We start from the raw sequence: 226,059 nt of genomic DNA, 5'->3' as shown, positions 1-226,059 counted from the left end.
AAGACCTTTGCCATCCCGCATGGCGGCGGGGGGCCGGGCATGGGGCCGATCGGCGTGAAGGCACATCTTGCGCCGCATCTGCCGGGGCACCCCGAAACGGGTGGAGATGGGGCGGTTAGCGCGGCGCCCTACGGTTCGGCAAGCATCCTGCTGATCAGCTGGGCCTATTGCCTGATGATGGGCGGACCGGGCCTGACCCAGGCGACGCGGGTCGCGATCCTGAACGCCAACTACATCGCGGCACGACTGGCGGGGCACTATCCGATCCTGTTCATGGGCAACAAGGGCAGGGTGGCGCATGAGTGCATCCTTGACACCCGCCCATTCGCCGAGGTGGGCGTAACCGTGGATGACATCGCCAAACGGCTGATCGACAACGGCTTTCATGCGCCCACCATGTCCTGGCCGGTGGCCGGCACGCTGATGGTGGAACCGACCGAATCCGAGACCAAGGCCGAGATCGACCGCTTCGTCACCGCGCTTCTGTCGATCCGCGAGGAGATCCGGGCGGTGGAACGCGGCGAGATCGCGGCCGAGGACTCGCCACTGCGCCATGCCCCGCACACAGTTGCGGCCCTGGTGGGCGAGTGGGACCGGAAATACAGCCGCGAGACCGGCTGCTTCCCCCCGGGGTCCTTCCGGGTGGACAAGTACTGGCCTCCGGTGGGCCGGGTGGACAACGTGTATGGCGATCGCCATCTCGTCTGCATCTGCCCGCCGGTCGAAGCCTACGCCGAGGCTGCCGAATAGGCACACGGCTGCCGCCGCGGGGTGCGGGCCTGCCTTAAGGGCAGGTCCGGCCGCGCGCCTCGCCTTCAAGGTGCAGGCTTCGGTGCCGGGGTCCCCAGCAGACGCAGCCACTGGCCCTGGGTCAGGAAGTCGATCGATGCGTCGATCCCCTGCGGGGTCATTCCGGCAAAGCTGCCATCCCAGGCTTCCGACAGCCCGCGCGTCGGCAGGCCCGTTTCAGGCATCAGCCAACTGTCGAAGGTTTGACCGGGCGCGAAGCGCACATCGGGATGGCTCAGCAGGACGGCAAGCGTGTCATCGGCGTAAAGCCCCATCCAGAGGGTCTCTCCTCTGGTAAATTCGACTGCAACCCAGCAGTAGGAAAATGCACCCCGATCATCGGTATGGCCCGAGCCATTCCAGCTCCCGGCCGAAAACTGGCTGCCCGGAATTTCGTCGGCATTTGCAGGCGGCACCGTCGAAAGCGCCAGGATGACGGCAAGGGCAAGCATGCGCATGGCAGATATCCTTGCTGATGCAGTTCCCCGTGGCATGGCCCGATGGCACGTCGGCACGCAAGTCGTGCTTTCCCGGGTGTTGCACGGCATTGACCCCGGATCAGCCGCAGGCTAGCGATTGCCGCCGATGACCGGGACGCGCCCCCCCCTTGCTGATGGACTGATCGCCAGCCTGCCTATCGTTCTGGGCTATTTCCCCATAGCGTTTTCCTTCGGGGTGGCGGCGACACGGGCAGGATTCACCGGGCTCGAGGCCTTTGCTCTGTCGGCGATCATCTATGCCGGCGCCTCGCAGTTCCTGGCCTTGGCCCTGCTGACCTCGGGCGCGCCGGTGCTGGTTTCTGCCTTCACGCTGATCGCAATGAACCTGCGGCATGTCCTGTATGGCCCGGCGCTGATGAAGGCAGCGGGACGGGGGGCCACGACCCGCCGCGCCTGGGCCTGGGCCTTCGGGCTGACCGACGAGGTTTTCGGTCAGGCCCTGGGTGCGTTGGCGCGGGGGCAGTCCTTTTCGGAAGGCTACATGTTCGGGCTGGGGATCGGCGCTTATGCCAGCTGGCTGGCGGGAACCGCGGTTGGCGCACTGGCCGGGGGCGGGGCGCTGGATGGCTGGCCAGCCGTCAGCGCGGGGTTGGGGTTCATGCTGCCTGCCCTGTTCCTGGCGCTTCTTCTGTCGATCCTCAGCCGCAGGCAGGTGCCGGTGATCGTGATTGCGGGCGCCGCGACGGTGGCCGGAACCCTGGCGCTCAGCTCTACCTCCGGCATCCTGCTCGGGATGCTCGCCGGGGCCGCGGCGGGGGTGGTGCGGCGATGAACACCGACCTTCTGGCCGTAGCCCTGCTGGCCGGAGCCGCCAACTGGGCTTTCCGTGTGTTGCCTACACTTGCCCGGACGGACCGCCTGACACCCGGTGGGCTGCTGGAGCGGTTTCTGTCGGCGACCGGCCCGGCCGCCATAGCGACCCTGTTCGTGGCTGCGGTCCTGCCGGAACTTTCCGCAGGGAAGGGATGGCCGCTGCCTTTCGTCGTCGGAACGCTGGTCGTGCTGGCCGCCTGGGGCGCGACACGTTCGGTTGTGATCGCAACCCTTGCCGGGGCGGTGCTGCACGGTGCGACTGTCTGGGCGCTGGGCTGATCTCTGCTTGCACAGGATGCAGGCATCGGCGACCATCAAAGGGGATACGCCAGGGGGAGGCCGGACATGCTTGAGATCAGCCCGCAGAAGGTGGTGCATGTGATCTACCTTGCCCGCGAGGGCTCGGTCGGCGATGCGGAACTGCACGCCTTCATCGATGCGCTGAATGACGACGAAAAGGCCCAGTTGACCGCCGTGGCCTGGATCGGACGTGGCGCCTTCGAGCCGGAAGATTTCGAAGAGGCCGTGGCCACCGCCGCCGCAGAGGCCACGACACCCACAGCCGATTACCTGATGGGCATGCCCCACCTGGCCGAAAACCTGGAGGCGGGACTTGATGCCCTCGGGGTCGATGTGACGGGCGAGGAAGAGGATTTCCTTTGACCGAAGCAAGGTCTTGCATCGCGCAAGTCGAATACACATCTTCAAAGCAATAGATGTATGAGGTGCGCAATGGCTGTAGTTGATGCGGTGAAACTGACCTGTCCTTCCTGTGGGCAGGCGAACCGGGTGCCCGTGTCCCGGTTGGCTGAAGGGCCGAAATGCGGCGTATGCGGGGCGGGGCTTGTCGATGGAAAGGTTGCAGAACTGGACGCTGCGACCCATGACAAGGTGACGCGCGGCGATGGTCTGCCGGTTCTGGTGGATTACTGGGCACCCTGGTGCGGGCCCTGCCGGATGATGGCGCCGGAATTCGCCAAGGCGGCGCAGGCGCTGGCGCCCAAGGTGCGGCTGATGAAGCTGAACACCGAGGACCACCCCGAAATCTCGGCCAGGGCGGGAATCCGCGGGATTCCAGCACTGATCCTGTATCGCGACGGGCGCGAGGTGGCGCGGCTTGCGGGTGCGCGTCCGGCGGCCGATATCGTTGCCTTCGTGCGCCAGCACATCGGCAGCTAGGCACCCGCGCGGGCCGCTTGACAACGACCGCACGATGCGCGATTGAGCCGCGCGAGGTCATTGGGGCAGTAGCTCAGTTGGGAGAGCGTATCGTTCGCAATGATAAGGTCAGGGGTTCGATCCCCCTCTGCTCCACCAATGACCCTCGGCCTCCCGCTGCATCGTTCGTCTGACCCTCGGTCCTGACCTGGGGGACCGATTCGTCGCCTCGGTTTGCGTTGGCGCGTCATCACTGGCGCGACGGGGCCGATCGGGGCAGCCTCTGCCTCGGATGAATGCATGACCTGGATCGACCGTTTTGATGGCCTGAGGGCCCTTCCCGCCGAGATCGCCGATGCGCTGGTCTCGGGCAGCAATGTGGTGTCGCTGCCGGCCGGGGCCAGGGTATTCGAGGCGGGCCAGCATGCCGACAACCTGCTGTTGCTGTTGGGCGGAACGGTCCGGGTGCAGCAGCGGTCCGAATCCGGCCGCGAGGTGTTCCTGTATCGCGTTCATGCCGGGGAAAGCTGCGTGCTGACGACCGCCTGCATGCTGGCGAACGAGGACTATTCGGCCGAAGGCATCACCGAGACGGAGGTCGAGGCGGTCGTGATCCCTCGCAGGGTCTTTGAAGATCTGGCAGGACGTTCGGACAGGTTCCGAAGCTTCATCTTCCGTGCCTATTCGCGCCGGATCGCCGATCTGTTCGCGCTGATCCACGACATCGTGTTCCAGCGCGTCGATGTGCGGCTGGCGGCGCGGCTGCTGAGCCTGGCCCGGGGGGACGAGGTTCGGGCGACGCACCAGGCGCTGTCGGTTGAACTGGGAACGGCGCGCGAGGTCGTCTCGCGCACGCTGGGCGACTTCCAGCGCCGGGGCTGGGTGGAACAATCCCGCGGGCTGATCCGGGTTCTGAACCGCGAAGCTCTGGACCGGCATGCGCGGTCTGTGACGTAATCACCATGCGCGGCCATCCGGCTGTGGCATGGTGTCGGGATGGGTGATTCTCGAAAGGAGAGCGACATGACGAAGAACATGGGAACGATCGACCGCGGCCTGCGCGCCATCGTGGGCATTCTCGCGCTTCTTGGGGCCTTCGTTTTCGGCTGGTTCTCGGGCTGGGTGGTCTGGGTGGCCACGGTGGTCGGGGTGGTGATGCTGGCGACGTCGGCGCTGGGGAACTGCCCGCTTTATGGCGTGATCGGAATCAAGACCTGCAAGACCTGAGGAGTTCATGGAAACAGAGTTCACACCTTTGGCGTCGCTTGCCGGCGGCGTACTGATCGGTCTGGCCACAGTGCTGCTGATGGCGCTGCATGGCCGCATCATGGGGGCCACCGGCATACTGGGCGGTATCATGCGGTGGGGCGACCTGGCGGACTGGTCCCTGCGGGCCGCCCTGCTGGCGGGCATGGCAGCCGGGCCGCTGGTGATGCTGGGGCTGACGGGGCAGGTGCCGGCCGTGGATCTTCCGGTTTCGACCCTTGCCGTCGTGCTGAGCGGGCTGATTGTCGGTGTGGGTGTCAGCTACGGGGGCGGCTGCACGTCGGGCCATGGGGTCTGCGGCAACGCCCGCTTCTCGCGTCGGTCGATCGTGGCGACACTGACCTTCATGGCGACGGCCTTTGCCACGGTCTTCGTCATACGCCATGTGATCGGAGGTTGAGATGCGCCTGCTGTCCGCCCTGCTAATCGGTGTGATCTTCGGAACGGGGATTGCGCTTTCGGGCATGATGAACCCGGCCAAGGTGCTGAACTTCTTCGACCTTGCCGGAACCTGGGATCCCAGCCTTGCCTTCGTCATGGGGGGTGCGCTGGCTGTGGCGATCCCCGGATACCGGCTGGTTCTTGGCCGCCCGGCTCCTGTCATGGCCGACCGCTTCGACCTGCCGCAGACCCGGGTGATCGACCGTCGCCTCGTTCTCGGCTCGGCTGCATTCGGCGTGGGCTGGGGCATGTCGGGCTTCTGCCCGGGTGGTGCCTTGCCCGCGCTCGGCACCGGCCGGATCGAGGTGTTCCTTTTCGTAGCTGCCCTGATCGGCGGCCTTCTGTTGGCGCGGGCGATCGAAGCCCGCCGCATTCTGGCCCGCAAGCCGGCCTGACCGAATGGAGGACGACATGACCGTCAAGGTCGATCTGACCGTAAAGCCCGAGGTGAAGGGCTTCTTCGACCCTGCTACGAACACCATCAGCTATGTGGTGAAGGATCCGGGGTCCAACGCCTGCGCCATCGTCGATTCCGTGATGGACATCGACTATGCCGCCGGGCGCATCACCTATGACCATGCCGACGAGATCATCGCCTATGTGAAGGAGAAGGGTCTGAAGGTCGAATGGCTGATCGAGACCCATGTCCATGCCGACCACCTCTCGGCCGCGCCCTACATCCAGAAGCATCTGGGCGGAAAGATCGGCATCGGCCGCAACATCACCGTGGTACAGGACACCTTCGGCAAGATCTTCAACGAAGGGACCGAGTTCCAGCGTGACGGGTCGCAGTTCGACCGTCTGTTCGATGATGGCGACACCTATCAGGTCGGCACGATGATTTGCTACGCCATGCACACGCCAGGCCACACGCCGGCCTGCATGACCCACATCATGGGCGACGCGGCCTTCGTGGGGGACACGCTGTTCATGCCTGACGGCGGCTCGGCCCGCGCCGACTTCCCCGGCGGCGATGCCGGAACGCTTTACGACAGCATCCAGAAGGTGCTGGCGCTGCCCGACGAGACGCGGCTTTTCATGTGCCATGACTACGGCCCGAACGGCCGCGACATCCGGTGGGAAACCACTGTGGCCGAGGAAAAGGCCCACAACATCCATGTCGGCGGTGGCAAGACGCGGGAAGAGTTCATCAGGTTCCGCACCGAACGCGACAAGACGCTGGCCATGCCGAAACTGATCATCCCGTCCTTGCAGGTGAACATGCGTGGCGGCGACCTGCCGCCGCCTGACGAAAGCGGAAAGCGCTTCCTCAAGGTGCCGATCAACGCGCTGTAAGCCCACTGCTCATCGCGTCCTTGCGGTTGCTCTTCGCCACAGAAGACCGGCCGCAAGGCAGGGAAATGCGCCCCCCGACCCAACCGAAAGCCTGATCCATGTCCCCGTTTGCCAGACGGCTTCCCATCCTCGACTGGGGCCGCAGCTATTCCCGCGCGACGCTTGGCGCCGACCTTATGGCGGCGCTGATCGTCACCATCATGCTGGTGCCACAGTCGCTGGCCTATGCGCTGCTGGCCGGCCTGCCGCCCGAGGCGGGGATCTATGCCTCGATCCTGCCGATCATCCTTTACGCCCTGTTCGGCTCCAGCCGGGTGCTGGCGGTGGGGCCGGTGGCCGTGGTCTCGCTGATGACCGCCGCCGCCGTGGGCCAGGTGGCAGAGGCCGGCACGGCGGGCTATGCCGCGGCTGCGCTGACGCTGGCACTGCTGTCCGGTCTGATGCTGTTCGCGATGGGTATGCTGAAGCTGGGGTTCCTGGCCAATTTCCTGAGCCATCCGGTAATCGCGGGCTTCATCACCGCCGCCGGTGTGCTGATCGCGGCTGGGCAGGTGCGGCACATTCTGGGTGTGTCCGGGTCAGGCGACACCCTGCCCGAAATCCTGCACGCGCTGTGGCTGCACGCCGGTGAGACGAACCCGGTCACGCTGGCGATCGGGGCAGGTGCCACGGCCTTCCTGTTCTGGGTGCGCAAGGGTATGAAGCCGGCACTGCTGGCGCTGGGCACGCCGACCAGGGTTGCGGACATCCTGACCAAGGCCGGCCCGGTCTTCGCCGTAGCAGCGACCACCGCACTGGTCTGGGGGCTGGGCCTTGCCGACCGGGGCGTCAAGGTCGTGGGAGAGGTGCCGCAAGGACTGCCACCCTTCACGGTTCCCGACCTCTCGCCATCGCTGGTCTCGGTCCTGCTGATCCCGGCGGCGCTGATCTCGATCATCGGCTTTGTCGAAAGCGTCTCGGTCGCGCAGACGCTGGCCTCGCGCCGCCGCCAGCGGATCGACCCGGATCAGGAACTTCTGGGACTGGGGGCCGCCAACATCGGGGCCTCATTCACCGGGGGCCTGCCGGTGACCGGGGGCTTCGCCCGGTCGGTCGTCAATGCCGATGCCGGGGCCGAGACGCCTGCCGCAGGGGCTTTCACCGCGGTCGGCCTCGCACTGGCTGCGCTGGCGCTGACGCCGCTGCTCTACTTCCTGCCGCAGGCCACGCTGGCTGCCACGATCATCGTCGCGGTCCTGAGCCTGGTGGACCTGAAGATCCTGCGCCACACCTGGGCCTATTCGCGACGCGACTTCGCCGCCGTGGCGGCGACCATTCTTGTCACCCTGGCGCTGGGGGTGGAAACCGGCGTCTCGGTCGGGGTGGCGCTGTCGATCCTTCTGCACCTGCTGAACACGGCTAAACCGCACGTGGCTGAAGTGGGCCTCGTCCCCGGTACCGAACATTTCCGCAATATCCATCGCCATAGGGTCGAAACCTGCCCGACGCTGCTGACCCTGCGCATCGACGAAAGCCTGTATTTCGCCAACGCCCGTTTTCTTGAAGGCATGATCCTCGACCGCATTTCCGGGGACCCGCAGCTGACCGATGTGGTCCTGATGTGTTCGGCCGTGAACTCGATCGACTATTCGGCGCTGGAAACGCTGGAGGAACTGCAACGCGAATTGCAGGCCCGCGGCATCCGCCTGCACCTGTCCGAGGTCAAGGGCCCGGTGATGGACCGGTTGCAGACCACCGATTTCCTTCAGCACCTGACGGGAAAGGTCTTCAAGTCGCAATACGATGCCTTTGTTGCCCTGACCGGCGCCCGGGCGAAGCCGTCTGAGCGACCTGTCCAATCCTGAGCGTCACGGTGGAAATTCGGTGCGTGGCCCGTCCTGTCGCGCGGAAAGGCGGCAAGGCCATCGAACTGATCCCCCTGTCGCGCCAAAGCGTTTGACTTCGCCGCCTGTCGCGCCAACCTTCCCGTGACCGGGGGAGAGGACCGATGCAACACCGTCTATGGGCCGACTTCACGGCCCGCGATTTTGCCGCCCTGCCGCGCGACAGGCTGATCGCCGTCCTGCCGGTGGGGGCCATCGAACAGCACGGGCCACATCTGCCCTTTGGAGTGGATCAGGCGATCCTTGACGGCATCATTGCCGCGACGATCCCGCTGCTGCCTGACGATCTGCCCGCGCTGATCCTGCCGACACTTCCGGTAGGAAAGTCAGACGAACATTCCGCCTTTCCCGGCACGCTGACCTTTTCCGCCGCTACGCTGATCGCCATGTGGTCCGAGATCGGCGACTCGGTGGCGCGCGCGGGTGTGCGCAAGCTGGTGATCCTGAATTCCCATGGCGGCCAGATCGCCCCCATGGACATCGTCGCCCGCGACCTGCGGCTGCGCCACGGGATGCTGGTCGTCGCCGCCAACTGGTTTGCCATGGGCATGCCGCCGGGTCTGTTCACGCCGGAAGAGGAACGCTTCGGCATCCATGCCGGCGATATCGAGACCTCGGTCATGCGTGCGCTGCACCCCGATCTCGTGCGCATGGACCACGCCCGCGACTTCCGCCCGCTGGTTGCCGACCTCGGCACGCGGCACCTGGGCCTGACGCCCGCGGGCAAGCTTGCCTGGGCCGCGCAGGACATGCACCCGGCCGGAGCCTGCGGCAACGCAAGCCTTGCGACGGCAGAGAAGGGCCGACAGGTCATCGACCACGCCGCCCGGCAGATCGTGACGCTGCTGCAAGAGGTGGACCGGATGCAGCTGGATCATCTTTCCCGAAGCCCGGACCTTGACGCGCCATGATCCTTGATGCGGTCAACCTGAACGGCGCGACCGTGCGCCTCGTGCTTGAGGATGGCCGCATCGCCGCGATCGAGCCCATGCCCGGCCCGGCAACGCAGACCGCGATCCCGCTGCCGGTGGAACCGCATGTCCACCTCGACAAGGCCTTTACCATCCACCGCGCCCGGGCTGACCGGCCCGGCCTTTTCGGCGCGATCGAGGCAATGGCGGCGGACAAGGCGCGCTGGACGCCGCTTGATCTGCTGACGCGGATCGAGGACGGGATGGCCGAGGCGTGGGCCGCCGGCTGCCGCGCGGTTCGCACCCATATTGACTGGACCGAACCCGCCGTTCCGCTGGCGTGGGAGGTCGCCGCCGAGGTCGCCGAGGAATGGGCCGACCGGATGATGCTGGTGCGGGCCTCGCTTTCGCCGATCGACCTGCTGGGCGACCCCGGCCACGGGCCGAAGATCGCCGAAAGGGTTGCGCGCGACGGGCAGGTGCTGGGGGCCTTCATCTACCGTCATCCGGGGCTGGAGGACGGCATTCCCTTCGTCTTCGACCTGGCCGAAAGGCACGATCTGTGGCTTGATTTCCACGTCGATGAAGGGTTGGAGGTCGAAGCCGCCGCGCTGGATCTGATCACGGCCGAGGCGACGCGGCGCGGCATGGGGGACCGGGTGCTTTGCGGCCATGCCTGCTCGCTCTCGATCCGGTCCGACGCCGACCGCGCCATCGACGCGCTGGCGGCCTCGGGCGTGGCGCTAACAGTGATGCCGACCACGAACCTTTACCTCCAGGACATGACCCCCGGCCGCAGCCCCCGCCTGCGCGGCCTTGCCCCGGCGCAGGAGTTGCGCGCCGCCGGGGTGCCGGTCCTCCTGGGTACCGACAACGTGCGCGACCCGTTCTATCCGATGGGCGTTCATGACCCGTTGGAGTCCTTGCGTCTGGCGGCGTTGGCCGCGCATCTCGACCCTGCCGAATGGCTGGGCGCGATCACCGAGGCCCCCGCCCGCGCCCTGGGCCTTGCACCTCAGCCGCTGGCCGTGGGCGAGCCTGCCGATTTCCTCTTGTTCCCCGCCCCAGACCTTCTGTCCGCACTCGCCCGCCCGGGCGTGCCGCGTCAGGTCTGGCGCGCGGGTTGTCCCCAAGCCGAACGGGTAGCGCCATGACCGTGCCGATGGAAAAACTGACCGCCTTCCGAGCCATGATCGGCGAGGTGCCGGCGATGGACGATCCGAAATACGTCCAGGCCAAGTCGCGCGACTATTACTGGTATTCGCCGATCCTGAAGGAACAGCTTGACCCGCTGAGCGGCCAGCTGGTCGTCCAGCCCCGGACCGAGGCCGAGGTGATCACGGTTGCAGCCGCCTGCGCGCGCCTGCGCATCCCGCTGACCCTGCGCGGTGGCGGCACCGGCAACTATGGCCAGTGCGTGCCCCTGGAAGGCGGGGTGGTGATGGAGATGACGAAGCTCGACCGGATCATCGAGATCACCCCCGGCCGCGTCGTCTGCGAGGCCGGTGCGCGGATCGAGCGGGTCGAGCATGCCGTCGCCGAGACCGGGCAGATGCTGTCGATGTTCCCCTCGACCAAGCGGCTGGCGACGATGGCGGGCTTCGTCTCGGGCGGGTCGGGAGGCATCGGGTCGCTGCGCAACGGGATGCTGCGGGATGGCACGAATATCACCTGGATCCGCCTTGTGACGCTCGAGGAAACCCCCAGGGTGATCGAGTTGCAGGGGCCGGATATCCTGAAGGTCCAGCACGCCTACGGCACCAACGGCATCATCACGGCCATGGACTATGGCCTGACGCCGAAGATCGACTACCGCCAGGTGGTGGCGCTGTTCGACGGCTACGACACCGCGCTGAAGGCGACGGTGACGGCGGCTGAAGCGGGAATCGAAAGCTTCCTGCTGACGGTCTGCGAACGCCGCTTCTCGCGCTTTTACAAGAAGCTCGCGAACATCTTCCCCCCCACCCATGACGCTGTCTTCGCCATGATCGGCCCCGAAAGCCTTGCCGATTTCGAGGCACTGGTCGCGGCTCACGGCGGCAAGATCGTGCTGGTGAAGACCGACGCCGAGATGGACGCGGCTGGCCTGCCCCCGGTCTGGGAATGCGGCTGGAACCATACCACGCTGCAGGCCTTGAAGGTCGAGCCCGGCATCTGGACCTATCTTCAGGTCGCCTACGCGCCCCCCTTGGAGTATGCGCTCTGCGCCCGGCAACGGGACCGCTATGGCGAGGAAATCTACTGGCACCACGAAACCGCCCGCATGGCCGGCGAGGTGCATTTCTTCGCGCTGCCCATCGTGCGCTGGACGACGAAAGAACGGATGTATCAGATCATCGCAGAGCTGGAGGCCGAGGGCTGCGCGATCTACGATCCCCATGCGATCACGATCGAGGACGGCGGCATGAAGGCGATCGACACCGTCCAGATCGACTTCAAGCGCGAGGCCGATCCCTACGGGCTGATGAACCCAGGCAAGACGCGGGGCTGGACCTCGGGAATGGCGAAATAGGCCGCGTCGTCCTGTCAGCGCGACAGGACATCCGCAAGCAGCGGGTTGGGAAATCGCCGTTCCCTGGTCACCGCCAGGAAGGTTTCGCTGATTCCGTCCAGCCGGGCTGCCTCGACCAGTGTGCCGGCTTGCAGTTCGTCCTGCACGACGATCGGCGGAATGATGGCAAGCCCGGCATCCGCCCGCACCAGAAGCCGGATCATTGCCATGTCATCGACTTCGGCCGCGATGACCGGGCTCACGTTCATCCGATCGACAAGGGCGTCGAAGGCCGACCGCAGCGCAGTCTCGCGGGTGGGCAGGACGAGCGGGCTTTCGCCAAGCAGGGCACGAAGTGGCCGGCTATCCGGTCCAAGTCGCGCGGGCGTGCCGATCAGGCTGATCGGCTGTTCGTCGATGCGATGCACCAGCCAGTGACTGGCCGCATCGCGCGCGGGGGCAAGGTTGGTCAGCACCACGTCCAGCGCCAGCGCCTCTAGCCCGCGCAGCAGCTCGTCCTGCGAGCCGGAGCGAAGGACAACCTCGACATCAGGGCGCCCGATCAGGGGGTGCAGGAACTGGATCTGGAAGTTGCGCGACAGCGNAGGAACTGGATCTGGAAGTTGCGCGACAGCGTGGCAAGGGCCCCGACGCGCAGGGCCCGCCGCGCCCGTCCTGTCTCGCGCAGGGTCGCGGTCAGGTCATCTGCCGTCCGGAAGATCGTTTCTGCATGGTCAAGGGCGATGCGCCCGGCCTCGGTAAGGGCCAGACCCCGGCCGCGCCTTTCGAACAGATCCTGGCCCAGCGACGCTTCCAGCGCCTTCAGCTGGCTGGACAGGGCCGATTGCGAAAGTCTGAGGCGCCGTGCGGCACCTGTAAGGGTGCCATCGATCGCAACGGCCCGGAACAGGCGCAAGTGGTGAAGGTTCAGCAGGGCCATTGTTCTAACAAATAGAACGTTTACGCATAATATATGTAATTTTTTAGAATTAACGCAAGCGCTAGATGACTGGGCGTGATCCAAACCCCGGAGTTGGCCATGCCAGATTTCCCGCTGATTGTCCTTGCCCCGCTCGTGCTGCTTGCCGCAGCAGTCACCTTCGCCGCACGCCCCGGTCGCCGTCCCGGCGCCCTGCTTGTCATGGCCGAGGCCGCCATGCTTGCCGCCCTGGCCCTCGGACTGGCAGGATTTGTCCAGCTTCTGACGGCCGGTCCGCTGACATTGAACCCAGGTGGTCTTGCCGTATTCCGGCTTGATGCCGTCAGCGTCACGCTTGCGCTGCTTGTGTCTTTCGTGGGCTGGGTGGTCGTGCGCTTCTCGTGCCGGTATCTGGACGGAGAGTCCAGGGAAGGCAGGTTCCATGGCCTGACCCTGGCTGCGACGGCCAGCGTGCTGGCCCTTGTCCACGCTGCAAGCCTGCCCGTTCTTGTCGCAGCCTTCATGGCAACCGGGCTGGTCCTGCGGCAGCTTCTTCTGTTCTACCCTGACAGGCCCGAGGCACGGCGCGCGGCGGCAAAGTTTACCCGCGTCTGGATGGCGGGCGATCTGGCACTGATAGCGGCAACCGTGCTTCTATGGCATAGCTTCGGGACCGTCGAGATCGCCGCGCTGACCCGGGCCGAGGCCCTGCCGATGCCGGCGCAGGCCGCTGTCGGACTGCTGGTTCTTGCTGCGGCAATGAAGACGGCCGCCTTTCCGCTGCACGGCTGGCTTACCGAAGTCATGGAAGCGCCGACGCCGGTTTCGGCCCTGCTGCATGCGGGCATCATCAACTCGGGCGGCGTTCTGCTGATCACGCTGTCGGGTCTGGTCCAGGCAAGCCCCGGAGCGATGGCCGCGTTGGTCATGATCGGCGGCTTGACCGCGCTGTTCGGGGCCTTGGTCATGCTGACCCAGGCCGCGGTCAAGACCTCGCTTGCCTGGTCGACGGTGGCGCAGATGGGCTTCATGCTGCTGCAATGCGGGCTGGGCCTCTGGGCGCTTGCGCTGCTGCACATCGTCGCCCATTCGCTTTACAAGGCGCACGCATTCCTGTCGTCGGGAGGCGCGGTCGGGGCTGTCAACGCCATCCGCAAGCCGGGGCCAGTAGCCGTGCCCGACCTTTCGGCCGTGACAAGGTCATTCGCACTGGCCATTGCGCTTTATGCCGCGGTGGCGGTCGCGTTCACGGCGCTGGTGGGCGAAAAGGCGCCGCAGGCACTTGCGCTGGGGGCCATGCTGATCTTCGGAGTCTCCTACCTTGTCGCACAGGGGCTGGCAGATGCCGCGCCCGGAGCCCTGACCCGGCGGACCGTCGCTGCCTCGCTGGCCGCGGCCCTGGCCTACTTCGGCTTCCAGGTTCTGGCGCAGGCCGTCTGGGGCCCGTCGCTTCCCGCAGCACCGCTGGCTGGCCCGCTGGAATGGGCGCTGATCGTTCTTGCGGTCCTGAGCTTCGGCCTGGTTGCCTTTGCCCAGGCGCTTTTCCCGCTTTGGGCGCATCATCCCGCAACGGCAGGACTGCGCGTGCATCTGGCGAACGGCCTTTACCTGAATGCGCTGCTTGACCGCCTGATCGGCGGCTACCGGGCACCAACGAAATCCTGATCCTGGAGACCCTTCATGTTCCACAAGCACACGCACATCGCCCCGACCCTGGCCTCGCAGCTGCTGGTCGCCGCCGATGCCGCGGCCAGGGCCATCCCGCCCGCCTTTCCGCTGGATGCGACCGTCGCCGTTAACCCCTTCCTCGGGCAGACCGGTGAAGATCTTGCAACCGCGTCGGGCCGGTTGGCCAGGGTGGCCGGGGTTTGCCTCACCCGGCCGCGCGCCGAATTGACGGCAAAGGTGTCAGCGGGAGAGATCACCGAAGATGACCTTGCCGCCGCCCTGGTCGCATCGCCCTCGCCGGTCAAGCCGCGGGATCTTGCCACACTGAAGGCGCGGATGCACTGTCCGGCGCCGGCACCGCAGGCGCTGCCGACGGTTGCGGAACTGGCCGCTGCAGCCACCGGGACGGACTGGCCGGCGATCATTGCCCGCACTGTCGGCCTGTGGGCAGCGGGTCATTTCGACCGGGGGCAGGCCCTGTGGACACCACGCCCGGGGCCTGGTGCCTACGCCGCCTGGCGTGAATGGGCGACGCATGACCTGACACCGGAAATCGCCGGACTGACCGGGTTCTCTGCCCATGTGGCCGCGGCACCCGATTCCGCCGACCGCGCCATCCTGCGCGCGGCTGACAGGTTGGGGCTTGGACCCGATGCCGCAGAAACCGCATTCCACCGGCTGCTCATCGACCTTGGCGGCTGGCCGATGCACGCGCGCTGGATGCTGTGGCAGGCCGAACTTGCGGGTGGAACCGACGCAACGATCACCGACCTGCTTGCAATCCGCCTGGTCTGGGAAGAGGCGCTGCTGATCCATTGTCCCGCGGTTGCCGCCGACTGGCAGGCCGTTGTCGCCACCCATGCCGAACCCGTGCAGCCGACGGCCGAGCAGGTGCTTGACGCGATCCTTCAGGATGCTGCCGAACGGGCGCATCAGCGCCGGCTTGCCGCGCAACTGACTGGAACCGTCGCGCGCGGGGGACGGGCCAGGCTTCAGGCTGCCTTCTGCATCGACGTGCGGTCCGAAGTCCTGCGTCGGGCTCTTGAAGCGCAGGACGAGGCGATCGAGACGTTGGGCTTCGCCGGCTTCTTCGGCCTTCCGGTTGCGCATCGGCCTGCGGGAACGGATGAGCTGCAGGCCCATCTGCCTGCCCTGCTGACCCCGGCGCTTACCTCTACGAGCCACGGGGCCGAGGACGAGGAAGCCACAAGGCGGATCGCCGCAAGGGCAAGGCGGGCCTGGGGGCGTTTCCGGCAGGCGGCAGTTTCTTCTTTCGCATTCGTGGAAGCGGCCGGTCCGGTCTATGGCGGCAAGCTCATGCGGGATGTGCTGGGGCTGGGGGCAGAGGGGCTGAAACCTGCGCCGATGCCGAGGATCGAGGGCGGCTTGACAGCAGAACAGAAGGCGCAGACGGCGGCGGCGGTGCTGCGGGCGATGAGCCTGACCGAGGGCCACGCCAGGCTGGTCCTGCTGGTTGGTCATGGGGCGCAGGTCACGAACAATCCGCACGAAAGCGCCTATCACTGCGGCGCCTGTTCGGGCCAGACGGGCGAGGTTTCCTCCCGGCTGCTGGCCGCGCTGCTGAACCACCCGGAAACTCGCGCCGGATTGCCGGGCCTCGGCCTGAGCCTGCCGGACGACACCCTTTTCGTTGCCGGCCTGCATGACACGGTGACCGACAAGGTCACGCTCTATCTCGACACGCCGGCGCCGGGCCATGCCGCGGATCTGGCCCAGGCCCGGGCTTGGCTAGCCGCCGCCGGACACGAGGCGCGGGCCGAGCGGTCGCCAAGGCTGCCCGGGGCTACGCCCGACACCCTCATGCGGCGCGCAAGGGACTGGGCAGAGGTGCGTCCAGAATGGGGCCTTGCCGGCTGCGCCGCCTTCATCGCTGCGCCACGCGGCGTGACGGCCGGACGCGATCTGAAGGGCCGGGCCTTCCTGCACAGCTACGACTGGGCCCAGGACAAGGGCTTTGCCACGCTGGAACTGATCCTCACCGCGCCCGTGGTGGTCGCCAGCTGGATCAGTCTGCAATACTACGGCTCGACCCTAGCGCCGCAGGTCTTTGGCGGAGGGAACAAGCTGATCCACAATGTCGTCGGCGGCATCGGCGTTGTTGAAGGTAACGGGGGCCTGCTGCGCCCCGGTCTGCCGGTCCAGACCGTGCATGACGGCGAACGCCCCGCCCACGACGCGCTGCGGCTTTCGGTGATGATCGAGGCCCCGACCGAGGCGATGACCGAAGTCCTGCGCAAGCATGATGCAGTGCGGCAGCTGTTCGACAACGGCTGGCTGCACCTGTTCGCGTTGCAGAATGGCCGGGTTGCCGCCCGGTACCGCCCAGGACTTAAGTGGCAGGAGGCCGTGTCCGAAACCGGTCTGGCAGCCTAGCACGCGGCAAGACCCGTTGCCGGGTCACGGCAGGCTTTGCCTGAGACTTGCCCCGGCAAGCGTTCTGCAGACTCCCTGCGCGTTGTCCCAAGGCACCAGGCAGCGGTCAGCCTTGCAGGGTGCGAACGCCGTATCCCTCGTCGCGGGCCTTCATTGCCGCGACCGCAGCAATCGACGCGGCTGCCGTGGTGAAGTAGGGAATCTTGTCCATCAGAGCGACACGACGGATGTCGCGGCTGTCGCTGACGGCTTGGGTGCCCTCGGTCGTGTTCATCACCAGGGCGATCTCGCCGTTCTTCAGACGGTCCACGATGTTGGGGCGGCCCTCATAGACCTTGGCGACGGGTTCGGCCTGTACTCCCTGCGAGGAAAGCCATTGGGCGGTGCCCCGGGTTGCAACGATGGTGAAGCCCATCGCCACCAGATCTTTCGCGGCGGCGGCCAGGGCCGGGGTCTTGTCCGCATCCTTGACCGACAGGAAGACGCGACCCTCGGTCGGCAGGATGGTGCCTGCGCCCATCTGGGCCTTCAGGAAGGCCAGCGGGAAGGTGCGGTCCCAGCCCATTACCTCGCCGGTGGATCGCATTTCGGGCCCCAGCACCGGATCGACGCCGGGGAAGCGCGCGAAGGGCAGGACGGCCTCTTTCACGCTGAACCAGGGCGTCTGCGGATCGGCCAGCGTCAGCGGGTCGGCGAGCGGCAGCGGGCTGTCGGGGCCGACGCCCTCGGGGTAGGGCGGGCGGACCGGGAAGGCCGAAAGCGGTTCGCCGGCCATCAGCCGGGCGGCGATCGAGGCGATGGCCGAATCGGTGGCCTTGGCGACGAAGGGCACGGTGCGGCTGGCGCGGGGGTTGACCTCGAGAACGTAGATCACCCCATCCTTGATTGCGAACTGTACGTTCATCAGGCCGACGACATTCAGCGCGCGGGCCATCACTTCGGTCTGCCGCTTCAGCTCGGCCACGGTCTCGGCCGAAAGCTGGTGCGGCGGCAGGCAGCAGGCCGAGTCGCCGGAGTGGACGCCGGCTTCCTCGATATGTTCCATGATTCCGGCGACATGCACGGATTTGCCGTCGCTTAACGCATCGACGTCAACCTCGACGGCACCGGAGAGGTAGCTGTCGAGCAGAACCGGGCTGTCGCCCGAAACCTGGACGGCGGTGGAGATATAGCGGTCGAGCTGTTCGTCGGAACGCACGATTTCCATCGCGCGGCCGCCAAGGACGAAGGAGGGGCGGATGACCAGCGGATAGCCGACCTCGTGCGCCACCCGGAACGCCTCTTCGCGTGAGCGGGCGGTGCCGTTCTTGGGCTGCTTCAGGCCAAGGTCGTGCAGGAGTTTCTGGAACCGTTCGCGGTCTTCGGCCAGGTCGATGGCATCGGGCGAGGTGCCGAGGATAGGAATGCCTTCGGCATGCAGCGCATTGGCCAGTTTCAGCGGCGTCTGGCCGCCAAACTGGACGATGACGCCATGCAGCGTGCCATTCTCCTGCTCGACCCGCAGGATTTCCAGGACATGTTCCAGCGTCAGCGGCTCGAAATACAGGCGGTCGGAGGTGTCGTAGTCGGTGCTTACCGTCTCCGGGTTGCAGTTGACCATGATGGTCTCATAACCGGCCGCGGTCAGGGCAAAGCAGGCGTGACAGCAGCAGTAGTCGAATTCGATGCCCTGACCGATCCGGTTCGGGCCGCCGCCGAGGATGACGACCTTCTTCGCCGACGTGGGACGGGATTCGCATTCCACGTCCCCCATCGCAGGCGCTTCATAGGTGGAATACATGTAAGGCGTCTGCGCTTCGAACTCGGCGGCGCAGGTGTCGATGCGCTTAAAGACGGCGGTGACCCCCAGCCGCTGCCGGGCGCGGCGGACTTGGGCTTCGTCGCGGCCCGTCAGTTTCGCCAGACGCGCATCGGTGAAGCCCATCATCTTCAGCGCGCGCAATCCTTCGGCGGTGACGGGAAGGCCCTCCTTGCGGACGCGCGCTTCGGTGTCGATGATTTCGCGGATCCGGGCGAGGAACCAGGGGTCGAAGGCGGTGACGGCCTGGATCTCGTCGTTCGTAAGCCCGTGGCGCATGGCCTGGGCGATGGTTCGCAGCCGGTCGGGCGTGGCCTGGCCAAGCGCCTTGATGATCGCCGCCTTGTCGGGTGCGCCGGGAATGGCGATTTCGTCAAAGCCGGTCAGGCCGGTTTCAAGGCTGGCCAGCGCCTTCTGCAGCGATTCGTGGATGGTGCGGCCGATGGCCATGGCCTCGCCGACCGACTTCATCGCGGTGGTCAGGTTCGGCTCGCTTCCCGGGAACTTCTCGAAGGCAAAGCGCGGGATCTTGGTCACGACATAATCTATCGAGGGCTCGAAGGATGCAGGCGTGACCTTGGTGATGTCGTTGTCCAGCTCGTCCAGCGTGTAGCCCACTGCCAGCTTGGCCGCGATCTTGGCGATGGGGAAACCCGTGGCCTTCGAGGCCAGCGCCGAGGAACGCGAGACGCGGGGGTTCATCTCGATGACGACCATGCGGCCGTCCTTCGGGTTGATCGCCCATTGCACGTTGGACCCGCCGGTCTCGACCCCGATCTCGCGCAGGACGGCGATGCTGCCGTTGCGCATGATCTGGTATTCCTTGTCGGTCAGGGTCAGCGCCGGGGCGACGGTGATGGAATCGCCCGTATGGACGCCCATCGGATCGACGTTCTCGATGGAACAGACGATGATCGCATTGTCCGCCTTGTCGCGGACGACCTCCATCTCGTATTCCTTCCAGCCCAGCAGGCTTTCGTCCACCAGCACCTGGGCGACGGGGCTGGCCTCTAGCCCCTGCTTGACGATCTGTTCATAGTCGTCGCGGTTGTAGGCCACGCCGCCGCCGGTGCCGCCGAGGGTAAAGGCCGGGCGGATGATCGCGGGCAGGCCGACGTATTCCAGCGCCTCCATCGCCTGCTTAACGCCGGCGGCAATGTCATACTTTCCCGAGGCGAGCTTGGGCGCGGCAACGATGGTCGCTTTCGGGTTTTCCAGCCCGATCCGCTCCATCGCCTCACGGAACAACTTGCGATCTTCTGCCATTTCTATGGCTTCGCGCTTGGCCCCGATCAGCTCTACCTTATACTTTTCCAACACGCCCATGTCGGCAAGCGCCAGTGCGGTGTTAAGGCCCGTCTGCCCGCCCATCGTGGGCAGAAGCGCGTCGGGTCGTTCCTTCTCGATGATCTTGGCGACGACTTCGGGGGTGATCGGCTCGATGTAGGTGGCGTCGGCCAGCCCCGGATCGGTCATGATCGTCGCGGGGTTCGAGTTCACCAGGATTACCCGGTAGCCTTCTTCCCGCAGGGCCTTGCAGGCCTGGGCGCCGGAGTAGTCGAACTCGCAGGCCTGGCCGATGACGATGGGGCCCGCGCCGATGATCATGATCGATTTGATATCGGTCCGCTTCGGCATGTCCTGCCCCCATCCATGTCGCAAATTGCCGGGGGTTATAGACAGAAGCGGTCAGTGCGCAAGGGGCAAACCGACCGCGGGCTGGCCTCAGTCGCCCAGCTTTGCATGCACCTCGTCCAGATCGACCGGGCCTTTCGGCATCTTGTTTGCCGGGTTCTCGAAATCATAGCGGAACAGCTGGAAGTCCCGCTTGTAGATCTCCCACATCAGGTGCATCGAGAGATCGTCGAAATAGGCCTCTACCGGGTGGGCGCGTTTCGGACCGTGGCCTTCGCTTTCGTTGAACCGGGGGATCTGCGTCAGGTCCACCGGATGGCGCGTCTCGATGTTGTCCAGCACCACCTGCATTCCGGGATTGAAATCCTCGGTGAAGAAGATGTGGTTGTAGCGCCCGCCGTTGACGATGAAGGTCGAGATGTGCCCCGACATGGCCGACCAGTGGATGTCGGGCTCCATCGGTTTCTTCCAGCGGATCGTGTCGCGCGCAAACAGAAGGAACCGGCGGAAGCTGGCGATCTGGTCGAAGTCCTGCTTGCCGTCCTCGCCCCCGACCTCGATCCCGTATTTCTGGATCAGCAGCGGCACGAGATTGCCGCGATAGCGCCGGCCGTTGCGCTGGATGCCGCAGATCTTGTCGAAGAAAGAGGACAGGATGCGCGTATAGGGGTTCCTCACGCAGGTAAAGGCGTAGACCTGGCGCCCGCGCACCGCGCGTTCGATCGGGGCTTGGCTATGCTCTTGCGCCCATTTGTGCAGGCCGGTGGTGGAATCGTGGATGTCGCCGTCGAAGAACCGGCCATGGTCCGAGAAATACATGATCTGTCCGATTGTCGAACAGGCGCATTTCGGAACAACCCGGTAGACGACGCTTTCCGATTCCGTCATCCACGTGCCGGGAAACCCCATGCGGCAATCCTCCGAAGGCCAATCGATATCAGACATGGCCAAGGCCAAGGTCGTAGCAGTCAAGCAGACAAATTCGGGCTTTTCAAGGAACTGCGCTGCGGTTTAGGGAAGCGGGGATGACCCGCACAGCACAGATGCGAACCGGATGACGCAGATCGCCTATATCCTGCTGTGCCACAAGGATCCCGAGGGGATCATTGCGCAGGCGCAACGGCTGACCGCCGCCGGGGACTTTGTCTCTATCCACTTCGACGCGCGCGCGGAACCGGCAGATTACGCCCGCATTCGCGAGGCGCTGGCTGCGAACCCGCAGATCACCTTTGCCAGGCGACGGGTGAAATGCGGTTGGGGTGAATGGAGCCTTGTCGCCGCCACGCTGGAAGCCGTCCGTGCCGCCGTGGCGGCCTTTCCGCGTGCGACGCATTTCTACATGCTTTCAGGCGACTGCATGCCTATCAAGACGGCAGAGTTTGCGCGGGAATGGCTGTCTCGCGACGAAGCCGACTATATCGAAAGCTTCGATTTTCACAGCTCGGACTGGATCAAGACCGGCATCAAGGAAGAGCGGCTGATCTATCGCCACTGGTTCAACGAAAGGCGGCGCAAGAAGCTGTTCTATGCATCGCTGAACCTGCAGAAACGGCTGGGGCTGACCCGCAAGGTGCCCGAGGATCTGAAGATCCGCATCGGCAGCCAATGGTGGTGTCTCCGCCGCCGAACCGTGGAAGCGGTGCTGGACTTCATCGACCGTCGCCGCGACGTGGTGCGCTTCTTCCGCACCACATGGATCCCGGACGAGAGCTTCTTTCAGACCATCGTTTACCATCTGGTGCCGGAACGGGAAATCCGGTCGCGGACGCTGACCTTCCTGATGTTCACCGACTACGGCATGCCCGTGACGTTCCATGACGACCACCACGATCTGCTTCTTGCGCAGGATTACCTCTTTGCGCGCAAGATCAGCCCGGAGGCGCTGATGCTGAAGGAAAGGCTTGGGGTGTTATATTCCGAAACCGGCCGCCACTTTGACATCAGCGGCGACGGACGCAGGCAGTTCGCGTTCCTGACCGGGCGCGGGCGGATTGGTCGCCGCTTCGCTCCACGGTTCTGGGAAACCGAGGCCAGCATCGGCCGCGACCGCACGCTGATGCTGGTGACCTGCAAGAAATGGCATGTCGCAAAGCGGCTTGCGGACCGGATCAGCCAGGTTACGGGCGTGCCTGCGGTGCACTACCTGTTCAACGAGGCGGCTACACCGCTGCCCGATCTGGGCGGCATCCAGACCACGCTGGAAAAGCGCATGCGCCACCGCCGCGCACTGGTCAGGATGCTGTTCGACTACTGGAACAGCGACCGGCTGGTGATTTGCGTCGATCCGGCCTCGACCGAACTGATCCAGGACTTCTACAGCGACCGGGGCGAGGTGCGGCTGCTGGAGGTTGGCTGCGAATTCACCGACGATTATCTGGTTGGCCACGCCCGTCGTGTGGGTCTGGCAGGCCCGCACACCCCTGATGCAGCGATGCGGCGGCTTCTGCCGACGATCCGCTATGACGTGCGGTTCGAAAGCGACCGCCTGCGCGACATGAACCTGGCCGGCCATTACCGTATCCGGCAAACCGCTTCGCCAGAGGAAAATGCCGGCCCGCTGGCCGCTTTTCTGGGGCTGTCGCCAAGTCAGGCGCGCGAGATCGCGGCCACCGATTACCTGTTCGTGGATTGAAAGGAGTCTCCCGATGGGCTGGACCTACGACCCGACCAACATCTTCGCCCGCATCCTGCGCGGCGAGATTCCCAACAAGACGGTGATGGAGACCCCGCACACGCTGGTATTTCACGACATACGCCCGCAGGCGCCGGTGCATGTGCTGGTGATTCCGAAGGGCGCCTACGTCAGCCTGGATCACTTCTCGGCCGAGGCGTCGGAAGAGGAAATCGTCGATTTCCACCGCACGGTCGCCAAGGTCTGCGCGATCCTGGGCCTGTCTGGTGAAGAGGGCTTCCGGGCAATCACCAACGCCGGGGTGAACGGCCATCAGGAAGTACCGCACTACCACCTGCATATCCTGGGTGGGCGGCCGCTGGGCCGGATGCTGGAGCGCATCTGATCTGGCAGGATCCGGGTCGCCGGACGGGGCGTCGCGGGGCATCCTCCGGTAAGATACGGAGAATGCGATGCGATTTCTTGCAATCCCGACCGACCAGGTGCGGGAGTTTCAGGCTGGCGCTGCGGATGCCAATGGCCAGGTGCCGGAACGGAAGCGGTCGGAGGGGGACGGCAATCCCTGCCGGCATTGCCTGCGGATGATCCCGGAGGGGGCGGGGATGCTGGTCCTTGCCTACCGGCCCTTCCCGGCGCCGCAGCCCTATGCCGAGGTGGGGCCGATCTTCCTGTGCGCCGATCCCTGCGAGGCCGGGGACGAGGCGGGGCTGCCGGAGATGCTGGCCGCGCCCGACTACATCCTGCGGGGCTACGGGGACGACGACCGGATCGTCTATGGCACCGGGGGCGTGGTTGCGACCACGGCGATCCCGGCGCGGGCGGCGGAGCTTCTGGCGGACGCGCGGGTGGCCTATCTGCATGTGCGGTCGGCCCGGAACAATTGCTACCAGTGCCGGATCGAGCGCGCGTGACCGCAGGGTCCGGGCAGAGCGGCTGGCGCCGCAAGCCCGTGTTCTCGGCCGCGCGCCTTGCGCGCGCGGCCGAAGCTGACGAGGGGCGCTGCCCCTCGAGCGCCCAGGAGTATTTGGGCAAAGGGCAATCATGCAGGGGAAGGGGCGCGGGGCGCGGTCTGCCCTCTGCCTGCTTTGCGGCCTGGGCGCGGTTCAGTGCGCCTCGGCCCAGTTGCGGCCCCGCCCGGCCTCGACGGCGAGGTGGACCTTCAGGCTCACGGCGGGGTGAGCGGCGCCTTCCATCACCTCTTTCGCGGTGGCGGTCAGGCGGTCGGCGTCGGCCTCGGCGACCTCGAACAGCAGTTCGTCGTGGACCTGAAGCAGCATCTTCGCGTCCAGGTCCCGGATCGCGGCGGGCATGCGGATCATCGCGCGGCGGATCACGTCGGCGGCGGTGCCCTGAATGGGCGCGTTGATCGCCGCACGCTTGGCGAAGCCGGCGCCGGGGCCCTTGGCGTTGATCTCGGGGGTATGAATTTTCCGACCGAAAAGCGTCTGAACGAAACCGTTTTCCTGGGCAAACTTTACAGTATCGGACATGTAGCCCTTGATGCCCGGAAATCGCTCGAAATAGCGGTCGATGAAGCCCTGCGCCTCGGCGCGTGGGATGCGCAGGTTGCGGGCAAGGCCGAAGCCGGAGATGCCGTAGATTACCCCGAAGTTGATCGCCTTGGCCTTGCGGCGGATGTCGGGAGTCATCTGGTCCAAGGGCACGTTGAACATCTCGGAGGCGGTCAGGGCGTGGATGTCGATGCCTTCGTCGAAGGCGCGGCGCAGTTCCGGGATGTCGGCGATATGCGCGAGGATGCGCAGTTCGATCTGGCTGTAGTCGAGGCTGACCAGAACCCGGCCTTCGGGGGCGACGAAGGCTTCGCGGATGCGGCGGCCTTCCTCGGTGCGGACGGGGATGTTCTGCAGGTTCGGGTCGGTCGAGGCAAGGCGCCCGGTGTTCGCCCCGGCGATGGAATAGGAGGTGTGGACGCGGCCCGTATCGGGGTTGATCGCCGTCTGCAACGCATCGGTGTAGGTGGATTTCAGCTTGGCGATCTGGCGCCAGTCGAGGATGCGGGCGGCCAGTTTCGCCCCCTGCGGGTGGCTGTCCTCCAGCGTGGTGATGTCTTCCAGGATGTCGGCGCCGGTGCCGTAGGCGCCGGTCTTGCCCTTCTCGCCGCCGGGCAGGCCGAGGCGGTCGAACAGGATTTCGCCCAGCTGCTTGGGGCTGCCCACGTTGAACTTCTCGCCCGCGATGTCCTGGATCTCCTCTTCCAGCTGGACGAGCTTTTGCGCGAAGACGTTGGACATGCCGCGTAAGGTTTCGCGGTCCACCTTGATGCCCGTCATCTCCATGTCGGCCAGCACGGGGACCAGCGGGCGTTCCAGCGTCTCGTAGACCGTCGTGACCTTCGCCCGGTGCAGGCGCGGCTTGAAGGCCTGCCAGAGGCGCAGCGTGATGTCGGCATCTTCGGCGGCATATTTCACCGCGTCGTCGATGGCGACACGGTCGAAGGTGAGCTGGGATTTGCCGCTGCCGAGCAGGGACTTGATCGGGATCGGACTGTGGGAGAGGTAGCGTTCGGACAGCTCGTCCATGCCGTGGCCGTGCAGGCCGGCGTGCATGGCATAGCTCATCAGCATCGTGTCGTCGAAGGGCGCTACGCGGATCCCGAGCCGGGAAAAGATCTTCCAGTCATACTTCATGTTCTGGCCGATCTTCAGAATCGCCGGATCCTCGAGCACCGGTTTCAATGCGGCCAGGGTTTCGTCCAGCGGCAACTGGCCCTCGGCAAGGGCGGTCGCGCCGAAGAGGTCGCCGCCGCCGGTGGTGTGGCCAAGGGGGATGTAGGCGGCCTTGCCCGGATCGACGCAGAGCGAGATGCCGACAAGATCGGCGCGCATCTCGTCAAGGCTGGTGGTCTCGGTATCCACCGCGACATGGCCGATGTCGCGGATACGGGCGATCCAGCGGTCGAGCGTGGCGCGGTCGCGGATGCAGGTGTAGGCGGCGTGGTCGAAGGCGGGCTGCTCCTCGGTCGCCTGCGGCGCCTCCTCGCGCGGGGCGGTCTGGAGCTGCGATGTCTCGGGCAGGGCAGGGGGCGTGATGCCCAGCTTTTCGGCCACCCGCTTCGTCAGCGTTCGGAACTCCATCTTCGTGAGGAATTCCATGACCTTGTCCGGATCGGGAAGCCGGATTTCCAGATCGTCCAGCGTCACGTCGAGGGGCGTGTCGTCCTTCAACGTTACCAGATCGCGGCTGATGCGGATTCTCTCGGCATTTTCCAAAAGCGCCTCGCGACGCTTCGGCTGCTTGATTTCAGACGCCCGCGCAAGGAGCGTGTCGAGGTCGCCGTATTCGTTGATCAGAAGCGCCGCCGTCTTCAGCCCGATCCCCGGCGCGCCGGGGATGTTGTCGATGCTGTCGCCGGCCAGGGACTGAACGTCGATCACCTTTTCCGGGGGAACACCGAACTTTTCCATCACCTCGTCGGGGCCGATCACCCGGTTCTTCATCGGGTCGAACATGTCAACGCCGGGCCGGATCAGCTGCATCAGATCCTTGTCGGAGGAGATGATGGTGCAGGTGCCGCCGGCCTCGACCGCCTGGCGGGCAAGGGTTGCTATGATGTCGTCGGCCTCGTAGCCTGGCGTTTCCAGGCAGGCGACGTTGAAGGCGCGGGTGGCCTCGCGCGTCAGCGGGAACTGCGGGCGCAGGTCTTCGGGCGGTTCCGGGCGATTTGCCTTGTATTCCGGGTAGATCGCGTTGCGGAAGGTTTCAGCCGAATGGTCGAAGACGACGGCCAGGTGGGTGGCGGCCTTGCCGTTCGAGGTGGCACGGGACAGTTCGTTCCACAGGATGTTGCAGAAGCCGGCAACGGCACCGACCGGCAAACCGTCGGACTTGCGCGTCAGCGGCGGCAGCGCATGGTAGGCACGGAAGATATAGGCCGAGCCGTCGATGAGGTGCAGATGGTGGCCTTTTCCGAAACGCATGGGTCGCTCCCTTTGGTCGGGGGATTATTGGCAGAAAGCCGCGCTGGGGGCTACCCGGTCCGTCCGGCGAAAGGGGGCTTGACGGGCGGGCCGACGCGTTACACGGTGCCGGGCATGCTGCACCTGATGCCCTCTCAGCCGTTTTATTGGACCTGCGCCACATAGGCGGCAGGGCAGCGTTTCACGACCGGAACAAACCCATCAAGCCGCCCGCAAGGGAAAGGCTGATGGTGCGGGCTTCCCTTCGCGGGCCGAAAGCGAAGGACAGACGCGATGACCACCCCGACCATGGATCTACCCGTCACGATCCGGCCCGCAAGGGCGACGGACCTGCCCGAAGTGCACCGCATGATCTGCGGGCTGGCCGCGCAGCGCGGGCAATCGGTGACCATCACGCCCCGGCTGCTGGCGCAAATCGCGCAGGGCCCGGCTGCGCGGATTCTCGTGGCCGTCCGGCAGGATAGCCCGCAGACACACCCGGTCGGACATGTGTTGCTGCTGATCGGGAGGAACATGATCGCAGGGGCGGACTGGGGGATGGTCGAGCAGCTTCACGTTCAGGAGCCCGACCGCCGCCGGGGTATCGGGCGGGCGCTGGTCGCAGCGGCACGGGCCGAGGCGGCGCGCTGCGGAGCTGCCGGCGTCACGATCATGACGCACCCCTGCTGCGACGGGGCCGTGCTGGCCTTCCGGGCGGCCCGACCGCTGGATGTGCCGCCAGCCTGGGGTGTCGCGGCCGAATGATCAGTGATCGTCGTGGGCGTGCTCGCGGTCGATGACGTAGCGCTTGTCGCAGTAGCCGCACTCGACCCAGCCGGTATCGCGCGGAATGGTCAGCCAGACCCGCGGATGGCCGAGCGCGCCTTCGCCGCCGTCGCAGGCCACTTTCCAGGTGGTTACGATCTGGGTTTCCGGGGCTTCGATGGGCATGGCGCGGGATCCTGTCTTGTCCGCTTGCGTTTGTAGCGGCGGAGGGGGGCGGGGCACAAGACGGGCTGTGCGCGCAATTCCGATGGCCCCGGTTGATCCCTGCCCGAAGTCGGGGGTGCGGGCAGAATCGGGCGCGCTTTGCCGCCCTTCAGGTGCCGACCTTCCGTCCTTTCGTCGGGTGGGCAAGGGCCGCATCAGCCATGCGGCGCGAATCGGGGCCACGGCGCGTTCACGGGGCTGACATGCGGCCGAAGGACTTTCGTCTCGTCGTCGCACCCGCTGCCTCCTCCTCGGCGCGGGGGGCCTTCTGCCCCGGACCCCGAGAGTATTTGGCAAGGGGCAAGGCTGAGTGTTCAGGCGCCGATCAGCGCGGTGCGGGATTTCAGCGCGGCCAGCCAGCCGAGGCCCTGGGCGGTGCCTTTCGCCGGCAGGTATTCGGCCGAGATCCAGGTTTCGGGGCTGTGGGCATCGATGTCGTCGCAGAGGTCAGGCAGCGAAAAGCCGCCGCCGCCGGGTTCGTTGCGCGAGGGGAAGCCTGCGATCTGCACATGGTTGATCCGGTGACGGTGGTCCGCCCAGACCCGGGAAGCATCGCCGTGCAGGCGTGCGGCATGCCAGAGGTCGAACTGGAGCCCGATGCGCGGGTTGGCGAGGTCGTCGAGGATCCGGGCGGCCTGATCGAAGTCGTTCAGGAAGTAGCCCGGCATGTCATCGGGATTCAGGGGTTCGATGGTCAGGGTCAGTCCCGGCGCCGCGGCAAGCGCCCAGGCGAGGTTCTCGGCGTAGCAGAGTTCGGCCTGCGGACCCTTGGCGACGCCTGCCATGACATGCAGGCGCCGCGCGCCAAGCCGTGTGGCATAGTCGGCGGCGCGCAGGAAGCTGTCGCGGAAGGCGGTCTCCATCCCCGGAACAGCGGCAAAGCCGCGCTCGCCGCTGGCCCAGTCGCCAGGTGGCGTGTTGATCAGGGCGAGCGGCACGCCGTTCAGCGCGTGTTCCCAGTCGGCCATCGTGTAGTCATAAGGGAACAGGATCTCGACCCCGTCAAAACCCGAACGGGCCGCCCAGTCGGGCCGGTCGAGCATCGCGACTTCGGTGAAGAGGAAGGTCAGGTTCGCGGCGAAGCGGGGCATTTGCGTTCAGGGCAATTCCGACGAGGGGATGACCGGGAAGAACTGCCCCGAGGACCAGATACCGAACCAGTCTTGCCCGTCATGACGTTCGTGGCAACCCAGATCGATCATCCGGTAGAAGGATTTCCTGTCGATCAGCGCCCAGAGGTCGGCCCGAATCAGGATGTAGGGCGACGGCTCACCGGTTGCGGGATTGCGTTCCACCCGCAGCGGGTGGTCGGGGCCAAGCGTGGCCCGGTCCTCGGTCTTCGTGGTGAAGGTCAGGCGCTGGTCGCGGCCTTCGCCCTCTGCCTCGAAGTCGATGGCGACCAGGGGGGCGTCGTCCACCTGGATGCCGACCTTTTCGACCGGTGTCACAAGAAAGTAGCGGTCGCCTTCACGTTTCAGGATGGAGGAGAACAGCTTCACCAGTGGCGCACGGCCGATGGGGGTGCCTAGGTAGAACCAGGTGCCGTCGCGGGCAATCCGCATGTCGATGTCGCCGCAGAAGGGCGGATTCCACAGATGGACCGGGGGCGGGCCCTTCTTTGTGGCTGCCGATGCGGCAGCAGCGAGGGTGTCGGCAGTGGGTTTCGACATGGCGTGCAGTCTAGCGGCCTTTGCCGGGCGCGCAACGGGCGGGCAGGGCGTAAACATGTGCGACAAGGGCTTGCGGAAGCGTTCCGATGCGTCCGGCGCGGGCGGCGACGGCGGTCTCACGATCATTTGTGTCAAGTCGCCTTTTGCCATTTGTGCCGGGCGGGATAGTTCGCTTTACTGGACTTGATCACCCAGAAGGGAGCATTTGGCATGGCCGACACCAAGGCGCTTGTGGCGGAAATCGAGGCGCTGGGCACCACCCTGGGGCAGGCGAAGGCCTCGATCAACCGGCGCTTCATCGGGCAGGAGAAGGTGGTGGACCTGGTCCTGGCAAGCATGCTGTGCGGTGGACACGCGCTTCTGGTCGGCCTGCCGGGGTTGGGCAAGACGCGGCTGGTGGACACCTTGGGCACGGTGATGGGGCTGAAGGCGAACCGCATCCAGTTCACGCCCGACCTGATGCCGGCCGATATCCTTGGGTCCGAGGTGCTTGAGACAGCGCCCGACGGCAGCAGGGCGTTCCGCTTCGTCGAGGGGCCGATCTTCTGCCAGCTTCTCATGGCGGACGAGATCAACCGTGCCTCGCCGCGCACCCAGTCGGCACTGCTGCAGGCCATGCAGGAGAAGGAAGTGACGATCGCGGGCCAGCACCGGCCGCTGGGACGCCCCTTCCACGTGCTGGCCACGCAGAACCCTATCGAGCAGGAGGGCACCTATCCGCTGCCCGAGGCGCAGCTCGACCGGTTCCTCGTGCAGGTCGATGTCGAATACCCCAGCCGCGCGACCGAACGCGACATCCTGATCGCCACCACCGGGGCCGAAGAGGCCGAGGCGCATCAGGTCTTCACCGCCGAGGAGTTGATCAAGGCGCAGGGCGTGATCCGGCGGATGCCGGTGGGCGAGCAGGTGGTCGAGGCGATCCTTGATCTGGTGCGCGCCTGCCGCCCGGGCGAGCCCGAGGGGCGCGATCTGGCCGACAGCCTGTCCTGGGGGCCGGGGCCGCGCGCAGCGCAGGCCCTTATGCTGACGGTTCGGGCGCGGGCGCTGCTGGACGGTCGGCTGGCGCCCTCGGTCGGGGATGTGGCGGACCTGGCGCAAGCGGTACTGGTGCACCGGATGGCCCTGTCCTTTGCTGCACGGGCGCGGGGTGAGACCCTGTCAGGCATCATCGCGCGGACGGTGCAGCGGACGCTGGGACTTGAGGCCGCCGCGTGAGTATGGCCCCCGATCTTCGCGCGCGGGCCGAGGCGCTTGGCCAGACGCTGCCGCCACTTCTGGCCGAGGCCGAGATGCTGGCAGCCACCGTCATGCTGGGTGAGCATGGCAGGCGGCGTGCGGGGCTGGGGGATGAGTTCTGGCAGTATCGGTCGGCCCATGCGGGCGACAGCGCCCGGATGATCGACTGGCGACGCAGCGCCAGGTCGGACGCGCATTTCGTGCGGGAACGCGAATGGCAAGCGGCGCAGTCGGTCACGCTATGGGTCGATCCGTCGAAGTCGATGGCCTTCAGCGGCGACAAGTCCCGTGCGCCGAAGGCGGATCGTGCGAAACTGCTGGCGCTGGCGCTGGCGGTGCTGCTGCTGCGCGGGGGTGAGCGGGTGGGGCTGGCGGGGCTGGCGCAGCCGCGGGCGGGTCGGGCGCAGCTTCTGCGCCTGGCGGCGCGGCTGGCGGGGAAGGATGCGTCAGGCGAATACGGCGCGCCGGAGACAGAGGGTATGGTCAGCCATGGCCGGGCTGTCTTCCTGTCGGATTTCCTGGGCGATCTCTCGACGGTCGAGACGGCCTTGGCGCGGGCGGCAGATCGGGGGGGCAAGGGGGCGCTGATCCAGATCCTGGACCCGGCGGAGGAAGAGTTTCCCTTCGACGGGCGCACGATCTTTGAATCGATGGGCGGCACGATGCGGCACGAGACGCAGCAGGCTGGCGAGCTGCGCGCGCGCTATCTGGCGCGCCTAGCCGAACGGAAGGACCGTCTGGCGGGGCTGGCCCGCGCAGTGGGTTGGCATTTCACCACGCATCACACGGGACAGCCGGCGCAGTCGGCGCTGCTTTGGGCCTATGCCGCCCTGAAGGGGGGGCGCTAGATGTTCATGGTCGGCCCCATCGGCTTTGTGGTGCCATGGCTGCTGACAGCACTGGTCGCGCTGCCGATCCTCTGGATTCTCTTGCGTGCCGTGCCGCCTGCGCCGATCCGGCGGCGATTTCCGGGTGTGGCGTTGCTTCTGGGCCTGAAGGACGCGGAGGCCGAGACCGACAAGACCCCCTGGTGGCTACTGCTGCTAAGGATGCTGGCGGTGGCGGCGGCGATCATCGGGTTCGCCGGGCCGATCCTTGACCCCGAGGTGCGGACCGAAGGCTCTGGGCCTCTGCTCGTGGTGGTCGATGGTTCCTGGGCCGACGCACGCGACTGGCCGCGCCGGGTGGAGCGGGCCGAAGCACTGGTGGCCGAAGCGGGGGCCGAGGGCCGACCAGTCGCGCTTGTCCGGCTGACCGATGCGCCGCAGGTCGTGGTCTTCCAGACCGCCGAGGTCTGGGCGGGCCGGGCGGCAGGCTTGCAGCCGCAAGCCTGGGCCCCGGCGATGGCCGACTGGCTGGTGGCGTTGCCCGAGGGGCGGTTCGAAACAGTCTGGCTGTCGGATGGCCTGGACCATCCCGGGCGCGCCGATCTGTTGTCGGCCCTGCAGGGACGCGGCACGGTGCGGGTGATCGAAAGCCCGCGGCCGCTGTTCGGGCTGCATCCGGCGGGATTTCAGGATGGCAAGGTCACGCTGGCCGCCAGCCGGCTGCCCGCCGGCGATCCGGCCAGCGTCGAGGTCATCGCGCGGGGGCCCGATCCGCATGGGATTGATCGGGAACTGGCACGCGCCACGCTGGACTTTGCCGCCGGTGCCGCGCGCGCGGAGACGACGCTTGACCTGCCGCCGGAACTGCGCAACCGCCTGACCCGGTTCGAGATAGAGGCCGCGCGTACGGCCGGCGCGGTCAGCCTGACCGATGACAGCCTGAAGCGGCGCAAGATCGCGCTGATCGCGGCGACCCCCGATCAGGAGGGGCTGCAACTGCTTTCGCCCCTGCACTATCTGCGCCAGGCCCTTGAGCCGACGGCCGAGATCATCGAGGGCAGCCTGACCGATGTGCTTCTGGCCAGCCCCGATGTGGTGGTCCTGGCCGATGTGGCGCGCCTCACCGATGCCGAGGCCGAAGCAACGCTGGACTGGGTAGAGAGGGGCGGGCTGCTGCTGCGCTTTGCCGGGCCGCGGCTGGCGGCAAGTGATGTCAGCCGGTTTCAGGAAGATCCCCTGATGCCCGTGCGCCTGCGCGAAGGCGGGCGTTCTGTCGGCGGCGCGATGAGCTGGGGCGACCCCAAGGCGCTGGCGCCCTTTCCCGAGGGCTCTCCCTTCTTCGGGCTGCCGCTGCCGGGCGACGTGGCAGTGCGGGCACAGGTGCTGGCGCAGCCCGACCCGAACCTGTCGGACCGCACGATCGCGGCGCTGGAGGATGGCACACCGCTTGTGACCCGCAAGGCAGTGGGCGACGGTCAGGTGGTGCTGGTGCATGTGACCGCGAATGCCGAATGGTCCTCGCTGCCACTGTCGGGCCTGTTCGTGCAGATGCTGGAGCGGCTGGCGGTTTCCACCCGCGCGGCGGTGCCGGGGACGGCGGAGCTGGCCGGGCAGACCTGGGTGCCGCAGGTCGTGCTGGATGCCTATGGCCAGGCCACGGATGCGGGCGAATTGCCGGGGGTCGAGGGCCAGGTGCTTGCCGCGGCGATGGAGGCCGGCCCGACGCTTGACCTGCCGCCAGGGCTTTATGCCGGGGCGGATCGCCGGGTGGCACTGAACGTTGTCGGCGCCGAGACCGAGCTGCGCCCTGCCCTCTGGCCGCCAAGCGTGCCGATCGAGGGGCTGGAAGGACGTGCCGCGCAGGCGCTGAAGGGAGCCTTCCTGACTGCGGCGGCGGCTTTCCTGCTGCTCGATGTGCTGGCGGCGCTGTGGGTTGCGGGTCGCCTTTCGGGCCTGCGCCGCGGCGTGGCGGTGGTTGCGCTGGGGCTGGTGGCCTTGCAGCCGCAGGGCGCGAGGGCGCAGGACGCACCCATGCCCGACGACGCGCTGGCGCTGGAGGCGACGACGGCGGTGGTGCTGGCCCATGTGCTGACCGGCGACCGACGGGTGGACGACGTGGCCCGCGCCGGGCTGACCGGGCTTGGCGACAAGCTGTGGCAGCGCACCTCGATCGAGCCGGCGCTGCCGATCGGGGTGGACATCGAACGCGACGAGCTGGCCTTCTTTCCTTTCCTCTACTGGCCCGTCACCGCCGATCAGCCGACCCCCAGCCCCGAGGCCTATGCCAAGCTGAACCAGTTCCTGCGTACGGGCGGGATGATCCTGTTCGACACGCGCGATGCGGATGTGGCGGGCTTCGGCAGCGCGACCCCCGAGGGGCAGGCGCTGCAACGGATTGCGGCGGGGCTGGACATCCCGCCCCTCGAGCCGATGCCCCCGGATCATGTGCTGACCCGCACCTTCTATCTTTTGCAGGAATTTCCGGGCCGCCATCCGCGCGGGGGGCTCTGGGTCGAGGCAGCGCCTCTTGCCGAGGAAGAGGCGCCCGTGGGGATGCCCTTCCGCAACCTCAATGACGGGGTGACCCCGGTCGTGATCGGCGGCAATGACTGGGCGGCGGCCTGGGCAGTGGACGACATCGGCGCGCCGCTCTTGCCGATCGGGCGCGGCATGGCCGGCGAACGCCAGCGCGAGATTGCCTATCGCTTCGGCATAAACCTGATCATGCATGTGCTGACCGGCAATTACAAATCGGATCAGGTGCATGTGCCAGCGCTTCTGGAAAGGTTGGGGCAATGACGCAGACGGTGGTCTTCGCGCCGCTGGTCGGCTGGCCGGTAATCTGGGTTCTGGCCGGGGTCGCGGTGGCCCTGGTCATCTTGGCGGTCTGGCGCGGGCTGGCGGGCTGGTGGCTGCGTGGTCTTGGCCTTGCGGCGCTTGTGCTGGCGCTGTCCAATCCCGCGCTGCAAGAAGAACAGCGCGCGAACCTGTCCGACATCGTGATCCTGGTGGTGGACGAAAGCGCAAGCCAGGGTCTGGGCGACCGGGCGGCACAGACCGCTGCGGCTGTTGCTGCGGTCGAGGCCGAGGTGGCGGCGCTACCCAACACAGAACTGCGCATCCGCCGGGTGGGCGACGGGGCCGATGATGCCGGAACGCTGGCCCTGACCGCCTTGGCCGAGGTCCTGGCCGAGGAACCCCGGGCGCGTGTGGCCGGGGCTATCCTGATCACCGATGGCCGGGTGCATGATCTGGGCCTGGTGCCCAATCTGCCGGCGCCCCTGCAGGTGCTGCTGACCGGACGCGCCGCAGACTGGGACCGCCGCCTGGTGGTGCGCGATGCCCCGGCCTTTGCCATCATCGGCGAGGAATTCAATCTGACCCTGCGCATCGAGGATATCGGCGCCGTCCCGGCCGGGGTCGGTGGCGAGGTTGACCTGACGATCTCGGTCGATGCCGAGGCGCCGGCGACCTACCGTGTGCCCATGAACACCGACCTGGACCTGCCAGTGACGCTGCCGCACGGAGGGGCGAACGTGCTGCAGTTCAGCGTGGCCCCGGTGGCGGGTGAGTTGACTGACCGCAACAACGCCGCCGCAATCCAGATCAATGGCGTGCGCGACCGGCTGCGGGTGTTGCTGGTTTCGGGCGAACCGCACGCGGGCGAGCGGGTCTGGCGCAACCTTCTGAAATCCGATGCTGCCGTGGATCTGGTTCATTTCACCATCCTGCGCCCGCCGGAAAAGCAGGACGGCGTGCCGGTGGACGAACTGTCGTTGATCGCCTTTCCCACGCGCGAGCTGTTCGTCGAGAAGATCGAGGAATTCGATCTGATCATCTTCGACCGCTACAGGATGCGAGGCATCCTGCCGATGTCCTACATCGAGAATGTGGTCAATTATGTCCGCGGCGGCGGGACAGTGCTGGTCGCGGCCGGGCCGGAGTATGGCGCGGTCGACAGCCTTTATCGCTCGCCTCTGGCCGAGATCCTGCCGGTTGCACCGACGGCTCAGGTGGTCGAGGGAGGCTTCCGCCCGGCGCTGACCGATCTGGGTCGGCGTCACCCTGTCACCGAGGGGCTGGAGGACGAGGCGCCCGAGGGCGGCTGGGGCCGCTGGTTCCGGGCCATCGAGGTGCAGCTTCTTGACGGGCAGGTGCTGATGACCGGTCCGCGCGACCTGCCGCTTCTGGTGCTGAACCGGGTGGGGCAGGGCCGCGTGGCCGTGCTCGCCTCTGACCATGCCTGGCTCTGGGGGCGGGGCTACGAGGGGGGCGGACCGCAACTGGAGCTGCTGCGGCGGCTGGCGCACTGGATGCTGAAGGAGCCGGACCTGGAAGAGGAAACGCTGACCGCAACCGTGCGAGGTGAGGCGATGACGATCACCCGCCGGTCGCTGAAGGAGGTACCGCCCGGCCCGGTGAAGGTCATCGGACCGGACGGGGCGCAGGCGTTGGTGGACCTGCCCGAGGTAAGCCCCGGCAAGTATGAGGCCGTCTGGCAGGCACCGGAACTGGGCCTTTACCGGCTGGAGCAGGACGATCTGACCCGGGTGATCGCCGTCGGCCCCGCCGCCCCGCGCGAGTTCGTCGAGACCATCGCCTCTGGCGCCGAGCTGGCACCGCTGGCCGAGGCAAGCCGGGGTGGCGTGACGCGGCTGGAGGACGGCACGCCAGATATTCGTCAGGTGGCCGAGGGGCGCCCGGCGGTGGGGCGCGGCTGGATCGGGGTCACCCCGCGCGAGGCCTATCTGACCACCGATGTGAACGTGGCCCCGTTCCTGCCGGCTTGGGCGTGGCTGCTGATTGCCGCCGGTCTGGCCGTGGCGGCCTGGCTGGTCGAGGGGCGCAGGGGCGCAAAGGCGGCCTGAGGGGACGTACCTTACTTGCGATCGGTATTCTCCGGGCGCAGCGAAGAGCGTCCGAAGGGAGCGATAAGCGGCAGGCCGCACCCGCAGGGGGCACACCCCCGGACCCACGGCAGTATTTCCAAGGAGCAAGATCCGGGTGGGGCTCGCATGCTCGGGTTGGCGCGAGACCCCGGGGCCGGCATCCTGACCGCATTTCAGGACAGGGGATTTTGCGATGATGGATGTCGATGTGGTGATCGTCGGTGCAGGCTGCGCCGGTCTGGCAGCGGCCAGGCGGCTTCGGGCCGAGCGGCGACGCTTTGCGGTGGTCGAGGCGATGCACCGCATCGGTGGCCGGGCCTGGACCATGACAACCGATTCCGGGGTGCCTTTCGACATCGGCTGTGCCTGGGTGCATGCCGCGGGCCGCAACCCGTTCTGTCCCGAGGCGCAGGCGGCAGGCTGGACGTTGCACCACCATGACTGGGGGCTGGATCACCTGTGGTTCGCGAAGAGGCGTGCCACACCCGAGGAGATGGAGCGGGTCGCGGCCGCGGATGCGGCCTTGCAGGCCTGCCTTGAGGCACACGAGGTGCCATACGACCGGCTGTCGGACCTGATCGCCGACTGCCATTGCCTGCAGGCGAATTCCACCTTTGCCGGCCCGATGGATTTCGGCGCCGATCATGACGAGATTTCGATCGCGGATCACAGGGCAGCGGCGGACCTGGACCGGAACTCTTTCACGAAGGAAGGCTATGGCGCGCTGATCCACCGCTGGAGGGCGGATGTACCGGTTGCCCGGTTCGTCGCATCTTCTGGGACGGGCCGGGGGTAGAGGTCGAGACGGCACACGGCGCGCTCCGGGGCCGCGCAGCAATCGTGACCGTTTCGATCGGGGTTATTGCCTTCGAAGAGATCGCCTTCACCCCCGACCTGCCCCCTGGCCACCAGGAATCTTCGATCTGCCGATGGGCCTTCTTACCAAGATTCCCTTGCAGACCGAAGGCGCACGGCTGGACCTGGCCCCTTTTCGACGATGTGGTGATCGAGCAGCACGCGCGGCATGACCTGTATTTCCTGGCATTCCCCTTCGACCTGGACCTGCTGGTGGGATTTGTCGGCGGCGATTTCGCCTGGGAGATGGAGGCGGCGGGTCGGGCGGCGGCGGTGGATTTCGTGACCGACCGGCTGGCGGACACCTTCGGGTCGGACGTGTGGCGTGCGGTCAGGCACGGTACGATGACCAACTGGGGGCGCCGACCGGTATGTCCGTGGCGTCTATGCCGCAGCGCGGCCGGGAAGGGCCGGATCGCGCGACGTTCTGGCGGAACCGGTTGGCGCGCGCGTCTGGTTCGCGGGCGAGGCGCTCACCGGCTGGCTGAAGCAGGCCGCCGCAGTGGCGCGGCTGTCGGGCGAGGCTGCGGCGGGGCAGACGGCGCTATGGCTGGCGTGACAGGATGACCTGACGCGAATGGCTGGCGAATTCGCGGCGGACAAGGACTGCCGTCGATAACCCTGTGCCTATGAGCAGGCCCCAGGGGCCAAGCAGCCAGGCGAGCGCGGCAAGCGCAAAGTAGATCGAGCGAAGCCCGCGATTGAAGCTTTTCGCGGCGGTGATGTTGATCTCGGCCGCCTGTCCGGCGCGGTGGAAGGCAAGGGGATCGGCCGGGTCGTTCGGGACCGCGGCCATGAGGATCGAGCAGTAGCCGAACAGCCGGTGCGCCCAGACGAACTTCAGCAGCGCATTCGCCAGGAGCGCGATCACCGGCAGCATCCTGAGCGCCACATCCGGGCCGGGGCTGGCCAGCGGCAGATCGTCGGCCAGGTTCTGCACGGTGGCCGCATTGCCGATCAGCGCGACCCCACCACCGATGGCGATCAGGCAGGCCGAGGCGAAGAAGGCGGTGCCCTGGCGCAGCGAATCGATCAGTTGCGCATCGAAGATCCTCGGCTGGCGGGTGACAAAGGTGCGCATCCAGTCGTGCCGGTACTCCTGCATGAGAAAACTGACCGATGGGCGCCCGCGGGGCGGGTTTTCGATCAGCCAGCCCGAGAGCGTCCACGCAATGACCAGCGCCAGAAGGGCGGCGGCATCAAGGGGTGCAAGTGGGCCCAGAGGCAGCGTCATGACCGCAGACTAGTGTCCCCCGAAGGCGTACGGAAGGGGCGGTTTTGCCGGTAGTGCCCCACTTTCATCCTCTGCCCGCAAGGGTGCAGGGAGGACGGGGCGACCGGTTGGGGTTTTTGCTTGCGATCCGAGGGATTGGTTATATTATCTTACCAATCAAGGCGGGAGGCGCCCATGCAGATGCCGGAACCGGACGCGGGCGTCCTTGCACGAAAGGCGCGGATCGTGGCGCGGTTGCGTGCCGTCCTGCCGGTGGACGCGGTGATCGATGCGCCTGAGGAGCTGCGCGCCTACGAATGCGACGCGCTGACCGCCTACCGCTGCCCGCCCTTGGCCGCTGTCCTGCCGCGCACGACCGAAGAGGTCTCGGCGGTGCTGAGGGTCTGCTGGGAGGAAGGCGTTCCGGTGGTGCCGCGCGGCTCGGGCACCAGCCTGGCCGGGGGGGCGATGCCGACGGCGGACAGCGTGATCCTGGGCGTCGCGCGGATGAACGCGGTGCTGGAGACCGATTACGAGAACCGCTTCATCCGGGTGCAGTCGGGCCGCACCAACCTGTCGATCACCGGCGCGGTCGAGGCTGACGGGTTCTTCTACGCCCCCGACCCCTCCAGCCAGCTGGCCTGTGCGATTGCCGGGAACATCGCGATGAACTCGGGCGGAGCGCATTGCCTGAAATACGGGGTGACGACGAACAACCTTCTGGGCGTGACTCTGGTGCAGATGGACGGGACGGTGGTCACGTTGGGCGGGCCCTGGGGCGAGCCGGCCGGGCTTGACCTCCTGGGCGTCGTCTGCGGGTCCGAGGGGCAGCTGGGCGTGGTGACCGAAGCCTGGCTGCGCATCCTGCCCAGGCCCGAGGGCGCGCGGCCGGTGCTGGTGGGCTTCAATTCGAACGAGGTCGCGGGCGCCTGCGTCAGCGACATCATCAAGGCGGGCATCCTGCCCGTCGCGATCGAGTTCATGGACCGCCCCTGCATCCGCGCGACCGAGGCTTTTGCCCATGCCGGATACCCGGATTGCGAGGCGCTTCTCATCATCGAGGTCGAGGGGTCAGAGGCCGAAATTTCCGAGCAGCTTGCCCGCATCCGCCAGATCGCCTTGGCCCACGATCCGGTGGAGTTCCGCGAGGCCGAGGACGAGGATCAGGCGAAACGCATCTGGCTGGGGCGCAAGTCGGCCTTCGGCGCGATGGGGCAGATCAACGATTACATGTGCCTCGACGGGACCATCCCGGTCTCCTCCCTGCCGCATGTGCTGAAGCGGATCGGCGAGATGAGCCGCGACTTCGGGCTGGACGTGGGCAACGTGTTCCACGCCGGCGACGGCAACATGCACCCCCTGATCCTGTTCGACGCCAACAAGCCGGGCGACCTGGAGAAATGCGAGGCCTTCGGGGCCGAGATCCTGAAGCTCTGCGTCGAGGTCGGCGGCTGCCTCACCGGCGAGCATGGCGTGGGGATCGAGAAGCGCGACCTGATGGGGGTGCAGTTCTCGGCCGCCGACATGGAGGCGCAGATGCGGGTGAAGGATGTCTTCGACCCGAAATGGTTGTTGAACCCGGCCAAGGTCTTTCCGCTTGAGGCCAGTGCCGGGCGGCGCGCGGTCTGAACCGTCCGGGGGTTTTGCACCCCCGGACCCCCGCAGAGTATTTGAGCAAAGGGCAAGGCATGCGGCCTTCTAGCGAAGCGGAACTGGCAGACGCCGTTGCAGGGTCCATGAGACCCTTGCTGGTGCGGGGCGGAGGCACGCGCACACTGGGCCATGCGGTCGGCGAGGTGCTGGAGACCGGGGGGATCTCGGGGGTCGAGCTGTATGAACCGGGCGCGTTGACGCTGGTCGTTCGGGCGGGCACGCCGCTTGCGGAAGTGGAAGGGGTGCTTGCCGGCGAACGGCAGCGGCTGGCCTTCGAGCCGCCGGACCTGCGGGGGATCCTCGGGCGCGAGGGCGTCTCGACCATCGGCGGGGTGGTCGCGGCCAATGCCTCGGGGCCTCGCCGGGTGCAGGCGGGGGCGGCCCGCGATGCCGCACTGGGGGTGCGGTTCGTGGATGGCACCGGGACGATGGTGCGCAACGGCGGGCGGGTGATGAAGAATGTCACCGGTTATGACCTGGTGAAGCTGATGGCCGGCAGCCGGGGCGTGCTGGGGGTGATGACCGAGGTGAGCCTGAAGGTGCAGGCGATGCCGGAGGCCGAGGCGACGCTGGTCGTCGAGGGGCTGGACGATCCGGCCGGGCTGGCCTGTCTGCGGGCGGCGCTGGGTTCGCCCTTCGATGTCTCGGGGGCGGCGCGGCATTCCGGGCTCAGCCTGATCCGGGTCGAGGGGATGGCGGGCTCGGTCGCCTATCGGGTCAGACGACTGATCGCGCTGGTCGGGGGCGAGGTCTCGTTGGTGGAGGGCGAGTCCTCGGCGGCGCTGTGGCGGGCGGTGCGGGATGTGGTGCCCCTGCAGGGCCGGCCGGGGGAGGTCTGGCGGGTCGTGACCTTGCCCACTGCGGCGGCCGAGGTGGTTGCGCGCATCGGGGGTGAGGCGCTCTGGGATTGGGGCGGGGGGCTGATCTGGCTTCTGGCCGAACCGGGGCGCGGCGCCGAGGTGGCGGCCACCTTGGCGGGCCGGGGCCATGCGACGCTGGTCCGGGGGCAGGGTGGGCCAGTCTTTCCGCCCGAGGCGCCCGAGGTGGCGGCGCTGGTCGCGGGACTGAAGGCGAAGTTTGATCCGAGGGGCATCCTTAACCGGGGGATGATGGGCTGATGCAGACGAACTTTTCGCCCGAGCAGTTGGCCGATCCCGGCATCGCGCGGGCCAACCAGATCCTGCGGTCCTGCGTCCATTGCGGCTTTTGCACCGCGACCTGCCCGACCTATCAGGTGCTGGGGGACGAGCTCGACAGTCCGCGCGGTCGGATCTACCTCATCAAGGACATGCTGGAGGCCGGGCGGCCGGCCGACGAGAAGACGGTGAAGCACCTCGACCGTTGCCTGTCCTGCCTCGCCTGCATGACGACCTGCCCCTCGGGCGTGCATTACATGCACCTGATCGACCACGCGCGGGCGCATGTCGAGAAGACCTATCGCCGTCCGTTCATGGACCGGGTCCTGCGCGCGGTGCTGGCGCGGGTGATCCCTTATCCGAGGCGGTTCCGGCTGGCGCTGCTGGCGGCGAAGATAGGCAGGCCGTTCGCAGGTATGGTGCCGGACGCGCGTTTGCGGGCGATGCTGGCCATGGCGCCGAAGACCATCCCGCCGGTCAGTCGAAACGACGACCCGCAGGTGTTCCCGGCGCAAGGCGAGCGCCGGATGCGGGTGGCCTTGCTGACCGGCTGCGCGCAGAAGGCGCTGAACACCGACATCAACGACGCGACGATCCGCCTGTTGCGGCGGCTGGGCTGCGAGGTGGTGGTGGCCAGGGGTGCGGGCTGCTGCGGGGCGCTGACGCACCATATGGGCAAGGCGGACCTGGCCCATGCCAGTGCCGCCGCCAACATCCGGGCCTGGATGGCCGAGAAACGCGAAGCCGGTCTGGATGCCATCGTCATAAACACCTCCGGCTGCGGCACGACGGTCAAGGATTACGGCCACATGTTCCGCACCGATCCCGCCCTGGCCGAGGATGCGGCGACGGTCGCGGGGCTGGCGAAGGACATCAGCGAAGTGCTGACCCGCCTCGGCCTGCCCGAGGGCGCGCCAAAGGGCCTCCGCGTGGCCTATCATGCGGCCTGTTCGCTGCAGCACGGGCAACAGATCAAGACCGCGCCGAAGGATCTGTTGAGGCGCGCCGGCTTCGAGGTTGTGGAGCCGACTGACAGCCATCTGTGCTGTGGCAGCGCGGGCACCTACAACCTGCTGCAACCCGAAATCAGCGCCGAGCTGAAGCGGCGCAAGGTCGCGACGCTCGAGGCGAAGGCCCCCCAGGTCATCGCCGCGGGCAACATCGGCTGCATGATGCAGATCGGGTCGGGCACGGCGATACCGGTCGTCCATACGGTCGAATTGCTCGACTGGGCGACCGGCGGGCCACAGCCGCGCGCGCTGCGGGGCCGCGACTGAAGCGCAGGCTTGCGCGAAGGGGCGAAAATCCGCCACAGTCGCAGGATAGTGCCGATCGTCATGTGAAGGGGAGGTTCCATGCGTCGCCTGATCCTTTGCCTTCTGACGATGTGCCTGGCATCTGGCGGCACGGCGCGCGCCCAGGACGCGGAAATGGTCAGCCTTCAGACCGCCGACGATTCCCGTGGCTGGGATGCCGTGGGCAAGCTGATCCTGGGCGGGCGCGGCTTCTGCACCGGCGCACTGATCGAACCGAATCTCGTGCTGACCGCGGCGCACTGCCTGTATGACAAGCAGACCGGTGTGCAGATGCGGCCCGAAGACATCCAGTTCCAGGCAGGCTGGCGTAATGGCCGGGCCGTGGCCTATCGCAGCGTGAAGCGGGCGGTCACCCATCCCGACTACCGCTACAGCGGCAATGACAAGCTGGAGCGGGTGACAGCGGATCTTGCACTGCTGGAACTCAGCCAGCCGATCCGCCTGCCGTCGATCCTGCCGTTCGAGACGGGCGCCGCCCCGGTCGAAGGCGATGCAGTGGCCGTGGTGTCCTATGCGCAGGATCGGGCCGAGGCCCCCTCGATCCAGGAGCCCTGCGAGGTTCTGGCAGGGCGACGGGATACGTTGGTGCTGTCCTGCAGTGTCGATTTCGGATCATCCGGCGCACCGGTCTTCTCGTCGGTGGACGGGGTGTCTCGGGTGGTATCGATCATCTCGGCAAAGGCCGAGGTGAACGGGCGCAAGGTGGCGCTGGCGGTGCCACTGGCCGCGCCGTTGAAGGCGCTGCGGGTGGCGCTTGCGGAAAGCAAGCTGCGCGGGCGGATGGATGTGGGGGGCAGTCCGGTTCCGCCCGGCGAAAAGGGCGGCGGCGCCAAGTTCATCAAGCCATGAGGGTTGCGGTTCTGGCCCTGCTGCTGGCCTGGCCCGCCTGGGCGCAGGACGGCGCGGGCCAGAGCCGGCTGACCACGCGCGAGGATCTGCGCGGGTTCGAGCCGGTTGGCCGGGTCGATATCGAGGATGGCGGGTTCTGCACGGGGGCATTGATCGCCGCCGATCTGGTGCTGACGGCGGCGCACTGCGTGGTCGATAGGGAAGGCAACCCGGTTCCCGCAGGCCGGATCACCTTCCGTGCGGGTCTGGCTGACGGACAGTCGCTGGTCGAGGCGCAGGTCGCGCGCACAGTCATCGACCCGGAATACCGCCCGGTCAGTCCGGCACCACCCGAGATCATCCGGCGCGACGTGGCCCTGATGCAGCTGGCCGAACCGGTTCCGACCACGCAGATTCCGCCCTTCGCCATCGCCTTGCCAGGGCGGGGCGACAAGGTAAGTGTCGTTTCCTATGCCTCCGGGCGAGCCGAGGCGCTGACCTGGCAGCCGGTCTGCAATGTCCTGGGGCGGCAGTACGGGCTGATCGCAGTCGATTGCGATGTGAGCTTCGGTTCGTCCGGCGCACCGGTGCTGGACCGCTCTGCCGGATATCGGGCGAAGATCGTCTCGATCATTTCGGTCGGATCGACCTGGGAAGGTCGGCGCGTCGCGGTGGGCATGGAACTGCCGGAGGTCGTGGCAAGGTTGAAGGCGGCCTTGCGGGCCGGTCGCGTTTCAAGCGAAGCGGTACCTGAAGAAGTGCCTCGGCGCAGGGCCGAAAAGACGATCACCGTGGGCGAGGGCGGCGACATCGGCGCAAGGTTCGTGAAGCCCTGACCTGAGGTCTTGAAAGCCACTCTGAGGCTTCCCAGATTCACTTCGTCCGGGTGCCACAATGGGCCCGGAAGAACCCTTGCCCTGCCCGTTGACGGGAGGGCCCCTGACATCGCTTGCACGAGGATGACAATGCGCAATCTGGATTTCGCCCCGCTCTACCGTGCCACCGTCGGCTTCGACCGGATCGCCGATCTGATGGACCGTGTTCTGTCCAGCGACGTGGCTCAGCCGACCTATCCCCCCTACAATATCGAAAAGACCGCCGAGGATGCCTATCGCATCTCGATCGCCGTCGCCGGTTTCGCCCCCGAGGAGTTGAGCGTCGAGGTCAAGGACGGCAATCTGCACATTGCAGCCCGCAAGGCAGCCGACGAGACCGAGCGTACCTACCTGCACCGCGGCATCGCCACGCGCGCCTTCGAGCGCCGCTTTGCCCTGGCTGACCATGTACGCGTGACCGGTGCCGTGCATGAGAACGGGATGCTGCACGTCGATCTGGTGCGCGAGGTTCCCGAGGCCATGAAACCCCGCCGGATCGAGATTGTCCGCGCGAACGGTTCGACCCCGGTGATCGAGGCAAAGCCGGAATCGGTCAACTAGACCCTCTCAATCATCTGTTGCCGGAGCCCGGGTTCGCGCCCGGGCTCTTTGCATCTTGCGCATGCGCTGCGCACGACGGATGAAGGGCCAAAGGAAAGGCCCGCAGCATGTCCGACCACAAGCTGCCCCCGTTCCAGATGCAGCCTGCCACCCGCGCCCTCGACGCCGGGCTGATGCCCGACCCGGTGACAGGAGCCATCGCACCCGGCATTGTCGCCTAGGTCAACCACATCTTCACCCCCGGGTCTGCCGGCTTCTCGGCTGAAGGTGCCGACCTGACCGCGCAACCCTTTCTTTATGCCTGCTGGACGAACGCGACCGTCCGCGCGTTGGAGGAACGCCTGGCGGGTCTTGAAGGGGTCGAGGATGCGCTTGCCACCGTCACCGGCTTCGCCGCTGCGGCTGCTGTCTTCCTGTCGCTTCTGAAGGCGGGCGATCATCTGATCGTGTCGGAAGTCTGCTATGCCGGTGACTACGAACTTGCCACCCGCGCCCTGCCCGACCTGGGTATCGAGGTCACCCCCTGCGACCTGACCGACCCCGCCGCGGTGCGTGCCGCGCTTCGACCCACGACCCGTCTGATCCACGCCGAGACGCCCTGCAACCCGATACCGCGGCTGACCGACCTTGCGGCCCTGTTGGCCCTGGCACGCGAGGCCGGGGCGCTTCTGTCGGTGGACAGCACGCTTGCGACGCCGGTCATCTCACCCGGCCGCTGGAGCACGGGGCGGATCTGGTGATCCATTCGCTGACCAAGTTGATCAACGGCCATGGCGATGCCCTTGGCGGCGCGGTGATCGGACGGCGGGATCTGATCTCTGCCATCCGGTCGCGCGCCGGGGTCTATCTGGGCGCGACCCTGTCAGCCCAGAATGCCTGGCTGATCCTGCGTGGCCTCGACACGCTGTTTCCGCGCCTGCGGACGGCCTGCGAGACCGCGGGCAGGATCTGCGACTGGCTGACGGCGCATCCCGCGGTTACCCGCGTTAAGTGGCCCGGCGCGGCGGACCATCCCCAGCGCGCCCTTGCCCGGCGCCAGTTGGCGCTTGGCGGCGCCATGATCGCCTTCCAGAGCCGGCAGGTTCCTGCGGAGCTTGGCCGCCGCATGGCCGCACGCTTCCTTGTGATCCACTATGCCTTTTCGCTGGGTCACCAGCGGTCGATCTGCGTCCATATCGGGACGGATGACATCCAGCGCAGCACCTTCCGGATGGAAGGCGCGGCGCTTGGGCGCTGGCAGTACTGGGCAGGCGAAGGGGCGTTCCGGTTGTCAGTGGGGCTTGAGGATCCCGCAGACCTGATCGCAGACCTTGGCCGTGCGCTTGACTGACCGATCCGCCTTCGACTTTTCGCCGTCCTGCCGCAAGCGAGGCTGGCGAAGGGGTCGGCGCGCGGTCCGGCCGGTCAGTTCGCTGCCAGCGATTGCGCCAGCCGCATCAGTTTGAGCGCCTCTGCCCGGTAGCCGAAAGGGTCGTCGCCGCGGTTCCGGGCCGCCAGGTCGATCGCCTGGTCCCAGCCCCAGTTGCCCAGATGAGCCGAGCCTTGCAGCAGCTGGCCGAAGCCCGCGATGGCGGCAGCGAAGCGGGTTTCCTCCGTCGCCTCCTCCAGGCCGGTGATCGGGGTCTCGATCAGGGTCGAGGTCTCGGCCCCCGGCGCCTTCCAGCGCAGGCGCAGGAAGCCCAGTTCCTCTGTGCTGGCCCCGATCTCCGCCGCGGGACCATAGCGCAACGGGTTGTTCAACAGCGAATCCGGGCCGGGCGCGGTCACCTCATAGATCGCGGTGACCTGGGTGCCCGCGCCGATCTGGCCCGCGTCCACGCGGTCGTTGTTGAAATTCTCGCGCCGCAGGGCGCGGCTTTCGTAGCCGATCAGCCGGTATTCGGCGACCTTGGCGGGGTTCCATTCGACCTCAATCTTCACATCGTCCGCGATCGGGAACAGCGCACCGGTGAGCTGATCGGCCAGTGCCTTCCGCGCCTCGGACAGCGTTTCGATATGGCTGGCCCGGCCATTCCCGTTCTGCGCCAGCGCCTGCATCTTCGCGTCATCAAGATTGCCGCGCCCGAAGCCTAGCACCGACAGATAGGTGCCGGTCTCGCGCCTCTTCGCAACCAGTGCCTCAATCCCGTCGGGGTCGGAGGTGCCCATGTTGAAGTCTCCGTCGGTGGCCAGCAGGATACGTGAAATCTCACCCTCGGCCTTCATCCCCTCGGCCACCTGATAGGCCAGTTCCAGCCCTGCGCCCCCGGCTGTGGCGCCACCGGCAGCCAGGTTGTCGAGCGCGGCCAGAATGGCGGCACGGTCGGTGGCTGCAGTAGGGGGCAGGACAAGGCCTGCCGATCCGGCATAGGCGACGATGGCGAGCTGATCCTCGGGCCGCAGCACGGGCAGCATCAGGGCAAGCGAGCCTGTCAGAAGGCGCAGACGGTCAGGCCCGCCCATCGAGCCGGATGTGTCGATCAGGAAGACCAAATTCAGCGGCGGGCGGTCGGTCATGGCGGGCAGCGCGCCCTGGATGCCGATGGTCACCAGGCGGGTGCCGGGGTTCCAGGGCGTGGGCATCACCGAGACGGTGGTCGAGAAGGTGGCCTCGGGCGTCGGTGCAGAATAGGCATAGGGGAAATAGTTGACCATCTCCTCGATCCGCACCCGGTCGGGTGCGGGCATCTTGCCACGGTTCAGGCTGGAGCGGATCAGCGCCCAAGATGCGGTATCGACGTCGATCGGGAAGGTCGAGACGGAATCTTCGACCGTCACCTTCACCGGGTTCGGCGCCACGTTGGCATGGGCTTCGGTATCGGGCAGTCCCGGCTGCGCCATGTCTGGCAGCGGGGCGACGATGGATTCGGCCGCGGCAATATCGCCGGCCGTGCCATCGGCAGATCCGCCCGGCGCCGCCATCCGCAGCGGTGACAGACCGCCAGGGGCGTTGACCGTGGGGGCTGGGGGTAGCACCACGTCGACCGTATCGGTTGCGGCTAACGGTGCGGCCAGCGCCTCGGCCATGGGTTCTGCCTTGGTCGCTGCGATCTGGCCGCGGCTGTCCGCTTCGTCCGTCAGGCCGTCTGGGGCCGCAGCGGTCTTGGCGGTCGGGGTGTCGGTGGCAAGCGCGGGTTCGGGCGCCTGATGGGTCACCGGGCCGCTGCCACCTGGCAGGCGCAGATCGGCCATGGGCAGGATCACGGCCACGCCGATCACCAGGGCTGCGGTCGAGGTGGTGACAGCAAGGACAGGGCGCAAGGTTAGGAAGCCCAGCATGCGACGCATTCCGTTCGAGGCGACCGCCCCTTGCGGGGGATCGTCACCGGCAAGGTCGGGCTCCGCCGATCCTTGGGAGGCGTCGTGCAGCCGATCGAAATTCTGCATCGCCAGCCGCAGGGCGCGGGTCTTCGCGTCGTATTCCGGCGCGGGGGCCGACTTCAGCGCAGCGCGGAGGGTTTCGAGGTCGTCGGTCATTTCGCCTCCTCCCGCGCCATGGCCCGCAGGCGTTTCTTCACTTCGCTCATCCGCCAGGCGATCGTCCCCTCGGATACGCCCAGAACGAGCCCAGCCTCGGCCTGGGTCATCTCCTCGCCCAGGACCAGCGCCACGGTGTCGCGCAGTTCGGGCGAAAGGCGGGTCATCGCCTGGGCCAGCCAGTCGTTCGCCTCGGCCAGGGTGGCGATCTCGGCCTGGCGGGCCAGTTCCCAGTCGCCCCAGCCAAGCGCGGCGCGGGTCCGGGTGGCCTGGCGGCGGCGCAGGTCATGTGCGGCGTTGACGATGACACGGTAAAGCCAGGTGGTGAAGCGCGCCTCGCCGCGCCAGTTGCGCAGCTTGGCGGGCAGGGCGGCGCAGATGTCCTGTGCCAGATCCTCGGCCTCGGTCCGGCTGCCGGTCAGCCGCCAGGCCAAGGCATGGATTCGCTTGTAATGTCGACCGACCAGGGTGGCAAACGCCACGCGGTCGCCGTTGGCGGCGGCAGAGGCAAGCATCTCGTCGGGTGTGTCCATCAGCATCACGTTATCTGCGACGCAAGCCGGGCGGCAATTCTTGGGCCGCGCCCGGAAGTCCTTGCCCCGGACGAAAAGACCCCCGGTCCGGTCAGGGTCCGGTCCGGGGGTTGGGTGCCTGATCTTGGGTGCGATCACTTGGGGAGAGGGATCAGAAGATCAGGCTGTCGTAGACCGCGAAGGCGGTGTTGGTGGCCGACAGGCGGTTGCTCAGCCCTTCGTCGCGGGCATAGGCAAGGATCGCGTTGTAAGTACGGGGACCGAACGCGCCGTCGATGCCGCCAGTATAATAGCCCCAGGCCCGCAGATTGCGCTGGATCGCCTTGCGTTCGGCCAGCGAGTACCGGTTGAAGGCAAGCGCCGCCGGGGTCGAATGGATCGAGGTGGCGGGTTGGACATAGACCGGGGCCGGCTGGACATAGACTGGTGCAGGCTGGACATAGACGGGCGCCGGGGCCGCCGAATGGCCACGGTCGTAAAGCCGGGCCTTGCGGTTGATCTTCAGAAGCTCGTCCACGATGACGGCGGTGGCGACACCGGCAACAAAGCCCTTTTCCTTGTCGTTCAAGGCGAGGGCGGGCGCGGCGGGGACGGCCGCAATCGCGGCGGCGGTCAGCGCGGCGACCAGATTGCGTTTCGCGGTCATGGCAACGGGCAGCATGGCGTTTCCTTTCGTGGTGCATCCGGAGTGTCCGGGGCGATGCCACGAGGTATGGGCATGGCCGCTGCGATAGGCAAAAACGCTGGTGTGTTAGGGAAGAACGTCTGTTTGTTATCGGATAACGGAATAGATCTCAAAGCCTTGGGTCACGCCGGTCGCATCGGCAGACAGCAGCCCACCCTGTCCAGGCCGTCTTCCTGCCGCGTGTCCGGGTCGAGGGCGTCGAAGTTGCAGGCACCGTTCGACCGGATGTTCACGATCTTGCGCGCGCCCGGCCGCCCCGCCATCGCCTTCACCGCCTGCCGGCAGTATTGGAAGGCGGAACGGAAGTTGATCCGCCTCTGCCGCTCCGGTTCCGCCGCGGGGATCTCGGGAAAGCCCGACATGAAGCATGTTCCGGCATTGTTGATCAGCACATCCAGCCCGCCGAAGCGGGATGCCAGGCGATCGAACAGTCCGGCGATGGCGTCTTTCTCGGTCGGGTCCACGATTTAGGGAAAGAAGCGCTCGCACGCGGCAGTAACGGTCAACAGCACGCCGTCGTCGAGGATCACGCCAACCAACGCAACCCGTCGGCGAGAAGCCGGTCCGTGAAGGCCCGGCCCGGGCCTCCGGCCTAGCCGATCGCGACCGCGACGCGGTTCATCCCGGGGCTTTCGGAAGGGCGTCGAAATCGGCTGCCGAGTGGCGCTCGGGCAGCTGTTCCCAAGGTTCGCCCCAGTTGCGGTTGACCTTGCGCCCCCGGATCACGGCGGGGCGGGCGTCGATGCGTTTCGCCCATGCAAGGACATGGGCGTAGCTTTGCACATCAAGGAATTCGGCCGCGTTGTAGGCCCGCCCCAGCACCAGGTTGCCGTACCAGGCCCAGATCGCGATGTCGGCCAGCGAATAGATTCCAGCCATCCATTCGTTTTCCGCCAGGTGCCGGTTCAGCACGTCCAGCTGGCGCTTCGTTTCCATCGCGTAGCGGTTGATCGCGTATTCGATCTTCATCGGGGCGTAGGCGTAGAAATGCCCGAACCCCCCACCGACAAAGGGGGCAGATCCCATCTGCCAGAACAGCCAGCTGAACATCTCGGTCCGCTGCCGGGGGTCTTCGGGGATGAAGGCCCCTCCGAACTTCTCGGCGAGATACAGCATGATCGAGGCGCTTTCGAACACGCGCTGCGGCGGGTTCAGCGAATGATCCATCAGCGCCGGGATCTTTGAGTTGGGGTTCACCTTCACGAAGCCCGAGCCGAACTGTTCGCCTTTCGAGATCTCGATCAGCCAGGCGTCATATTCGGCGGGATGCCCGGCCTCCAGCAGCTCTTCCAGCAGGATCGAGACTTTCACCCCGTTCGGCGTGGCAAGAGAATAGAGCTGCAACGGATGCCGCCCCACAGGCAGCTCCTTTTCATGCGTCGGCCCGGCGATGGGGCGATTGATGCTGGCGAAGCTGCCGCCGGATGGCTGCTCCCATTTCCAGACCTTCGGGGGAATGTAGTCGTTGGACATACGCCTGCTCTTGCTGCCGCAGAATGTTTCGCCGCAACGCTAGTCCATCCCTTGCGGCGCCACCAGTGGGGCGCGACGGCGGGTTGGCTCTGCGAAAATGCACAAGGGGCGGCACCTCGCCGCCCCCTGCCAACTCTGCGTCAGACCGGTCAGATCGACAGGCAGACGTATTTCAGCTCCATGTAGTCGTCGATCCCGTGCCGGCTGCCCTCGCGGCCGAGACCCGACTGCTTCACTCCGCCGAACGGCGCCATCTCGTTCGAGATCAGGCCGGTGTTGACGCCGACCATGCCGTACTCCAGCGCCTCCTGAACGCGGGTGATGCGGCCGATGTCGCGGGCGTAGAAATAGGAGGCCAGGCCGAAGATCGTGTTGTTGGCCATGGCGATGACCTCTTCCTCGGTCTCGAAGCGGAAGAGGGGCGCGAGCGGGCCAAAGGTTTCCTCCTGCGCGACCTTCATGTCGGGCTTCACTCCGGTGACGACCGTGGGTTCGAAGAAGGTTCCGCCCAGCTCGTGCCGGTGGCCGCCGGTGACGACCTTTCCGCCGCCGGCCAGCACGTCCTGGATATGCTCCTCGACCTTCTCGACCGCGGCCTCGTTGATCAGCGGGCCGGTGGTGACGCCGGGCTTCAGCCCGTCGCCGATGGTCAGCTTCTTCACCGCCGCCGCCAGCTTTTCGGCGAAGGCATCATAGACGCCGGCCTGCACATAGATCCGGTTGGCGCAGACGCAGGTCTGGCCATTGTTGCGGAACTTGGAAATCATCGCCCCTTCCACCGCCGCGTCCAGGTCGGCGTCGTCGAAGACGATGAACGGCGCGTTGCCGCCCAGTTCCATGCTGCATTTCAGCACCTGCTGCGCCGCCTGCCGCAGCAGGATCCGCCCGACCTCGGTGGACCCGGTGAAGGTCAGCTTGCGCACCAGTGGATTCTCGCAGAACTCCTTGCCGATGTCCGAGGAATGGGTCGAGGTGATGACCGAGAACAGCCCCGCCGGTACGCCCGCGCGTTCGGCCAGCACCGCCAGCGCCAGCGCCGACAGCGGCGTTTCGGCCGCAGGGCGCGCGACGAAACCGCAGCCCGCCGCCAGCGCCGGGGCGACCTTGCGCGCGATCATCGCGTTGGGGAAGTTCCAGGGCGTGATCGAGGCCGCGACCCCGATCGGCTGTTTCAGCACATGGATGCGCTTGTCGCGCTGATGGCCGGGGATGATGTCGCCATAGGTGCGCTTGGCTTCCTCGCCGTAGAATTCGATGTAGCTGGCGCCATAGGCGATCTCGCCCTTGGCCTCGGCAAGCGGCTTGCCCATCTCGGCGGTCAGGATAGTGGCCAGGTCGTCCTGGTTGGCCATGCACAGGTCGAACCAGCGCCGCAGTATCTGGGCGCGTTCCTTGGCGGTGCGGCCAGCCCATTCGCGATGCGCGGCATGGGCGGCCTTGATCGCGCGGGCGGTTTCCGCCCGGCCAAGGTTCGGCAGCTGGCAGATCACGTCGCCGCGCGCGGGGTTGGTGACGGGGAAGGTCGTGCCGTCGTCGGCGGCGATCCATTCGCCGGCGACATAGGCCTTGGTCGCCAGAAGCGACGGATCCTTCAAAAGCGATGCAAGATCGGTGACGGAATCGAGCATGGGTGGGCCCTCCTTATGCTTTGGGCGACAGGTGCCACGCGGGGCCGGGTATGTCCAGTTCCAAGCCTGCCTTGTGCCAGGATTTGATCAAACCTGGCCGCGTCTGGACCGAAGCGCCGGCATTTTCGAAATCTCCGGCCCGTAGCCTTTGAAAGCTCCGATGTGATTTCCTCGATGAACTCGCCCGCGCTCAGCCGTTCGCGTGCATCCGCTCGATATAGGCGCGCATCTCTTCGGCCTCATGGCGCGCCTCGCGCAGACCCTCCATCGCGGCCTTCAGCTCGGCCTCTGTCTGGTTGATCTGGTTCATGAGCTCGGCCTCGCGCTGTTCCAGATAGGCCAGCGCCTGGTCGCGCAATTCCTCGGCCTCGTGAAGGGATTGGGCGAGCCTGTCCATCTCGGCCATGTCGCCGCCCTTGACCCGGGTGAAGCGGTGCAGAAGCCAGTGCGTGAACCAGCCCATCGCGAAGGCGACAAGCAGGATGATGGCGGTGGCGATGACGAATTCCGTGCGGTTCATTGGTCTTCCCCGGCCTTCAGGTCGGCAGGCCGCGGCAAGGGTCGTATCGTCTTCTCCGCCGGAGCGACAGAGGGGCTGGTGTCATTCGAGAAATCCGGTCCTTCGCCGCCGGTCGCCGGTGCTGCGCCAGGCCCCGCCGTACCGGCCGGGGGCAACGCCGCGCCATTGGCGCCAACTGCGGTGCCTTCGGCCGGAGCTACACCCGCATCCTGCACCATGGCGGCATGGTCGCCCTTCAGCACGAATTCGATCCGCCGGTTGGCTTCTCGCCCCTCTTCGGTGGCGTTGTTGGCGATCGGGGTCGATTCGCCATACCCGACTGCCGTCATGCCCGAGATGTCCACCCGCCGGCCCTGAAGGGCCATCAGAACCGCCTCGGCCCGGGCCTGGCTGAGCGCCTTGTTCCCGCCTTCGGACCCCTGGCTGTCGGTATGACCTGCAATCTCCATCTGCATGGGCGGGCAGGCGGTCAGGATGGCGGCCAGTTCGTCCAGCACGGGTCGGGCACCGGCAGCCAGTTCGGCCGAGGCCGGAGTGAAGGTGATCTTCGTCCGCGCGATCACGGCATTCACGTCCGCCGCGCATTCTTCCGGCGTGGGAAGCGAGGCGACGGGATCCAGCGCCTTGTCGTAGCGGACATTCACCCTGAAGGTCTGGCCCTGGCCCAGCTTGCCCGACAGGATCTGGGTGATGCGGCCCCGCGTCTCCTGCGAGCCGGTGACGCCGGTCACTTCCACCGTGTCGGCCCGCACCAGAAGCGAGCCGTATTCGACCTCGGCCAGAGCCTCGAGGCCGGCCAGCACCCGAATCGGCCAGCCATCGGGCAGGGTTTCGTCCACGCGGGTGGCGGTGCGCACCTCGGCACCCTCGAAAGCGGCGCGGGCAAAGGCATCGACCGCCTGGCGCTGCAATTCGTCGGTCAGTCTTCCGCGCAGGTCCAGCTTGCCGGCCTCGGTCAGGACAGCAGTGAATTCGGCTGGTCCCTGGGTCGAGCTTTCCGCCTTTTCCAGTGTCGAGGTCAGCGAAAAGGCATCGGGCAGGCTGGTTTCCAGTTCGCCCACGACCTTGTCGAAGGTGGCCTGCGGCACGTCACTGCCGGCCAGAAGCGTCACGTCGGCATCGGAAAAGGTGATCGATCCCGATCCCAGTTCCTTGACCGCACGAATTGCCAGCACCACGGCTTCGGCCCAGCGCGGGGTCGGCGTGCCAAGGCCGATCCTGCAGTTCGGCGTGCCCGTGACGCCGGCGGCGGTGGCAGCGGCAAGGATCTGGCGCTGGGCCCGCTCGGTATCGGCCGAGCAGCTGTCGAAGCGTGCACCCTCGGTATCGACAACGAATCGCAAGGTGAAGGGCGTGATCACCGGACGGGGGGCCGATATGTCCAGAACCAGCCGCACGTCCTGCGGCGCGAGCGCCCGCAGTTCGTTTTCAAGTCGCCGCTTTTCGGCGGCACTGTCGGAAATTGCCGTGACCTCGACCCGGTCGGCCATGACCGAGACCTTCGACCGCGGCAGACGCTTCAGCGCCTCCAGCCCGAATGCCAGTGCCGTCCCCCAGGTCTCGGGCGCCGGGTAATCGGCCAGTTCCAGCATGTTGGTCGGCTCGATTCCCGGTGTGAGCTGCCCCGCCGCTTCGGCAAGCTCGGCTTCGGAAAGGCTGTTTTCGCCGGGGTTTTCGGGCATCAGGCCGAACAGCTGGATTCCGTCTTCGGTCCGCAACATCTGAACGGAAAAATCCGGTGCCTTGATCGCGGCTGTCGGTGCGACCTCCAGCCCGTCGCGGATGCGCGAATTGTCCACCAGGGTGCCGACCATGTTCACGGCGCGGAAGCGGGCCGCCTCGTTCGGGGCGGTGCCGGTCAGGTGGACCTGGAGCCCGTCTGTGGTGACCGTGATCCAGTCGAGTTTCTGTTCTGCCAGCCGGGCGCTCACTACCTTTGCGGTACGTGTCTCGATCACCAGGGCGGTTGCATAGGCGACGCCGACCATGACGGTCGCTGCCAGAAGGAAGGCAAGCAGTGCAAGCGTGGTTGCGGAAAACTGGCGAAGAAACTGGGGCAAGGCGGGTTCCGGTCGACTCAGGGCAGGGCATTCGCCCAAGGGTTCCTAGGCCTTCGCCGCCCGGGGTTCAACCAAGCCAGGCCGCGGCGGCAAGAAACGGCACAGGGATCAGGCCCGCGTCCCGGTTCGAACGGAAGACTGCAAGGCACGAGGCCGGGTCGTCCAGGTCGAGCGTCCGCATCTGCCACTGGAGGTGCCACCCCATCGCCCAGACACCCCCCAGCGCCACGACCAGCGCCAGCACCCGGCCCTGATCCACATGGGCCAGGATGACGGCGGCGGCGAACAGCAGCAAGGTCAGAACAAGGAAGGCGCGAAGCCAGAGGCGGCTGCGGTCGCCGAACAGCCGTGCGGTCGACTTCACCCCGATCAATGCGTCGTCCTCGCGGTCCTGGTGGGCGTAGATCGTGTCGTAATACAATGTCCAGGCAATCCCGGCGGCATAAAGCAGCATGGCAGCCGGCGGCACGGTTCCCGCATGGGCAGCCCAGGCCAGCAGCGCGCCCCAGTTGAACGCTAGCCCCAGAAAGACCTGCGGCCACCAGGTGAAGCGCTTGGCGAAGGGATAGATCGCCACCAGCGCCAGGCTCGCCACACCCAGCCCCACGGCCAGCCAGTTGTAGGTGAACAGGATCACCGCAGCCAGTGCCGCCTGCACCACCATCCAGATCAGCGCTGCCCGCACCGTGACCTGGCCCGAGGGGATCGGTCGGCTGCGCGTGCGCGTCACTGCGGCGTCGAACTCGCGGTCGGTGATGTCGTTCCAGGTGCAGCCCGCACCGCGCATCAGGAAGGCCCCCACCGCGCAGGAGACGACCAGCCAGAGATCCCAGGCCCTGAAGCCCGAGACACCCCCGGCCAGAGCGATGGCCCAGAGGCAGGGAATCAGCAGAAGCCAGGTGCCCACTGGCCGGTCGGCGCGGGAAAGGCGCAGGTAGGGCCGGGTCGCTGTCGGGGCCAGACGGTCCACCCAGTTGTCCTTCGGCGCGTCTGCCACCCGCCCGGCGGGTTCGGCCTCTGGCATTTGCGGCGGAGGGGTCATAGGTTCGCGCTCATGTCGGATGTCAGGCTTCATGTAGACCAGCCGCTGGGACCGGGGCAAGCCGTGGCCCTCAGCCCGGACCAGGCGCATTACCTGGTGGGCGTGATGCGGCTGGGTATGGGCGCGCCGGTCGTGCTGTTCAACGGGCGCGACGGCGAATGGCGCGCGGTGCTGACCGCGGCAGGGAAACGGGGGGCAACTGCCACCTGCGAGGCCATGACCCGCCCCCTGGTGCTGCCGCCCGACCTGTGGCTTCTGTTCGCGCCGATCAAGAAGGCGCGGACCGATTTCATCGTGGAAAAGGCCGTTGAACTGGGTGTGCGTCGCATCCTGCCGGTGCAGACCCGGCACACCAATTCCGAACGTGTCCGGCAGGACCGCCTGCAGGCCCATGCCGTCGAGGCGGCAGAACAATGCGGCGCGACCTATGTGCCCGAGGTGGCGGATCTGACCACCCTTGACCGGGTGCTGGCCGCGTGGCCGGAAGGACGCCGGCTTTACTGGTGTGACGAGACGGCGGCAGGCCGTCCTGCGCTACTTGCACCGGCGGCAGGCCCCGCCGCTATCCTGATCGGGCCGGAAGGGGGATTTTCTGGCGACGAGGCAGCGAAGCTGCGCGCGCGACCGGACGTGGTGCCCCTGTCGCTTGGCCCGCGCATCCTGCGTGCCGATACCGCTGCCGTGGCCGCCATCACCCTGTGGCAGGCGGCCTGCGGAGACTGGCGGTGAGCTTCATCCGCCCCGAACTGCGTTCGGCGCTGGGACGGTGGCGCGAGGTGATCGCCGCCGGGGCGGTGGTCCTGCTTGGCGGCTGGATCGCCGCGCAGGGTGGCTTCTTCCTGTTGCCGATCGGCGGCGCGATCCTGCTTTTCGGCCTGGGCTGGGCGCTTTACGCTTTTCGCCGCCTGCGCTTTCGGCAAGAGGGCGAGGCACCGGGCATCGTGCGCGTGACCGAGGCGCAGATCGCCTACATGGGGCCGCGCGTCGGCGGCTTTGTCGGCCTTCCCGACCTGGCCGAACTGCGGCTGCTGACCCTGCGCGGCCGCCGGGTCTGGAGGCTGCGGCAGGGGGATGGACAGACGCTTTTCATCCCCGTCGAGGCCGAGGGTGCCGAGGCGCTGTTCGATGCTTTCGCGGCCCTGCCCGGCATGGATACGGCGGCCCTTGTGGCAGCCCTGGGGACCACGGCGACATCGGACGGCAGGAACCTGGCGCTGGATGGTGCCGACCGGCTGATCTGGGCGCGCAGGGGCAGCGGTGTCGTGGTCCACGAGGCAGGCAGGGGATCTTACCCCTCTTGACTTGGCCCTCTGCCCTTGACACCTCTTGGCGCCCGGCACCTTGTGCCGGAGAAGACCCGCCAGCCCGGAGCTTGCACCATGTCCATTCCCCAGTCCGGCGGCGGACCCATCGAAAGCTTCGACCAGCTTGCCGCCTACATGGAGGCCGGCTGCAAGCCGAAGGACCAGTGGCGCATCGGCGCCGAGCATGAGAAGTTCGGCTGGCTTACCGATACCCGCGCGCCACTTCCCTATGCCGGGCCGCGCTCGATTTCGGCGATCTTCGATGGTCTCGTTGCCCGCTATGGCTGGCAGCCGGTACGCGAGGGCGAAAACGTCATCGGCCTGGCCCGGAATGGCGCCAACATCAGCCTCGAACCCGGCGGACAGTTCGAACTTTCGGGGGCACCCTTAGCCTCGACCATCGAGGTAGCCGCTGAATTGCAGACCCATCTGGACGAGGTCCGCTCGATCGCCGAGCCGATGGGCGTGCGCTTCATGGGGATCGGTGCACCGCCCGAGTGGACGCATGATCAGATGCCGGTGATGCCCAAGGGGCGTTACCGGCTGATGACCGACTACATGGGCCGGGTCGGCACCCATGGCACGCAGATGATGTATCGCACGGCAACCGTGCAGGTGAATCTGGACTATGCCTCCGAAGCGGACATGGTGCAGAAACTGCGGGTGGCGCTGGCGCTGCAACCGGTGGCGACGGCGCTTTTCGCTTCCTCTCCCTTCTTCGAGGGCCGGCCGAACGGTCACCGCAGCTGGCGCAGCCGCATCTGGCGGGGGCTGGATGACAGCCGGACGGGGATGCTGCCCTTCGCCTTCGAAGAAGGCATGGGCTTTCAGCGCTATGTGGACTGGGTGCTGGATGTGCCGATGTATTTCGTCTATCGCGACGGGAAATACATCGACGCGCTGGGCCAGTCGTTCCGCGATTTCCTGAAGGGCGAATTGCCCGCGCTGCCGGGGGAAAGACCCACACTTTCCGATTGGGCCGATCACATGACCACGGTCTTCCCCGAAGCCCGGGTCAAGAAGTATATCGAGATGCGCGGGGCCGATTGCGGGGATCAGGCGCACATCGTGGCCTTGCCTGCCTTCTGGGTCGGGCTGATGTATGACCAGACCGCGCTAGATGCCGCCTGGGATCTGGTGAAGGGCTTCGATGCCCAGACGCGCGAGGGGCTGCGGGTCGCTGCCTCGGAGCGGGCTCTGGCGGGCGAGGCCGGTGGCGTCAAACTGATGGACTTGGCCAGCGCCGCCCTGGGGCTTAGCCATGCGGGCCTTGCGGCCCGCGGGCTGGGTGAAGAGGCGCAGCTTGCACCGCTGGTCGAAAGCCTGAAGACAGGAAAGGTGCAGGCCGACCGCTGGCTGGAGCTATACGAGGGCGAGTGGGGCCACAGCCTTGTGCCGCTTTACGAGGCAGCCTCGCTTTAGCCTGGGGGCGCCAGGGGCCACTTATCCCTTCCTTGCGGTCGGTCTTCGCCGGACGCTCGCGGGCGGCCGCACGAAAGCGAAGAGCCGCGGGTCAGGCCCCGGTGTCGGCAGCTTTCTTCCGGCCGATCTTCGGTTCTGTGCCGGCCTTGATCCGCTTCAGGTTCTCTGCATGGCGCAAATAGACCAGGACGGTCAGGAAGAAGACAAGGATCAGCATCCGCCCTTCGTTGAACCAGAACAGCCATAGCGAGGCACTGGCGGCCGAGACCAGCGCGCCGATCGATGAGATGCGCGTGACCAGCGCTGCCACCAGCCAGGTGCCGCAGACGGCAAGGCCCACAGGCCAGGCGAGTGCCAGAAGGATGCCCAGGAAGGTTGCCACTCCCTTGCCGCCCCGGAAGCCCAGCCAGACTGGAAACAGGTGGCCCAGAAAGGCCGCAAGGCCCGCCAGCTGCGCCGCATCCTCGCCAAGGGCGGCGCGTGCGATCACGACGGCGATCCCGCCCTTGGCCGCATCCAGCACCAGCGTCGCCAGCGCAGCGCCCTTGTGCCCCGTGCGCAGCACGTTGGTCGCGCCGATGTTTCCCGAACCGATCTTCCTCAGGTCTCCCAGACCCATTGCCCGCGTGATGACGATGCCGAACGGCACCGAGCCCAGCAGATAGGCAAGCAGCGCAGTCACAAGCAGAAGCGTGAGCGAGGTGGTGATGTCGGGCATGGATCAGTCGTCCGCGGCGAAGACCTGCGTCCCGGCGACCCAGGTTGCCAGCACCTTACCCTCCATCCGGGCGCCGTCAAACGGGGTGTTCTTCGATTTGGACCGCAGCTTGAAGCGGTCCAGCAGGAAGGGCGCGTCGGGATCGAACAGGATCAGGTCGGCCGGCGCGCCGGGGGCCAGGCGTCCCTGCGGCAGACCCAGGCGCCGGGCCGGGTTCAGGGCCATGGCGCGGAAAAGTGCCGGCAGGGTAAGATGTCCGGCGTGGTAAAGCCGCATCGCGGCGGGCAGGAAGGTTTCCAGCGCGACCGCACCGGGGGCGGCTTCCTCGAAGGGCAGGCGTTTCGACTCCTCGTCAGCGGGGGTGTGCATCGAACTGATCACGTCGATCTGCCCCTCGGCCACGGCAGTTACCATTGCCAGCCGGTCCGCTTCCGACCGCAGTGGCGGGGTCAGCTTGAAGAAGGTGCGGTAGTCACCCACGTCGAATTCGTTCAGCGTCAGATGGTGGATCGACGTGCCGGCGGTCACGTTCAGCCCGGCGGCGCGGGCGCGGGCAAGCGCGGGCAGCGATTTCGCCGTTGTGATCTGGTCGGCGTGGTAGGCGACACCCGTCATCTCGACCAGGGCGAGGTCGCGTTCCAGCCCCATGCGTTCGGCCATGGGTGACACGGCGGGAATGCCGCGCAGGCTGGCGAACTTGCCCGAGGTCGCCGATGCGCCTGCCGACAGCGACGGATCCTGCGGGTGCCCCACGACCAGCGCGCCCAGCGATCGCGCATAGGCCATGGCGCGAGTCAGGGCCTTGGCATTGGTCGAGACGCGGAAGACATCGGTGAAGGCGATGGCGCCCGCGTCGCGCAGGAAACCGATCTCCACCATCTCGTGCCCGTCGCGGCCCTTGGTCAGCGCGGCCATGTGGCGGATGCGCACCGGCGCTTCGGCTGCCCGGCGGGTCACGAATTCAAGCGTCTCGGGCGTGTCGATGGCCGGGATCGTGTCGGGACGCGCGATGATCGTGGTCACGCCCCCCGCCGCCGCAGCAAGCCCCGCCGAGCGGAAGCTTTCGCGGTGCCGTTCGCCGGGCTCGCCAATCTTTACCCCCAGATCAACGATGCCGGGGGCAAGGCACTTGCCGGCGCAATCGATGACCGTGGCCCCTTTCGGTGCAGTTCCGTCGCGGGCAAGGATCGCGCCTCCCTTCACGGTCAGGCTGCCGGGTGCGTCGGTTCCGGCCTCGGGGTCGATCAGGCGGGCATGGGCGAAGTGCAGCGTCGTCATGGGTTGGTCACCTTCCGCGGCTCGCGGCCGCACCGATCCGCGCGGCGACCGCTGCGGCATCGGACTGATACTTGATCAGATGCTTGTCGCCCGAAAGCATCACGAGCTGCACCGCGCCAAGAAAGGGGCGGGCCGTCCGGATCTGCTTCAGCGGGATCGCCCGGCCTCCGGGGCCGAGCAGGCGACGGTCCGTCAGGCGCCAGGTCTCGCCCAGGGCTTCCGAGGCCAGATAGGCCGCCCTTGCACCGATCGCGATGGCTGCCCCAAGGGGCCCAGCGACGGGGTAGGGATTGCCCTGCCACATGAGGATCACCCCCGCCACGGCGCCAAGAACCACCGCCATGACCAGATGTCCCTGCCAGTAGGCACGCCGGTCGGCCCGGAACTCTGCCACCACGGTCTCGCCGTCCAGCAGGGGTGTGGCATGGCCCATGATGCTGTCGGGTTCGATGCGGGACATGCTCAGGCAATCCAGATGATGAGGGCGGTGAAGAGCGCAAGAAAGACAAGGACGGCCGCAGCCACCATGCCGCCCTGACGCAGTTCCTGCCTTGTCGGCTTGCGCTCGGGATCCGGGGTCACGTCGCGCCCCGTTTCTGCTGGTTGTCGCATCTCTTGCGCCCTTCGCTGCAGGGCGGAAGGGAAACGGACCTCGGAAAGGCGGGCCAACGGGTCACGCCATCATCCCCACGATCTTCCGCCCGCGTTCGGCCCTGAGATTCCGCGCCAGAAGGTCCATGCAGGCCATGCGCACGGCGACACCCATTTCCACCTGGTCCTGGATAACCGACCGGTTGATGTCATCGGCAAGTTCGCCGTCGATTTCCACCCCGCGGTTCATCGGACCGGGGTGCATGACGATGGCATCGGGCGCGGCATGGGACAGTTTTTCCGCGTCAAGCCCGTAGCGGTGGTAGTATTCGCGTTCGGACGGGATGAAGCCGCCGTCCATCCGTTCCTTCTGCAGCCGCAGCATCATCACGACATCGGCGCCCTTCAGGCCTTCGCGCATGTCGTCGAACAGCTCGCAGCCGAAATCCTCGACGCCGGACGGCATCAGGGTTGGCGGCGCGATCAGGCGCAGACGGTTTTCCATCTTTCCCAGCAGGATCAGGTTCGACCGTGCCACCCGCGAATGCGCGATGTCGCCGCAGATCGCCACGGTCAGGCGTTGCAGCCGCCCCTTCGCCCGGCGGATGGTCAGCGCATCCAGAAGTGCCTGGGTGGGATGTTCGTGCCGCCCGTCGCCCGCGTTCAGCACCGCACAATCCACCTTCTGCGCCAGAAGGTTGACAGCCCCGCTTGCCCCGTGACGCACCACCAGCAGGTCCGGGTGCATCGCGTTCAGCGTCATCGCGGTGTCGATCAGCGTCTCGCCCTTCTTCACGCTGGAATTGGCGACCGACATGTTCATCACATCCGCCCCCAGCCGTTTTCCGGCCAGTTCGAAGCTGGATTGCGTGCGGGTCGAGGCTTCGAAGAAGAGGTTGATCTGCGTCATTCCCGCCAGCACGTCGGATTGCTTCACCGTGCGGCGGTTCAGATCGACGTAACGTTCGGCCAGATCGAGGACCGTGGTGATCTCCAGCGGTGAAAGCTGTTCGATCCCCAGAAGGTGGCGGGCGCGGAAGGCCATGGGCAAGTCCCTGCAGATTTGACCCTCTATCGCAAACCGGTGGGGCGGGGGCAAGCGCAAGGCGGCGTGGATCGCTCTGGCACCGGATCGGCCCAGGGCCTAGTCTCGGGCCATGGGAATCGCCGCAGACATCGCCGGGGACTGGCACGCCGCCCTTGCCGCGCTGGCATGGCAGGTCGAGGCCGGTGCCGACGAGGTGATCGGCGACGGCCCGCTGAACCGCTATGAGCTTGCAGCCGAGGGAAGGAAACCTTCCGTCCCTGCACCCGCAGCACCTGCGTTGCCCGAGCCGGTTGCCGCGGCCGATCCGGTCCAGGTGGCGCAGGCGGCGGCGGCGCGGGCCCGGACACTGGAGGAGTTGCGATCGGCCATCCTGGCCTATGACCATTGCGATCTGAAGAAGGGGGCGCGGAACACGGTCTTTGCCGACGGCAACCCAGCGGCGCGTGTCCTTATCCTGGGCGAGGCGCCGGGCGCGGACGAGGACCGCGAGGGGCGGCCCTTCGTGGGGCGCGCCGGGCAGCTTCTGGACCGGATGTTCGCGGCGATCGGTCTTTCCCGCACCAGCACCGATCCGCAATCGGCGCTTTACATCACGAATGTCATGCCCTGGCGCCCGCCGGCAAACCGCGACCCCGAACCTGCGGAAATCGCCATGATGCGGCCCTTTGTCGAGCGCCACATAGCCCTGGTCGATCCGGCGGTGATCGTGGTCATGGGCAATACGCCGCTGGATGCGCTGACCGGCAAGCGCGGCATCCTGCGGGCGCGGGGAAACTGGATGCAGGCCCTAGGCAGGCCACTGCTGCCGATGACCCACCCGGCCTATCTGCTACGCAATCCCTCTGCCAAGCGTGAGGCTTGGGCGGATCTTCTGTCCTTGCAGGAAAGGCTTCGCGGGTGATGCTGCCGGTCGAGCCGCTTGTGCTTCTTGCCTTCATCCCCGCCGCGCTGGCGCTGAACCTGACGCCGGGGGCCGACATGATGTTCTGCCTGGGCCAGGGGTTGAAGGCCGGGCGGCGGGCGGCGATGGCGGCGAATTTCGGCATTGCGCTGGGCGGCATGGTGCATGTGACGTTGGCGGCGCTGGGCCTGGGGGCTCTGGTTGCGGCACATCCGGCGGCCTTCGAGGCAATCCGATGGCTGGGGGTCGGCTATCTGGCGTGGCTGGCGGTTGGGGCGCTGCGGGCATCGCCCTTCGCGGGCGAGGTGGCGGTGGTGCACGCCCCGGCCGGGCGGGTGTTCCTTCAGGCGCTGGCGGTCAACCTGCTGAACCCGAAGGTGATCCTGTTCATTCTGGCCTTTCTGCCGCAGTTCGTGAACCCAGCGCGCCCGATGCTGCCGCAGTTCCTGATGCTGGGGGCGGTGTTCAGTCTGGGCGGACTGCTGGTCAACGGCGCGGTGGGCCTGTTTGCCGGGTCCATCGGCCAGCGGCTTGCCCGGTCGGCCGGTCTGGCGCGCTGGCTGTCCCGGATCAGCGCCACCATCTTCGGTGCGCTTGCCCTGCGGCTGGCGCTGATGCCAAGGAGCTAGAGATGAGCCGCATCGACGAAAGCCTGCCCTTCCACCCGGTCCGCATCGCGGTGCTGACCGTCAGCGACAGCCGGACGCCAGAGACGGACCGGTCGGGTGATGCCCTGGTCGAACGGCTGACCGCGGCGGGCCACATCCTGGCGGCCCGCGGCATCGTGGCGGACGACCGCGCGCTGATCGTGGAACGGCTGCGGGCCTGGATCGCGGACCCGCAGGTGGACGTGATCCTGACAACCGGCGGCACGGGGCTGACAGGGCGCGACGTGACAGTAGAGGCCCACCGCGAGGTTTACGAGAAGGAGATCGAGGCCTTCGGCACGGTATTCACCATTGTCAGCATGCAGAAGATCGGGACCAGCGCCGTGCAAAGCCGTGCGACAGGCGGCGTTGCGGGGGGCACCTACCTTTTCGCCCTGCCCGGCAGCCCCGGCGCCTGCCGCGACGCCTGGGACGAGATCCTGGCCTTCCAGCTGGACAGTCGGCACCGGCCCTGCAACTTTGTCGAGATCATGCCCCGGCTCGAGGAGCATCTCCGACGGAAATAGCCGTCTTCTGCGTAACATCTGCGTAGGTTGGACCTTCCGCACTGGCGGTTGGGGTCCGATGCGCTAGTCTTTGCGCGGCAAACACGGGGCAGGCATGCGATTTGTCGGACGAAGCCTTCTAGGTCTTCTGCTGCTGGCGGTGACGCTGGCGCTCTTGGGGCTGGCAGCGATCACGCTTGGCAATGCGGTCCGCCAAAGCCTTGCCCCCGGTGGCCCGGCCCGCCCCGCGCAGGAGCGGGTGGTGGCGGCGAATGTCCTGACCCTTGCCCCGTCTGAGATCGCCCCGAAGCTGGTCGCCTACGGCAGGGTCGAGGCGCGGCGGACGCTCGACATCCGCACCCGGCAGTCGGGAACGGTGGTCTGGGTGGCCGACAGCTTCCGAAACGGCGGCAGCGTGGAGGCGGGCGCACTTCTGGTCCGTCTGGACCCGGTGCCTGCCGAGGAGGCCCTGGCCCTGGCCCGGGCCAACCTGGCCGAGGCCGAGGCGTCGGCGGCCGAGGCCGAGGCGGCGGCAGGGCTTTTGATCGAGGATCTGGCTGCGGCCGAGGCGCAGCTTGCCCTGCGCCGTCAGGCACTGGCGCGGCAGGAAGAGATCGCTGCGCGTGGCGCAGGTTCGCCGCAGGCGGTCGAGACGGCAGAGCTGGCAGTGTCGGCGGCCGAACAGGCGGTGCTGTCGCGCAAGCAGGCGCTGGCTTCCGCGCGGGCGCGGGTCGATCAGACAGCTGTTGCCGTGACCCGGGCCCGGATCGCGCTGGGCGAGGCAGAGCGGGCCCTGGCAGAGACCGAGATTAACGCCGGGATCGGCGGCCTGGTGGACGGGGTAGGCCTTGTTCCCGGTGCCGTGGTGACTGCGAACGAGGTGCTGGGCCGGATCATCGACCCTGCGGCGCTCGACGTGGTGGTGCGCCTGTCCACGGCGCAGTTCGCGCTGCTGCTGGATCAGGCTGGCGCTCTGCGGCCGGCGGCCGCCGATGTGCGGCTGGAAGGGGCCCCGGGTCTGGAGGCGCTGACGGGCCGGCTTGACCGCGTGGGCCCGGCCGTTGGCGCAGGTCAGACCGGACGCCTTGTCTATATTGCGCTGGATGCCCTGCCGCGGGGGCGGGAACTGGTGAAGCCCGGGGATTTCGTCTCGGTTGCCATTTCCGAGCCGCCCCTGACCGATGTGGCGCAGGTGCCGGCAACGGCGGTCGGTCGTCAGGGCACGGTGCTGGCACTTGGACCCGAAGACCGCTTGCAGGAGGTCGCCGTCGAGGTGCTGCGGCGCCAGGGCGACGACGTCATCCTGAGGGTCGGGGCGCTGGCGGGCCGCGAGATCGTGGCCGAACGCTCGGCGCTTCTGGGCGAGGGCATCCGCATCCGTCCGATTCGCCCCCAGTCGTCGGATGCGATGGTTCCGCTGACCCCCGAACGCCGGGCCCAGCTGGTCGCCCTTGTCGAGGCTGACACAAGCCTCAGCCCCGAGGGACGCGCGCTTCTGCTGCAACAGTTGCAGGCCCCGGCGGTGCCTTTGCAGGTTGTTGACCGGCTGGAAGGCCGGGCGGACGGATGAGATGGACCTGATCGGCTATTTCACCCGCCACCGCACCATCGCCAACCTGCTTATGGTGCTGATGCTGGTCGCGGGCTTGGCTTCGGCCGTGACGATGCGGGCGCAGTATTTCCCGGACGTGGTGGTGAACGAGGTCAGCGTGACCGTTCCCTGGGACGGTGCAGGTGCCGAGGATGTGGACCGCGCCATCGTTCAGGTTCTGGAGCCCGCGCTGCAGACGCTGGACGGCGTGGCCTCAGTCAGGTCCCGGGCCAGCGAGGGGCGGGCGGTCGTCACGCTGGAGTTCGAGCCGAACTACAGCCTGACCCGCGCCGAGGAAGAGGTGCAATCCGCCGTCGACAGCGTCACGACCTTGCCGGACGGAGCAGACGAACCGATTGTCGCCTCGTCAGCCTGGCGCGACCGGGTGACGGATGTGCTGATCTCGGGCCCGGTCGGCGTCGATCAGCTTGCCCGCTTTGCCGACGAATTCACCGCACGGCTTTTCGCGGAGGGCATCACCCGGGCGACGATCTCGGGCCTTGCCGCGGCAGAGATCGTGGTCGAGGTCGCGTCGGCCACGCTCATGCAGCACGATCTGACCATGGCCGACATCGCCGCGGCGATCGGCGCGACCACCGCGCAGACCCCGGCTGGAGAGCTGGGCGAGGCCGCGCGGCTGCGTACGGGAACCGAGCGGCGCAGCGTGGCCGAGATTTCGGCCATCGTGCTGCGTTCGTCTGCCGACGGGGCAACGCTGACCGTCGGAGACGTGGCCTCGGTGCGAAGCAATGCCGCCAATTCGGGGCGTGCGGCCTTCGTGGGCGAGAACCCGGCCATGACGATCCGGGTGGACCGGGCCAGCGACGGCGATGCGATCCGCATGCAGGCCGTCGTTGCCGAGGTCGCCCAGGAGATGCAGCTTGGTCTGCCGCCGGGGGTCACGGTGGAACTGGTCCGAACCCGCGCCGAGCAGATCAGCGACCGGTTGCTGCTCTTGATCGACAACGGTCTGACCGGACTGGCGCTGGTACTGATACTTCTGTTTCTGTTCCTGAACGCGCGCATCGCCTTCTGGGTGGCAGCCGGCATCCCGGTGGCGATGATTGCGGCGCTGGCCGGCATGCATGTCATGGGGCTGACGTTGAACATGATCTCGCTGTTCGCGTTGATCATCATGCTGGGTATCGTCATCGATGATGCCATCGTGGTGGGCGAACATGCCGATTTCCGTGTGCGCAGACTGGGCGAGCCACCGGCGATGGCGGCCGAGAATGCCGCCCGCTGGATGGCGGCGCCGGTCATAGCCTCGTCCCTGACCACGATCATCGCCTTCCTTGGCCTTCTGGCCGTGGGCGGCCGCTTCGGCGAGATGATCATGGCGATTCCGATCACGGTCAGCATCGTCCTGATCGCCTCGCTGATCGAGTGCTTCCTGATCCTGCCGAACCACCTGAAGCATTCTCTGACGCACATCGGCCAGGACCGCTGGTATGACTGGCCCTCGCGCCAGGTGAACCGCGGCATGGCGTGGTTCGGGGTCCGGGTCGTGCGCCCTGCGACGCGCCTTGTCATTCTGGCGCGCTATCCGGTGCTGGCGGCGGCGATGCTGGCCCTGGCCGTGCAGGCAGCGCTGTTTCTGCGCGGCGAGGTGCAGTTCCGCTTTTTCGCCCCGCCGGAACAGGCCTCGGTCACCGGATCCTTCGCCATGCTGCCGGGCGCCACGCGCGACGATACGCTGGCGATGATGCGCGAATTGCAGCGCGCGGCGGATGCGGTCACCGCGCGGTTCGAGGCGGAATACGGGATGAACCCGGCAACCTTCGTGCTTGCCGAGGTGGGCGGTGCGATCGGTCGCAGCCTGGCCTCGGCCGAAACGAAGTCGCCTGACCTTCTGGGCTCGATCTCGATGGAGCTGATCAGCCCCGACCTGCGGCCCTATCCGACCTCGACCTTCCTGAATGCGCTTCAGGAGGAGGTTGTGCCGCATCCGCTGCTGGAGGAACTGAGCTTCCGCAACGCCTTCTTCGGCCCCGGCGGTGCCTCGCTGTCGGTTGATCTTTACGGAGGCGAAGCCGAGACGCTGAAGGCGGCGGCCGAGGCGCTAAAGGCCGCTCTTGCACCCTACCCAGAGGTTTCAGGGCTTGAGGACACGCTGGCCTACGACAAGGAAGAGCTGATCCTGACCCTGACCCCCCAGGGTGAAAGCCTGGGTCTGGATACCGCCGCGCTTGCCCGCCATCTGCGCAACAGTCTGGGCGGGATCGAGGCTGCAACCTTCCCCGAGGGGCCGCGTCAGGCTTCGATCCGGGTGGAACTGCCCGAAAGCGAACTGACGGCGGATTTCCTGGATCGCAACCTGATCCGCACCGGTCCGGGTGTCTATGTGCCGTTGGCCGATGTGGTCAGCGTCGAACGCCAGGCCGGGTTCTCGACCGTCCGGCGCGAGAACGGCCTGCGCACCGTCACGGTCTCGGGCAGCCTGGCCGAGGACGATCCGGCGCGCGCCACCGAGGTTCAACGCGCGCTGCGCGAGGAAATCCTGCCTCGCATCGCCGAGGACTACGGCCTGACCTGGGAGCTTTCGGGCCAGGCCCGCGACGAGCGCGCGTTTCTTAGCGGTGCGGCGCTCGGGCTGGTGCTGTGCCTTGTGGGCATCTACCTGACCTTGGCCTGGATTTTTGCGCACTGGACGCGGCCCCTGGTGGTGATGTCGGTCATCCCCTTCGGCCTGGTCGGCGCGATCTTCGGCCATTGGGTCTGGGGGATGCCTCTGTCGATGTTCTCGATCGTCGGGCTGATCGGGATGGCCGGGATCATCATCAATGATTCCATCGTGCTGATCAGCACCATCGACCAGTATGCCCGGACCCGCACCCTTCGCGCTGCAATCATTGACGGGGTGGCCGACCGCTTCCGCCCGGTTCTGCTGACCACGGCAACAACGGTGTTAGGTCTGATGCCGCTGCTGTACGAGCGCAGCTCGCAGGCCGAGTTCCTGAAGCCCACGGTCGTCACGCTGGTCTTCGGGCTGGGCTTCGGGATGATCCTGGTTCTTGTGGTGGTGCCCGCGCTGATGGCGGCGCAGGCCGATATTTCCCGCGCCTTCGCCGCCTTGCGCCGGGCGCTGCGGGCGGGTGGCCTCCGTCCCACCTTCGGCGTGGCCGCGGGGGTAATGGGGCTGTTGGCACTGGCCCTGCCGCTATGGGTCGCGCTGACCGGTGCGCTGCCGGGATGGCTGATCGCGCTTGCCCCCGGTCTTGCCCAGATGCCGGCCGGCCCTGTCGCGGTAGGCCTTTTCCTGGCGGCGGCGCTGCTGGTGTGGCTTGTCGCGGCGGGGCTGGCCCTGGCGCAGATGCGTGCGCCGGTTCAGGTCAGGGGGCGGGGCAGCCGCTGATCTCGACAGCCTTGCCGGCGGCAAGGATCGTCACGGTCACGCCGGACCGATCCAGCGCGAAAGGAGCGCCCTGCGGCGGAACCAGTTCCGTGACCGCCACAAGGTCGTGCCCCTGGCGGGTGGTGGTGGCCTCGGCCACCCAGACCTCGGGATCTGCCGTTTCGAAGGCCACCACCTCGGGCACGCCCGGATCGGGCAGGCGCAGCCGTGCCGTGAGGCGCAATCCGTCGGCAATCGGGTCGATGGTGCAGCCGACATGGGTCACGCCTGCCTCACCGGCGGTGGCTGCCCGGTTCGCCAGCGCTGCCGTGATCCCCGGGTCGGGCGCCCCCGGCGCAGTCAGATCGGACTGCAGCGCGAATGTTGCCGGCAGGCAGATCTTGTCGCAGACGCCTAGATCGACCTTGACCGCCAGGCTGACCGGCTGCGCCGGATCGATGGGCGTCACTTCGAGCGGCAGGATCAGCTGCTTGTGGTAGCCGATGGTCTGCATCCCGTTCAGTTCGAACACGCTAGGCGCGGGCCAGTGAATGCGTACCGACCGCACGTTCCGCGAACCCGACCAGTCGAATGCCGGCGGGATGCCTGCATCCCCCGGGCTGCGCCAGTAGGTCTTCCACCCCGGCGCCATGGACAGATCCAGCGCCGCCATGTGCCGTCCGCCCTCCATCTGCCAGCCGGTGCGCAGCCGGGCCGAAAGTACATCCTCCTGCGTCGTGGCAAGGGCGGGGGCGGTGGTCAGCGCCAGGACGAGGGCAAGGCAAAGTCGGGTCATGGCGCGAAGATAAGCGCTGGATCGGGGCATGGAAATCACTTTGCGGCGACAGGGCGTGAGCGTGGTTTCCCTGCATCGGGGGCTTGAGCCCCCGGCCCGCCGGGTCCATGTTGAGAACATGGGTGAACAAATGGACCTTGCGGGACAGATCCTGATTGCCATGCCGGGCATGGCCGACCCGCGCTTTGATCGCAGCGTGATCCTGATCTGTGCCCATTCGGCAGAGGGGTCGATGGGGCTGATCGTGAACAAGCCCCTGCAAGACCTGACATTTGCGGGCCTTCTCGAGCATCTGCAGATTCCCATGGCCCCGGATGGCCGTGACATCCGCGTGCACCTGGGCGGTCCGGTCGAGCGCGGGCGGGGGTTCGTCCTGCACACGCCCGACTGGGAGCCGGGCCCTGCGACGCTTTCGGTGCCGGGCGGCTATGGCATGACCGCAACGCTCGATATCCTGCAGGCACTGGCGCAGGGCCGGGGGCCGGGCAAGGCGCTTCTGGCGCTGGGCTATTCCGGCTGGGGACCGGGTCAGCTGGAGGCAGAGATCGCCCGGAACGACTGGCTGACCTGCCCCGCGGCGGAGGGGCTGGTCTTCGCGGCGGATGACGGGGCCAAGTGGTCGGCGGCGCTGCGGGGGATGGGGATTGATCCCTTGACCCTGAGTGCGGCGGCGGGGCGGGCCTGACGGGGGCCGCAAGGAACTCCGGTAAGCGGTTGGGAACGCTGGGTTAATCCGGGGGATTTCCGGGAGGTTAACGGTCTGCCATCCCTCTGGCATGTGTCGAGCATCTGTCCCGATGGTTTGCGGGCGGGTGGGGCTGGGGGGCGGGTGGGGCGTTAACCTTGGGAGGCGAATCGCGTCTGATTCGCCGGTGCGGTGCGCTGTAGCGCACCCTACGGCGACTTGCGACGCTTTGCCCGGGATCTGAGGGCTTCTTTCCCGGCTGTTGGCCAAAGCTGATCCAACCAGACGGCAGCCAAGATGAACGCCAGGAAAGCCAAAAAAACTGCCACGTGATTGAGTTGTTTCGGAAGGCTAACGATGCCCCAGCAGAGGCCGTGAACCGCAACCTTGCGAACAACTTGCCTGTCACGTTATGTCGCAAGCAGGAGTGAACGGATCGCAGGGCGTGCGACAGCACCCTACGATAGCGATGATGGTGTCGCCCTCACTCCCCATACGGAACCCAGACCGTCTTGACCTCCGTCGCCTGGGACAGGAACGCCCGGCCTTCGCCCTCTGCTCCCGTCCAGTTCCGCGCGCGGCCGTGGTTGACCCAGGTGCGTTTGAGGTTGCCGGCGGCCTCGCGCTCGATGAGGGCGGAGAGGGGGTGGGAGGAGAAGCTCCAGACCGCATCCACGTCAAGATGGCCGGCAAGCGTCCGCGCCAGATCCTCGGCCGGGCCGGTGACGATGTTCACCACCCCGCCCGGCACGTCCGAAGTGTCGAGCACCTGGTAGAAGTCGGTGGCCGACAGGGGGTGTTGGCCGGGGACGAGGACCACCGTGTTGCCCATCGCGATGGCGGGGGCCATGACCGAGACGAGGCCGAGGAGGGGGGCTTCGTCGGGGAGGAGGGCGCCGATCACGCCGACGGGTTCGTTCATCGCAAGGGCAATGCCGCGGATCGGCACCGACTTTGCCGCACCGTCGTATTTGTCGGCCCAGGCGGCATAGGTGAACAGGCGCTGGATGGAGGCATCCACCTCGGCCTCGCCGGGCCGGCCGGTCTGATCGCGCAGGCGGGCGGCGAATTCGGCGTGCCTTGCAGAGAGGTTCTCGGCAATGAAGTAAAGGACCTGGGCGCGGTTGTAGGCCGTTGTCTTCGCCCAGCCTTTCGCGGCGTGGGCGGCCTCGACCGCGTTCCTGATGTCCTTGCGGTTGCCGATGCCGACGTGGCCAAGGAGTTTGCCCCTGGGGCCGTAGACGGGCTGCGAGTAGCCGGAGTCCGGGCGGGCCTGTTTGCCGCCGATGTAGAGTTTCGCCGTGCGGTCGAGCGGATCGACCACGGGTTCCGCCGGTGCAGGAATTGGGGCGGCAGGCTTCAACGCGGCGGGTTTCCGGGCGGGTTTCAGATAGGCCATCAGCCCCTCCCACCCGCCTTCCCGGCCGAAGCCCGACTCGCGCACCCCGCCGAAACCTGCGGCCGCGTCGAAGAGGTTGGTGGCGTTGATCCAGACGACCCCGGCTTTAAGTTTGGGGGCCACGTCGAGGGCGAGATTGATGTTTTCCGTCCACACGGTGGCGGCAAGGCCGTAGCGGGTGTTGTTGGCCAGCGCCACGGCTTCCTCGGGCGTGCGGAAGGTCATCGAGACGAGGACGGGGCCGAAGATTTCCTCCTGCATCAGCGGCGAGGCGGTGCCGAGGCCGGTGATGAGGGTCGGCGGATAGAAGCAGCCCTGCGCAGGCAGGGGCGTGGCGGCGACGTAGTGCTCGCCCTCGGGGTTGTCGCGCACGAGTCGGGTGATGGTGTCGAGCTGCACCGGATCGACCACCGCGCCGATGTCGATGCACTTGTCGAGGGGATCGCCGATGCGCAGACCGTCCATACGGCGTTTCAGCTTGTCGTGGAAGCGGGGGGCGACGCCTTCCTGGACGAGGAGGCGGGAGCCCGCGCAGCAGACCTGGCCCTGGTTGAACCAGATGGCGTCCACGAGGCCCTCGACGGCCGAGTCGAGGTCGGCGTCGTCGAAGACGATATAGGGGGATTTGCCGCCGAGTTCGAGGGTGAGGGCCTTGCCGGTGCCGGCGGTGGCCTCGCGAATGCGTTTGCCGACAGAGGTGGAGCCGGTGAAGGCGATCTTGTCCACCGGGGCATCGACGAGGGCCGCGCCGGTGGTGCCGTCGCCGGTGACGATGTTGAGGACGCCCTTGGGCAGGCCCGCCTCGCGGCTGATCTCGGCGAAGAGGAGGGCGGTGAGGGGGGTGTATTCGGCGGGTTTGAGGACGATGGTGTTGCCGGCGGCGAGTGCGGGGGCGACCTTCCAGGCGAGCATCAGTAGCGGGAAGTTCCAGGGGATCACCGCGCCGCAGACGCCGAGGGGCCGCAGGTCGGGGTGTTCGGAGGGGAGGAGTTGGGCAAGACCGGCGTGGTAGGAGAAATGGCGGGCGACGAGGGGGATGTCGATGTCGCGGCTTTCGCGGATCGGCTTGCCGTTGTCGAGGGTTTCCAGCGTGGCGAAGAGGCGGGAGTGTTTCTGGACGAGGCGGGCGAGGGCGTAGAGGTATTCCGCGCGGCGGAAGGCGGGGAGGGCGGCCCATTTCGGCTGCGCCCGGCGGGCGGCGGCGACGGCTTTCGCCACGTCCTCGGCGGTGCCTTGGGTGACCTGGGCGAGGGGCTTGCCGGTGGCGGGGTTGTTGGTTGTGAAGGTCTCGCCCGGCACGGTGAAGGCGCCGTCGATGTAATGGCCGAACCGGCCCTCGTGGCCGGCGATCCAGGCCAGCGCCTCGGCGGCGGACTCGGGGGCGGGGCCGTAGGCCATGCTGTCGAAGATTTCCTTGATGGTCATGGGGTCCTCAGGATGGCTGGCAGCGCGCGCCCCACCCCATCCCTCCCCCACGTTGTGGGGAGGGAGGCGCGAGGTGTCGGGCGGCGTGCGGGGTGGGCATGTCAGCCCATCGCGTGGCGGTTGGCGGCGGAGTAGTGGCCGGTGAGGTGGTGTTCGAGCTGGCGCTCGATGTCGCCCAGAAGGCTGGAGGCCCCGAAGCGGAAGAGGTCGGGTTGCAGCCAGGGATGGCCGAGTTCGTCCTTCATCAGCGTGAGATAGACCAGCGCGTCCTTGGCCTTGGCGATCCCGCCCGCCGGCTTGTAGCCGACCTTGTAGCCGGTCCGCGCCTCGTAGTCGCGGATGGCCCGGATCATGGTCAGCGAGACGGGCAGGGTGGCGTTGACGGCCTCTTTCCCGGTCGAGGTCTTGATGAAATCGGCCCCGCCCATCATGCAGACGAGGCTCGCGCGGGCGACGTTGCGCAGCGTGCCGAGCTCTCCGGTGGCGAGGATGGCCTTGACATGGGCATCGCCGCAGGCCTCGCGCATGTCGCGCATCTCGTCGTAAAGCGCCTGCCAGTTCTGGGTCAGGACGTGCCGGCGTGAGATGACGATGTCGATTTCCCTCGCGCCCGCCTTCACGCTCTCGCCGATCTCGGCGATGCGCAAGCGGTAGGGCGAGAGGCCCGCCGGAAAGCCGGTCGAGACGGCGGCGACGGGGATGTTGGTGCCTTCCAGCGCGCGGACGGCGGTTTCCACCATCTCGTGATAGACGCAGACCGCGCCGACCGTCAGGCCGGGCATTCCCAGACGCTCCAGCATCCAGGGCGCCACCGGCTGGCGGGCCTTGGCGCAAAGGCGCTGGACGCGGCCGGCGGTGTCGTCGCCGGAAAGCGTAGTCAGGTCGATCAGGCTGATCGCCTTCAGAAGCCAGGCGGCCTGGTATTCCTTCTTCACCGAGCGCCGGCCGGGCAGCGTGGCGGCGCGGCGTTCGATGGCCGAGGTGTTGGCCTGGACCGAGGCCACCCAGTCGAGGTCGAGCGCCATGCCCGGATTGCGGGGATGGGTCACCTGGGGCAGGAGGCCGGTCGCCGTGGTGGAGAGGGTTGTCATCGTCTCTGGATCCATCGCAGTGCCCGCGGTGCCCCCCCACCCCATCCCTCCCCCACGGAGGGGGGAGGGAGGCGCAAGGCGGCGCAAAGGGCATTTTGCGGACGATGGCATGCGAAGCCCTTGAGTGGCAAGGGCCGGGCCGGTTGATTTCTGACCGGATGGTCAAAAAACTACGGGTCGGGGCGTTCCTGCCCCAGGGTCGCCCAGGGTTGGCCGGTGCCGCTGTCGGGGATGTCGGGGTCGGCCTCGCCGCGCAGGATCAGGGTCTTGGCGAGGAACAGGGCCGAGATCGGGGCGGTCAGCAGGAGAAAAAGGGTGATGAGCCATTCCTGGATGCTGATCGTGCCGCCCTGCGGCAGGTCGCCGATCGAGGAGGCGAGAAGCGCCGCGCCCACGCCGATCGTGGTGGCCTTGGTCGGTGCATGCAGGCGCTGCATCGGGCGGGGCAGGCGGATCAGGCCCCAGGAGCCGACCAGCGCGAAGAAGCCGCCGCCGACGAGGCCCGCGGCGATGACCAGTTCGATGGCGGTTTGCAGGAGCGGGGTCATTCGATGATGCTCCCCCGCAGGAGGAACTTGCAGTAGGCGACGGTGCCGAGGAAGCCGGTTAGCGCCAGAAGGACCGAGACCTCCAGATAAAGCCCGGTCCCGGCGCGGATCCCGTAGAGGACCACGAGGGCGAGGGCGTTGATCGCCATGGTGTCCAGCGTCACGATCCGGTCGGTCAGGGTGGGCGCGGTGAAGAGCCGCCAGATGTTCAGCACGAAGGCCAGCGCGATGCAGGCGAACATGAAGGTCAGGGCGTAACCGAGGATCATTCGAAAATCCTTTTCAGACGGGCCTCGTAGCGGGACTTGATCTGGTCTCGGACGGCGTCGGGGTCGGGGGCGTGCAGCGCATGCACCAGAAGTGCCCGGCCGCAGGCCGACATGTCCGAGGACAGCGTGCCGGGCGTCATGGTGATGGTGCCGGCAAGAAGGCTGATTGCCTCGGGCGATTTCAGGTCGAGCGGCACGGTCAGCCAGCGCGACTGCACCTTGTCGCGCGGTATGAAGAGGATGACATAGGCGACCTGAAAATTGGCTACGATGATGTCCCAGAAGACCAGAGCGGTATAGCCCAGCAGTCGCAAAGGATGCCGGACCCGTGCACGGTCAGGCCACCAGGCCGAGGTCATCAGCGGCAGGATCGTGGCCAGGATGATCGCCATCACCAGACTTCCCAGCTTCCACTGGTTCACCAGCATGAACCACAGTGCAATCAGCGTGAGCGACAGGTAGGGGTGCGGGAACAGGCGTTTCAGCATGGCTTAACCCCCTTGGCCCAGCCGCGCAGCGGCGATGTAGCCTTGCGGCGCATAGAGGTTGCCGGTCGTTTCGTCGAGCCAACCGGTGACGGGCCCGGCAAGCACGGTCAGCGCGGCCAGGCCCACCAGCAGCGTGATCGTAGCGGTGTAGGCCAGGCCTTCGGCGCGCGGCTCTTCCGGCTGTGCCTCAAGCGCGCTCGCCTTCCAGAAGAGGGTGGAGCCTGCGCGGGCATAGCCCAGGATCATCAGGAACGAGGAGACCAGCACCACTGTCCAGACCAGCGCCTCTTGTCCGCGGAAGGCGTCCAGGATCAGCAGCTTGCCGAGAAAGCCCGAAAGCGGCGGCATCCCGGCCATGGCAATCGCGGCGGCCATGAAAAGCGCCGAAATCAGGCCGGATTGCGCGATGGGGGGCGCGGTCTCGTTCAGCCGGGCATGAGTGCGTCGGCGGGTCACGAGGTCGGCTACCAGGAACATCGCTGCGGTCGCAAGCGTGGAATGCAGGATGTAGTAAAGCGCCGCGCTGGTCGTGGCCGGGGTGAAGGCACCGATGGCGGTGAAGGCTGTGCCCATCGAGGCGATGCCGCCGAAGGCCACGAGGCGCGGCAGCGTGGTTGCACCGAGAACCCCCACGGCGCCGACCACAAGGGTGACAAGGCCCGCCGGCAGGATCAGAGCGTGCAGCAGCATCCCGGTCGCGGGCAGGTCAGGCGGAAAGACCATCGCGCCGAAGCGCAGCGTGGCATAGGCGCCGACCTTGGTCATCACCGCGAACATGGCGGCGACGACCCCGGGCGCATTGGCATAGGTGCCTGGCAGCCAGAACTGCAAGGGCACCAGCGCGCCCTTGATCGCGAAGACGAGGATCAGAAGGACCGCCGTCACCCGCAGCAGGGCCGCGTCGCCTTCGGGCAGGCTGGGCAGCTTGGCAGCCAGGTCGGCGATGTTCAGCGTGCCTGTGACGCTGTAGGTCAGGGCCAGCGCAAACAGGAACAGCGACGAGCCGATAAGGTTGAAGGCGACATACTGGATGCCGGCCCGGGTGCGTTCGGACCCGCCGCCATGGATCATCAGCCCGTAGGAGGCAATGAGCAGGATCTCGAAGAAGACGAACAGGTTGAAGGCGTCGCCGGTCAGAAAGGCCCCGCCGATCCCCATCAGGAGGAACTGCAGGAGCGGATGGAAATGCGCGCCCTTCGCGTCCCAGCCCGAGCCGATGGCGTAAAGCACCACCGGCAGGGCCAGCGCGGCCAGCAGCATCACCATCATCGCGGAAAGCCTGTCAAGCACCAGCACGATCCCGAAGGGCGCGGGCCAGTCGCCCAGGAAATAGACCTGCGGCCCGTGGGTCGAGGCCGACCAGAGAAGCGCCAGTGCGATGGCGTTCAGAAGCACGATCGAGGTCACGCCCGCGACGCGCTTGAGCAGCAGGTCGTTGCGCATGGCTACGACCATCAGGCCGGCGATGAATGCGGGCAGGACGACTGGGGCGATGATCCAGTGACCCATCATGCCCGATCCTCCGCCGCTTCGTCGTTGCCTTCCGCCATGTTCACACGGTCATGGCCGGATTCGAGAAAACCGCCGATGGCCATGATCATGATGACGGCCGTCATCCCGAACGAGATGACGATGGCGGTCAGCACCAGCGCCTGCGGCAGGGGATCGGCATAGGTTTCGCCTGTGCCGATGATCGGTGCCCGGTTCTGCGTCAGCCGACCCGAGGTGAACAGGAAGATGTTCACCGCATAGCTCAGCATGGTCAGGCCCAGGATCACCGGAAAGGTGCGCAGGCGCAGCGTCAGGTACAGACCGACAGCCGTCAGCACTCCGATGGCGATTGCGACAAGGGCTTCCATCAGCGGGCCTCCCCGGGGTTTTCGATGTCATAGGCACGGGTGTTCACCACCTCGCCCGCGCGCAACGCCAGCCGCGACAGCGAAGCCAGCGCCAGCAGAACCGCACCCAGGACGCAGAGGAACACGCCAAGGTCGAAGATCGCTGCTGTGGCCAGTTCGAATTCCTCCAGCGGCCAGAGGTGGACATACTCGAAGCCCGAGGTCAGGAAGGGCAGTCCGAAAAGCCATGCCCCTGCACCCGAGAGCGTTGCGATCAGCACGCCCCAGCCGATCAGCACATGGTGATCGTAACGCTGGCGCGCATGGCTCCAGCCATAGCCCGACGCCATGTACTGCATCAGATAAGCGATGGCGAAGACAAGGCCCGAGACAAAACCGCCGCCTGGCATGTTGTGGCCACGCAGGTAGATGTAGACGCCGACCATCATCGCCATGGGCAGCAGGAGGCGGGTCGAGACGACCAGCATCATCGGATGGCGGTCGCCGGCCTCTCGTTCGGGGCGCATCAGGCCCAGGCGCCGGGTGACGGCTGGGCTGCGCAGCAGGTTTTCCGACAGCGCATAGATTGCCAGCGCCGCAATGCCCAGCACGATGATCTCTCCGAAGGTATCGTAGCCGCGGAAGTCCACGAGGATGGTGTTGACCACGTTGGTGCCGCCCGCGCCAGGTTTCGACTGGGCCAGATGGAAATGCGAGATCGGCTCGAACGCGGCGGTGCGTGTCATCATTTCCCAGGCAAGCCAGCCGATGCCGGTGCCCGCGATGCCCGCGATGCCGGCATCGAACAGACGCCGGGACGCTGGGCTTTCGACGGGCGTGGTCTTTGGCAGGAAGTTCAGTGCGAGCAGCATCAGAAGGATCGTCACCACCTCGACCGACAGCTGGGTCAGCGCCAGGTCCGGGGCCGACATCAGCACGAAGAACGGTGCGATCAGCAGACCCACGACCCCGACCAGGATCAGGGCCACCACCCGCTCGCGGTGCAGGAAGGGCACGGCGACGGCCGCCAGCAGCATCACGGCCCAGATCACTGCGACCAGTGGCGGAACGGGCATCAGATCGCGCGATCCGGGCAGGTGCATCCCGCCCGAGAACGCCAAGGCCGCAGCCCCGGCGATGGCCAGGACCGCAACGGCGATGGCGCGGGAGAGAGAACTGTTGTGCAGCGCATCGTTGCTTGCACGGGCGGTCGCGGCGAGTGACCCGATGATGCCGTCGAAGATGTGCTTCGCCTCGGGACGGGGGGCGGCGTCCCAGGTCGCCCGAAGTCGAGGATAGGCTCCAAGCATGGCAAGGCCACCACCGACGGCCGCGATCGACATCCACAATGCCACGGCTTCCAGCCCGTGCCAGTGATAGATCTTCACTGCGACAGCCTCGCCGGTGACGGCAGAGGCAGCCGCGTTCACAAGCCAGGCGACCGAGGCCATGGGAAAGAGGCCGATGACGACGACCAGCAGGGCCAGGGCAGCAGGCGCGCCCCAGAGGCCGGGGCCGGGGTCGTGGGGCTTGTGTGGATAGTCGCTGCGCACCGGGCCAAGGAAGCCGTGGGCGAGGAAGCGGAAGGAATAGGCGACCGAGAACAGTGCGCCGATCGTGGCCAGGACGCCCATCGCCCAGGGGGTGATCCAGGTGGTGTGGGCGGCTTCCTCAAGCATCAGTTCCTTGGAGAGGAACCCGTTCAGCGGCGGGATGCCGGCCATGGAGAGGCTCGCCAGCAGGGCGATGCCGAAGGTGATCGGCATCAGCGTGCGCAAGCCTCCGAGGCGCTTCAGGTCGCGGGTATGCGCCTCGTGATCCACGATCCCGGCCGTCATGAAGAGCGCGGCCTTGAAGGTGGCGTGATTGATGATGTGGAAGACGGCGACGGTCGCTGCGGCCTTCGTCCCGAAGCCGAGGAGCATGGTGATGAGGCCGAGGTGACTGACGGTCGAGAAGGCAAGGAGGGCCTTCAGGTCGTCCTTGAAGAAGGCGATCTTGGCGGCCATGACCATGGTGACAAGGCCCGCCGTCGAGACGATCCAGAACCATTCCGGCGTGCCGGCCAGCACCGGCCACATCCGCGCCATGAGGAACAGACCCGCCTTCACCATGGTCGCCGAGTGCAGATAGGCCGAGACCGGGGTCGGCGCGGCCATGGCATGGGGCAGCCAGAAGTGGAAGGGGAACTGCGCCGACTTGGTGAAGGCACCGAGAAGGATCAGGATCAGCGCGGGCAGATACCAGTCCGAGGCTTGGATCGCGTCCTTGTGCTGGAGGATCACCGTCAGATCATAGCTGCCCGCGATATTGCCGAGGATCAGCATGCCGGCGATCATCGCCAGCCCCCCGCCGCCGGTGACGGCCAGCGCCATCCGCGCACCCTGGCGGCCTTCGGGCAGGTGCTTCCAGTAGCCGATCAGCAGGAAGGAGGAGAGCGAGGTCAGCTCCCAGAAGATCAGCAGCAGCAGGATGTTGTCCGAGAGGACGATCCCCACCATCGCGCCCTGGAAGAGCATGAGATAGGTGTAGAATTGCCCCATCGGGTCGGACTTCGCCAGGTAGAAGCGGGCGTAGAGGATGATGAGAAGGCCGATCCCGAGGATCAGCCCGGCGAAAAGAAGGCCCAGCCCGTCCAGGAAGAATGTCGCGTTCAGGCCCAGTGCGGGCAGCCATTCGATGCGGGTCTGCACAACTTCGCCCGACAGGACGGCCGGGGCATGCAGGCCCAGCAGGACAAGCGCAAGCAGCGTGACCGATCCGGTCATGGCGGCGCAGGCGTCGCGGCCCGCGCGGATCATCAGGCCGGGCAGCAGCGCGCCCAGGAAGGGCAGGGCTGCGATCAGGGCTAGGGACATGCGGGGGCGTTCCTCGTCGTGGCTTGGCGTTCTGGTGCGCTGGTTGCGTCGCGGCGGGTTTCGGGCGATGTGGGCCTTTCGTCAAGGGTTTCAAGGCCTGAGGCCCCGGATTCGGTGGTTTTTCCGAAAGGGATGCCGTCCTTGGGGCATCGAGCCACTGCGGACAGCGCTGCCGCGTCCCGGCTTGGCACGGCGGGCGCGGGCGACGGGCGTGTTCGCCTCCGGCGGGAGTATTGGGCAAGAAGCAAGTCCATTGGGACTTGCTTGACCCCGAATCGGGCAGGATCGACGCGCGGTACAGGGAGGAGTCCCGATGACCGCAAGGAGCAAGTCGCGCCCCGCCCGGCGTGGGACACCATGCCCTGAATATCGCCGTCTCGTCGAGTGGGGCGCGCAACCTGGCCCCCTGACTTGCTGCTTGCCCAATACTCCCGCCGTAGGCGTCCTGCGGTCGGGCCCGGAACGGCGGCTGCACAGGGGATCGGGCAACCGACGGACTCAGGGACAAGCGGTCCTTGCCCGCTCAGGTGGCCGCAAAGGCCTCCGGCGACAGCCGCGCAATTTGGCTGCCGCCTGTGAAGTGGCACCTGCCGGGGTCAGGCGGCCTCGGTCACGCCTTCGGGCAGTTTTGCCCCGGTCATGAAGGCCACCGCATCCGACATCGTGTAATCCGATGGCCTGATGACGCAGAGCCTGCGGCCGAGGCGGTGGATGTGGATCCGGTCGGCGACCTCGAACACATGGGGCATGTTGTGGCTGATCAGGATGATCGGGATGCCGCGCGCGCGAACGTCGCGGATCAGGTCCAGCACCCGGCGGCTTTCCTTCACCCCCAGCGCTGCGGTCGGTTCGTCGAGGATCACCACCTTGGAGCCAAAGGCGGCGGCGCGGGCTACCGCCACCCCCTGGCGCTGCCCGCCCGACAGCGTCTCGACCGCCTGGTTGATGTTCTGGATCGTCATCAGTCCGAGTTCGTTCAGCTTCTGGCGCGCGAAGGCCTGCATCTTCGGCTTGTCGAGCTGGCGGAAGACCTTGCCCATGAACCCTGGCTTGCGGATCTCGCGCCCCATGAACATGTTGTCGGCGATCGAAAGCGCGGGTGACATCGCCAGCGTCTGGTAGACCGTTTCGATTCCCGCCTGCCGCGCCTCGATCGGGGTGCGGAAATGGACGGGCTGACCTTCGAGGCGGATTTCGCCTTCGTCCGGGATCACGGCGCCCGAGATCGCCTTGATCAGCGTCGATTTCCCTGCGCCGTTGTCGCCGATCACGGCGAGGATCTCGCCCGGCATCAGGTCGAAGTCGCAGTGGTCCAGCGCGGTAACCTTGCCGTAGCGCTTGACCAGGCCGCGTGCGGTCAGGATGGGTTCCATGGCTTTCTCCTTCCCCTCAGGCCGAAACCTTGCGGATCCACTGATCCACTGCGACGGCGCCGATGATCAGCATGCCGGTCAGCAGCACCTTCCACTGCGGGTCCGCGTTCATCATGTTCAGCCCCATCGACATGATGCCGACGATCAGCGTTCCGAACAGCACCCCCAGGATCGAGCCGCGCCCGCCGAAAAGCGAGATGCCGCCGATCACCGTTGCGGTGATGGCCTGAAGGTTGAAGTCCGTGACCACCGTCGAGGGCGAGATCGAGCCGTTGCGGCCTATGGAGACCCAGGCCGCAAGCCCGGCGATCACGCCGGCAAGGGTATAGACGGCGACCAGAACCTTCTTGGTGCTGATGCCGGCCAGTTCGGCGGCGTCGGGGTCATCGCCTACGGCATAGATGTGGCGGCCGAAGGCGGTATGGTTCAGCATGAACCACAGCCCGATGTACAGCAGGATCATTGCGATGACGCCCAGCGTCACCACCGCAGGGCCTACACGGAAGTTGATGGCAAAGACATGCAGCCACTGGGTTGCGGCGGTCACGTCGGCCTCGCGCATCGTGGCATTCTGGGAGTAGATCAGGCAGATCGCCATCACGATGTTCCAGGTGCCGAGCGTCACGATGAAGGGCGGCAGCTTCAGGCGCGAGACGAGCAGGCCGTTCACCAGTCCGCAGCCGGCCGCGACCAGGAATCCCGCAAGCAGCGCCACGCCTGCGGGCATGCCGTAGCTGACCACCATGTTGCCCATGATGACGAAGGAAAACACCATCACGACACCAATGGCGAGGTCGATGCCCGCAGTCAGCACCACCAGCGTCTGTGCCGCGGCCAGGATACCGACGACGGCCACCTGCTGCAGCACAAGCGTCAGGGTGTAGGCGCGGAAGAAGCGTTCACCAGCGAAGATGCCGAAAAAGGCGATCAGCGCCACCAGAACGATCAGGGGCACCAGCGCCGGATTCGAATGCAACACATGCTGCAACCGCGCCAGCGGTGACTTGCGTTCCTCGAAATGCGCCACGGTCTGATCGGCCTCTCTGGCGGCGCTTTCGAAATCCTGTGTCTGGCTCATGCCCTTTTCCCCTCCCCTAAGGCGTGAAACGATCCTGCCTCAACCTGTGTCTTGAAGAAAGGGCGGCACGTTGGCCGCCCTTTCCCGGTCCGCCGTCAGCGGCGGGCGATGCGTCGGGCGATGCTCAGCCCCAGCAGAGTTCGGTGCCCTTGGTCGTGTCGATCGAGGGAACGCCCTCCACCGGCTTGTCGGTCACCAGGGCCACGCCGGTGTCAAAGAAGGCCTTGCCGGGGGTCGGCTCCGGCTTGGTGCCGTCGGCGGCGAACTTGGCGATGGCTTCGACACCCAGCGCGGCCATCTGCAGCGGATACTGCTGCGAGGTGGCGCCGATCACGCCATCCTTCACCGCCGCCACGCCCGGGCAGCCGCCATCGACCGAGACGATCAGCACCTGGCCTTCCAGACCCACGGCCTTCAGCGCCTGATAGGCACCCACGGCGGCGGGTTCGTTGATGGTATGGACGACGTTGATGCCCGGATCCTTCTGAAGAAGGTTTTCCATCGCCTTGCGGCCGCCTTCCTCGTTGCCATTGGTCACGTCATGGCCGACGATGCGCGGGTCATCCTCGTCGCCGATGTCGTTGGGATCCTTCACATCGATGCCGAAGCCCATCATGAAGCCCTGGTTGCGCAGCACGTCCACGGTGGGTTCGGACGGGGTAAGGTTCAGGAAGGCGATGCGGGCGTCCTTCGCCTTGTCACCCAGCGTCGCGGCGGCCCAGGCGCCGATCAGGCGGCCGGCTTCGAGGTTGTCGGTGGCAAAGGTCGCATCCGCAGCGTCCGCCGGGTCAAGCGGCGTGTCCAGCGCGATGACCAGAAGCCCCGCCTCGCGCGCCTTGGCAAGCGGGCCGACGATGGCCTTGGTGTCGGAGGCGGCAATCAGGATGCCCTTGGCGCCATCGGCGATGCAGCTTTCGATGGCGGCAACCTGGCTGTCATGGTCACCGTCCACCTTGCCGGCATAGGCTTTCAGGGTGATGCCCAGTTCGGCCGCCTTCGCCTCTGCGCCTTCCTTCATCTTCACGAAGAACGGGTTGGTGTCGGTCTTGGTGATCAGGCAGGCCGAGGTCTCGGCCGAAGCGATGCCTGCCGACAGGGCAAGGGCACCGGCGCCCAGAAGGGCTTTGGTGATCGTTTTCATGTGGTTCCTCCCAAGGATCGGGGCCTTGCGCCCCTGCAGCGAACTTTCGCGCAGGCTGTTGCCTGTCCTGCGCCGCAGCCGAGGAAAGCCGATTCCCTTCCTTGCGTCAAGATAATTAAATCACTCTGAATTATTATTGACAGAGTGCCTTTTTCCTAAGCACTCTGCAAAGGGTCCGCCTTCGCTAGCAGAGCCTGTCCCTTGCGACTTCTTGTCGATCCCAGCGCCGATGCCCGCCCCGAGACCCGCCTGGGCCCCGAGGCCGCGGGGCCGCGCGGGTCGAACCAGTCGGGGATGCGGGCCTGGAACGAAAGGTTGGTCCTCAGCCTGGTGCGTCAGCACGGGGCACTTGCGAAATCCGACATCGCGCGGATGACCGGGCTTTCGGCGCAGACGATCGGCGTGATCATGCGCTCGCTGGAACAGGACGGGCTTCTTGTGCGCGGCGAGCCGATCCGGGGGCGGATCGGCCAGCCCTCGGTGCCGATGTCGCTGAATTCGGATGGAGCCTTCTTCCTGGGGCTGAAGATCGGGCGCCGCTCGGCTGATCTGGCGCTGGTCGATTTCCTTGGCCGGGTGCGGGGGGCACGGCGGCGCATCTACCGTTATCCCACGCCCGACGCGGTGCTTGCCTTTGTTGCCGAGGCCCTGCCGGCCCTGATTGCGACGCTGTCGGCCAACCGCCGCGACCGTGTGGGCGGGCTGGGCGTGGCGATGCCCTTCCAGCTCTGGTCCTGGGTGCAGGAGATCGGCGCCCCGCAATCCGAGATGGACGCCTGGCGCGAGCGCGATATCCAGGCTGAACTGGCGGCCCTGTCGGGCCTGCCGGTCTTTGTCCAGAATGACGCGACCGCGGCCTGCGGGGCGGAACTGGTGTTTGGAACCGGCGAAAAGTCCAAGGATTTCCTGTATTTCTACTTCGGCTACTTCATCGGCGGCGGGTTGGTGCTGAACGGCCAGCTTTTCACCGGCCAATTCGGAAATGCCGCGGGCGTGGGCCCGATGCCGGTTCCGGGCCCGGACGGCCGGATGCGGCGGCTGATGACCATGGCCTCGCTGTCGGTTCTGGCGCGGGCGATCGAGGCAGCGGGCGGCGATGCCGAACAGCTGTGGGAACGGCCCGACCACTGGGAGGTGCCGGAAGATGTGCTAGACCAGTGGATGACCAGCGCGGCCGAGGGGCTGGCGAGCGCGATCCTTAGCGCCGCCACGCTGCTGGAGATGCAGGCGGTGCTTATCGACGGCTGGATGCCCGTATCCGTCCGGGCCGAGGTGGTGCGGCGGACGGAAGCTGCCTTCTACCGCCTGGACCTGTCCGGGATCGAGCCACCCGTGATCCGGGAAGGCACGGTCGGGGCCGAAGCCAGGGCCCTGGGGGCTGCGGCGATCCCGCTGGCGCAGCGCTATCTGATCGATCAGAATGCTGCGGTGCGCGAGGCCTAGTAACTGGCCATCGTGGCAATTCATGCCCTTGCCGCGCGCCCGGAGAGAACACGTCGAATGCGCGGAACAAGCGGCCTCTCAGCCCTGCGGCGTCATCGCCTTCCGCTGTCGCGCGCGTTCCAGGCCCAGCTTGCGTTCGCGCCAGATGATGAGGATTCCGGCGGTCACGATCAGTGCCGCACCGCCCAGCATCGGCAGGGTGGGCACTTCGGCAAAGATGAAATACCCGATCGCCAGCGCGAACAGCATGGAGGCATAGTCGAAGGGGGCAACCAGCGAGGCGTCGGCCTCGCGGTAGCTTGAGGTAAGCAGGATCTGGCCCAATCCGCCCAGAAGCCCCGCGCCCACCAGCAGCGTGGCCTCAAGCGGGGTCGGCCAGACCCAGCCGAAGGGCAGGGTGACCAGCGACAGCGCGGTGGCGGTCAGCGAGAAGTAGAAGACGATGGCCGCCGTCGCCTCGGTCTGCACCAGTCGGCGCACGAAGACCTGTGCCAAAGCGGCAAAGACCGCACCGCCAAGCACCAGCATGGCCCCGAAGGCCTCGGCCATGCCGGCGGCATCGGGGGTCAGCGACAGGCGGGGTGCAAGCACGATCAGCACGCCCGTCATGCCCAGAACCACCGCCGAGATGCGGAAGGCCCGCACCTCCTCGCCCAGAAACATCGCGGCGAAGATCACGGTAAGAAGCGGCGCGGCATAGCCGATGGCGGTGACCTCGGGCAGCGGCAGGTAGCCAAGGCCCGCAAAGCCCAGGCCCATGGCCAGCGTGCCCACGATCCCGCGCCACAGGTGGCCCATCGGATTGGCCGTCTTCAACCCCGTGGCCAGTTCCCGCCGCCAGGCCAGCCATGCGACGATTACGGGGATCGCGAAGAGCGAGCGGAAGAACACCGACTGCCCGGCGGGAACATGCGGCGCAGTGGCCTTGATCATCGATGCCATGACGATGAAGACCAGGACAGAGGCGAGTTTCAGGGCAATTCCGCGCAACGGGCGCATGGGAAGGTCCGGGCAGGTCGCGGCATCTTTACGCCGCAGGCGGTTTCAGGTTCCCTGATCGGAAAGGAGAATGCCATGCCCAAAGCGCCGCTTTCCGACAGAATTGATCAGGGCCGGGGTGTCATGCCCGCCGATCTGGTGCTGAAGAGTGGTCGCGTCTTCGACCTGATCACCGGCGATCTTGTCGAAAGCGACGTGGCGATCTGCGGCGATACGATCGTTGGCGTCTTCGGCAGCTACAGCGGCCGACGCGAGATCGACGTGGCAGGCCGGGTGCTGGTCCCGGGCTTCATAGACACACATCTGCATGTCGAATCAAGCCTTGTGACACCGCACGAGTTCGACCGCTGCGTGACCCCGCGGGGCGTGACCACGGCGATCTGCGACCCGCACGAGATCGCCAATGTCTGCGGGGTGGAAGGCATCCGCTATTTCCTTGATTCGGCGGTGCAGCTGGTGATGGACCTGCGGGTTCAGCTATCTTCCTGCGTGCCCTCGACCCACATGGAGACAACCGGTGCGCGGCTTGCCGCGGCCGATCTGGTGCCGTTCATGGACCACCCCAAGGTGATCGGGTTGGCCGAGTTCATGAACTATCCGGGCGTTCTGATGAAGGATCCGGGGTGTCTGGAGAAGCTTCAGGCCTTCCAGGGCCGCCACATCGACGGACACGCCCCCCTGCTGCGCGGCCACGACCTGAACGGCTACATCGCCGCCGGAATCCGCACAGAGCACGAGGCGACCACCTGCGACGAAGGGCTGGAGAAGCTGCGCAAGGGGATGCGGGTGCTGATCCGCGAGGGGTCGGTCTCGAAGGATCTGCACGCGCTGGCCGGGCTGCTGACCGAACGCTTTTCGCCCTACATCGCCTTCTGCACCGACGACCGGAATCCGCTGGACATCGCCGAGCACGGGCATCTCGACCACATGATCCGTACTGCGATTGCGCTGGGGGCGCCGCCCCTCGCGGTCTATCGGGCTGCATCCCTTTCCGCAGCCGAGGGGTTCGGCCTGAAGGACCGTGGGTTGATCGCGCCCGGAAAGCGGGCGGACATCGCGGTGATCGACAGTCTGGAGGGCTGCCATGCCAGCCTGGTGCTGGCTGGGGGCGTCGTAGCCGACGATGCGGCCTTTGCCGCACGGGCAACGACAGCGCCCGTTGCCCGGCATTCGGTGAAGGCGCCCCCGGTCCGTCCAGAACACTTCCGCACCGGCGGCAACCGGGTCGAGACCCCAGTGATCGGCATCCTGCCCGGCAAGATCATTACCGAGCACCTGACCTTCGACATCGCCCCGCAAGACGGCGACAAGCAGCCCGACCTGGCCCGCGACCTGGTGAAGATCGCGGTGATCGAGAGGCACGGGGTCAACGGCAACCGGGCGACGGGGTTCGTCAGGGGTTTCGGCCTGAAACGGGGGGCGATCGGGTCCACCGTCTGCCACGACCATCACAACATCGCCGTGGTCGGGGTGGATCATGCCGACATGGCTCTGGCCGCGAACCGGCTGGGCGAGATCGAGGGCGGCTTTGTCGTGGTCGAGGCCGGGCGGGTTCTGGCCGAACTGCCCCTGCCAGTCGCGGGGCTGATGAGCCTTGGCAGTTTCGAGGAGGTGCGCGAGCAGCTGATCGCCCTGCGCGCGGCGGCGCGGTCGCTAGGGGTCACGCTGGACGAGCCTTTCCTGCAACTGGCCTTCCTGGCCCTGCCAGTGATCCCGCATCTGAAGATCACGGACAAGGGGATGGTGGATGTGGACCGGTTCGAGGTGATGCCCTGATCCGTTGCATCTGAAGCTGGTTCCCTGTTCGGCACCCGGGATCGGATTGACCCGATGTGGTGGTCTATGCCCGGTCCGCGCGAACGCCAGCCCATGCGGGGCCGTGCCGCGGGCACCACGGGCCTGGCCGATCCGTAGCAAAGCGGGGCGAGAAACGACCTTGCCCGGCTCGGCCCTGTTGCGGGAATTTCTGGCCGACCCCCTTGGAACGTGCCGCCGCCGACGGGTCAACGTGGCCTGGTCCGGCCAGGCGCGCAGTAGCGGCCATGCCGCACCCCCTGCGAATGTGGTGTCGCAAGTTGCCTGACGGCTGGCCGATGGCTGTGTCACCCATTCCGGGCCGCCTGGAACCCGCCATCACCAAAAAATGTCGGCGCGGGCAGGAAAACGGTTGCCCGACAACGGGATCAATTTAGCATTAACGCAACTTTTACTTCGGGAAAGGAATTGTCCGTATGTGCATGGCGTGTTGCGAAGCGATCGAAACCGGGGCTGCGTCGATCAATCCCTGTCTTTGCGGCGCGCCCGAGACACAGGCGGCCATGCACCGGATCGAGGCGGATATTTCCCGCCGTCAGTTCCTTGGCGGAAGCGCCGCCGTGATCGGCATGTTTGCGGGCTTCGGCCTTGCCCCGCGCGAGGTGCGGGCGCAGACGCCGGGGCGCCCGACGGTGCTGACTAATCTGCGTTTTTTCGATGGTTCCACATTGTCCATGCAGACCGGTCGCGACATCGTGATCGAAGGCGGCCGAATTACCGGCCTTCCTGCGGCAGGCACCGGCCCTGCGGACGCCGATGTGATAGACTGCGGCGGCCGGTCGGTGACGCCGGGCCTGATCGACTGCCACTGGCACGCCACGCTGGTCAGTGTCAGCCAGATAGCGGCACTGACCCAGGACATCGCCTTCGTTCATCTTGTCGCCGGGCAAGAGGCGGGCGCGACCCTGGCGCGCGGCTTCACGACCGTGCGTGACACGGGCGGTCCGGTCTTCGGGCTGAAACTGGCCATCGACAGCGGCGTTGTGACCGGCCCGCGCATCTTTCCGTCGGGTGCGATGATCTCCCAGACCTCCGGGCATGGTGATTTCCGGCTTCTGAATACCCTGCCCCGGATGCCGGGCGATGCGCCGGACTACACCGAAAGGACCGGGGTTGCCGCCATCGCCGATGGTGCGGACGAGGTTCTGCGCCGCACCCGCGAGCAACTGATGAAGGGGGCCAGCCAGATCAAGATCATGGCGGGTGGCGGGGTGACATCGATTTACGATCCTCTCGACACCGCCCAATTCCTTCAGGAGGAAATGGAGGCCGCCGTGCGCGCCGCTGCCGATTGGGGCACCTATGCCTGCGCGCATGTCTACACGCCCGAAGGCATCCAGCGATCGCTGCGGGCCGGGGTCAAATCGATCGAGCATGGCCAGTTGGCGGACCTCGAGTCGGTGCGGATGATGCGCGAGGAAGGGGCATGGTGGTCGATCCAGCCGTTCCTTCAGGACGAGGATTCGAACCCTCGCAGCAACCCCGTCCAGCAGCAGAAGGCCGAGGAGGTTGCGAAGGGTACGGTGCGGGCGTTCGAGATGGGGCGGTCCGAAGGTGTCAACATGGCCTTCGGAACCGATATCCTGATGAACCCCGGCGCTTCGCAAAGCCAGGGGCGCCAGCTTGCCAAGCTGGCGCGCTTCATGTCTCCCCTGGAGGCGCTCGCCATGGCCACGGGCAAGGCCGGAGATCTTCTTGCCCTTTCTGGCCCCCGCGACCCCTATCAGGGCCGTCTCGGCGTCATTGCCGAAGGGGCCCATGCCGACATTCTCGTATGGGATGGCGATCCCGAAACCGACCTCGCCTTCCTCGGAGATCCCGCAAACAACCTGCGCCTCATCATGAAGGGCGGGCGCGTGTTCAAGGAGACCCTGTGATGCCCCGGAAACCGAGTAATTCTCTTGCCTCGCTGGTTGCAGGTTGCATGCTTGCCGGTGCTGCAACCTTCGCCCCGATGCCCGCCGCAGCGGAGGACTGGTCGGGTCAGGTCACGCTTTATGGCTGGGGTGCCGGCGTCACCGGTGACTTCACGCCGTTCACCGACGGGCCGACACTGTCCTTCGACAAGTCGCTGTCCGAGGTGCTTCAGGATCTTGATGGCGCGTTCTTCGTCACAGGGCTTGCCCGACGCGGCGACCTGGTGCTCTTCGCGGACTTCACCTACTCGGCCTCGTCCCGCGAAGGTCTTCTGCCGCCGGTCGGTGCGCCGGCCTCGGGAGAGGTGACGATCCGGTCCCTGACGCTGGCGGCAGGGCAGCGTTTCGACGTAGGTGGCGGGACGACAGTGGATGCCATGGGAGGTCTGCGCGCCTGGCGCCTGGACGGTCAGGTTTCGGTTCCGTTGGTGGGGATCAGAATCGCACCGACGGCCGATTTCGTGGATCCGATCCTTGCCCTCAGGGTCAACACCCCGCTTGCCGACCGCTGGTCCCTGCTGGGGTATCTTGACCTGGGCGGTTTCGGGGTGGGGTCGGATCTCACCTATCAGGTGGCAGTGACCGCAAACTATCAGATGAATGACAGTCTCTATCTCTCTGTCGGCTGGCGCCACCTTTACATCGACTATTCCGATGGCGGAACCGTGTTCAAGGGTTCCATGACGGGGCCGCTGCTCGGCGCGACCTGGAGGTTCTGAGAGATTGGGGCAAATCAGCAGGGGCGACTGAGGCCAGCCCCTTTTTCCAAAAGAGTCGGGAGGTCCGAATGTATTGGTTTGCGCGATCTGCCGTCGCCATGGCCGCTGCGGTGATCATGGCCGCGGCCCCCGTGGCCGAAGCCTGCACCCGTGCTGTCTATCTGGGCCCCGAGGGTCGCATCCTGACCGGGCGCAGCATGGACTGGAAACTGCCGATGGTCAGCAATCTCTGGGCCTTTCCACGGGGTATTGTGCGTAATGGCGCGGCGGGTGATCGTTCGGCGGAATGGACCGCGAAGTACGGAAGCCTTGTGGTATCGGGCTATGACATCGCGACCGCCGACGGCATGAACGAGGCGGGCCTTGTCGTGAACCTTCTGTGGGAGGTCGAGGCCACCTATCCCGAGGACGATGGCGTGACGCCGCGCATCTCGCTCTCTGTCTTTCCGCAGTTTCTGCTTGACCGCTATGGCACCGTGGCCGAGGCGGTGGCCGACCTGCGCGCCAACCCGGTTCTGGTCCAGGGGGGCGAGGTTCCGGTCGGGCCGCCGGGAAAGGCCGCAACGGTGCATGTCTCGATGTCTGATGCGACGGGGGACAGTGCGATCATCGAGTTCGTCGATGGTGAGATGGTGATCTGGCATGACCGCAGCTATCAGGTGATGACCAACGAACCGACCTATGATCGACAGCTGGCGATCCGCGAGTACTGGCAGGGGGTGAACCCGCGCGAGTTCATGCCCGGCACCGTCCGCGCCACCGACCGGTTCGTGCGCGCCAGCTTCTACATCAATGCTGTGGAGCAGAGTGCCGACGCCCGCGTGGCGGCGGCTTCGGTGTTCAGCGTAATCCGGCAGGTGTCAGTTCCCTGGGGCATCAGCATCGCCGAGCAGCCGAACCTGTCCACGACCCGTTGGCGTGTCGTCGCAGACCAGCGGGATCTGCGCTATTATGTCGAGTCAGTGACCTCGCCCAGCGTCTTCTGGGTCGATCTGGCAAAACTCGACCTGTCGGAAGGTGCGCCGGTCAAGAAGCTGGATCTGGGTGTCGACATGGAGCGGATCCTTGCGGGCGAATCCTCGGCCAGTTTCGAGGCGGCCGCGCCCTTTGCCTTTCAGCCGTCAGACTGATCGTCTGCCCTTGCTCCCGAAACCCCGTGAGTCCCTCGTGGTCATGGGCGTCTTGCCTAGCGCGGAACTAGCCCGTCGAGGTGGGCGATCAGCCGGGCCTCGTCCTCGACCGTCCAGCCTGGCGGGTCCAGCGTCGCAGCCCAGGCAGGTATGTAATGGCGGGCCATGTAGTCGTGCCCGTAACCCAGGGTGCCCACGGCGAAAGCCATGTCCAGACCCACCTGAAGCAGGGTGACCAGCGGAAGCCAGCGCATGCGCGGCGACAGGTCGGGCGCGCGATCCCCGGCAAGCCAGTCCGGCCGCGACCAGGCGAGCGACCAGTCGAAGAACACGATCGGATCGCTGCCGTATTGCAGGAACACGAAACGCATCGGGCCCCAGTCGGTCTGGAACCTGTCCAGACCTCCGTCCTGGTTCATCGTGCGGATCAGCGACCCGTTGCCGAAGGCCGGTCGCCAGGCCGGGCTGCCGGCGTTGCGGCGGGTCTGCACCATCCGCCAGAACTCGCTGAGATAGGGCGACCCGGTCCAGAGTGCGCCCTGGATCGGATCGGCGTAAAGATCGAGCAGCGGCACTGTTTCCTGCGAAAGGAAGGCTCCCAGGCTGAGGCCGTGCAGGTAAAGCCTGGGCCGTTTCCCGGCGGGCAGGGTGGTCCAGTGGCTATAGACGATGTCGAATAGGGCCTGCGCCTCGGCCACACCCTTCCGTGGGTCCACGACCACCGAAACAGGGCTGGGCAGATAGGAATACTGCACCGCCACTGTCGCCACGTCGCCGCGGGTGATATAGTCGAGCGTATCCATCCCTCCGGGGTCCAGCCAGCCGGACCCGGTCGGCATCGCGACGACCAGCACCGACCGGTCGAACCCGCCCAGTCGGGCCAGTTCGTCGAAGGCAAGCCGGGCCCGGGCTTCGGGCGTGTCGGCTGCGTTCAGCCCGATATAGACACGGATCGGCTGCATCGCCGGCTTGCCCCAGAAGGCAGAGATGGCGTCAGCGTCGGGTCCGGTTGCCACGAAACTGCGTCCCCAGCGGCCCATGTCCTTCCATCTGAGCGGCGAGCCGGGGCCGCCGGCGACCAGTGGAGAGGCTGGGGCGTCAAGATCGGGCGGTATCAGACTGTCGGCCAGCCGCGCCGTGTTGTCGAGGCCGCGCAGCAGCCCGCGCACGGCTATCCCGTCGATCACGGCGGCAAAGACGGCCAGCGCCACCAGAATGCCCGCGACATGCGCCAGTCTTGGGGGCAGGACCCTTCGGCTACGCCGCTGCCAGCTGGCGGACAGCATCAGGAACACCCTGGCCAAGGCCAGCAGGGCCAGGAAGACGGCCAGAGCAATCAGCGCAACCCGCAGCGGTGCTGTCGCCTGTACGGGCGGCAGGTTCCAGGCGTCATGGATCGACTGTTGCCATTCCGCACCCTTCCACAGGCAAAGCGCCCCGACGCCGCCCCCCAGCAGCAGCATGCCCCGCCGCACCGATGGTGCCAGGTCTCGCGGTGGCATCTGCCCCAGCCAGATCACTGATCGTGCAAGGCCCCACCACAGAAGATAGCCGACTGCAGCGACGACCCCGCCAAGAATGCCCTGCATCTCGGGCGCGCGCGGCACCATCGAGGGCGTGATCGACAGGCCGAACAACAGCGCCGCAATCAGAAGTCCTGGCGCGGACAATGGCGCAAGAAAGGGCGGTCTGGCAGAGGCGGGGGTGTCCGGCACGAGGCGAAGGGCTCCTTCTGCAAGTGTGCAGTTCCTGTCCGGGGCTGGTCGCGATCCTGACGCCGTATCGCTTGCCCGGGTTCCTTCCTGCATAGGGGCATCGTCGGGCCGCTGCTGTCTAGGGGGAAGCTGCCGCTGCGGCAGGGGGAGCATCGAGGTCCGACCTGGTCGCCACGGGCTTCGTGCCGACCAGGATGCGCGTGGCCTCTACCGGGATGGGGGCCGAAGCAGATCCGGCCATGCATGTGGGTGCGACGCTTGTCGGCATGGGTGCGGGTCAGCGCCGGGGCGGCTGCCCCGGCCAAGTGCCGCCCCGGACAGGGACGGATCGCTGTCTTCCGCCGCCTTGCTGCCCCGCCGCCCGGGCAGTGGTTCAGCGCATCACGAAGGGATCGGGGATCGGATCGTCCGACGTCCTTAACCAGACCGTCTTGATCGTCGTGTAATCCAATGCCGCCGCCATCCCGCCTTCGCGGCCGTGGCCCGATAACCCATGTCCGCCGAAGGGCGCGATGGGCGACACGGCGCGGTAGGTGTTGACCCAGACGATCCCGGCGCGGATGCCACGGATCATGCGGTGGGCGCGCGTCAGGCTGCGGGTGAATACGCCCGAAGCAAGGCCGTAATCGGTGCCGTTGGCCATGGCCAGCGCCTCGTCCTCGGTGTCGAAGGTCACGACGGACAGGACCGGGCCGAAGAATTCCTCGTGAAGCGCCGGTGCCTCGGGGGCGTCAGAGCAATCAAGGATCGTCGGTGGAAAGAAGAAACCTGGGCCATCCGGCGCAACCCCGCCGGCCACCACCCGCGCCCCCGCCGCGACTGACCGTTCGACCAGGCGCACGATGCGGTCACGTTGCCGGGCCGTACACAGCGGGCCGACCTCGGTCTCCATCCGATCCGGCGCGCCGATGGCGACGGCCCCGGCCTTCGCGATCAGCCGGGCCAGCATCGGCTTCTTCACGCTCCGCTGCACCAGCAAGCGCGATCCCGCGACGCAGCTTTGCCCGCTCGCGGCGAAGATCCCTGCGACCTGGGCATTGGCCGCACTGTCCAGATCGGCATCATCGAACACGATGAAGGGTGACTTGCCGCCCAGTTCCAGCGAGGTGCGGGCAAGATTCTCGGCCGAGGCGCGCAGGATGTGCCGCGCGGTCTCGGGCCCGCCGGTGAAGGCGATGTGCGCGATCTTGGGGTGGGTGGTCAGCGCCTGTCCTGCTTCGGGCCCACCGGTCAGGATATTGACGACGCCGGGCGGAAAGCCGGCCTCATGCACCAGGCGGGCGAATTCCAGCAGCGGCGCCGGCCCGTCTTCGGATGCCTTCAGAACCACCGTGCACCCGGCAGCGAGGGCAGGCCCCAGCTTGACCGCAGAGAGGAAGAGCTGACTGTTCCAAGGCACGATGGCTGCGACCACGCCCACCGGTTCGCGGCGCAGCCACACCTCCATGTCGGGCTTGTCGATGGGCAGATGCGCGCCTTCGATCTTGTCGGCGAGACCGGCGTAATAGCGGTAATATTCAGCGACATAGGCGATCTGGGCTGATGTTTCGCGGATGATCTTGCCGGTGTCGCGGGTTTCCAGCGCCGCCAGACGCGGGGCGGCGGCCTGCACCAGATCGGCAAGCCGGTACAGAAGCTTGCCGCGCGCCGTCGCGGTCATCGTTGCCCAGGGGGCAGAAAGAAAGGCCCGGTGCGCCGATGTAACCGCACGATCCACGTCATGGGCCGAGGCAAGCGGCATTTCGGCCCAGGGGACGCCCGTCGCGGGATCAAGGCTTGCGAAACTGTCCTTCCCGTCCTCGAACTGCCCGTCGATGTAATGCTGGAACCGTTCCATGACCGGCCCCCTCAGGCAAAGGCCGGCATCACGTCGCGGATCATCCGCTGAAGCGAGGCCTTCTTGCGTTCGAAGCTCATGCCCGAGTCAATCCAGAAGCTGAATTCGTCATAGCCGAGTGCCTCGTAGGATTTGAGGCGGGCGATCACTTCGTCCGGCTCGCCGATGATCTGGTTGCGGCGCATTGCGGCGGCGGAATAGACGGGATGGGCCGCGATCTCATCTTCGGTCAACTCCTGGATCAGGCCCTGCTGGATCGGGCGCTCGTTCTTGAACCAGGCGCCGAAATAGCAATAGAACCGGGTCATTTCTTCGGCGGCGGTGCGTGCATCGGCCTCGTCCGATGCGACGTAGGCGTGGCGCAGGACCATGATCTTCGGCCGCGGTACCTCGGGGTGGGCGGCGCAGGCTGTGTTGAATCGCTCCATCAGGCTGACGACCTCATCGTCGCCCAGATGCAGCGGCGTGACCTGGACATTGCACCCATTAGCCACGGCAAAGTCATGGCTGCTCGGATCGCGCGCGGCGACCCAGATCGGCGGCCCGGGCTGTTGGGCCGGCTTCGGCGTCGAGGTCGTCCGGGGAAACTGCCAGTATTGCCCGTCATGCGCATAGTCGCCCTGCCACAGCGCCTTGACGGCCGGGATAAGCTCGCGCATCCGGCCGCCTGCGTTCCAGGCGTCAAGTCCGGGCATGAGCCGTTCATATTCGAAGCTGTAGGCGCCGCGCGCAATGCCAAGCTCGAGCCTTCCGTCCATGATGATGTCGGCCATGGCCGCTTCGCCCGCAAGCCGGATCGGATGCCAGAACGGCGCGATCACCGTGCCGGTGCCAAGGCGGACGTTCTTCGTGCGCCGTGCCAGATCGACAAGGTTAAGCAGCGGGTTCGGCGCGATGGTGAAGCTCATGCCGTGGTGTTCGCCCGTCCAGATGGCATGCATCCCACCCTCGTCTGCGATGTGGCACAGTTCGATCATTTCGTCATAGAGCCGCCGCTCGTCATCCTTGGCCGAGACGCGCTCCATATGGATGAAAAGCGAGAATTTCATGCTATCAGCCCCTCTGAGCCGCGTTGCACACGCCCGGTTTCGTGCGTGCCGAAATAGATACCGTAGTTGCCCAGGCGCGATTCCCCGGCCAGCCGTTCCAGCATGATGCGCAGCGCCGGGTCCGTGATGTCCGAGACCCCGTCGCAGGACAGTTCCACGAAGGCGCCGCGCTTCGGCTGCGACAGGACAGTGGGGCAGCGCAAGGCAATATGCTGGGTGCCCAGCCTGCTGTCCTCATAGACCGCATAGATCATGCCGGCCTCTGCCTGAAGGCCAAGGCCGTCGATCAGGTCCATCAGCGTGGCCTGCACGCCCCTCGGTCCGACCTTAGCCATCGGCACCGAAAGGCCGCCGCGTCCGTCATCGACCAGAAGCACCCGGCCCTCGGCCTCCAGAATGGCCGAGATCACGACATCCGGCCCTGCCGGCATCTGCGCCGCAGTTGCAGCCTGGGTGACATAGGCACCGCGATAGTAGCCAAGGCCAGGGTGGGAGGTGGCCTCGAAGGCCCCGATCAGCCCGATCAGGATGCTGTGGTCGCCCGCCGGGATCACCTGGTGCAGCGTACAGTCGAACCAGGCCGAGGCACCGGCGATCAGCGGAAAGCCGACAGGGCCGCGCCTCCAGTAAACCCCGGCGAAGCGGTCGTCAGAGGGGCGGGCAAAGGTGGCGGAAATATCCTTCTGGTTCTCGGACAGGATATTTACCGCAAAGCCTGCGCCTTTGGTAAAGCTTGCCCGATTGGCCGAACTGTTCGCGATCGACACCAGCAGCAGCGGCGGATCAAGCGATACAGAAGCAAAGGAATTCGCGGTAAAGCCCAGAGGCCGCCCGTCCTGGTCAAGCGTCGTGACGACCGTGACGCCGGTCATGAAACAGCCGAAGGCATCGCGCAGCGCGCGGGGAGAAGGGGTCATGCCGCAGCCTCCTTCTGTCCGGTGGCCAGCCACTCAATCAAGGCCAGGTTTACCGCCTCGGGGGCGGTCAGGGGTACCATGTGGCGGTGACCTTCGATCACGACGGCCCGCCCCCTTGGTGCGGCCGTGGCGATCTGGCGGGCCATTTCGGCGCTGGAATTCGCGTCGCCATCGGCAGTCAGCACCAGAAGTGGCCGCCTGATCAGGCCGATCCGGTCGGCGTAGATCGAATCCCCCGTGGCAAAGGCGCGATAGGCCGCGGCATAGCCTGCCTGCGGCACCGACCGCAGCCAGCCGGCCACACGCGTGCGCAGGCGGCCGTTTTGATCCCCGAACCAGCGCGACAGCGGCCCGTCGATGCCGCCGCGCCCGACCGCGATCTCCTCAGCCCGCGCCAGAACCGCGGCCCGGGCCTCGGGCGTCCGGCGGAAGACGGGGCACAGCAGGGCGGCGCGCGTCAGAAGGTCGGGACGTTCGACCGCAAGACCCATGGTGATCAGGGCACCCATCGAATGACCGGCGACCGCGATGGGGCCTCCGATGGACTCTGCCAGTCGGGCGGCCCAGGCGACATAGTCCGGCAGGTCGGGCAGGATTGCCAGCGCGTCGCTTTCGCCATGGCCCGGCAGGTCGGCAGCGATCACGCGGTGCGTGGCCGAAAGTGCGGCGATCTGAGGCTCCCACACCTCGGCCCGCAGGCCTACGCCGTGAAGAAGAAGGACCGGCGGTCCGGCGCCGTGGTCCAGCACGCGGACGGCGCGGCCGTCAGACAGCCGCAGGGTTCGAGACGTCATGGCCAAGGTCCCTGAGATCCTGGTAGCGGTCACCGATCCGGTGATGCGGCCGCCCCCCGGTCGAGGCGCCCAGAGCGACGACGATCTCGTCCGCGGCCGGCGCGTCGGGGATCGAGAAGTGTACGGTCTGATAATGTGACCTGCGGCCTTCGTCGTGCTTGTCCATAAGGGGGATCATTACGGGGCAGTTTGCCGGCCCGCGCACGTTGGTGAAGGCAAGGTAGGTTCTGGCCCCGACCGCCTGCCGGTAATGATTGCCGAAGCGCAGGGTATGGATCAGCGCATTGGCATGTTCCAGCTCGCCCGACAGGCCGACGACTGCGGCCTTGCCGTAGCCTTCCACCCGGTTCCCTCCTCCGGCGGCCTCAAGGATCATGCCGGTCAGAAGCTGGCCCAGTTCGGGCGCGATCTGGTGGATCTCGGGCTTCAAGTCCTCGACAAAGCCTCGGCCGGCCCACGGGTTTCGCAGCACCGCGGCCGCGGCGATCAGCTTAAGCGGCACAGGTGCGGCGCGACCGCCTTCGATCAGAAGCGTCTCGACGAAAGTGCATGTCTTGCGAATCTGTGCGGGCATGTGGGTCTCCGATCTTGCTGCGAAGCTTGGTATACCAGAATACCATCTGTCAATATCCCTTGCGGCGGTGCCCGATTGACCCGTAGAGTGCAAGAATGAACGACACTCTGGATCTTCGCATCAACCACGCGCCGACCACCCTGCGGGAACTGGCGGTCGGCCGGCTCAGGCAGGCGATCGTCGAGGGGCGGTTTCCCGGCGGGCACCGTCTGGTCGAGCGGACGCTTTGCGACCAGTTGGGCGTGTCGCGGTCTGTCGTGCGCGAGGCGATCCGCTACCTGGAGGCCGAGGGGCTGGTCGAGATCCTGCCGCGTGTCGGCCCGGTCGTCGCCACGCTGGACTGGCCACGCGCGCGCCAGATCTACGACATCCGCCGCCTGCTCGAGGCAGATGCCGCCGCCGCCTGCGCCCGGCGCGCAGATGACAGCGTGAAGCAACGTCTGCGATCTGCCCTTGCCCGCATAAGGGCGGCTTTCGCCGGTGCACCTCCGGCAGAACTTCTGGCGGCGACGACCGCGTTCTACGAGGTGATCTTCACCGCCGCAGGGCACGACATCGCCTGGGAGATCGTCCAGCGGCTGAACGGACGGATCTCCAGGCTTCGGGCGTTGACCCTGGCCAGCAGCGACCGCAGCACCTCGGGTCAGGCGCACATGGAACGGATCTGCGACGCGATCTGTTCCGGCAACGCGGCGGCGGCTGCAAGGGCCGTGGACGACCATCTGCGCGACGCCGCCGAGGTTGCACGCAAGAGCCTGGGGGCTGCGGAATGACCGGCTGCCGGATTGCGCGTGACGGCCGGGCCTGTCCGGAACGAGTTCGATATCAAGTGCTTGCCTCCTGGCCGATGCCCGGCGCCGCTGCCGTTTCCGCGCCGGTGGCGAGCAGGGCCCCGGCCAGGTTCAGCGCATTGTCGGGCCAGTATTCCTGCGGGCAGGGATGGCAGATGCTGGGGGCCGCGACGGGGCGGCACGACAGTGCGGCGTTGTGCAGCGGCGGTGGGATCGCCTTGCGCCCCTGACAGGCAAGCAGCGCGACACCACGCGGTTGTGCGTGAGCGGTGTAGCTTTGCCGCAGGTGATCAGGTCGCAGCCGGCACCGGATGATCGCCGCGCCCCGGACGCAGCAAGCCGGCCGAGATGGCCGATCTCCGGCGACCGGAAAGGAAGCCCGCTGTCCCGTCATGAGGGCCCACCCCCAGATGTCGCTGCCCGAGGCAGGATGGCCCTGGTCTTTTGGCCGGGGAAGCCGTAGGCATCCAGGCCGGGCAGGCGGTCCTTCAGGGCCAGCGTGACTTCCGTGTCGATCGGGGCCGTCTTCGATCCGCAGCCTCTTGGACCGACGGGGCGATGGAACTCGGCCCTTATGATGGCGCTGGCCGCCCGAACGGCCTCGATCATGGCAGGAGGGCAGCAGGTTCTGGTTCAGGCTGCATCATGATTTCCTCGCTTGATCGTATAGCGTTCATGCAGACCGTTGCCGGTGCCCGGCTGGATCCGCCGGGATTTTTGTTTCTGCTCTGCTCGTGGGACGGAAGACAGATGCAATATGCCGCGGGTTCCCACCGGGCGCTGTCGGGGAAGTGGGCCGGTTCCACCACAGTGCCAGGGCAAGTGAAGGCCGCCGCCAAGGTCGACCGCGCCAATTGCTACCACTGCAAGGTCTTCCGCCGGCACGCGAGGGAGAGCGACTATCGACTTCTGCTCGAGAGGGCACTCCTTGAAATCGACCCGGACCGAGGCAGCCAACATGTGCGGGATGCACTGCTGCCGCTCGAGGCGATCTGCCGCGCGCAGCAAGCGGTGCTCAGCCACGGTGCCTTGTCCGCGGTTCAAGAGTGGCGGGGCCACGGACCTTTGTCGGAGTGGGCCAGGCACGCCTGTAGCAAGGTCGATACGGTCTATCCGGACAAGATCAGGCTTGACGGTGGGATCCCTGATCCACCCCTCCTTTTCGCAGACCGGTACTCATCCGGTCCGTGCCGGGGATACCAGGAAGATCGACCGTGGTGCCGCTGCGGACCCGAACCCGAATGTGCGCCGTGCGCAAACCCGGCGAAGCTGCCGCAGGGCCGCAAGGAGCGTCGTCACTCGTTGGACAGCAGGTCCGACAGGCGCACCCAGCCTTCCCATCCACCCTGTCGGATCTTCTGCCAGCCCGCCACCTGGTAGGGTAGCAGGGCGATGTCGCAGCCTTGCGGGGCCAGCCGGGTCAGCGCGCGCGACTGTTCGGCGGGCCAGGCCCGCAGCGCCACGGCCTGCCCCGGCCGCAGGCAGTTTGTCCCTGGCGATACCGCCGCGATGAAGCGGCGGTGCGCCCAGCCGGCATGGTGGCCATCCTCCACCGGGCACCAGTTTCCTCGGCAGCTGGCCGTCACGATCAGCCCGCAGCGTGCGTAAGGCAGACGGGTCACCACCCGATGCCCGGCTCCCGGGCCTGCGCGCAGGTTCAGCGGATCGTCTGGCGCGACGCCTACGACGCAGTGTTCGGCACCGGGCCGCATCGGGTCGGCATGGGCGGGGGTCACCAGCCAGGCGAACGCCATCGGCGCAAGAACGACAAGCAGCAGACCAGACTTTCCGGCGGTCATCATTCGACCCTCTCGAACAAATATTGCGCAGCGCCTTCGCCGAAGGTGAGCGTTCCCTTCGCCGCATCGAACGCCAGCGGCATGGTGAAGAGCGGCCCCTCCCAGACGATCCAGCGGCCGGGTCGGGCCGGGTCCGGCCGGATCTCGCCCGCCATCTCGGCGATGTCGAAGATCAGCCGGTCGCCCGCGCGGCGCAAGGAGACCTCGCCCAGCACGGGCGAGCGATACCGTCCCTCGGCCGCCGCTGCCGTTTCGGCGGGAACCGGCTGGACCGCCGCCCAGTCGGATGCGCGGCGGTCGGCCTCGGCGCGGGCGAGCAGCGCGCCCGCGTGATGATCCTGCGGCAGGTCGAACAGCAGTTCCAGGAACCGCGCCCGGACCGCCTGCACGAAGTCGTTGGCCCGCCCCGCATTGGTCAGGATCACGATGCCCGCCCCGGCCTCGGGCAGGAAGGCAAGGTCGCTCGTGAAGCCGAAGGTGTTGCCGCCATGGTGGATCAGGCGGTGGCCGCGCCAGTCCTCGACGAACCAGCCAAGGCCATAGGATATCGTGGCGCTGACCGGCACCTGCGGCGTGGTCAGATGCGCGAGGCTTTCGGGCGAGACGATGCCGTTCCCCTCGCCGATGGCCAGCAGCGCCTGAAGATAGCGCGCCATGTCGGCCCCGGTGGACCAGTGCGCCCCCGCCGGGGCCACGGGCAGCAGGGCGGCTTCGGTCTCGACCGGCAGGATGGCCCGGATGCCCGCCCCATGCGGCGCATGGGGCATGGCGTGGTCGGGGTCGGCCATGACCGCGACGAAGTCGAGCGTCGAGCGCGTCATGCCGAGCGGCGCGAACAGGCGGTCCTCGATCGTGCGGGCATAGCCCGCATCCAGCCCGCCCCATGCGGCCCTGTCGGCCGCCGCGGCAACCCAGCCACCCGTAGCCACGAGCTGGTTGGAATACTGGAACGCCTCGCCGAAGCCGGTGAAGAATTCGAATTCCGACAGCGAGCCAATCACCGCCTCGGCATCCAGGTCGCTGGCGTGGAACAGGAACTCCATGTCACGCCGTGGCACGCCTGAACAGGCGCAGACGAGGTTCTGCACGGTGATCGTCGCGGAGAGTTCCGGGTCGGCCACGGCAAAGCGCGGCAAGAGGTCCTGCACCGGACGGTCCCAGGACAGGCGCCCCTCCTCGACCAGCCGCGCCATCAGAAGGGTCGTCATGCTCTTGCCGACCGAGCCGATCATCATCCGGGTCTGCGGCGTCACCGGATCGTCCGACCCCCGGGCGCGCAGGCCGAAGCCCGAGAGCATCCGCACCTCGCCCCCCTGCACCACGGCGACGACGGCGCCTGGCACGTCGAAGCGGCCGAGGTTCTCCTCGACATAGGCAGAAAGCGCGGCGAGGTCTGCGGCCTCCAGCGCGGCGGGGGACAAACCGGCAAGCGTTTCGGTCACCGCATCCGCGGGACGGAACCCCGTCACCGCGATGTTGACCTGCGCGCCGCGCCGGTCGAGCGCGGCCATCGCGCCGCGGATCAGCGTGACATGCATACGGCCGCCGTGGCTTTCGGCGACGGCCTGCCGGAAGATCCCGTCTTCCGCCGGATAGACGAAGGCCGTCGCGGCCTCGAACCCAGGGCGCGGGGGGGCGGGGACGATGGCTTGCGGGGCGGGGGCAGTCTCGCCCGCGGCGGTCCAGGCGGCGGCGATGGCCTCGGCCGGAACGTTCATGTCGGACAGGCCGAACCACAGGGCGATGTCGCCCTCGGGGCTGGTCAGGCGCACGAGGGGCCCGGCATCGTCGCGCTGCCATCCCTCGGGCGCGACCAGCGAGAAGCGGCCTGCGGGGTCGGTTCGTGGGCGCATGGGGGTTTCCTCGGCAAGGGTGGCCACCGGCAGTGCGGCAAGGGCCGCACCGGCGAGGCAGACTGGGATCAGGCATCGGGTCATCGCGGAAAGCCTCTTCATCGGACGGCCTCAGCGCGCGGCCATCAGGAAAAGACGCGCAGCGACCTCGTGCGGCTCCAGTGGTCGTTCCGCCAGGGGCGGCAGGCCGATATCGGCGCGCAGGTGGTCGTCCAGATGGGCGGTCTCCGACCGAATTCGGATCTGGCGCCGGAAGGCCGCGATGATCTGGCGCAGGGATCGGAGTCGCGAGGTTCGCGCGCGGGACGGAAGGACAAGGGTCATGGGAGGAAGGCCTTGAAATAAGGTTCGGATGGTCAGAGTGCAAAGCGCGCGCGGGCACGGCTGATCGAGGGCGGCTCGGCCAGGCCCTCGGGGGTATGGGCATCGGCAACGCCGCGGCCGAGCGCCGTGACGACCGGCACCACCCCGCCCCAGAGGCAGAGGGCGTGGTCGCCCGCGTCGTCGGCCGGCGGTCCGCTGCGGACCTTGGCGCAGGCGGCCTCGACGGCCAGGGCGATGACGCCGGTCGCCTTGCGCTCCTGCGCGGTCATCGGGCGGATTTCCGCGGAACGGCCGGGCAGCAGATGCTCGGTGATCGCCTGCAGGGCGGTGTCCAGTTCGTCGGTGTCGGTCACCGCCCGGCCCGTGCCGTGGACGACTGCAGAGCGGTAGTTGACCGAATGGTGGAACCCCGACCGCGCCGCCACGATCCCGTCAAGAAGCGTGACGGTCATGGTGAGCGCCGCACCCTCGGCCAGCTTCACGATCCGCGCCTTGGAGGCACCGTGCAGCCAGATGCAGCCGGGGCCGCGGGCATAGGCCATGGGCATCACCATCGGCCGCCCCTCGGCGACGAAGCCGACATGACCGACCAGCCCGGCATCGAGGATCGCGTGGACGGTCGCCTCGTCATAAAGGGCGCGCTTGCCGTTGCGGGCGCGGTTGAAGCGGGGTTGGTCGGTCATGGCGCAACTTCCTCTGTCGGACGGGCGCCTTTTGCCGCATGATCCTGCCCCATGGAGGAGCCAGTAGCGGGGGATTTCATGGAACCAGTCGTCCTTGCCAGCCTCGTGACGCTCGACCCGGACGGGGCGGAGACACTGGTCGCACAGCTCTATCGCAGCATCCGCACGGCAGTGCTGGACCGGCGGCTTGTGCCGGGCGAGGCGCTCCCCTCGTCCCGCGCGGCCGCGGCCCTTCTGGGCGTGGGGCGCAACACGGTGAACGCCGCCTACGAACTTCTGGCGGCCGAAGGCGTGATCGAGGTCCGTCCCGGCGCATCGCCGCGCGTGGCGGCATTGGAGGTCGGCAGGGCGCCGGGGGCGGTCGCCCCCGTCCGCCTGTCGCAGCGCGCCGGCATGGCCGCCGTCATCCTTCGGCGCGGTCTGGCCGAGGGGCGGCTGGCCCCCGGTTCGCCCGATCCGGCGCTGTTTCCCGCCGATGCCTGGGGGCGGGTGCTGCGGCGCGCCGCGCGCCACCGGCAGGACGGGGCCGAGGGCTATGCCCATTTCGAAGGCTTGCCCGAGCTGCGGCAGGTGCTGGCCGACCAGCTGCACCGCCACCGCGGCCTTGTCTGCGCGCCCGAGGACATCGTCGTGACCCCAGGCACACAGGCAAGCCTGATGATCGCCGCCGCCGCCTTTGCCGATCCGGGCGAGGTCGCACTGGTCGAAAGCCCGGGCTACATCAGCGCCCGGGCGACGTTCCAGGCGGCAGGGCTGACCTGCCGGGCGCTGCCCGTGGATGCCCGCGGCGCCGACCCCGCGCGCGCCGAGATGGCCGGGGCGCGGCTGATCTACGTCACCCCTTCGACCCAGTATCCGACCGGCGTGCGGATGCCGATGGCCCGCCGTCTTGCCCTGCTGGACGCCGCCCGCGCCATCGGCGCCGTGATCGTAGAGGACGACTACGACAGCGAATTCGTCTGGGAAGGGCGCGGCATCGCGGCGCTCGCCGCACAGCCGGACGCGGGTCATGTGGTATATCTGGGTAGTGCCGCCAAAAGCCTGCTGCCGGGCCTGCGCATCGGCTGGATGGTGGCGCCGCCGGGATGCGCCAAGGCGCTCTGCGCCGTGCAGCGGCGGCTGGGCCTCGCGGCGAATGTCCATGCCCAGGCGGCGCTGGCCGAGTTCATGGCGCAGGGTGCCTGGCGCGCGCATGTCGCCGCGATCTCGTCCGCCTATCGTGAGCGCCTGGGGTTCGTGGGGGCGGCCCTGACCGAGGCGCTGGGCGACCGGGTGCAGCTGTCCACCCCCGACGGCGGCCTGCAACTGACGGCCCGCCTGCCGGAGCTCACCGACGACGGGCCCTTGCGCGCCGCCCTGAATGCTGCGGGCTATGCCGTGTCCTCATTGTCGGACTACTTCATTGACCGGCCGGAACAGGGCCTCGTCATCGGCTTCGGCACCGCGACCGAGCGTGATGCCCGCCGCTTTGCCGCGGCGCTTACCCGGCTTCTGGAGGCCCGCGACCAGCCCTGACCGGCGGGCGGCCCCTTGAGATTGTCGTGAACTGGTTCTGTTCGCAGCTTCGGTTGCGGTGCATGAACCGGGCCAGTCAACAAGCCGAGCGAAACCATGACCGACGAAAGCGCAGACAAGCCTACCTGTGCCCGACCGCGCGCCGTCTGGATCGACCGGCTGCGCACGGTCCTGACCCTGCTGGTGATCCTGCACCACGCCGCGATCACCCACGGCGCAAGCGGCAGCTGGTTCTTCAGGGCGACCGAGACGACGAACCTGCCGTTGACCTTCCTTGCCGCCGTGAACCAGGCCTTCTTCATGGGGCTGTTCTTCCTGATCTCGGGTGCGCTCGCACCAGTATCGTTGGAGCGCAAGGGGGCGACGGCCTTCCTCGGCGATCGCGCGATCCGCCTCGGGGTGCCGGTGCTGGTGTTCGGCTTCCTCATCGGCCCGCTGACCGTCGCGCTGGCATCGGCACCCGTGGGCGAGATCCTCGCGGACACGGCCGCACGGATCCTGCGCGGCAGCTTCATCCTTGGCCTGCTTTGGTTCCCGGCGGCCTTGCTGGTCTTCTCGGTCGTGCTCGCCGTTTGGCCAGCGCACGGTGTCGCCGTCGGCCCCGTGCCGCCCTTCGCAGAATGGCTCGCCATCGCTTTCGGCACAGGCCTCGCGGCCCTGCTGATCCGGCAGGCCGTGCCGGTGGGCTTCACGTTTGCGGACTTCCAGCTGGGATATTTCGCCTCCTACATCGTGCTCTTCGCCGTGGGAGTGCAGGCCGGTCGGAACGGCTGGCTCGATAGGCTGCCACGCCGCAGCCTGTGGCTGGCGATGACGGTGGGGCTTGTTGCGCTGCCGATCCTGCCGGTCGCGCTGCTGTCGACCGACGCGCCCCGGTTCGAAACCGGCTTCACGCCTGCCGCCATCGTCTATGCCTTCTGGGAGCCGCTCGTGGCGCTCGGCGCCATCGCCGCGCTGATCTGCTGGAGCCAGCTCAGGGGCGAGCATGCGGCCCACTTCTGGCACAAGGCGGCGGCCAACAGCTATTGCGCCTTCATCCTGCATGCGCCGATCCTTGTGGCCGTCAGCCGTGCCCTTGATGCCGTCGGCACGCCGGGCGCCGCGGCCTTGCCCATATCCGTGGCTGCAACGGCGACCATTGCCTTCGGCATGGCAGCAGGGCTGCGCCGCTCCGCCCTGCTGCGGCGGGTGGTCTGAGGGGCTTTGGGTCAATTCAGTAAAGATCGCGCTGCCGTTCCGCATAGCCGTCGTTCTCGGCCGCGGCAGAACGGCGCCCTGCGGTCGCGGCGGCAAGAAAGTCGCCCACCGTAGGCACGACCGCGCGGGAAACCTGCGCCGCGGCCTTCCACAAGGCCGCGCGGGTGATCGAGCGGGCGCAGTGGTAGAACACCTGACGCACCTCGATTTCCAGGATCGTGGCTGGAAGCGTCCCCGCGATTGCGAAGCTTCGGGCAAGGCTCTCGTCGCGCAGGATGCGCGCCATGCCCTGGACGCGCAGCGTCTCGCCGATGCCGGGGATCAGGAACATCAGGCCCACACGCGGGTCTGCAAGGATGTTGCGCAAGCCGTCGATCCGGTTGTTGCCGCGCCGGTCCGGCAGCAGCAGGCGGCGGTCGCCCACGACCCGGCAGAAGCCCGGAGGATCGCCGCGCGGGCTCGCCTCGGGTCCAAGAGGACCGTTTGTTGCAAGGATCAGGAAGGGCGAGGCTGCGATGAAGGCGCGGGCAGGATCCGTCAGGTGATCCGTCACCTTGTCACGCGCCACCGGCAGGACGGGGCCATACAGGGCCTGAAGCGCGGCCGGATCCGTGATTGTCTCGCTCATGCAGCAGGGCTTTCGTCATGCAGCGCCTTGGCCACGGCGGGTCCCAAGGTGAATTCCGTGAACCGGGCGCTGAAGCCCGCACGCTCGGGCGAACAGGCCGTCGGCCCGACTCGCGCTGGCCCCGGCGGGAATGGGGTCACGCGCAGAAGCTGCCAGTGGTTTGCAGCGTTGCGCGCCTGGATCACCACGGCGCCACCCGTCCGTGTCATCCGCAGCCGTTGCGGCCCCGGTTCCGCCCCGAGCGCCAGCGTGGACCAGTCTGAAGCCCCTCGCGTGACCACGACCGAAAGGTTCGCGACCCCGTCTGACAGTTCGATCCCGGCCTTGATCCAGTGGGCATCATCCTGCCGGAGCATCAGACCGGCCTGGTCGTAAAGCGCACGATAGTCACCCTCGAAGCCGACATGGGCCGTGAAATCCCCCATCACCGGCACCAGGAAGGCGTGACCGCTGTCGCGCCGGAAGCCGTAAAGCGTATCGCGCCAGAAATCCGTGCCCTCTCCGGTCTCGAGGGTCAGCGCCTCGGGTGTCCGGTCCCAGGCGGGCGGCGGGTTCAGCCAGGTGGCTGCATCGAGCGCGTCCAGTCCGGTCATGTCAGGCCTCCTTCCGTCAGCGTCATGCAGATCAGCGGCAGCGCACGCCGTTCGCCGTTGGTGTCGCGTGGCTTGCAGATCGGGCGTGGTTTCATGCGTCGTTCTCCGGCAGGTATTCCAGCAGGTCGCCCGGCTGGCAGTCGAGGGCCCTGCAAATGGCGGCAAGGGTTTCGAACCGCACCCCCTTCACCTTGCCGGACTTCAGAAGCGACAGGTTCTGCTCGGTGATGCCGATGCGTTCGGCCAGTTCCTTCGACTTCATCTTCCGGCGGGCCAGCATCACATCCAGTGTCACGTTGATCGGCATGGGCCGGCCCTCAAACGATCTGTGCGTTGTCTTCGGCGATCAGCGCGGCCTCGGCCATGACCCAGCCGACCGTCAGGATCAGCAGGCCGGCGACCGCAAGCATCGCATGCGCCGGATCGGCCGACAGCGTCAGCGCGCGGCTTCCGGCCGGGTTGCGCCAGGTCAGCAGAAGCGAGGTTACCCCGGAGGCTGCAAGCTGCGCAGGCAGGACCAGCGCAAAGGCAAGACCGATGCGGAACAGCCGACGACCCGTTTCGGGCACGAGGATTGCCCCCCCCTGCAAAGGCCGCAAACAGTCGGTGCGCCTGCCAGAGCGAGCAAAGAAGAAGGCCCATCACCATATGCGCCAAAACGAAACCGCCGATCAGCGCGGTTGTCGTCAGGTCGTGCGGGGTACCAGCGGGCAAGAGCATCGCAGCGCTGCGTTCCAGTGCGGGCCGGTCAATCCAGAGCAGCAGGTCGAGCAGGAGGATGAGCGCCATGAAGACCAGGGCCAGGCGTGACAAGATGCGGGACAGGCGCTGCACGCGCGCCAGGGGTTGCGATTCGATCATGGCAGGACTTCTTCATCTCATGATTGACGAAATTAACGTAAAACAGCAAATGATCGCCGTCAAATAGGAATCACTTCATCAAAGGCGACCCGCCCCATGCTTCTTGCCTCTCGCTACACGGTCCGCGCCGGGCGCGCGCTGCTTTCTGGTCTTCCAGGTGTGGTCCTGCTTCCCTTCGTCCTGCCGGTTCCCGAGGGCATTCCGCTTGCCGCCGTTGTCGTCAACCCGCTGAGCCTGGTGATCCTTGCGGCGCTTGCGGGTGCATGGGCCGCCCCGAAGGCGGGGCTGGGTTCCGCGCTGATCCTCGGCACGTCCCTGCGGCTCAGGGCATTGGCGGCCTGGGCCCTTGCGGGGATCATCATGGGCGCTGCCATCGCCATTTCGGACCATGCGACGGCACCGGTCTGGAACACGGTCGCCCTTCCAACCCTGCGCGAAGAGCGGGATGCGGCGGATCTCGCCCTCGGGGTGATCTACGGCGGACTGACGGAGGAGGTGCTGCTTCGCTGGGGGCTGATGAGCCTGCTCGCCCTTGGCCTGATGCGCCTTGTTCAGCGGACGCCGGCGCTCTGGGCGGCTGCCATTCTTGCGGCCCTGGCCTTCGCGGCTGCCCATCTGCCGGCTGTCATCCTCGAGGCAGGCACGATCACCCCGGCCCTGATGGCCCGCACCTTGATCTGGAACGGGCTTCTCGGCCTTGCCTATGGCGCGGCCTTCCAGCGTCATGGGCTGGAAGCGGCGATGCTGGCCCATATGGCCACGCATCTCGGCTTCGCCCTGACTGCGATCTGAATGCCGCGTTTCGGGCGCATGGCGCGCCGTCTGCCGTCTGGCGTGCAGAGCGGTTGCGGTCATCCGCCTCTGGCGCTGCGCTGGACGATGCGAGCAGCGCGGCGGCGCCCTCCGTCGCGTGCTGCCCACAGTCCCGGCTGGCAGGGCACCCCAAGCCCAAGGTGCGCCTTGCCCTGATCGCGGGCCCTTCTTGTCCACGCGACGCGGCGTCAGGACAAGCTCATTTGACCCATCGCACAGCTTTCGGCTGGTCCCTCCGGTGCTGCCGCCTGCGCCAGCCTCGCCGCCTGCAAGGCTAATCATCCAAGGCCAGATCATTCGCCCGCCGCAGCGCGCAAGGGTCTGTCCGTCAGGCCCAAGTCAGTGCATTCCGTGTCCATCGTGCCTCGAACCGCACCCTTTCGTGCGGCGAGACCGATCTTGCCTCGATGCGAACCAGGACGGGAACTGCTCACCTTCAAGTTTCTTTGGCGGTGGCCGAGCGTGCCGAAGTCCGACACCGTCCAGCCCAGACCGATCGGGCCAAACAGGCTGACAACGGATCGGCTGGTGCGGGGTGGCGTCATCCCCACGGGCACCTTCATCGTCGGGCAGGATCATGATGTTCCTGCCTGGGATGATCGGCGGTCAACGCCAGGCCGCTTCGCCACCAGGATGGCGCGAAGCGGCCTGGATTCTGACACATTCATCATTTTTGGGTTGCGCCCGCTGATTCGGCCTTGTGCTGCATGGCGCTTCAATCTTGAGATGAATTCGTTGTCTGCCGGTCTCCTGAAGCGTGTCGGGGGGGTGATGGCATTGGGCGGTTGGTCTTCAACAAAACTGGCCTTATCCTGTCATTTTCTTCCAAGAGGCAACTCTGATTGGCGAAAAAGTTGAGAATTTTCCGAAAATGATCTAAAAGACAAAGAGGGTGGAGGGAAGGCCAGGGAGGGGCCGGCCATCGTCAGACGAGGCCAAAGGCAGAGATAAATGTCGCGAAAGTCTGCGGCGTGGCTCGTTTCAAATTTTGGCCAATTTCCAATGCAAACAGGACTTCCGCAAATTGTGTGCGGTGGGCTGAACGTCAATATTTGATCACAGGTGTCAACTCGTCCCGGAGACGCGCAGAGCGCCTGTCCGGGTCCGGTGGCCTGTAACTTCTGCAAGCACTCTGAATGCAAATCATCAGACCTGGTCCGGTCGATGAGCGGTCACTTGTTGCACGCGATAACGAGAGACCGCCCGCGAGATCGTTCCTCGGACGGGAGAATAGACCATGAATGCGCTCATCACGCTTACCGGAACCTCGATCATTCACGACGAGACTGCGGGATTGCAGGACGATGATGTCCTTTTCCCGGCAATTCCTCTTGCCTTCTCGTCTCGACTGGCGGACCTTGGCGCGTCAACCGCGATCGGAGCTGCCGGAAGCAACGGAAACGTCGTGAACTTCGGTGCCACCGGCACGCTGGGCAACATCTCCCTTTCCGGCGCGGATGGAAAACCTCTGGCCGGTCTCGATAGCGGTCTGCAGACGACAAGCGGCGACGCCATCTATCTTTGGACCGACGGGGTGGACGACAACATCGTCTTTGGCAAGACCCAGGGCGGCGTTATCGTCTTTGCCGTCTACCTTCAACCCACGGGGGGGATGCCGCCGACCGGTGCCAAGTTGTGGACCGTACAGTACCAGGCGATCCAGCATCCCGATGCCGCGGATCCCGACGATGCGGTCGATCTGTCGAACCTCGTCCACGTCACCGCCAATGCAGCGCAGAACTTCTCCTTCGCCAACGCACCGTCTGGCCAGAATCTCTTCATGATGTTCGGAACCTCGTCGCAGGCAATTCTCGTGACGGGCGAAAACCCCGCCAATCAGTCCGCGGGCGCCAACGTCTCGAGCGGCAGCACCGTCAACAGCAGCCAGGGCGGCGGCACAACGACCCTCGGCACCAACAACCAGCGGATCGACGCGAAGGAGGCGCTGGTCCTGACCTTTGTGACGGGCGCGAACCCAGACTACCTTGCCGGACCTGGCGCAGGGAACAACCCCGGCCAGCCGCTGAGCTCGACCGAGGCCAACGTCGAGGCCAACATCCAGTTCACGGCCACTCTACTTGTACGGGCTGCCGAATTCACCATCTCCCAGATGCAGCCGAACAACGCTACCGCGACCGTGCGGGTAGAGGCCTATTTCACGGCAGATGCCCCCGGCGTAAATTACGTCGACGGCAATCCGCTGGTGTCTGGCGACATTGCGATCAACATCTCGGGCGTCCAGGTGATCCGCGGTGGTTCCAATGTGGTCGGGACGCAGGGCGTAAGCGTCGACCTTTCGGGTACCTCGGCTGTCATTACCGGCGTACTCACCGGCGATATCATTCGCTATGCAACGGATGCCGATCATAACCGCGTCCTGATCCGCAACGACCAGCCCGCGCAGGGCTCGGGCAGCAATATCGGCTTCGACCTTGGCGGCTTCGCGCTGACCGAGGCGGCAAGTTCCACCATGGAGATCGGTTCGAAGATCATCTTCCATGATGACGGGCCCTCGATCATGCTCGGCACCCGGCCTGAAGCGCTGACGGTGGACGAGACGAACCTTTCGGAGGACGCCTCTGGCAGCTTTGCCGGGCTCTTTTCGGCCAGCTTCGGGGCTGATGGCGCTGCGAGCGGGGGCGGGCTGAGCTATGTCCTTTCGATCGGGGTGGAGGACGCCGACAGCGGGCTGACGGACACCGCGACCGGCAATCCGGTGTTCCTGTTCCTGTCGGCGGACGGAAAGACCGTCACCGGGCGCGCGGGAACGGACAAGGCTGCTGCCGAGGATGGCGCGGTCGTCTTCGTCATCAGCGTCGATGCCGATGGCAAGGTCACGCTCGACCAGCAGCGTGCCATCGCCCATCCCGACGCCACCGATCCCGACGAGGCGCTGACGCTGGCCGACGAGGCCATCTCGATCACCGCCATTGCGACCGACGGCGACGGCGACCGGGTCGAGAAGAGCGTGAACGTGGGCGACCGCTTCACCTTCAGGGACGATGCGCCCGAGGCCGGGGCGAACAGCGCCGTGCAGTTCGACGACGAGACGGCACAGACGACGAACGCCGCGGCCAACCCGGGCGGCGCGGACGATGTGGCGGGCACCTCGGCCACGGCCACGGGCACGCTGGCCCACGGCTTCGGGGCCGACGAGGCGGGCACGGTGCTTCTGCAACTCGCGACGCTGCCCGTGACGGGCGGCTTCAGCCAGGAGCTGTCGCCCGACGCCGCGACCCTGACCATCAGCCAGATGCAGAACGGTGCGCCGGTTGCCGTGCTGAAGGTCGAGGTCACCCCGACCACGGGCGCCTACACCATGACGCATCTCGCCCCGGTGTTCCACCCGACCCCTGGCAGCAGCGAGGAGAACGTCACCTTCACCATCAACTACCGGGTGACGGACGGCGACGGCGACTGGGCGGAATCCTCCGTCTCGGTCCATGTCAACGACGACACGCCCGCCATCGAGACCGGCACAGAGCCGCAGTCTCTTACGGCGAGCGATGCCGCTCTCAACGCGAAGGCCTCGGCCAGCTTTGCGACGCTGTTCGACGTCTCCTATGGCGCCGACGGGCCGGCGGCCACAGACGCGCTGACCTATGCCCTTTCGATCGGGGTGGCCAGCGCAAACAGCGGGGTTCTTGATACCGCGACCGGCAATCCAGTGTTCCTGTTCATGTCTTCTGACGGGACAACGATCACCGGCAAGGCCGGCACCAGCCTTGCGAGCGCCGCAAGCGGACCGACGGTGTTCGAGATCTCGATCAACGCCAGCACGGGCGTGGTCGAACTGGAACAGATGCGGGCAATCATGCATCCCAACGCCAACGATCCCAGCGACACGGTTACCCTGGCGGATGTGGTGATCTCGGTGACCGCAACCGCCAAGGATGGCGACGGCGACACCGCCACGCACACTGTCTCGGTTGGTGACTACTTCTCGTTCGCGGATGACAATCCGATGGTCACCGTCGGGAACGCGAGTGGAACCTACATGACGGGCGCCAAGGGAAGCTGGACCCCTGATGCGGGGAACGATGGCCTGAAGTCGCTGAACGTGGCGCTCAACAGCTTTGAGATCAGCCAGTTCGGAACGGTCATCGCCACCGGCGACAACAGCAGCCTCGTCCGGACCGGCGACCGCAGCTTCGACGGCTGGATTACGGGCGACTTCAACGGCGACGGCCAGCCCGACAAGGTCGAGTTCACGCTGACCTTTGATCCCGACGATCCCGAAAGCTACAGCCTGGTGGTGACCACGCCGCCGTCTGGGATCACGCTCAAGGACAGTTCTCAGGGTACGCTCAAGGCAAGCGGTCCCAACCCGGTGCGTACGCTCATGTTCGGCGGCAGCGAGAGCGGGGCCGATGATGTCGTGTTCTTCGGGGTTGTCGCCACGGCATCTGCCTCGGGCATCATGGGCAACACGCCCCCGAACGACCTGCTCGACCTTGTCGTTCCCGGTGCGACTGACCTTAGCGAGGCGCAGATCCGGAGCTTCCTGACCCCGACCAACCAGATCCCGACCCTGATAAGCGCCTCGACGCAGATGAATGTGTCGACCGCAGGAATCGGGATCAACAACAACAACCTCGACGGGTCGCGTGCCGGCATCCAGGCGGGCGACGAGAGCTTCGTGTTCAACCCGGAGGAGGTGGTCGACAACGTCCGGGTCTTCATCTCGAACTCTGTGGGGGGTTACAACACCGCGACCGAGGAGCTGTACTTCCGGGTCTTCCACACCGATGGCACCGTGACAGATCACGTCCTTGTCACCGCCAACATGGTGAAGCCCGCCTTGCGTGGCGATCCCACGGTGCCGAAGGCGGCGCAGGGCGGCAGCTACTTCGACATCGATGTCGGCGACAAACGGATCGATGCGGTGCAGCTGACCATGGGGCTGGGCACCGTCAAGATCCCGGTGATCCAGTGGAGCATCGAGGAAACTCTGAACCCCGAACCGCTGCGGCTTGACTTCACCGCCACGCTGTTCGACGGCGACGACGACTTCGCCACAGACACCTTCTCGATCGATCTCGCGGCTGACGGAATGATGACCTGACGCCGATCATGCGGGCCCGCCATCGCCGCGGCGGGCCTGTCCCCCTTCCCCCAGCGGTGGAAGTTGCACCATGACACCAACGCCCGGAGCAGACCGTCTTACCCTCGCCTTGCGTGCCGTCAGGCGCCAGTTTCCCGTTCTTGTCCTTCTCAGCTGCCTTCTGAACCTGCTTCTGCTCGTGACGAGCATCTACATGCTGCAGGTCTATGATCGCGTGCTTTCCAGCGGCTCACTCGACACGTTGATCTGGCTCACGCTGATTGCCGTCTTTGCCATCGTGATCTACGGCGTACTGGAACACGCCCGGCGCAAGACGCTTGCGCGCACCGCAAGCTGGCTGGATGACCAGCTCAGCGCGCCGATGCTGCAGCAGGCGATGGAATCCAGGCTGGCCGGCAGGAGCGGCCGCGCCGGCACGCGCGATGTGGGCGACCTGCGCCGCTTCTATGCGGGTGATGCGGTGCTGGCCTTCCTCGACGCACCGTGGAGCGTGGTGTTCCTTGCGTTCATCTGGCTCTTGCATCCGGCGCTGGGTGCCTTCGCGACGGTGGGGGCGCTGGCGCTTCTCGGGCTTGCGCTGGCAAACGATGCGCTCACGCGAAACCGCCAGATGCAGCTGGCGCAGATGGCCAAGGCCCAGCAGGACAACGCCAACCGCTTTGTCGATGCCGGCGAGACCATAGGCCCCCTCGGCATGGCGCAGGGCGTCTTTGGCGCCTGGGGCCGGGCCCAGAGCACCCTCAACGCCGAGCAGCAGACGCTCAGCGATCGCACGACAACGATCCTCTCCATCGCACGAAGCCTGCGCCAGGGCCTGCAGATCGGCATCCTGGCTGCCGGGGCCTACCTGGTGCTCAATGGCCAGACCACGGCCGGAGCGATGATCGCGGCCTCGATCGTGATGGGGCGTGCGCTGGCGCCCATCGAGCGCGCGACGGGTGCCTGGCGGGCCTTCGTGGCAGCGCGGGCGGCGCGGGCAAACCTGACCGACCTCTTTGCCGAGGCCGCGCGCTCTGATGCGCCGCGGGTCATGCTGCCCCGGCCGCAGGGCCGGCTGTCGTTCGAAAATGTCATATATGCGCCACCAGGCTCGAGCGTGCCGGTCCTGCACGGGATCAGCTTCGCGCTTGAGCCCGGCCAGAACTGCGCCGTCCTGGGCCCTTCGGGATCGGGCAAATCCACACTCTGCCGTCTTGCCGTAGGCGCCTGGCGACCGACGCGGGGGCATGTCCGGCTAGACGGGGCAGACGTGTTCGACTGGAGCCCCGAGGATCTTGGCCCCCATATCGGCTATCTGCCGCAGCAGGTCGAACTCCTGCCCGGAACAGTGGCGCAGAACATTGCCCGCTTCCGTGAGATCGACAGCAACGCCGCGGTGCGTGCCGCCAAGATCGCCGGGGTGCACGAGCTGATCCTTGCGCTGCCCAACGGCTATGAGACCGAGATTTCGCTGCACTCGCACCGCATTTCGCTGGGCCAGCGGCAGCGGCTGGCGCTGGCGCGTGCTATCTATGGCGATCCCGCCTTCGTCGTGCTAGACGAGCCCAACTCCAACCTCGACCAGGTGGGCGACCGCGCACTGATCGAGACCCTGGCCGCGCTGAAGCGGTCCGGCACGACTGTCCTGATCGTGACGCACCAGGCATCGGTGCTGAAATGCGCCGACATGATCCTTGCAATGCACGACGGCACGGTTGCCGGCTTCGGACCGCGCGACCAGCTCCTCCAGCCGGTGCGGCACGTCCCCACCATGGCGGTGCGGCGGGCCGGCAGCGCCGCAGTGCAGCCTGATGCGGGGCTACCAGAAAACGTGACGGCAGGAGAATGACGCCATGACCGGCTCCATCGCTCTGGCGGGTCTGTGGGATGCGGCGCAGGACTGGTTCATGGATATCGCTGGCCAGTTCCCGGGCCTCGCCGGGATCGATGCGGGCAAGCAGGCCGCAGGACTCCTGGTCTTGCTCGCCTTCTTGGTCGCGCTTTTGACAGCAGTCTGGATCCGTGGCCGACGCAGCCGCAGGTCGCTCGGTGCCGGTGCCAATGGCGACCTCGCTGCGCTGACGCGCGGGGCCAAGAGGCTTGGTCTGGTGGCGGCGGCGGTGTTCGTGTTCGTGTTCGGCGCCTGGTCCATCTATGCGCCCCTCGCGAGCGCGGCCCTCGCGCCCGGCGTGATCAGCCCTGACGGATACCGCAGGACCGTCCAGCACCTCGAGGGTGGCATCATCCGCGCGATCCATGTCCGCGAGGGCGACCCCGTCTCCGCCGCGGATCCGCTGATTACCCTCGACGACACCGCCGCGCGCTCGCTCGATGCCGAGATCCGCGAGCGATATCTTCACGTCCTCGCCACCGAGGCCCGGCTTGAGGCCGAGCGCACGGATGCGCCCGAGATCGTTTTTCCCGACGTTCTGCTTGCCGACGACAGCCCAGCCATGCGGCAGGTCATCGAGGGCCAGCGGCAGCTTCTTGCTAGCCGGCGCGCCACGCTGGCCAGCCGCATCTCGATTCTCGAGGCCCGCATTCTGCAACTCGGCGAACAGAATGCGGGCCTTGATCAGGTGATCGCAGCCGAGGAGGAGCAACTTGCCCTGATCGACGAGGAGATCACCGCAGCCGAGGACCTGCTGGCCCAGGGACTCGAGCGCAAGCCGCGCATCCTTGCCCTTCAGCGCACGCGTGCAGAGGTTGCGGCCTCGATCGCGATGAACCGTGCGCGCATCGCCCAGAACGCCGAGGCCATGGGCGAGACCCGGCTCCAGCTTCTGGCCGTTGACGAGGAGCGCCACGAGGCGATCGCGGGACAACTTGCAGAGATCCGGCGTGTCCTTGCCGAACTTCGCGGCCAGATGCCCTCGCGCGAGAACATGCTGGAGCGGACGGTGATCCGCGCGCCCATTGCCGGCCGGGTAATGAACCTGCGCGCCACGACCGAGGGTGGGGTCATCCGGCCCGGCGAGCCCATCGCCGACATCGTCCCGGACGAGGCCCATCTGATGATCAGCGCCCGCGTGCAGCCGCATGACATCGACCGGATCACGCCGGGCATGTCTGCACGGGTGATCCTGTCGGCCTACAATCAGCGGAACATGCCGCAGATCCATGGCCGCCTTCAGTCGATCTCGGCCGATGCCTTCGTGGACGAGCGCAGTGGCGCCGCCTACTTCCTGGCCCAGATCGAGGTCGACCCGCATGATATCGAGGGGCTCTCGCATGTCCAGCTGGTGCCCGGGATGCCGGCCGAGGTCATGCTCCTCGATGGGGAGCGCAGCGCGATGGAGTATTTCCTTGCCCCCATCCTCGAAAGCCGACGGCGCAGCTTTCTGGAACGCTAGGGTCAGAACCCATTACCTGGCTTGATGACGCCCGGTCTGCGTGATGCAGGCTCCCGAATTGATTGGGGTGATCGGGCGCACGAAGGGCGGGCTGAACACGAAGTTGCACGCCGTGACCGATGCCAAGGACCGCTGGCTGCGGCTCTTCATGATGGCAGGCCAGGTCAGCGACTACACCGGCACCGCAGCCCTAATGGGCAGTTTGCCGGCCCCGGAATGGCTTATCGCCGATAGGGGGTACAATGTCGACTGGTTCCGGGATGCCTTGAAAGACAAAGGGATACGCCCCTGCATCCGCGGTCGGAAGTCATGCGGAAGGGTCATCCGCTACGACAGGCGCCGCTACAAACGCCGCAAACGCATCGAGATCATGTTCGGCCGGCTGAACGACTGCGCCAGATGCCATGTTACGACAGATGCCCGAAGGCCTTCCTCTCCGCCGTCGCCCTGGCCGCAACCGTCCAGTTCTAGCTTTGAAGATCGATGAGGTTGTAGCCGAGCCACTCATCTTTGGGAAAATTCCGCCAAATCAATCAGATATGGCGGAGACGAAGGGATTCGAACCCTCGAGACCCTTTAGAGGTCTGCACCCTTAGCAGGGGTGTGCCTTCGACCACTCGGCCACGTCTCCGCCTGCCCGTTTATCGGGGCGGTGCGGCGGGGGCAAGGGGAAAGGCACGGGAAAAGGGGATGGCGGGGACATTTATGGGCGTGCCAGGCAAGAGATGCGGTAGCACCTTTCATGATCTGATTGGATCAGGCCAGGATCCCGCCTGATCTTCTCAGGCAGGTTCTGGCTGAGATTGCCCCTACGCCCGATCCGGTTCCACAGGGACGCAAACCCAACCGATGGCCCAGGTGGTAAAGCGTGGCTGGTGCGCCGAGGGTCGGGTCATCGGCATTCGGAAGAAACAGGAATAAGGCGCCTTTAGGTCCGCCTGTCCCGCCGCACGTGATGCGCTTCCGCAGACGGGTGCGCAGGAAAGGCGCGGAGCCCGGCAGCCCCACCGCCTTTGCAGGCCGCTGCCTGCGGCTGATCCGCATTTCAAACAAAGAGCCGATCATCCTGTCGGCAAGGGAAAGGTTGTCCCAGACCGCAAATCCGGCTGCGGGAAAGCCATCCTTTGGAACGTCGGCATATCTGCGGCCCGGATCGCCTGTCAGATCCTGCCCATGGGCAGACGTCAGGTTTGTGGATCAGCCGTTGAACAGGAAGTGCAGGACGTCGCCGTCCTGGACCTCGTAGGTTTTGCCTTCCACACGGAACTTGCCGGCTTCCTTGGCGCCTGCCTCGCCATTTCCGGCGATGTAGTCGTCGTAGGCGATGGTTTCGGCGCGGATGAAGCCCTTTTCGAAGTCGCCGTGGATCACGCCGGCCGCCTGCGGGGCAAGCGTCCCCTTGGGGATCGTCCAGGCGCGCGCCTCCTTCGGGCCGACGGTGAAATAGGTCTGCAGGCCGAGCAGCGCGTAACCCGCACGGATCAGCCGGTCGAGGCCGGGCTCGGCAAGACCCATCTCCTGCAGGAACAGCGCGGCCTCGTCTTCCGGCAACTGGGCAAGTTCCTCTTCGATCCGGGCCGAGATCACCACCGTTCCGGCGCCCTGTCTTGCCGCCATTTCTGCCACGCGGGCCGACTGCGCGTTGCCGGTTGCGGCGCTGGCTTCCTCGACGTTGCAGACGTAAAGCACGGGCTTGGCAGTCAGAAGCTGGAGCATGCGCCAGGCCTTGCGGTCATCCTCGGCAACCTTGACCGTGCGGGCCGGCCGGCCGGCCTCCAGCGCCTGCTGGGCCTGGGCCAGAAGCCGGTCCTGGTCGGCCGCCTCCTTGTCGCCGCCCTTCAGCTTGCGCGCCAGGTTCGCCCGGCGGCGTTCGATCGACTCGAGGTCTGCCAGCATGAGCTCGGTCTCGATGGTTTCGGCGTCAGCGACCGGGTCGATCCGGCCCTCGACATGGGTGATGTCACTGTCCTCGAAGCAGCGCAGCACATGGGCGATGGCATCGCATTCGCGGATGTTGGCCAGAAACTGGTTGCCCAGCCCTTCGCCTTTCGAAGCGCCGCGCACGAGACCCGCGATATCCACGAAGGTCATCCGCGCCGGGATGATCTGCTTCGACCCGGCAATCGCGGCAAGTTTCGCCAGCCGGGCATCGGGGACGGCCACCTCGCCCACGTTGGGTTCGATCGTGCAGAAGGGAAAGTTCGCCGCCTGCGCTGCCGCCGTGCGGGTCAGCGCGTTGAAGAGCGTGGACTTGCCCACGTTCGGCAGCCCGACGATGCCCATCTTGAAACCCATCATGCCCTCCATTGGCGACAGCGCGCCTTCTACGGGCGAGGCGCGACAGGATCAAGCTTGGGCGTCAGGTCAGCGCATAGTGCAGCCGCACGCAGCCGCGATCCAATGCCTTGGCGCTGATCAGCTGGGGGCTGGCGCGCAGGCCGGTCGGCGGAAAGAGCGGCGGGCCGCCGCCGATCAGTTCGGGGATGACGTAGATCTCGATCTCGTCCACGGCGCCGCGTTCCAGAAAGGCCATCTGCAACTGCCCGCCGCCGACCATCCAGACATCACCGTCGTCCAGGGCGCGCAACTCGGCGATCAGCGCGTCCACGTCGCTGCGGGTTTCCAGCGAGCCGAGTGGGGCAGGGATCGGGCGCGAGGTTACCACGAAGGCGCGCTGCGCGGCATAGGGCCAGGGGGCCCTGGTCCTTTCAAGGAAATCGTAGGTTGCGCGGCCCATGACTACGGTCCGGATGCGCTTCAGGAACCGGTCGTAGCCGTGCTCGCCCAGGTCCATGTCGTTGTAGGCGAAAAGCCAGTCGAGGCTGTCATCCGCGGCAGCGACGAACCCGTCCAGACTGGCCGCGATGTAACCGAGGATGCGCGCCATGCGATTCCCTCTTTAAAATAAATAAACGCACATTTAATATTTTCGCCCATGGCAAGACACAAGAGCGTTTCCGACGGCGACCTGCTTGACCGGCTGATGCCCGCACTTGTCCGGCATGGGCCGGACGGGTTGACCCTTGCGCTGGCCGGGGCGGCAGCGGGGGTGTCTCCGGCGACGCTGGTGCAGCGGTTCCGCAGCCGCGAGGCGATGATCGAGGCGGTCCTGCTGCGAGCATGGGACCGGCTGGACGCGGCGACCGATGCGGCGGATGCCGGGGCGGCTGAAGGGGCAGAGGGTGCGATGGATCTTCTGGCAGCCCTGATGCCTCTGGATCAGGCGGAAACGGATGTGACCGAGGGCCTTCTCCTGCTGCGCGAGGATTTCCGCAACCCGGTGCTGCGAGCCCGCGGCAAGGCCTGGGGCGAGCGGCTGGCGGCGGCCCTGGGGCGCCGGCTTGACCCTGCGCCGGAAGTCGGCCTGGGCCTTGGCTGGCAGATGCTGCAGGTCTGGCAGGGGGCGCTGATCTGGTGGGCCTTCACGCGGCAGGGGACAGCGGCTGATTATGTCCAGGCCGCGCTTGGCGCCTGGTTTCGCGCGGTGGGCCTGCGATAGGGTGCCCGGCACCCATTGATTTCCCCCGCCTGCGCATGGCAGATGGAACCGGGTTTACCGGGGGATGCCATGACACGGATCGACGATACCTTCGCGCGGCTGAAGGCCGAGGGGAAGAAGGCCTTCGTCGCCTACATCATGGGTGGTGACCCTGATCAGGCGACTTCTCTGGCGGTGATGAAGGGCTTGCCTGGGGCTGGGGTGGACATCATCGAACTGGGTATGCCCTTCACCGACCCCATGGCCGATGGCCCGACGATCCAGGCTGCGGGGCAGCGCGCGCTGGAAGGCGGGATGACGCTGGACAAGGTGCTGGCCATGGTGCGCGCCTTCCGCGAGGGGGACAAGACCACGCCGATCGTGCTGATGGGTTACTACAACCCCATCTATTCCCGCGGCGTCGCCCGCTTCCTGCACGAGGCGGTGGCAGCCGGGATAGACGGCCTGATTGTCGTTGACCTGCCGCCAGAGGAGGACGACGAACTGTGCATCCCGGCCCAGAAGGCCGGCATCAACTTCATCCGCCTTGCCACGCCCACCACCGATGACAAGCGCCTGCCCAAGGTGCTGCAGAACACCAGCGGTTTCGTCTATTATGTCTCGATCACCGGGATTACGGGGGCAGCGGCGGCTCAGGCGGCGGATGTCGCCCCCGAGGTCGCGCGGATCAAGCGCTCTACAGACCTGCCGGTGATCGTTGGTTTCGGCATCACCACGCCCGAGGCCGCGAAGGCCATCGCTTCCGTCGCCGACGGCTGTGTCGTAGGCTCGGCCATCGTGAAGGACATCGGTGCCGGCGTGCCGGTTCCCGAGGTGCTGGCCCGCGTCAAGGCCCTGTCGGATGGGGCGCATTCGGCCTGACACGCCGCGCGGCGCCGGCGTCCACCATGGGATCGGGCCCGCCGCCGGTGATGAACCCCGTTGCACGCCTTTCCTCGCCCGTGCCGAAAGGATGGACGTGACCCTGCGGCATTGGTAACACAAGCTTACCAATCCGCCGCGAGGGACCGCGCCCATGCCCGTCATCACCTGCATCGAGGATCTGAAGCGCCTGCACAGGAAGCGCACGCCGAAGATGTTCTGGGATTACTGCGAAAGCGGCAGTTACACCGAACAGACCTTTCGCGAGAATACTACCGACTTTGCGTTGCTGCGCTTCCGCCAGCGCGTGGCGCGCGACCTGTCGGGCCGCGTTCTGGAAAGCACGATGGCCGGGCAGAAGGTGACGATTCCGGTGGCTCTGGCCCCAGTGGGCTCGACCGGGATGCAGTACCCCGACGGCGAGATCCACGCCGCGCGCGCGGCTGCGAAATTCGGCGTTCCCTTTACGCTTTCCACCATGTCGATCTGTTCCATCGAGGACGTGGCCGCCCACAGCCCCGACCCGTTCTGGTTCCAGCTTTATGTGATGAAGGACGAGGATTTCGTGGACGGCGTCATCGAACGTGCCCGTGCCGCGAGGTGCAGCGCGCTGGTGCTGACGCTGGACCTTCAGATCCTCGGCCAGCGGCACAAGGATCTGAAGAATGGGCTGACCAGCCCGCCGCGGCCGACCATTCCGAACCTGATCAACATGGCGACAAAGCCGCGGTGGTCGTGGAACATGCTGAAGACACCGCGGCGGCAGTTCCGAAACATTGTCGGCCATGTGAAGAACGTCACCAGCCTTGCCGACCTGACAGCCTGGGCGAACGAACAGTTCGATCCGAAGCTCGACTGGAAGAAGGTTGCCCGCATCCGTGACCAGTGGAAGGGCAAGTTCATACTGAAGGGCGTTCTCGACCCCGAGGATGCGAGGATGGCCGCAGATGCCGGGGCCGATGCCGTCGTGGTGTCGAACCACGGCGGGCGGCAGCTGGACGGGGCACTGAGCTCGATCCGAATGCTGCCGTCGATTGTCCGGGCAATCGGGGACCAGACCGAGGTATGGCTGGATTCGGGCATCCGCTCGGGCCAGGATGTGCTGAAGGCCCTGTCATTGGGCGCGAAGGGCACCATGATCGGCCGGGCCTATATCCACGGCCTCGGCGCGATGGGTGAGGCTGGTGTGACCACGGCGCTGGAGGTAATCCGCAAGGAGATGGACATCACCATGGCCCTGTGCGGCGAACGCGATGTGAAGGACATGGGGCGGCACAACCTGCTGGTGCCCGAAGATTTCGAGGGCCGCTGGGCCTGACGGATACAGGTCGTCGGCGGCCTTGCAACCGCTCGCGGCCGCTGCGAGGGCGCGTCGCAGATGCAGGACGAGCCGCCGCTTGCTTTTTGATCAAATTCTGTCGCATATACGGGCAGTATCCGAGAGACGACGCCCATGCCCGACACCCTGATCGCAGGAATCCCGCAGGACCGCCTTGCCGCCTTTGCCGCGCGCGAGGCGGCGGCCTATGCCAAGGCCCGACCGAAGGCCGCCAAGGCCCTTGCGAAGGGAGCGGGGCATTTCCTCGGCGGCGTGCCGATGCACTGGATGTCCGACTGGCCCATGCCGCACCTGCCGCTGGTCGAAAAGGCCCATGGCGCGCGGATCGAGGACATCGACGGCATCACGCTCGATGATTTCTGTCTCGGCGACACCGGGTCGATGTTTGGCCATTCGCCGCCGCCCGTGGCGAAAGCCATCCGCCACCAGGCCCGCCGCGGCCTGACCTACATGCTGCCGACCGAGACCGCGCTTGAGGCCGGGCGCCTTCTGACCGAACGGTTCGGACCCTTCCGCTGGCAGATCGCCACCACCGCAACCGATGCCAACCGCTTTGCCCTGCGCGTGGCGAGGGCCATCACGGGCAAGCCCAAGGTGCTGGTGTTCAACGGCTGCTACCACGGCACGGTGGACGACACCTTCGTCGTGCTGGAAAACGGCCGCACGGTGAACGCGCCGGGGCTCCTCGGCCAGGTCAACGACCTGTCGCAGACCGCCGTCGCCTGCGAATTCAACGACCTTGCCGGGGTCGAGGCCGCGCTGGCCAAGGGCGACGTTGCCGCCATCCTGACCGAGCCGGTGATGACCAACTCCTGCATGGTCCTTCCGCATGCGGGCTTCCACGACGGGTTGCGTCAGCTCGCGCTGAAATACGGCGCGCTGCTGATCATGGACGAGACGCATACCATCTCGTCCGGCCTCGGCGGCTATACCCGGGTGCATTCGCTGCGCCCCGACATCTTCGTTGTCGGCAAATGCGTGGCCGGCGGCATGCCCACCGCCGTCTGGGGCCTGACCGAGGAGACCGCCCGGCGCTACCATGAGGCCGACACAAGACGCGGGCCCGGCCGCACCGGCATGGGCACTACCCTGTCGGCGAACCCGATGCAGTTCGCCTGCCTCGTCGCGACCCTTTCCGAGGTCATGACGCCCGAAAACTATACCCATATGGAGAAGCTGGCCGAACGCCTCTCTGCAGGCCTGCGCAAGGTGATCGAGCGGCACGGCGCGCCCTGGCACGTCGTCCGTGTCGGCGCGCGGGTTGAATTCATCTGCGCCCCCGGCCCCCTGCGCAACGGGACCGAGGCCGCCCTTGCCCACCAGCCACGGGTCGAAGCCGCGATCCACACCGCGCTGATCAACCGCGGCACGCTGATCGCGCCCTTCCACAACATGATGCTGATCAGCCCGGCAACCAAGAAGGCCCAGGTCGATCGCCTGATCGCCAGCTTCGACGCCATCCTTACCGACCTTTTCCAGGCAGCCTGACCATGACCACGACCAGCCCCTCCGGCTCGACCCCCGCCGAGGCGGAAGCTTTCCTCGCGGCCCATCCCGAAATCGAGGCGTTTGACATTATCCTGCACGACGCCAACGGAATCGGCCGGGGAAAGATCATCCGCCGCCATGAGCTCTTGTCCTTTTACAACAATGGCCGGCATCTGCCGATTTCGATCCTCGGCCTCGACATCTGCGGCGAGGACGTGCACGAAACGGGTCTGATCTGGGACCAGGGCGACGGCGACCTGCGCGCCTGGCCGATTCCGGGCACGCTGAAGGCCCTGCACAACACCCAGCCCCCGCGCGGTGAGGTGTTCATGTCGATGTACACCCTCGACGGCGCGCCGATGACCTCGGACCCGCGCCACGCCCTGCAACGTCAGGTCGATGCGCTGGCGTCCGAAGGGCTGCATCCGGCCGGGGCCTTCGAACTGGAATTCTTCCTGCTTGACCCCGAACGCGGCCCCGACGGCAAGATGCAACCCGCCCGCGACGTTCTGGATGGCCGGGTCAGCCGCAAGACCGAGGTCTATTCGGTCGATCACCTGCATGGAATGCTGCCCCTTTTCAGCGACATCTACGCCGGGGCCGAGAAGGCGGGGATCAAGGCCGAAACACTGATCTCGGAATATGCCCCCGGGCAGTATGAACTGACGCTGCACTACCGCACCGATGTGATGCAGACCGCCGACGACCTGATGCGGCTGAAGCGCATCGTCCGGGCGCAGGCACGGGCGCATGGCGTCGTCGCCTGCTTCATGGCCAAGCCGAACGAGAACTACGCCGGTTCCGGGATGCATTTCCACGTCTCACTGCTGGATGACGCAGGGAAGAACGTCTTCGTGGAAGCGGAAGAGGGCAAGTGGAACCCGACGATCCTGCACGCGCTGGGCGGGCTGAAAAGCACCATGGGCGAAAGCATGCTGGTCTTCGCGCCTCATGCGAACTCCTGGCGCCGGTTCGCGAACCAGTCCTACGCGCCGGTCAGCCCGACCTGGGGGGTCAACAACCGTTCGGTCGCCCTGCGCATCCCGGCAGGCGACATCAGGGCCCGGCGGATCGAGCATCGCCCGGCCGGGGTGGATGCCAACCCCTATCTGGTGGCCGCAACCGTGTTGGCCGGCATCCGTCACGGGCTGACGAACAGGATCGACCCCGGCCCCGAAACCACCGGCAACGGCTATGAGGACGAAAGCAGCGCCGAGATTCCGGCCGACTGGAAGTCGGCGATCGAGGCGGCGAAACGGTCGGCTTTCCTGAGGGACGCCCTGGGCGAGGACATGCACCGCACCTTCACAGCGATCAAGGCGGCGGAATACCAGCGTGTGATGCGCACAGTCAGCGAAGTCGATTTCGACCTCTACCTGCACACGGTCTGACGCTGGCCATCCGGCGTCCAGCCGGCTAGGCTGCCTGCCACCCCGGGAGAGCCTTGCAATGACGACCGCCTTTTACACCGATGAACGCTGCTTCTGGCATGGCGGCGGCAACTATGCCTTTACCCTTCCGGTCGGCGGCCTGGTCCAGCCGATGCCCGGCGGTCTGCCGGAAAACCCCGAAACCAAGCGGCGGCTGAAGAACCTGGTTGATGTGACAGGCCTTTGCCACCACCTCGACATGCGCAGCGCCGGTCCGGCCAGCGATGCCGACCTGCTGCGTGTTCACCCCGAAAGCTATCTTGCGGCCTTCAGGGAACTGTCGGATGCGGGCGGGGGAGAGCTGGGCCTGCGCACGCCCTTCGGCAAGGGCGGGTATGAGATCGCGGCCCTGTCGGCGGGTCTGGCCAAGGCGGCGTTGCGGGCGGTCCTGCGGGGCGAGGTCGCCAATGCCTATGCGCTCTCGCGCCCGCCGGGGCATCATTGTACCGCCGATTTCCCAAATGGTTTCTGCCTGCTGAACAACATCGCGGTGGCGATCCGGGCAGCGCAGGCCGAAGGGCTTGTGCGTCGTGTCGCGGTTGTCGACTGGGATGTGCATCACGGCAACGGGACCGAGGCCATCTTCTGGAACGACCCGGACGTGCTGACGATCAGCCTGCATCAGGATCGGAACTACCCCTTGGACACCGGCGGCATCGAGGCGACGGGAGGTCCGGAAGCACCCGGCAGCAACATCAACCTGCCGCTGCCTCCCGGCTGCGGCCATGCCGCCTATCTCTTTGCGATGGAGCGGGTGGTCCTTCCCGCCCTGCATCGTTTCAGGCCCGAGGTGCTCATTGTCGCTTGCGGCTTCGATGCGGCGGCGGTCGATCCGCTGGGCCGGATGCTTTGCACGGCCGAAACCTTCCGTCTGATGACCCGCCAGATGATGCAGGCCGCAGCGGCGCTGTGCGACGGGCGGCTGGTTCTGGTACATGAGGGCGGCTATTCCGAGGTCTATGTCCCGTTCTGTGGCCACGCCGTGCTGGAAGAACTGAGCGCCGCCCCCGTCAGTGCCCCCGATCCTCTTGCGCCGGTGCTGGAGAAACGCCAGCCCGACGCCCGCTTCGATGCCTTTGCGCGCGGGTGGATCGAAGACGCTGCCGGCGCCTTAGGGGTCTGATTGCGCGGAATACCGATTTGCGTGCCTAACGCCCGCTTGTGCAACTGCAACCCTTCGTCGGGCCCGACGCGAGGACTGACGCCATCATCGACGAGCCGCGGACCCGGCCTTGCCGAACGGCTGCAGGTTCTGGCATCCCCCAATGGTCCAGGCTAGGCTCCGGCGCGATGCGAACCGACAGGACCGCCATGCCCACCCGCAACGATGCAGCCCTTGCCTTTCTGAAAGCCCGCCGCTCACGGCCGGCGAAGCTGTTCACCTATCCGGTCCCGGATCGTGACCAGCTGACCGAAATCCTGACCGCCGCCACACGCGTCCCCGATCATGGCAAGCTTGAACCCTGGCGACTGATCGTGCTGCGGGGGGCAGCCTTCGCGCGGCTGGCCAATCTGGCCGAAGAACGGGCGGGGGAACTGGGCGGTGATGCCGAGATGGTGGCCAAGGGTCGCGGCCAGTATGACCTTGGCAAGCTGGCCGTGGTGGTGATCTCATCGCCTAGACCTTCGCCCAAGATCCCGGCAGTGGAACAGCTAATGTCCGCTGCCGCGCTGTGCTTCGGCATCGTCAATGCAGCCGAGGCCGCGGGCTGGGGGGCCTGCTGGCTGACTGGCTGGCCGGCGCACGACCCCGTCTTCGCGGCCCGCGCCTTCGGCTGCGTCGAAGGGGAAACCGTTGCAGGGATCGTCCATATCGGCACCCCGCCCGCGGATGGCCCGGACCGCCCCCGTCCCGATCTCGGGCGTATCGTGACATGGGTCGAGGCGTGATCCTCTCCTCCTTCCTGCGTGCGGTGGGGCAGCTGGGCGACAAGCGTTTCCGCCGGGTGGTGCTGCTTGGTATCCTGCTGGCGCTGGCGCTTCTCGTGGCAGTCTATGCGGGGTTCCTGCAGGTCATCTGGTGGCTGACCCCGGACAGCGTCGAGGTACCGTTCGTCGGCCCGGTGACCGGGATCGAGACACTTCTGGGATGGACCTCGCTGTTGGTCATGCTGGGGCTGTCGATCTTTCTGATGGTGCCGGTCGCCGCGGCCTTCAGCGGGCTGTTCCTGGAAGACGTGGCCCAGGCCGTCGAAGACCGGCATTACCCGCAACTGCCGCCCGCCCTGGCGCCCGGCTGGGGCGAGGCGCTGCGCCAGTCGGTGAACTTCCTCGGAATCTTGATCGCGGTGAATGTGGTGGCGATCTTCGCCTATCCGCTGGCAGGGCCCTTCGTGCCGGTCCTGTTCTGGGTCGTGAACGGCTTTCTGCTGGGCCGCGAATATTTCACCCTGGTCGCGCTGCGCCGCCTGCCGGTGGCCGAGGTCCGGGCAATGCGGCGGCGCAACGGGATCAGGATCTGGATCGCCGGCACCCTGATGGCCGCACCGCTGTCGATCCCGATCCTCAACCTCGTGATCCCGGTTCTAGGCGTGGCGACCTTCACGCATCTGTTCCATCGCATGGTCTCCGACGGGCGGTAACCTTGGTCCGAGCAGGGTTTTCAGCCTTGCTCGCCCAAAGCTGAAGTCTGGTGATCGCAGCCAGATGCCGTTGGGGGTGACCATCCTCGTGAAAGTTCACCCCCTGGCTGCCGAGCCCTGGTGAGCCTGCGGGTCCACCGGTGGGCGTTGGGCGGTCTTGGCCATGGCCGCGCTGCCCCTTTCCCCCGTGCGCCGTCTGTGCCAGTTTCGCCCGATGACCGACGCAATCCAGCACTTCCAAGCTGCAGACGGGGCGCGCCTTGCCTTCCGGGATGAAGGCGAGGGCCTGCCGCTGCTGTGCCTGCCGGGCCTTACCCGGTCGATGGCCGATTTCGACTACCTGATCCCGCACCTGCCGCCCCTTCGACTTATCCGGATGGACTACCGGGGCAGGGGTGCCAGCGACTGGACCGGTGCCGCGACCTATACTGTCGAGCAGGAGGCGAAGGACGTGCAGGCGCTGCTTGACCACCTGGGCGTGGCAAGGGCGGCGATCCTGGGAACCTCGCGCGGCGGGTTGATCGGAATGCTGCTAGGCGCGGTGGCATCCGATCGGGTTCTGGGACTTTGCCTCAACGATGTCGGACCCGAGATCGCCCGCGAAGGGCTGCTGCGGATATTTGACTACGTCGGTCGCAATCCTGCCGGCAAGACCTTTCAGGGCCTTGCCGAGCGTCTGGCCCAGAGCCCGGGCTTCGACGGGGTGCCGATGACCAGATGGCTGGCCGAGGCGCGCAAGCATGCCATCGAAACGCCGGAAGGCCTGCGCATCACCTACGATCCTGCGCTGCGCGACGCGTTCCTTGCCGCCTTCGACGGTCCGCCCGCCGACCTGTGGCCCCTTTTCGATGCGCTTGCAGGGTTGCCGCTTGCGCTGATCCGCGGCGCGAATTCCGACCTTCTCACCGCCGCGACGGTCCGCAAGATGCGCGCCCGCCGCCCCGACATGATGTTTGCCGAGGTGCCGGGCCGCGCGCATATTCCCTTCCTCGACGAACCGGAGGCGGTAGCCCTTATCCGGTCGTTCGTGGCAAGCCTGCAATGACCGACATCGCGCTGATCGACGCCGCGGCTGAACGCCTTGCCGGCCACATCCGGCGCACACCGCTTCTGCACGCCCCGCTGCTTGACCGGATTGCCGGTCGCAAGGTGTTTGTGAAGGCCGAGTGCCTGCAGGTGACCGGTAGTTTCAAGGCAAGGGGCGGCTGGGCCGCCCTGTCCGCGCTGGACAGCAGGGCGCGGGCACGCGGGGTGATCGCCTATTCCTCGGGAAACCACGCCCAGGGGGTTGCGCGCGCGGCGGCATGTCTGTGCAGCCCCTGCGTGATCCTGATGCCTGCAGACGCCCCTGCCGTGAAGATCGGCAACACCCGCGCTTATGGCGCGGAGGTCGTGCTCTACGACCGCGCCCGCGAAGATCGCGACGCGCTGGGTGCCGCCATTGCAGCCGAGCGTGGTCTTGCCCTGATCAAGCCGTTTGATGACCCGCAGGTGATTGCCGGGCAGGGCAGTGTTGGGCTGGAAATCGCCGAGCAGGCGGCCGAGGCCGGTCTTGCCGGGGCCGATGTGCTGGTCTGTTGCGGGGGCGGGGGCCTTGCGTCCGGCATTGCACTGGCGTTTGAAGCTCGGGCGCCTGAGCTGCGGGTGCGGACCGTGGAACCCGACGGCTTCGATGACATGGCGCGGTCGCTGTCCACCGGCCGGCGTCAGCGGAACCCGACCGCGGGCGGATCGCTCTGCGATGCGATCCTCACACCTGCGCCCGGCGCGCTGACCCTGCCGATCCTTTCCCGCCTGGCCGGCCCCGGTCTGGTCGTCAGCGACGAGCAGGCGCTGCAAGCGATGGCGCTGGCCTTTGCCCATCTGCACATCGTCCTGGAGCCCGGTGGCGCCGTCGCTCTGGCTGCGGCCCTTTTCCAGCCAGACCTGTCAGAGACGGTGATCGCGGTCGCCACTGGCGGAAATGTCGATCCTGCCGTCTTTGCCATGGCGCTGAAGCGGTTCGCCTGATGCTGGTCTGGCTGAATGACCTGCGGCTGAATGCCGAACTGACCGGACCAGAAAACGCCCCGCCGCTTGTGCTTATCCACGGCCTCGGCCTGGATCGGCGGCTCTGGGACGGGCTGCTGCCGCATCTGCCGACACGCACCTTGCGGCTGGACCTGCGCGGTCACGGTCTTTCGGACAGCCCCGCGCCGCCCTACACCCTAGGCATGCTGATCCGCGATGTCGAACGGCTGATGGACCACTTTGCCATCAGGGATGCGGTCGTGCTGGGTGCGGGGGAGGGGGGGCTACTGGCCCAGGGTCTGGCCGTGAAGCGCCTCGACCTTGTGCGTGCCCTGGTGCTGACAGGGTCAGCCACCCGTTTTGCCACGCCCGCAACCTGGCAGGCCCGGATCGCCCGCTTGCGCTCGGTCGGCCCTGACCTTGATGCCGAATGTGCAGCCCTGCTGGGGCCGCGCTGGCGCACCTCTCCGGTGGTCGAGCCCGCGCGCGCGATGCTTTCCGACACGCGACCAGAGGGCTGGCAGGGCCTCGCCGCAGCCGTGGCGACGGCCGATCTATACCAGACGACTGCCACGCTGACCCTGCCAACGCTGGTGCTTGCCGGCGGTGACGACCGCAAGACACCGCCCGACATGCAGCGCGAACTTGCCGAGCTTATCGCAGGTTCTTCCTTTCAACTGTTGCGCGGGGGCAGCCACCTGTCGATGCTCAGCCAGCCTGACTCCTTTGCCCAGGTGCTGCTCGGCTTTCTGACCCGGATCGGACATGTCTGACCTGCTTCTGGTTCACGGCACCTGCCATGGAGCCTGGTGCTTCGACAGGCTGCTGCCCGAACTTGCCAGACTTGGCGTCGGGGCCCGCGCCATCGACCTGCCCGGCCGGGACGGCAGCCCGACGACGCTTGATGCCTATGCGCAAGCCATCCTTGCCGCCGCTACACCCGGCACGATTCTGGTCGGCCACTCGGCCGGGGGCTACGCCATCACCGCGGCGGCCGAGGCCGATCCCTCGCGCTTTGCAGGCCTGGTCTACCTGTGCGCCTATCTTCCAGTTGCGGGCCAGAGCCTTGCCGACATGCGGCGCGCCGGCCCCTCGCAGCCCCTGCTGCCGGCCATACGGATGGCCGAGGACAGGCAGAGCTTCACCATCGATCCGGGCCTTGCCCCGGCGGCTTTCTACCAGGACTGCAGCGACGATGTCGCGGCCGATGCCGTTGCCCGCCTCTGCCCGCAGCCCGTGCTGCCGCAGCAGACGCCGCTCTGGCCACGGTCGGCGCAGCTGATGCCCCGGCACTACATCATTTGCGAAAGTGATCAGACCATACCGCCTGAATATCAGGCGCGCATGGCTGCAATCCTGCCGGCAGGCTGCATCCACAGGCTGCAGTCGGGGCATTCGCCATTTCTGTCGATGCCGGGACGGCTGGCCGCATTGCTGGCGGAAATCGCAGGCTCCATCACGGATCCGGTTGGCTGACATGACAGGCCTCAGCCCTTGCGGGCGCAAACCGCAAGGGTCACGCACGGTCGATCCTCGCGGGCCCAATCGCTGGCGACGCATTTCTGTCGCTTTCAGAACGGCGGGGTGGATCGTCCTTCCCTAGCCTTCCGGACAGCAAGCCGGGGGCCACGGGCGGTATGTGTCATGTCCCGGGGCAATGCGGGTCAGGCAGGGGTGTGCGCATGAGACTGAGGGATCTTGAAATCTTCGTAGTTGCCCCGCCCTTTCCCGGCTGGGGCGGGCGCTATTGGATCTTCCCGAAGCTGATCACCGACAGCGGCATCGTTGGCTATGGCGAATGCTACGCCTCGACCGTCGGACCGAAGGCGATGCGCGCCGTGATCGAGGACGTGTTCGAACGCCACATGCAGGGCGAGAACCCGGAAAACATCGAACTGATGTTCCGCCGCGCCTATTCGGCGGGCTTCACCCAGCGCCCCGACCCAACGGTGATGGGCGCCTTCGCGGGGTTGGAGATCGCCTGCTGGGACATCCTGGGCAAGGCGCGCAATCGCCCGGTCTGGGCACTGCTAGGCGGGCGGATGAACGACCGGATCCGCAGCTATACCTACCTTTACCCCGAGCCCGGGAAGGAATCGGCTGAATTCTGGGTCGATCCCGACGCCGCCGCCGAGGCCGCGGTGCGGTTCATGAACGCGGGCTTCACCGCGGTGAAGTTCGACCCGGCCGGGCCCTACACGATCCGCGGCGGGCACGAACCGGCGATGTCGGACATCACCCGGTCGGTCGCCTTCTGCAAGGCGATCCGCGCGGCGGTGGGCGACCGGGTGGACCTTCTGTTCGGGACGCATGGCCAGTTCTCCACGCCCGGTGCGATCCGGCTGGGGCGGGAGCTGGAACCCTACAACCCGCTCTGGTACGAAGAGCCGATCCCGCCCGACAACCTGCTGGAATTCGCCGAGGTGGCGAAATCGGTCCGCGTGCCGCTGGCCACCGGCGAACGGCTGACCACCAAGGCGGAATTCGGCACCCTCCTGCGCGCCGGTGGCGTCAAGATCCTGCAACCGGCGCTGGGCCGGGTCGGCGGGATCTGGGAGGCGAAGAAGATCGCCGCCATGGCCGAGGTCTTCAACGCCCAGATGGCACCGCACCTTTACGCCGGCCCTGTCGAATGGGCGGCCAACATCCACCTGTCGGCCTCGATACCGAACCTTCTCATCGCCGAGACGATCGAAACCGGCGGCACCTTCCACCAGAAGCTGATCCGCAACTCGATCCGCTGGGAGGACGGCTACATCCTGCCGCCCGAGGCCCCGGGGCTGGGGATCGAGTTCGACGAGGAGGTGGCCCGCGCCCATCCCTTCACCGGCACGGGCCTGCATCTGCAGATGCAGGAAGCGCCCTGCGACTATCGCCACGGCAACCGCTTCGAGGGCGGGGCGCCTTCATCGCCGACCTGACCATCCATCTTATGGCACTGCCGGCGGAGGGGGCTTGATGCCCTCGACGGCGGCGGCCTGCGGGAAAGTGGCGGGCCCAGAAGGACTCGAACCCTCAACCTCGGACTTAGAAGGTCCTTGCTCTATCCAGTTGAGCTATGAGCCCGCGCCGCGCCCTTTTGCGGCATGGCAAGGGATCAGGCAAGCACCTTCGTCATGAATATCGAATTCGGATCGTCCCAATAGCCCTCGAAGGGCGGGCATTCGATGAACCCCGCCCGGGCATAAAGCGCGCGGGCAGCCACGAAGGTCGGCTGCACTCCGGTTTCAAGGCTAAGACGGGTGAAACCGTCTTTCCTGGCCTCGGCGATCAGATGGTCGAGCATCGCCTTCGACAAGCCGCGGCCCCGGGCTTCGGCCAGCACATGCATCGATTTGATCTCTGCGTGCGTCGCGTCAATCCGCTTGAAGGCTCCCATGGCCAACGGAACGCCATCCTCGCGCAGCACGAAGAACCGGATCCCCGGTGCGGCAAGTGCGCCCTTGTCCATCATGTGGATCGATTCAGGCGGCGTATCTGCATGCATGTCCGCCGTATGCCGCTCGAAAAGCAGCGCGAGGTCGGGGGTCAGCGGGTGTTCCTCGGCGATAATGGCGGGCATTCAATGCGTCCAGGCACCCCGGCGGTCGGTGGCGAAGTTTTCACCATAGCCGCGCGGACGGATCACAGGCTTGCGCGGCTTGGGGTCCACCACGTCGGCTTCGATTCCGTGTTCGGCTGCATAGGACAGGGCCGCCTCGCGGGTGTCGAAACGCAGCCGCACCTGGGTCTGAGTGTCGCCTGACGAGGTCCAGCCCATCAGAGGATCGACCTCGCGCGCCGTGGCGGGCGCGAATTCCAGTACCCATTGATGGGTCTTGGCGGTCCCCGACTGCATCGCGGTCTTGGCGGGCTGGTAGATGCGGGCACGCATTTTCGGTCCTCCGGCAGATGGCCCCCGTTATTCCCAAGCTTCGCGGAAAGCGCAAGGGTCCGCAAAGGGCTGCCGGTCGGCCCCGGGGAGTGTGGGTGGTGTGTGGAAAGGGGCCAACCGGCAGCTTCAGTTGCTGCTTGCCGTGTCAGGTTGCCCGACTCCGGGCGATGTTGCAACCGTGGGATGTCGCGCGGGGCAGAAAATAACCAAAAGTTGATCTGCAGCCTATGCCGTCTGCTCCAGCCGCAGGATCAGATAGCGATTGAACCGTCTGAATGCCTGGGCGTTGCGGTCGGTTCCGGTCAGGCGTCGCATCAGGTTCGCCCGGCGCTTCTTCGACAGGAACAGGCCGATGAAGCGGCCCAGGGTCCAGTGCGCGGCAGGCTTCTTCGCGCGGATCTCGTCCGAGACCCTGGTCACGGCGTGCCCGATCACGTTGAACAACTGCTGTTCCAGGTCGATCGAAGGGGCGACAGCGTCGGTGATGTCCTCCTCGGCCGCCACACGGAAGGCAGAACGGTTCAGCGCCTTACGAAAGGCAGCCAGAGGATGGCCACCGCCCGGCTGCGGGCCATGCGCCTGCCGGCCCTTGTAGGCCTCGGTGCGGAAACAGTCGGCGACAAGCACCTGTCCGCCCGGTGCCAGCAGGGCGGCGCACTTCGGCAGACTTTCGGCCAGCGGAATGTACTGAAAGCTTTCGGAAAACAGGCACAGGTCGAACGGTCCCGTGCCGGTGAAGTCTTCAAATGTGCATTCATGCACCACAGCACCCGGCGCGTTCTTGCGGCAGCGCTGGGCTAGAAAGGCAGAGGGCACGACGATCTGCACCTCATGCCCCAGATCAATCAGCTTTCGTGCCGTTTCGCCCGCGCCGCCGCCGATATCCAGAATGCGCAAGCGACCTTCGGGAAGATAACCGAACAGCTTGGCCGTGTAGGCCTCCTGCGCGGCCTTCAGGTTGCCGGCGGTGACGTCAAGGCCCGTCCAAAACCCGTAGTGCAGGTTTTCGGCCCCGGTCAGCCAGCGGATGAAGGCCAGCCCCACATCAAGCCCCACCGCGCGCGAGTCGATCTTTTCTGCCATCAAGCACCTCTTCCGGCCTGCCTTAGCGGCTTGACCTTCCCTGGGCAACCTTGGCCTTCGGATTGGCGCTTGTCCGGGAACAAGAACGGATCAAATCTGTTGCGTCCCGTGACTTCCCCCGGAAAGGCTCGCAGCATGCCGCACAACAATTCCAACGCGATCACCGAGCGCCCGGATGTCCTGACGAAGCCCAAGCTGGAGGGCGGCCGCCGTTTCGTCATGCAGACGCCCTTCCAGCCGGCGGGTGACCAGCCGACCGCGATTGCCGAGTTGACCAAGGGCATCCTGTCGGGCGAACGCAACCAGGTGCTTCTGGGTGCGACCGGCACCGGCAAGACCTTCACCATGGCCAAGGTGATCGAGGCCACCCAGCGCCCGGCGATCATCCTGGCGCCCAACAAGACGCTTGCCGCGCAATTATACGGGGAATTCAAGGGCTTCTTCCCCGACAACGCGGTGGAATACTTCGTTTCCTACTACGACTACTACCAGCCCGAGGCCTATGTGCCGCGGACCGACACCTATATCGAGAAGGAAAGCCAGATCAACGAACAGATCGACCGGATGCGCCATTCGGCGACCCGGGCGCTGCTGGAACGCGACGATGTGATCATCGTCGCCTCGGTCAGCTGCATCTACGGCATCGGCTCGGTCGAGACCTATTCGGCGATGACGCAGGATCTGATCGTCGGCCAGCTTTATGACCAGCGCAAGGTGATGGCCGATCTGGTGGCGCAGCAGTATCGCCGGCTGGACGGCGCCTTCCAGCGCGGCGCCTTCCGGGTGCGGGGCGACAGTCTGGAGGTCTGGCCCGCCCACCTTGAGGACCGCGCCTGGCGGTTCAGCTTCTTTGGCGAAGAGCTGGAGGCGATCACCGAATTCGATCCGCTGACCGGGGCCAAGACCGACACGTTCAAGCAGATCCGCATCTACGCCAACAGCCACTACGTCACCCCGCGCCCGACGTTGCAACAGGCGATCAAGGGCATCCGGGAAGAGCTGTTCCACCGGCTCAAGCAGTTGCAGGCCGAAGGCAAGCTGCTGGAAGCGCAACGGCTGGAACAGCGCACCAACTTCGACCTCGAGATGCTGGAGGCGACAGGGTCCTGCGCGGGGATCGAGAACTATTCCCGCTACCTCACCGGGCGCGCGCCCGGTGAGCCGCCGCCGACCCTGTTCGAATTCATCCCCGACAACGCCATCGTCTTCGCCGATGAAAGCCACGTCTCGGTGCCCCAGATCGGCGGCATGTATCGCGGCGACTTCCGGCGCAAGTTCACGCTGGCCGAACACGGGTTCCGGCTGCCCTCCTGCATGGACAACCGGCCGCTGAAGTTCGAGGAATGGGACGCGATGCGCCCGCAATCGATATTCGTCTCGGCCACCCCTGCCGCCTGGGAACTGGAACAGACCGGCGGCGTCTTTACCGAACAGGTGATCCGCCCCACGGGCCTTCTGGACCCCGTGGTCGAAATCCGCCCCGTCGAGATGCAGGTGGACGATCTTCTGGACGAGATCCGCAAGGTCTCGGCCCGCGGCCTGCGCACCCTTGTCACGGTGCTGACCAAGCGCATGGCCGAGGACCTGACGGATTACCTGCACGAACAGGGCATCCGGGTGCGCTACATGCATTCCGACATCGACACGATCGAACGCATCGAGATCCTGCGCGACCTGAGGCTGGGGGCCTTTGACGTTCTGGTGGGTATCAACCTGCTGCGCGAGGGGCTGGACATCCCGGAATGCGGCCTCGTGGCGATCCTGGATGCGGACAAGGAAGGCTTCCTGCGGTCCGAGACGAGCCTCATCCAGACCATCGGCCGCGCCGCACGGAACGCGGAAGGCCGGGTCATCATGTATGCCGACCGAATCACCGGCAGCATGGAACGGGCATTGGCTGAAACCAACCGGCGCCGCGAAAAGCAGATGGCCTACAACCTGGCGCACGGGATCACGCCCGAGACGGTGAAAAAGAACGTCGAGGACGTGCTGGCGGGCCTCTGGCAGGGCGACACGGACCAGGCCCGGATCACGACAAAGGTGGAAAAGCCGATGGTCGGCCAGAACCTGGCAGCCCACCTCGACGCGCTGCGCACCCAGATGCGCAAGGCGGCCGAGAACCTGGAGTTCGAGGAGGCCGCGCGGCTGCGCGACGAGATCAAGCGGCTGGAAGCGGTGGAACTGGCCATCGCCGACGATCCCTTTGCCCGGCAGGAGGTGATCGAGGAGGCGGTGGAAGAGGCCGTGAAGCGCAGTGGTCGGTCCACCGCCGGACGGGCAGGCCAGCGCGGCGGAAAGCGCAGCCGTGGCGGTCGCTGAGGTCCGGCGTACGCTGCGTCATGGGTTGCGGTCTGCCGGCCCGGAAGGCTGTCCGCCACTTCCGCCAGCGGTCAGTCTGCGTGCCTTGAATAGAAGGCCAGCTTCAGGATTTCGGTGGTTGCGATGTACAGCACCACAATTCCGATCGCCGTGGCCAGCACCGGGACAGGCAGGGGCGCCATTCCGAAAAGCCCCGCCACGGCGCCCATCATGGGCAGGCACAATCCAAGCACGGCGATGATCATGGTGGCCAGCAGCAGCAGCGGGCTGGGGCGGCTGGACCAGAACACCCGGCGCGTCCGCAGGACCATGACGACAGCCAGCTCGGTCAACAGCGAGACTACGAACCAGGTGCTCTGGAACAGGGTCTGGTCGGCGCCGAAGACGCGGGTGAGGACGACGAAGGTCACAAGGTCGAACAGCGTGCTGATCAATCCGAAGACGATCATGTAACTGCGGATCGACCGCAGGTCCCAACGCGGCGCATGTGCCACGGTTTCGGCATCGACCTGGTCACTGGCCACTGCCAGCGATGGGATGTCGGACATGAAGTTGTTCAGCAGGATCTGCGCCGCTGTCAGGGGCAGGAAAGGCAGGAACAGCGTGCCCAGCGCCATGCTGATCATGTTGCCGAAATTCGCACTGGTGGTGATGCGGATGTATTTCAGAGTGTTTGCAAAGGTCCGGCGGCCATCGACGATACCCCGGCGCAGGATGTCCAGGTCGGGTGCCAGCAGAACGATGTCGGCGCTTTCCCTGGCGACATCGACCGCATCCTCGACCGAGATGCCGACGTCTGCCTGTCGCAGCGCCGGGGCGTCGTTGATGCCATCGCCCATGTAGGCCACCGAATGGCCGCGCGTTTGCAGGGCGCGGACGATTCTTTCCTTTTGCTGCGGGTCTGCCTCGGCAAAGACGTTGCATTCTTCGGCCAGGTGCCACAACGCCTCGTCCCGCGCGGCCACCAGTTCGGGCCCGGTGATGACGACGGGTTGCAGCCCCACTGCGCGGGCGACGTGTTCGGCCACATGCCGGTTGTCGCCCGTGATGATCTTCACCGAAACGCCCAGGTTGGCCAGATCCACAAGGGTTCTTTCGATTCCCGGCTTCAGCGGATCCGAGAACAGAAGAAAGCCGGCAAAAGTCATTCCGGCTTCGTCGTCTACTTCGTAGCGCGCCTTTGGTGGAAGCCGCCGGTAGGCCAGGCCAAGCACGCGGATCCCTTCCGCCCCCTGGTCGGCGACCAGATCGGCCAGGCGGGCCCGCTGGGCCGTGTCAAGCGGCAGGGTGCCTTCGGGCGTTTCGATCGTATCGCAGCAGTCGAGAACCGTATCGAAGGATCCCTTGGTGACGACCAGATGGGCTTCCTCGCCCGGCAGATCGACCACGATGGTCAGCCGCTTGCGCAGGAAATCGTAAGGAATCTCGTCCACCTTCGGATTGTCGGGCAGGGCCACGCCTCGGGCCGGGGCCGCGGCCACGATCGCCTCATCCAGAGGGTTCTCGATTCCGGTCTCGAAATGGGCATTGATCAGGGCCAGGCGGAATACGGCGTCCGACTCCTGCCCCAGCGGGTCAGTTGCCGCAGTCAGCGCCATCTGGCCGCTGGTCAACGTACCGGTTTTGTCAGAGCACAGGATATCCGCGGTTCCCAGGTTTTCGATCGCCGCCGATCGGCGCACCAGAACCCCGTCTTTCGCCATGCGCCGCGCTCCCGTGGCCATGGTGACGCTGACGATGGCGGGCAGAAGTTCAGGCGTCAGGCCGACGGCAAGTGCAACGGCAAAAAGCAGGCTGTCGATCACCGGGCGGTCCAGCATCAGGTTTGCCGTCAGCACGAAAATCGTGATGATCATCATGACCCGCATCAGAAGCGTGCCGAACTGCCGCAAGCCGCGTTCGAATTCGGTTTCCGGGTCACGCTGGCTCATCCGTTTGGCGATGTCGCCGTAGGCCGTGGCCCTGCCCGTGACGACAACCAGCATGCGTGCAGTGCCGCTGCGGACTGATGTTCCCATGAAGCCGGCGTTCGTCCGCTCGGCCAGCGGCGCTTCGGGTGGTGTTGGCGCCGGGCGCTTTTCTACCGGAAAGGATTCTCCGGTCAGCGAGGCCTGGCTGACCAGAAAATCCCGCGCCTCGATGATCACGCCATCCGCCGGTATCAGGTCGCCTGCCGACAGAAGCACGATGTCGCCGGGCACAACGTCCTGCGCTGGAAGCTCGACCCGCTTGCCATCGCGCAGCACGGTGACGGTCAGGGCGAGGCGGGCCTGCAGCGCCTCGACGGCGCGGGCGGCACGGTATTCCTGCGCAAAGCTCAGCAGCGTGCTGCCCGCGACGATACCCAGGATGATGGCCGCTTCGGTCCATTCCTGCACGACCGCCGAGACCAGGGCTGCGAAGATCAGGATCAGGACCAGCGGGCTTTCGTATTGCCGCAGCAGCAGGCCCGCCCATCCAGTCCGCCGGTGCGCGGAAACAAGGTTCGGCCCCGCCTCTTCCAGCCGCCTTGCGGCTTCGACGCTGTCTAGACCCGCTGAATCCGATCCCAGCGCCTCAAACAGATCGGAGGCGGGGCATGACCACCAGGCAGCCGGAACCTCAGCCATGGCAGAACCCCCCGGCCCTCGACCCATTGCCCGCAGCATGCCGGGGCCGCCGGTCACTCAAGGCTCTGCGCAGGCCAGGATGGGGGCGGGCGTCCATGTCTCGGCTCCCTTTGCCTTGCCCTGCGCTTCCGTCCATGGCCGGATCTGGATGGTCAGAGGTCATGGCGTTCGTGCTGGACGGGCTGCTCGACCCGTGTTCCGGTCAGGGACTTGGCAAGCGCGCTGCGCGCCTCGTCCTCGCCATGGACAAGGAAGGTTACCTCCGGGTTGCCGGTTCTGCTGTGCCAGTCGATCAGGTCCGACTTGCCGGCATGGGCGGAAAAGCCGTTGATCGTATGGATCTGTGCGCGAACGGGCACCTCGTCGCCGAAAAGCTTCACCGTGCGTGCCCCGTCGATGATGATCCGGGCCAGCGTGCCCCTGGCGGCGAAGCCGACAAAGATCACGCTGCAATCGGCGTGTCCCAGGTTGTGCCGCAGATGGTGGCGCACACGCCCGCCGGTGCACATGCCGGACCCCGCGATCAGTACCGCGCCGGATCTTATGGCATTCAGTGCCATGGATTCCGCTGCCTCTTCGACATAGTGCAGTTCCGGCACGGCAAAGGGATCCCGGCCCTGGGCCAGAAGCGCGGCCAGGTCCGGTTTCAGATCACCGGGATGCCGGCGGTAGATCTGCGTGGCCGAAATCGCCATGGGCGAATCCAGAAAGACCTGAAGCCCGTGCGGTAGGGCACCCCTGCCTGCGCCTTCCCGCAGCACGAACAGCAGTTCCTGTGCCCGTTCCAGCGCGAACGTGGGAATGACGACATTGCCGCCGCGCGCCACGGTGCGGCGGATCACGGCCAGGAACTCGGCAACCGAACTTTCCATCGACCTGTGGTCGCGGTCGCCATAGGTGCTTTCCATGACTACCACATCCGCGCCCGAAGGGGGCTGCGGCGCATTCAGCAGCGGCCGGACCGCCGGCCCGATGTCGCCCGAGAACAGGATGCGCCTGGTCATGCCCTTCCTGGTGATGTCGAGGCAGATGCTGGCGGACCCAAGGATATGTCCCGCATCATGCCAGCGCGACACGATTCCATCGCCCAGGTCGATGGTCTGTCCATAGATTGCGATCCGGCCGAAGCGGTCCAGACTGTCCAACACGTCCATGGTGTCATAAAGCGGCTCGGTCCTTTCCCCGTGCCGCCGTTTGCGACGTGCTTCCTCTTCATGCAGCTTGGCGGAATCGAGCAGGACCAGCCTCGTCAGATCGCGTGTCGCCGCCGTGCAGATGATCTCTCCGGAAAAGCCGCGCTTGACCAGAAGCGGAATGCGTCCGCAGTGGTCCAGATGGGCATGCGTCAGCAGAAGCAGGTCCACCGATCCGGGATCAAAGCCGAAATCGGCGGCATTCTCTTCGTCCAGCTCTTGCCCGCCCTGGAACATGCCGCAGTCGATCAGGATGCGTCTGCCGTTCGCCTCGAGCAGGTGGCATGATCCGGTCACACCGCCTGCGGCTCCGTGAAAGGTCAGGCGCATGGTCAGTCTCCCTTGTCGGTCGTTGCGGGCAGAAGGGGAAGTCCGGCCTGATCGTACCAGCGCAGGATGTCGGACCAGATTTCCTCGGCTGTTTCCGCGAACCAGAACAGGTCGCGATCCTCGGGGTCGATCACGCCTTCCTCGACCAGGAAGTCGGGATCGAAGACGCGCCGCCAGTAGTCCTGCCCGACCAGGATCACGGGCATCGGCGTGATCTTGCGGGTCTGGATCAGGGTGAGCGTCTCGAACAGTTCGTCCAGTGTGCCGTAGCCGCCGGGAAACACCACCAGCGCCCGGGCGCGCAGCAGGAAGTGCAGCTTGCGGATGGCGAAATAATGCAGCCGGAAGCAGAGGCCCGGGGTCAGATAGGGGTTCGGAAACTGTTCGTGGGGAAGCGTGATGTTCAGGCCGACCGTAGGGGCGCCGGCATCATGCGCGCCGCGATTCGCGGCTTCCATCAGGCCGGGCCCGCCGCCGGTGACGATGGTAAGTTGCCCACCCGGTGCGACCCTCGCCGTCCCGACAAGCCGGCCGAAGTCGCGCGCCACTGAATAGTAGCGGCTTTTTTCCTGCACGCGCCGCGCGATGCGCAGACGCTGCGCCAGTTCGGCGTCCTGGGGGTTCCGCGCGCAGTCGGCCTCCAGATCCTCGACCCGCCTGGCCGCTGCGCGGGGTTCGGGCACCCGCGTGCTGCCGAAGACCACGATGGAATGCCGGATGCCACGCGCCTGCAAAAGTGTCTCGGTCTTCAGGAAGTCCATCTGCAGCCTCAGGCCGCGCGCCACCTCGCTTTCCAGGAAGTCCAGATCGCCGTCTGCCTCGCGGTATTCGGGGCTGGCCAGAATGGCATTGACCAGATCCGAGGATCGCGGATCGTCGCTGTCAGGCTTCGGATCGGTCCAGGGCAGCGGACGCTCACGCCGGATCGGATGGGCAGGGGCGGGCTTGCCTGTCAAAGATCTTCCGGTCCTTGCCATCGCGGTATCGAGCCCCCTCAGCTCTTGCCCGGCCCCGTGCGCCATTTCGCGCGGCTGCCAACCGGGCTGTGCCCACTATCGGCTACCCGTGCCGATGATGTCATCTGATCTCTCGCACGAAACCGGCAATCGGGTCTGCATGGTGAGCAAACTAGTCCGGCGGCTGGCGATCTGCCCTTGATCTGCATCAGGGTGTCATCCGTCATCTTGCCGGGCGCCGGGCCGCATGCGGCACCCTGCGTGCCACCAGGCTGACCGTCAGCTGCCCGATCCCAGGGTCGCCGTGATGAAGGCACTGAACACACGGGCGGGAACCGACAGGGGCCGCGCGTTCGACCAGGTTAGACCGACGTCCATCGAGGGTATCGGCTCTATCGTCTGGCGCTGTTCGATCCGTTGCCCTTCAAGAGACCACGGTCGATAGACCATGTCGCTGAGGATGGTCACTCCCATGCCCGCGGCCACCATCGACCGTACGGCTTCCACTGACGATGTCGTGAAGACCGTTTTCGGGACCAGACCGTATCTGTCCCAGTAGCGCCCTGCGGTCCGGCTGGCCTCGTCCACGGTCAGCATCACATAGGGTTCCTGCGCCACGTCGTGCAGGCTGATTTCGGGCGCAGCCAGCAGGCGGTGATCCGACGGCAGCCACAGCCGCCGGCGCGAGCGGAACAGGGTTTCCGAGGCAAGGTCTTCCGTGTTGCTCAGGTTCGAGGTCAGCATCACCGCAAGGTCAAGACCGCCAGAGACCAGCGCATTCTCGATCGCCGCGCGGGGCTGTTCGGACAGTTCCAGCGTGATGCCGGGGTAGATGCGGCGGAACGCAGCGTAGTGGCGGGCCATGAAATAGCCCGCGACCGTGTAGGTCAGCCCCAGGCGCAGACGGCCGGTGACCTGGGTCTCCTCGCCCAGGGGGCTGCGGGTGGCTTCCTCGACCGCTGCGATTATGGCCTTGGCCCGCGAAAGGAAACGCGCACCTTCGGGGGTCACGGATACGCCATGTGCGTTTCGCGCCAGCAATCTGGCGCCCAGCGTCGCCTCCAGCCCCTTGATCCCCGCCGTCACCGCCGACTGCGAGATGTTCAGTTCCATTGCGGCATGGCTGACCTGACCGGTCTCGGCCGCGGCGATGAAATAGCGAAGTTGCCGGATGGTAAGGGACACCGAAAGCCTATCTGATTTTTTGATATCGTATCGCAATAATTCGAATTTGCAATGAAGCCATCCCGAGGCGAACCTGCGGCGGGATCGAGTAGCAGCAGGGGGGGCGATGCCGGTCACGATCAACTGCGACATGGGGGAAAGCTTCGGGCTCTGGCGCATGGGCGACGATGCGGGAATCATGCCCATGATCCACATTGCCAATGTTGCCTGCGGCTTTCACGCCAGCGACTTCGACCATATGCGCGCCACGGTGCGGCTGGCTAAGAAGCACGGGGTGAAGGTTGGCGCCCATCCCAGCCTGCCCGACCTTCAGGGCTTTGGCCGACGCGAGATGAAGATGGGCCGCGAGGAAATGGCCAACTGCATCATCTACCAGGTGGGCGCGCTTTGCGGCTTCCTGAAGGCCGAGGGGATGGAGCTGAACCACATAAAGCCGCACGGCAGCCTTTACGGCATGGCCGCGCGTCAGGAAGAGATCGCCCACGCGGTCTGCGACGCGGCAGATGTGTTCAAGGTGCCGCTTCTGGGCATGACTGGCACGCTGCATGAAAAGATCTATCCTGCCCGGGGGCACGGCTTCATTGCAGAGTTCTATGCCGATCTGGAATACCGCCCCGACGGCAGCCTGATCGTCACGCGCGAGCATGACGCCAAGGATCCCGCGCTGATGGCTGCGCGCTGCATCCGGGCGATCACCGAAGGCAAGGGCACGGCAACGGATGGGTCGGACATCCCCGTGCGCTGCGATTCGATCTGCATCCATTCCGACACGCCGAATGCCATCGACATCGCCCGCGCGGTGCGGGCGGCCGTCCAGCCCTACACCTGAGAGGATTTCCCATGGCCCAGATCCAGTCTCCGCTTCCTGGCACGTTCTACCGCGCTTCTGCCCCCGACAAGCCGCCCTTCAAGGCCGATGGCGACTCCGTCGCCGTGGGCGATGTGATCGGGCTGATCGAGGTGATGAAATCCTTCCACGAGGTGCGGTCCGAAGTGGCCGGCACGAACATCCGCTTCGTTGCCGACAACGAGGAGCCCGTGATGGCGGGCGCCGTGCTGGCCGAGGTGGATTGATGCTGCAGAAGCTTCTGGTCGCCAACCGCGGAGAGATCGCCGTGCGCGTGATCCGTGCGGCGAAGGATCTGGGCATCGCGACTGTTGCAGTCTATTCCGATGCAGACCGCGAGGCGCTGCACGTCCAGATCGCTGACGAGGCCGTGAACATCGGACCGCCTGCGGCGAAGAAAAGCTATCTGAATCAGGCCGCTATCCTGAAGGCAGCCGCCGATACGGGGGCAGACAGTGTGCATCCCGGCTATGGCTTTCTGGCCGAGAACGCCGATTTCGCCGATGCCTGCAAGGCGGCTGGGCTGATCTTCGTCGGTCCGTCCGGGGACGCGATCCGCACGATGGGCGACAAGGTTGCCGCGCGCTCGGCTGCCCATGCGGCAGGGGTTCCCGTGGTGCCGGGCAGCATGGGCCGCGTGGCCGACATCGACGAAGCCCGGCACATCCTGATCGACACGGGCTTTCCGGTGATGATCAAGGCAGCGGCCGGCGGGGGCGGGCGGGGCATCCGCATCGCGAACGACCTGGCCGAGTTCGAGGCTGCCTTCCCCCAGGCCGCGGCCGAGGCGCTGGCCGCCTTCGGCGATGGCGGACTCTACATGGAAAAGGTCGTCACGAAGGCGCGCCACATCGAGGTGCAGGTGCTGGGCGACGGCACCGATGCCGTGCATTGCTGGGAGCGCGAATGTTCCCTGCAGCGCCGGCGCCAGAAAGTCTGGGAAGAGGCGCCCTCGCGGGCCCTGTCCGACCGTGTGCGCGACGATCTGTGCCAAAGCGCCGTGCGCCTTGCCAGGGCGGTCGGCTATTCCGGTGCCGGGACCATCGAATATCTCTACGACGACGAAAGCGACCGCTTCTACTTCATCGAGATGAACACCCGCATCCAGGTGGAACATCCGGTCACCGAGATGATTACCGGCATCGACCTGGTGGCCGAGGGCCTGCGCATCGCTGGGGGCGAGCCGCTGCGGCTGAAGCAGCGGGACATCGTGGCGCGCGGCCACGCCATCGAGGTGCGTCTGAACGCCGAGGATCCGTCGCGCGATTTCGCACCCTTCCCGGGAACCGTTTCGGCCCTGCGGGTGCCGGGCGGGCCAGGGGTGCGTTTCGAATCGATGCTTTACGCGGGTTACACCGTGCCACCCTTCTATGACTCGCTTCTTGCCAAGCTGGTCGTGCATGGCGAAACGCGAGAGGCGGCGATCACCCGTCTTGTGCGGGCCCTGAAGGAAACCCGCATCGAGGGCCTCCGCACCACAAGGCCGCTGTTCCTGGCACTGGCCGAAGACGAACACGTTCAGGCCAATGCCGTTCATACCCGCTGGCTGGAAGGCTGGCTGGATACCCATTCCGCTCGGCTGCTGCCGGAACTGGAACCGTAGGAGGGAGGGACCATGTCGATCCGTTTCAGCTTCGGAGGCGATGAGCACATCTTCGGAGAGGTTTCCGAAGCCATGTCGCTCGAGGCCTTCTTCACCTCGCTGTCGATGACCAATGCGGTCCGCGCCGCAGGCATCAAGGGCGTGACCGAGATCTGCCCGGCAAATGCCAGCTTTCAGGTCAAGTTCGACCCGGACGTGATCAAGCCGGGCGACCTGCTGAAAGAGTTGCAGGGGATGGAGGCAGCAGCGGCACAGTCCGATGCCAGCCTCAAGACGCGGATCATCGAGATCCCGGTCTTCTACCAGGATCCCTGGACGCACGAGACGCTGATGCGATTCCGCGAGCGGCACCAGGATCCGACAAAGACCGACCTCGAATACGCCGCCGAGATCAACGGGCTGGGCACGGTCGAGAACTTCATCAAGGCCCATTCCAGCCAGCCCTGGTTCGTGTCGATGGTGGGCTTCGTGGCGGGGCTGCCTTTCCTTTATCAGATGGTGGAGCGGGAGCGGCAGTTGCAGGTGCCGAAATACCTGCGGCCGCGAACCGACACCCCCAAGCTGACTGTGGGGCACGGCGGCTGCTTCTCCTGCATCTATTCGGTGCGCGGTGCGGGGGGGTATCAGATGTTCGGGATCACGCCGATGCCGATCTATGACCCGAACCAGCAGGTGTCCTATCTGTGCGACGAGATGTGCCTGTTCCAGCCCGGCGACATCGTCAAGTGGAAGCCTATCGGCCGCGACGAATACGACGCGGCTATCGAAGCGGTCGAACAGAACCGATTCGAGCCGGTGATCCGGCCCGCCACCTTCTCGCTCTCCGAGTTCAACAAGGACATGGCCGGGACCAATGCCAAGCTGATGGAGGCACTCAATGGCCGTTAAGGTGATCTCTCCGGGGCTTTCGACGACCGTGCAGGATCTTGGCCGCCCGGGCTACTACCACCTGGGCATCCCCCTCTCCGGGGGCATGGACCGCTTTGCCCTGCGTGTGGCCAACATGCTGGTCGGCAACGACGAGGGCGCGGCGGTGCTGGAGGCAGTGTTCATGGGCCCGGAACTGGAATTCACCGCGCCGGCCTGGGTGGCGGTGACCGGGGGGGACCTGCCGCCGAAGCTGAACGGCGATGAACGTGCAGGCTGGGAGGCGTTCCCTGTGAAGGCCGGGGACCGGCTGTCCTTCGGCTTCCTGAAGTCCGGCGCCAGGGCCTATATCGCCATCTCTGGCGGGATCGACGTGCCGCTGAAGTTGGGGTCGCGCTCGACCTACACGCTGGGCGCGCTGGGCGGGCACGAGGGCCGCGCGCTGAAGGCAGGCGACGAACTGCCGGTGGGCGCGGGCAGTGCGGGCAAGGGCAGCGTGCCGGCGGCCATGCGGCGGATGCCGGGCAACCCGGCCGAGTTGCGGATGCTGCCGGGTCTTTACTGGCACCGGATCACGGCTGAGGCGGGCAAACGCTTCTTCGCCGACACCTGGAAGGTTGCGCCCGAGGCGGACCGGATCGGCTACCGCTTCCGCGGAGGCACCGCGCTGGAGTTCGTCCCGCGCGAACAGCCCTTCGGAGCGGGGTCGAACCCGTCAAACATCGTCGATGCCTGCTATCCTTACGGGTCGATCCAGGTTCCGGGCGGAACCGAGCCCATCGTTCTGCACCGCGACGCCGTGTCGGGCGGCGGCTACATGATGCTTGGCTGCGTCATCAGTGCCGACATGGACCTGATCGGCCAGCTGCAGCCGCATGCCCCGGCACGTTTTGTCGAGGTCAGCATGGAACAGGCACTGGCGGCCCGGCACGACCGGCAGGCCGCCCTGCAACGCGTGCGTCATCATCTGGGGAAATGATGCACGCAACCGCTCATCGTGCGCCATTGGCTGCCGGTCGCGACACAGCGAAAAGCGCACGAAGTGCGTCGATGAGCGGTTTCCTACCTGCCCCTGGCCTCTTTCGGCGTCACGCCGAACCGGGCCCGGAAGGCACGGCTGAACTGCGCTTGGTCGGTAAAGCCCCGCGCATACGCGATCTCGCCGATGGCGCGGCGGTCGGCCGGGTTCTTCAGATCCTCCATCGCTGCCTGCAGCCGCGTGTCGCGGATCCACTGGCCCAGGGTGGTGTTCGTGTCGCGCAACAGCTCGTGCAGATAGCGCACCGAAATTCCGCAGCCTGCCGCCACCTCTTCCGGCCCGAGGTCCGGGTCGTCGATGTTCCGGCGCACGAAAGCCTCGATGCGCGCCAGGTGCGCGGCGCGCACGGTCGAGGCGCCCGAGGTCAGAACCCGCTCGTCCGACTGGATGGCCAGCGCCAGAAGGTCCACCAGCTGGCGGCCCACGATGGCGCGGGTCTCTTCGCTCATCGCGTCATAGCGCTGCGGGATCAGGTGGACCATGTCCACGAAAAGGCCGTTCGCCCCGTTCGTTGCATCGAACTGAAGCGAGCAGAACCGGTCCGGCGCACGGATGCGACCGCCCAGCATGTCCTTCGACAGCTTCATCACCCAGAGGTCGGCAGGTTCGGCGTGGCTGAATTCGTACGGCTCGTGGCTGCGCTCAATGAAGAAGGCGCCGGGGTTGGCCCGTACCTCCTTTCCTGCCTGTGCAAAGCGGACTTCGGACCGCGCGGGCAGGGTGACCAGGAATTCCTCGGGTCCGGGTTCGCGGAAATGCTTGGGCAGACGGCGGTAAAGCAGCGCGTCCGAGGTCAGGCGCGAGATCGATACCCCGCCCAGATCCCAGGATGTCAGCTCACCGTCAAAGGCCTCGGGGCGGTGAAAGGTCAGTTCCAGCGGAAAGTAGATGCGCGCGATCGTTTCGTGCCAGTGCCGGCTGCGGGCTGCCTGATCCACCCCGCGGGTGGTGATCGTCGTCTTCATCGCGTCCTTCCCCCTTTGCCGCATCAGGGCACGGACGTGCGAGTCGGACAAGCGGTCATCAACCCGCCCTGCACTGAAACGCAAGAAGCGGTGCACCCGGTGCAAAGACGCGAGCGCGATGGCGTCGCTAGCCTTCCCCGACCAACGGCGCAACAGACGCCGCGCGACAGGGAAGGCAGACGACTGCACCGGGTTTCCTGCCCGGCCATTTCCCTGTTGCGCGGCCCTTACGGGAGGGTTTCGTGATGGCGGGCACGCCAAGGAAAAGGAAGAAGGTCGAGGTGGACCCGATCACCCTGTCGGTGGTCCGGGGCATTCTTGAAACGACGCAGCGGGAGATGACGCTGAGCCTGGAAAAGACCGCGCGATCGTCGGTGTTCAACCTGGCACACGACTATTCGACCGCGCTCTTCAACCACCGGCCGGAGATGATCCTGCAGGGGCAGGACATTCCGATCCACCTAGGCTCGCTGATCCCGGCGATGAAGGTTGTGGCGAAGTATTTCGAGGGCGACATCCATGAAGGCGACCTCATCATTCACAACGATCCGGCCTGGGGCGGCAGCCATGCGATCGACACCTGTTTCTACAAGCCCGTGTTCTGGAAGGGGAAACTGAAATACTGGACGGTCTGCAAGGGCCACCTGACCGACGTGGGGGGGCCGGTGCCGGCTGGCTACAATCCCAACGCCAAGGAAATCTATGCCGAATGCCTGCGCATCCCCCCGGTCAAGGTCTGGGACCGTGGCACCCCACGCAAGGATGTGCTGAACCTGCTTCTGACCAACATGCGCGCCCGGCGTGACCAGGAAGGCGATTTCAATGCCCTGATCGGTGCCTGCCAGGTCGGCGAGCGCGCGCTTCTGGCCATGCTGGAGAAATACGGCGAAGAACAGGTCGATGCCTGCATCGAAACGCTGCTCGACATGGCCGAGCGCCAGATGCGCAGCCTGATCGCAGCGGTACCCGACGGCACCTACGAGGGCTCGGCGATCCTGGAGGATGCCGGTCACGGCTACGGCGACTTCGAGATCAAGGCGACTGTCACGATCAAGGGCGACAGCTGCCATATCGCCATCTCGAGCCCGCCGCAGATCCCCTATTTCATCAACAGCTACGAGGGGAACAGCCATTCTGGCGTCTATCTGGGCCTGATGATGTTCGCCCAGTTGCCGCCCCCCTACAACGAGGGGCTCTACCGCTGCGTGACGGTGGATTTCGGCCCCAAGGGCACGATCTGCAACGCGGCCGAACCCGCGCCGCACATGAATTGCACCACCACCCCGATGGAAACGCTGACCGACGCGGTGCGGCTGGCCTTCGAGAAGGCGGTGCCGTCCAAGGTCTCGGCCAGCTGGGGCCATGCCAACGGCCTGAACATCGCCGGCTGGGACAAGCGGCATGACGAGGAATACGTGACGATGGTGCTGGCCACCATCATCTCGGGCGCGGGGGCGACGCCCAGCCAGGACGGCTGGCACGCCTGCGGGCCGGAATGCTGCTTCGGCGCGCTGACGTCGGGCGACGTGGAGCTTCTGGAATACAGCTACCCGATCATCATCCACCGCTACAGCCTGATGACCGACAGCGGGGGCGCGGGCAAGTTCCGCGGGGGCAGCGGCACCGCCTGGGAAGTGGAACCGCTGAACGATGAAATGACCTTCATCACCTTCGGGGAAGGCCGCCGCATCCCTGCGGTGGGCGCGGCGGGCGCGGCCAGCACGATCATCGACACCAAGGTCGGGCGGCTGGAACTGGTGCAAGGCGAAAGAACCGAAACCATCCGCGAGAACGTCATCAAGGTCATCAAGCCGGGCGATCGGATCACCAACATGAACCCCGGCGGCGGCGGCTACGGCAACCCGATGGACCGGGCCGTTGAAAAGGTGGTCTGGGACGTAAAGAACGGTCTCGTTTCCATCGACGGAGCAAGGGAGGACTACGGAGTCATCATCACCGACCCCGCCACACTGCATGTGGACATCAAGGCAACCGAAGAGCTGCGGGCGCGTCGTCGCGCCGCCATGGCCGCGAAATAAGGGGGAACATGAGATGAAATCCGATTACCGACTGGGCATCGACGCGGGCGGCACCTTCACCGACTTCGTTCTGGCCGACAAATCCGGGCAGGTGCGGCTTTACAAGGCGCTCTCCACCCCGCAGGACCCGACACAGGCAATCCGCAACGGCCTGGCGCTGATCTCCGAGGATCTTGGCATACCCGCTGAGAAGGTGGTGTCGAACTGCGACCTGTGCATCAACGGAACGACGGTGGGGTTGAACGCTCTGATCACCCACAAGGGGGCCAAGACCGGCCTGATCTGCACCGCCGGACATGAGGACAGCCTGGAAATCCGGCTGGGTCACAAGGAGGACGGCTACCGCTACGACCCGGAATATCCGCCCGCCACGATGCTGGTGCCGCGGTATCTGCGCCGGGGCGTGCGCGAAAGGGTGCTGTCGGACGGCAGCGTGCGCGAGCCCCTGAACGAAGCCGACGTGCGCGCGGCTTGCGAACTTTTCCGCGCCGAAGGGGTGGAGACGGTGGCGATCAGCTTCGTCTGGTCGGTGCTGCACCCCGACCACGAACGCCGCGCGGGGGAAATCGTGCGCGAAATGCTTCCGGGCGTGGTCCTGACCCTGGGCAGCGAACTTTATCCGCAGGTCCGGGAATACACCCGCACCTCGACGGCGGTGGTGAACGCCTATCTTGCGCCGATCATGAAGCGCTATGTCGAGGCGGTGGACAGCTATTTCCGCAGCCTCGGGGCGAAGCAGCCGGTCCGCTACTATCAGTCGAACGGCGGGCTTGCCATCGGCCAGGCGATGACGGACCGCTCGGTCTATGCCATCAATTCGGGTCCTGCCTCGGCACCGGCAGCGGGTCAGTATGTGTGCGAACCCTTCGGACACCGCAACGTCATCACCGTGGACATGGGCGGCACGTCCTTCGACATCACGCTGACCAAGGACGGGTCGACGAACATCAACAAGAACATCGACTTCCTGCGTTACCGGATCGGCGTGCCGATGATCCAGGTGGAAACCCTGGGCGCGGGCGGCGGGTCGATCGGCTGGATCGACGAGATGGGGCTGATGCAGATGGGCCCGCAATCGGCGGGCTCGGATCCCGGACCGGCCTGCTATGGGCAGGGCGGCAAGCTTCCCACCGTTTCGGATGCGAACCTGGTACTGGGCTATCTGAACCCCGACGGGCTGGTGGGCGGGCGCCTGCCGCTTGATGCGGCAAAGGCGCATCAGGCGATCAAGGCGAACCTCGCCGATCCCTTGGGCATGAGCGTGGAACGTGCCGCCTATGGGATGTTCACCATCGTCAACGCCAACATGGTGAATGGCATCCGCCGGGTGACCGTGGAGCGCGGATACGACCCGCGCGACTTCGTGCTGGTCGGTGCGGGCGGGGCGACGGCAGCGCATATCACGGCACTGGCTTCGGCCATGGGGATCGACACCATCGTCCTGCCCAAGCTTGCCTCGGGTCTTTGTGCCTTCGGCCAGATCATCAGCGACGTGAAATACAACTACATGGCCACCGCCCCCCTGCGGCTGGACAACAACGCGGCCTATGCCCGGATCGACGAGCTGTTCAACCAGATCGAGGCGCAGGGCGTGGCGCATCTGAAGGCTGACGGCTTCAAGGCCAGGGATATCGTGACGAAGCGCAGCCTCGACATGCGCTATGTCGGGCAGGTGCACGAATGCACCGTCGAAATCGGCACATTCAAGGTCGATGCAAGGTCGATCGGCAAGATCAAGGACGCCTTCCACAAGCGCCACAAGGAGCTTTACACCTATGCCGAGCCTGCCTCGACCGTGGAAGTGGTGAACATCGAAAGCACGCTTTATGGCGTCGTGGACAAGCCCGCCCGCATGAGCATCGGCAAGGGCGTTTCGCCGCAGAAGGCGCTGAAGGGCCACCGCGATGCGGTGTTCAGCGCCGATGGCAAGCGGACAAGGACGCCGATCTATGACGGAACGCCGCTTGGGGCCGATGCCGTGATAAAGGGGCCGGCGGTGATCGAAGAGGTCACCACAACCATCGTGATCGAACCGGGCTGGACGGCGCGGCTTGATGCCAGCGGTTCCTACCTCATCACCCGCGACCGGAAAGGAGCAAGATGAACGACCTGCGCGCTGACAAGGTATCGGTGGCCTTCGCCGGGCTGAAGGCGCTGTCGGGGGTGAACCTGACAGTGTCGCCCGGTCAGATCGTCGGGCTGATCGGCCCGAACGGGGCTGGAAAGACCACGCTTGTCAATGTGCTGACCGGGTTTCAGACCGCAACGGAAGGGGCTGTCCTGCTGGACGGACAGCCCCTTTCGGGACTGAAGCCGCATGAGGTTCGCCGCCGCGGCATTGCCCGCACCTTTCAGGGCGGGCGGCTGTTCCGTGACCTGCCGGTGATCGACAATCTGGAGGTCACCGGCGTCGGCCTGGGCCAGTCGCGCGCGGCAGCGATTGCCGAGGCCGAGGTGATGCTCGACTGGGTTGGCATCGCCCCCTTGGCGGGCCGGATCGCGGGCGCGCTGCCCTATACCGACGAACGCCGCGTCGCCATCGGTCGGGCGCTGATGGGACGGCCGAAGTTCCTGCTGCTTGACGAACCCGCCGCCGGGATGAGCGCACAGGAGGCGGCCGAACTTTCCGCCCTGATCCGCCGCATCGCCGGGGAAATGGGCTGTGGTGTCCTGCTGATCGAACACAACGTGGGCCTGGTGCTGGGCCTTTGCGACCACATTGTCGTCCTCGACAGCGGTGCGGTAATCGAGGCCGGCCCGCCCGATGTGATCCGCGCCAGCGAGAAGGTGCGTCACGCCTACATGGGCAGCGCCGCCGACACCGATCTTCCCGTGCTGGAGGTAGAGGCATGAGCCTGCTGGCCCTGTCCAACATCTCGGTCCGTTACGGGCGGCTTACGGCCGTTCGCGGCGTGACCTTCACCCTTGCCGAGGGTGAGATCCTGTTCATTACCGGCCCGAACGGCGCAGGGAAATCCTCGCTTCTGCGGGCCATCGCCGGGGTCACACCCCCTGCCGGGGGCCGGATCGACTTTGCCGATCACGACATCACCGGCCGGGCGCCCGAGGACATCGCGCGTCTGGGCCTGTCCATGGTGCCCGAGGGGCGTGACGTTTTCGGCTCGTTGACGATCGAGGAAAACCTGATGGTCGGCACCGGCATGCATTCCGGCACCCGCGGCTGGCGGGCGCGGGCAGCCAGCGAGCTTGAGGCCGTCTATGCCACCTTCCCGATCCTGAAGGAGCGGCGTCACAGCCAGGCGGGGCTTCTGTCGGGTGGCCAGCAGCAGATGCTGGTCATCGGCCGGGCGCTGATGACGACGCCGCGTCTGGTGGCGATCGACGAACCCAGCCTTGGCCTTGCGCCGAACATCACCGATCAGGTCTACGAACGGCTGATCGCGCTTCGCGCCGAACGCAAGCTGACGCTCTTGATCGTCGAACAGTCTTCCACCCGCGCGATGATGGTGGGTGGGCGGATGATGCTGATGCGGGGGGGCGAAATCGTGCTGGACGGCGATGCCCGCGCGCTTGGGCAAAGCGAGGCGATGCAGGCTGCATACTTCGGATATGGGGAACATTGATGGGCGGGTTGATGCAGGTCATCTTCGACGCGCTGTCGCTGGGGTCGCTTTACGCTCTTGGCGCGCTTGGCATCGCGCTGATCTTCGGCGTGATGCGGCTGGTCAATTTCGCGCATGGCGACGTGATCGCCTTCTGCGTCTTCGCGCTGCTCTGGCCCTCGGTCGATGCGGTCGCGATCATCTTCGCGGGCAACCTCCCCTGGTTCCTGCTGATTCCCTTCACCCTTGCCGTGGGCGCGGGGCTTTCCGTGCTGTCCGAGGTGGTGGTGTTCCGCCGCTTCCGCCGCGCGAACCCCGCAACGATGATGATCGCCTCGTTCGCTCTTGGCTTCGTGATCCGGTATTTCCTGCTGATGCTGTTCTCCAGCCGACCGAAAAGCATCTCGCTGCTGCCAGGCCTCAGTCAGCCTGTCGAGATCTTGGGCGCGCGTATCCCGCTTCTGCAGCTGATCACCATCCTTGTGACCATCGCCGTCCTGATCGGCCTGACCGCCTTTCTGCGCCGCACCCGCTTTGGCCTTGAGATGCGGGCCGCGGCCGAAAATTTCACCATGGCGCGGATGCTGGGGGTCAGGGCGAACCGGGTCATCATGGGGGCCTTCGCCCTTTCCGGCGCGCTGGCAGCGGCCATCGCGTTGATCCTCGGGTCGCAGACCGGCACGGCGAACATCATGATGGGGGCAAGCGTGATGCTGATGGCCTTCATCGCCACGGTGATCGGCGGCATGGGCAGCCTTGCGGGCGCGGTGATCGCGGGCTTTGCGCTGGGGGCGATCGCCACGGTGATGCAGGTGATCCTGCCGCCCGATGCCCGCGCCTTCCGCGATGCCTTTGTCTATGGCGCGGTCATCCTCGTCCTGATCTTCCGCCCGCAAGGCCTGCTTGCGGCGCGCGGCACGAAGGAGCGCGTGTGATGGCCCGTTACTCGATCCTGCGCCGCACCATCGCCACGCCGCTGATCCTTTCGGCGCTACTCTTGGCCTTCGCCCTGATCGCATGGTTCGTCGGGTCTCGGCCATTCAATCAGACCGTGATCGACATCTTCCTTCAGGTGGTGTTCGTCGTCGGACTTTACACCTTCATCGGCAATTCCGGCGTCATCAGCTTTGGCCACATCGCCTTTGCCTGTCTTGGCGGCTATGTCGCGGCCTGGACGACGATCAAGCCGATGATGAAGGGCACCGCCATGCCCGGCCTGCCCGACTGGCTGATGCAGATGGAGATTCCCTTCTGGGCGGCGGCCCTTGCGGGCGGGACCTTCGCGGCCTTCTGGGCCCTTGTCTTTGGTGCCGTTCTCATGCGCCTGTCGGGCATCGCGGCGTCGATTGCGACCTTTGCGATGCTGGCGATGGTCAACGCCATCTATTCCAACTGGAGCAGCGTCACGGCCGCGACCTCCTCGGTCGTTGGGATTCCGATCGTCCGCTCGATCTGGCCTTACATGATCGCCGCGATTCTGGCGGTTTTCGTGGCCTGGGCCTTCTCGATCAGTCGCCATGGCCTTGCGCTGCGTGCCGCGCGTGACGAACCCACGGCCGCCGCCGCCAGCGGCATTAACATCCCCCGCGTAAGGCTGATTGCGTTCGTGATCTCGGGCGCGATCATGGGGGCAGGGGGTGCGCTTTATGCCCATTCCATCGGCCTTGTGACGCCCGATACCTTCTATCTTGGACTGACTTTCACCACCCTTTCGATGCTGGTCGTTGGCGGCATGGGCAGCCTGTCGGGCGCTGTGCTGGGTGTGCTGATCCTGTCCAGCCTGATCCAGGTTCTGCGCTGGCTCGAGGCCGGGGTGCAGGTGGGCACCAGCACCTTCGCCCTGCCGGGCGGCGTGCAGGAAATCGCACTGGGCGTGGTAATGATCCTCATCCTCATGTTCCGGCCATCGGGAATCATGGGCAACAGCGAACTGACCGGGCTGCGTGCCCGGACGGAAAAACCGGTCGAACCGGGAACGGACTGAAACCAACCAACGGGAGTTGAACGATGAAGAAACTGACAGCAATCCTTGCCGCCACGACGTGCCTTTCCAGCGCGGCCCTTGCGGATGACGACCGCATCATCGTGGGCTTCGCCACGGCCGAGACCGGCTTCATGCAGGCCTATGACAAGCCCGCGCAGGACGCGGCGATGATCCGCATCGCGGAAATCAACGAGGCCGGCGGCCTTCTGGGCAAGCAGATCGAGGTGGTGAACGCCGACACCAAGACCGACCGGGCCGAGGGCGCAAAGGCTGGCCTTTCCGTCATCGACCAGGGCGCAGACATGGTCGTGGTCTCCTGCGATTACGACTTTGGCGCCCCCGCCGCGCTGGCGGCGGAATCGAATGGCCTGATCTCGTTCTTCCTCTGCGCCGAATCGATCAAGGCCGGCATCCAGGGTGTCGGGCCGAACTCATTCTCGGCTTCGGTTCTGGCTGCCGTTCAGGGCGCAACCATGGCGGAATGGGCCTACAACAAGAAAGAGGCCCGGACATTCTACCGCCTTCTGGACACCTGGACCGAATACAACAAAGGCATCTGCGACGGCTTCGACTGGATGCTGCCGCAACTGCCCGAGGCCAAGCTGGTCGGCGAGGATACCTTCCTGAACGAGGACGCCTCGATCGCTGCGCAGATCACCCGGATCAAGTCACTGCCTGAAGAGCCCGATGCGATCATGCTTTGCACCATGATGCCGGGCGCGGTTTCGGCCATCAAGCAGCTGCGCGCTGCGGGCATCAACTCGATGATCCTGAACGGTTCGGGCGTGGATGGCAGCTACTGGCTGTCTGCGGTGCCGGACCTGTCGAACTTCTACGTGCCGGTTCAGGGCTCGATCTATGGCGACGACCCGAACCCCGCGGTGAACGAGTTCAACGCGAAATACACCGAAGTGACCGGTGCGCCGCCGGCCACGCAATACACCTATCCGGGCTATGTGATGATCGACGTCTGGGCCAAGGCCGTCGAGCGTGCCGGCACGACCGAGACCAGCGCCGTTGTGGCAGAGCTGGAAAAGATGGTCGATGAACCTACCCTCTTCGGCCCACGCACCTTCACCAGCGAACTGCACCACCAGAACCGGGCCCGCTACCTGATCGTCGAAACGAACAACGGCAAGCCGGGCGTGGTCGATGAATGGACGATCTCCTCGCCCATTCCGGTTGCCGACCTGATGAAGTAAGGCACAGCCAAGGCATGGCCGGCCCCGCGCGTTCGGGGCCGGCCTTCCTGTCGGAGGGGAACATGCCCGAGGTCAGCATCCGCCCGCTGCGTGCCACCGACGAAACCGATTGGCGGCGTCTGTGGACGGGTTATCTTGACTATTACGAAACCACGGTGCCCGAGGTGGTCTATGCCACCACCTTTGCGCGCCTGTTGGGCGACGATCCGCAGGATTTCAACGCCCTGATTGCCGAGGTTGATGGGCGCGCGATGGGGCTGGCGCATTATCTGTTCCACCGGCACTGTTGGAAGGTCGAGAACGTCTGTTACCTCCAGGATCTCTACGTCGACCCTGCCGCGCGCGGCACCGGACTTGGCCGCCGCCTTATCGAGGCAGTCTATGCCGCAGCCGATGCCAACGGCACGCCCGCCGTGTACTGGCTGACCCAGCACTTCAACGAAGCCGGTCGGCGGCTGTATGACCGGATCGGCAGGCAGACGCCTTTCATCCGCTACAATCGCTAGGTCAGTATGCAGACCGCGCGACGCGGGCAGCTTCCTCATGCGGCTTCGTCTGCCCGTCGGTGCGGCTCCGCACGGCGCAGCTAGCCGCGTGCCTTGCGGTAGCTGTCCTTCAGCGCAATGAGGTCGCCCTCGAAGGCGAAGACATCGCAACCGCGCACATCCACCGACACCCCGTCGCGCGTGGTGCCGACGAAGCGCCAGGTCGACAGGCCCGTATCACCCGCTACGACATGCGCGCCCTCGGTCCAGGCCGCCTGCGGGAAAGTGTCGAAGATGGCCGCATAGGCCGTGCGAACCGCCTCGCGGCCGCGGTGAACCCGGCCCTCGGCATCCGGCCCGGCAGCGGCATGAAAGGCGCAATTGGCTGACATGCAGGCCATCAGCCCATCCAGATCCCGCATGTTGAACGCCGCCATCAACCGTTCCATGGTCGCACGTCGCTTCCGGGCAAGGGCGTCATCCACGACTTCGATTTCAAGGAACGACAGGGGGGCGACGGACGAACCGTTGGTCACATTGTGCTCTACCCCAACCCGGCGCGAGTAGGGCACACCTTGCCGAAGTTGTGCCTGCGCCCTCTGGCCATCCGGCATGTCCAGTGTCAGGGTTCCGTCGGTCAACGGCACGATCACATAGTCGTGCTCGTGCCGGTGCCACCCCGTCTCTGCCCCCGGGGAAAAGCGCCATTCGGTTACCTTGAAACGATCGTCATGGATATGCACGACAGGTTCGGCGATCTTTGTCATGGCTGCTCCCGGTCTGACGCACCGCAGCGACCTTAGCGCGCTGCCGGGCCAATGAGTAGGGTCCATGCTGCCATGGTCGCCTGCAATTGGCCCGGTTGCGCAAGTCGTCTGATGGGCGCGTTGAACATTTCCCCGAACGGATGCATCGCGCGGCTGACATGACGGGAACGCGAAGCGCGCAAGATTCATGAAACACGGCTTCGTGCACCTGGACCTCAGCGATCCGTGGCCGAAGTCTCGAAATGAACGGCGCGCCTGCCCTTTGTCTTTCATTGGCAGGGGCCGGCCGACAATCATGCCATCCGGGCGCTGGCACAAGTTCGTCGGCACACGCTGCCTGACCCGGACTCCAAGCTCTTTGATCGCAAAAGCCGAAACAGGACCGTTGCTGCAACAACGACAGCGGCGGGAAAGGCTTTCGGGTGCCTGTCTTGGCGGGTGGCAATGCGGCGCCGATCCTTCGGGCGGCCGAACATGATTTTGCACCAGCAAGCCAGCGGGAATACGGCGATCAACGCCCCCATGGGCGGCGTTCAGCGAATGCCGTTCGCCCGCGCGACGAAATCAGACAGGTGAGGGACGTAGTCCGTCGGACCGTCGCCTCCAGTTGCCATGGCGAGTGCGAAAGAGTTCTTGACGGCGCTGGCCATGGGTGTGGCCACGGTTGCGGCATTGGCCATCGCCTCGACATAGCGCATGTCCTTGTAGGCGTTGCCGATGGTGAACTTGTGGGCCTCGCGGTTGCCTTCCAGCGCGTAGCCCATGAACGTCTGGTAGAAGCCGCAATCCATCCGCCCGCCGCGGATCACCTTGTCGAACTCGGACACCGGAATGCCCACCTTGCGAGAGAGCGCCAGCGCCTCGGAATAGAGCGCGGCATAGCCAAGCGACAGGAAGTTGTTCAGAAGCTTCATCTTGTGGCCATCGCCGACGCCGCCGATATGGACGATCTTGGCGGCCCAGGTGGCGATCACCGGCTGGACGCGGGTAAATGTTTCCTGCTTCGCACCCACCATGCAATCCAACGTACCCTCCCAGGCCTCCTTCGGGGTGCGGCTCAGCGGCGCATCAACGAACTCGACACCGACCTCGGCAAGTTCTGCCGCAAGACGCAGCGTTACCGTCGGGTCCGAGGTCGAGCAGTCGACGATGACCGAACCCCTGGCAAGCCCCGGCTTCAGTGCCGCCACAGTCGCCGCTACTTCGGGCGCGCCGGTGAGACACAGGAAAATGATGGTCGAGCTGCGGGCAAGATCGGCCAGCGAGGCGGCCTCGGTCGCGCCCCGCGCCACCAGGTCATCCACCGGGGCGCGGTTGCGATGGGCAATGACGGTCAGGGAATAGCCCTTCTCGACAATGTTCTTGGCCATGCCATGCCCCATCAGCCCTGTGCCGACAAAGCCGATCTTTTCTTTCGTGGCGGTCATTTCGTGTCTCCGGTAGGGGATCAAGTCAAGTTGAAGCGACGGCGCAGGTCGGCCACCTGCTCGGGTGTCAAGGTCCGCAAGGCGTGGTCTCGCAACATCAGGAACAGCTTGGCGGTCTCTTCCAGCTCTTCCGTGGCATATTGGGCATTGGCAAGTGAGGTGCCGGCGACGACCGGGCCGTGGTTGGCCAGCAGCACCGCATGGTGGCGGCTGGCCAGCGCCCGGACTGCATGGGCCAGATCCGGGTCGCCGGGGGCGAAATAAGGCACCAGCGGCAGGCGGCCCACCCGCATGACGTAATAGGCGGTCAGTGCCGGCAGGACATCCTGCGGGTCAACGTCGCGCAGGATGCTGACGGCCGTGGCATGGCTGGAGTGCAGATGCACCACCGCCGCCGCATCGGCGCGCTCGCCATACATCGAGAAATGCAGGAACGCCTCTTTCGTGGGCGCGTCGCCGGACAAAAGCCGTCCCTTGGCGTCGAACCGCGACAGGCGGGCCGGGTCCAGTGCGCCCATCGAGACATTGGTTGGCGTCATCAGCCAGCCGCCATCTTCCAGCCGGACCGAGATATTGCCGCTGGACCCAGCCGTCAGGCCCCGGGCGAAGAGCGAGGCCCCGACGCGGCAGATCTCGTCCCGGGCGCGGGTTTCGTCAGACATCGTGGTTCTCCAGCAGATCCCAGGCCCGCAGGAAGAAGTCGGGCCCGCCAAAGTTGCCAGACTTCAGCGCCAGCGCAAGGTCAGGGCCGGCCGCACTGCGCGTCCAGGGCACGCCGGGCGCGATCTCGGGGCCGATGTAAAGCATCGTCACGCCCAGCGCCGCGACCACAGCGCCCGAGGTCTCTCCCCCGGCGATCAGGAAGCGGGAAAAACCCGCGTCTCGCAGCAGGCGGGCTGTTTCGGCCAGAGTGGTTTCGAGCAATGCGCCTGCCTTGTGCTGCCCGAGACGGTCCTGCACCGCGCGCAGGATGTCGGGCGGGGCGCTGGAATAGATCACGGGCGGGCGGGTCCCGGGTTGCGCGATGGCCCAGGCGGCGATTTCGGCCGGGGTGAGGCGACCGTCCGCCAGCGCCCCGGGATCCAGCGCCAGAAGCGGCAGGCCGGCGCTGCGGGCCGCCTCGATCTGGCCCAGCGTCGCCGCCGAGCAAGAGCCAGCCAGCACCACCGGGCGGCCCGCCGGGGCCTTCATGCGGCGCGCGACCGGCTGGGGCCTGACCTTGCCGCTGCGGATGACATTCGCCGCCAACCCCAGACCGATCCCCGAGCCGCCGGTCACCAGAGGCATGTTCTCGCAAGCCGCGCCGATAACGCGCAGGTCGTCGTCGCTCAAGGTATCCACGATCAGGATGCGGTCGCCCGCGGCCTGTCGTGCGGCGAATTCCGCGCGCAGGGCGTCCACCCCCTGCCGGATTGTCCCGATCTGCACCAGACCGACTGGCAGCGCTGTCTGTCTCTGAAGCACCCGGACGAGGTTCGAGTCCCGCATCGGGTTCAGCGGATGATCCTTCAGCGGACTGTCCGACAGCAGCAGGTCGCCAACGAAAAGGTGTCCCTTGTAGGTGGTCCGCCCGGCCGCCGGGAATGAGGGGCAGGCGATGGTCAGCGGGCATCCCGTCAGATCCATCAGTGCCGCCGCGACCGGGCCGATGTTTCCCGCGTCCGTCGAATCGAAGGTCGAGCAGTATTTGAACAGCAACTGTTCCGCTCCCGCTGCCTGCAAGGCGCGGGCCGCCGCACAGGACATCTCGACTGCGTCGGCTGCGGGAATAGACCGGGATTTCAAGGCGATGACCACGGCATCAGCATCGGGCAGCCTGGAGCCCGGCTGCGGAACGCCCATAACCTGCACCGTGCGCAAACCTTCGCGCGTCAGCATCAGGCACAAGTCTGTCGCGCCGGTAATGTCGTCTGCCACAGCTCCGATTCGCACGCTGTCGTCCTTCTTTGCTTCGGTTGCCGGGGCTGACATCCCGCAGCCTGTCCTGCGTTGCCGCGCCTGAACGTTGCCCTTGCCTTGGCCGCGACTCCTGCGCTAACGATGCGAATGACAACGCTATCATGGCGACCCTGTCAAGGGACCACGCGGCTGGGGGATTTTGGGGAATATCATGAACGCCACGACTGACCTGCGCATTTGTGTCCTGGGCTTGGGGTCGATGGGCCTTGGCATGGCGGCCTCCTTGCTGAAACGGGGATTTACCGTCACGGGCTATGACCCGAACGTCGATGCGGTAAACCGCTTTGCCGACGCAGGCGGCCGGGCTGCCGCCAGCCCCGGTGAGGCTGCGCGTGGCGCCGATGTGGTGCTCTGTGTGGTGGTCAACGCGGTCCAGACCGAAACCGCGCTGTTTGCGGCGGATGGGGCCGCGACGGCGATGGCGCCAGGGGGCATCGTGATTTCCAGCGCCACGATGTCGCCAGATGCGGCGCGGGCGCTTGCGGCGCGATGTGCGGATCTGGGCCTAGGCTATCTGGATGCGCCGATCAGTGGTGGGGCGGCGCGCGCGGCGGCGGGCGAGCTTACGATCATGGCCTCTGGTCCGGCCGCCGTGTTTGGCCGTCTCCGCCCTGTGCTGGATGCTATTGCCTCCAAGGTCTACGAACTGGGCGAAGAGGCCGGAACCGGCGCCGCCTTCAAGGTCGTGAACCAGCTTCTCGCCGGCGTCCACATCGCCGCCGCTTGCGAAGCGATCACCTTTGCCAAGGCAATGAATCTTGATATAAGAAAGGTTTACGAGGTCATCACCGCCTCGGCCGGCAACTCCTGGATGTTCGAGAACCGGGTTCCCCACATCCTGGACGGCGACTACGCGCCACGCAGCGCGGTGGATATCTTCACCAAGGATCTCGGCATCGTCTCCGACATCGGTCGTGGCCTCAAGTTCCCGACCCCGATCGCAGCGATGGCCTTGCAGATGTTCGTGATGACAGCGGCCGCCGGCATGGGGCGCGACGACGACGCCTCGGTCGCCCGAATGATCGCGGGTCTTGCCGGGCTGGACCTGCCGGGGATGGAGCGCTGACCATGCCGAGGTTTGCCGCCAACCTGACGATGATGTTCAATGAACATCCCTTCATCGAGCGTTTCGCTGCGGCGGCTCGTGTCGGGTTCGACGCGGTGGAGTACCTTTTTCCCTATGACTTCGACCCGTATGACATCGCTGGCGCCCTGCAAGGCAACGGTCTGACACAAGCCTTGTTCAATCTGCCGCCGGGCAACTGGGCGGACGGGGACCGCGGGCTTGCGGCACTGGCCGACCGGAAGGATGAGTTTCGCGCCTCGGTCAAGATTGCCCTGACCTATGCGCGCGCGACGGGGGTGAAGCGGCTACACGCGATGAGCGGCTTGGCCGACCGGACTGATGCCGCCGCCCGAGCGGCCTACCGCGACGCGCTGGTTCATCTGTGCGAGGCGGCGGGGGCCGAGGGGGTTGACGTGATGATCGAACCGATCAATCCCCGCGACATGCCGGGTTACTTTCTGAACGATTTCAATATGGCAGCCGATCTGATCGCCGATCTGGGCCTGCCGAACCTGCGGCTTCAGTTCGACATCTATCACCGCCAGATCATTCATGGGGATGTGCTGACCGGGCTGTGCCAACTGATGCCGATCATCGGGCATGTCCAGATCGCCGCCGTCCCTCTGCGCCACGAGCCCGGCACGGGCGAGCTTGCGGATGCGGTCATCCTGTCTGAGCTGGACCGGCTGGGTTATGCGGGCTTTGTCGGCTGCGAATACCGCCCGGCGGGCGATACCGTGGCCGGTCTGGGCTGGATGACGGCCCTTCGGCCGGGCTGACGATCATCCGGCCAGTACCCTCGCAGCATGGGCCATTCCCAGTTCGGGGCTGGTCAGGACGGGCAGGGCGCCAAGCCGGTCCTTCACCGTCTCCAGTGCGCGTGCCATCGAGGCCTGCGCCAGGACGATCACATCGACTTCGGGCGCAAGTGCGGTCAACGCTTCGGAGACCAACCGGTCATGGCCCTGAGCGTCCCCTTGCGTCAGAAGCGCAAAGGCGCCGTCGGCAAGGCGGCTGGTGATGGTGCAGGATCGCTCGGCGGCCTGGGCGGTCCGGCGGATCAGATCTGCGGTCGGGTCCAGTGTGGTGGAAAGCGTCGCCAGCACACCAATTCTGGGTCCGCGCCGCACGGCTTCCAGCGCCATCCCCTCGTCGATTCGCAAGAGTGGCACCGGACAAAGCGGCCGTGCAGCCTCGACCGCAGGGCCGAGAGAGGAGCAGGTGACGATGACTGCCCCCGCCCCGGCATCGACGGCCGACCAGACCATCGTGGTCAGCCGTCGCATGGTCGTCAGCGACAGGCGACCCTCGCGAATCGTGTTTCGCAGCAGGCTTTCGTCCAGCATGGTAAAGGGCGTCCAGTCAGGCATGTGCTGGCGGGCCAGAGCCTCGAACGGACTGATCAACCCCGCCACGGTATGAATCAGGGCCAGGTTACTGGCCGGGGACGGTTGCGCCTGCGTCATCTTGAAAGCTCCCTGTCATGGCCCTGGATCCTTCCGGTGGCGGTCTGTCCGAGCAGGATATGGCAGCGGTGCCAAAATGCGCCGAGGTCCAGACGACTCGCAAGTCCAGAAAGGACCAGGGGGTGAGAATCCAAACAATTGCGCGGCTCAAGGACGGGTGATGCCGATTCTGGCATGACGCAATGCCCGAAATGGCAATTGACGGGTGGTCATACTGCGTCAAGAAATGACAGCGTTGCCATTGATGCGCTGCCACTACGGGAACAGTCCGGCCGGATCGCCGGGCGGATCGGGCGCAGCGGCGCCCAAGACCAGGGTCGCAAGAAGCGGGAAGAGGAGCCTGAATGTCCGTGTCTGGCCAGAAATCCACCGAGGCGACACCGGCGCCGTTCAGCCTCTGGCGCGAACTGGCGCAGCTGCGTCATGTCCGCGAGGTCAACGTGCTGGCCGCAATGCTGATCGTCGGCGCCCTGATCAGCTTCTTCACGCCCTATTTCCTGACCACCAACAACCTGATGGGTGTCTTCCGCGCCTTCTCGCTGACGGCGATCATGAGCATCGGCATGGTCATGGTCATCATCACTGGCGGGATCGACCTGTCGGTCGGATCTGCCATGGGCCTGGCCTCGCTGGTGACGGCCTTGTCCTTCGATGCCGGGTACGGCACCGGCTTCAGCATTGCTGCCGGGCTTGGCGTGGGCGTCACCTTCGGCCTGGTCAACGGGCTTCTGATCACCGCGATCGGGCTTCCGCCCTTCATAGCGACGCTCGGGACGCTCAGCATTGGGCGCGGCATGATGTACATGATCACGCACGGCGTCCCGGTGACGCCCGAAACGCCCGAGATCTTTTCGGTCCTTGGCCAAGGCTATGTCGGCCCGGTTCCGGTCCCGGTGGTCATCATGCTGGTCCTGATGGTGGTCTTCGCCCTGGTGATGCGGCGGACCCGCTTTGGTCGGCATGTCTATGCTACCGGCGGTAACGAACATGCGGCGCGTCTGAGCGGCGTGAAGACCGACCGGATCAAGCTTGCGGTCTATGTGTTGTCATCCACCATCGCCTCGCTGGCCGGCATCATCGGCTTCTCGCGCTACCTGTCGGCCGAACCGGCCTCGGGCTTCGGGTCGGAACTTGACGTCATTGCCGCGGCTGCGATCGGCGGCGCCAGCCTCGCCGGCGGGGTGGGCAGCGTCACCGGGGCCGTGATTGGCGCGGCTCTCGTCGGCGTCATCGCCAATGGCGTCGTGCTTCTGAACATCAACACCTATGCGCAACAGGCCATCACCGGGGGCGTGATCCTGATCGCGGTCAGCCTCGATGTGCTGCGCAGCAAGCTGACGGGAGGAAATGGCTGACGCCCGGCAAGCGCCAGAGCCTTTGAAAGATCAAGACAAATCGGGAGCCCGGACCCATGCCGGGAGTGGAGGAAAGACCATGAAGACCCTTATCAAGACCGCGCGCGCCGCGATGGTGACCCTGGCTCTGACGGCCGGCACTGCGGCCTTTGCCGAGGACATCACCATTGCCGTGGTGCCGAAAGTGGCCGTGCCGTTCTTCGACGACTGCAACACCGGCGCGCAGGAAGCCGCCGAGCGGCTTGGCGTGAACTACCAGTGGGTCGTGCCGCAGAACACCCAGGGTTCGACCCAGGTCAAGATCATGGAAGACCTGATCGCCCGTAACGTCAGCGGTATCGCGATCTCGGTCAACGAGCCGAAGTCGGTTGAAGGCGTGATCAAGCAGGCGATGGATGCCGGCATCAAGGTCGTGACCTTCGACAGCGACAGCGCCAATTCCGGCCGCAGCATGTATATTGGCACGATCAACACCGAAGCGGGCGTGACCATGGGCAATTCCATGGCCGAGGCTCTGGGCGGCAAGGGCAAGGTGGCCATCGTCACTGGCCAGCTGGGCGCATCGAACCTGAACGAACGCATCGACGGCGTGAAGAAGGCGCTGGCAGCCTATCCCGAGATCGAGATCGTCGCGGTGGAAGGCACCGAGGATGATCTGGCCAAGGCCGTCTCGGTGACCGAAGCGCTGTTGCGCGCCAACCCCGACCTCGCAGGCATCTTCGGCATGAGCCAGGTCGGCGGCCCTGCCGTGGCCAAGGTGCTTGCCCAGAAAGAGTTCTCGGATCGCAAGGGCGTGCTGAAGGTCTTCGCCTTCGACGATCTGCCCGATACCGTGAAGGGCGTGAAGGACGGTTTCATCGACGGCATCATGGTGCAGCGTCCGGTCACGATGGGCCGGCTGGCTGTCGAAAGCCTGGTTGCGCAGATCAGGGGCGAAGCTGGCGAGATCAAGGATATCGATACCGGCGTGACCGTCGTGAACGCGAGCAACCTGGACAGCTACACCAAGTGATCCTGACGGCGGAGGCGCAGGGAAACCCGCGCCTCTGCTTTCCTTTCCGTTCCCGCGCGAGGCCCGAATGACGCCCTTTCTCGAAATGCATGGCATCTCGAAGACCTTTCCGGGGGTCAGGGCTCTCAACCGAGTCGACCTGCAACTGCGGCTGGGCGAAGTGCATGTTCTGGCCGGCGAGAACGGAGCCGGGAAAAGCACGCTGATGAAGATCATGACCGGGGTCTACAAGGCCGACCCCGGCGGCGTGATCCGGGTCGAGGGGCAGGACACCGTGATCCGCGATCCGGTCCATGCCCGCGCCCTGGGCATCAGCATCATCTACCAGGAGCTTGCGGTCGTGAACAACATGACCGTGGCCGAGAACATCTACCTTGCCCGCGAGCCGCTTACCGCGGCCGGCCTGATCGACCGGCGCCGGATGAACGCCGAGGCTCGCGCCGTTCTGGCAGAGCTAGACATTTCGATCGACCCCGACACCAAGGTCGGCGGTCTCAGCATCGGCCAGAAGCAGATGGTCGAGATCGCGCGCGCGATCTCCTACAGTTCGCGGCTGATCATCATGGACGAACCCACCGCCTCGCTTAGCCACCACGAGGCCACGGTGCTGACGCGGATGGTCAGACGGCTGGCGGGCCAGGGGATCGGCATCGTCTACATCTCGCACCGGATGGACGAGATCTTCGAGATCGCCGACCGGATCACCGTGCTGCGCGATGGCGAGACTGTGGACAGCCGCCCGGCCAGCGAGATGACGCGTGACCTTCTGGTGCGCAAGATGGTGGACCGCGAGCTGTCGCAGCTTTTTGGCGAGCATCTGTCGTATGCCACCGGCCAGGTGCTGATGTCTGTGCGTGGACTGGGGCTGAAGCGCCCGACAGCGCAGGGGGCGCGGGTCAGCGATGTGTCGTTCGATCTGCACAAGGGCGAGATCCTGGGCTTCTTCGGCCTGGTCGGCGCCGGGCGGACCGAAGTGATGGAGATGATCTTCGGCAGCCGCGCCCATGTCGGCCAGATCGCCATCGACGGGCGCGAGGTGCGGATCGAAAGTCCCTCGGACGCCATTGCGCAGGGCATCGGATTCGTGACCGAGGACCGCAAGGAACAGGGCCTGGTGCTGGGAATGTCCGTGCGCGAGAATTTCAGCCTGACACATCTCGCGAACTATTGCCGCCTGGATGTGGTGAACCGCCGGCGCGAGACCGAAGCCTGCCGCGGCTTCGTGCGCAGCCTAGGGATCAAGACGCCTTCGACCGAACAGAAAGTGCTGAACCTGTCGGGCGGGAATCAGCAGAAGGTGGTGATCGCGAAATGGGTGGCACGACGCCCGCGCATCCTGATCGTGGATGAACCCACCCGCGGCATCGACATCGGCGCCAAGGCCGAGGTCCATGCCCTGCTGAACCGCCTCGCCTCTGATGGCATGTCGATCATCGTCGTGTCTTCGGATCTGCCCGAGATTCTTGCGATCAGCGACCGGGTGGTCGTCTTGAAGGAGGGCCGGATAAGCGGCATCCTTGGCCGCCATGATGCGACGCAGGAACGGGTGATGCTGGCGGCGACGGGCTGAGAAGAGAAAGAAGACATGGAGACATACAATGGCCAAACGCATCATCTTCACCGGCGGGACCGGAAAAGCGGGGCGGCACATGCTGCCCTATCTGCTGAACAAGGGCTATTCGATCCTGAACCTTGACCTGAAGCCCTTCGACCATCCGGGCATCAACACGCTGATCACCGACATCACCGACAGTGGCCAGGTGTTCAACGCGCTGACCACCCATTTCGGCTTCAGTGGCTATGACGAGGGTGCGCCGCCCAAGGCGCCCGACGCCGTGGTGCATTTCGCCGCTGTGCCCCGGGTGATGATCCAGCCCGACAACGTTACCTTCGCCGCCAATACCGTGGGCACCTACAACGTCATCGAAGCGGCGATGAAGTTGGGTGTGCGCAAGGTGATCGTCGCAAGCTCGGAGACGACCTATGGCGTCTGTTTCGCGGAAGGCGACAAGGACTATCACGCCTTTCCCCTGGAAGAGGATTACGACATCGACCCGATGGACAGCTACGGCCTGTCCAAGCTGGTGAACGAAAAGACTGCCCGCGCCTTCGCCATGCGCTACGGGGCTGACATCTATGCCCTGCGCATCGGCAACGTGATCGAGCCGCACGAATATTCCAACTTCCCGGGCTACCTGGACAATCCGATGTCACGCAAGCGCAACGCCTGGAGCTACATCGACGCCCGCGACCTCGGCGAGATCGTGCATCTCTGCATCCAGAAGGACGGCCTGGGTTTTCAGGTGTTCAACGCGGTGAACGACACCATCACGGCCGACCTGCCGACCGAAGAATTCCTGAAGAAATACGCGCCCAACACGCCGATCACCCGCCCGATGGGCCCGCGTGAGGCACCGCTGTCAAACCGCAAGATCCGCGAGGTTCTGGGCTTCAAGGAAGCGCATGACTGGCGCAACTATGTAAAGCGCTAGGATCAGTGCAGAACCGGGGCGCGGCCGGAAAGGCCGCGCCTTGCGCAAGGGGAGCGTGGAGTGACGAAGACCAAGCTGCGGCTGCCCGACCGGAAGGTCAAGGTTACCCTGCGGGATGTGGCGCTGCACGCCGATGTCAGCGAATCCACCGTCTCGCGCATCATGCGCAACGAAGGTCTGGTGGCCGAGGCGACCCGACAGAGGGTCATGGAAAGCGTCCGCGCGCTTGGCTATGTGCCGAACCGCATCGCCGGATCGCTCGCCTCGCTCGACACGCATCTTGTGGGCGTCGTGGTTCCCTCGCTCTCCAACATCGTCTTTCCCGAGGTGCTTCAGGGGATCAATGCCGGTCTGCGCGGCACCCCGTATCAGGCGGTGATCAGCGTAAGCGACTACGAGATGGATCACGAGGAAACGCTGGTTCGCGGCATCCTGTCATGGCAGCCCAAGGCGATCCTCATCACGGGCTTCGAGCACACGCTTGCGACGCGGCGCATGCTGGATCAAAGCGGGGTGCGGGTGGTCGAGATGATGGAGATCGACAGCGCCCCCATCGACATTGCGGTCGGCATGTCGCATCGCAAGGCCGGTTATGCAGCCGGCAGGCACCTGATCGAGCGCGGCTACCGGCGCTTTGGCTATGTCGGGCACGACTGGACTTCGGATCGCCGCGCGCGCCAGCGGTATGACGGTCTTTCCGAGGCCTTGTCCGAGGCAGGGTTGTCCGTTATCGCCCATGCCATCGCCGACGGCTCCAGCTCGATTGGCGCCGGCAAGGAGCAGACAGCGCAGCTGCGCCACATGGCCGACGTGGACGTAGCGGTCTATTCGAACGACGACATGGCTGTGGGCGGGATATTTCACTGCATCGAAGCAGGCATCTCGGTCCCGGATCAGTTCGCGATCTTCGGCTTCAACGGCCTGGAAATCGGGCGTGAATTGCCAAGACCCCTGTCCACGATCCGCTCGAACCGCTTCCTCATCGGCCAGAAATCCATCGAGGCCATCCTTCAGGCCCCCGAACGCCCCGCGACCAAGACCACCATCGACACCGGCTTCGAGATCTTTGCCGGAGCCACCGCCTGACCACACCGCAGTTCCCGGGATCGCGGATCGGCCCGGACTGCGGCAGGGTCGCAACGGGTTGGGGCACCAAGGTCGAGGGTGAAGGCGAGTGAAGCGCCCCCAAGCATGGTGGCTAGAAACGCAGGGTTTCCTGTAGTCAGGCACCTTCGGAAACTGCCTCGATCCGATGTCCGTCGAGGTCAATCACGAAAGCCGCTTACTAACCAGGGCCATAGGGCCATACTTGCAAGTGGGGAGATGAATGGTGCTGCAAGAGAGGATTGAACTCTCGACCTCTCCCTTACCAAGGGAGTGCTCTACCACTGAGCTACTGCAGCGCCGTTGGTGGCGGCGGAATAGACGCATTCGCACTGAGGTGCAAGGGGGTATGCACGGGAATTCCTACCCTCTCTGGACCCATCCGCGCCCTTGGGGTAGAAGCCTTGGCCATGCGCAGCCCTTTGGACACCTCGCCTGGGGAAAAGTCCCGGAAGCCCAGACGCCCTGAAAGCCGCGAAGATCGGCTCAAGGCGGCGCTGAAGGCCAACATGGCGCGCCGGAAGGCACAGGCAAAGGCCCGCAACGCCGAGGAACGGCCGGGCAAAAGCGAAGGGGAATAGGGCGGATGGATTCGATTCTGGTGCGCGGCAACGGGGCCCTTTCGGGGGCGATCCCGATCGCGGGGGCGAAAAACGCCTGCCTCACGTTGATGCCTGCCACGCTTCTGTCGGATGAGCCGCTGACGCTGACCAACGCCCCGCGGCTTTCAGATATTCGCACGATGACCCAGCTGCTGCAATCGCTGGGGGCCGAGGTCGCCAGCCTTCAGGATGGGCTGGTGCTGGCCTTGTCCAGCCATTCGATCACCAGCCACAAGGCCGACTACGACATCGTGCGCAAGATGCGGGCCTCGATCCTGGTGCTGGGGCCGATGCTGGCGCGCTATGGCCACGCGGTCGTGTCGCTGCCCGGCGGGTGCGCCATCGGCGCGCGGCCGGTCGATCTGCATCTCAAGGCGCTTGAGGCGATGGGGGCAGAGCTCGACCTGCGCGACGGCTATGTCCATGCCAAGGCCCCCGGCGGGCGGCTCAAGGGCGCGGTGGTGGAGTTCCCCTTCGTCTCGGTCGGCGCCACGGAAAACGCGCTGATGGCGGCGACCCTCGCCAGAGGGACGACCGTCCTGAAGAACGCAGCGCGCGAGCCCGAGATCGTTGACCTTGCCCGCTGCCTGAAGAAGATGGGGGCGAAGATCGACGGCGAGGGTACCTCGACCATCACGATCGAGGGCGCCGACCGTCTTGGCGGGGCAACGCACCAGGTGGTGACCGACCGTATCGAACTGGGTACCTACATGCTGGTGCCGGCGATCTGTGGTGGCGAGGTAGAATGCATCGGCGGTACGCTCGATCTGGTGGAAGCCTTCGCCGAACGGCTGGATGCGGCGGGCGTTTCGGTCACTCAGACCAACCGGGGCCTGAAAGTTGCTCGCAAGAACGGCCGTGTCCGGGCTGTAAACGTGACGACCGAGCCCTTCCCCGGCTTCCCGACCGACTTGCAGGCGCAGATGATGGCGCTTCTCTGCACTGCCGAGGGCGTGTCGGTTCTGGAGGAGAGGATCTTCGAGAACCGCTTCATGCATGCGCCTGAACTGATGCGGATGGGCGCGCGGATCGATGTTCACGGCGGTACTGCCACCGTGACCGGCGTCGAAAGGCTGCGCGGCGCCCCTGTCATGGCGACTGATCTGCGCGCCAGCGTGTCACTGATCCTTGCGGGACTTGCGGCCGAGGGCGAAACCGTGGTCAGCCGTGTCTATCACCTGGATCGCGGTTACGAACGGGTGGAAGAGAAACTCCGCGCCTGTGGCGCGCATATCGAACGTATCCAGGCATGACCGACGCGAAGTTCGAGGATGGCGGCGAAGCGCCGCTGCGGCTGGTGGCACAGGATGCCGAGGATCTGAAGGTGATCTCGGCCCTGATCCAGGACGCGGTTCTGCCGGTGACGGAACTGAAATATGACGCAAAGCGCCACCGCTTCGCGCTGCTGGTGAACCGTTTCCGCTGGGAAGACCGTGACCAGGCTGAACGCGTGGGCCGCGCCTATGAACGGGTGCGCTCGCTCCTTGTGATCGAGGATGTCCGAAAAGTGCAAAGCCTTGGCTTTGATCGCAGCGATAAGGATCTTGTACTGTCGCTTTTGTCCATGGAGTTCACTCCGGCCGAAGATGGTTCGGGTCGGGTGACACTGACGCTTGCCGGGGATGGCGCCATAGCCCTGGATGTCGAGGCGCTGGAAGTACGGCTGGACGATGTGACCCGCCCCTATCGTGCGCCTTCGGGAAAGGCGCCCTCGCACGACAGGGGGTGACGGTCAGCCCCGCAGGGTTGCGGCAAAGGTGTCGAACAGCCCGTCATTCGCCGCAATCAGCGCACCGTCCAGAGGATCGGTACCTTCGCGCAGGCCCTGCACCATGCCACCGGCTTCCTTGACCAGAAGGATGCCTGCCGCAACGTCCCAGGCGGACAGTTCGCGCTCCCAGTAGCCGTCGAAGCGGCCCGCAGCCACATAGGCCATGTCCAGCGACGCTGCCCCCCAGCGCCGCACACCGGCGCAGGCGGGCATCAGCCGCCCGAGATCCCTCAGCATTGCAGGCAGGGTGGATTTTGCGCCAAATGGCACGCCGGTCGCAAAGACCGCCTCATGCATCGCCCGCCGCCCCGAGACACGCAGACGGCGATTGTCGTTCAGCCAGCAGCCTGCACCCTTTTCAGCCCAGAACATCTCGTCCTTCGCCGGGTCGTAGACGACGGCGGAAACGATCTCGCCCTTGTGTTCCAGTGCGATCGACACGGCCCAGTGCGGCATCCCGTGCAGGAAGTTCGTCGTCCCGTCCAACGGGTCAACGATCCAGCGCCGCGTTGGGTCGGCCCCTGCGGCGGCCCCGGTTTCTTCGCCCAGCCAGCCATAGGTCGGGCGCGCGCCCAGCAGTTCTTCCTTGATCAGTCGCTCGGCCTCGCGGTCCGCCCGGCTGACGAAATCGCCCGGCCCCTTGGTCGAGACCTGCAGATTCTCCACCTCGCGGAAATCCTTCACGAGGCTCCGTCCCGCCTTCCGCGCGGCCTTGATCATCAGGTTTAGGTTGGCCGAGCCCTGCATCCATCGCTCCCGCAGCTGTCAGACCCGGCCCTATAGACGGTCGGCGGTCTGAACGGAAGAGGGCTGGACAGCAAGGGCCGAACTACTGCGCAATCATGACCTTCATGTTCTCAAGGCCTTCCCACTTCACCATGTCGAACAGGATCTTCGCATTGCCGGGATGCAACCGCACGCAGCCGGCCGAAGCGGGGCGGCCCAGACGCCTGATCTGATCGGTACCGTGAATCGCGTAATGGCCGTCGTAGAAGATTGCAAAAGGCATCGGCGCATTGTTGTAGCGGCTTGATCTGTGGTTGCGCGACAGGAATTCCGGCGCATAGACCCCGGTTGGGGTAACCTTCCCCGGCCGTGCGGTCGAGACCGGCCAAGTGTAGATGTGCCTGCCTTCGTGGTATACCTTCATCGTCTGGGTTGAAATCGAGACCCGTGCCAAAATTCTGTCTGCAAGGGCCACGCCGGGCAACAGGGTCAGGGCAAGCAGAAGCGCAACAAAAAAACGCACCATGACGACCTCCGAATGACTCGGACAACGGCTCAAGGATTCCAGCTGACTTTGACAAGTCAAAGGAAAACCTGAGGTCCGGCGATCAACTTGCGTGCTGCGGTCTTTCCGCCCGGCAAGCGGTCGCCGCGCCCAATGGGCAAACAACCGCAGAAGGAGGACAAGCGGCCGGCAGCGGCCGGGGCTGCCGCGCCAAGGCCGGTCCGGGTAATGGTGACCATAGCCCGCCGCTTGCCGTCACCTGCAAACTTGGCCACCGCAGGACCCGCAAGGGCCTTTCCGTCACCCGCGAACGCACCTCGTTGTTCTTCTGTCCTGCCGGATGACACCGCGAGCGCCAGCTGGCGCACAGATAGGCAGTGCGCTTCTCGGCCTGCCACTGCGGAACGGGCTACTGGCCGATTGACGCGCATGGTTCGCAGGCCGATGGTCCTGCGGCCCGATGTGATGTGAAGCGTGCAGTACCGACTCTGATCGCTCTGGCAAGGCGCGGAGGCTAGGTGCTTCTTTGCAATTTCACCGGCTCCGACCGTGCCAGCCGCAGGAAATGCGCGATGTAGGGTTTGCCGGCGTCCTCCTCGCGCGTGGCGGCATACATGCGTTTGGTCACCGGGTCGGGCCCGAGGGGGCGGGTGATGTAGTCGGCATTGGTCCTGACCTCGCGCATCACCCAGTCGGGCAGCACCGCCACCCCACGGTTTGATCCCACCAGCATCAGGATCACGGCCGTCAGTTCGGCGGTTCGCTGTGCCCGCGGCTCCACCTTTGCGGGCGTCAGCAATTCCGTAAAGACATCCAGCTTGTCGCGGCTGACCGGGTAGGTGATCAGCACCTGGTCGCGGAAGTCCTCTGCCGTGATGAAGGCCTTTTGCGCCAGCGGATTCTGCGACGAGGCGACGAAGGTCGGGTGGTAGTCGAACAGGGGGTTGAACACGATCCCCGGCGGCGGTTCGCGGTCGGAGGAGATGACGAGGTCCACATCCTCGCGGTGTAGCGCGGGCAGGGCCTCGAAGGCGAGGCCGGCGCGGATGTCCACGTCGATCTCGGGCCAGGCGTGGCGGAACAGCTCCAGCACCGGGAACAGCCAGTCGAAACAGGCGTGGCATTCGATGGCGATGTGCAGGCGGCCCGTTCGCCCGGCGCGGAGCGCGCGGAATTCCTCTTCCAGCGCGTCGATCTCGGGCAGGATCCGTTCGGCGGCGCGCAGCATGCGCAGGCCCGCCGCCGAGAGCCGCATGGGTTTCGAGCGGCGCACGAACAGCTCCATCCCCGCCTGGTCCTCCAGCCCCTTGACCTGATGCGACAGCGCCGACTGCGTCATGTTCAGCATGTCGGCGGCCCGCGCGAGGCCCCCGGCCTGCTGGATCGCCCGGATCGTGCGCAGGTGGCGCAGCTCGATATACATGAATGAACCTCATGAAGATCGTGAGAACTATGAATTTGTCTCAGGCTTGCCGATCTGCGACAAGGGGGCATCGAAGGAGACCGTCATGCCAACCCCGCGCATCAGTTTCGAATTCTTCCCGCCGCAGTCGCTGGACGCCTCGTTCCGGCTGTGGGAGACGGTGCAGGCGCTGGCGCCATTGCAGCCCTCGTTCGTCTCGGTGACATATGGCGCGGGCGGGACGACGCGGACGCTGACGCATGAGGCGGTCTCGACCATCCATCGCAACTATGGGCTGCCGGTCGCGGCGCATCTGACCTGCGTCGATGCCACCCGGACCGAGACGCTGGCCATCGCCGAGGCCTATGCGGCGGCGGGCGTGACCGAGATCGTCGCGCTGCGCGGTGATGCGCCGAAGGGGGCGCAGCGCTTCGTGCCGCATCCCCTGGGCTTTGCCAATTCGGTGGAGCTGGTCGAGAAGCTGGCGCGCACCGGCAAGTTCAAGATCCGCGTCGGCGCCTACCCCGAGCCGCATCCGGATGCCGCCGATGCCACGTCGGACGTGACCTGGCTGAAGCGCAAGATCGACGCGGGTGCATCGAGCGCCATCACCCAGTTCTTCTTCGATGCCGACACCTTCTTCCGCTTCCGCGATCAATGCGTGAAGGCTGGGATCGATGCCCCGATCATCCCCGGCATCCTGCCGATCACCTCGTGGGAGGGTGCGAAGAAATTTGCCCGGCGCTGCGGCACCTCGATCCCGCACAGGCTGGACGAGGCCTTTGCCACCGCCGCCCGCGACGGGCGCGAGGAGCTGCTGGCGCTGACCCAGTGCACGCAGCTTTGCGACAAGCTGATCGAGGGCGGGGTGGAGGATCTGCATTTCTACACGCTGAACCGCCCGCACCTGACCCGCGAGGTCGTCCACGCCCTGGGCATCAAGCCCGAGGTGGTGCTGGAGAAGGTGGCCTGACTTCCGGCCCCTGCGGGGCCAACCGTCGTCTCCCTGGGCGGCTTTCCGACCTGACCCCAGCAGGTGCCCGGAAAGCCGCCATTTTTCCCGGCTTGCCCCTTGGTCCCGATCGGCTAATGTCGCCCAACCCTGTCGTGGATGCGCCCCATGCCCAAGCTTGTGACCCTTCTGAACGGCCCGAACCTGAATCTTCTGGGCCTGCGCCAGCCCGAGATATACGGGCGCGAGACACTGGATGATGTCGCCTCCAAGGCAGCCGATCTGGCCGAGGAACTTGGACTTTCCCTGCGTGCCCTGCAATCGAACCACGAGGGGCAGCTGGTTGACTGGATCCAGGGATGCCGCGGCACATCGGCGGGCATCATTCTGAATCCAGGGGCTTATTCGCATACGTCGATTGCCATTCTGGACGCGCTGAACACCTTCGAGGGGCCGGTGCTGGAAGTGCACATTTCGAACATTCACAAGCGCGAGCCATTCCGACACCATTCCTATGTCAGTCTGCGCGCCGACGGGGTGATCGCAGGCTTCGGCACAGAGGGCTACCTGTTGGCTGTCCGCCGGATGGCGTCGCTTCTGGCCGGATGACTGACCGGTTCCAATGGCATCCGAAGGCGCGGCTGTCTGCTGCCGGGCAAGAGGTCGGCCGGGCAGTACCGCAGGGTCCGGTAGCTGATGCCACTGCAGAGGGCCTGGCGCAAGTCATCGGATTGCCAGCCTTCCGGGTCGGAGCACCGGATCAGCCGCCGCCAGAGGAGGGCCGGGTTCCCACCTTCGAGACGCTCACCTCGGGTTCGACCGGGACGCCCCGGCGCATCCGGCGGACGCAAGGATCGTGGATCGCAAGTTTCAAGGTCAACGCGGGCTTGGGCATCGGCCCGGGCGCGCGGGTGGCGGTCTTGGGCCGCCTGGTGCATTCGCTGTCGCTTTATGGCGCGATCGAAGGGCTGCACCTGGGAGCTGCAGTTCACCTGCTGGACACGCTGCGCCCGGATCGGCAAGGCAGGTATTTGAAACAGCAAAGGATTTCTCATCTTTACGCCACGCCGGCGCAACTGCGCCTGTTGTCCGAGGGGCAGGAAACATTGCCTGATCTGCAACGGGTTCTTGTCGGGGGATCGAAGCTTGACCCGGCCTTGCGCGGGCGGTTTCAGGCCTTGGCGCCGGCAGCAGCGATCTGCGAATTCTATGGCGCGGCGGAAACCAGCTTCATCACCTTGTCCGATTCGGCGACGCCAGCGGGTTCGGTCGGCCGACCCTATCCGGGCGTGGCGCTGACCTTGGATGCGGCGGGTGAGCTATGGGTGAAAAGCCCCTACCTGTTCATGGATTACGCTGGCAGCCCCGGCGGTGCGCGCTGGCGTGACGGTTGGCTGTCGGTGGGCGAGATTGCGCGGATGGAAGACGGCTTCCTCTATCTGCATGGCCGGGCCGGGCGGATGGTTACCGTGGCCGATCAGAATGTCTTTCCCGAAGAGATCGAGGCACTGATCGAAGCCATGCCAGGCATCCGCCGAGCTGCCGTGCTGCCGATGGCCGACACCCGGCGCGGGCATTCGCTTGTCGCCTTCGTGCAGGGCAACTCATCGACCGAGCCAGTGGTCCTGGCCCGTCTGCGCGGGCAGCTTGGGGCAACAAGGGCGCCCAAAAAGCTGGTCTGGATCCAGGATTGGCCCGCCTTGCCTTCCGGCAAGACGGATCTTCGCGCGCTGGAGGCGCTTTTGCCTTGGCCCGCCTGATCGCCGCACGGCGGACGGCGGTGGTTCCCCGGGGCGGAGCCTTCGCCCGCCTCGGGATCGAGGCCCTGGCAACCCCCGTGGTGCAGGCGGTTCTGGCCGATGCCGGCATCGCCGCAGCGCAGGTGGATGAGCTTGTCCTGTCCAACGCCCTGGGTGCGGGCGGCAATCCCGCGCGGCGGGTGGCACTGGCTTCGGGGCTGGATCAAGTGGCGGGTCTCAGCATCGACCGTCAATGTGCGGGCGGGCTGGATGCGATCCTGCTGGCGCGTGCGCTGGTGGACAGTGGCGCCGCGCAGGTGGTTCTGGCTGGAGGGGTCGAAAGCTATTCCCGCCGGCCGCTTCGGTTTGCCACCGATCCTGATGGAGGACCGCCGCTTCCCTATGACGAGGCCCCCTTCACCCCCTGGCCGGACCGAAACCCCGGAATGGCCGAGGCGGCAGAGGCGCTGGCGCTGCGGCTGGGGATCAATCGTGCAAGGCAAGAGGCCTGGGCCGCAGACAGCCACGCCAAGGCGCTTGGATCCGACCGGTCTGCCGAGATCGTGCCTGTCGGCGGTGTGGCCCGCGACGCGTTTCCGCGTGCGCTTACGCCTCGGCTGCTGGCTCGGGCACCGGTGGTTCGCGGCAGCATCACGGCGGCCACGGCGGCAGTGGCGGCGGATGCTGCGGCGGTTTGTCTGGTGGTCAGCGAAGGGATAGCCAAGGGGCGCGGGCTGGCGATTCTGGCCGGCGCCACGGTCGGGGCTGACCCTATGGAGCCCGGCCTGGCCCCGCTTGCGGCGATCCGGGCTGTCTGGGCGGACGAGCCGCTTGCGATGGCCGAGGTTATGGAGGCCTACGCGGTGCAGGCGCTTGCGGTGGTTGACGGGGCGGGGCTGGACCCGGCCATCGTCAATCCGGGCGGCGGCGGGCTTGCCCGAGGCCACCCCGTAGGTGCCTCGGGCGCGATTCTGGCGGTGCGGCTGTTCCACGACTTGCGGCGGGGCAGGGGGCTTGCCGCCATCGCCGCTGCGGGTGGAATCGGCACGGCCCTTCTGGTCGAAGCCTCAGGCGCGTGACAACAGCGAGGCGGGGCGCATCCGTGCAAGGCTTTGCGTCACAAGCCCGGCAATGACTGCCTTCAGGATGTCGCCCGGCAGGAAGGCCATGCCCAGGAAGGCGGCCTCGGGCAGGCTCTTGTCCAGCATGATCGCCATGCCGCTGATGCCGAAGACATAAAGCACGCCGATCCCGCCGATGACCGAAGCAGCGCCTGCAGCAAGGCCAGTCGGCAGGGTGGTGCGTTCCATCAGCCAGCCGGTCACAAATGCAGCGACCGGAAAGCCGATCAGGTACCCGACAGACGGCCCGGCAAACACGCCCAGCCCCCCGCGCCCACCAGAGAGCAGCGGCAAGCCTGCGGCAACCAGGGCAAGGAACAGCAGAACGGCCAGCGCGCCCCGCCGCGCCCCAAGCACCGTGCCGCACAGCATGATCCCCAGCGATTGCGCCGTGATCGGAATGCCGGCAGCGAGGTCGATCTTCGGAATCAGGCCAAGCACTGCGATCAGGGCGGCAAACAGGGCGATATGGGTCAGGCTTCGTTCCATGTATTCCTCCGTTTTGTCGCGCTTCTATCCGGTGCCGCCTCGGGCTCGCAAGGCCTCGGCCGCCCGGTCGGCGTCGTCAAGGGCGGCAAGCGTGGCGGGCACCAGCACCCGCCAGCGCGGGCGGCGGGCAGAGCGAGCAGACCATGCGTCGGTGATCTGGGCCAGACGATCAAGCATCACGGGGATGAACCGGATCACCAGTGCCATCGCCAGCGCCAGGCGACGAGGCGCCAGACCGAAAGGTGCCAGAGGGCGGGCAAGTCCCTGGAATATGGCAATCATGTCGGACAGGCGCGTGGTCATGGTGACAAAGTTCGCCAAGGCTACTGCGGTCAACATGCGCAGAGTGACCGCCGCCCCACCTGCGAAGTCCCCTGTCCATAGATGCCACGCAGCCACGACCAGCACGAAGGGCCAGAGAGGGCGCAAGAGGCGCAGTCCGGTCATGGCGAAGCCGCCGCCCCCGGCAAGGTATAGCGTGGCCGTTGCCAGTGCAGACAGGCCAAGGCCAAGGGGCGATTCCATGAGAAACAGCCCGGTCGTCGCCAGCGCCATCGCAGCAAGCTTTACCCCGGCGGGCAGGCGGTGCGCCCAGATTTCAACCGGCGAGGTGAGCGTCAGCATCGTGCTCTCCGATCCGTTCCATTTCGGCGGTGAAGGCCGGAATGACCTTGTCCGGCTGCCCATCGGCGACAATCCGACCGGCTTCCAGCCAGATTACCCGGTCGGCCGCGTGCAGCGTTGCCGGATCATGCGTGATCGTGATCAGCCGCTGTGGAAGGGTGGCAAAGCGGCGGGCAAGGCGCGCCTGGGTCGGCAGGTCCAGGCCCGCAAGGGGCTCGTCCAGCAGGATCGTGCGGGGCTGCATCAGAAGAACCGACAGAAGGCAGAGATAATGCCGCTGCCCCTGGCTCAGCGTCGATACCGGCGCCTTGGCCCAATGTGCGCGACCTTCGGCCGCCAGCAGGGCATGTGCCTTGCGCATTGCCTCGGCCTGCGGCTGGCCTTGCTGGGCAAGACCGAAGGCCAGTTCCTCCTCGACCGTGGGGAAAAGGATCTGGTGATCCGGGTTCTGGAACAGGATGCCGATGGCCGACAGGGCCGCCTTGCGGTCGCTGAAGGGATCTGCGCCTTCGACACGCACGCTGCCCCGGGCCGGCGCGATCAGACCCGCGATCAGCCGCAGAAGCGTGGTCTTGCCCGATCCGTTGCGGCCCAGGATGCCGACGCGCCTTTCGGTGATGTCGAGAGTAAGGTCATCAAGCACCTTGCGCCCGCCAAGGCTGACGCTGGCGGCCGCAAGGCGGATGCCGGAACTGGTATCGGACATGGGGCGGCCCTTGATGATCCGCCGCCCTTCTAGGGTCGCGGGGCGGGCGCCGCAAGCCGTTCAGGCCGGCCGCGCCCGCAAGGCGTCAGCGGCAGGCGGCGACGTACTGGTTGCCGTACTGGTCGCGATAGTAGCACTTGCCGCCTGGCGCAGGGCCGATGAGCTGGGCGGCTGTGGCGCCGACAATGGCACCGACAATCGCGCCCTTTTCACGGTCCTTGTCCGACGACACGGCAGCGCCAACGGCAGCCCCGCCGACCGCGCCGATTGCAGTGCGCTGTTCGGCTGGTGTGCAGGCCGAGATGGCCAGCGACAGGCCGACGATAAGAAGAAGCGAACGGGTCATGAGAGACTCTCCTGGTTGAAACGTCACCATGTAATCTCAAGTTGCAGGGCAAGTTCCACTCAAAGCTTCGGCATGACGGATTTCCGGCGTCTGGTCGGTCAGAAACCGCCGATGCCGCCGTGGTCCCAGCCTGCAAGTTCCGGGGTGTCCTTGCGGGCCCGACGCAGGTGGCCGCGCCGACTTCATCCCGATGCAAACCGGATTGGGGTTCGCCTTGTCCAGAGATAGGCTTTCATCGGTCAGGAATGGGTCGGGCCGTGGACGGGGTCGGATCAAGCCTTGCCCGACTGACCTTTGCCGTGGCACGTCTGCGAGGCAGGCCAAGTCCGCACAGCAAAGGCCGCCGCGGCATGGAATGCCCCAGATCGAGAGAAGGGTGTGAGCCGACGGTAGGGCGGGTGATCCAGCTTCGCGTTACGTCAACGGCCCGCTCGATGCATGGGCCATCCATGCTGACGCAACGACTGCAAGCAAGGCAGGCGAATCACCCGGATCTGTGGTGCGCGCAAAATACATGCCGAGGGTAACAGGATCGTCTCATGAACGATTCTGGACAACCGCGTTCAGGCACCGCGATCCCCTGATGGCAAGCATGGTTGCCGGGTGACTGCGATCCGTTGCCGAAGGATCGCCTGCGATGGGCACAGCACGGCAAGACCGGACTGGTGAAGTCGCATGCGATCATTCGACCGCATGCGTTGTCACCCACCGGACCGCGGCCAGATTTCAGCCCTGACGGGCGGCGGCGACCGAGGCTTCCAGGATCTCCATCGCCTCGGCAAAATGGGCGTCGGGGATGGTGATAGGGGCCAGGAAGCGGATCACGTTGCCATAGACGCCGCAGGTGAGAAGGATCAGGCCGCGCTTCTGGGCCTCCATCCGCACCCGGCTGGTGAAGCCCGCGTCGGGCTCTTTCGTTCCCGGCTTGCCGAATTCGACAGCGACCATGAAGCCGGGACCGCGGATATCCATGATTTCCGGCGTGGTGGCGCGCATCGCCTCGAGCCGCTGTTTCAGCCGGCTGCCAAGTTCGTTGGCGCGGGCGCAGAGGTCTTCTTCCTCGATCACGTCCAGAACGGCGTTGGCCGCGGCGATGCCCAACGGGTTGCCGGCATAGGTGCCGCCGAGGCCGCCGGGGTTGGCGGCATCCATCAGCTCGGCCCGGCCGGTGACGGCGGCAAGCGGCAGCCCGCCCGCCAGGCCCTTGGCCATGGTGGTCAGGTCGGCGGCCACGCCGTGCATTTCCATCGCGAAGAGATGGCCGGTGCGGGCAAAGCCAGTCTGCACCTCGTCGGCGATCATCACGATGCCGTGCTGGTCGCAGAGCGCCCGGATCGCCTTCACGAGCTCGGTCGGCGCGGGGTAGAAGCCGCCTTCGCCCTGCACGGGCTCGAAGATGATCGCGGCGACGCGGGCGGGGTCGAGGTCGGCCTTGAAGAGCTTTTCGATGCCGGACATGGCGTCCTTGGTGGAAATCCCGTGCGGCTCCATCGGGAAGGGGACGTGGAAGACATCGGGCATCATCGCGCCGAAGCCCTTCTTGTAGGGCTCCACCTTGCCGGTCAGCGACATGCCCATGAAGGTCCGGCCGTGGAAGCCGCCGCCGAAGGCGATGACGGCATTGCGGCCGGTGGCGATGCGGGCGATCTTGATCGCGTTCTCGCAGGCCTCGGCCCCGGTGGTGACGAAGATCGTCTTCTTCTTGAAGTTGCCCGGCACCTTCTCGTTCAGGCGTTCGGCCAGGCGGATGTAATTCTCATAGGGCATCACCTGGTGGCAGGTGTGGGTGAACTTCTGCATCTGGTTCGCCACCGCGGCCATGACCTTGGGGTGGCAATGCCCGGTGTTGACCACCGCGATCCCGGCGGCAAAGTCGATGTAACGGTTGCCCTCGATGTCCCAGACTTCCGCATTCAACGCCTTGTCCGCGTAGATCTGCGTCATCATCCCCACCCCGCGCGAGATGGCCTCGTCGCGGCGCTTAGCTACTTCGGCGTTCAGCATTGTCTTGCTCCCCAGATCGATGCAGACCCCGAGCCCTCGAGGTCTTTGCGCCATTTGATCAAATAACTCAGGCGGGTTCAATCCGTCTTGTGGCCATTCAGCCTTCGTTAACCCTTCCGAAGGCAGGTTGCGAGTCGTGACCTTGACCGGGGGGTATGATGGCAGACGGACATATTGCGCACTCGATGCAGTCAATGAACCGCGCCATGCGGCTTGATTGCCTGCGCCTGGCCCGTTCGCGCCGGGTCGGGGCGACAACCTGGCACAGGCTGATCGGCGAACACGGTGATGCGCGGGCAGCCCTGGCCGCGCTGCCGGCGATCGCTGCGGCCGCAGGCGTGGAGGGGTATGAGCCCTGTCCCGAAGGCGTGGTCCAGGCAGAGATGAAACGCGGCAATTCCCTGGGCGCGCGGTTGCTTGTGCATGGTGAGGCCGATTATCCCCGTGCCCTGCTTGATCAGCCCGATGCGCCCCCGGTGCTTTGGGTTTTGGGCGATGTTTCGCTTCTGAACCGGCCGGGCGTGGCACTGGTCGGGGCGCGGAATGCCTCGTCGCTTGGCGTGCGGATGGCGCGCCGTCTGGCACAGGGGCTTGCAGGTGCAGGCCTCGCGGTCATCTCGGGCATGGCCCGCGGGATCGACGCAGCCGCACATGCTGCCGTGGTGGAAGCCGGCGGGGCGACGATTGCCGTTCTGGCGGGTGGGATCGATGTCGTCTACCCACCTGAAAACGATGCGCTGGCACGGGAAATTGCCGACAAGGGGTGCCTGATCAGCGAACACCCTCCGGGACTGGAGCCACAGGCACGGCATTTCCCCTTGCGAAACCGGATCGTCGCTGGCCTGTCGCGGGCGGTGGTCGTGGTCGAGGCTGCCGCGAAATCGGGTAGCCTGATCACAGCGAAAGCAGGGCTCGACTATGGGCGGGAGGTGATGGCCGTGCCAGGCCACCCGTTCGATGCCCGCGCATCGGGCTGCAACATGCTGCTGCGGGATGGAGCAGTTCTGGTTCGTGGCCCGCAAGATGTGCTGGAGGCGCTGGTCGCGTCCGCGCATCCCGGAGCCGAGGTTCGCGAGCCCGCCCTTCCGGGGCCGGAGGTACCGCAGCCGCCGCTGAAAGAGGTGGCGCTGCTGCATTCGATGATCCTGTCCCGCCTCGGGCCCAGCCCGATTGCGGAGGATCAGCTGGTCCGCGACCTGAATCTCAGTCCGGCGCAACTGGCGCCCGAACTTCTGTCGCTGGAGCTGGAGGGCCGCATTGTCCGCCAGCCGGGCGGCCTGCTCGCGCGGGTGGACTGAAGGCCCATCCACCCTTTCGGCTGTAGTCGCTGTTGCGGCGCCTGGCGAGAGGTGTTCGCCATGGATCGCCCGGCGCACGGGGGCTCTGGTTGACAAGCCCGCCTCTTGTCCCACATGGTGCCGCGCCATTCGCCGGGCCCTTGGAGTATCGGGAACACATGCCAGTCGTCGTCGTTGAATCCCCAGCCAAGGCCAAGACAATCAACAAGTATCTCGGCCCGGACTTCACGGTTCTTGCCTCCTACGGCCATGTCCGGGACCTGCCGGCCAAGGATGGTTCGGTCGATCCCGAGCATGGATTCGCGATGCAGTGGGAGGTCGCCCCCGAGTCGAAGAAACATGTGCGCGCCATTGCCGAGGCGTTGAAATCCGACGACACGCTGATCCTGGCCACCGACCCTGATCGCGAGGGAGAGGCCATCAGCTGGCACCTCAAGGAGGCGCTGGCCTCAAGCCTGAAAAAGGGAAAGAAGGTCGCACGGGTCACCTTCAATGCCATAACCCGGGATGCCGTCAGCCGGGCGATGAAGGAACCGCGCGATGTCGACCAAGCGCTGGTAGATGCCTACCTCGCCCGCCGGGCGCTGGATTACCTTGTAGGCTTCACCCTGTCGCCGGTCCTCTGGCGCAAGCTGCCGGGGGCCCGGTCGGCAGGCCGGGTGCAATCGGTCTGCCTGCGCCTGATCGTCGAGCGCGAGATGGAGATCGAGGCCTTCAAGGCGCAGGAATACTGGACCATCAAGGCCGTCTTCCGCACCCCTCGCGGGCAGGAGTTCGAGGCCGGGTTGGTCGCGCTTGGCGGCAAGAAATTGCAGAAATTCGACATTCCTACGGCGACAGCGGCTGAACTTGCCGTTCAGGCTTGCACTTCTCGAACATTCTCGGTGTCTGCGGTCGAATCCAGGCCTGCGACGCGCAATCCCTGGCCGCCGTTTATGACCTCGACCCTCCAGCAGGAGGCCAGCCGCAAGTACGGCATGGGGGCGAAACAGTGCATGAATGCGGCACAGCGCCTGTATGAAGCGGGCTACATCACCTACATGCGCACTGACGGCATCGACATGGCGCCCGAGGCGGTGATGGCCGCGCGCGAGGAGATCGGGCGACGATTTGGGGCGGCCTACGTCCCCGAAAGTCCGCGCATGTACAAGAACAAGGCCAAGAACGCCCAGGAAGCGCATGAATGCATCCGGCCCACCGACATGGCGCTAGATCCCGAGAAGATCCGCGTCGAGGAGGACCAGCGCAAGCTTTACGAACTGATCTGGAAACGCACCATAGCCAGCCAGATGGCAGCGGCCCGGCTGGAGCGGACGGCGGTGGACATCACCAGCCCCGATGGCGAGGTGGTGTTCCGCGCGACTGGTCAGGTGGTGCTTTTCGACGGTTACCTCAAGGTTTATGACCAGGGCCGCGACGACCGGCAGGAGGGCGAGGATGAGGACGAAGGCCGCCTGCCGCAGGTGATGCAGGGCGAGGCGCTGGACAAGGGTGCGATCACACCCGAACAGCATTTCACGCAGCCCCCCCCGCGCTATACCGAGGCGACACTGGTCAAGCGGATGGAAGAGCTGGGGATCGGTCGCCCTTCCACCTATGCCTCGATCCTGACCACGATCGTTGACCGTGAATATGTCCGCAAGGAAAAGAACAGGCTGATCCCGGAAGACAAGGGGCGTCTGGTGACGGCCTTCCTGACGAATTTCTTCCGCCGCTACGTGGAATATGATTTCACCGCTGACCTGGAAGAGGAACTTGACGATGTGTCAGCCGGGGCGCGCGACTACAAGGATGTCCTGGCGCGTTTCTGGCGCGACTTCTCGGCAGCGGTGGCCGAGACGGCCGACCTGCGGATCGGCGAGGTTCTGGAGAAGATTGACGAGTTCCTCGCCCCGCACCTCTATCCGCCGCGCGCCGATGGCGGCGATCCGCGCGCCTGTCCGTCCTGTGGCACGGGACGCCTGCATCTGAAGACGGCGCGCTCGGGCGGGGCCTTCATCGGATGCGGCAATTACCCCGAATGCCGTTATACTCGGCCGCTTGCGGGGGATTCGGAAAGCGTCGCCTCGGATGGCCGAATCCTTGGAAAGGATGACCAGGGCAACGAGATCAGCCTGCGTGCGGGCCGCTTCGGCCCCTATGTTCAGCGCGGCGATGCCAGTGAGGCCAATCCCAAGCCGGACCGCGCCAGCCTGCCGAAGGGATGGTCTCCTGACAGCATGACGCTCGAGCGGGCGCTGGCCCTTCTGTCCCTGCCGCGTGAGGTGGGCAAGCACCCCGACGATGGTCTGCCGGTCGAGGCCGGGATCGGTCGGTTCGGGCCTTATGTGAAGCACGGATCGGTCTATGCCAACATCGCGGACGTGGAAGAAGTGTTCACGATCGGCATGAATCGTGCAGTCGAGGTTCTGGCGCAGAAGGCCAGCCGTGGCCGCGGGCCGTCGGTCGCGACGGCGCCGCTGAAGGTGCTGGGCGAGCATCCGGATGGCGGCGAGGTGCAGGTCATGCCAGGCCGCTACGGCCCCTATGTGAAATGGGGCAAGATCAATGTCACTTTGCCGAAAGGCATTGAGCCCGAGGCCGTGACACTGGAAGAGGCGCTTGCTCTGGTCGCCGAAAAGGCTGGCAAGAACGGCAAAGGGAAGAAGGCTGCCACGAAGAAATCGACTGCAAAGTCGGCAGGCAGGAAGGCGCCGGTTAAGAAGGCGTCTGCCGGAAAGGGCGCCCAGACTTAGCCTGCCCGGCAATCTCTCGTGTCAATGATCGGCCGCCACGCAGGTGAAGCTTCACGTCTGTCCGCAGTTGTTCCGCGGCGGCTGAACAGCGCCTCGCCTTGGAACCGGCCCTGGTGATGAGCGTCAGCCGTGGCGCGGGTCGAGCAGGCGGCCCAGCACGTCGGTGGCCCGGATCACGCCAAGCCTGCGCCCGTGCTCGGCTACGACCAGCGCCTCTGCACCTGCCTTCAGCGCCTCCATCACGGTCTTGACCGGGGTCTCGGGTGCCACCTCGGGGCCCGATGCGTTACCCGGTGCCATCACGTCGCGCGCCGTCAGCACGCCCAGCGGGTTCATGTGGGCCACGAAATCGGCGACATAGTCGCTGATCGGGTTGGCAATGATCTCGCGCGCGGTGCCGCATTGCACGATCCGGCCACCTTCCATCAGCGCGATGCGGTTGCCCAGCTTGAAGGCCTCGTCCAGGTCGTGGCTGACGAAGATGATCGTGCGCTTCAGGGTCCGTTGCAGCTCCAGCAGCTCGTCCTGCAACTTCGCGCGAATCAGCGGGTCCAGTGCCGAGAACGGCTCGTCCATCAGAAGGATCGGTGCCTCGGTTGCAAAGGCACGGGCCAGGCCAACGCGCTGCTGCATGCCACCCGACAGCTCGCCCACCTTCCGGTCGGCCCATTGCGTCAGGTTCACCAGCGCCAGTTGCGCATCCACCCGGCTGCGCCGTTCGGCCGCGGACATGCCGCCAAGCTCCAGCCCGAGCCCCACGTTCTCGCGTACCGTACGCCATGGCAGAAGGCCGAACTGCTGAAAGACCATTGCGACGCGATGCAGACGGATGCGCCGAAGGGTTGCCGGGTCGGCGTGGGTGACATCGACCAGCACATTGCCATCACAGACATGGACTGCGCCACGACAGACGGGGTTCAGGCCATTCACTGCGCGCAGCAGGGTGGATTTTCCGCTGCCTGAAAGGCCCATCAGCACCAGAATCTCGCCCTCTGCCACATCGAGCGAGCAATTGTGCACTCCCAGCACCTGTCCAGTGGCCTGCTGGATCTCGCCCCGGCTTTGCCCTTGGTCCATCAGCGGCAGGGCCCGGTCGGGGTGGTCGCCGAAGACGATCGAGACGTTCTCGAATCGCACGGCAAGCCTGGAGGTGGCGTTGGGATCGCCGGTCACAGTCATTTCTTCGCCCCCACGCGCAGCATGCGGTCAAGGATGATGGCCACCACGACGATGATGAAGCCGCTCTCGAACCCAAGCGCGGTGTTCACGCGGCTTAGCGCCTGCATGACCGGCTTGCCAAGGCCATCGGCCCCCACAAGTGCGGCAATGACCACCATCGACAGAGACAGCATGATTGTCTGATTCAGCCCCACCATGATCTGCGGCATCGCAGAAGGCAGTTCGACTTTCCAAAGGCGCTGACGTGGCGTGGCGCCAAAGGCGGTCGCGGCCTCAAGCAGTGCCGTGGGGGTCGAGGCGATGCCCAGCTGGGTCAGCCTGATCGGCGCGGGCAGGACGAAGATCACCGTGGCGATCAGGCCAGGTACCATGCCGAGGCCGAAGAAGACGATCGCCGGGATCAGGTAGACAAAGGTCGGTAGCGTCTGCATGAGGTCGAGTACCGGCACCATTGCGCGGTAAAGTCGCGGCCGGTGAGCAGCGGCGATGCCGATGGGCACGCCGATCCCCATGCAGACGACACAGGAGGCGAGGACCAGCGTCAGGCTTTCCGTCGTGGGTTTCCAGTAGCCCTGGTTGAGGATGAAAAGAAAACCCAGAAGAACCAGCAGACTGGTCTTCCACGACCGCTGCAGGATCCACGTCAGCCCGACAAAGATCGCGATGACAACCAGCGGGTGCGGCGTCTGCAGAAGCCACAGGAAGGACCGCACCATCGCCTCAAGCGCCGAAGCGATGGCGTCGAAGATCGGCGCGGCGTTGACCTTCAGCCAGTCAAAGATCGTCTGCGCCGTTCGCCCCACCGGAATCTTGTAACTGGTCAGCAAGTCCAGCACGCAGAGTCCCTTTCGCTAGCTAGGAAACGAGGCCGCGGCAGCATACCAGCCACTGCCGCGGGCCGTGATTGATTGCACTCAGTTCAGCGCCGCAGCGACGGCCGCCTTGGCATCGCCGCCATCCCTGGTCGTGACACCTTCCAGCCACGGCTCCCAGGTTGCGGGATTGGCCGCAAGCCAGGCCTTTGCCGCCTCTTGGGGATCGGCCCCGTCATTCAGGATGGCCCCCATGATCTCGTTTTCCATCTGAAGCGAGAACACAAGATTTTGCAGGAACTTTCCCGTGTTCGGGCATTCCTGGACATAGCCCTTGCGGGTATTGGTCGCCACGATCGCACCACCGAAATCGGGTCCGAACCAGTCATCGCCGCCGGAAAGATAGGTCAGCTGGAAGCTGGAGTTCATCGGATGCGGTTCCCAACCCAGGAAGACTATGGGTTCGCCACGCTGATCGGCACGGGCGACCTGGGCCAGCATCCCCTGTTCCGAGCTTTCCACCACCTCGAAGCCGGACAGCCCGAAGGCATCGGCCGCGATCATGTCGAGAATCAGGCGGTTGCCGTCATTTCCGGGCTCGATCCCGTAAATTTTTCCGTCCAGCGCATCCCGGTGGGTGGCGATGTCGGCGAAGTCCTTGATTCCCAAAGCCGCACCTGCGGCGTTGGTTGCCAGCGTGTACTTTGCGCCCTCAAGGTTGGTGCGCACTGTCTCTACCGTTCCGGCTTCGCGGTAGGGGGCGATGTCGGCCTCCATCGTGGGCATCCAGTTGCCAAGGAAGACGTCGATATCCCCCTCGGCCAGTCCGGTGAATGTGACGGGCAGGGACAGGACCTTGGTCTCGGTCTCATAACCCAGGGCTTCCAGCACGACGGTCGTGGCGGCAGTTGTGGCGGTGATGTCCGTCCAGCCGACATCGGAGAAGACGATCCGGTCGCAGCTTGCGGCAAAGGCGCTGCCGGCCATGGCAAAAGTGACCGCTGTGGTCAGAAGGGTGGAACGGATGGGCATGGCTACTCCCTGTGGCGTTTTTGTTGATTGACGAGTCAATAAACTTCGTGCTGATACGGTTTGGCAAGCACTTTGTGAGGCCGCGCCGATGCCGAAGCTTGGGATGGAGCCTATCCGCAAGGAAGCCCTGGTAAAAGCCACCATTGTCGAGATCGGCAGGGTGGGTTCGCTGGATGTGACGGTCGGTCAGATCGCGAAGCGGGCCGGAATGTCGCCTGCGCTGGCGCATCACTACTTCGGGTCGAAGGAGGAGATGTTCCTCGCCGCCATGCGTCACATTCTGACGCTTTACGGGGCCGAGGTGCGGGGGGCGCTGGCCGCGGCAGAGGGGCCGGAAGGGCGCATCAGGGCGATCCTGGTTGCCAGCTTCAGCCCGGGCAATTTCCGGCGCGAGGCGGTCAGCGCCTGGCTGAACTTCTGGGTTCTGGCGCAATCCGTGCCACAGGCAAAGCGGCTTCTGGCGATCTATCAGCGGCGGCTGCGGTCGAATCTTGTCGCGGCGCTGCGCCCCCTTGCGGGGCGACGGGCCCTCGAAATCGCCGAATCGCTGGGGGCCATGATCGACGGCCTCTATCTGCGTGAGGTTCTTAAATCCGGTCCCCCTGACGGTGCGGCGGCCGTGGCCATGGCGCTGCGTCATCTGGAGGCAGAACTCGAGCAGGGTGGTGGGGAATGACGGCAGAATATGTGATCGTCGGTGCCGGCTCGGCAGGCTGCGCCATGGCCTACCGTCTGGCCGAGGCTGGCCGCAAGGTCACCGTGATCGAATACGGCGGTTCTGATGCCGGACCTTTCATCCAGATGCCCGGCGCGCTGTCCTACCCGATGAACATGGGCATCTACGACTGGGGCTTCACCACGGAACCCGAGCCGCATCTCGGGGGACGCGTTCTTGCGACGCCGCGCGGAAAGGTGCTGGGTGGATCCTCGTCCATCAACGGGATGGTCTATGTGCGTGGCCATGCGCGCGACTTCGACACATGGGCCGAGATGGGGGCGGACGGCTGGTCCTATGCTGATGTCCTTCCGTATTTCAAGCGGATGGAACATTCGCACGGCGGTTCCGGGCCCGAGTTCCGGGGCACGGACGGCCCGCTGCATGTGACGCGCGGCTCACGATCGAACCCGCTTTTCGATGCCTTCATCAAGGCGGGCGAGCAGGCTGGATACCCGGTGACCGCCGATTACAACGGCCAGCAGCAGGAAGGCTTCGGCCCGATGGAGGCGACGATCTGGAAGGGGCGCCGCTGGTCTGCGGCCAACGCCTACCTGAAGCCCGCGCTGAAGACCGGGAACGTGACCATCGTGCGTGGCTTCGCCCGCAAGGTGGTGATGGAAGGCACCCGCGCCGTCGGCGTGGAAATCGAGCGTGGCGGTCGGATGCAGGTCATCCGCGCAGCGCGCGAGGTCATCCTTGCGGCCTCGTCGGTCAACACGCCGAAGCTCCTGATGCTGTCGGGCATCGGCCCGGCCGAGCATCTGCGCGCGCATGGAATCGAGGTCGTGGCCGACCGCAAGGGCGTGGGTGCAAACCTTCAGGACCATCTTGAAATCTACATGCAGTTTTCGGCCCTGCAGCCGATAACGCTTTATAAGTACTGGAATCTCATTGGAAAGGCGTGGGTCGGGGCACAGTGGCTTCTGACTGGCGGCGGACCTGGCGCGTCGAACCAGTTCGAAGCCTGTGCCTTCATCCGGTCCCGCGCCGGGGTGGAATACCCCGATATCCAGTATCATTTCCTGCCCATCGCCGTTCGCTATGACGGCAAGGCGGTGGCCGAAGGCCACGGCTTTCAGGCCCATGTCGGGCCGATGCGGTCCAAGTCGCGTGGTTCGGTCACCTTGCGGTCGGCAAATCCGGCGGATGCGCCGGTCATCCGTTTCAACTACATGTCCCACCCCGAAGACTGGGAGGATTTTCGCGCCTGCATCCGCCTGACGCGCGAGATCTTCGCCCAGGAGGCCTTCAAGCCCTTCGTCAAGGTAGAACTCGCCCCCGGTCCGACGGTCCAGAGCGACGTGGAAATGGACGACTACCTGCGCGAACACGTCGAAAGCGCTTATCACCCTTGCGGGACTGCCCGCATGGGGCGCGCCAGCGATCCGATGGCGGTCGTGGACCCGGAATGCCGGGTGATCGGGGTGCAGGGACTGCGGGTTGCCGATTCCTCCATCTTCCCGCAGGTCACGAACGGCAACCTGAACGGTCCCTCTATCATGACCGGCGAGAAAGCCGCCGATCACATCCTGGGGCGGACACCGCTGCCGGCCTCGAACCTGCAACCCTGGATCAACCCGAACTGGCGGGTATCGCAGCGCTGACTTGATCCCGGTCAAGGCCCGGGTATTCGATCCGGGTCTAGATGCACAAAGACAATCGAAAGGAGACCGGAATGTCGAACACCCCGCATACCCTCCAAGAGGAATTCCCTGGGATGGCGGCAAAGATCAGCGCACTGAAGGTTTCGGATGCGCATTTTGCCCGGCTGCTGGAGGAATACGATGCGGTCAACGACAAGGTTCATCGCGCCGAAACCCGGCTGGACCTTCTGACCGAAGCCGAGGAAGAGGTGCTGCGCAAGACACGTTCGCGCCTGAAGGACCAGATCGCTGCGGCGCTGCGGAAATAGCAGCAGCTGGTGGAAGACATGGTGCCCTCCTCGCAGAGTTTCCGGGGAGGGCGCAAAGCGAATGACGAGGCTCAGCCGATCCCGTAGGGCAGGATGTCGCGGGCGTTGGGGTTGATCGTCAGTCGCCCTTCCAGTGGCGGGACCGACCGCTGGTGGCAGTTGGTGCGTTCGCAGATCCGGCAGGAAATGCCGATGGGTTCGAACCGTCCCTTCAGGTCCAGCCCGTCGGAATAGACCAGCTGCGGTGCATGCTGAACCTCGCAGCCAAGTCCGATGGCATAACGGCGGACCGGGGCGAGGAAGGCCCCGCCGGGTTTCGACACGTCGCGGGCCAGACAGAGATAGCGGACACCGTCCGGCGTCTCGGCTAGTTGTCTCAGGAATTGTCCGGGGGTTTCAAAGGCCTGATGGACATTCCACAGCGGGCAGGCGCCGCCGAAGCGTGCGAATTGCAGGCGTGTGGAAGAGTGGCGTTTGGTGATCGTCCCGGCCTGATCCACGCGGACGAAGAAGAAGGGAATTCCCTTCGCGCCGGGGCGTTGCAAGGTTGAAAGGCGGTGGCCGACCTGCTCGATCGAGGCACCGAAAATGTCGGCCAGACGTTCCAGATCATGCCGGACCTCTTGCGCGGTGGTCAGGAAGGCGCGGTAGGGAAGCAGCGCGGCGCCGGCGAAATAGTTTGCAAGGCCGATCTTGGCGATGTCGCGGGCCTCGGGTGTAGAAAATCGGGCTAGGTCCAGCGTGGCTTCCAAGAGATCGTTCTGTGTCAGCAAAGCGATCTGATGCAGAAGCTGGAAGCGCCGAGAGGGGCCGGAAGCGCGGGCGGAAATGTCCAGCCGTCGCGCTGACGGATCATAGTGACGAAGGGGCGCGGTGTTCGAATAGTGCAAGCTGATTCCCGCGCGTCTCAGCACTTCTTGGGCCAGGTTTTCAATTGTTTTGCCGTTATTTGCAGACGTTGCAAAATGTTCGGCTGCGCGGTCGATCGCATCAAGGTAATTGTCGCAATAGTGAAAGAAATCGCGCACCTCTTCCCAAGGGGAAGGGCGCAGGGCGGCATCCTCGCGCCCCAGTGCCTCGTCCAGCGAAGCCAGGCGTTCGTGCGTCTGGCGATAGGCGCGATGCAGGTCCAGAAAGGCTCGTGCCAGGGCGGGGGCGTTTGAGGCAGCAAGCCGCAGGTCCGCAAGCGGTGGGCTGGCAGAGGTGAAGACCGGATCCGCCAGGGCCTCGCGCATGTCGGTGACCAGGCGCTCGCTCTCGCCAACGGTCAGTTCGGTCACATCCAGGCCGAATTCCTGTGCCAGGGCCAGGACAACCGCCGCGCTGACGGGTCGGTGGTTGTTTTCCATCTGGTTCAGATAGGGCAGGGACACCGACAGCTTGTCGGCAAAGGCCTTTTGCGTCAGGCCAAGCCGGCCCCTTATCTCGCGCAGCTTGACTCCGGCATAGAGCTTCTGGGTGGGCATCGGACCTCCAGCTTTGCAAAGCCGAGCTTCGCTTTGCAAAGCGCCATGGTCAAGCGCCCAGTTGCCGGGCCCGGCGCATCACCGACAGAATCGCAAGTACCGAGGCCAGGGACGAGGCCAGCATCAGCAGCACCAGCGGCAATTCCGTAGCCCCCGGACCCAGCAGCACGCCTGCGAACGCTGCAAGTCCCGCGCCGCCGCCTATCGTGATCGCCCCGCCAAGACCCGAGGCGGTGCCGGCAAGTTCGGGCCGCACCGAAAGCATTCCGGCATTGGCATTCGGCAGGCAGATACCATTCCCCAGGCCCATGAACAGGGTGAGGCCGAAGAAGGTGATCGGCCCCGACAGTCCAGCCAGCGTCAGAACTGCCAGCAGGGCAAGTCCCAGGGTGGTCACCAGCGTGCCGATCAGGATCATCCGGTTCATGCCAATTCGCACCGAATATCGCCCCGCAACGAAATTTCCGCCTGCATAGCCTACGGCAGTAAGGGCAAATAGCCCGCCAACTGCGGAAGATGACAGGCCAAAGACCTTGTCGCCCACATAGGGCGCGCCGCCCAGAAAGGCGAAGAAGCAGCCCGAGGCAAATGCCGCCGCCAGTGTATAGCCCCAGAACCTGCGCGAGGCGAAAAGTGCGGGATAGGTCCGCGCCTGTTCGCGCAAGGTCACCAGGCGCAGGGTCGCCGTCTCGCCCAGATCGGCCCAGACCAGCCAAAGCACCCCGGCGCCCAGCACCAGCAGCAGGGCAAAGTTCGCCTGCCAGCCGTAAAGGTCGTCCAGCACGCCGCCGATCACCGGGCCGATCATCGGCACCAGGCTCATCCCCATGGTGACATAGCCGATCATGCTGGCGGCTTGCGCATCAGCCACCATGTCGCGGACGACGGCGCGTGACAGCACCATGCCTGCGGCGATGACGGCCTGCGCCATACGGAAGATCAGGAATACTGTGGCATTGGGTGCCAGCAGCGTTCCGACCGTTGCCATCAGGAACAGCAGCAGCGACCAGATCAGCACCTTGCGGCGCCCGTAGCGGTCCGAGATCGGCCCGATGACGACCTGCAGAGCAGCAGACAGGGCGAGGTACAGCGCGACCGATTGCTGCATCACGCCGTAGGGCACCCCGAACCAGACCGCCATCCCCGGAAGCGAAGGCAGGAAGATGTTCATGGTCAATGCCGACAATCCGGCCAGCAGGATAAGGGTGACGATCCTGGGCGGGGTCGTTCGATCAAGGAAGCGGGATGATTGCATGCGCAACGGCTACGCCCGGCGCAGGGCATTGTCCACCGTCGGACTGCGCGGCCAGAGACGCCGGGCCGCCCCTAGCCCCATTTGTGGAAGATGAAGAAGGCGCCAACCGCAATGAAGGCAAAGCCGAGCGCATGGTTCCAGGCAAGGGGCTCTTTCAGATACAGCACGGAAAAGACGGCGAATACCGAAAGCGTGATGACCTCCTGGATCGTCTTCAGCTCGGCCGCCGAGAAATGGCTATGCCCGATCCGGTTGGCAGGCACCTGCAAGAGATATTCGAAAAAGGCGATCCCCCAGCTGACCAGGATGACGGTCAGAAGCGGGGCTGACTTGAACTTCAGGTGTCCGTACCAGGCAAAGGTCATGAAGATGTTCGACGCAAGCAGCAGGCCAATGGTCAGGACGGGAACGGGAAGGCTGGGCATGATGTCCTCGCTTGATTGTCGTGGCTTCCATACGCCTGCGCGTGGCGCCTCTCCAGATATTCGCGGATTTGCAATTTGAACGGCAGGCATTCAAACAAATTTGCAAATTTTCTGTTTCTTGCTTCTCGCCTGCGGACCATTCCCCTAGATTGGCGTGGCCGTCAGGCAGGGGGGAAGCCATGAAAGACATCCTGAACGAACTGGAAGCCCGTCGCGAGGTTGCCCGGGCCGGCGGGGGAGAGCGCCGCGTGGCGGCGCAACATTCCAAGGGCAAGCTGACCGCGCGCGAAAGGATCGAGCTTCTGCTCGACGAGGGCAGCTTCGAGGAATTCGACATGTTCGTCACCCACCGCTGCACCGACTTCGGGATGGAGAAAGACCGCCCGCCGGGCGATGGCGTAGTGACCGGCTGGGGCACGATCAACGGACGGCAGGTCTATGTCTTCAGTCAGGACTTCACGGTCATGGGAGGGTCGGTCAGCGAAACCCACGGCGCGAAGATCTGCAAGATCATGGACATGGCAATGCAGAACGGCGCTCCGGTCATCGGCATCAACGATTCGGGTGGGGCGCGCATCCAGGAAGGCGTAGCCAGCCTTGCCGCCTATGGCGAAGTGTTCCAGCGCAACATCGAAGCTTCGGGCGTGATCCCTCAGATCTCCCTCATCATGGGCCCCTGCGCAGGCGGCGCGGTCTATTCCCCTGCAATGACCGACTTCATCTACATGGTGAAGGACAGTTCCTACATGTTCGTCACCGGTCCCGACGTGGTGAAGACGGTGACGAACGAGGTGGTCACGGCCGAGGAACTGGGTGGTGCCTCGACGCACACCCGCAAGTCCTCGGTCGCGGACGGGGCCTTCGAGAATGACGTCGAGGCCCTGGCCGAGATTCGCCGCCTGTTCGACTTCCTGCCCCTGAACAACCGCCAGAAGCCGCCAGTGCGGCCCTTCTTCGACGACCCCGCCCGGATCGAACCCAGCCTTGACACTCTGGTGCCGGACAATCCGAACCAGCCCTATGACATGAAGGAGCTGATCCTGAAGGTCGCGGACGAGGGCGATTTCTTCGAGATCCAGAAGGACTTTGCCGCCAACATCATCATCGGCTTCATCCGGCTGGAGGGCCAGACGGTGGGGGTGGTGGCCAATCAGCCCATGGTGCTGGCCGGCTGTCTCGACATCGACGCCAGCCGCAAGGCCGCGCGGTTCGTGCGCTTTTGCGATGCCTTCGAAATCCCGATCCTGACCTTCGTCGACGTGCCGGGTTTCCTGCCGGGGACGGGGCAGGAATACGGGGGCGTCATCAAGCACGGGGCGAAGCTTCTCTTCGCTTACGGCGAGGCGACGGTGCCCAAGGTCACGGTGCTGACCCGCAAGACCTATGGCGGGGCTTATGTTGTCATGGCGTCGAAGCACCTGAAGGCCGATTTCAACTATGCCTGGCCCACGGCCGAGGTGGCGGTGATGGGGGCGAAGGGGGCGGTCGAGATCCTGTATCGCAGCGAGCTGGGCGAGCCGGAGAAGATCGCTGCGCGGGTGAAGGATTACGAGGATCGTTTCGCCAATCCCTTCGTGGTGGCGGAAAAGGGGTTCATCGACGAGGTGATCATGCCGCATTCGACGCGCCGCCGGGTGGCGCGGGCTTTTGCGGCCCTGCGGGGCAAGAAGGCGGCGATGCCCTGGAAGAAACACGACAACATTCCGCTGTGACGATGATGGATTTAGGCCGCCTGATCCCGGCTATTCTGATCCTGTCAGGTCTTTCCGCCTGTCAGGACGAGGCGCCTGCACCCGATGCGATTTCGGTGCCATCGGGGCGGGCGCTGTCGCTGATCGAGGTCGTGACGAATGTGCCCGGGCCAGAAGGGGCGACCGCGCGCTTCCGGTACCTTGCCCCGGGCCTGAAACCCGAGGAAGCTGCTGCGGCACAGGACGACATGCAGGTGCTGTGCGATGAATATGCTCTGCCCCGGACTTCGGGCATGGTTCCTGCACCGCGCCAGATCATCATATCGCTTTCCGCAGAAAAGGTTCCCTTTGGCCAGGCTGCGCCTGGGGTCGTGCAGTTCTTCGAAGCCTACAGTCTTCAGGACGGGGCCTGCATGTGGGAACAGTTCTGATGCATGAACAAAATCTTGTATTTCCGGCTGGCGCGACCCAAGGGGCTGATGTAGGAACGCAACAGGTCGCAAACTTGGTTCGGCTGTCGTGTTCTTCCGTTACCCGTTCGGGTATGGTATCGGCAGGCCGGCCCAAATCGGCCGAATGCAACAAATCGGAACGTACTGCCGGTGATGGCATGTCCGGGCCGCAAAAAGGATGGAGTAGAGGATGTCGAAGAGCGGAATCGTTCTGGTCATGGCTATGGTTGCAACCCTGGCTGCTTGCGCCAAGAAGGAAGAGCCGACCCCCGTCGAGCCGGTCACCGTCGAGCCGACCTACACCGGCAAGTACAAGTGATCTTTCGGGACGGGCCTGGCTGCCTTGGGCGGAAAGGCCCGTCCCTCACCTCTGCCCTGACGGGTTCGGTGTAGCCCTCGGGCCGGATTTTCCCCCCAGACATCCTGCCCCTTTCGGTCGGAGCCTATGGGCCATCCGGTCGATTTTGCTTATGCGTCCGGCCACTGCCACAAAAGGGAGCCTGGTCAGATGCTGAAGCACCGCGGCTTTCCCGGACGGATGCCGGGAACCGATTTCCAGTTCACGATCCGCCGCGCCAACGTGAAGGAAGGCGCGACGAAACTCATCCGGCGCGAGCGGTTCAAGGACCGCAAGAAGCTGGACCGGGCTGCGGATGCGGCCTTCATGGCCGCACTCTGGCAGTATTTCGGCGAAGAACCATTCCAGCGCGGCAACCTGGATGCAGGGCGGCTGTCCTGGCTGTTCGGCCGCGAGGTTGTGCCCGCCGAGGATCCGTTTGATCCCTGTTCCTACGAGGCGCTTTTGCGCATCGACGTGAAGCGCGCCGAGGCGTCCTTTCCCGAAGTGTTCGCCCCGGATGCACCCGCAGCGTCCGACAACTGGGATGACGAGGACGAGCAGGCATGAAGGCGCCGATGCTGCACCCGTCTCGGCAAGCTTTTGCGCAAGGCTGCGCACGTGGTGGCGATGCCATTGCACCGGGCACCGTTGCGCGGCACGATTGCCTTGCGGATCATTGGCAGTTTGCCCGTGGTGTGCGCAGACACAGTTGTTACCCTTCCCCTTCCCTTCGGCCCGGCCCATCCCAGGCCGGGCCTACCCTTGGCGGGCAGTCCTCTGCCGATTGCGCAACCCGGCCGAGAAACTGCTTTGAATCCAGTGCCGTTGCTGTAAAATCCGCAGCAATAACGACAACTGAACGAGGCAGTTCTTCATGCGCAAGTCGCTCATCCTTTTCGCTGTTCTGTCCATGCCGCTTTCCGGCTGCATGCAGGATCCCACGTCGCGCGGGCTGGCTGGTGCCGCCGCAGGCGCGCTGGTCGCCGATGCGCTGGACGAAAACATCATCGCCGGTGCCGCGCTGGGCGGCCTTGCCGGTGCTGCTACTTGCGGCATCGAACTGGGCCTGCCGCCCTGCCGCCCGTCTTACTGATCTGACCGCCTTAAGGCGGGTCCAAACCTTTACAAGGGCCATCCGGGCTGAGCGCCCGGGTGGCCCTTTGCCATTCGTGCCGCAAGGGGGAGCCGATGTTTGACAAGATCCTGATCGCCAACCGGGGCGAGATCGCATGTCGCGTGATCAAGACCGCGCGCAGGATGGGGATCAAGACCGTGGCGGTCTATTCCGATGCCGACCGCAACGCGCTGCATGTGCAGATGGCGGACGAAGCGGTGCATATCGGGCCGCCCCCCGCCGCACAGTCCTATATCGTGATCGAGCGCATCCTGGATGCGATCCGCAGGACGGGTGCGCAGGCCGTGCATCCGGGCTATGGCTTTCTCAGCGAGAACATGAATTTCGCCGCCGCGCTGGAGAAGGAGGGCGTCACCTTCATCGGCCCGCCTAGCCCCGCCATCGAGGCGATGGGCGACAAGATCACCTCGAAGAAGCTGGCGATGGAGGCAGGTGTTTCCACGGTTCCCGGCTACATGGGCCTGATTTCGGACGCTGCCGAGGCGGTGAAGATCAGCCACGAGATCGGCTATCCGGTGATGATCAAGGCCAGCGCGGGCGGCGGCGGCAAGGGGATGCGGATCGCATGGAACGACCAGGAAGCGGCCGAGGGCTTCCAGTCGTCGAAGAACGAGGCGGCGGCCAGCTTCGGCGACGATCGCATCTTCATCGAGAAGTTCGTGACCCAGCCAAGGCATATCGAGATCCAGGTCCTGGCCGACAAGCACGGCAACTGCGTCTATCTGCATGAGCGTGAGTGCAGCATCCAGCGCCGGAACCAGAAGGTCATCGAGGAGGCACCTTCGCCCTTCCTGGACGAGGCCACCCGCAAGGCCATGGGGGAACAGGCCTGCGCGCTGGCCCGCGCCGTGGGTTATACCAGCGCCGGGACGGTCGAGTTCATCGTCGATGGCAGCCGCAATTTCTATTTCCTTGAAATGAATACCCGTTTGCAGGTCGAACATCCGGTCACGGAACTGATCACCGGCATCGACCTGGTGGAACAGATGATCCGCGTCGCCGCCGGCGAACCGCTGCCCTTCCGGCAGGAGGATCTGAAGATCAACGGCTGGGCGATCGAAAGCCGGCTCTATGCCGAGGATCCCTATCGCAACTTCCTGCCCTCGATCGGCCGTCTCACCCGCTACCGGCCGCCTGTGGAAGGCCCGACAGAACGCGGCGGGATCGTGCGCAACGATACCGGCGTCTACGAGGGCGGCGAGATCAGCATGTTCTACGACCCGATGATCGCCAAGCTCTGCACCTGGGCCCCGACCCGCGCCGCGGCGATCGAGGAGATGCGCCTTGCGCTGGACACGTTCGAGGTCGAGGGAATTGGCCACAACCTGCCCTTCGTCGGCGCGGTGATGGACCATCCGCGCTTTGTTTCGGGCAACATCACCACGGCCTTCATCGCCGAGGAATACCCCGATGGCTTTCAGGGCGCGGTGCTGGAGGAAGCGACCCTGCGCCGGGTAGCAGCGGCGGCGGCGGCGATGAACCGGGTGGCCGAAATCCGCCGGACGCGGATTTCCGGCACGATGGACAACCACACCCGCCGCGTGGGGGATGACTGGATCGTGACCCTGCAAGGCCAGAGCCATTCGGTCAGGATCGCGGCAGATCCGAACGGGTCCACCGTGACCTTCGCCGATGGCGAAAGCCTGCGCGTCGAAAGCGACTGGACACCGGGCCAGCCGCTGGCCCGGCTCTGGGTCGAAGGCACGGTGCTGGCGATCAAGGTGGGCAAGATTCCGATGGGCTTCCGCATGCGTCTGCGCGGGGCCGACCTGAAGGTCCATGTCCAGACCCCGCGCCAGAAGGCGCTGGCTGCCCTGATGCTGGAGAAGGCCCCGCCGGACACGTCGAAATACCTGCTTTGCCCGATGCCGGGCCTGGTGGTGAAGATCGACGTGGCCGTGGGCGACGAGGTTCAGGAGGGCCAGGCGCTGGCCACCGTCGAGGCGATGAAGATGGAAAACATTCTCAAGGCCGAACGCAAGGGTGTGGTCAAGGCCGTCAGGGCCGCACCAGGCGCAAGCCTCAAGGTCGATGACGTGATCCTCGAGTTCGAATGATGTCAGCGCCCGGCCGGGTTCCGTTCAAGAATTTCCTGCCGACGCAGGGGAAGCCTGTCTATGGCGTGCGTGATTTCGCGCAGATCCCAAGGCAGGGGCTTGCGGATCACCGGGCGCAGATCCTTGTCCATGATCACCAGCGAAAAGCCGCGCGGGCGCAGTTTCTGGCGCCATTCGCTGCGCGCCGCGGGGTCGGTGTCGATGACCAGGATCACGTCGCGCTCTTCCAGATCGGCGTAAGAGCGCGACAGAAGGTCCATCTGTCGCACGAAATTCGGATCATTGGGGCTGTCTGCGAACACGACAAGGGGCCGCCTGACGTAAAGCTGTTCGTCGAAGGCGACCTCTGTCGCAGAAAGGGGGCCGAAGGGCGCAGGCCCCTCTTCCGTCGCCTCGGCGACTGCGATCAGGGGCAGAAGGGCAACGAAAACAAGCGCGTGCAGGGGTTTCATGGGGCCTCTCTTTGTCTTCGATATAGGCGACGCGCGCAGAATTCCAAAGCAATGATGAACGACTTCTCCGGGGTGTGACATGACCGACGATCTGAAGGCCTGGGAGGCCCTTGCCACGAAGGAACTTAAGGGCGCTGCGCCCGACAGCCTGAACTGGCAGACGCTGGAGGGAATCACGGTGAAGCCGCTTTACACGGCGGCGGACGTGCAGGGCCTGCCGCAGATGGGCGAATTGCCGGGATTGCCACCCTTCACACGGGGCGTGCGCGCCACGATGTATGCCGGTCGACCCTGGACGATCCGGCAATATGCCGGGTTCTCGACGGCCGAGGAATCGAATGCCTTCTACCGCAAGGCGCTGGCGGCGGGGCAGCAGGGCGTCTCGGTCGCCTTCGACCTTGCCACCCATCGCGGTTATGACAGCGACCACCCGCGCGTTGTGGGCGATGTGGGCAAGGCGGGCGTGGCAATCGATTCCGTCGAGGACATGAAGATCCTCTTCGACGGTATACCCCTGGAAAAGATCAGCGTTTCCATGACGATGAACGGGGCGGTCATTCCGATCCTCGCAAGTTTCATTGTGACGGGGGAAGAGCAGGGTGTGCCGCGCGCCGCCCTGTCGGGCACCATCCAGAACGACATCCTGAAGGAGTTCATGGTGCGCAACACCTACATCTATCCGCCCGAACCCTCGATGCGGATCGTTGCCGACATCATCGAATACACCAGCCGCGAGATGCCCAAGTTCAACTCGATCAGCATCAGCGGCTACCACATGCAGGAGGCCGGCGCGAACCTGGTCCAGGAACTGGCCTTCACGCTGGCGGATGGCAAGGAATACGTCCGCACCGCCGTAGCCCGTGGCATGGATGTAGATGATTTCGCCGGCCGATTGTCGTTCTTCTTTGCCATCGGCATGAACTTCTTCATGGAAGTTGCGAAGCTTCGCGCTGCGCGGATGCTGTGGCACCGGATCATGGCCGGCTTCGGGGCAAGGAAACCGTCCAGCCTGATGCTGAGAACCCACTGCCAGACCTCGGGCGTCAGCCTTCAGGAACAGGATCCCTACAACAATGTGGTGCGCACCGCCTACGAGGCGATGGCGGCGGTGCTGGGCGGCACACAGTCGTTGCACACCAATGCCCTGGACGAGGCGATCGCGCTGCCCACCGAATTCGCGGCGCGGATCGCGCGCAACACCCAGCTGATCCTGCAGGAGGAAACCGGGATCACCCATGTCGTCGATCCGTTGGCAGGCAGTTATTATGTGGAAAGCCTGACCAACCAGCTGGCCGAAGAGGCCTGGAAGCTGATCGAGGAAGTCGAGGCGATGGGTGGCATGACCAAGGCCGTGGCCAGTGGCATGCCGAAGCTCAGGATCGAGGAATCGGCGGCGCGCCGGCAGGCGATGATCGACCGGGGCGACGAGGTGATCGTCGGGGTCAACAAGTATCGCAAGGACAAGGAAGATCCGATCGACATCCTGGATATCGACAACATTGCCGTCCGCGAGGCGCAGATTGCCCGGCTTAAGGCCGTGCGCGCCGCACGCGACGAGGGCCGGGTCGCGGCCTCTCTGGCCGAACTGACCCGGCGGGCCGCGCAGGGCGGAAACCTTCTTGAAGCAGCCATCGAAGCGGCCCGCGCCCGGGCCACGGTCGGGGAGATTTCGGACGCCATGGAAAAGGTCTTCGGCCGCCACCGCGCGGAGGTCAAAACGCTCGCCGGCGTCTATGGCGCGGCCTACGAGGGCGATCAGGGCTTTGCCCAGATCCAGAAGGATGTCGAGGCCTTTGCCGAGGCCGAGGGCCGGCGCCCGCGGATGCTGGTGGTCAAGATGGGCCAGGACGGGCACGACCGCGGCGCGAAGGTCATCGCCACGGCCTTTGCCGACATCGGCTTTGATGTGGACGTGGGCCCGTTGTTCCAGACGCCCGAGGAAGCGGCGCAGGATGCCATCGACAACGATGTGCACGTGATCGGCATCTCCAGCCAGGCGGCAGGCCACAAGACCCTGGCGCCGAAGCTGATTGAAGTGCTGAAGGCGCGCGGGGCCGAGGATATCCTGGTGATCTGCGGCGGAGTGATCCCTCAGCAGGACTATGACTTCCTGAAGGCGGCAGGGGTGAAGGCGATCTTCGGCCCCGGAACGAACATCCCCGCGGCGGCAAAGGAAATACTGGACCTGATCCGCGCGGCGCGGGGCTAGCCGCAGCTTTCCACAGGAGCGCGTTTCGCGCCGGCCTGTTGTCTCGCCTCTGGCCGTTCCGGCCAACCGGCTCGGGCGCCGGGGGTTTCACCCCCGAACCCCGAAGTATTCGGGAAGGAGCAAATCCGTTTGCTTCTTGCCAAATACGCCCGGGGGGTGGGGCAGGATGCCCCCAATGGACGAGGAGATGGCGAAGGCCGACGGCGAGAGGAAGGCCTTGCGGCGCAAGCCGCGCAATGGGGTTACAGCTCGGTTTCCCCGTTAGGGCCGGGCTGATCCGGCAGCGGCGGCAGCAGCGGCGCCTTGCGGCGGATCAGGATGTCCCCGTTCGGCAACATCACCGGAGCATCGTAGTTCTTGAAATCGTCGATCAGCCGGATCAGTTCGTGCAGCCTCGGTGCGATCTCGTCACCGAAGGTCTCCAGTCTGGGGCCGATTCCGGTGAGCGCCTTTTCCATCTCGTCCAGGGCCGGCTGCATTTCCGACATCAGGCCCCGCAGGACGAGCTTCGCGCCCTCTTCCATCAGGCTGAAGCCGTCTTTCTCGGCCTCGGGCACATCAGGCGGAGTTTCCTGCGCGACGGCAGGCAAGGCGGCCAGGAACAGGGCGGGCAGCAGTCGCATGATTTCATTATGCTGAAGGGACCACGGCATTTCAAATCACATCTGGCAGGTCGATTGTCACCGGGAAATGGTCGGAAGCCTGCAGAAGTGCCTCGCGCAGTTCCGGGATCTCGGCCACCTGTGGATCGTCGAACGGGTGCCAGATCCGCCATTCGGGCGCTCTTGCCGCAAGGTCGGGTGAGACCATGATGAAATCCAGCAATGCCTCGAAATAGCGTTTCTGCGGCGCAAGGTAGAAGCGGGCGCTGGCCGGTGCAATGCTGACCCGGCTTTGCAGCGCCATTGCGGCATGCGGGTCGATCAGCTGGCGCGCAGGGTCCGGGTCGGTGCCCAGAACGATTTCCACCCCGGAATGGCCGAAGAGCTTTTCGAATTCGTCGATTCCCGGACCGTCGTTGAAATCGCCCAGCACGATCAGGCTGTCGCCTGCGGCAAGATGTTCCTCGACGCGCTGCCGGATCCAGAGGCATTGCGCCAGCTGCTTGCGGCGGTTCTCGATCGACAGGCGGATCTGCGCCTCGTGCCCGATGGCACCGTAGGGGTTCTTCGACTTGGCATGCACCCCGATCAGGCGCAGGGAACGTCCGCCCGCCGTGGTCACGGCAAGTTCCAACGGCGGCTTGGAAAAGCGGATGTTCTCGAACACGTTGTCGGCGTCGAGGTCGTAGCGGAACGTGGTGTCGAACCGTGGTGCGCCCGGCACGTCCTGGGTTGTCGAGGTCGGACCCTTCGGGTCGTGCCGGGCCGTCAGCCGATCGGGGTCGTACAGAAAGGCGATTTCCTGCTCGGTCTCGCTGGGAAAGCCGATCAGGGCCCTGCGCGCCCGGAGGTCATACTTGCGCGCGAAGTTTTCCAGCGCCTTGACGGTGGACCGTTTGCCGTTGGTGTCCGGTGCCTCGATCACCACGATGCCGTCGGCATCTAGCGCTGTAAAGACGATGCCCAGTGCCCCGAGCTGTTCGCCGCGGCTGACCTGATAGCGGGCAGAGGGCTTGTCATCCTCAAGCAAGCGGCCGTTGTTATCGAACAGGGCGTTGAACCACTCGACGTTGTAGGTGACCAGCCGCAGGGGGCGGGCGGTCGTCATGCCGCCTCGCGCGCCGAAATCTGGCGCCAGGCCTCATTGATCAGTTGCAGACGGCGTTCGGCAAGCTTGAGGGCCTCGGGCGGAACGCCGCGTGCGCTCATCACATCGGGGTGGGTATCGCGGACCAGCTGCTTCCAGGCGCGGCGCGCCTCGGCCTTCGAGGCGCCGTGCGGCAGTCCAAGCACATCATAGGGGTCGCGCGGGGCACCATCCACCAGGCGCGAACGGACGATGCGGAAGCAGGCTTCGTCAAGGCCGAATTCCTCGGCCACATGGCGCAGGAAGGCGTCCTCGCCGGGGTGGTAGGAGCCGTCAGCTATGGCGATCTGGAAGAGCGCCTCGAGAATGTCCACAAGCACATGGTGGTCATCGGCGCAGATCCGGCGGCCTTCGGGGTTGAAAAGGCGGGCGATCTTGCGGGCATAGGCGTCGAAGCCCGCAACGTCCTGCCGCGCCAGGTTGAAGACGCGCGCGGCGTGGGCTTCTTCGCCTTCCGGGAAGGTGAAGATGCGGCGGAAGGCGGTGACTTCGTCGCGTGTCACGGTGCCGTCTGCCTTGGCCATCTTGGCACCCAGGGCCAGGACGGCGATGGTGAAACCGACCGACTGCTCGGGCGCGGATGCACCGCGCAGCCGGTCGAAGACCACCGACAGGGGCTCGCCCCCGGCAAGGGCGGACAGGGCTTCAGCAATTCGGGTCCAGATCGACATGGGGACAGTCTATCCCTGTGCGCGTGGCTTGTCAGAGGAATTTCTGCATCAGCACAAGGTCGATGAAACGGCCGAACTTGCGGCCCGCCTCGCGCACCCGGGCGATCTCGGCAAAGCCAAGACGGGCGTGGAAAGCAAAGCCATCGGGGTTTTCGGCCGAGACGCCGGCGATCATCTGGTGCGCGCCGGCCGCGCGTGCATGGTCACAGACCGCTGTCAGAAGGGCAGAGCCCAGGCCCCGGCCCCGGGCTTGCGGTGCCAGAAGCACGGTGTGTTCCATGCAGGTGGCATAGCCGATCCCGCCCCGGAACTGGGCGTAGGAGGCAAAGCCCAGGATTTCTCTGTCCGCAGCAACAAAGGTCGCATGGCCCGCGGCATCCCGATCGGCGATCATCCTTGCAACCTCGTCGGCGGACTTCTCTGCCGAATTGAAGGTGACGAGTGTGCCGCGGATATACGGGTTCCAGAGCGCGGCGATCGCGCTGGCATCGCTAGCGGTGGCGCGGCGTATCATGTCAGGGTCCGCGGGCCGTTCGGCGTATCAATGACCGCGCGCAGGGCGGGCGGCCCGACGCCGATTGCAACCCGCGGATCGGTCAGCGTCGGGAGAGCTGCGCGCAGGGCCCGGGCATCGGGATGGCTGACCTCCAGCCGTGCCAGCCGCAGACCGTGGTCGGGCAGGGCAGGGGCGGGGTGCAGCATGCCCTGCCAACGGATCAGAGCCGGGAAAAAGTTGTCAAAGGGAAGTCGTCCGCTTTCCGGCACGGCCATCTGCCAGCGGTAGTCGCCCCGCGCCAGTTGCATGGGCAACCCCCAGCCGGGTGGCCCATGGCGCAACGCAGCCTCCATGTCATCGCAGGCCACGATCCAGTTCGTCAGCCGGGGCGGGCCGGAAAAGCGGTCAAGGTCGAACCATCGCGGTCGGTCCGGGGCTCGGGCCTCGGGATCGATGGCGATGACTTCCAGATACAGGTCGCCCAGCGACAGCAGCCGGTTGTGCGTGCCCATCGCAGGGTGCGTGCCGCCGCCTGTCATGGGCACGCCAAGTGCTGCCTGCACCGCGGCCGCCCCATCCTCCAGCCGTTCGGCAGAGACTGCGACATGGTCCAGACGCAGCATCAGGCTGCCCTTGTTACGCGGGTTTCGGCCTTCAGTGCCAGGGCTAGCGACTGGAAGCGCGCCTGAGCGACCTCGCCGAACAGTCCCTCGCCCGCTGGGGTCAGTTCGAGGCCCAGCACCCGCTTCTTCGGCTGCCAGCTGAGCCGCCCCGCCTTTGCCGGATCGCCGACCGAGAACATGGCGCCGAAGCGCATCGCCTTTCCCAGAACCTCTGCCGCCTGAATCTCGTCCTCGGACAGAAGCCGGAACATCGGTTCCAGCCGCGAGCCAGAGCGGCTGTTCTTGTAGCGGTGCAGAAGCGCAAGGCCCAGGAAGACCCGGCCCGGATGGTCGAGCCCGCCAAGGTTCGCACGGGTGGCGTTGTCGAAGCAGGCCTCGGCCCGAAAATCAGGGTGTGCGCGCCAGGTGGTGTCATGCAGCAGGCAGGCGGCCTTGACCAGGCGCAGCCTTTCCTTCGGCGCGTCGGGGAAAAGCGGCAGCAGGAATTCATACAGCTTCTTGCCGAAGCCGGGGATCCGGGCCTGAACCATCTCGGCCATGCGCGCGGCCTCGATCAAGGGGTCGCGTGCACGCAGTTTCTCGGGCATGTGTTCGTAAAGCAGCCCCTCACGGATGCCATAGGCCGAAACGTCGATCTCGGCCGGGTGGAACTGTCTGATGATTTCGCGCAGCACCTCGCAGGCGAGGGGCACAAGTTCCATCCGTTCGGCGCTGGTTCCCGTGCGGCCGCGCAGAACCGCCAGGTCGGCAACCGAAAGCCAGTCGAGCGTGTCGGTCAACCCCTTGGGCGTCATCCGGTATTCGTGCAGGACGGTCAGGGGATAATTCCGCCTCTCCATGTCAAGGCGCGCGATGACCCGCCAGCTGCCGCCGACCAGATAGATGCGTTCTCCGGCCGACTTCATCACCGACTGCGCCTCTTTCAGAACCTTGGCAATATGGGCGCGACGCTTCTTCGTGTCCTGAGACACCTGTTGCAGACGAAATGGGCCAAGCGGCGTCGAGATGCGCTTGCCCACTCGGCCATCGCCGATCCGGGCCAGTTCCATCGAGTTGCCGCCGATATCGCAGACGATCCCCTTGGCGTCCGGCCAGCCCAACAGCACGCCCTGCGCCGAAAGTCGCGCCTCTTCGTCGCCGTCGATGACATGCAGCTTCAGGCCGGTTTGGCGGGTGACCTCGGCCTGGAATTCGGGGCCATCCTCGGCCTCGCGCGTGGCTGCGGTGGCGACCACGGTCAAAGGTTCGATCTGCATGCCTTCGGCCAGCAGCGCAAATCGCTTCAGCGCAGCCAAGGCCCGGACACGGCCCTGCGGGTTCAGCCGGCCTGTTTCCGCCAGGCCCTTGCCCAGGCCGCACATGATCTTTTCGTTGTAGAAATAGGCAGGCGAACGCGCCGCGCCGTCGAACACCACCATGCGGACCGAGTTCGAACCGACGTCGATGACGCCCACCCGCGACAGGGCGCGGGCCGATGGGTCATCGAAAAGGGGCTTGCCGAACGGGCCTTCGTCTTCGTCCTCGTTCAAGGGCGCGGTGCCGTCAGCCATCACAGAATCCCCCGGGTCTTCGTGTGGCCATGGTGCCGGCCACGTCTGGCGGGGTCAACCGTTCTCCCCCAAGCGCAGCCCATGGTCACCCGACTGCGCCCTTGGGTCGGAGGTCGCCGCGAGATGTGGCGATGTCGCCCGACAAACCTTGCCTTCGCGATCAGCGCGCAGCGGCCGCCCCGCCGGCCTCGTCGTCCTTGATCGAGATCAGCCGAGGCGCATCCTTGGCCCCGGCAGTGCCGCGGCCGGACAGCGAAGGATTTTCCATGAAGAACTGGTGGCAGCTGAACAACTGTCCGTCTGCGGGGTTGAGATCGCGTGAATAGCTTCCGTCAGGCGCCAGAACCCAGCTTTGCGCCTCGTCGCGTAGGTTCGCGGCCATGATCTGGGTCAGGATCTGGTTCTTCACCGTCGGGTTCAGCGCCTCGACCAGGGTTTCCACCCGGCGCAGCAGGTTGCGGCCCATCCAGTCGGCCGACGAGAAGAACACTCGCGCCTTCCTGGCCGGCAGACCGTAGCCGTTTCCAAAGCAGACGATGCGCGAATGTTCAAGGAACCGTCCGACGATGGACTTTACCCGGATGTTTTCCGAAAGCCCCTTCACGCCGGGACGCAGCCCGCAGATGCCGCGAATGACGAGGCTGATCCTCACGCCAGCCTGACTAGCCGAATAGAGGGCGTCGATCACGTCGGGCTCGATCAGGGCATTCATCTTGGCCCAGATTTCCGCCGGCCGTCCGGCGCGCGCGTGCTCGGCCTCGGCCGCGATCAGCTCCAACAGGCGCGGCTTCAGGGTGATCGGCGAAATCGCAAGGTTTTCAAGGCCCTCGGGTTGCACATAGCCCGACAGATAGTTGAAGACCTTGGTCGCATCGCGCCCCAGCGCCGGGTCGCAGGTGAAGAAAGACAGATCGGTGTAGATGCGCGCGGTGATCGGATGGTAATTGCCGGTGCCGTAATGCGTGTAGGTCACCAGCTGGTCACCTTCGCGCCGCACGACCGTGCTGATCTTGGCATGGGTCTTGTAGTTGACGAAGCCATAAACGACATGGGCGCCCGCGCGTTCCAGCCGTCGCGACTGGCGGATGTTCGCGGCCTCGTCGAACCGCGCCTTCAGTTCGACCAGCGCTGTGACCGACTTGCCGTTCTCGGCCGCCTCGCACAGCGCCGAGACGATCGGGCTGTCCCATGAGGTGCGGTAAAGCGTCTGCTTGATCGCCAGCACGTTCGGATCCCGCGCCGCCTGTTCCAGGAAGCGGATCACCATGTCGAACGTCTCGTAGGGGTGATGCAGCAGCATGTCCTTCTGCCGGATGGCGGCGAACATGTCGCCGTCGTGGTCCTGCACCCGTTCGGGCACTCGGGGGGTGAAGGGGGGCCACATCAGATCCTTGCGGCTAGGAAGGATCAACTCCTTCAGGTCGGCCACGCCCAGCAGACCCTTGACCTCGACCACCTCGTCCTCGGTGACGCCCAGTTCCTCCATGATCAGCGCGCGCAATTCCTCGGGTGCGCCCGCGGACAGTTTCAGCCGGATCACCTCGCCCCGGCGGCGACGTTTCAGCGCGGTCTCGAATTCGCGGACCAGATCCTCGGCCTCGTCCTCCACTTCCAGATCGCTGTCGCGCAGGACACGGAAGGTGCAGTGCCCGCGGTCGGTATAGCCGGGGAAAAGCATGTTGAGGTGCAGAAGCAGCAGTTCCTCCAGCGGAAGGAAGCGATGCTCGCCCTCCTTGCCCGGCAGGGGAACGAAGCGCGCGATCTGCTGCGGAATCGGCAGAAGCGCCTTCAGCGGACGGCGATCGGTGACGCGTTCAAGCTCCAGCGCCAGAGAAAAGCCGGTGTTGGGGATGAAGGGGAAGGGGTGTGCCGGGTCGATCGCAAGTGGCGACAGAACCGGGAAGACATTGTGCAGAAAATGATTTTCCAGATGCTTCAGGTCGCGCGCTGTCAGTTTCGAACGGCTGAGGATACTGATGCCTTCCGCCTCCATTGCCTTGCGTAGGCGGTTGAAGGTGCTTTGCTGGGCCTGCATCAGGCGGCGGGCGTCGGCGTTGATCAGCTGCAGCTGTTCAGCCGGGCTGCGGCCGTCTTCCGAAAGCGTGGCGTTGCCGTTCCTGACCAGTGCCCGCAGGCCGGCGACGCGCACGGTGTAGAATTCGTCCAGGTTGGTGGCCGAGATCGACAGGAAGCGCAGCTGTTCCAGAAGCGGCACGGCGGGGTTCGCGGCCTCTTCCAGCACCCGCCAGTTGAAGGCGAGCCAGCTGAGTTCGCGATTGAAGAACCGCCCCGGCCCGGCGGTTTCCGCAAAGGGAAGCTCGACCGGTGCGGGAAAGGGGGACGTTAGGAAATCGGCCTGGGTCATGGCTGGCTTATGCCGCGCGGTTGGTGACGGAACAGTGACAGTCTTTCATCGGCGCCTTCGCCTGTCCAGCGGGGCAGCGGCGGGCGACCGGGCCCATGGCACGAGGAACAGGCAGTCGGATAAGGGAAAGACGAAACCAGCAGCGGCGTGCGAAGCTTCGGTAAGGAGGGGCGCACCCGAAGCGATCGGGAACGCTGTGTCAATCGCCGGAATTTCCGGCCTGTACCGGACGTTCCATCCGCCTTCCTTCCGTCGCTTCCAGCGGGCGTTGATCCTGAGCCCCGGACCTGCGGTCGCGCCCGGATCAGGACATGTCCGGCAGATCGTCGGGGCCTTCGCCGCCAAGCAGTTCGGCAGCCAGCGCGCGGGTGATCGGGCGCCCGCGGGACAGCGCGGCTGCGTCCAGGGCCGCGACCAGCGCCCGTGCCGCGCCGATCGACCGGGGCATGCGCGCCACCAGATAGGGGATGAGGTTCGCAGGCACCGATACCTGCCGGTCGGAGAAAAGCTTGACCAGAACCGCCGACAGAAGAGCGTCGTCCGGACCTTCGATATACGCCACTGCGGCGGCCTGCATCCGACTGAGCAGATCGGGCAGCTCAAGCCCCCAGTCGCGTGGCGGAGTGCGCGCCGTCACCAGAAGTGCGCCGCCGGTCGTGACGATGTTGTGCAGATGGAACAACGCGGTTTCGGCAAGGCCGGGGCGGTCGGCATCCTCGACCGCCACGCAGCGCCCTGCGAAGGCGGAAAGGTCGGCACCGGCAAGCTCGGCCGCCGGCAAGATCAGCCCGCCGGTCATCGCCGCCCAGATCGTGACAAGATGCGTCTTGCCCGCACCCTCGGGCCCGACGAGCATCAGCTTGCGCCCGGGCCAGTCGCGCCAGCTGTCGATGCTGTGCAAGGCCAGCGCGTTCGACGGCGCGACAAGGAAATCGGCCCGGGTCATCGCCTCGCGCCCGGGCAGGTCAAAGGCCAGCTGGCGGATCAAGTGGCGTCCCCACCCGAAGGCTTTCGGCTGCGTCTTGCGCGCGGAGCCGGCGGCGTACTGTCGGCAAGGGCCGAGGCGCCGCGGTACAGCAGACTTGCACGGTATTGCTCGATTCCGAAGCGGGTCAGTACGCCGATGGCTGCGGCGACCGGCACGGCCACCAGCATGCCGACGAAGCCGAAGACCGAGCCGAAGGCCGACAGCGCGAAAAGAAGCCAGACCGGGTGCAATCCGACCGACTTGCCCACCAGCTTGGGCGTCAGGATGTTGCCCTCGATGAACTGTCCGGCGGCGAAGATCGCCGCGATGATGGCGATCTGCACCCAGTCCCCCCAGAACTGGAACAGTGCCAGCCCCACGGCCAGAACCCCGCCGACGATCGAGCCGACATAGGGAATGAAGGTGATCGCCCCGGCTATGGCGCCTACGACAAGGCCGAACTGTAGCCCGGCCAGCATCAGCGCCACGGCATAGAACGTGCCAAGCGCAAGGCAGACCGAGACCTGCCCCCGCACGAACCCCGCAAGCACCGTGTCGATCTCGCTGGCCAGGCGGCGGATCGTGGGTGCGTGGTCAAGTGGCAGCATCGAATCGATCCGGGCCACCATCCGGTCCCAGTCCAGCAGCAGATAGAAGGCCACGACCGGCACGACCACGATGAAGACCACGACCGAGATGAAGCCGAGCGCGCTGCTGAGTACGCCTTGCACCAGTTGACCACCGCGCGACTGGATCGCCATGCCGATCTCGGCCAGGGTCTGCCGGATGGCCGAGGTCGAGTCGGCCAGATCGGGGAACCGTTCCAGCAGGAAGCCCTGCAGACGTCGGGCGATGTCGGGGGCGGCGTTCACCAACGCGGTCAGCTGGTTGACCAATGTGGGTATGACGGCCAGCACCAGCAGGATCACGAGGAGCAGCGCGATCAGCGAGATGAGCGTGGTCGCGGCTGCACGCCCCAGGCCCAGACGCTCCAGCCGGTCGGCGATTGGGTCAAGAAAATAGGCGATCGCGCCGCCCACGATGAAGGGCAGCAGCACGTCACCCAGGAACCACAGCAGCAGCAGGAAGACCGCCGCGGCGATGCCCCAGTAACGGATCTGGTCTTTGGCGGGCAATGCCATGTGGGGATCCTTTCGGCTGCGCCACAGATATCGCCCTTGGCGGAGAGCTGCGCAAGGGCCGGGTTTCCAGCGGAAATTCGCTGTCAGCACCCGCTTAGTCACGGGTGCCTAAGCCCCGGGCCGATGGACTGGGGCGGCGGCGGCGGGCAGGTGGGCGTCGTCCGGGGCGCGGTGTCCCGGCAGACCGAAAGGCAGACGCGATGCAGAAACTGATCCTCCCCCTCTCTCTGGTCGTCCTGACCCCGATGGCGGCGCTGGCGATGCCCGCCGTGGGCGACCTGATCGGCACTGATCCCGAAACCGCAAAGGCCGAGCTGGAGAAGGCCGGCTGCATGGTGGACGAGTTCGAGGCCGAGGGCGGCAAGATCGAGGCCAAGTGCAAGGACACGGCCACCGGCAAGATGATGGAGGTCTATCTGGACCCCGCCACGGGCAAGGTCGTCAAGATCTCGGGCGAGGAGTAAGATGGCTGCCCCCCGGAGCTCGTATCCCGGGGCGGTCCCGGCTGGGCGGCGCGATGCACCGCCCAGTCTTTGGGACCCGGTCGTGCGCATCACGCATTGGGGGATCGCGGTGTCAGTCCTGTCGAATGCCCTTCTGAATCGAGGCGGCAGCGTGACTCATGTCACGCTGGGCTGGATCGTCATGGCCTTGCTGGTGCTGAGGTTGCTCTGGGGGCTGGTGGGGCCCGACGAGGCGCGGTTCTCGGCTTTCCCGCCGAACCCCCTGGCGGCGCTGGCACATCTGCGTGAACTGGTGACGGGGCGGGTTCGCGACTATCCCTCGCACAACCCCGCCGGGGCGCTGATGGCCTATGCCTTCTGGGCCACGCTGCTGGTGGTGACGGCCACCGGTCTGGTGATGACCGGCGGTGCGACACCGATGCAGGTGGCCAATGACAAGGCGGCGGTTGCATCCGGCGACTGGTCTGCTTTGATCCGTGAAGGTGGCGAGGAGGACGAGTCGGAACTCTCCGACGCTGCCAAGGAGGTGCATGAAGTGGCCGCGAACCTGCTGCTGATCCTGGCCGCCCTGCATGTGGCGGGGGTCTTCGTGGAAAGCCGCGCCATGCGGCGTAACCTGGTTGCGCCGATGGTGCTGGGCGAAAGGAAGAAATGAGCGCTGAACCTGGTCTACGCAGCGCAGGGCGGCGCCAGGCTGTCGCCCTGTCAATCTTCCTGCTGGTCCAGACACTGGGCACGGTGTTCTTTGTCGGGGACGTGATCGGCGATCTGAGGGCGGACCCGACCTCTTTCCATTTCATCTTCGAGGCCTTGGTGACCTCGGCCCTTGTGATGGGTATCCTGTTCGGGGCCTTTGCGCTGCGCCGCACGATCGAGCTGCTGCGCGCGCAGGAGCAGGCGCTGGACGTGGCGCGGGGTGCGCTGGCCGAAGTGATCGACCGCCAGTTCGAGGCCTGGGCCCTGACGCCGGCGGAACGCGACGTGGGTCTGCTGGCGCTGAAGGGGCTGGATGTGGCCGAGATTGCGGGTCTGCGCGGCGCGGCGCAGGGCACGGTGCGCGCACAGCTGACGCGGATCTATGCCAAGGCCGGCGTCTCGGGCCGTGCCCAGTTCGCAGCGTTCTTCGTCGAGGATCTGCTGGGCGCTGGCGTGCCCAAGACGGCCGCTGAGGCCGCCCAATAGCTGGCGGGCGGCACGGTCCCCGCTCAGGCGCGCAGCGAGAAGCCGCGGGCCAGATGATGCCGCACGAACCAGATCATTGCCATGCCCGGCAGAAGCGAAAGGCAGGTCATTGCCATGACCATGCCGATGTCGGTCTGAAAGCCGAACATGGCCTGGATCGCCATGGTGATCGGCTTGCCCCCGGTCACGGTCAGGATGCGGGCGAACACCACCTCGACCCAGGAGAAGATGAAGCAGAAGAAGGCCGCCACACCGATCCCGGGCGCGATCTGGGGGATCAGGTGGCGCAGGAAGAAGCCGGGGGCCGAATGGCCATCCAGAAAGGCGGTCTCGTCGAATTCGGGCGGCACGGCGCGAATGAAGCTTTCCAGGATCCAGATCGCCACCGGCAGGTTGAACAGGCAATGCACCAGCGCGATGCCGACGGGCGAATTCACCAGGCCGATCCGGGCAAAGAGGATGAAGATCGGCAGCGACAGCACCACCGGCGGTGTCACCCGGAAGACCAGGATGGCCAGCAGGAAATGCCGGTCTCCGGTGAAGCGGAAGCGCGCCAGCGCATAGGCCGCAGGCAGCGCCACGGCGATGCAGAGCGCGACGTTCAGAAGCACATAGACAGCCGAATTGACCATCGCCGCGCGAAGTTCCGGCGCGGCCAGCACCGCGCGGTAGTTCATCAGGCCGATTGCTCCCTCGGCCACATTCGGGCGGGGAAGGGTGGCGGTAAAGCTCAGGATCACCGCCTGGGCCAGCGGCAAAAGGATGAAACAGGCCAGCGCCAGAAGGGCAAGCGCGCGGATCATGCCGACCGAGCCCCCTGTTGCCCCCGCGTTGCCAGGACGAAGGCCCAGACCACGGCAAGGACGATGAGGAAGTAAAGGCTCGCCCGTGCGGCAGCCTGGCCGTAGGAAAAGCCCCTGATTTCCTCGCCCAGTTCGATGGACAGGAAGCGGGTGCTGTCGCCCGGACCCCCAGCAGTCAGGGTGAATGCCTCGGTGTAGATCATGAAGCTGTCCACGAAGCGCAGCAGGAAGATGATTGCCAGCGCACCCGCGATCTTCGGCAGTTCGATGTAGCGGAAGATGGCCCAGCGGGTCGCGCCGTCGATGCGTGCGGCCTGGCGATAGGCTGGCGGAATGGCGGACAGCCCGGCATAGGCCAGCACCACCACAAGCCCCAGCCAGTGCCAGGTATCCATGACAAGCAGCAGCGCCCAGGCATGCCAGGCGGTAGACTTCCAGTCGAAGCCCAGGGCCAGAAGCCCCGGCCCCATGAGCCCGTTCTGAGGCTGGACCAGCCCCATCCATAGCATCGGGATCATGTTCCACGGCACGACCAGCGGCATGGCTACCAGCATCAACCCCCAGACCGCCCGCGTGCCCAGGCCGACGAACATGAGCGCGACCCCGACGCCAAGCGGCACCTGTATGGCCAGCACCATCGCCGAAAACAGCAGGCTTCGGCCAAGCGAGGCGAGGAACCGGTCGGATGCAAGGATGTCGGCAAACCATTCCACCCCCACCCAATGCACGTCGGTCAGGGTGAAAATGTCGTGGAAACCGTAGTTGAAGACGGCAAGCAGCGGAACCGCACCGACCACGCCCAGCAGCAGCAGGGCAGGCAGAAGCAGAAGCCAGGCGCGATTGTCATGCGGTCGCATCACCGACAGGCGACAGGGAAGCCTTCGGGAAGTCAATGGTGGTTGCGGAATTTCCTGCGCCCGTTCCGTGCAGGATCATGCGCTTGCCCTGGCGGGGTCGGGTTCGGCAGGGCAAGGGCGGTGCGGGGCAGGGGTGGGGCGCTGAAGGCGCTGCGTCGTTTTCGGGCCGCAAGCCGTCCGGCTTCGGCTTGGAATGACCCGGGTGCCCGGCTAGTCTTCCGGCAAAACAGGAGAGAAGCCCATGACCCGCACCGACGCCATCGCCCTGATCCGCCGCTATTACGATGCCTTCAACGCCGGGAACGCGGAAGGCATGCTTGCCTGCCTGACCGATGACATCGAGCATCGGGTGAACGAGGGCGCGCACAGGATTGGGAAAGAGAAGTTCCGCGAGTTCTGCGCCCACATGGGTGACAGCTATCGCGAGCAGCTGAAGGACATGGTGATCTTCGCCAATGACGAGGGCACCCGCGCAGCGGCGGAATTCGTCGTGCATGGCACATATCTGAAGACCGATCCCGGCCTGCCCGAGGCGAAGGGCCAGACCTATGTGCTGCCGGCCGGCGGTTTCTTCGAGATCCGCGACGACCGGATTTCACGCATCACCACCTTCTACAACCTGAACGACTGGATCGCGCAGGTTTCGAAATGAACATCGACGAAATCGATGTCCGCGCGCTGCGCGGGGCCGAGCTAGAGGCCGCACTGGACGCGGTGGCCGAACTGCGGATCACCGTGTTCCGCGACTGGCCCTATCTTTATGATGGCACTCTCGACTACGAACGGCAGTATCTTGCGACCTATCGCGACAATCCCGGCGCCTTGCTGGTCGGTGCCTTTCACGAGGGCCGGCTGGTGGGCGCCTCGACCTCCACCCCGATGGAGGACCACGCCCCGGAATTCTCGGCTCCGTTCCGCGAGATGGGCATTCCCACCGACAAGATCCTTTACGGGGCGGAATCGGTGCTGCTTCGCCCCTACCGCGGGATCGGCCTTGGCCATCGCTTCATTGACCTGCGCGAGGCCCATGCCCGCGCGCTGGGCCGCACGCATGTCGCCTTCTGTTCGGTGATCCGGCCCGATGATCACCCGGCCCGGCCGGCCGTCTATCGCAGCAACGACGCCTTCTGGCGGGGCAGGGGGTATGAGCCGCTGCCCGGCGTGGTCGCGCGGTTCAGCTGGAAGGATCTGGGCGACACGGAAGAAACCGAGAAACCCTTGCAATTCTGGATGCGGTCCCTTGATTAGGAAAAAGGATCAAGGCGATGGCAGCAGAACAGCTCCCGTTCCATGCCGAAACGGGAAAGGCGGCGCTTGAACGTCTGGGGTCGCGGCCGCAGGGCCTGACGGCGGCCGAGGCCGCGCGACGGCTGGCCGAATACGGCCCCAACCGTCTGCCCGAGGTGAAACCGCGCGGACCGGTTGCAAGGTTCCTGACCCAGTTCAACAATGTGCTGATCTATGTGCTTCTGGGCGCTGCCACCGTGACGGCGCTGATGGCGCACTGGGTCGATACCGGTGTGATCCTTGCGGTCGTCCTTGCAAATGCGGTGATCGGTTTCATCCAGGAGGGCAAGGCCGAAGCTGCCATGGCCGGCATTCGTTCGCTTCTGGCGCCGAAGGCGGCGGTGCTGCGCGACGGGGTGCGGGTGACGGTGCAGGGGGCGGACCTGGTGCCCGGTGATATCGTGTTGCTGGAGGCCGGCGACAAGGTGCCGGCCGACCTGCGGGTGATCGAAGCCCGAGGGCTTGCAGCGCAGGAGGCGATCCTGACCGGCGAGTCCGTGCCGGTTGACAAGGATCCCAACCCCGTGGCGGCGGATGCTCCGCTTGGCGACCGCCGTTCGATGCTGTGGTCGGGGACGCTTGTCACGCAAGGCACGGCCAAGGGGCTGGTCGTGGCGACCGGCGCGCAGACCGAGATCGGCCGGATCGGTGGGCTTCTGGCCGGGGTGGAGCAGCTGACCACACCCCTGGTCGCGCAGATGGATCATTTTGCGCGCTGGCTTTCGTTCCTGATCCTGCTGATCGCGGCACTTCTTCTGATTTACGGCTATTTCGTCGGACACCACGACTTTGGCGAACTGTTCATGGCGGTGATCGGCGTGGCCGTAGCGGCAATTCCCGAGGGATTGCCAGCCGTTATGACGATCACCCTTGCGATCGGTGTTCAGGCCATGGCGCGCAGGAATGCCATTGTCCGCCGCCTGCCCGCGATCGAGGCGATCGGCTCGGTTTCTGTCATCTGCACCGACAAGACAGGCACCCTGACCCGGAACGAGATGGTCGTCGTGGCCGGCGAGACGCCAGAGGGTGCCTTTGCCGTGACCGGCGACGGTTATGCGCCCGAGGGCGAGATCACCCCGCCCGGAGACCTTGGCCGCCTGGGCCGGGCGGCCGCGCTGTGCAACGACGCGCATCTGCACCGCCGGAACGGCCACTGGTTTGTCGAGGGCGACCCGATGGAGGGCGCACTTCTGGCCTTTGCCGCCAAGGCCGGGGCCGCCGGCCCCGAAGAACGCCTGGATGTCGTGCCGTTCGACAGCCGCCATCGCTATATGGCCGTGCTCAGCGCCGACGGTGTGACCCGGGTAAAGGGCGCCCCGGAACGGGTGCTGCGCATGTGCCGCGACATCGACTACGGCCGTTGGCATGACCGGGCCGAGGCAATGGCCCGTCAGGGGTTGCGCGTGCTTGCCTTCGCCGAGCGGGTCGAGGGCCGTGACGAAATCGACGCGGGAACCCTGGACGGGGGGCTGACCTTCCTGGGGCTTCTCGGCCTGATCGATCCCCCCCGCCCCGAGGCGATCGCGGCGGTGGCCGAATGCCGTTCGGCCGGGATCCGGGTGAAGATGATCACGGGCGACCATGCCGGCACGGCGGCCGCCATCGCCGCGCAGATCGGGCTTGCCCGGCCAGATCGTGTTCTGACAGGGGCGGACCTGGACAAGCTGGACGACGCCGAACTGGCGATGGAGGTCATGGATGTCGATGTGTTCGCCCGTACCAGCCCCGAACACAAGCTGCGGCTGGTGACGGCGCTGCAGGCGAACGGACTGTCGGTCGCGATGACCGGCGACGGGGTGAACGACGCCCCGGCGCTGAAGCGCGCGGATGCAGGCATCGCCATGGGCCTGAAGGGATCTGAAGCCGCAAAGGAGGCGGCGGACCTCGTGCTGGCCGACGACAACTTTGCCTCGATCGCCGCGGCGGTGCGCGAGGGGCGGACGGTCTATGACAACCTCAAGAAGGTGATAAGCTGGACCCTGCCGACGAATGCCGGCGAATCCATCGTCATTGTCTTTGCGATCCTCGCGGGGCTTCTGCTGCCGCTCAGCCCGGTGATGATCCTGTGGGTCAACATGATCACAGCTATCACTTTGGGCCTGGCGCTGGCCTTCGAACCGACCGAGGCCGGCACGATGCAGCGCCCGCCCCGCGCGCGCACGGCGCCGATCCTTTCGGGTGAACTGGTCTGGCACGTGGTGCTGGTGGCGGGGCTGTTCATTGCCGGGATCCTTGCCATGTTCAACTACGCGCAGGACCGGGGCTATTCGCTGGCCCTGTCGCAGACCATCGCAATGAACACGCTGGTCGTGCTCAAGACCTTCCATCTGTTCTTCATCCGGAACATCCACGGAACCTCGCTGACCTGGGGCGCGGTGAAGGGCACGAAGGTGGTCTGGATCGTGGTGATCGCCGTCACCGCCGCACAGTTCGCCATCACCTACGTTCCGGCGCTGCAGGTAATCCTGGGCACCGAAGCCGTGCCCTTCTGGGATGGCATCCTGATCGTTGCGGTCGGGGCGGTCTTCTTCGCACTGGTCGAGATCGAGAAGCAGATTCGCCTTGGCCTGCGTGCGGGGCCAGGCGGGGTGACCAAAGAATCCGCTTGAAAACCGGCCCTTTCGTGGGCATATGGCCGGTCTGAACCTGCGGTCCACCGCGGGCCGCGCCACATTGGAGAGACCATGGCCAAGGAAGACATTCTCGAATTCCCCGGTGTCGTGAAGGAACTCCTGCCCAATGCGACGTTCAGGGTCGAACTCGAGAACGGCCATGAACTGATCGCGACCATGGCGGGAAAGATGCGCAAGAACCGCATCCGGGTTCTGGCCGGCGACAAGGTGCAGGTCGAGATGACGCCCTACGACCTGTCAAAGGGCCGCATCAACTATCGCTTCAAGTAAATTGCGCCTTATCCTTGGATCGGGCAGCCCGCGCCGCAAGGAATTGCTGGCGCAGATGGGGATTGTGCCCGACCTGATCCTGCCCCCCGACATCGACGAAGACCCGCGGAAGGGCGAACTGCCGCGGCCCTATTGTCTGCGTCTGGCGCGGGAAAAGGCGCAGGCCGTGCCGGCGGGGCCCGAGGATGTGGTCCTGTGCGCCGATACCACCGTGGCGTTGGGCCGTCGCATCCTGGGCAAGCCCGAAGATGCCGGCCAGGCGGCGGCCTTCCTGACCGCACTGGGCGGGCGGCGGCACCAGGTGATTACCGCCGTTGCCGTACGCCGGGGCGAGCGCGTACTGACGCGGGAAAGCATGAGCGTCGTCAAGATGAAGCGGCTGTCGGATGCCGAGTTGAATGCCTATCTCGCCAGCAACGAATGGCAGGGCAAGGCCGGAGGCTACGGTATCCAGGGTTTGGCCGGGGCGCTGATTCCATGGATTTCCGGCAGCTACACGGGGATCATGGGCCTGCCCGTGGCAGAGACGGCTGCGCTTCTGACGGCGGTGGGCTATCCGGTCTGGAGGCAGTCATGAAGGGTCGGGTTCTGGTTCTGGACGAGATCGCGGGCCGTCAGGCTGCTGCGCTGATGGTGGACGGACGGCTGGAGGAACTGGCCATCGACCCGGAAGGCGACGTGATCCTGCCCGGCGCGATCTACCGTGCGGTTGCCGACCGACCGGTGAAAGGGCAGGGCGGCATCTTCGTGAAGCTGCCCCAAGGCTCGGGCTTTCTGCGGCAGATTTCCGGCGTGGCGCCGGGGCAGCGGCTTCTTGTGCAGGTCACCGGCCCGGCTGAACCCGGCAAGGCTGCCCCTGTCACCACGCGGCTGCTGTTCAAGTCGCGTTTTGCCATCATCACGCCGGACGCGCCTGGCCTGAACATCAGCCGCCGGATCCGGGACGAGGGTCTGCGGGCCGATCTTCAGGCGCTGGCCGAGACCGGGATGGAAGGGGCCGACCCGCGTCTTGGCCTGATCCTGCGCTCGGGCTGCGCCGAAGCCCAGGATGAGGCCATCGCCGAGGACATCGCCGCGATGCGCGGTCTGGCCGAGGCGGTGCTGGCCGATCTGTCCGGCGGTCCGGAGCTTCTGGTCGATGGCCCTTCGGCCCACGAGCTGGCGTTCCGCGACTGGCTCGACCCCGCGGTGGACGAGGCCGACACCGCCCCTGGCAGCTTCCAGCGGCAAGGTGTCACCGAGGCGCTGGAGGCACTGCGCAGCCCGCGTGTGGCGTTGGATGCGGGCGGGCACATGATGATCGAGCCGACACGCGCCCTGGTCGCCGTGGATGTGAACACCGGGCCGGACACGTCGCCGGCCGCGGCGCTTAAGGCCAATATCGCAGCTGCCCGCGACCTGCCGCGCCAGTTGCGCCTGCGAGGGCTGGGCGGACAGGTGGTGGTGGATTTCGCCCCGATGCCGAAGCGCGACCGGCAGGTGCTTGACCAGGTGCTGAAGGCGTCGTTCAGGGCCGAGGGCGAGACCAACCTTGCCGGCTGGACCACGCTGGGCCTTTACGAGCTTACCCGCAAGCGCGACCGTCTGCCGCTGGCCGAGGTGCTGCCATGACCTGCCCGATCTGCGGCAAGCCTACCGCCCCCGCCTACCGCCCCTTCTGCTCGCGCCGCTGCGCCGACGTGGACCTCGGACGCTGGCTGACCGAGGGTTACCGCATCCCGGCCGAGACCGCGGACCAGGCGGAAGACCTGCCCGGAGATCGCCCGGAGCAGAAGCCGCATTGAAGGGCGTTTTCCCTCTGGACAGCCCCCCGCGCCTTGGGTATCACCCGCCCACCAAACGGTGCCCAGATAGCTCAGTTGGTAGAGCAGCGGATTGAAAATCCGCGTGTCGCTGGTTCGATTCCGGCTCTGGGCACCATTTAATCCAACAAAATCAGCACGCTAAGCATCGCACAGTTTTTAGTTCGTGCGTCGCACACTCATCGCACAGTTTTTCGTGCGTTGAACGCTGCGGGCGTGGCTTGGAATCAACTGTGGTGAACACAGTGTTTGCGGACGCTGTGGCCAACACACTGTTCAAACAAAGTTTTCTGACCACAGCGACGAAACACAGCTCTATTTCACGGTCCTTGATCGCAAGCCCACGGGTTTGAAGCAGCTAGGGTCAGGACTCGTTGTCGCGTCATAGCCAGAAC

At 65.9% G+C, this 226,059-nt stretch carries 212 protein-coding genes, 5 tRNA genes and 1 pseudogene (1 of these 218 only partly in view); 121 read left to right on the top strand and 97 right to left on the bottom strand.

From position 1 onward, the window contains the following. On the top strand, positions 1-750 hold the end of the coding sequence (gene gcvP, locus EZM81_RS07815; RefSeq protein WP_136645348.1) for an aminomethyl-transferring glycine dehydrogenase. It extends 2,088 nt beyond the left edge of the window; 750 of the gene's 2,838 nt are visible here — the last part of the coding sequence; its start codon lies off the left edge, out of view; its stop codon occupies positions 748-750. Between the two features lie 65 nt (positions 751-815). On the opposite strand, the gene EZM81_RS07810 is transcribed toward gcvP, so the two are convergent. Next, positions 816-1,247: a hypothetical protein gene (locus tag EZM81_RS07810; RefSeq protein ID WP_136645347.1), complete on the bottom strand. Its 432-nt coding sequence runs from the start codon at positions 1,245-1,247 to the stop codon at positions 816-818. 127 nt (positions 1,248-1,374) lie between these two features. Here EZM81_RS07810 and EZM81_RS07805 point away from each other — a divergent pair, with 127 nt between their 5' ends. The 14 genes from EZM81_RS07805 to EZM81_RS07740 all read left to right on the top strand — a co-directional run bounded on the left by EZM81_RS07805 (position 1,375) and on the right by EZM81_RS07740 (position 11,569). After that, positions 1,375-2,061: an AzlC family ABC transporter permease gene (locus EZM81_RS07805; protein ID WP_136645346.1), complete on the top strand. Its 687-nt coding sequence runs from the start codon at positions 1,375-1,377 to the stop codon at positions 2,059-2,061. After that, positions 2,058-2,381, top strand: a complete 324-nt coding sequence (locus EZM81_RS07800; protein WP_136645345.1) for an AzlD domain-containing protein — start codon at positions 2,058-2,060, stop codon at positions 2,379-2,381. Before EZM81_RS07805 ends, EZM81_RS07800 begins: the two co-directional genes overlap by 4 nt. Positions 2,382-2,447: 66 nt before the next feature. Then, positions 2,448-2,765 (top strand): DUF3775 domain-containing protein, encoded by a 318-nt coding sequence (locus EZM81_RS07795; protein ID WP_135449785.1) that lies wholly within the window; start codon positions 2,448-2,450, stop codon positions 2,763-2,765. A 69-nt stretch (positions 2,766-2,834) separates the two neighbouring features. Continuing rightward, complete coding sequence (gene trxC, locus EZM81_RS07790; protein WP_135449786.1) at positions 2,835-3,281, top strand: thioredoxin TrxC; 447 nt, start codon at positions 2,835-2,837, stop codon at positions 3,279-3,281. 62 nt (positions 3,282-3,343) lie between these two features. Continuing rightward, a tRNA-Ala gene (locus tag EZM81_RS07785) sits at positions 3,344-3,419 on the top strand. 141 nt (positions 3,420-3,560) lie between these two features. After that, the gene (locus tag EZM81_RS07780; protein WP_136645344.1) at positions 3,561-4,217 is read left to right on the top strand and encodes a Crp/Fnr family transcriptional regulator; all 657 of its coding nucleotides are present in this window, start codon (positions 3,561-3,563) and stop codon (positions 4,215-4,217) included. Positions 4,218-4,283: 66 nt separating this feature from the next. Further along, on the top strand, positions 4,284-4,487 hold the full coding sequence (locus EZM81_RS07775) for a DUF2892 domain-containing protein (protein ID WP_135449788.1): 204 nt from the start codon (positions 4,284-4,286) through the stop codon (positions 4,485-4,487). A 7-nt stretch (positions 4,488-4,494) separates the two neighbouring features. Continuing rightward, positions 4,495-4,926, top strand: coding sequence for a YeeE/YedE family protein (locus EZM81_RS07770; RefSeq protein ID WP_135449789.1), 432 nt, complete (start codon positions 4,495-4,497; stop codon positions 4,924-4,926). A 1-nt stretch (position 4,927) separates the two neighbouring features. After that, entirely contained in the window at positions 4,928-5,362 is a 435-nt protein-coding gene (locus tag EZM81_RS07765; RefSeq protein WP_136645343.1) for a DUF6691 family protein, read from the top strand. A gap of 16 nt (positions 5,363-5,378) precedes the next feature. Next, entirely contained in the window at positions 5,379-6,263 is an 885-nt protein-coding gene (locus EZM81_RS07760; protein ID WP_136645342.1) for an MBL fold metallo-hydrolase, read from the top strand. Positions 6,264-6,361: 98 nt separating this feature from the next. Then, on the top strand, positions 6,362-8,107 hold the full coding sequence (locus tag EZM81_RS07755; RefSeq protein WP_136645341.1) for a SulP family inorganic anion transporter: 1,746 nt from the start codon (positions 6,362-6,364) through the stop codon (positions 8,105-8,107). A gap of 143 nt (positions 8,108-8,250) precedes the next feature. Then, on the top strand, positions 8,251-9,057 hold the full coding sequence (locus EZM81_RS07750) for a creatininase family protein (RefSeq protein ID WP_136645340.1): 807 nt from the start codon (positions 8,251-8,253) through the stop codon (positions 9,055-9,057). After that, complete coding sequence (locus tag EZM81_RS07745; protein ID WP_136645339.1) at positions 9,054-10,211, top strand: amidohydrolase family protein; 1,158 nt, start codon at positions 9,054-9,056, stop codon at positions 10,209-10,211. The genes EZM81_RS07750 and EZM81_RS07745 overlap by 4 nt, the downstream gene beginning before the upstream one ends. 8 nt (positions 10,212-10,219) lie before the next feature. Further along, positions 10,220-11,569: an FAD-binding oxidoreductase gene (locus EZM81_RS07740; RefSeq protein WP_211195393.1), complete on the top strand. Its 1,350-nt coding sequence runs from the start codon at positions 10,220-10,222 to the stop codon at positions 11,567-11,569. Between the two features lie 14 nt (positions 11,570-11,583). On the opposite strand, the gene EZM81_RS18745 is transcribed toward EZM81_RS07740, so the two are convergent. Both EZM81_RS18745 and EZM81_RS18740 read right to left on the bottom strand, forming a co-directional pair. Further along, a complete protein-coding gene (locus EZM81_RS18745) occupies positions 11,584-12,057 on the bottom strand; it encodes a LysR substrate-binding domain-containing protein (protein WP_371685728.1) in 474 nt (157 codons plus the stop codon). A 53-nt stretch (positions 12,058-12,110) separates the two neighbouring features. Then, entirely contained in the window at positions 12,111-12,488 is a 378-nt protein-coding gene (locus EZM81_RS18740) for a LysR family transcriptional regulator (protein WP_371685726.1), read from the bottom strand. 99 nt (positions 12,489-12,587) lie between these two features. Here EZM81_RS18740 and EZM81_RS07730 point away from each other — a divergent pair, with 99 nt between their 5' ends. Both EZM81_RS07730 and EZM81_RS07725 read left to right on the top strand, forming a co-directional pair. Further along, a complete protein-coding gene (locus EZM81_RS07730) occupies positions 12,588-14,132 on the top strand; it encodes a proton-conducting transporter membrane subunit (RefSeq protein WP_136645337.1) in 1,545 nt (514 codons plus the stop codon). A gap of 15 nt (positions 14,133-14,147) precedes the next feature. After that, positions 14,148-16,529 carry a YbcC family protein gene (locus EZM81_RS07725; protein ID WP_136645336.1) on the top strand — a complete coding sequence of 794 codons (2,382 nt, stop codon included), beginning with the start codon at positions 14,148-14,150 and terminating at the stop codon, positions 16,527-16,529. A 106-nt stretch (positions 16,530-16,635) separates the two neighbouring features. Here EZM81_RS07725 and carB read toward each other — a convergent pair whose 3' ends face one another. Continuing rightward, positions 16,636-19,965, bottom strand: coding sequence for a carbamoyl-phosphate synthase large subunit (gene carB / locus EZM81_RS07720; RefSeq protein ID WP_135449799.1), 3,330 nt, complete (start codon positions 19,963-19,965; stop codon positions 16,636-16,638). 87 nt (positions 19,966-20,052) lie between these two features. Then, entirely contained in the window at positions 20,053-20,871 is an 819-nt protein-coding gene (locus EZM81_RS07715; protein ID WP_135449870.1) for a sulfotransferase family protein, read from the bottom strand. Positions 20,872-21,016: 145 nt separating this feature from the next. On the opposite strand from EZM81_RS07715, the gene EZM81_RS07710 reads away from it, so the two are divergent. The 3 genes from EZM81_RS07710 to EZM81_RS07700 all read left to right on the top strand — a co-directional run bounded on the left by EZM81_RS07710 (position 21,017) and on the right by EZM81_RS07700 (position 23,505). Then, positions 21,017-22,594: a DUF5928 domain-containing protein gene (locus EZM81_RS07710; RefSeq protein WP_136645335.1), complete on the top strand. Its 1,578-nt coding sequence runs from the start codon at positions 21,017-21,019 to the stop codon at positions 22,592-22,594. Between the two features lie 13 nt (positions 22,595-22,607). Continuing rightward, a complete protein-coding gene (locus EZM81_RS07705) occupies positions 22,608-22,979 on the top strand; it encodes an HIT domain-containing protein (RefSeq protein WP_135449801.1) in 372 nt (123 codons plus the stop codon). 67 nt (positions 22,980-23,046) lie between these two features. Further along, on the top strand, positions 23,047-23,505 hold the full coding sequence (locus EZM81_RS07700) for a DUF1203 domain-containing protein (RefSeq protein WP_136645334.1): 459 nt from the start codon (positions 23,047-23,049) through the stop codon (positions 23,503-23,505). A gap of 192 nt (positions 23,506-23,697) precedes the next feature. On the opposite strand, the gene polA is transcribed toward EZM81_RS07700, so the two are convergent. Next, entirely contained in the window at positions 23,698-26,532 is a 2,835-nt protein-coding gene (polA, locus tag EZM81_RS07695; RefSeq protein WP_136645333.1) for a DNA polymerase I, read from the bottom strand. A gap of 273 nt (positions 26,533-26,805) precedes the next feature. On the opposite strand from polA, the gene EZM81_RS07690 reads away from it, so the two are divergent. Next, positions 26,806-27,276, top strand: a complete 471-nt coding sequence (locus tag EZM81_RS07690) for a GNAT family N-acetyltransferase (protein WP_136645332.1) — start codon at positions 26,806-26,808, stop codon at positions 27,274-27,276. On the opposite strand, the gene EZM81_RS07685 is transcribed toward EZM81_RS07690, so the two are convergent. The 3 genes from EZM81_RS07685 to EZM81_RS07675 form a co-directional block, all read right to left on the bottom strand. Next, positions 27,277-27,462 carry a zinc-finger domain-containing protein gene (locus EZM81_RS07685; RefSeq protein ID WP_136645331.1) on the bottom strand — a complete coding sequence of 62 codons (186 nt, stop codon included), beginning with the start codon at positions 27,460-27,462 and terminating at the stop codon, positions 27,277-27,279. A 353-nt stretch (positions 27,463-27,815) separates the two neighbouring features. Beyond that, positions 27,816-28,592 carry a hydroxypyruvate isomerase family protein gene (locus tag EZM81_RS07680; protein WP_136645330.1) on the bottom strand — a complete coding sequence of 259 codons (777 nt, stop codon included), beginning with the start codon at positions 28,590-28,592 and terminating at the stop codon, positions 27,816-27,818. A 6-nt stretch (positions 28,593-28,598) separates the two neighbouring features. After that, entirely contained in the window at positions 28,599-29,171 is a 573-nt protein-coding gene (locus tag EZM81_RS07675; RefSeq protein ID WP_136645329.1) for a DUF1285 domain-containing protein, read from the bottom strand. A gap of 210 nt (positions 29,172-29,381) precedes the next feature. Here EZM81_RS07675 and EZM81_RS07670 point away from each other — a divergent pair, with 210 nt between their 5' ends. The 6 genes from EZM81_RS07670 (at position 29,382) to EZM81_RS18425 (ending at position 37,545) form a co-directional block, all read left to right on the top strand. Next, positions 29,382-30,386 carry a MoxR family ATPase gene (locus EZM81_RS07670; protein WP_136645328.1) on the top strand — a complete coding sequence of 335 codons (1,005 nt, stop codon included), beginning with the start codon at positions 29,382-29,384 and terminating at the stop codon, positions 30,384-30,386. A 2-nt stretch (positions 30,387-30,388) separates the two neighbouring features. Next, positions 30,389-31,255 (top strand): DUF58 domain-containing protein, encoded by an 867-nt coding sequence (locus EZM81_RS07665; protein WP_136645327.1) that lies wholly within the window; start codon positions 30,389-30,391, stop codon positions 31,253-31,255. Next, complete coding sequence (locus EZM81_RS07660) at positions 31,256-34,033, top strand: DUF4159 domain-containing protein (protein WP_136645326.1); 2,778 nt, start codon at positions 31,256-31,258, stop codon at positions 34,031-34,033. It begins immediately after the preceding gene. Further along, positions 34,030-36,102, top strand: coding sequence for a hypothetical protein (locus tag EZM81_RS07655; protein WP_136645325.1), 2,073 nt, complete (start codon positions 34,030-34,032; stop codon positions 36,100-36,102). The genes EZM81_RS07660 and EZM81_RS07655 overlap by 4 nt, the downstream gene beginning before the upstream one ends. A 214-nt stretch (positions 36,103-36,316) precedes the next feature. Continuing rightward, positions 36,317-36,919, top strand: coding sequence for an FAD-dependent oxidoreductase (locus EZM81_RS18430; RefSeq protein ID WP_211195392.1), 603 nt, complete (start codon positions 36,317-36,319; stop codon positions 36,917-36,919). Further along, a complete protein-coding gene (locus tag EZM81_RS18425; protein WP_211195397.1) occupies positions 36,859-37,545 on the top strand; it encodes an FAD-dependent oxidoreductase in 687 nt (228 codons plus the stop codon). The genes EZM81_RS18430 and EZM81_RS18425 overlap by 61 nt, the downstream gene beginning before the upstream one ends. On the opposite strand, the gene EZM81_RS07645 is transcribed toward EZM81_RS18425, so the two are convergent. Continuing rightward, on the bottom strand, positions 37,523-38,212 hold the full coding sequence (locus tag EZM81_RS07645; protein ID WP_135449812.1) for a DUF599 domain-containing protein: 690 nt from the start codon (positions 38,210-38,212) through the stop codon (positions 37,523-37,525). The genes EZM81_RS18425 and EZM81_RS07645 overlap by 23 nt on opposite strands. A gap of 174 nt (positions 38,213-38,386) precedes the next feature. Between EZM81_RS07645 and EZM81_RS07640 the strand changes: the two genes are divergently transcribed. The 8 genes from EZM81_RS07640 (at position 38,387) to EZM81_RS18415 (ending at position 45,890) form a co-directional block, all read left to right on the top strand. Beyond that, entirely contained in the window at positions 38,387-39,820 is a 1,434-nt protein-coding gene (locus tag EZM81_RS07640) for an FAD-linked oxidase C-terminal domain-containing protein (protein ID WP_136645324.1), read from the top strand. 59 nt (positions 39,821-39,879) lie between these two features. Next, entirely contained in the window at positions 39,880-40,962 is a 1,083-nt protein-coding gene (locus EZM81_RS07635) for an FAD-binding protein (protein ID WP_136645323.1), read from the top strand. Beyond that, positions 40,962-42,257 (top strand): glycolate oxidase subunit GlcF, encoded by a 1,296-nt coding sequence (glcF, locus tag EZM81_RS07630; protein WP_136645322.1) that lies wholly within the window; start codon positions 40,962-40,964, stop codon positions 42,255-42,257. The genes EZM81_RS07635 and glcF overlap by 1 nt, the downstream gene beginning before the upstream one ends. 78 nt (positions 42,258-42,335) lie before the next feature. Beyond that, positions 42,336-43,145 carry a serine protease gene (locus EZM81_RS07625; protein WP_135449816.1) on the top strand — a complete coding sequence of 270 codons (810 nt, stop codon included), beginning with the start codon at positions 42,336-42,338 and terminating at the stop codon, positions 43,143-43,145. Continuing rightward, positions 43,142-43,960, top strand: coding sequence for a serine protease (locus EZM81_RS07620; protein ID WP_136645321.1), 819 nt, complete (start codon positions 43,142-43,144; stop codon positions 43,958-43,960). Before EZM81_RS07625 ends, EZM81_RS07620 begins: the two co-directional genes overlap by 4 nt. 129 nt (positions 43,961-44,089) lie before the next feature. After that, on the top strand, positions 44,090-44,560 hold the full coding sequence (locus EZM81_RS07615; protein WP_135449871.1) for an Hsp20 family protein: 471 nt from the start codon (positions 44,090-44,092) through the stop codon (positions 44,558-44,560). Between the two features lie 329 nt (positions 44,561-44,889). Then, entirely contained in the window at positions 44,890-45,300 is a 411-nt protein-coding gene (locus EZM81_RS18420) for an aminotransferase class I/II-fold pyridoxal phosphate-dependent enzyme (RefSeq protein ID WP_248298161.1), read from the top strand. Continuing rightward, positions 45,297-45,890: a PLP-dependent transferase gene (locus EZM81_RS18415; RefSeq protein ID WP_248298160.1), complete on the top strand. Its 594-nt coding sequence runs from the start codon at positions 45,297-45,299 to the stop codon at positions 45,888-45,890. The genes EZM81_RS18420 and EZM81_RS18415 overlap by 4 nt, the downstream gene beginning before the upstream one ends. Positions 45,891-45,964: 74 nt before the next feature. Here EZM81_RS18415 and EZM81_RS07605 read toward each other — a convergent pair whose 3' ends face one another. The 9 genes from EZM81_RS07605 to ubiA all read right to left on the bottom strand — a co-directional run bounded on the left by EZM81_RS07605 (position 45,965) and on the right by ubiA (position 55,957). Continuing rightward, entirely contained in the window at positions 45,965-48,016 is a 2,052-nt protein-coding gene (locus EZM81_RS07605; RefSeq protein WP_136645320.1) for a von Willebrand factor type A domain-containing protein, read from the bottom strand. Continuing rightward, the gene (locus tag EZM81_RS07600) at positions 48,013-48,549 is read right to left on the bottom strand and encodes an RNA polymerase sigma factor (RefSeq protein ID WP_136645319.1); all 537 of its coding nucleotides are present in this window, start codon (positions 48,547-48,549) and stop codon (positions 48,013-48,015) included. The genes EZM81_RS07605 and EZM81_RS07600 overlap by 4 nt, the downstream gene beginning before the upstream one ends. 151 nt (positions 48,550-48,700) lie before the next feature. Next, positions 48,701-49,210 carry a peptidoglycan-binding protein gene (locus EZM81_RS07595; protein WP_135449820.1) on the bottom strand — a complete coding sequence of 170 codons (510 nt, stop codon included), beginning with the start codon at positions 49,208-49,210 and terminating at the stop codon, positions 48,701-48,703. A gap of 146 nt (positions 49,211-49,356) precedes the next feature. Then, positions 49,357-49,698 carry an SDR family oxidoreductase gene (locus EZM81_RS07590; RefSeq protein WP_248298159.1) on the bottom strand — a complete coding sequence of 114 codons (342 nt, stop codon included), beginning with the start codon at positions 49,696-49,698 and terminating at the stop codon, positions 49,357-49,359. Positions 49,699-49,852: 154 nt separating this feature from the next. Next, positions 49,853-50,707: a glutathione-dependent disulfide-bond oxidoreductase gene (gene yghU / locus EZM81_RS07585; RefSeq protein ID WP_136645317.1), complete on the bottom strand. Its 855-nt coding sequence runs from the start codon at positions 50,705-50,707 to the stop codon at positions 49,853-49,855. Positions 50,708-50,856: 149 nt separating this feature from the next. Beyond that, complete coding sequence (locus EZM81_RS07580) at positions 50,857-52,335, bottom strand: NAD-dependent succinate-semialdehyde dehydrogenase (protein ID WP_135449823.1); 1,479 nt, start codon at positions 52,333-52,335, stop codon at positions 50,857-50,859. Between the two features lie 190 nt (positions 52,336-52,525). Then, a complete protein-coding gene (locus tag EZM81_RS07575; protein ID WP_135449824.1) occupies positions 52,526-52,855 on the bottom strand; it encodes a hypothetical protein in 330 nt (109 codons plus the stop codon). Then, the gene (locus tag EZM81_RS07570) at positions 52,852-54,915 is read right to left on the bottom strand and encodes an OmpA family protein (RefSeq protein ID WP_248298158.1); all 2,064 of its coding nucleotides are present in this window, start codon (positions 54,913-54,915) and stop codon (positions 52,852-52,854) included. The genes EZM81_RS07575 and EZM81_RS07570 overlap by 4 nt, the downstream gene beginning before the upstream one ends. Before the next feature lie 67 nt (positions 54,916-54,982). Beyond that, positions 54,983-55,957, bottom strand: a complete 975-nt coding sequence (gene ubiA, locus EZM81_RS07565) for a 4-hydroxybenzoate octaprenyltransferase (protein WP_135449873.1) — start codon at positions 55,955-55,957, stop codon at positions 54,983-54,985. Positions 55,958-55,969: 12 nt separating this feature from the next. Between ubiA and EZM81_RS07560 the strand changes: the two genes are divergently transcribed. From EZM81_RS07560 to EZM81_RS07550, 3 genes are all read left to right on the top strand, one after another. Further along, entirely contained in the window at positions 55,970-56,686 is a 717-nt protein-coding gene (locus EZM81_RS07560) for a 16S rRNA (uracil(1498)-N(3))-methyltransferase (RefSeq protein WP_136645316.1), read from the top strand. Continuing rightward, positions 56,683-57,258, top strand: coding sequence for a hypothetical protein (locus EZM81_RS07555; protein WP_136645315.1), 576 nt, complete (start codon positions 56,683-56,685; stop codon positions 57,256-57,258). Before EZM81_RS07560 ends, EZM81_RS07555 begins: the two co-directional genes overlap by 4 nt. Positions 57,259-57,336: 78 nt before the next feature. Next, positions 57,337-58,683 (top strand): glutamate--cysteine ligase, encoded by a 1,347-nt coding sequence (locus EZM81_RS07550; RefSeq protein WP_136645314.1) that lies wholly within the window; start codon positions 57,337-57,339, stop codon positions 58,681-58,683. Positions 58,684-58,774: 91 nt separating this feature from the next. Here the strand turns inward: EZM81_RS07550 and plsY are convergent, their stop codons facing one another. The 5 genes from plsY to EZM81_RS07525 form a co-directional block, all read right to left on the bottom strand. Continuing rightward, positions 58,775-59,401, bottom strand: coding sequence for a glycerol-3-phosphate 1-O-acyltransferase PlsY (gene plsY, locus EZM81_RS07545; protein WP_135449828.1), 627 nt, complete (start codon positions 59,399-59,401; stop codon positions 58,775-58,777). Between the two features lie 3 nt (positions 59,402-59,404). Beyond that, positions 59,405-60,679 carry a dihydroorotase gene (gene pyrC, locus EZM81_RS07540; protein ID WP_135449829.1) on the bottom strand — a complete coding sequence of 425 codons (1,275 nt, stop codon included), beginning with the start codon at positions 60,677-60,679 and terminating at the stop codon, positions 59,405-59,407. Positions 60,680-60,686: 7 nt separating this feature from the next. Continuing rightward, positions 60,687-61,139, bottom strand: coding sequence for a hypothetical protein (locus EZM81_RS07535; protein WP_248298157.1), 453 nt, complete (start codon positions 61,137-61,139; stop codon positions 60,687-60,689). A gap of 2 nt (positions 61,140-61,141) precedes the next feature. Beyond that, positions 61,142-61,291 (bottom strand): preprotein translocase subunit SecE, encoded by a 150-nt coding sequence (locus EZM81_RS07530; RefSeq protein WP_136645313.1) that lies wholly within the window; start codon positions 61,289-61,291, stop codon positions 61,142-61,144. Positions 61,292-61,352: 61 nt separating this feature from the next. Beyond that, positions 61,353-62,315 carry an aspartate carbamoyltransferase catalytic subunit gene (locus tag EZM81_RS07525; protein WP_135449830.1) on the bottom strand — a complete coding sequence of 321 codons (963 nt, stop codon included), beginning with the start codon at positions 62,313-62,315 and terminating at the stop codon, positions 61,353-61,355. Between the two features lie 112 nt (positions 62,316-62,427). Between EZM81_RS07525 and EZM81_RS07520 the strand changes: the two genes are divergently transcribed. From EZM81_RS07520 to EZM81_RS07500, 5 genes are all read left to right on the top strand, one after another. Further along, positions 62,428-63,219: a uracil-DNA glycosylase family protein gene (locus tag EZM81_RS07520; protein WP_371685725.1), complete on the top strand. Its 792-nt coding sequence runs from the start codon at positions 62,428-62,430 to the stop codon at positions 63,217-63,219. Further along, on the top strand, positions 63,219-63,848 hold the full coding sequence (locus tag EZM81_RS07515; RefSeq protein ID WP_135449831.1) for a LysE family translocator: 630 nt from the start codon (positions 63,219-63,221) through the stop codon (positions 63,846-63,848). Before EZM81_RS07520 ends, EZM81_RS07515 begins: the two co-directional genes overlap by 1 nt. 2 nt (positions 63,849-63,850) lie before the next feature. Continuing rightward, a complete protein-coding gene (moaB, locus tag EZM81_RS07510) occupies positions 63,851-64,393 on the top strand; it encodes a molybdenum cofactor biosynthesis protein B (RefSeq protein ID WP_136645312.1) in 543 nt (180 codons plus the stop codon). Between the two features lie 94 nt (positions 64,394-64,487). Next, positions 64,488-65,942 carry an efflux RND transporter periplasmic adaptor subunit gene (locus EZM81_RS07505; RefSeq protein ID WP_136645311.1) on the top strand — a complete coding sequence of 485 codons (1,455 nt, stop codon included), beginning with the start codon at positions 64,488-64,490 and terminating at the stop codon, positions 65,940-65,942. Position 65,943: 1 nt separating this feature from the next. Beyond that, the gene (locus EZM81_RS07500; protein ID WP_136645373.1) at positions 65,944-69,318 is read left to right on the top strand and encodes an efflux RND transporter permease subunit; all 3,375 of its coding nucleotides are present in this window, start codon (positions 65,944-65,946) and stop codon (positions 69,316-69,318) included. On the opposite strand, the gene EZM81_RS07495 is transcribed toward EZM81_RS07500, so the two are convergent. Continuing rightward, entirely contained in the window at positions 69,296-70,093 is a 798-nt protein-coding gene (locus EZM81_RS07495; RefSeq protein WP_136645310.1) for a protein-disulfide reductase DsbD domain-containing protein, read from the bottom strand. The two genes, EZM81_RS07500 and EZM81_RS07495, sit on opposite strands and share 23 nt — an antisense overlap. 130 nt (positions 70,094-70,223) lie before the next feature. Between EZM81_RS07495 and EZM81_RS07490 the strand changes: the two genes are divergently transcribed. Further along, the gene (locus tag EZM81_RS07490; RefSeq protein ID WP_135449877.1) at positions 70,224-70,778 is read left to right on the top strand and encodes a YqgE/AlgH family protein; all 555 of its coding nucleotides are present in this window, start codon (positions 70,224-70,226) and stop codon (positions 70,776-70,778) included. 484 nt (positions 70,779-71,262) lie between these two features. Here the strand turns inward: EZM81_RS07490 and EZM81_RS07485 are convergent, their stop codons facing one another. The 11 genes from EZM81_RS07485 to EZM81_RS07435 form a co-directional block, all read right to left on the bottom strand. Continuing rightward, positions 71,263-73,602 carry an aldehyde dehydrogenase family protein gene (locus tag EZM81_RS07485; protein ID WP_136645309.1) on the bottom strand — a complete coding sequence of 780 codons (2,340 nt, stop codon included), beginning with the start codon at positions 73,600-73,602 and terminating at the stop codon, positions 71,263-71,265. A 101-nt stretch (positions 73,603-73,703) separates the two neighbouring features. After that, positions 73,704-74,693, bottom strand: a complete 990-nt coding sequence (gene deoC / locus EZM81_RS07480) for a deoxyribose-phosphate aldolase (RefSeq protein WP_136645308.1) — start codon at positions 74,691-74,693, stop codon at positions 73,704-73,706. A gap of 170 nt (positions 74,694-74,863) precedes the next feature. Then, positions 74,864-75,241 (bottom strand): monovalent cation/H(+) antiporter subunit G, encoded by a 378-nt coding sequence (locus EZM81_RS07475; RefSeq protein WP_136645307.1) that lies wholly within the window; start codon positions 75,239-75,241, stop codon positions 74,864-74,866. After that, positions 75,238-75,510, bottom strand: coding sequence for a K+/H+ antiporter subunit F (locus EZM81_RS07470; RefSeq protein WP_200833899.1), 273 nt, complete (start codon positions 75,508-75,510; stop codon positions 75,238-75,240). The genes EZM81_RS07475 and EZM81_RS07470 overlap by 4 nt, the downstream gene beginning before the upstream one ends. Then, positions 75,507-75,998 carry a Na+/H+ antiporter subunit E gene (locus EZM81_RS07465; protein WP_136645306.1) on the bottom strand — a complete coding sequence of 164 codons (492 nt, stop codon included), beginning with the start codon at positions 75,996-75,998 and terminating at the stop codon, positions 75,507-75,509. Before EZM81_RS07465 ends, EZM81_RS07470 begins: the two co-directional genes overlap by 4 nt. A gap of 3 nt (positions 75,999-76,001) precedes the next feature. Continuing rightward, positions 76,002-77,507: a monovalent cation/H+ antiporter subunit D gene (locus EZM81_RS07460; RefSeq protein WP_136645372.1), complete on the bottom strand. Its 1,506-nt coding sequence runs from the start codon at positions 77,505-77,507 to the stop codon at positions 76,002-76,004. Next, positions 77,507-77,857 (bottom strand): Na+/H+ antiporter subunit C, encoded by a 351-nt coding sequence (locus tag EZM81_RS07455; RefSeq protein ID WP_135449839.1) that lies wholly within the window; start codon positions 77,855-77,857, stop codon positions 77,507-77,509. The genes EZM81_RS07460 and EZM81_RS07455 overlap by 1 nt, the downstream gene beginning before the upstream one ends. Continuing rightward, entirely contained in the window at positions 77,857-80,694 is a 2,838-nt protein-coding gene (locus tag EZM81_RS07450; RefSeq protein WP_136645305.1) for a monovalent cation/H+ antiporter subunit A, read from the bottom strand. The genes EZM81_RS07455 and EZM81_RS07450 overlap by 1 nt, the downstream gene beginning before the upstream one ends. Before the next feature lie 596 nt (positions 80,695-81,290). Further along, positions 81,291-82,067: an ATP-binding cassette domain-containing protein gene (locus EZM81_RS07445; RefSeq protein ID WP_135449841.1), complete on the bottom strand. Its 777-nt coding sequence runs from the start codon at positions 82,065-82,067 to the stop codon at positions 81,291-81,293. Between the two features lie 16 nt (positions 82,068-82,083). Next, entirely contained in the window at positions 82,084-83,145 is a 1,062-nt protein-coding gene (locus EZM81_RS07440; protein WP_135449842.1) for an ABC transporter permease, read from the bottom strand. 124 nt (positions 83,146-83,269) lie between these two features. Then, positions 83,270-84,286, bottom strand: coding sequence for a sugar ABC transporter substrate-binding protein (locus EZM81_RS07435; protein WP_136645304.1), 1,017 nt, complete (start codon positions 84,284-84,286; stop codon positions 83,270-83,272). A 294-nt stretch (positions 84,287-84,580) separates the two neighbouring features. Here EZM81_RS07435 and EZM81_RS07430 point away from each other — a divergent pair, with 294 nt between their 5' ends. Then, positions 84,581-85,729: an ROK family transcriptional regulator gene (locus EZM81_RS07430; RefSeq protein ID WP_136645371.1), complete on the top strand. Its 1,149-nt coding sequence runs from the start codon at positions 84,581-84,583 to the stop codon at positions 85,727-85,729. A gap of 78 nt (positions 85,730-85,807) precedes the next feature. On the opposite strand, the gene EZM81_RS07425 is transcribed toward EZM81_RS07430, so the two are convergent. Next, positions 85,808-86,728, bottom strand: a complete 921-nt coding sequence (locus tag EZM81_RS07425; protein ID WP_136645303.1) for a DMT family transporter — start codon at positions 86,726-86,728, stop codon at positions 85,808-85,810. A 75-nt stretch (positions 86,729-86,803) separates the two neighbouring features. Here EZM81_RS07425 and ade point away from each other — a divergent pair, with 75 nt between their 5' ends. The 4 genes from ade to EZM81_RS07405 all read left to right on the top strand — a co-directional run bounded on the left by ade (position 86,804) and on the right by EZM81_RS07405 (position 92,308). Then, on the top strand, positions 86,804-88,504 hold the full coding sequence (gene ade / locus EZM81_RS07420) for an adenine deaminase (RefSeq protein WP_136645302.1): 1,701 nt from the start codon (positions 86,804-86,806) through the stop codon (positions 88,502-88,504). 461 nt (positions 88,505-88,965) lie between these two features. Continuing rightward, complete coding sequence (locus EZM81_RS07415) at positions 88,966-90,420, top strand: amidohydrolase family protein (RefSeq protein WP_248298156.1); 1,455 nt, start codon at positions 88,966-88,968, stop codon at positions 90,418-90,420. Continuing rightward, positions 90,420-91,178, top strand: coding sequence for a hypothetical protein (locus EZM81_RS07410; RefSeq protein WP_248298155.1), 759 nt, complete (start codon positions 90,420-90,422; stop codon positions 91,176-91,178). Before EZM81_RS07415 ends, EZM81_RS07410 begins: the two co-directional genes overlap by 1 nt. Positions 91,179-91,246: 68 nt before the next feature. Beyond that, positions 91,247-92,308, top strand: coding sequence for a linear amide C-N hydrolase (locus tag EZM81_RS07405; protein WP_136645300.1), 1,062 nt, complete (start codon positions 91,247-91,249; stop codon positions 92,306-92,308). A 56-nt stretch (positions 92,309-92,364) separates the two neighbouring features. Here EZM81_RS07405 and EZM81_RS07400 read toward each other — a convergent pair whose 3' ends face one another. The 6 genes from EZM81_RS07400 to EZM81_RS07375 all read right to left on the bottom strand — a co-directional run bounded on the left by EZM81_RS07400 (position 92,365) and on the right by EZM81_RS07375 (position 99,194). After that, complete coding sequence (locus tag EZM81_RS07400; protein WP_248298154.1) at positions 92,365-94,023, bottom strand: alpha/beta-hydrolase family protein; 1,659 nt, start codon at positions 94,021-94,023, stop codon at positions 92,365-92,367. A gap of 373 nt (positions 94,024-94,396) precedes the next feature. Next, positions 94,397-95,860 carry an aldehyde dehydrogenase gene (locus EZM81_RS07395; RefSeq protein WP_136645298.1) on the bottom strand — a complete coding sequence of 488 codons (1,464 nt, stop codon included), beginning with the start codon at positions 95,858-95,860 and terminating at the stop codon, positions 94,397-94,399. 11 nt (positions 95,861-95,871) lie between these two features. Beyond that, the gene (locus EZM81_RS07390; RefSeq protein WP_135449850.1) at positions 95,872-96,909 is read right to left on the bottom strand and encodes an LLM class flavin-dependent oxidoreductase; all 1,038 of its coding nucleotides are present in this window, start codon (positions 96,907-96,909) and stop codon (positions 95,872-95,874) included. Then, positions 96,906-97,826 (bottom strand): flavin reductase family protein, encoded by a 921-nt coding sequence (locus tag EZM81_RS07385; protein WP_136645297.1) that lies wholly within the window; start codon positions 97,824-97,826, stop codon positions 96,906-96,908. The genes EZM81_RS07390 and EZM81_RS07385 overlap by 4 nt, the downstream gene beginning before the upstream one ends. After that, positions 97,823-98,620, bottom strand: coding sequence for an alpha/beta fold hydrolase (locus EZM81_RS07380; RefSeq protein WP_135449852.1), 798 nt, complete (start codon positions 98,618-98,620; stop codon positions 97,823-97,825). The genes EZM81_RS07385 and EZM81_RS07380 overlap by 4 nt, the downstream gene beginning before the upstream one ends. Continuing rightward, positions 98,592-99,194 (bottom strand): amino acid synthesis family protein, encoded by a 603-nt coding sequence (locus EZM81_RS07375; protein ID WP_136645296.1) that lies wholly within the window; start codon positions 99,192-99,194, stop codon positions 98,592-98,594. Before EZM81_RS07375 ends, EZM81_RS07380 begins: the two co-directional genes overlap by 29 nt. 95 nt (positions 99,195-99,289) lie before the next feature. Between EZM81_RS07375 and EZM81_RS07370 the strand changes: the two genes are divergently transcribed. Next, positions 99,290-99,967 carry a GntR family transcriptional regulator gene (locus EZM81_RS07370; protein ID WP_136645295.1) on the top strand — a complete coding sequence of 226 codons (678 nt, stop codon included), beginning with the start codon at positions 99,290-99,292 and terminating at the stop codon, positions 99,965-99,967. Positions 99,968-100,019: 52 nt separating this feature from the next. Here EZM81_RS07370 and EZM81_RS18410 read toward each other — a convergent pair whose 3' ends face one another. The 6 genes from EZM81_RS18410 to EZM81_RS07340 all read right to left on the bottom strand — a co-directional run bounded on the left by EZM81_RS18410 (position 100,020) and on the right by EZM81_RS07340 (position 104,644). Beyond that, complete coding sequence (locus EZM81_RS18410; protein ID WP_136645294.1) at positions 100,020-100,379, bottom strand: hypothetical protein; 360 nt, start codon at positions 100,377-100,379, stop codon at positions 100,020-100,022. A 239-nt stretch (positions 100,380-100,618) separates the two neighbouring features. Further along, positions 100,619-101,008, bottom strand: coding sequence for a hypothetical protein (locus EZM81_RS07360; RefSeq protein ID WP_136645293.1), 390 nt, complete (start codon positions 101,006-101,008; stop codon positions 100,619-100,621). A gap of 272 nt (positions 101,009-101,280) precedes the next feature. Beyond that, positions 101,281-101,787, bottom strand: coding sequence for an SH3 domain-containing protein (locus EZM81_RS07355; protein ID WP_136645292.1), 507 nt, complete (start codon positions 101,785-101,787; stop codon positions 101,281-101,283). Next, complete coding sequence (locus EZM81_RS07350; protein WP_136645291.1) at positions 101,784-103,739, bottom strand: serine hydrolase; 1,956 nt, start codon at positions 103,737-103,739, stop codon at positions 101,784-101,786. The genes EZM81_RS07355 and EZM81_RS07350 overlap by 4 nt, the downstream gene beginning before the upstream one ends. 9 nt (positions 103,740-103,748) lie before the next feature. Next, entirely contained in the window at positions 103,749-103,961 is a 213-nt protein-coding gene (locus EZM81_RS07345; RefSeq protein WP_135449857.1) for a DUF1127 domain-containing protein, read from the bottom strand. Between the two features lie 32 nt (positions 103,962-103,993). Then, positions 103,994-104,644: a pyridoxamine 5'-phosphate oxidase family protein gene (locus EZM81_RS07340; protein ID WP_135449858.1), complete on the bottom strand. Its 651-nt coding sequence runs from the start codon at positions 104,642-104,644 to the stop codon at positions 103,994-103,996. A gap of 78 nt (positions 104,645-104,722) precedes the next feature. Here EZM81_RS07340 and EZM81_RS07335 point away from each other — a divergent pair, with 78 nt between their 5' ends. Both EZM81_RS07335 and EZM81_RS07330 read left to right on the top strand, forming a co-directional pair. Continuing rightward, the gene (locus EZM81_RS07335; protein WP_169052328.1) at positions 104,723-106,159 is read left to right on the top strand and encodes a PLP-dependent aminotransferase family protein; all 1,437 of its coding nucleotides are present in this window, start codon (positions 104,723-104,725) and stop codon (positions 106,157-106,159) included. A 96-nt stretch (positions 106,160-106,255) separates the two neighbouring features. After that, positions 106,256-107,356 carry an acyltransferase gene (locus tag EZM81_RS07330; protein ID WP_136645289.1) on the top strand — a complete coding sequence of 367 codons (1,101 nt, stop codon included), beginning with the start codon at positions 106,256-106,258 and terminating at the stop codon, positions 107,354-107,356. Positions 107,357-107,372: 16 nt separating this feature from the next. Here EZM81_RS07330 and EZM81_RS07325 read toward each other — a convergent pair whose 3' ends face one another. The 4 genes from EZM81_RS07325 to EZM81_RS07310 form a co-directional block, all read right to left on the bottom strand. Then, positions 107,373-107,984, bottom strand: a complete 612-nt coding sequence (locus tag EZM81_RS07325; RefSeq protein ID WP_136645288.1) for an MSMEG_1061 family FMN-dependent PPOX-type flavoprotein — start codon at positions 107,982-107,984, stop codon at positions 107,373-107,375. Then, positions 107,981-108,577 carry a DUF1349 domain-containing protein gene (locus tag EZM81_RS07320; protein ID WP_136645287.1) on the bottom strand — a complete coding sequence of 199 codons (597 nt, stop codon included), beginning with the start codon at positions 108,575-108,577 and terminating at the stop codon, positions 107,981-107,983. The genes EZM81_RS07325 and EZM81_RS07320 overlap by 4 nt, the downstream gene beginning before the upstream one ends. A 91-nt stretch (positions 108,578-108,668) precedes the next feature. After that, positions 108,669-108,884: a helix-turn-helix transcriptional regulator gene (locus EZM81_RS07315; protein WP_136645286.1), complete on the bottom strand. Its 216-nt coding sequence runs from the start codon at positions 108,882-108,884 to the stop codon at positions 108,669-108,671. A gap of 10 nt (positions 108,885-108,894) precedes the next feature. Further along, positions 108,895-109,146: a hypothetical protein gene (locus tag EZM81_RS07310; protein ID WP_136645285.1), complete on the bottom strand. Its 252-nt coding sequence runs from the start codon at positions 109,144-109,146 to the stop codon at positions 108,895-108,897. 37 nt (positions 109,147-109,183) lie between these two features. On the opposite strand from EZM81_RS07310, the gene EZM81_RS18260 reads away from it, so the two are divergent. From EZM81_RS18260 to EZM81_RS07285, 6 genes and pseudogenes are all read left to right on the top strand, one after another. Next, entirely contained in the window at positions 109,184-109,387 is a 204-nt protein-coding gene (locus tag EZM81_RS18260) for a hypothetical protein (RefSeq protein WP_211195391.1), read from the top strand. Between the two features lie 147 nt (positions 109,388-109,534). Then, entirely contained in the window at positions 109,535-110,230 is a 696-nt protein-coding gene (locus EZM81_RS07305) for a type II CAAX prenyl endopeptidase Rce1 family protein (RefSeq protein WP_136645284.1), read from the top strand. Positions 110,231-111,488: 1,258 nt separating this feature from the next. Beyond that, entirely contained in the window at positions 111,489-115,316 is a 3,828-nt protein-coding gene (locus tag EZM81_RS07300; RefSeq protein ID WP_136645283.1) for a DUF5801 repeats-in-toxin domain-containing protein, read from the top strand. A 70-nt stretch (positions 115,317-115,386) separates the two neighbouring features. After that, complete coding sequence (locus EZM81_RS07295) at positions 115,387-117,144, top strand: type I secretion system permease/ATPase (protein WP_136645282.1); 1,758 nt, start codon at positions 115,387-115,389, stop codon at positions 117,142-117,144. Between the two features lie 4 nt (positions 117,145-117,148). Then, complete coding sequence (locus tag EZM81_RS07290) at positions 117,149-118,648, top strand: HlyD family type I secretion periplasmic adaptor subunit (protein WP_136645281.1); 1,500 nt, start codon at positions 117,149-117,151, stop codon at positions 118,646-118,648. Positions 118,649-118,715: 67 nt separating this feature from the next. Beyond that, positions 118,716-119,119: pseudogene (locus tag EZM81_RS07285) on the top strand (IS5 family transposase); the annotation flags it as partial. Between the two features lie 69 nt (positions 119,120-119,188). Here the strand turns inward: EZM81_RS07285 and EZM81_RS07280 are convergent. The 3 genes from EZM81_RS07280 to EZM81_RS07270 all read right to left on the bottom strand — a co-directional run bounded on the left by EZM81_RS07280 (position 119,189) and on the right by EZM81_RS07270 (position 121,535). Further along, a tRNA-Ser gene (locus tag EZM81_RS07280) sits at positions 119,189-119,279 on the bottom strand. Between the two features lie 566 nt (positions 119,280-119,845). Beyond that, positions 119,846-120,943, bottom strand: a complete 1,098-nt coding sequence (gene ychF / locus EZM81_RS07275) for a redox-regulated ATPase YchF (protein WP_136645280.1) — start codon at positions 120,941-120,943, stop codon at positions 119,846-119,848. Between the two features lie 64 nt (positions 120,944-121,007). Next, positions 121,008-121,535 (bottom strand): dihydrofolate reductase family protein, encoded by a 528-nt coding sequence (locus EZM81_RS07270; RefSeq protein ID WP_136645279.1) that lies wholly within the window; start codon positions 121,533-121,535, stop codon positions 121,008-121,010. 48 nt (positions 121,536-121,583) lie between these two features. On the opposite strand from EZM81_RS07270, the gene EZM81_RS07265 reads away from it, so the two are divergent. The 13 genes from EZM81_RS07265 (at position 121,584) to EZM81_RS07205 (ending at position 134,778) form a co-directional block, all read left to right on the top strand. Next, positions 121,584-122,147, top strand: a complete 564-nt coding sequence (locus EZM81_RS07265) for a TetR family transcriptional regulator (RefSeq protein WP_135450995.1) — start codon at positions 121,584-121,586, stop codon at positions 122,145-122,147. A 69-nt stretch (positions 122,148-122,216) separates the two neighbouring features. Further along, positions 122,217-123,008, top strand: a complete 792-nt coding sequence (gene trpA / locus EZM81_RS07260; protein WP_136645278.1) for a tryptophan synthase subunit alpha — start codon at positions 122,217-122,219, stop codon at positions 123,006-123,008. 154 nt (positions 123,009-123,162) lie between these two features. Beyond that, positions 123,163-124,326, top strand: a complete 1,164-nt coding sequence (locus EZM81_RS07255) for an alpha-hydroxy acid oxidase (RefSeq protein ID WP_135450993.1) — start codon at positions 123,163-123,165, stop codon at positions 124,324-124,326. 135 nt (positions 124,327-124,461) lie between these two features. Then, positions 124,462-125,835, top strand: coding sequence for an aspartate aminotransferase family protein (locus EZM81_RS07250; RefSeq protein ID WP_136645277.1), 1,374 nt, complete (start codon positions 124,462-124,464; stop codon positions 125,833-125,835). A 2-nt stretch (positions 125,836-125,837) separates the two neighbouring features. Next, a complete protein-coding gene (locus tag EZM81_RS07245; RefSeq protein WP_136645276.1) occupies positions 125,838-127,226 on the top strand; it encodes a glutamine synthetase family protein in 1,389 nt (462 codons plus the stop codon). A 58-nt stretch (positions 127,227-127,284) separates the two neighbouring features. Further along, positions 127,285-128,388 (top strand): class II histone deacetylase, encoded by a 1,104-nt coding sequence (locus EZM81_RS07240; RefSeq protein ID WP_135450990.1) that lies wholly within the window; start codon positions 127,285-127,287, stop codon positions 128,386-128,388. Between the two features lie 188 nt (positions 128,389-128,576). Then, positions 128,577-129,155, top strand: coding sequence for a nitroreductase (locus EZM81_RS07235; RefSeq protein WP_135450989.1), 579 nt, complete (start codon positions 128,577-128,579; stop codon positions 129,153-129,155). After that, on the top strand, positions 129,155-129,847 hold the full coding sequence (locus EZM81_RS07230; protein WP_135451002.1) for an EI24 domain-containing protein: 693 nt from the start codon (positions 129,155-129,157) through the stop codon (positions 129,845-129,847). Before EZM81_RS07235 ends, EZM81_RS07230 begins: the two co-directional genes overlap by 1 nt. A gap of 214 nt (positions 129,848-130,061) precedes the next feature. Continuing rightward, entirely contained in the window at positions 130,062-130,892 is an 831-nt protein-coding gene (locus EZM81_RS07225; protein WP_136645275.1) for an alpha/beta fold hydrolase, read from the top strand. After that, entirely contained in the window at positions 130,889-131,857 is a 969-nt protein-coding gene (locus EZM81_RS07220) for a threonine/serine dehydratase (RefSeq protein WP_136645274.1), read from the top strand. The genes EZM81_RS07225 and EZM81_RS07220 overlap by 4 nt, the downstream gene beginning before the upstream one ends. Beyond that, positions 131,857-132,630 carry an alpha/beta fold hydrolase gene (locus tag EZM81_RS07215; protein WP_248298153.1) on the top strand — a complete coding sequence of 258 codons (774 nt, stop codon included), beginning with the start codon at positions 131,857-131,859 and terminating at the stop codon, positions 132,628-132,630. The genes EZM81_RS07220 and EZM81_RS07215 overlap by 1 nt, the downstream gene beginning before the upstream one ends. Then, on the top strand, positions 132,623-133,333 hold the full coding sequence (locus EZM81_RS07210) for an alpha/beta fold hydrolase (RefSeq protein ID WP_136645272.1): 711 nt from the start codon (positions 132,623-132,625) through the stop codon (positions 133,331-133,333). The genes EZM81_RS07215 and EZM81_RS07210 overlap by 8 nt, the downstream gene beginning before the upstream one ends. 206 nt (positions 133,334-133,539) lie before the next feature. Continuing rightward, on the top strand, positions 133,540-134,778 hold the full coding sequence (locus tag EZM81_RS07205; RefSeq protein ID WP_135450984.1) for a mandelate racemase/muconate lactonizing enzyme family protein: 1,239 nt from the start codon (positions 133,540-133,542) through the stop codon (positions 134,776-134,778). Positions 134,779-134,846: 68 nt separating this feature from the next. Here EZM81_RS07205 and EZM81_RS07200 read toward each other — a convergent pair. The 4 genes from EZM81_RS07200 to EZM81_RS07185 all read right to left on the bottom strand — a co-directional run bounded on the left by EZM81_RS07200 (position 134,847) and on the right by EZM81_RS07185 (position 136,814). Further along, positions 134,847-134,923, bottom strand: a tRNA-Arg gene (locus EZM81_RS07200). Positions 134,924-134,954: 31 nt separating this feature from the next. Further along, positions 134,955-135,419, bottom strand: a complete 465-nt coding sequence (locus EZM81_RS07195; protein WP_136645271.1) for a GNAT family N-acetyltransferase — start codon at positions 135,417-135,419, stop codon at positions 134,955-134,957. Next, a complete protein-coding gene (locus EZM81_RS07190) occupies positions 135,420-135,731 on the bottom strand; it encodes an ETC complex I subunit (RefSeq protein ID WP_135450982.1) in 312 nt (103 codons plus the stop codon). Between the two features lie 225 nt (positions 135,732-135,956). Beyond that, a complete protein-coding gene (locus EZM81_RS07185) occupies positions 135,957-136,814 on the bottom strand; it encodes a trans-aconitate 2-methyltransferase (RefSeq protein WP_248298152.1) in 858 nt (285 codons plus the stop codon). 135 nt (positions 136,815-136,949) lie between these two features. Here EZM81_RS07185 and uvrB point away from each other — a divergent pair, with 135 nt between their 5' ends. Next, positions 136,950-139,133 carry an excinuclease ABC subunit UvrB gene (gene uvrB, locus EZM81_RS07180; RefSeq protein WP_136645269.1) on the top strand — a complete coding sequence of 728 codons (2,184 nt, stop codon included), beginning with the start codon at positions 136,950-136,952 and terminating at the stop codon, positions 139,131-139,133. 71 nt (positions 139,134-139,204) lie between these two features. Here uvrB and mgtA read toward each other — a convergent pair whose 3' ends face one another. From mgtA to EZM81_RS07160, 4 genes are all read right to left on the bottom strand, one after another. Then, positions 139,205-141,742 carry a magnesium-translocating P-type ATPase gene (gene mgtA, locus EZM81_RS07175; RefSeq protein ID WP_211195390.1) on the bottom strand — a complete coding sequence of 846 codons (2,538 nt, stop codon included), beginning with the start codon at positions 141,740-141,742 and terminating at the stop codon, positions 139,205-139,207. A gap of 152 nt (positions 141,743-141,894) precedes the next feature. After that, the gene (locus EZM81_RS07170) at positions 141,895-143,265 is read right to left on the bottom strand and encodes an MBL fold metallo-hydrolase (protein ID WP_136645268.1); all 1,371 of its coding nucleotides are present in this window, start codon (positions 143,263-143,265) and stop codon (positions 141,895-141,897) included. A 2-nt stretch (positions 143,266-143,267) separates the two neighbouring features. After that, on the bottom strand, positions 143,268-144,221 hold the full coding sequence (locus tag EZM81_RS07165; RefSeq protein ID WP_248298151.1) for an LOG family protein: 954 nt from the start codon (positions 144,219-144,221) through the stop codon (positions 143,268-143,270). Between the two features lie 279 nt (positions 144,222-144,500). After that, positions 144,501-145,406 carry a LysR family transcriptional regulator gene (locus EZM81_RS07160; RefSeq protein WP_135450976.1) on the bottom strand — a complete coding sequence of 302 codons (906 nt, stop codon included), beginning with the start codon at positions 145,404-145,406 and terminating at the stop codon, positions 144,501-144,503. A gap of 106 nt (positions 145,407-145,512) precedes the next feature. On the opposite strand from EZM81_RS07160, the gene EZM81_RS07155 reads away from it, so the two are divergent. From EZM81_RS07155 to EZM81_RS07135, 5 genes are read left to right on the top strand one after another with little or no spacing between them, the layout of a single operon-like run. Further along, entirely contained in the window at positions 145,513-146,235 is a 723-nt protein-coding gene (locus tag EZM81_RS07155; protein ID WP_135450975.1) for a LamB/YcsF family protein, read from the top strand. A gap of 11 nt (positions 146,236-146,246) precedes the next feature. Then, positions 146,247-146,480, top strand: coding sequence for an acetyl-CoA carboxylase (locus EZM81_RS07150; RefSeq protein WP_135450974.1), 234 nt, complete (start codon positions 146,247-146,249; stop codon positions 146,478-146,480). Next, positions 146,480-147,856 (top strand): acetyl-CoA carboxylase biotin carboxylase subunit, encoded by a 1,377-nt coding sequence (locus EZM81_RS07145; RefSeq protein ID WP_135450973.1) that lies wholly within the window; start codon positions 146,480-146,482, stop codon positions 147,854-147,856. The genes EZM81_RS07150 and EZM81_RS07145 overlap by 1 nt, the downstream gene beginning before the upstream one ends. Before the next feature lie 12 nt (positions 147,857-147,868). After that, complete coding sequence (locus EZM81_RS07140) at positions 147,869-148,744, top strand: allophanate hydrolase subunit 1 (RefSeq protein ID WP_136645266.1); 876 nt, start codon at positions 147,869-147,871, stop codon at positions 148,742-148,744. After that, positions 148,734-149,702 carry a biotin-dependent carboxyltransferase family protein gene (locus EZM81_RS07135; protein WP_136645265.1) on the top strand — a complete coding sequence of 323 codons (969 nt, stop codon included), beginning with the start codon at positions 148,734-148,736 and terminating at the stop codon, positions 149,700-149,702. The genes EZM81_RS07140 and EZM81_RS07135 overlap by 11 nt, the downstream gene beginning before the upstream one ends. An 83-nt stretch (positions 149,703-149,785) precedes the next feature. Here the strand turns inward: EZM81_RS07135 and EZM81_RS07130 are convergent, their stop codons facing one another. After that, the gene (locus EZM81_RS07130) at positions 149,786-150,727 is read right to left on the bottom strand and encodes a helix-turn-helix domain-containing protein (protein ID WP_135450970.1); all 942 of its coding nucleotides are present in this window, start codon (positions 150,725-150,727) and stop codon (positions 149,786-149,788) included. A gap of 245 nt (positions 150,728-150,972) precedes the next feature. On the opposite strand from EZM81_RS07130, the gene EZM81_RS07125 reads away from it, so the two are divergent. The 8 genes from EZM81_RS07125 to EZM81_RS07090 all read left to right on the top strand — a co-directional run bounded on the left by EZM81_RS07125 (position 150,973) and on the right by EZM81_RS07090 (position 160,021). Further along, positions 150,973-152,766, top strand: a complete 1,794-nt coding sequence (locus EZM81_RS07125; RefSeq protein ID WP_136645264.1) for a hydantoinase B/oxoprolinase family protein — start codon at positions 150,973-150,975, stop codon at positions 152,764-152,766. 13 nt (positions 152,767-152,779) lie between these two features. Continuing rightward, complete coding sequence (locus EZM81_RS07120) at positions 152,780-154,870, top strand: hydantoinase/oxoprolinase family protein (protein ID WP_136645263.1); 2,091 nt, start codon at positions 152,780-152,782, stop codon at positions 154,868-154,870. Next, entirely contained in the window at positions 154,867-155,619 is a 753-nt protein-coding gene (locus EZM81_RS07115; protein ID WP_135450967.1) for an ABC transporter ATP-binding protein, read from the top strand. The genes EZM81_RS07120 and EZM81_RS07115 overlap by 4 nt, the downstream gene beginning before the upstream one ends. Further along, positions 155,616-156,350: an ABC transporter ATP-binding protein gene (locus tag EZM81_RS07110; RefSeq protein ID WP_135450966.1), complete on the top strand. Its 735-nt coding sequence runs from the start codon at positions 155,616-155,618 to the stop codon at positions 156,348-156,350. Before EZM81_RS07115 ends, EZM81_RS07110 begins: the two co-directional genes overlap by 4 nt. After that, positions 156,350-157,264 carry a branched-chain amino acid ABC transporter permease gene (locus EZM81_RS07105; protein WP_167851041.1) on the top strand — a complete coding sequence of 305 codons (915 nt, stop codon included), beginning with the start codon at positions 156,350-156,352 and terminating at the stop codon, positions 157,262-157,264. Before EZM81_RS07110 ends, EZM81_RS07105 begins: the two co-directional genes overlap by 1 nt. Further along, complete coding sequence (locus EZM81_RS07100; RefSeq protein WP_136645262.1) at positions 157,264-158,313, top strand: branched-chain amino acid ABC transporter permease; 1,050 nt, start codon at positions 157,264-157,266, stop codon at positions 158,311-158,313. Before EZM81_RS07105 ends, EZM81_RS07100 begins: the two co-directional genes overlap by 1 nt. 23 nt (positions 158,314-158,336) lie before the next feature. After that, a complete protein-coding gene (locus EZM81_RS07095; RefSeq protein WP_136645261.1) occupies positions 158,337-159,515 on the top strand; it encodes an ABC transporter substrate-binding protein in 1,179 nt (392 codons plus the stop codon). A gap of 62 nt (positions 159,516-159,577) precedes the next feature. After that, positions 159,578-160,021 carry a GNAT family N-acetyltransferase gene (locus EZM81_RS07090; RefSeq protein WP_135450963.1) on the top strand — a complete coding sequence of 148 codons (444 nt, stop codon included), beginning with the start codon at positions 159,578-159,580 and terminating at the stop codon, positions 160,019-160,021. A gap of 80 nt (positions 160,022-160,101) precedes the next feature. On the opposite strand, the gene EZM81_RS18715 is transcribed toward EZM81_RS07090, so the two are convergent. The 4 genes from EZM81_RS18715 to otnK all read right to left on the bottom strand — a co-directional run bounded on the left by EZM81_RS18715 (position 160,102) and on the right by otnK (position 164,126). Then, positions 160,102-160,767: a nuclear transport factor 2 family protein gene (locus EZM81_RS18715; RefSeq protein ID WP_135450962.1), complete on the bottom strand. Its 666-nt coding sequence runs from the start codon at positions 160,765-160,767 to the stop codon at positions 160,102-160,104. 533 nt (positions 160,768-161,300) lie between these two features. After that, positions 161,301-162,194: an NAD(P)-dependent oxidoreductase gene (locus EZM81_RS07080; RefSeq protein ID WP_136645260.1), complete on the bottom strand. Its 894-nt coding sequence runs from the start codon at positions 162,192-162,194 to the stop codon at positions 161,301-161,303. Positions 162,195-162,214: 20 nt separating this feature from the next. Continuing rightward, on the bottom strand, positions 162,215-162,856 hold the full coding sequence (gene otnC / locus EZM81_RS07075) for a 3-oxo-tetronate 4-phosphate decarboxylase (RefSeq protein WP_136645259.1): 642 nt from the start codon (positions 162,854-162,856) through the stop codon (positions 162,215-162,217). Further along, a complete protein-coding gene (gene otnK, locus EZM81_RS07070) occupies positions 162,849-164,126 on the bottom strand; it encodes a 3-oxo-tetronate kinase (protein ID WP_211195388.1) in 1,278 nt (425 codons plus the stop codon). Before otnK ends, otnC begins: the two co-directional genes overlap by 8 nt. Before the next feature lie 178 nt (positions 164,127-164,304). On the opposite strand from otnK, the gene ltnD reads away from it, so the two are divergent. Next, positions 164,305-165,219 (top strand): L-threonate dehydrogenase, encoded by a 915-nt coding sequence (gene ltnD / locus EZM81_RS07065; RefSeq protein ID WP_136645257.1) that lies wholly within the window; start codon positions 164,305-164,307, stop codon positions 165,217-165,219. 2 nt (positions 165,220-165,221) lie between these two features. After that, positions 165,222-165,998, top strand: coding sequence for a 2-oxo-tetronate isomerase (gene otnI / locus EZM81_RS07060; RefSeq protein WP_136645256.1), 777 nt, complete (start codon positions 165,222-165,224; stop codon positions 165,996-165,998). Positions 165,999-166,001: 3 nt separating this feature from the next. Here otnI and EZM81_RS07055 read toward each other — a convergent pair whose 3' ends face one another. Beyond that, positions 166,002-166,685 (bottom strand): aspartate/glutamate racemase family protein, encoded by a 684-nt coding sequence (locus EZM81_RS07055; RefSeq protein ID WP_136645255.1) that lies wholly within the window; start codon positions 166,683-166,685, stop codon positions 166,002-166,004. 344 nt (positions 166,686-167,029) lie between these two features. Between EZM81_RS07055 and EZM81_RS07050 the strand changes: the two genes are divergently transcribed. From EZM81_RS07050 to EZM81_RS07030, 5 genes are all read left to right on the top strand, one after another. Then, on the top strand, positions 167,030-168,040 hold the full coding sequence (locus tag EZM81_RS07050; protein ID WP_136645254.1) for an ABC transporter permease: 1,011 nt from the start codon (positions 167,030-167,032) through the stop codon (positions 168,038-168,040). A 79-nt stretch (positions 168,041-168,119) separates the two neighbouring features. Continuing rightward, a complete protein-coding gene (locus EZM81_RS07045) occupies positions 168,120-169,052 on the top strand; it encodes a sugar-binding protein (RefSeq protein ID WP_136645253.1) in 933 nt (310 codons plus the stop codon). 67 nt (positions 169,053-169,119) lie between these two features. After that, positions 169,120-170,622 (top strand): sugar ABC transporter ATP-binding protein, encoded by a 1,503-nt coding sequence (locus EZM81_RS07040; RefSeq protein ID WP_136645252.1) that lies wholly within the window; start codon positions 169,120-169,122, stop codon positions 170,620-170,622. Between the two features lie 28 nt (positions 170,623-170,650). After that, positions 170,651-171,544, top strand: coding sequence for an NAD(P)-dependent oxidoreductase (locus EZM81_RS07035; RefSeq protein ID WP_135450956.1), 894 nt, complete (start codon positions 170,651-170,653; stop codon positions 171,542-171,544). Positions 171,545-171,604: 60 nt separating this feature from the next. Beyond that, entirely contained in the window at positions 171,605-172,630 is a 1,026-nt protein-coding gene (locus EZM81_RS07030; protein ID WP_205909998.1) for a LacI family DNA-binding transcriptional regulator, read from the top strand. A 242-nt stretch (positions 172,631-172,872) separates the two neighbouring features. On the opposite strand, the gene EZM81_RS07025 is transcribed toward EZM81_RS07030, so the two are convergent. After that, a tRNA-Thr gene (locus tag EZM81_RS07025) sits at positions 172,873-172,947 on the bottom strand. 287 nt (positions 172,948-173,234) lie between these two features. Between EZM81_RS07025 and murA the strand changes: the two genes are divergently transcribed. Next, positions 173,235-174,503, top strand: coding sequence for a UDP-N-acetylglucosamine 1-carboxyvinyltransferase (gene murA / locus EZM81_RS07020; RefSeq protein ID WP_136645251.1), 1,269 nt, complete (start codon positions 173,235-173,237; stop codon positions 174,501-174,503). Continuing rightward, positions 174,500-174,979 (top strand): DUF2948 family protein, encoded by a 480-nt coding sequence (locus EZM81_RS07015; RefSeq protein WP_135450954.1) that lies wholly within the window; start codon positions 174,500-174,502, stop codon positions 174,977-174,979. Before murA ends, EZM81_RS07015 begins: the two co-directional genes overlap by 4 nt. Positions 174,980-174,982: 3 nt before the next feature. Here EZM81_RS07015 and EZM81_RS07010 read toward each other — a convergent pair whose 3' ends face one another. The 3 genes from EZM81_RS07010 to EZM81_RS07000 all read right to left on the bottom strand — a co-directional run bounded on the left by EZM81_RS07010 (position 174,983) and on the right by EZM81_RS07000 (position 177,675). Next, on the bottom strand, positions 174,983-175,768 hold the full coding sequence (locus tag EZM81_RS07010; protein WP_135450953.1) for an inositol monophosphatase family protein: 786 nt from the start codon (positions 175,766-175,768) through the stop codon (positions 174,983-174,985). Between the two features lie 82 nt (positions 175,769-175,850). Then, the gene (locus EZM81_RS07005) at positions 175,851-176,273 is read right to left on the bottom strand and encodes a L,D-transpeptidase (protein ID WP_135450952.1); all 423 of its coding nucleotides are present in this window, start codon (positions 176,271-176,273) and stop codon (positions 175,851-175,853) included. Between the two features lie 493 nt (positions 176,274-176,766). After that, positions 176,767-177,675, bottom strand: coding sequence for a LysR family transcriptional regulator (locus tag EZM81_RS07000; RefSeq protein ID WP_136645250.1), 909 nt, complete (start codon positions 177,673-177,675; stop codon positions 176,767-176,769). Positions 177,676-177,760: 85 nt separating this feature from the next. Between EZM81_RS07000 and metF the strand changes: the two genes are divergently transcribed. From metF to EZM81_RS06980, 4 genes are all read left to right on the top strand, one after another. Then, a complete protein-coding gene (gene metF, locus EZM81_RS06995) occupies positions 177,761-178,627 on the top strand; it encodes a methylenetetrahydrofolate reductase [NAD(P)H] (protein WP_136645249.1) in 867 nt (288 codons plus the stop codon). Between the two features lie 147 nt (positions 178,628-178,774). Further along, positions 178,775-179,215, top strand: a complete 441-nt coding sequence (gene aroQ / locus EZM81_RS06990; RefSeq protein ID WP_136645248.1) for a type II 3-dehydroquinate dehydratase — start codon at positions 178,775-178,777, stop codon at positions 179,213-179,215. Continuing rightward, entirely contained in the window at positions 179,212-180,366 is a 1,155-nt protein-coding gene (locus tag EZM81_RS06985; protein ID WP_136645247.1) for an AMP-binding protein, read from the top strand. Before aroQ ends, EZM81_RS06985 begins: the two co-directional genes overlap by 4 nt. Further along, on the top strand, positions 180,354-181,424 hold the full coding sequence (locus tag EZM81_RS06980; RefSeq protein ID WP_136645246.1) for a thiolase family protein: 1,071 nt from the start codon (positions 180,354-180,356) through the stop codon (positions 181,422-181,424). Before EZM81_RS06985 ends, EZM81_RS06980 begins: the two co-directional genes overlap by 13 nt. On the opposite strand, the gene EZM81_RS06975 is transcribed toward EZM81_RS06980, so the two are convergent. The 5 genes from EZM81_RS06975 to EZM81_RS06955 all read right to left on the bottom strand — a co-directional run bounded on the left by EZM81_RS06975 (position 181,413) and on the right by EZM81_RS06955 (position 185,635). Then, positions 181,413-181,955, bottom strand: a complete 543-nt coding sequence (locus EZM81_RS06975) for a biotin transporter BioY (protein ID WP_136645245.1) — start codon at positions 181,953-181,955, stop codon at positions 181,413-181,415. The genes EZM81_RS06980 and EZM81_RS06975 overlap by 12 nt on opposite strands. A gap of 24 nt (positions 181,956-181,979) precedes the next feature. Further along, complete coding sequence (locus tag EZM81_RS06970) at positions 181,980-182,579, bottom strand: energy-coupling factor transporter transmembrane protein EcfT (RefSeq protein ID WP_136645244.1); 600 nt, start codon at positions 182,577-182,579, stop codon at positions 181,980-181,982. After that, positions 182,554-183,285 carry an energy-coupling factor ABC transporter ATP-binding protein gene (locus EZM81_RS06965; RefSeq protein ID WP_135450944.1) on the bottom strand — a complete coding sequence of 244 codons (732 nt, stop codon included), beginning with the start codon at positions 183,283-183,285 and terminating at the stop codon, positions 182,554-182,556. The genes EZM81_RS06970 and EZM81_RS06965 overlap by 26 nt, the downstream gene beginning before the upstream one ends. Positions 183,286-183,370: 85 nt before the next feature. Next, positions 183,371-183,631, bottom strand: coding sequence for a YMGG-like glycine zipper-containing protein (locus EZM81_RS06960; RefSeq protein WP_135450943.1), 261 nt, complete (start codon positions 183,629-183,631; stop codon positions 183,371-183,373). Between the two features lie 726 nt (positions 183,632-184,357). Continuing rightward, positions 184,358-185,635 carry a 4-aminobutyrate--2-oxoglutarate transaminase gene (locus EZM81_RS06955; protein WP_135450942.1) on the bottom strand — a complete coding sequence of 426 codons (1,278 nt, stop codon included), beginning with the start codon at positions 185,633-185,635 and terminating at the stop codon, positions 184,358-184,360. 194 nt (positions 185,636-185,829) lie between these two features. On the opposite strand from EZM81_RS06955, the gene dprA reads away from it, so the two are divergent. After that, complete coding sequence (dprA, locus tag EZM81_RS06950) at positions 185,830-186,933, top strand: DNA-processing protein DprA (RefSeq protein WP_248298150.1); 1,104 nt, start codon at positions 185,830-185,832, stop codon at positions 186,931-186,933. Positions 186,934-187,091: 158 nt separating this feature from the next. Further along, positions 187,092-189,668 carry a type I DNA topoisomerase gene (gene topA, locus EZM81_RS06945; protein WP_136645368.1) on the top strand — a complete coding sequence of 859 codons (2,577 nt, stop codon included), beginning with the start codon at positions 187,092-187,094 and terminating at the stop codon, positions 189,666-189,668. Positions 189,669-189,791: 123 nt separating this feature from the next. Here topA and choV read toward each other — a convergent pair whose 3' ends face one another. The 3 genes from choV to choX all read right to left on the bottom strand — a co-directional run bounded on the left by choV (position 189,792) and on the right by choX (position 192,691). Next, positions 189,792-190,847 (bottom strand): choline ABC transporter ATP-binding protein, encoded by a 1,056-nt coding sequence (choV, locus tag EZM81_RS06940; RefSeq protein WP_135450940.1) that lies wholly within the window; start codon positions 190,845-190,847, stop codon positions 189,792-189,794. Beyond that, positions 190,844-191,680: a choline ABC transporter permease subunit gene (gene choW / locus EZM81_RS06935; RefSeq protein WP_135450959.1), complete on the bottom strand. Its 837-nt coding sequence runs from the start codon at positions 191,678-191,680 to the stop codon at positions 190,844-190,846. The genes choV and choW overlap by 4 nt, the downstream gene beginning before the upstream one ends. An 81-nt stretch (positions 191,681-191,761) precedes the next feature. Then, positions 191,762-192,691, bottom strand: coding sequence for a choline ABC transporter substrate-binding protein (choX, locus tag EZM81_RS06930; protein ID WP_135450939.1), 930 nt, complete (start codon positions 192,689-192,691; stop codon positions 191,762-191,764). Positions 192,692-192,779: 88 nt separating this feature from the next. Here choX and betI point away from each other — a divergent pair, with 88 nt between their 5' ends. The 3 genes from betI to EZM81_RS06915 all read left to right on the top strand — a co-directional run bounded on the left by betI (position 192,780) and on the right by EZM81_RS06915 (position 195,321). Then, positions 192,780-193,367, top strand: coding sequence for a transcriptional regulator BetI (gene betI, locus EZM81_RS06925; RefSeq protein ID WP_136645242.1), 588 nt, complete (start codon positions 192,780-192,782; stop codon positions 193,365-193,367). Then, complete coding sequence (gene betA, locus EZM81_RS06920) at positions 193,364-195,013, top strand: choline dehydrogenase (protein ID WP_136645241.1); 1,650 nt, start codon at positions 193,364-193,366, stop codon at positions 195,011-195,013. Before betI ends, betA begins: the two co-directional genes overlap by 4 nt. Positions 195,014-195,084: 71 nt before the next feature. Beyond that, positions 195,085-195,321 (top strand): YdcH family protein, encoded by a 237-nt coding sequence (locus EZM81_RS06915; RefSeq protein WP_135450936.1) that lies wholly within the window; start codon positions 195,085-195,087, stop codon positions 195,319-195,321. 71 nt (positions 195,322-195,392) lie between these two features. On the opposite strand, the gene EZM81_RS06910 is transcribed toward EZM81_RS06915, so the two are convergent. From EZM81_RS06910 to EZM81_RS06900, 3 genes are all read right to left on the bottom strand, one after another. Beyond that, complete coding sequence (locus EZM81_RS06910; RefSeq protein ID WP_135450935.1) at positions 195,393-196,787, bottom strand: short-chain fatty acyl-CoA regulator family protein; 1,395 nt, start codon at positions 196,785-196,787, stop codon at positions 195,393-195,395. Between the two features lie 49 nt (positions 196,788-196,836). Further along, the gene (locus EZM81_RS06905; protein WP_136645240.1) at positions 196,837-198,042 is read right to left on the bottom strand and encodes a multidrug effflux MFS transporter; all 1,206 of its coding nucleotides are present in this window, start codon (positions 198,040-198,042) and stop codon (positions 196,837-196,839) included. A gap of 71 nt (positions 198,043-198,113) precedes the next feature. Further along, positions 198,114-198,467 carry a DMT family protein gene (locus tag EZM81_RS06900; RefSeq protein ID WP_135450933.1) on the bottom strand — a complete coding sequence of 118 codons (354 nt, stop codon included), beginning with the start codon at positions 198,465-198,467 and terminating at the stop codon, positions 198,114-198,116. A 179-nt stretch (positions 198,468-198,646) separates the two neighbouring features. Here EZM81_RS06900 and EZM81_RS06895 point away from each other — a divergent pair, with 179 nt between their 5' ends. The 6 genes from EZM81_RS06895 to EZM81_RS06875 all read left to right on the top strand — a co-directional run bounded on the left by EZM81_RS06895 (position 198,647) and on the right by EZM81_RS06875 (position 204,142). Next, on the top strand, positions 198,647-200,179 hold the full coding sequence (locus EZM81_RS06895) for an acyl-CoA carboxylase subunit beta (protein WP_136645239.1): 1,533 nt from the start codon (positions 198,647-198,649) through the stop codon (positions 200,177-200,179). Between the two features lie 2 nt (positions 200,180-200,181). Next, complete coding sequence (locus tag EZM81_RS06890) at positions 200,182-200,589, top strand: DUF6497 family protein (RefSeq protein ID WP_248298149.1); 408 nt, start codon at positions 200,182-200,184, stop codon at positions 200,587-200,589. 211 nt (positions 200,590-200,800) lie between these two features. Beyond that, positions 200,801-200,929 carry a hypothetical protein gene (locus EZM81_RS18655; RefSeq protein WP_256371610.1) on the top strand — a complete coding sequence of 43 codons (129 nt, stop codon included), beginning with the start codon at positions 200,801-200,803 and terminating at the stop codon, positions 200,927-200,929. A gap of 189 nt (positions 200,930-201,118) precedes the next feature. Beyond that, positions 201,119-201,517, top strand: a complete 399-nt coding sequence (locus EZM81_RS06885; protein ID WP_136645238.1) for a hypothetical protein — start codon at positions 201,119-201,121, stop codon at positions 201,515-201,517. Positions 201,518-201,824: 307 nt separating this feature from the next. Beyond that, a complete protein-coding gene (locus EZM81_RS06880; RefSeq protein WP_135450930.1) occupies positions 201,825-202,043 on the top strand; it encodes a hypothetical protein in 219 nt (72 codons plus the stop codon). A 95-nt stretch (positions 202,044-202,138) separates the two neighbouring features. Beyond that, on the top strand, positions 202,139-204,142 hold the full coding sequence (locus tag EZM81_RS06875; RefSeq protein ID WP_135450929.1) for an acetyl/propionyl/methylcrotonyl-CoA carboxylase subunit alpha: 2,004 nt from the start codon (positions 202,139-202,141) through the stop codon (positions 204,140-204,142). A 2-nt stretch (positions 204,143-204,144) separates the two neighbouring features. On the opposite strand, the gene EZM81_RS06870 is transcribed toward EZM81_RS06875, so the two are convergent. Then, a complete protein-coding gene (locus tag EZM81_RS06870; RefSeq protein ID WP_136645237.1) occupies positions 204,145-204,594 on the bottom strand; it encodes a DUF4174 domain-containing protein in 450 nt (149 codons plus the stop codon). A gap of 79 nt (positions 204,595-204,673) precedes the next feature. Here EZM81_RS06870 and scpA point away from each other — a divergent pair, with 79 nt between their 5' ends. Next, a complete protein-coding gene (gene scpA, locus EZM81_RS06865; protein ID WP_136645236.1) occupies positions 204,674-206,803 on the top strand; it encodes a methylmalonyl-CoA mutase in 2,130 nt (709 codons plus the stop codon). Positions 206,804-207,045: 242 nt separating this feature from the next. Here scpA and EZM81_RS06860 read toward each other — a convergent pair whose 3' ends face one another. From EZM81_RS06860 to EZM81_RS06820, 9 genes are all read right to left on the bottom strand, one after another. After that, the gene (locus tag EZM81_RS06860) at positions 207,046-207,426 is read right to left on the bottom strand and encodes a hypothetical protein (RefSeq protein WP_135450926.1); all 381 of its coding nucleotides are present in this window, start codon (positions 207,424-207,426) and stop codon (positions 207,046-207,048) included. Between the two features lie 31 nt (positions 207,427-207,457). Further along, positions 207,458-208,513 (bottom strand): endonuclease, encoded by a 1,056-nt coding sequence (locus EZM81_RS06855; RefSeq protein ID WP_136645235.1) that lies wholly within the window; start codon positions 208,511-208,513, stop codon positions 207,458-207,460. Further along, positions 208,510-209,223 carry a molecular chaperone DjiA gene (locus tag EZM81_RS06850; protein WP_136645234.1) on the bottom strand — a complete coding sequence of 238 codons (714 nt, stop codon included), beginning with the start codon at positions 209,221-209,223 and terminating at the stop codon, positions 208,510-208,512. Before EZM81_RS06850 ends, EZM81_RS06855 begins: the two co-directional genes overlap by 4 nt. Before the next feature lie 31 nt (positions 209,224-209,254). Next, the gene (locus EZM81_RS06845) at positions 209,255-209,737 is read right to left on the bottom strand and encodes a GNAT family N-acetyltransferase (RefSeq protein WP_136645233.1); all 483 of its coding nucleotides are present in this window, start codon (positions 209,735-209,737) and stop codon (positions 209,255-209,257) included. Further along, positions 209,734-210,342 carry a VOC family protein gene (locus EZM81_RS06840; RefSeq protein ID WP_136645232.1) on the bottom strand — a complete coding sequence of 203 codons (609 nt, stop codon included), beginning with the start codon at positions 210,340-210,342 and terminating at the stop codon, positions 209,734-209,736. Before EZM81_RS06840 ends, EZM81_RS06845 begins: the two co-directional genes overlap by 4 nt. Continuing rightward, positions 210,342-211,892, bottom strand: coding sequence for a Ppx/GppA family phosphatase (locus tag EZM81_RS06835; RefSeq protein WP_135450921.1), 1,551 nt, complete (start codon positions 211,890-211,892; stop codon positions 210,342-210,344). Before EZM81_RS06835 ends, EZM81_RS06840 begins: the two co-directional genes overlap by 1 nt. Positions 211,893-212,052: 160 nt before the next feature. Beyond that, a complete protein-coding gene (locus tag EZM81_RS06830) occupies positions 212,053-214,257 on the bottom strand; it encodes an RNA degradosome polyphosphate kinase (RefSeq protein WP_136645231.1) in 2,205 nt (734 codons plus the stop codon). A gap of 304 nt (positions 214,258-214,561) precedes the next feature. Beyond that, positions 214,562-215,203, bottom strand: coding sequence for a chromosomal replication initiator DnaA (locus tag EZM81_RS06825; protein ID WP_371685727.1), 642 nt, complete (start codon positions 215,201-215,203; stop codon positions 214,562-214,564). 38 nt (positions 215,204-215,241) lie between these two features. After that, positions 215,242-216,366: an AI-2E family transporter gene (locus tag EZM81_RS06820; protein ID WP_136645229.1), complete on the bottom strand. Its 1,125-nt coding sequence runs from the start codon at positions 216,364-216,366 to the stop codon at positions 215,242-215,244. A 200-nt stretch (positions 216,367-216,566) separates the two neighbouring features. On the opposite strand from EZM81_RS06820, the gene EZM81_RS06815 reads away from it, so the two are divergent. The 3 genes from EZM81_RS06815 to EZM81_RS06805 are packed head-to-tail and all read left to right on the top strand — an operon-like array spanning position 216,567 to position 218,012. Next, complete coding sequence (locus tag EZM81_RS06815) at positions 216,567-216,830, top strand: PepSY domain-containing protein (RefSeq protein WP_136645228.1); 264 nt, start codon at positions 216,567-216,569, stop codon at positions 216,828-216,830. Position 216,831: 1 nt separating this feature from the next. Further along, positions 216,832-217,485, top strand: coding sequence for a cytochrome b/b6 domain-containing protein (locus tag EZM81_RS06810; protein WP_136645227.1), 654 nt, complete (start codon positions 216,832-216,834; stop codon positions 217,483-217,485). Beyond that, positions 217,482-218,012, top strand: coding sequence for a helix-turn-helix transcriptional regulator (locus EZM81_RS06805; RefSeq protein ID WP_136645226.1), 531 nt, complete (start codon positions 217,482-217,484; stop codon positions 218,010-218,012). Before EZM81_RS06810 ends, EZM81_RS06805 begins: the two co-directional genes overlap by 4 nt. Positions 218,013-218,035: 23 nt before the next feature. Here EZM81_RS06805 and EZM81_RS06800 read toward each other — a convergent pair whose 3' ends face one another. Further along, entirely contained in the window at positions 218,036-218,815 is a 780-nt protein-coding gene (locus EZM81_RS06800; RefSeq protein WP_136645225.1) for a carbohydrate ABC transporter permease, read from the bottom strand. Then, a complete protein-coding gene (locus tag EZM81_RS06795; protein ID WP_135450913.1) occupies positions 218,812-219,672 on the bottom strand; it encodes a carbohydrate ABC transporter permease in 861 nt (286 codons plus the stop codon). Before EZM81_RS06795 ends, EZM81_RS06800 begins: the two co-directional genes overlap by 4 nt. Before the next feature lie 241 nt (positions 219,673-219,913). Between EZM81_RS06795 and EZM81_RS06790 the strand changes: the two genes are divergently transcribed. The 8 genes from EZM81_RS06790 to EZM81_RS06755 all read left to right on the top strand — a co-directional run bounded on the left by EZM81_RS06790 (position 219,914) and on the right by EZM81_RS06755 (position 225,782). Continuing rightward, positions 219,914-220,324 (top strand): ketosteroid isomerase-related protein, encoded by a 411-nt coding sequence (locus tag EZM81_RS06790; RefSeq protein WP_136645224.1) that lies wholly within the window; start codon positions 219,914-219,916, stop codon positions 220,322-220,324. Further along, complete coding sequence (locus tag EZM81_RS06785; RefSeq protein WP_136645223.1) at positions 220,321-220,920, top strand: GNAT family N-acetyltransferase; 600 nt, start codon at positions 220,321-220,323, stop codon at positions 220,918-220,920. The genes EZM81_RS06790 and EZM81_RS06785 overlap by 4 nt, the downstream gene beginning before the upstream one ends. A gap of 17 nt (positions 220,921-220,937) precedes the next feature. After that, positions 220,938-223,568: an HAD-IC family P-type ATPase gene (locus EZM81_RS06780; protein ID WP_136645222.1), complete on the top strand. Its 2,631-nt coding sequence runs from the start codon at positions 220,938-220,940 to the stop codon at positions 223,566-223,568. Between the two features lie 75 nt (positions 223,569-223,643). Further along, positions 223,644-223,862, top strand: a complete 219-nt coding sequence (gene infA, locus EZM81_RS06775) for a translation initiation factor IF-1 (protein ID WP_135450909.1) — start codon at positions 223,644-223,646, stop codon at positions 223,860-223,862. A gap of 1 nt (position 223,863) precedes the next feature. After that, a complete protein-coding gene (locus tag EZM81_RS06770) occupies positions 223,864-224,439 on the top strand; it encodes a nucleoside triphosphate pyrophosphatase (protein ID WP_135450908.1) in 576 nt (191 codons plus the stop codon). Further along, on the top strand, positions 224,436-225,473 hold the full coding sequence (locus EZM81_RS06765; protein WP_135450907.1) for a ribonuclease E/G: 1,038 nt from the start codon (positions 224,436-224,438) through the stop codon (positions 225,471-225,473). Before EZM81_RS06770 ends, EZM81_RS06765 begins: the two co-directional genes overlap by 4 nt. Then, positions 225,470-225,646 carry a DNA gyrase inhibitor YacG gene (locus EZM81_RS06760; RefSeq protein WP_135450906.1) on the top strand — a complete coding sequence of 59 codons (177 nt, stop codon included), beginning with the start codon at positions 225,470-225,472 and terminating at the stop codon, positions 225,644-225,646. The genes EZM81_RS06765 and EZM81_RS06760 overlap by 4 nt, the downstream gene beginning before the upstream one ends. Positions 225,647-225,706: 60 nt before the next feature. Beyond that, positions 225,707-225,782: transfer RNA gene (locus EZM81_RS06755), tRNA-Phe, on the top strand. Positions 225,783-226,059 lie beyond the last annotated feature (277 nt).

Source organism: Tabrizicola sp. YIM 78059 (assembly GCF_004959785.1).
Classification (GTDB): Bacteria; Pseudomonadota; Alphaproteobacteria; order Rhodobacterales; family Rhodobacteraceae; genus Tabrizicola; species Tabrizicola caldifontis.
The sequence above is the reverse complement of the archived record's forward strand: the minus strand, read 5'-3'. Positions and strand labels throughout refer to the sequence as shown.

Bases quoted from the DNA above. Each gene is read 5' to 3' on its own strand.
- EZM81_RS07810 (WP_136645347.1), bottom strand. From the start codon at position 1,247: ATGCGCATGCTTGCCCTTGCCGTCATCCTGGCGCTTTCGACGGTGCCG.
- EZM81_RS06900 (WP_135450933.1), bottom strand. From the start codon at position 198,467: ATGCCCAGCCTTCCCGTTCCCGTCCTGACCATTGGCCTGCTGCTTGCG.
- EZM81_RS07475 (WP_136645307.1), bottom strand. From the start codon at position 75,241: ATGACCCCGCTCCTGCAAACCGCCATCGAACTGGTCATCGCCGCGGGC.
- trpA (WP_136645278.1), top strand. From the start codon at position 122,217: ATGACACGGATCGACGATACCTTCGCGCGGCTGAAGGCCGAGGGGAAG.
- EZM81_RS07240 (WP_135450990.1), top strand. From the start codon at position 127,285: ATGACGACCGCCTTTTACACCGATGAACGCTGCTTCTGGCATGGCGGC.
- ychF (WP_136645280.1), bottom strand. From the start codon at position 120,943: ATGGGTTTCAAGATGGGCATCGTCGGGCTGCCGAACGTGGGCAAGTCC.
- EZM81_RS07155 (WP_135450975.1), top strand. From the start codon at position 145,513: ATGCCGGTCACGATCAACTGCGACATGGGGGAAAGCTTCGGGCTCTGG.
- infA (WP_135450909.1), top strand. From the start codon at position 223,644: ATGGCCAAGGAAGACATTCTCGAATTCCCCGGTGTCGTGAAGGAACTC.
- EZM81_RS07625 (WP_135449816.1), top strand. From the start codon at position 42,336: ATGCGTCGCCTGATCCTTTGCCTTCTGACGATGTGCCTGGCATCTGGC.
- otnI (WP_136645256.1), top strand. From the start codon at position 165,222: ATGCCGAGGTTTGCCGCCAACCTGACGATGATGTTCAATGAACATCCC.
- EZM81_RS07150 (WP_135450974.1), top strand. From the start codon at position 146,247: ATGGCCCAGATCCAGTCTCCGCTTCCTGGCACGTTCTACCGCGCTTCT.
- EZM81_RS07620 (WP_136645321.1), top strand. From the start codon at position 43,142: ATGAGGGTTGCGGTTCTGGCCCTGCTGCTGGCCTGGCCCGCCTGGGCG.
- EZM81_RS06855 (WP_136645235.1), bottom strand. From the start codon at position 208,513: ATGACGACCGCCCGCCCCCTGCGGCTGGTCACCTACAACGTCGAGTGG.
- EZM81_RS07760 (WP_136645342.1), top strand. From the start codon at position 5,379: ATGACCGTCAAGGTCGATCTGACCGTAAAGCCCGAGGTGAAGGGCTTC.
- EZM81_RS07725 (WP_136645336.1), top strand. From the start codon at position 14,148: ATGTTCCACAAGCACACGCACATCGCCCCGACCCTGGCCTCGCAGCTG.
- EZM81_RS07405 (WP_136645300.1), top strand. From the start codon at position 91,247: ATGTATTGGTTTGCGCGATCTGCCGTCGCCATGGCCGCTGCGGTGATC.
- EZM81_RS07290 (WP_136645281.1), top strand. From the start codon at position 117,149: ATGACCGGCTCCATCGCTCTGGCGGGTCTGTGGGATGCGGCGCAGGAC.
- EZM81_RS07410 (WP_248298155.1), top strand. From the start codon at position 90,420: ATGCCCCGGAAACCGAGTAATTCTCTTGCCTCGCTGGTTGCAGGTTGC.
- EZM81_RS07315 (WP_136645286.1), bottom strand. From the start codon at position 108,884: ATGCCGATCAACGTGACACTGGATGTGATGCTGGCCCGCCGGAAGATG.
- EZM81_RS07395 (WP_136645298.1), bottom strand. From the start codon at position 95,860: ATGGAACGGTTCCAGCATTACATCGACGGGCAGTTCGAGGACGGGAAG.
- EZM81_RS07730 (WP_136645337.1), top strand. From the start codon at position 12,588: ATGCCAGATTTCCCGCTGATTGTCCTTGCCCCGCTCGTGCTGCTTGCC.
- EZM81_RS06955 (WP_135450942.1), bottom strand. From the start codon at position 185,635: ATGCTGAACGCCGAAGTAGCTAAGCGCCGCGACGAGGCCATCTCGCGC.
- EZM81_RS06910 (WP_135450935.1), bottom strand. From the start codon at position 196,787: ATGCCCACCCAGAAGCTCTATGCCGGAGTCAAGCTGCGCGAGATAAGG.
- EZM81_RS07095 (WP_136645261.1), top strand. From the start codon at position 158,337: ATGAAGAAACTGACAGCAATCCTTGCCGCCACGACGTGCCTTTCCAGC.
- EZM81_RS07780 (WP_136645344.1), top strand. From the start codon at position 3,561: ATGACCTGGATCGACCGTTTTGATGGCCTGAGGGCCCTTCCCGCCGAG.
- EZM81_RS06985 (WP_136645247.1), top strand. From the start codon at position 179,212: ATGACTGACCGGTTCCAATGGCATCCGAAGGCGCGGCTGTCTGCTGCC.
- polA (WP_136645333.1), bottom strand. From the start codon at position 26,532: ATGCGTTTCGGAAAAGGCCACCATCTGCACCTCATCGACGGCTCGGCC.
- EZM81_RS07755 (WP_136645341.1), top strand. From the start codon at position 6,362: ATGTCCCCGTTTGCCAGACGGCTTCCCATCCTCGACTGGGGCCGCAGC.
- carB (WP_135449799.1), bottom strand. From the start codon at position 19,965: ATGCCGAAGCGGACCGATATCAAATCGATCATGATCATCGGCGCGGGC.
- yghU (WP_136645317.1), bottom strand. From the start codon at position 50,707: ATGTCCAACGACTACATTCCCCCGAAGGTCTGGAAATGGGAGCAGCCA.
- deoC (WP_136645308.1), bottom strand. From the start codon at position 74,693: ATGACAACCCTCTCCACCACGGCGACCGGCCTCCTGCCCCAGGTGACC.
- metF (WP_136645249.1), top strand. From the start codon at position 177,761: ATGCCAACCCCGCGCATCAGTTTCGAATTCTTCCCGCCGCAGTCGCTG.
- EZM81_RS06975 (WP_136645245.1), bottom strand. From the start codon at position 181,955: ATGGAACGAAGCCTGACCCATATCGCCCTGTTTGCCGCCCTGATCGCA.
- EZM81_RS07300 (WP_136645283.1), top strand. From the start codon at position 111,489: ATGAATGCGCTCATCACGCTTACCGGAACCTCGATCATTCACGACGAG.
- EZM81_RS07125 (WP_136645264.1), top strand. From the start codon at position 150,973: ATGGCGGGCACGCCAAGGAAAAGGAAGAAGGTCGAGGTGGACCCGATC.
- EZM81_RS07010 (WP_135450953.1), bottom strand. From the start codon at position 175,768: ATGCAGGGCTCGGCCAACCTAAACCTGATGATCAAGGCCGCGCGGAAG.
- mgtA (WP_211195390.1), bottom strand. From the start codon at position 141,742: ATGGCTGAGGTTCCGGCTGCCTGGTGGTCATGCCCCGCCTCCGATCTG.
- EZM81_RS06780 (WP_136645222.1), top strand. From the start codon at position 220,938: ATGGCAGCAGAACAGCTCCCGTTCCATGCCGAAACGGGAAAGGCGGCG.
- EZM81_RS07055 (WP_136645255.1), bottom strand. From the start codon at position 166,685: ATGACGCAGGCGCAACCGTCCCCGGCCAGTAACCTGGCCCTGATTCAT.
- EZM81_RS18655 (WP_256371610.1), top strand. From the start codon at position 200,801: ATGTCGAAGAGCGGAATCGTTCTGGTCATGGCTATGGTTGCAACCCTG.
- EZM81_RS07700 (WP_136645334.1), top strand. From the start codon at position 23,047: ATGCGATTTCTTGCAATCCCGACCGACCAGGTGCGGGAGTTTCAGGCT.
- EZM81_RS06905 (WP_136645240.1), bottom strand. From the start codon at position 198,042: ATGCAATCATCCCGCTTCCTTGATCGAACGACCCCGCCCAGGATCGTC.
- EZM81_RS07105 (WP_167851041.1), top strand. From the start codon at position 156,350: ATGGGCGGGTTGATGCAGGTCATCTTCGACGCGCTGTCGCTGGGGTCG.
- EZM81_RS07345 (WP_135449857.1), bottom strand. From the start codon at position 103,961: ATGACCCTTGTCCTTCCGTCCCGCGCGCGAACCTCGCGACTCCGATCC.
- EZM81_RS07460 (WP_136645372.1), bottom strand. From the start codon at position 77,507: ATGGGTCACTGGATCATCGCCCCAGTCGTCCTGCCCGCATTCATCGCC.
- EZM81_RS07100 (WP_136645262.1), top strand. From the start codon at position 157,264: ATGGCCCGTTACTCGATCCTGCGCCGCACCATCGCCACGCCGCTGATC.
- choX (WP_135450939.1), bottom strand. From the start codon at position 192,691: ATGCCCATCCGTTCCACCCTTCTGACCACAGCGGTCACTTTTGCCATG.
- EZM81_RS07255 (WP_135450993.1), top strand. From the start codon at position 123,163: ATGCCCGTCATCACCTGCATCGAGGATCTGAAGCGCCTGCACAGGAAG.
- EZM81_RS07045 (WP_136645253.1), top strand. From the start codon at position 168,120: ATGAAGACCCTTATCAAGACCGCGCGCGCCGCGATGGTGACCCTGGCT.
- EZM81_RS07635 (WP_136645323.1), top strand. From the start codon at position 39,880: ATGCGGCCTTCTAGCGAAGCGGAACTGGCAGACGCCGTTGCAGGGTCC.
- EZM81_RS07000 (WP_136645250.1), bottom strand. From the start codon at position 177,675: ATGTATATCGAGCTGCGCCACCTGCGCACGATCCGGGCGATCCAGCAG.
- EZM81_RS06760 (WP_135450906.1), top strand. From the start codon at position 225,470: ATGACCTGCCCGATCTGCGGCAAGCCTACCGCCCCCGCCTACCGCCCC.
- murA (WP_136645251.1), top strand. From the start codon at position 173,235: ATGGATTCGATTCTGGTGCGCGGCAACGGGGCCCTTTCGGGGGCGATC.
- scpA (WP_136645236.1), top strand. From the start codon at position 204,674: ATGACCGACGATCTGAAGGCCTGGGAGGCCCTTGCCACGAAGGAACTT.
- EZM81_RS06970 (WP_136645244.1), bottom strand. From the start codon at position 182,579: ATGCTGACGCTCACCTCGCCGGTTGAAATCTGGGCGCACCGCCTGCCC.
- EZM81_RS07340 (WP_135449858.1), bottom strand. From the start codon at position 104,644: ATGACCGACCAACCCCGCTTCAACCGCGCCCGCAACGGCAAGCGCGCC.
- EZM81_RS06815 (WP_136645228.1), top strand. From the start codon at position 216,567: ATGCAGAAACTGATCCTCCCCCTCTCTCTGGTCGTCCTGACCCCGATG.
- EZM81_RS06810 (WP_136645227.1), top strand. From the start codon at position 216,832: ATGGCTGCCCCCCGGAGCTCGTATCCCGGGGCGGTCCCGGCTGGGCGG.
- aroQ (WP_136645248.1), top strand. From the start codon at position 178,775: ATGCCCAAGCTTGTGACCCTTCTGAACGGCCCGAACCTGAATCTTCTG.
- EZM81_RS07665 (WP_136645327.1), top strand. From the start codon at position 30,389: ATGGCCCCCGATCTTCGCGCGCGGGCCGAGGCGCTTGGCCAGACGCTG.
- otnC (WP_136645259.1), bottom strand. From the start codon at position 162,856: ATGTCTGACGAAACCCGCGCCCGGGACGAGATCTGCCGCGTCGGGGCC.
- EZM81_RS07500 (WP_136645373.1), top strand. From the start codon at position 65,944: ATGGACCTGATCGGCTATTTCACCCGCCACCGCACCATCGCCAACCTG.
- moaB (WP_136645312.1), top strand. From the start codon at position 63,851: ATGAGCCGCATCGACGAAAGCCTGCCCTTCCACCCGGTCCGCATCGCG.
- EZM81_RS07450 (WP_136645305.1), bottom strand. From the start codon at position 80,694: ATGTCCCTAGCCCTGATCGCAGCCCTGCCCTTCCTGGGCGCGCTGCTG.
- EZM81_RS07205 (WP_135450984.1), top strand. From the start codon at position 133,540: ATGAGACTGAGGGATCTTGAAATCTTCGTAGTTGCCCCGCCCTTTCCC.
- EZM81_RS07770 (WP_135449789.1), top strand. From the start codon at position 4,495: ATGGAAACAGAGTTCACACCTTTGGCGTCGCTTGCCGGCGGCGTACTG.
- uvrB (WP_136645269.1), top strand. From the start codon at position 136,950: ATGCCGCACAACAATTCCAACGCGATCACCGAGCGCCCGGATGTCCTG.
- EZM81_RS06835 (WP_135450921.1), bottom strand. From the start codon at position 211,892: ATGGCTGACGGCACCGCGCCCTTGAACGAGGACGAAGACGAAGGCCCG.
- EZM81_RS07250 (WP_136645277.1), top strand. From the start codon at position 124,462: ATGCCCGACACCCTGATCGCAGGAATCCCGCAGGACCGCCTTGCCGCC.
- EZM81_RS07605 (WP_136645320.1), bottom strand. From the start codon at position 48,016: ATGACCGACGACCTCGAAACCCTCCGCGCTGCGCTGAAGTCGGCCCCC.
- EZM81_RS07530 (WP_136645313.1), bottom strand. From the start codon at position 61,291: ATGCGACAACCAGCAGAAACGGGGCGCGACGTGACCCCGGATCCCGAG.
- trxC (WP_135449786.1), top strand. From the start codon at position 2,835: ATGGCTGTAGTTGATGCGGTGAAACTGACCTGTCCTTCCTGTGGGCAG.
- EZM81_RS07185 (WP_248298152.1), bottom strand. From the start codon at position 136,814: ATGGCAGAAAAGATCGACTCGCGCGCGGTGGGGCTTGATGTGGGGCTG.
- EZM81_RS07380 (WP_135449852.1), bottom strand. From the start codon at position 98,620: ATGACGTCTCGAACCCTGCGGCTGTCTGACGGCCGCGCCGTCCGCGTG.
- EZM81_RS07715 (WP_135449870.1), bottom strand. From the start codon at position 20,871: ATGGGGTTTCCCGGCACGTGGATGACGGAATCGGAAAGCGTCGTCTAC.
- EZM81_RS07305 (WP_136645284.1), top strand. From the start codon at position 109,535: ATGCTTCTTGCCTCTCGCTACACGGTCCGCGCCGGGCGCGCGCTGCTT.
- EZM81_RS07465 (WP_136645306.1), bottom strand. From the start codon at position 75,998: ATGCTGAAACGCCTGTTCCCGCACCCCTACCTGTCGCTCACGCTGATT.
- betA (WP_136645241.1), top strand. From the start codon at position 193,364: ATGACGGCAGAATATGTGATCGTCGGTGCCGGCTCGGCAGGCTGCGCC.
- EZM81_RS07765 (WP_136645343.1), top strand. From the start codon at position 4,928: ATGCGCCTGCTGTCCGCCCTGCTAATCGGTGTGATCTTCGGAACGGGG.
- EZM81_RS07690 (WP_136645332.1), top strand. From the start codon at position 26,806: ATGACCACCCCGACCATGGATCTACCCGTCACGATCCGGCCCGCAAGG.
- EZM81_RS07385 (WP_136645297.1), bottom strand. From the start codon at position 97,826: ATGACCCCTTCTCCCCGCGCGCTGCGCGATGCCTTCGGCTGTTTCATG.
- EZM81_RS06765 (WP_135450907.1), top strand. From the start codon at position 224,436: ATGAAGGGTCGGGTTCTGGTTCTGGACGAGATCGCGGGCCGTCAGGCT.
- EZM81_RS06845 (WP_136645233.1), bottom strand. From the start codon at position 209,737: ATGATACGCCGCGCCACCGCTAGCGATGCCAGCGCGATCGCCGCGCTC.
- EZM81_RS07350 (WP_136645291.1), bottom strand. From the start codon at position 103,739: ATGAAGAGGCTTTCCGCGATGACCCGATGCCTGATCCCAGTCTGCCTC.
- EZM81_RS07195 (WP_136645271.1), bottom strand. From the start codon at position 135,419: ATGCCCGCCATTATCGCCGAGGAACACCCGCTGACCCCCGACCTCGCG.
- EZM81_RS07805 (WP_136645346.1), top strand. From the start codon at position 1,375: ATGACCGGGACGCGCCCCCCCCTTGCTGATGGACTGATCGCCAGCCTG.
- EZM81_RS07235 (WP_135450989.1), top strand. From the start codon at position 128,577: ATGCCCACCCGCAACGATGCAGCCCTTGCCTTTCTGAAAGCCCGCCGC.
- EZM81_RS07375 (WP_136645296.1), bottom strand. From the start codon at position 99,194: ATGCCCGCACAGATTCGCAAGACATGCACTTTCGTCGAGACGCTTCTG.
- EZM81_RS06805 (WP_136645226.1), top strand. From the start codon at position 217,482: ATGAGCGCTGAACCTGGTCTACGCAGCGCAGGGCGGCGCCAGGCTGTC.
- EZM81_RS07505 (WP_136645311.1), top strand. From the start codon at position 64,488: ATGCGATTTGTCGGACGAAGCCTTCTAGGTCTTCTGCTGCTGGCGGTG.
- EZM81_RS07245 (WP_136645276.1), top strand. From the start codon at position 125,838: ATGACCACGACCAGCCCCTCCGGCTCGACCCCCGCCGAGGCGGAAGCT.
- EZM81_RS07485 (WP_136645309.1), bottom strand. From the start codon at position 73,602: ATGACCATCAAGGAAATCTTCGACAGCATGGCCTACGGCCCCGCCCCC.
- ade (WP_136645302.1), top strand. From the start codon at position 86,804: ATGCCCAAAGCGCCGCTTTCCGACAGAATTGATCAGGGCCGGGGTGTC.
- EZM81_RS07190 (WP_135450982.1), bottom strand. From the start codon at position 135,731: ATGCGTGCCCGCATCTACCAGCCCGCCAAGACCGCGATGCAGTCGGGG.
- topA (WP_136645368.1), top strand. From the start codon at position 187,092: ATGCCAGTCGTCGTCGTTGAATCCCCAGCCAAGGCCAAGACAATCAAC.
- pyrC (WP_135449829.1), bottom strand. From the start codon at position 60,679: ATGACGACGCTGCACTTCGCCCATGCCCGCCTGATCGACCCCGAGGCC.
- EZM81_RS07320 (WP_136645287.1), bottom strand. From the start codon at position 108,577: ATGACCGGACTGGACGCGCTCGATGCAGCCACCTGGCTGAACCCGCCG.
- EZM81_RS07515 (WP_135449831.1), top strand. From the start codon at position 63,219: ATGCTGCCGGTCGAGCCGCTTGTGCTTCTTGCCTTCATCCCCGCCGCG.
- EZM81_RS06830 (WP_136645231.1), bottom strand. From the start codon at position 214,257: ATGACCCAGGCCGATTTCCTAACGTCCCCCTTTCCCGCACCGGTCGAG.
- EZM81_RS07675 (WP_136645329.1), bottom strand. From the start codon at position 29,171: ATGTCGAAACCCACTGCCGACACCCTCGCTGCTGCCGCATCGGCAGCC.
- EZM81_RS06860 (WP_135450926.1), bottom strand. From the start codon at position 207,426: ATGCGACTGCTGCCCGCCCTGTTCCTGGCCGCCTTGCCTGCCGTCGCG.
- EZM81_RS18410 (WP_136645294.1), bottom strand. From the start codon at position 100,379: ATGACGGGACAGCGGGCTTCCTTTCCGGTCGCCGGAGATCGGCCATCT.
- EZM81_RS06790 (WP_136645224.1), top strand. From the start codon at position 219,914: ATGACCCGCACCGACGCCATCGCCCTGATCCGCCGCTATTACGATGCC.
- EZM81_RS06840 (WP_136645232.1), bottom strand. From the start codon at position 210,342: ATGCTGCGTCTGGACCATGTCGCAGTCTCTGCCGAACGGCTGGAGGAT.
- EZM81_RS07740 (WP_211195393.1), top strand. From the start codon at position 10,220: ATGGAAAAACTGACCGCCTTCCGAGCCATGATCGGCGAGGTGCCGGCG.
- EZM81_RS07295 (WP_136645282.1), top strand. From the start codon at position 115,387: ATGACACCAACGCCCGGAGCAGACCGTCTTACCCTCGCCTTGCGTGCC.
- EZM81_RS07640 (WP_136645324.1), top strand. From the start codon at position 38,387: ATGCAGATGCCGGAACCGGACGCGGGCGTCCTTGCACGAAAGGCGCGG.
- EZM81_RS07355 (WP_136645292.1), bottom strand. From the start codon at position 101,787: ATGATGACCGCCGGAAAGTCTGGTCTGCTGCTTGTCGTTCTTGCGCCG.
- EZM81_RS06875 (WP_135450929.1), top strand. From the start codon at position 202,139: ATGTTTGACAAGATCCTGATCGCCAACCGGGGCGAGATCGCATGTCGC.
- EZM81_RS07435 (WP_136645304.1), bottom strand. From the start codon at position 84,286: ATGAAAACGATCACCAAAGCCCTTCTGGGCGCCGGTGCCCTTGCCCTG.
- EZM81_RS07130 (WP_135450970.1), bottom strand. From the start codon at position 150,727: ATGAAGACGACGATCACCACCCGCGGGGTGGATCAGGCAGCCCGCAGC.
- EZM81_RS07425 (WP_136645303.1), bottom strand. From the start codon at position 86,728: ATGCGCCCGTTGCGCGGAATTGCCCTGAAACTCGCCTCTGTCCTGGTC.
- EZM81_RS07370 (WP_136645295.1), top strand. From the start codon at position 99,290: ATGAACGACACTCTGGATCTTCGCATCAACCACGCGCCGACCACCCTG.
- EZM81_RS07560 (WP_136645316.1), top strand. From the start codon at position 55,970: ATGTCGGATGTCAGGCTTCATGTAGACCAGCCGCTGGGACCGGGGCAA.
- EZM81_RS07215 (WP_248298153.1), top strand. From the start codon at position 131,857: ATGCTGGTCTGGCTGAATGACCTGCGGCTGAATGCCGAACTGACCGGA.
- EZM81_RS07135 (WP_136645265.1), top strand. From the start codon at position 148,734: ATGGCCGTTAAGGTGATCTCTCCGGGGCTTTCGACGACCGTGCAGGAT.
- EZM81_RS07580 (WP_135449823.1), bottom strand. From the start codon at position 52,335: ATGCTCGATTCCGTCACCGATCTTGCATCGCTTTTGAAGGATCCGTCG.
- EZM81_RS07445 (WP_135449841.1), bottom strand. From the start codon at position 82,067: ATGGAACCCATCCTGACCGCACGCGGCCTGGTCAAGCGCTACGGCAAG.
- EZM81_RS07050 (WP_136645254.1), top strand. From the start codon at position 167,030: ATGTCCGTGTCTGGCCAGAAATCCACCGAGGCGACACCGGCGCCGTTC.
- EZM81_RS07600 (WP_136645319.1), bottom strand. From the start codon at position 48,549: ATGGACACACCCGACGAGATGCTTGCCTCTGCCGCCGCCAACGGCGAC.
- EZM81_RS07615 (WP_135449871.1), top strand. From the start codon at position 44,090: ATGCGCAATCTGGATTTCGCCCCGCTCTACCGTGCCACCGTCGGCTTC.
- EZM81_RS07080 (WP_136645260.1), bottom strand. From the start codon at position 162,194: ATGACCGCCACGAAAGAAAAGATCGGCTTTGTCGGCACAGGGCTGATG.
- EZM81_RS06915 (WP_135450936.1), top strand. From the start codon at position 195,085: ATGTCGAACACCCCGCATACCCTCCAAGAGGAATTCCCTGGGATGGCG.
- EZM81_RS07090 (WP_135450963.1), top strand. From the start codon at position 159,578: ATGCCCGAGGTCAGCATCCGCCCGCTGCGTGCCACCGACGAAACCGAT.
- EZM81_RS07335 (WP_169052328.1), top strand. From the start codon at position 104,723: ATGGAACCAGTCGTCCTTGCCAGCCTCGTGACGCTCGACCCGGACGGG.
- EZM81_RS06800 (WP_136645225.1), bottom strand. From the start codon at position 218,815: ATGATCCGCGCGCTTGCCCTTCTGGCGCTGGCCTGTTTCATCCTTTTG.
- plsY (WP_135449828.1), bottom strand. From the start codon at position 59,401: ATGCCCGACATCACCACCTCGCTCACGCTTCTGCTTGTGACTGCGCTG.
- EZM81_RS06965 (WP_135450944.1), bottom strand. From the start codon at position 183,285: ATGTCCGATACCAGTTCCGGCATCCGCCTTGCGGCCGCCAGCGTCAGC.
- EZM81_RS07660 (WP_136645326.1), top strand. From the start codon at position 31,256: ATGTTCATGGTCGGCCCCATCGGCTTTGTGGTGCCATGGCTGCTGACA.
- EZM81_RS07490 (WP_135449877.1), top strand. From the start codon at position 70,224: ATGGACCTTGCGGGACAGATCCTGATTGCCATGCCGGGCATGGCCGAC.
- ubiA (WP_135449873.1), bottom strand. From the start codon at position 55,957: ATGACCCCTCCGCCGCAAATGCCAGAGGCCGAACCCGCCGGGCGGGTG.
- EZM81_RS07220 (WP_136645274.1), top strand. From the start codon at position 130,889: ATGACCGACATCGCGCTGATCGACGCCGCGGCTGAACGCCTTGCCGGC.
- EZM81_RS07520 (WP_371685725.1), top strand. From the start codon at position 62,428: ATGGGAATCGCCGCAGACATCGCCGGGGACTGGCACGCCGCCCTTGCC.
- EZM81_RS07645 (WP_135449812.1), bottom strand. From the start codon at position 38,212: ATGACGCTGCCTCTGGGCCCACTTGCACCCCTTGATGCCGCCGCCCTT.
- EZM81_RS07265 (WP_135450995.1), top strand. From the start codon at position 121,584: ATGGCAAGACACAAGAGCGTTTCCGACGGCGACCTGCTTGACCGGCTG.
- EZM81_RS06785 (WP_136645223.1), top strand. From the start codon at position 220,321: ATGAACATCGACGAAATCGATGTCCGCGCGCTGCGCGGGGCCGAGCTA.
- EZM81_RS07330 (WP_136645289.1), top strand. From the start codon at position 106,256: ATGACCGACGAAAGCGCAGACAAGCCTACCTGTGCCCGACCGCGCGCC.
- EZM81_RS07325 (WP_136645288.1), bottom strand. From the start codon at position 107,984: ATGAGCGAGACAATCACGGATCCGGCCGCGCTTCAGGCCCTGTATGGC.
- EZM81_RS07225 (WP_136645275.1), top strand. From the start codon at position 130,062: ATGACCGACGCAATCCAGCACTTCCAAGCTGCAGACGGGGCGCGCCTT.
- betI (WP_136645242.1), top strand. From the start codon at position 192,780: ATGCCGAAGCTTGGGATGGAGCCTATCCGCAAGGAAGCCCTGGTAAAA.
- EZM81_RS06870 (WP_136645237.1), bottom strand. From the start codon at position 204,594: ATGAAACCCCTGCACGCGCTTGTTTTCGTTGCCCTTCTGCCCCTGATC.
- EZM81_RS07525 (WP_135449830.1), bottom strand. From the start codon at position 62,315: ATGGCCTTCCGCGCCCGCCACCTTCTGGGGATCGAACAGCTTTCACCG.
- EZM81_RS07470 (WP_200833899.1), bottom strand. From the start codon at position 75,510: ATGATCCTCGGTTACGCCCTGACCTTCATGTTCGCCTGCATCGCGCTG.
- EZM81_RS06885 (WP_136645238.1), top strand. From the start codon at position 201,119: ATGCTGAAGCACCGCGGCTTTCCCGGACGGATGCCGGGAACCGATTTC.
- EZM81_RS07680 (WP_136645330.1), bottom strand. From the start codon at position 28,592: ATGCCCCGCTTCGCCGCGAACCTGACCTTCCTCTTCACCGAAGTCGCG.
- EZM81_RS07685 (WP_136645331.1), bottom strand. From the start codon at position 27,462: ATGCCCATCGAAGCCCCGGAAACCCAGATCGTAACCACCTGGAAAGTG.
- EZM81_RS06825 (WP_371685727.1), bottom strand. From the start codon at position 215,203: ATGACCCGGGCCGATTTCCTTGTCGCGCCGTCGAACGCGCTGGCCTTG.
- EZM81_RS07495 (WP_136645310.1), bottom strand. From the start codon at position 70,093: ATGACCCGACTTTGCCTTGCCCTCGTCCTGGCGCTGACCACCGCCCCC.
- ltnD (WP_136645257.1), top strand. From the start codon at position 164,305: ATGAACGCCACGACTGACCTGCGCATTTGTGTCCTGGGCTTGGGGTCG.
- EZM81_RS07005 (WP_135450952.1), bottom strand. From the start codon at position 176,273: ATGGTGCGTTTTTTTGTTGCGCTTCTGCTTGCCCTGACCCTGTTGCCC.
- EZM81_RS07705 (WP_135449801.1), top strand. From the start codon at position 22,608: ATGGGCTGGACCTACGACCCGACCAACATCTTCGCCCGCATCCTGCGC.
- EZM81_RS07750 (WP_136645340.1), top strand. From the start codon at position 8,251: ATGCAACACCGTCTATGGGCCGACTTCACGGCCCGCGATTTTGCCGCC.
- EZM81_RS07800 (WP_136645345.1), top strand. From the start codon at position 2,058: ATGAACACCGACCTTCTGGCCGTAGCCCTGCTGGCCGGAGCCGCCAAC.
- EZM81_RS07535 (WP_248298157.1), bottom strand. From the start codon at position 61,139: ATGTCCCGCATCGAACCCGACAGCATCATGGGCCATGCCACACCCCTG.
- EZM81_RS07015 (WP_135450954.1), top strand. From the start codon at position 174,500: ATGACCGACGCGAAGTTCGAGGATGGCGGCGAAGCGCCGCTGCGGCTG.
- EZM81_RS07120 (WP_136645263.1), top strand. From the start codon at position 152,780: ATGAAATCCGATTACCGACTGGGCATCGACGCGGGCGGCACCTTCACC.
- EZM81_RS07440 (WP_135449842.1), bottom strand. From the start codon at position 83,145: ATGAGCCAGACACAGGATTTCGAAAGCGCCGCCAGAGAGGCCGATCAG.
- EZM81_RS07390 (WP_135449850.1), bottom strand. From the start codon at position 96,909: ATGAAATTCTCGCTTTTCATCCATATGGAGCGCGTCTCGGCCAAGGAT.
- EZM81_RS18430 (WP_211195392.1), top strand. From the start codon at position 36,317: ATGATGGATGTCGATGTGGTGATCGTCGGTGCAGGCTGCGCCGGTCTG.
- EZM81_RS07550 (WP_136645314.1), top strand. From the start codon at position 57,337: ATGTCCATTCCCCAGTCCGGCGGCGGACCCATCGAAAGCTTCGACCAG.
- EZM81_RS07595 (WP_135449820.1), bottom strand. From the start codon at position 49,210: ATGCTGCCCGTTGCCATGACCGCGAAACGCAATCTGGTCGCCGCGCTG.
- EZM81_RS18715 (WP_135450962.1), bottom strand. From the start codon at position 160,767: ATGACAAAGATCGCCGAACCTGTCGTGCATATCCATGACGATCGTTTC.
- EZM81_RS07110 (WP_135450966.1), top strand. From the start codon at position 155,616: ATGAGCCTGCTGGCCCTGTCCAACATCTCGGTCCGTTACGGGCGGCTT.
- EZM81_RS06880 (WP_135450930.1), top strand. From the start codon at position 201,825: ATGCGCAAGTCGCTCATCCTTTTCGCTGTTCTGTCCATGCCGCTTTCC.
- EZM81_RS07575 (WP_135449824.1), bottom strand. From the start codon at position 52,855: ATGAACCGCACGGAATTCGTCATCGCCACCGCCATCATCCTGCTTGTC.
- EZM81_RS06890 (WP_248298149.1), top strand. From the start codon at position 200,182: ATGATGGATTTAGGCCGCCTGATCCCGGCTATTCTGATCCTGTCAGGT.
- EZM81_RS06960 (WP_135450943.1), bottom strand. From the start codon at position 183,631: ATGACCCGTTCGCTTCTTCTTATCGTCGGCCTGTCGCTGGCCATCTCG.
- EZM81_RS07710 (WP_136645335.1), top strand. From the start codon at position 21,017: ATGACGCAGATCGCCTATATCCTGCTGTGCCACAAGGATCCCGAGGGG.
- choV (WP_135450940.1), bottom strand. From the start codon at position 190,847: ATGACTGTGACCGGCGATCCCAACGCCACCTCCAGGCTTGCCGTGCGA.
- EZM81_RS07655 (WP_136645325.1), top strand. From the start codon at position 34,030: ATGACGCAGACGGTGGTCTTCGCGCCGCTGGTCGGCTGGCCGGTAATC.
- EZM81_RS06820 (WP_136645229.1), bottom strand. From the start codon at position 216,366: ATGGCATTGCCCGCCAAAGACCAGATCCGTTACTGGGGCATCGCCGCG.
- EZM81_RS07140 (WP_136645266.1), top strand. From the start codon at position 147,869: ATGTCGATCCGTTTCAGCTTCGGAGGCGATGAGCACATCTTCGGAGAG.
- EZM81_RS07170 (WP_136645268.1), bottom strand. From the start codon at position 143,265: ATGCGCCTGACCTTTCACGGAGCCGCAGGCGGTGTGACCGGATCATGC.
- EZM81_RS07115 (WP_135450967.1), top strand. From the start codon at position 154,867: ATGAACGACCTGCGCGCTGACAAGGTATCGGTGGCCTTCGCCGGGCTG.
- glcF (WP_136645322.1), top strand. From the start codon at position 40,962: ATGCAGACGAACTTTTCGCCCGAGCAGTTGGCCGATCCCGGCATCGCG.
- EZM81_RS07035 (WP_135450956.1), top strand. From the start codon at position 170,651: ATGGCCAAACGCATCATCTTCACCGGCGGGACCGGAAAAGCGGGGCGG.
- EZM81_RS07775 (WP_135449788.1), top strand. From the start codon at position 4,284: ATGACGAAGAACATGGGAACGATCGACCGCGGCCTGCGCGCCATCGTG.
- dprA (WP_248298150.1), top strand. From the start codon at position 185,830: ATGAACCGCGCCATGCGGCTTGATTGCCTGCGCCTGGCCCGTTCGCGC.
- EZM81_RS07670 (WP_136645328.1), top strand. From the start codon at position 29,382: ATGGCCGACACCAAGGCGCTTGTGGCGGAAATCGAGGCGCTGGGCACC.
- EZM81_RS07270 (WP_136645279.1), bottom strand. From the start codon at position 121,535: ATGGCGCGCATCCTCGGTTACATCGCGGCCAGTCTGGACGGGTTCGTC.
- EZM81_RS07745 (WP_136645339.1), top strand. From the start codon at position 9,054: ATGATCCTTGATGCGGTCAACCTGAACGGCGCGACCGTGCGCCTCGTG.
- EZM81_RS06850 (WP_136645234.1), bottom strand. From the start codon at position 209,223: ATGTCGATCTGGACCCGAATTGCTGAAGCCCTGTCCGCCCTTGCCGGG.
- EZM81_RS06895 (WP_136645239.1), top strand. From the start codon at position 198,647: ATGAAAGACATCCTGAACGAACTGGAAGCCCGTCGCGAGGTTGCCCGG.
- EZM81_RS06795 (WP_135450913.1), bottom strand. From the start codon at position 219,672: ATGCGACCGCATGACAATCGCGCCTGGCTTCTGCTTCTGCCTGCCCTG.
- EZM81_RS07145 (WP_135450973.1), top strand. From the start codon at position 146,480: ATGCTGCAGAAGCTTCTGGTCGCCAACCGCGGAGAGATCGCCGTGCGC.
- EZM81_RS07455 (WP_135449839.1), bottom strand. From the start codon at position 77,857: ATGGAAGCCCTTGTCGCAATCGCCATCGGAGTGCTGACGGCTGTCGGT.
- EZM81_RS07795 (WP_135449785.1), top strand. From the start codon at position 2,448: ATGCTTGAGATCAGCCCGCAGAAGGTGGTGCATGTGATCTACCTTGCC.
- EZM81_RS07430 (WP_136645371.1), top strand. From the start codon at position 84,581: ATGCGGGCCTGGAACGAAAGGTTGGTCCTCAGCCTGGTGCGTCAGCAC.
- EZM81_RS07415 (WP_248298156.1), top strand. From the start codon at position 88,966: ATGGCGTGTTGCGAAGCGATCGAAACCGGGGCTGCGTCGATCAATCCC.
- EZM81_RS07040 (WP_136645252.1), top strand. From the start codon at position 169,120: ATGACGCCCTTTCTCGAAATGCATGGCATCTCGAAGACCTTTCCGGGG.
- EZM81_RS07210 (WP_136645272.1), top strand. From the start codon at position 132,623: ATGTCTGACCTGCTTCTGGTTCACGGCACCTGCCATGGAGCCTGGTGC.